At 65.0% G+C, this 226203-nt stretch carries 218 protein-coding genes, 3 tRNA genes, 3 pseudogenes and 3 riboswitches (1 of these 227 only partly in view); of the genes and pseudogenes, 100 read left to right on the forward strand and 124 right to left on the reverse strand.

All coding sequences use genetic code 11. From position 1 onward, the window contains the following. The 3 genes and pseudogenes from BLT75_RS02350 to metZ form a co-directional block, all read right to left on the reverse strand. Window positions 1-428 (reverse strand): annotated as a pseudogene (locus tag BLT75_RS02350) (hypothetical protein); the annotation flags it as partial. A gap of 280 nt (window positions 429-708) precedes the next feature. Continuing rightward, the gene (gene folE2, locus BLT75_RS02355) at window positions 709-1812 is read right to left on the reverse strand and encodes a GTP cyclohydrolase FolE2 (RefSeq protein WP_093027375.1); all 1104 of its coding nucleotides are present in this window, start codon (window positions 1810-1812) and stop codon (window positions 709-711) included. A 442-nt stretch (window positions 1813-2254) separates the two neighbouring features. Next, window positions 2255-3439, reverse strand: coding sequence for an O-succinylhomoserine sulfhydrylase (metZ, locus tag BLT75_RS02360; protein WP_093028128.1), 1185 nt, complete (start codon window positions 3437-3439; stop codon window positions 2255-2257). 66 nt (window positions 3440-3505) lie between these two features. After that, window positions 3506-3583, reverse strand: a riboswitch (SAM riboswitch). A 144-nt stretch (window positions 3584-3727) separates the two neighbouring features. Here metZ and BLT75_RS02365 point away from each other — a divergent pair. Both BLT75_RS02365 and BLT75_RS02370 read left to right on the forward strand, forming a co-directional pair. Further along, a complete protein-coding gene (locus BLT75_RS02365) occupies window positions 3728-4657 on the forward strand; it encodes a lipase family protein (protein WP_093027377.1) in 930 nt (309 codons plus the stop codon). Window positions 4658-4685: 28 nt separating this feature from the next. After that, complete coding sequence (locus tag BLT75_RS02370; protein ID WP_093027379.1) at window positions 4686-5384, forward strand: glutathione S-transferase N-terminal domain-containing protein; 699 nt, start codon at window positions 4686-4688, stop codon at window positions 5382-5384. A gap of 151 nt (window positions 5385-5535) precedes the next feature. Here the strand turns inward: BLT75_RS02370 and BLT75_RS02375 are convergent, their stop codons facing one another. Then, window positions 5536-6066: a peptidoglycan-binding domain-containing protein gene (locus tag BLT75_RS02375; protein WP_093027381.1), complete on the reverse strand. Its 531-nt coding sequence runs from the start codon at window positions 6064-6066 to the stop codon at window positions 5536-5538. A gap of 33 nt (window positions 6067-6099) precedes the next feature. Further along, the gene (locus tag BLT75_RS02380) at window positions 6100-6525 is read right to left on the reverse strand and encodes an OB-fold nucleic acid binding domain-containing protein (protein ID WP_093027383.1); all 426 of its coding nucleotides are present in this window, start codon (window positions 6523-6525) and stop codon (window positions 6100-6102) included. Window positions 6526-6669: 144 nt separating this feature from the next. Between BLT75_RS02380 and BLT75_RS02385 the strand changes: the two genes are divergently transcribed. Both BLT75_RS02385 and BLT75_RS24285 read left to right on the forward strand, forming a co-directional pair. Further along, window positions 6670-6993: a 2Fe-2S iron-sulfur cluster-binding protein gene (locus BLT75_RS02385; RefSeq protein ID WP_093027385.1), complete on the forward strand. Its 324-nt coding sequence runs from the start codon at window positions 6670-6672 to the stop codon at window positions 6991-6993. Next, window positions 6993-7925 (forward strand): FG-GAP repeat domain-containing protein, encoded by a 933-nt coding sequence (locus BLT75_RS24285; protein WP_245706326.1) that lies wholly within the window; start codon window positions 6993-6995, stop codon window positions 7923-7925. Before BLT75_RS02385 ends, BLT75_RS24285 begins: the two co-directional genes overlap by 1 nt. 13 nt (window positions 7926-7938) lie before the next feature. On the opposite strand, the gene BLT75_RS02395 is transcribed toward BLT75_RS24285, so the two are convergent. From BLT75_RS02395 to BLT75_RS02410, 4 genes are all read right to left on the reverse strand, one after another. Further along, complete coding sequence (locus BLT75_RS02395; protein ID WP_093027387.1) at window positions 7939-8553, reverse strand: LuxR C-terminal-related transcriptional regulator; 615 nt, start codon at window positions 8551-8553, stop codon at window positions 7939-7941. Between the two features lie 135 nt (window positions 8554-8688). Beyond that, window positions 8689-9951, reverse strand: coding sequence for a phosphoribosylamine--glycine ligase (purD, locus tag BLT75_RS02400; protein ID WP_093027389.1), 1263 nt, complete (start codon window positions 9949-9951; stop codon window positions 8689-8691). Window positions 9952-10204: 253 nt separating this feature from the next. After that, a complete protein-coding gene (locus BLT75_RS02405) occupies window positions 10205-11509 on the reverse strand; it encodes a ferredoxin reductase family protein (protein WP_093027391.1) in 1305 nt (434 codons plus the stop codon). A 116-nt stretch (window positions 11510-11625) separates the two neighbouring features. Further along, window positions 11626-13389, reverse strand: coding sequence for an adenylate/guanylate cyclase domain-containing protein (locus BLT75_RS02410; protein ID WP_093027392.1), 1764 nt, complete (start codon window positions 13387-13389; stop codon window positions 11626-11628). A gap of 292 nt (window positions 13390-13681) precedes the next feature. Here BLT75_RS02410 and xseA point away from each other — a divergent pair, with 292 nt between their 5' ends. Next, window positions 13682-15166, forward strand: a complete 1485-nt coding sequence (xseA, locus tag BLT75_RS02415; RefSeq protein ID WP_093027394.1) for an exodeoxyribonuclease VII large subunit — start codon at window positions 13682-13684, stop codon at window positions 15164-15166. Then, window positions 15166-15807, forward strand: coding sequence for a glutathione S-transferase family protein (locus tag BLT75_RS02420; RefSeq protein WP_093027395.1), 642 nt, complete (start codon window positions 15166-15168; stop codon window positions 15805-15807). Before xseA ends, BLT75_RS02420 begins: the two co-directional genes overlap by 1 nt. 92 nt (window positions 15808-15899) lie before the next feature. Here the strand turns inward: BLT75_RS02420 and BLT75_RS02425 are convergent, their stop codons facing one another. Continuing rightward, entirely contained in the window at window positions 15900-16265 is a 366-nt protein-coding gene (locus BLT75_RS02425; protein ID WP_425441109.1) for a hypothetical protein, read from the reverse strand. Window positions 16266-16324: 59 nt separating this feature from the next. Beyond that, a complete protein-coding gene (locus BLT75_RS02430) occupies window positions 16325-17323 on the reverse strand; it encodes an alkane 1-monooxygenase (RefSeq protein WP_093027399.1) in 999 nt (332 codons plus the stop codon). A 111-nt stretch (window positions 17324-17434) separates the two neighbouring features. Here BLT75_RS02430 and BLT75_RS02435 point away from each other — a divergent pair, with 111 nt between their 5' ends. The 5 genes from BLT75_RS02435 to BLT75_RS02455 all read left to right on the forward strand — a co-directional run bounded on the left by BLT75_RS02435 (window position 17435) and on the right by BLT75_RS02455 (window position 21728). Then, window positions 17435-18073 carry a lysoplasmalogenase family protein gene (locus BLT75_RS02435; RefSeq protein ID WP_245706328.1) on the forward strand — a complete coding sequence of 213 codons (639 nt, stop codon included), beginning with the start codon at window positions 17435-17437 and terminating at the stop codon, window positions 18071-18073. Window positions 18074-18134: 61 nt separating this feature from the next. Continuing rightward, window positions 18135-19316 carry a signal recognition particle-docking protein FtsY gene (ftsY, locus tag BLT75_RS02440; RefSeq protein ID WP_093027403.1) on the forward strand — a complete coding sequence of 394 codons (1182 nt, stop codon included), beginning with the start codon at window positions 18135-18137 and terminating at the stop codon, window positions 19314-19316. A 79-nt stretch (window positions 19317-19395) separates the two neighbouring features. Then, window positions 19396-20298 (forward strand): EamA family transporter, encoded by a 903-nt coding sequence (locus BLT75_RS02445; RefSeq protein WP_093028132.1) that lies wholly within the window; start codon window positions 19396-19398, stop codon window positions 20296-20298. 19 nt (window positions 20299-20317) lie between these two features. Further along, a complete protein-coding gene (locus tag BLT75_RS02450) occupies window positions 20318-20929 on the forward strand; it encodes an inner membrane-spanning protein YciB (RefSeq protein ID WP_093028134.1) in 612 nt (203 codons plus the stop codon). Window positions 20930-21059: 130 nt separating this feature from the next. Next, window positions 21060-21728: a Crp/Fnr family transcriptional regulator gene (locus BLT75_RS02455; protein WP_093027405.1), complete on the forward strand. Its 669-nt coding sequence runs from the start codon at window positions 21060-21062 to the stop codon at window positions 21726-21728. A 175-nt stretch (window positions 21729-21903) separates the two neighbouring features. On the opposite strand, the gene BLT75_RS02460 is transcribed toward BLT75_RS02455, so the two are convergent. From BLT75_RS02460 to murD, 8 genes are all read right to left on the reverse strand, one after another. Further along, the gene (locus BLT75_RS02460; RefSeq protein WP_093027407.1) at window positions 21904-22275 is read right to left on the reverse strand and encodes a nuclear transport factor 2 family protein; all 372 of its coding nucleotides are present in this window, start codon (window positions 22273-22275) and stop codon (window positions 21904-21906) included. A gap of 70 nt (window positions 22276-22345) precedes the next feature. Then, window positions 22346-23794, reverse strand: coding sequence for a DegQ family serine endoprotease (locus tag BLT75_RS02465; RefSeq protein WP_425441112.1), 1449 nt, complete (start codon window positions 23792-23794; stop codon window positions 22346-22348). Window positions 23795-23977: 183 nt separating this feature from the next. Continuing rightward, the gene (locus BLT75_RS02470) at window positions 23978-24172 is read right to left on the reverse strand and encodes a DUF2065 domain-containing protein (RefSeq protein ID WP_093027411.1); all 195 of its coding nucleotides are present in this window, start codon (window positions 24170-24172) and stop codon (window positions 23978-23980) included. After that, window positions 24172-25047, reverse strand: coding sequence for a protease modulator HflC (gene hflC, locus BLT75_RS02475; RefSeq protein ID WP_093027413.1), 876 nt, complete (start codon window positions 25045-25047; stop codon window positions 24172-24174). The genes BLT75_RS02470 and hflC overlap by 1 nt, the downstream gene beginning before the upstream one ends. Next, window positions 25047-26198, reverse strand: coding sequence for an FtsH protease activity modulator HflK (gene hflK, locus BLT75_RS02480; protein WP_093027415.1), 1152 nt, complete (start codon window positions 26196-26198; stop codon window positions 25047-25049). The genes hflC and hflK overlap by 1 nt, the downstream gene beginning before the upstream one ends. Before the next feature lie 74 nt (window positions 26199-26272). Further along, a complete protein-coding gene (gene gor / locus BLT75_RS02485; RefSeq protein ID WP_093027417.1) occupies window positions 26273-27631 on the reverse strand; it encodes a glutathione-disulfide reductase in 1359 nt (452 codons plus the stop codon). A gap of 128 nt (window positions 27632-27759) precedes the next feature. After that, window positions 27760-28548, reverse strand: a complete 789-nt coding sequence (gene rpiA, locus BLT75_RS02490; RefSeq protein WP_093027419.1) for a ribose-5-phosphate isomerase RpiA — start codon at window positions 28546-28548, stop codon at window positions 27760-27762. Between the two features lie 116 nt (window positions 28549-28664). After that, the gene (murD, locus tag BLT75_RS02495; protein WP_093027421.1) at window positions 28665-30065 is read right to left on the reverse strand and encodes a UDP-N-acetylmuramoyl-L-alanine--D-glutamate ligase; all 1401 of its coding nucleotides are present in this window, start codon (window positions 30063-30065) and stop codon (window positions 28665-28667) included. 333 nt (window positions 30066-30398) lie between these two features. Between murD and BLT75_RS02500 the strand changes: the two genes are divergently transcribed. Next, window positions 30399-30869 carry a nucleoside deaminase gene (locus BLT75_RS02500; RefSeq protein WP_093027423.1) on the forward strand — a complete coding sequence of 157 codons (471 nt, stop codon included), beginning with the start codon at window positions 30399-30401 and terminating at the stop codon, window positions 30867-30869. A gap of 542 nt (window positions 30870-31411) precedes the next feature. Here the strand turns inward: BLT75_RS02500 and mraY are convergent. Genes mraY through mraZ form a run of 7 tightly spaced genes read right to left on the reverse strand, consistent with a single transcriptional unit; the run spans window position 31412 to window position 39057 of the window. After that, window positions 31412-32494: a phospho-N-acetylmuramoyl-pentapeptide-transferase gene (mraY, locus tag BLT75_RS02505; RefSeq protein ID WP_093027425.1), complete on the reverse strand. Its 1083-nt coding sequence runs from the start codon at window positions 32492-32494 to the stop codon at window positions 31412-31414. An 11-nt stretch (window positions 32495-32505) separates the two neighbouring features. Beyond that, window positions 32506-33909, reverse strand: coding sequence for a UDP-N-acetylmuramoyl-tripeptide--D-alanyl-D-alanine ligase (locus BLT75_RS02510; protein ID WP_093027427.1), 1404 nt, complete (start codon window positions 33907-33909; stop codon window positions 32506-32508). Then, the gene (locus tag BLT75_RS02515) at window positions 33906-35387 is read right to left on the reverse strand and encodes a UDP-N-acetylmuramoyl-L-alanyl-D-glutamate--2,6-diaminopimelate ligase (RefSeq protein ID WP_093027429.1); all 1482 of its coding nucleotides are present in this window, start codon (window positions 35385-35387) and stop codon (window positions 33906-33908) included. Before BLT75_RS02515 ends, BLT75_RS02510 begins: the two co-directional genes overlap by 4 nt. Before the next feature lie 17 nt (window positions 35388-35404). Further along, window positions 35405-37192: a peptidoglycan D,D-transpeptidase FtsI family protein gene (locus BLT75_RS02520; protein ID WP_093027431.1), complete on the reverse strand. Its 1788-nt coding sequence runs from the start codon at window positions 37190-37192 to the stop codon at window positions 35405-35407. Then, a complete protein-coding gene (gene ftsL, locus BLT75_RS02525; protein WP_093027433.1) occupies window positions 37189-37557 on the reverse strand; it encodes a cell division protein FtsL in 369 nt (122 codons plus the stop codon). Before ftsL ends, BLT75_RS02520 begins: the two co-directional genes overlap by 4 nt. Beyond that, complete coding sequence (gene rsmH / locus BLT75_RS02530) at window positions 37554-38549, reverse strand: 16S rRNA (cytosine(1402)-N(4))-methyltransferase RsmH (RefSeq protein WP_093028137.1); 996 nt, start codon at window positions 38547-38549, stop codon at window positions 37554-37556. The genes ftsL and rsmH overlap by 4 nt, the downstream gene beginning before the upstream one ends. Window positions 38550-38553: 4 nt before the next feature. Continuing rightward, window positions 38554-39057 carry a division/cell wall cluster transcriptional repressor MraZ gene (gene mraZ / locus BLT75_RS02535; protein WP_093027435.1) on the reverse strand — a complete coding sequence of 168 codons (504 nt, stop codon included), beginning with the start codon at window positions 39055-39057 and terminating at the stop codon, window positions 38554-38556. Between the two features lie 974 nt (window positions 39058-40031). Between mraZ and BLT75_RS02540 the strand changes: the two genes are divergently transcribed. Further along, window positions 40032-40256: a DUF1127 domain-containing protein gene (locus BLT75_RS02540; RefSeq protein WP_093028139.1), complete on the forward strand. Its 225-nt coding sequence runs from the start codon at window positions 40032-40034 to the stop codon at window positions 40254-40256. A 435-nt stretch (window positions 40257-40691) separates the two neighbouring features. Here the strand turns inward: BLT75_RS02540 and BLT75_RS02545 are convergent, their stop codons facing one another. Continuing rightward, a complete protein-coding gene (locus BLT75_RS02545; protein WP_093027437.1) occupies window positions 40692-43091 on the reverse strand; it encodes an ATP-dependent helicase in 2400 nt (799 codons plus the stop codon). 161 nt (window positions 43092-43252) lie between these two features. Between BLT75_RS02545 and BLT75_RS02550 the strand changes: the two genes are divergently transcribed. The 6 genes from BLT75_RS02550 to BLT75_RS02575 all read left to right on the forward strand — a co-directional run bounded on the left by BLT75_RS02550 (window position 43253) and on the right by BLT75_RS02575 (window position 50679). Continuing rightward, complete coding sequence (locus tag BLT75_RS02550) at window positions 43253-44428, forward strand: alpha-hydroxy acid oxidase (RefSeq protein ID WP_093027439.1); 1176 nt, start codon at window positions 43253-43255, stop codon at window positions 44426-44428. Window positions 44429-44544: 116 nt separating this feature from the next. Next, window positions 44545-47982 carry a pyruvate carboxylase gene (locus BLT75_RS02555; protein ID WP_093027441.1) on the forward strand — a complete coding sequence of 1146 codons (3438 nt, stop codon included), beginning with the start codon at window positions 44545-44547 and terminating at the stop codon, window positions 47980-47982. 171 nt (window positions 47983-48153) lie between these two features. After that, window positions 48154-48228: transfer RNA gene (locus BLT75_RS02560), tRNA-Gly, on the forward strand. 33 nt (window positions 48229-48261) lie between these two features. Further along, a tRNA-Gly gene (locus BLT75_RS02565) sits at window positions 48262-48336 on the forward strand. 161 nt (window positions 48337-48497) lie between these two features. Continuing rightward, window positions 48498-49850: an aminotransferase gene (locus tag BLT75_RS02570; protein ID WP_093027443.1), complete on the forward strand. Its 1353-nt coding sequence runs from the start codon at window positions 48498-48500 to the stop codon at window positions 49848-49850. Continuing rightward, window positions 49840-50679, forward strand: coding sequence for a vWA domain-containing protein (locus BLT75_RS02575; protein ID WP_245706330.1), 840 nt, complete (start codon window positions 49840-49842; stop codon window positions 50677-50679). The genes BLT75_RS02570 and BLT75_RS02575 overlap by 11 nt, the downstream gene beginning before the upstream one ends. Here BLT75_RS02575 and BLT75_RS02580 read toward each other — a convergent pair. Further along, window positions 50666-50905, reverse strand: a complete 240-nt coding sequence (locus BLT75_RS02580; protein ID WP_093027445.1) for an Lrp/AsnC family transcriptional regulator — start codon at window positions 50903-50905, stop codon at window positions 50666-50668. The two genes, BLT75_RS02575 and BLT75_RS02580, sit on opposite strands and share 14 nt — an antisense overlap. 158 nt (window positions 50906-51063) lie before the next feature. On the opposite strand from BLT75_RS02580, the gene hisB reads away from it, so the two are divergent. Together hisB and hisH are read left to right on the forward strand one after the other, a co-directional pair. Then, window positions 51064-51651, forward strand: a complete 588-nt coding sequence (gene hisB, locus BLT75_RS02585; protein WP_093027447.1) for an imidazoleglycerol-phosphate dehydratase HisB — start codon at window positions 51064-51066, stop codon at window positions 51649-51651. After that, the gene (gene hisH, locus BLT75_RS02590) at window positions 51651-52289 is read left to right on the forward strand and encodes an imidazole glycerol phosphate synthase subunit HisH (RefSeq protein ID WP_093027449.1); all 639 of its coding nucleotides are present in this window, start codon (window positions 51651-51653) and stop codon (window positions 52287-52289) included. The genes hisB and hisH overlap by 1 nt, the downstream gene beginning before the upstream one ends. Window positions 52290-52671: 382 nt before the next feature. Here hisH and BLT75_RS02595 read toward each other — a convergent pair whose 3' ends face one another. Continuing rightward, a complete protein-coding gene (locus BLT75_RS02595) occupies window positions 52672-53070 on the reverse strand; it encodes a DUF2147 domain-containing protein (protein ID WP_093027451.1) in 399 nt (132 codons plus the stop codon). Between the two features lie 132 nt (window positions 53071-53202). On the opposite strand from BLT75_RS02595, the gene hisA reads away from it, so the two are divergent. The 5 genes from hisA (at window position 53203) to BLT75_RS02620 (ending at window position 56243) form a co-directional block, all read left to right on the forward strand. Continuing rightward, on the forward strand, window positions 53203-53931 hold the full coding sequence (hisA, locus tag BLT75_RS02600) for a 1-(5-phosphoribosyl)-5-[(5-phosphoribosylamino)methylideneamino]imidazole-4-carboxamide isomerase (RefSeq protein WP_093027453.1): 729 nt from the start codon (window positions 53203-53205) through the stop codon (window positions 53929-53931). Window positions 53932-54083: 152 nt separating this feature from the next. Then, on the forward strand, window positions 54084-54359 hold the full coding sequence (locus BLT75_RS02605; protein ID WP_143028500.1) for a hypothetical protein: 276 nt from the start codon (window positions 54084-54086) through the stop codon (window positions 54357-54359). 188 nt (window positions 54360-54547) lie between these two features. Further along, on the forward strand, window positions 54548-55309 hold the full coding sequence (hisF, locus tag BLT75_RS02610; protein ID WP_093027457.1) for an imidazole glycerol phosphate synthase subunit HisF: 762 nt from the start codon (window positions 54548-54550) through the stop codon (window positions 55307-55309). Beyond that, a complete protein-coding gene (locus BLT75_RS02615; RefSeq protein ID WP_093027459.1) occupies window positions 55306-55623 on the forward strand; it encodes a phosphoribosyl-ATP diphosphatase in 318 nt (105 codons plus the stop codon). The genes hisF and BLT75_RS02615 overlap by 4 nt, the downstream gene beginning before the upstream one ends. Window positions 55624-55682: 59 nt before the next feature. After that, on the forward strand, window positions 55683-56243 hold the full coding sequence (locus tag BLT75_RS02620; RefSeq protein ID WP_093027461.1) for a hypothetical protein: 561 nt from the start codon (window positions 55683-55685) through the stop codon (window positions 56241-56243). A gap of 4 nt (window positions 56244-56247) precedes the next feature. Here BLT75_RS02620 and BLT75_RS02625 read toward each other — a convergent pair whose 3' ends face one another. The 4 genes from BLT75_RS02625 to rlmB all read right to left on the reverse strand — a co-directional run bounded on the left by BLT75_RS02625 (window position 56248) and on the right by rlmB (window position 58599). Then, a complete protein-coding gene (locus BLT75_RS02625; RefSeq protein WP_093027463.1) occupies window positions 56248-56718 on the reverse strand; it encodes a CoA-binding protein in 471 nt (156 codons plus the stop codon). 246 nt (window positions 56719-56964) lie between these two features. After that, window positions 56965-57411 (reverse strand): YHS domain-containing (seleno)protein, encoded by a 447-nt coding sequence (locus BLT75_RS02630; RefSeq protein ID WP_093027465.1) that lies wholly within the window; start codon window positions 57409-57411, stop codon window positions 56965-56967. 120 nt (window positions 57412-57531) lie between these two features. After that, entirely contained in the window at window positions 57532-57807 is a 276-nt protein-coding gene (locus tag BLT75_RS02635) for a hypothetical protein (RefSeq protein ID WP_093027467.1), read from the reverse strand. A gap of 18 nt (window positions 57808-57825) precedes the next feature. Further along, window positions 57826-58599 carry a 23S rRNA (guanosine(2251)-2'-O)-methyltransferase RlmB gene (gene rlmB, locus BLT75_RS02640; RefSeq protein ID WP_093027469.1) on the reverse strand — a complete coding sequence of 258 codons (774 nt, stop codon included), beginning with the start codon at window positions 58597-58599 and terminating at the stop codon, window positions 57826-57828. 116 nt (window positions 58600-58715) lie between these two features. Between rlmB and BLT75_RS24290 the strand changes: the two genes are divergently transcribed. The 4 genes from BLT75_RS24290 to BLT75_RS02660 all read left to right on the forward strand — a co-directional run bounded on the left by BLT75_RS24290 (window position 58716) and on the right by BLT75_RS02660 (window position 62925). After that, window positions 58716-58799 (forward strand) — tRNA-Tyr (locus tag BLT75_RS24290). A gap of 588 nt (window positions 58800-59387) precedes the next feature. Further along, window positions 59388-59570 carry a hypothetical protein gene (locus BLT75_RS02650; protein ID WP_093027473.1) on the forward strand — a complete coding sequence of 61 codons (183 nt, stop codon included), beginning with the start codon at window positions 59388-59390 and terminating at the stop codon, window positions 59568-59570. A gap of 185 nt (window positions 59571-59755) precedes the next feature. Beyond that, a complete protein-coding gene (locus BLT75_RS02655) occupies window positions 59756-62197 on the forward strand; it encodes a Lon protease family protein (RefSeq protein ID WP_143028501.1) in 2442 nt (813 codons plus the stop codon). Continuing rightward, window positions 62194-62925, forward strand: coding sequence for a hypothetical protein (locus tag BLT75_RS02660; protein WP_093027477.1), 732 nt, complete (start codon window positions 62194-62196; stop codon window positions 62923-62925). Before BLT75_RS02655 ends, BLT75_RS02660 begins: the two co-directional genes overlap by 4 nt. An 83-nt stretch (window positions 62926-63008) precedes the next feature. Here BLT75_RS02660 and BLT75_RS02665 read toward each other — a convergent pair whose 3' ends face one another. From BLT75_RS02665 to BLT75_RS02685, 5 genes are all read right to left on the reverse strand, one after another. Continuing rightward, window positions 63009-63530: a DUF2478 domain-containing protein gene (locus BLT75_RS02665; protein WP_093027479.1), complete on the reverse strand. Its 522-nt coding sequence runs from the start codon at window positions 63528-63530 to the stop codon at window positions 63009-63011. A 62-nt stretch (window positions 63531-63592) separates the two neighbouring features. Then, window positions 63593-64258: an NnrU family protein gene (locus BLT75_RS02670; protein WP_093028143.1), complete on the reverse strand. Its 666-nt coding sequence runs from the start codon at window positions 64256-64258 to the stop codon at window positions 63593-63595. Between the two features lie 85 nt (window positions 64259-64343). Further along, window positions 64344-66410: an ABC transporter permease gene (locus tag BLT75_RS02675; protein ID WP_093027481.1), complete on the reverse strand. Its 2067-nt coding sequence runs from the start codon at window positions 66408-66410 to the stop codon at window positions 64344-64346. After that, entirely contained in the window at window positions 66407-67459 is a 1053-nt protein-coding gene (locus tag BLT75_RS02680) for a quaternary amine ABC transporter ATP-binding protein (protein ID WP_093027483.1), read from the reverse strand. Before BLT75_RS02680 ends, BLT75_RS02675 begins: the two co-directional genes overlap by 4 nt. Before the next feature lie 9 nt (window positions 67460-67468). Next, the gene (locus tag BLT75_RS02685) at window positions 67469-68419 is read right to left on the reverse strand and encodes an ABC transporter substrate-binding protein (protein WP_093027485.1); all 951 of its coding nucleotides are present in this window, start codon (window positions 68417-68419) and stop codon (window positions 67469-67471) included. Window positions 68420-68674: 255 nt separating this feature from the next. On the opposite strand from BLT75_RS02685, the gene BLT75_RS02690 reads away from it, so the two are divergent. Beyond that, window positions 68675-69082, forward strand: a complete 408-nt coding sequence (locus BLT75_RS02690; RefSeq protein ID WP_093027487.1) for a PaaI family thioesterase — start codon at window positions 68675-68677, stop codon at window positions 69080-69082. 65 nt (window positions 69083-69147) lie between these two features. Further along, window positions 69148-69810 (forward strand): DNA-3-methyladenine glycosylase I, encoded by a 663-nt coding sequence (locus BLT75_RS02695; protein WP_093027489.1) that lies wholly within the window; start codon window positions 69148-69150, stop codon window positions 69808-69810. Window positions 69811-69867: 57 nt separating this feature from the next. Here the strand turns inward: BLT75_RS02695 and BLT75_RS02700 are convergent, their stop codons facing one another. Next, window positions 69868-71460 carry an arylsulfatase gene (locus tag BLT75_RS02700; RefSeq protein ID WP_093027491.1) on the reverse strand — a complete coding sequence of 531 codons (1593 nt, stop codon included), beginning with the start codon at window positions 71458-71460 and terminating at the stop codon, window positions 69868-69870. After that, window positions 71457-71654, reverse strand: a complete 198-nt coding sequence (locus BLT75_RS24005; RefSeq protein ID WP_143028502.1) for a hypothetical protein — start codon at window positions 71652-71654, stop codon at window positions 71457-71459. Before BLT75_RS24005 ends, BLT75_RS02700 begins: the two co-directional genes overlap by 4 nt. An 8-nt stretch (window positions 71655-71662) precedes the next feature. Between BLT75_RS24005 and BLT75_RS02705 the strand changes: the two genes are divergently transcribed. Further along, complete coding sequence (locus BLT75_RS02705; RefSeq protein WP_093028145.1) at window positions 71663-72343, forward strand: eCIS core domain-containing protein; 681 nt, start codon at window positions 71663-71665, stop codon at window positions 72341-72343. Between the two features lie 65 nt (window positions 72344-72408). Here the strand turns inward: BLT75_RS02705 and BLT75_RS02710 are convergent, their stop codons facing one another. Genes BLT75_RS02710 through BLT75_RS25220 form a run of 3 tightly spaced genes read right to left on the reverse strand, consistent with a single transcriptional unit; the run spans window position 72409 to window position 73632 of the window. Beyond that, window positions 72409-72816, reverse strand: coding sequence for a c-type cytochrome (locus BLT75_RS02710; RefSeq protein WP_093027493.1), 408 nt, complete (start codon window positions 72814-72816; stop codon window positions 72409-72411). Between the two features lie 13 nt (window positions 72817-72829). Continuing rightward, complete coding sequence (locus BLT75_RS02715; protein ID WP_093027495.1) at window positions 72830-73222, reverse strand: cytochrome c; 393 nt, start codon at window positions 73220-73222, stop codon at window positions 72830-72832. Further along, window positions 73219-73632 carry a c-type cytochrome gene (locus BLT75_RS25220; protein ID WP_093027497.1) on the reverse strand — a complete coding sequence of 138 codons (414 nt, stop codon included), beginning with the start codon at window positions 73630-73632 and terminating at the stop codon, window positions 73219-73221. Before BLT75_RS25220 ends, BLT75_RS02715 begins: the two co-directional genes overlap by 4 nt. Before the next feature lie 99 nt (window positions 73633-73731). Here BLT75_RS25220 and BLT75_RS02725 point away from each other — a divergent pair, with 99 nt between their 5' ends. Next, window positions 73732-74169 (forward strand): DMT family transporter, encoded by a 438-nt coding sequence (locus BLT75_RS02725; protein ID WP_093027499.1) that lies wholly within the window; start codon window positions 73732-73734, stop codon window positions 74167-74169. On the opposite strand, the gene BLT75_RS02730 is transcribed toward BLT75_RS02725, so the two are convergent. Beyond that, entirely contained in the window at window positions 74153-74839 is a 687-nt protein-coding gene (locus BLT75_RS02730) for an ABC transporter ATP-binding protein (RefSeq protein WP_093027501.1), read from the reverse strand. The two genes, BLT75_RS02725 and BLT75_RS02730, sit on opposite strands and share 17 nt — an antisense overlap. Further along, the gene (locus tag BLT75_RS02735) at window positions 74832-76118 is read right to left on the reverse strand and encodes a lipoprotein-releasing ABC transporter permease subunit (RefSeq protein WP_093027503.1); all 1287 of its coding nucleotides are present in this window, start codon (window positions 76116-76118) and stop codon (window positions 74832-74834) included. The genes BLT75_RS02730 and BLT75_RS02735 overlap by 8 nt, the downstream gene beginning before the upstream one ends. A gap of 341 nt (window positions 76119-76459) precedes the next feature. Between BLT75_RS02735 and BLT75_RS02740 the strand changes: the two genes are divergently transcribed. Beyond that, entirely contained in the window at window positions 76460-76813 is a 354-nt protein-coding gene (locus BLT75_RS02740; protein WP_093027505.1) for a hypothetical protein, read from the forward strand. Window positions 76814-76852: 39 nt separating this feature from the next. On the opposite strand, the gene proS is transcribed toward BLT75_RS02740, so the two are convergent. Continuing rightward, window positions 76853-78247, reverse strand: a complete 1395-nt coding sequence (proS, locus tag BLT75_RS02745; protein WP_093027507.1) for a proline--tRNA ligase — start codon at window positions 78245-78247, stop codon at window positions 76853-76855. 313 nt (window positions 78248-78560) lie between these two features. Next, window positions 78561-79373: a helix-turn-helix transcriptional regulator gene (locus BLT75_RS02750; protein WP_093027508.1), complete on the reverse strand. Its 813-nt coding sequence runs from the start codon at window positions 79371-79373 to the stop codon at window positions 78561-78563. 137 nt (window positions 79374-79510) lie between these two features. On the opposite strand from BLT75_RS02750, the gene BLT75_RS02755 reads away from it, so the two are divergent. The 3 genes from BLT75_RS02755 to BLT75_RS02765 are packed head-to-tail and all read left to right on the forward strand — an operon-like array spanning window position 79511 to window position 82862. Then, window positions 79511-80578, forward strand: coding sequence for an AI-2E family transporter (locus BLT75_RS02755; RefSeq protein WP_093027510.1), 1068 nt, complete (start codon window positions 79511-79513; stop codon window positions 80576-80578). Further along, a complete protein-coding gene (locus tag BLT75_RS02760) occupies window positions 80579-81268 on the forward strand; it encodes a P-loop NTPase family protein (protein ID WP_093027512.1) in 690 nt (229 codons plus the stop codon). It abuts the gene before it with no gap. A gap of 49 nt (window positions 81269-81317) precedes the next feature. After that, complete coding sequence (locus BLT75_RS02765) at window positions 81318-82862, forward strand: Ppx/GppA family phosphatase (RefSeq protein WP_093027514.1); 1545 nt, start codon at window positions 81318-81320, stop codon at window positions 82860-82862. 93 nt (window positions 82863-82955) lie between these two features. On the opposite strand, the gene BLT75_RS02770 is transcribed toward BLT75_RS02765, so the two are convergent. The 7 genes from BLT75_RS02770 to BLT75_RS02805 all read right to left on the reverse strand — a co-directional run bounded on the left by BLT75_RS02770 (window position 82956) and on the right by BLT75_RS02805 (window position 89910). Next, a complete protein-coding gene (locus BLT75_RS02770; protein WP_093028147.1) occupies window positions 82956-83351 on the reverse strand; it encodes a hypothetical protein in 396 nt (131 codons plus the stop codon). A 56-nt stretch (window positions 83352-83407) separates the two neighbouring features. Beyond that, complete coding sequence (locus BLT75_RS02775; protein WP_093027516.1) at window positions 83408-84421, reverse strand: endonuclease/exonuclease/phosphatase family protein; 1014 nt, start codon at window positions 84419-84421, stop codon at window positions 83408-83410. A 4-nt stretch (window positions 84422-84425) separates the two neighbouring features. Then, window positions 84426-85106, reverse strand: a complete 681-nt coding sequence (locus BLT75_RS02780; protein ID WP_093027518.1) for a molecular chaperone DjiA — start codon at window positions 85104-85106, stop codon at window positions 84426-84428. A 9-nt stretch (window positions 85107-85115) separates the two neighbouring features. Further along, on the reverse strand, window positions 85116-85640 hold the full coding sequence (locus tag BLT75_RS02785; RefSeq protein WP_093027520.1) for a GNAT family N-acetyltransferase: 525 nt from the start codon (window positions 85638-85640) through the stop codon (window positions 85116-85118). Then, window positions 85637-86239: a VOC family protein gene (locus tag BLT75_RS02790; RefSeq protein ID WP_093027522.1), complete on the reverse strand. Its 603-nt coding sequence runs from the start codon at window positions 86237-86239 to the stop codon at window positions 85637-85639. Before BLT75_RS02790 ends, BLT75_RS02785 begins: the two co-directional genes overlap by 4 nt. A gap of 586 nt (window positions 86240-86825) precedes the next feature. Then, a complete protein-coding gene (gene scpA / locus BLT75_RS02800; protein ID WP_093027526.1) occupies window positions 86826-88949 on the reverse strand; it encodes a methylmalonyl-CoA mutase in 2124 nt (707 codons plus the stop codon). Further along, the gene (locus BLT75_RS02805) at window positions 88915-89910 is read right to left on the reverse strand and encodes a hypothetical protein (protein ID WP_342726785.1); all 996 of its coding nucleotides are present in this window, start codon (window positions 89908-89910) and stop codon (window positions 88915-88917) included. The genes scpA and BLT75_RS02805 overlap by 35 nt, the downstream gene beginning before the upstream one ends. A 108-nt stretch (window positions 89911-90018) precedes the next feature. Between BLT75_RS02805 and BLT75_RS02810 the strand changes: the two genes are divergently transcribed. Continuing rightward, window positions 90019-90465 (forward strand): DUF4174 domain-containing protein, encoded by a 447-nt coding sequence (locus BLT75_RS02810; RefSeq protein ID WP_093027528.1) that lies wholly within the window; start codon window positions 90019-90021, stop codon window positions 90463-90465. 95 nt (window positions 90466-90560) lie between these two features. Here the strand turns inward: BLT75_RS02810 and BLT75_RS02815 are convergent, their stop codons facing one another. The 8 genes from BLT75_RS02815 to BLT75_RS02845 all read right to left on the reverse strand — a co-directional run bounded on the left by BLT75_RS02815 (window position 90561) and on the right by BLT75_RS02845 (window position 96975). Then, window positions 90561-92606 carry an acetyl-CoA carboxylase biotin carboxylase subunit gene (locus BLT75_RS02815; RefSeq protein ID WP_093027530.1) on the reverse strand — a complete coding sequence of 682 codons (2046 nt, stop codon included), beginning with the start codon at window positions 92604-92606 and terminating at the stop codon, window positions 90561-90563. A gap of 120 nt (window positions 92607-92726) precedes the next feature. Next, window positions 92727-92930, reverse strand: a complete 204-nt coding sequence (locus tag BLT75_RS02820) for a hypothetical protein (RefSeq protein ID WP_093027532.1) — start codon at window positions 92928-92930, stop codon at window positions 92727-92729. Window positions 92931-93297: 367 nt separating this feature from the next. Beyond that, a complete protein-coding gene (locus BLT75_RS02825) occupies window positions 93298-93648 on the reverse strand; it encodes a hypothetical protein (protein WP_093027534.1) in 351 nt (116 codons plus the stop codon). Window positions 93649-93717: 69 nt separating this feature from the next. Further along, window positions 93718-93855, reverse strand: a complete 138-nt coding sequence (locus BLT75_RS24295) for a hypothetical protein (RefSeq protein ID WP_176827819.1) — start codon at window positions 93853-93855, stop codon at window positions 93718-93720. A gap of 214 nt (window positions 93856-94069) precedes the next feature. Beyond that, on the reverse strand, window positions 94070-94447 hold the full coding sequence (locus tag BLT75_RS02830; protein WP_342726789.1) for a DUF6497 family protein: 378 nt from the start codon (window positions 94445-94447) through the stop codon (window positions 94070-94072). A gap of 101 nt (window positions 94448-94548) precedes the next feature. Beyond that, window positions 94549-94947 (reverse strand): cupin domain-containing protein, encoded by a 399-nt coding sequence (locus BLT75_RS02835; RefSeq protein WP_093027538.1) that lies wholly within the window; start codon window positions 94945-94947, stop codon window positions 94549-94551. Continuing rightward, complete coding sequence (locus BLT75_RS02840; protein ID WP_093027540.1) at window positions 94944-95432, reverse strand: GFA family protein; 489 nt, start codon at window positions 95430-95432, stop codon at window positions 94944-94946. The genes BLT75_RS02835 and BLT75_RS02840 overlap by 4 nt, the downstream gene beginning before the upstream one ends. Before the next feature lie 10 nt (window positions 95433-95442). After that, window positions 95443-96975: an acyl-CoA carboxylase subunit beta gene (locus tag BLT75_RS02845; RefSeq protein WP_093027542.1), complete on the reverse strand. Its 1533-nt coding sequence runs from the start codon at window positions 96973-96975 to the stop codon at window positions 95443-95445. A 183-nt stretch (window positions 96976-97158) separates the two neighbouring features. Here BLT75_RS02845 and BLT75_RS02850 point away from each other — a divergent pair, with 183 nt between their 5' ends. Then, a complete protein-coding gene (locus tag BLT75_RS02850) occupies window positions 97159-98364 on the forward strand; it encodes a multidrug effflux MFS transporter (RefSeq protein WP_093027544.1) in 1206 nt (401 codons plus the stop codon). A gap of 63 nt (window positions 98365-98427) precedes the next feature. Beyond that, on the forward strand, window positions 98428-99828 hold the full coding sequence (locus BLT75_RS02855) for a helix-turn-helix domain-containing protein (protein ID WP_093027546.1): 1401 nt from the start codon (window positions 98428-98430) through the stop codon (window positions 99826-99828). A gap of 95 nt (window positions 99829-99923) precedes the next feature. Here BLT75_RS02855 and BLT75_RS02860 read toward each other — a convergent pair whose 3' ends face one another. Beyond that, a complete protein-coding gene (locus BLT75_RS02860; RefSeq protein ID WP_093027548.1) occupies window positions 99924-100163 on the reverse strand; it encodes an HP1242/YdcH family protein in 240 nt (79 codons plus the stop codon). Between the two features lie 122 nt (window positions 100164-100285). After that, window positions 100286-101944 carry a choline dehydrogenase gene (betA, locus tag BLT75_RS02865; protein ID WP_093027550.1) on the reverse strand — a complete coding sequence of 553 codons (1659 nt, stop codon included), beginning with the start codon at window positions 101942-101944 and terminating at the stop codon, window positions 100286-100288. A gap of 169 nt (window positions 101945-102113) precedes the next feature. Here betA and betI (BLT75_RS02870) point away from each other — a divergent pair, with 169 nt between their 5' ends. Then, the gene (betI, locus tag BLT75_RS02870; RefSeq protein WP_093027552.1) at window positions 102114-102698 is read left to right on the forward strand and encodes a choline-binding transcriptional repressor BetI; all 585 of its coding nucleotides are present in this window, start codon (window positions 102114-102116) and stop codon (window positions 102696-102698) included. Between the two features lie 101 nt (window positions 102699-102799). Next, the gene (locus BLT75_RS02875; protein ID WP_093027554.1) at window positions 102800-103606 is read left to right on the forward strand and encodes an isocitrate lyase/PEP mutase family protein; all 807 of its coding nucleotides are present in this window, start codon (window positions 102800-102802) and stop codon (window positions 103604-103606) included. 21 nt (window positions 103607-103627) lie between these two features. Here BLT75_RS02875 and BLT75_RS02880 read toward each other — a convergent pair whose 3' ends face one another. The 5 genes from BLT75_RS02880 to BLT75_RS02900 form a co-directional block, all read right to left on the reverse strand. Continuing rightward, window positions 103628-103987 carry a nuclear transport factor 2 family protein gene (locus tag BLT75_RS02880; protein WP_093027556.1) on the reverse strand — a complete coding sequence of 120 codons (360 nt, stop codon included), beginning with the start codon at window positions 103985-103987 and terminating at the stop codon, window positions 103628-103630. A gap of 79 nt (window positions 103988-104066) precedes the next feature. Then, the gene (locus BLT75_RS02885; protein WP_093027558.1) at window positions 104067-105056 is read right to left on the reverse strand and encodes a threonine ammonia-lyase; all 990 of its coding nucleotides are present in this window, start codon (window positions 105054-105056) and stop codon (window positions 104067-104069) included. 2 nt (window positions 105057-105058) lie between these two features. Beyond that, on the reverse strand, window positions 105059-106567 hold the full coding sequence (gene betC / locus BLT75_RS02890) for a choline-sulfatase (protein WP_093027560.1): 1509 nt from the start codon (window positions 106565-106567) through the stop codon (window positions 105059-105061). Further along, entirely contained in the window at window positions 106564-107136 is a 573-nt protein-coding gene (betI, locus tag BLT75_RS02895; protein ID WP_093027562.1) for a choline-binding transcriptional repressor BetI, read from the reverse strand. Before betI (BLT75_RS02895) ends, betC begins: the two co-directional genes overlap by 4 nt. A 136-nt stretch (window positions 107137-107272) precedes the next feature. Further along, entirely contained in the window at window positions 107273-108238 is a 966-nt protein-coding gene (locus tag BLT75_RS02900) for an NAD(P)-dependent oxidoreductase (RefSeq protein WP_093027564.1), read from the reverse strand. Window positions 108239-108456: 218 nt separating this feature from the next. Between BLT75_RS02900 and BLT75_RS02905 the strand changes: the two genes are divergently transcribed. From BLT75_RS02905 to cobJ, 8 genes are all read left to right on the forward strand, one after another. Next, window positions 108457-109341: a LysR substrate-binding domain-containing protein gene (locus BLT75_RS02905; RefSeq protein ID WP_093027566.1), complete on the forward strand. Its 885-nt coding sequence runs from the start codon at window positions 108457-108459 to the stop codon at window positions 109339-109341. A gap of 72 nt (window positions 109342-109413) precedes the next feature. Then, window positions 109414-109630: riboswitch (cobalamin riboswitch) on the forward strand. 83 nt (window positions 109631-109713) lie between these two features. Continuing rightward, a complete protein-coding gene (locus tag BLT75_RS02910) occupies window positions 109714-110097 on the forward strand; it encodes a DUF1636 family protein (RefSeq protein ID WP_093027568.1) in 384 nt (127 codons plus the stop codon). Between the two features lie 3 nt (window positions 110098-110100). Then, the gene (gene cobW, locus BLT75_RS02915; RefSeq protein WP_093027570.1) at window positions 110101-111156 is read left to right on the forward strand and encodes a cobalamin biosynthesis protein CobW; all 1056 of its coding nucleotides are present in this window, start codon (window positions 110101-110103) and stop codon (window positions 111154-111156) included. Between the two features lie 9 nt (window positions 111157-111165). After that, window positions 111166-114459, forward strand: a complete 3294-nt coding sequence (gene cobN, locus BLT75_RS02920) for a cobaltochelatase subunit CobN (RefSeq protein ID WP_093027572.1) — start codon at window positions 111166-111168, stop codon at window positions 114457-114459. Further along, window positions 114456-115583, forward strand: a complete 1128-nt coding sequence (locus BLT75_RS02925) for a cobalamin biosynthesis protein CobG (protein ID WP_093027574.1) — start codon at window positions 114456-114458, stop codon at window positions 115581-115583. Before cobN ends, BLT75_RS02925 begins: the two co-directional genes overlap by 4 nt. After that, the gene (locus BLT75_RS02930; RefSeq protein ID WP_093027576.1) at window positions 115583-116212 is read left to right on the forward strand and encodes a precorrin-8X methylmutase; all 630 of its coding nucleotides are present in this window, start codon (window positions 115583-115585) and stop codon (window positions 116210-116212) included. The genes BLT75_RS02925 and BLT75_RS02930 overlap by 1 nt, the downstream gene beginning before the upstream one ends. Continuing rightward, on the forward strand, window positions 116209-116937 hold the full coding sequence (locus BLT75_RS02935) for a precorrin-2 C(20)-methyltransferase (RefSeq protein WP_093027578.1): 729 nt from the start codon (window positions 116209-116211) through the stop codon (window positions 116935-116937). The genes BLT75_RS02930 and BLT75_RS02935 overlap by 4 nt, the downstream gene beginning before the upstream one ends. After that, window positions 116934-117686 (forward strand): precorrin-3B C(17)-methyltransferase, encoded by a 753-nt coding sequence (gene cobJ, locus BLT75_RS02940; RefSeq protein ID WP_093027580.1) that lies wholly within the window; start codon window positions 116934-116936, stop codon window positions 117684-117686. The genes BLT75_RS02935 and cobJ overlap by 4 nt, the downstream gene beginning before the upstream one ends. Here the strand turns inward: cobJ and BLT75_RS02945 are convergent. Continuing rightward, window positions 117659-118411 (reverse strand): cobalt-precorrin-6A reductase, encoded by a 753-nt coding sequence (locus BLT75_RS02945; RefSeq protein ID WP_093027582.1) that lies wholly within the window; start codon window positions 118409-118411, stop codon window positions 117659-117661. The two genes, cobJ and BLT75_RS02945, sit on opposite strands and share 28 nt — an antisense overlap. On the opposite strand from BLT75_RS02945, the gene cbiE reads away from it, so the two are divergent. The 9 genes from cbiE (at window position 118410) to BLT75_RS02990 (ending at window position 125267) form a co-directional block, all read left to right on the forward strand. Then, the gene (gene cbiE / locus BLT75_RS02950; RefSeq protein WP_093027584.1) at window positions 118410-119609 is read left to right on the forward strand and encodes a precorrin-6y C5,15-methyltransferase (decarboxylating) subunit CbiE; all 1200 of its coding nucleotides are present in this window, start codon (window positions 118410-118412) and stop codon (window positions 119607-119609) included. The two genes, BLT75_RS02945 and cbiE, sit on opposite strands and share 2 nt — an antisense overlap. After that, complete coding sequence (locus BLT75_RS02955; protein ID WP_093027586.1) at window positions 119606-119974, forward strand: cobalamin biosynthesis protein; 369 nt, start codon at window positions 119606-119608, stop codon at window positions 119972-119974. Before cbiE ends, BLT75_RS02955 begins: the two co-directional genes overlap by 4 nt. Continuing rightward, entirely contained in the window at window positions 119971-120765 is a 795-nt protein-coding gene (cobM, locus tag BLT75_RS02960; RefSeq protein ID WP_093027588.1) for a precorrin-4 C(11)-methyltransferase, read from the forward strand. Before BLT75_RS02955 ends, cobM begins: the two co-directional genes overlap by 4 nt. Next, window positions 120752-122077, forward strand: coding sequence for a cobyrinic acid a,c-diamide synthase CobB (locus BLT75_RS02965; protein WP_425441110.1), 1326 nt, complete (start codon window positions 120752-120754; stop codon window positions 122075-122077). The genes cobM and BLT75_RS02965 overlap by 14 nt, the downstream gene beginning before the upstream one ends. After that, window positions 122074-122802, forward strand: a complete 729-nt coding sequence (cobA, locus tag BLT75_RS02970; protein WP_093027591.1) for a uroporphyrinogen-III C-methyltransferase — start codon at window positions 122074-122076, stop codon at window positions 122800-122802. Before BLT75_RS02965 ends, cobA begins: the two co-directional genes overlap by 4 nt. After that, on the forward strand, window positions 122795-123538 hold the full coding sequence (gene cobF / locus BLT75_RS02975) for a precorrin-6A synthase (deacetylating) (protein ID WP_093027593.1): 744 nt from the start codon (window positions 122795-122797) through the stop codon (window positions 123536-123538). Before cobA ends, cobF begins: the two co-directional genes overlap by 8 nt. A 43-nt stretch (window positions 123539-123581) precedes the next feature. Then, a riboswitch (cobalamin riboswitch) is annotated at window positions 123582-123793 on the forward strand. 35 nt (window positions 123794-123828) lie between these two features. Next, the gene (locus BLT75_RS02980; protein WP_093027595.1) at window positions 123829-123999 is read left to right on the forward strand and encodes a CbtB domain-containing protein; all 171 of its coding nucleotides are present in this window, start codon (window positions 123829-123831) and stop codon (window positions 123997-123999) included. Between the two features lie 4 nt (window positions 124000-124003). After that, window positions 124004-124702 carry a CbtA family protein gene (locus BLT75_RS02985; protein WP_093027597.1) on the forward strand — a complete coding sequence of 233 codons (699 nt, stop codon included), beginning with the start codon at window positions 124004-124006 and terminating at the stop codon, window positions 124700-124702. A gap of 70 nt (window positions 124703-124772) precedes the next feature. Continuing rightward, on the forward strand, window positions 124773-125267 hold the full coding sequence (locus BLT75_RS02990) for a hypothetical protein (protein ID WP_093027599.1): 495 nt from the start codon (window positions 124773-124775) through the stop codon (window positions 125265-125267). A 211-nt stretch (window positions 125268-125478) separates the two neighbouring features. Here the strand turns inward: BLT75_RS02990 and BLT75_RS02995 are convergent, their stop codons facing one another. After that, the gene (locus tag BLT75_RS02995) at window positions 125479-125829 is read right to left on the reverse strand and encodes a DUF1636 family protein (RefSeq protein ID WP_093028153.1); all 351 of its coding nucleotides are present in this window, start codon (window positions 125827-125829) and stop codon (window positions 125479-125481) included. A 112-nt stretch (window positions 125830-125941) separates the two neighbouring features. After that, complete coding sequence (locus tag BLT75_RS03000) at window positions 125942-127483, reverse strand: acetolactate synthase large subunit (protein WP_093027601.1); 1542 nt, start codon at window positions 127481-127483, stop codon at window positions 125942-125944. Between the two features lie 307 nt (window positions 127484-127790). Between BLT75_RS03000 and BLT75_RS03005 the strand changes: the two genes are divergently transcribed. The 6 genes from BLT75_RS03005 to mdoH all read left to right on the forward strand — a co-directional run bounded on the left by BLT75_RS03005 (window position 127791) and on the right by mdoH (window position 136740). Then, entirely contained in the window at window positions 127791-129410 is a 1620-nt protein-coding gene (locus BLT75_RS03005; RefSeq protein ID WP_093027603.1) for a thiamine pyrophosphate-binding protein, read from the forward strand. Then, window positions 129397-130590, forward strand: coding sequence for a CaiB/BaiF CoA transferase family protein (locus BLT75_RS03010; RefSeq protein WP_093028155.1), 1194 nt, complete (start codon window positions 129397-129399; stop codon window positions 130588-130590). Before BLT75_RS03005 ends, BLT75_RS03010 begins: the two co-directional genes overlap by 14 nt. A gap of 178 nt (window positions 130591-130768) precedes the next feature. Continuing rightward, window positions 130769-132130 (forward strand): tetratricopeptide repeat protein, encoded by a 1362-nt coding sequence (locus BLT75_RS03015; protein WP_093027605.1) that lies wholly within the window; start codon window positions 130769-130771, stop codon window positions 132128-132130. Between the two features lie 25 nt (window positions 132131-132155). Continuing rightward, entirely contained in the window at window positions 132156-133373 is a 1218-nt protein-coding gene (locus BLT75_RS03020) for an OpgC family protein (protein ID WP_093028157.1), read from the forward strand. Then, window positions 133370-134869: an OpgD/OpgG family glucan biosynthesis protein gene (locus BLT75_RS03025; protein ID WP_093027607.1), complete on the forward strand. Its 1500-nt coding sequence runs from the start codon at window positions 133370-133372 to the stop codon at window positions 134867-134869. The genes BLT75_RS03020 and BLT75_RS03025 overlap by 4 nt, the downstream gene beginning before the upstream one ends. After that, window positions 134869-136740, forward strand: a complete 1872-nt coding sequence (gene mdoH / locus BLT75_RS03030; RefSeq protein ID WP_093027609.1) for a glucans biosynthesis glucosyltransferase MdoH — start codon at window positions 134869-134871, stop codon at window positions 136738-136740. Before BLT75_RS03025 ends, mdoH begins: the two co-directional genes overlap by 1 nt. Window positions 136741-136756: 16 nt before the next feature. On the opposite strand, the gene BLT75_RS03035 is transcribed toward mdoH, so the two are convergent. Together BLT75_RS03035 and BLT75_RS03040 are read right to left on the reverse strand one after the other, a co-directional pair. Next, window positions 136757-137581 carry a CE1 family esterase gene (locus BLT75_RS03035; protein WP_093027611.1) on the reverse strand — a complete coding sequence of 275 codons (825 nt, stop codon included), beginning with the start codon at window positions 137579-137581 and terminating at the stop codon, window positions 136757-136759. Further along, window positions 137578-138042 carry a rhodanese-like domain-containing protein gene (locus tag BLT75_RS03040; RefSeq protein WP_093027613.1) on the reverse strand — a complete coding sequence of 155 codons (465 nt, stop codon included), beginning with the start codon at window positions 138040-138042 and terminating at the stop codon, window positions 137578-137580. Before BLT75_RS03040 ends, BLT75_RS03035 begins: the two co-directional genes overlap by 4 nt. Before the next feature lie 239 nt (window positions 138043-138281). Here BLT75_RS03040 and BLT75_RS03045 point away from each other — a divergent pair, with 239 nt between their 5' ends. Genes BLT75_RS03045 through selD form a run of 7 tightly spaced genes read left to right on the forward strand, consistent with a single transcriptional unit; the run spans window position 138282 to window position 146399 of the window. Continuing rightward, window positions 138282-141170: a monovalent cation/H+ antiporter subunit A gene (locus tag BLT75_RS03045; RefSeq protein WP_093027615.1), complete on the forward strand. Its 2889-nt coding sequence runs from the start codon at window positions 138282-138284 to the stop codon at window positions 141168-141170. A 1-nt stretch (window position 141171) separates the two neighbouring features. Continuing rightward, entirely contained in the window at window positions 141172-141534 is a 363-nt protein-coding gene (locus BLT75_RS03050; RefSeq protein WP_093027617.1) for a Na+/H+ antiporter subunit C, read from the forward strand. Continuing rightward, window positions 141531-143078 (forward strand): monovalent cation/H+ antiporter subunit D, encoded by a 1548-nt coding sequence (locus tag BLT75_RS03055; RefSeq protein ID WP_093027619.1) that lies wholly within the window; start codon window positions 141531-141533, stop codon window positions 143076-143078. The genes BLT75_RS03050 and BLT75_RS03055 overlap by 4 nt, the downstream gene beginning before the upstream one ends. Next, entirely contained in the window at window positions 143075-143572 is a 498-nt protein-coding gene (locus tag BLT75_RS03060) for a Na+/H+ antiporter subunit E (protein ID WP_093027621.1), read from the forward strand. Before BLT75_RS03055 ends, BLT75_RS03060 begins: the two co-directional genes overlap by 4 nt. Continuing rightward, window positions 143569-143841 (forward strand): K+/H+ antiporter subunit F, encoded by a 273-nt coding sequence (locus tag BLT75_RS03065; RefSeq protein ID WP_425441111.1) that lies wholly within the window; start codon window positions 143569-143571, stop codon window positions 143839-143841. Before BLT75_RS03060 ends, BLT75_RS03065 begins: the two co-directional genes overlap by 4 nt. A gap of 7 nt (window positions 143842-143848) precedes the next feature. Then, window positions 143849-144235: a Na+/H+ antiporter subunit G gene (locus tag BLT75_RS03070; protein ID WP_093027623.1), complete on the forward strand. Its 387-nt coding sequence runs from the start codon at window positions 143849-143851 to the stop codon at window positions 144233-144235. 4 nt (window positions 144236-144239) lie between these two features. Next, window positions 144240-146399: a selenide, water dikinase SelD gene (gene selD, locus BLT75_RS03075; RefSeq protein WP_093027625.1), complete on the forward strand. Its 2160-nt coding sequence runs from the start codon at window positions 144240-144242 to the stop codon at window positions 146397-146399. Between the two features lie 69 nt (window positions 146400-146468). Here selD and mnmH read toward each other — a convergent pair whose 3' ends face one another. Genes mnmH through BLT75_RS03090 form a run of 3 tightly spaced genes read right to left on the reverse strand, consistent with a single transcriptional unit; the run spans window position 146469 to window position 148879 of the window. Further along, on the reverse strand, window positions 146469-147536 hold the full coding sequence (gene mnmH / locus BLT75_RS03080) for a tRNA 2-selenouridine(34) synthase MnmH (RefSeq protein ID WP_093027627.1): 1068 nt from the start codon (window positions 147534-147536) through the stop codon (window positions 146469-146471). Window positions 147537-147573: 37 nt separating this feature from the next. Then, window positions 147574-148239 carry an SOS response-associated peptidase gene (locus BLT75_RS03085; RefSeq protein ID WP_093027629.1) on the reverse strand — a complete coding sequence of 222 codons (666 nt, stop codon included), beginning with the start codon at window positions 148237-148239 and terminating at the stop codon, window positions 147574-147576. A 10-nt stretch (window positions 148240-148249) separates the two neighbouring features. Next, window positions 148250-148879: a glutathione S-transferase family protein gene (locus BLT75_RS03090; RefSeq protein WP_093027631.1), complete on the reverse strand. Its 630-nt coding sequence runs from the start codon at window positions 148877-148879 to the stop codon at window positions 148250-148252. 142 nt (window positions 148880-149021) lie between these two features. On the opposite strand from BLT75_RS03090, the gene BLT75_RS03095 reads away from it, so the two are divergent. Further along, window positions 149022-150758, forward strand: coding sequence for a tetratricopeptide repeat-containing sulfotransferase family protein (locus tag BLT75_RS03095; protein WP_093027633.1), 1737 nt, complete (start codon window positions 149022-149024; stop codon window positions 150756-150758). 15 nt (window positions 150759-150773) lie between these two features. Here the strand turns inward: BLT75_RS03095 and BLT75_RS03100 are convergent, their stop codons facing one another. After that, the gene (locus BLT75_RS03100) at window positions 150774-152348 is read right to left on the reverse strand and encodes a bifunctional metallophosphatase/5'-nucleotidase (RefSeq protein ID WP_093027635.1); all 1575 of its coding nucleotides are present in this window, start codon (window positions 152346-152348) and stop codon (window positions 150774-150776) included. A gap of 116 nt (window positions 152349-152464) precedes the next feature. Here BLT75_RS03100 and BLT75_RS03105 point away from each other — a divergent pair, with 116 nt between their 5' ends. Genes BLT75_RS03105 through arsC form a run of 4 tightly spaced genes read left to right on the forward strand, consistent with a single transcriptional unit; the run spans window position 152465 to window position 154627 of the window. Further along, on the forward strand, window positions 152465-152803 hold the full coding sequence (locus BLT75_RS03105) for a DUF952 domain-containing protein (RefSeq protein WP_093027637.1): 339 nt from the start codon (window positions 152465-152467) through the stop codon (window positions 152801-152803). Then, window positions 152800-153231 (forward strand): DUF1330 domain-containing protein, encoded by a 432-nt coding sequence (locus BLT75_RS03110; RefSeq protein WP_093027639.1) that lies wholly within the window; start codon window positions 152800-152802, stop codon window positions 153229-153231. Before BLT75_RS03105 ends, BLT75_RS03110 begins: the two co-directional genes overlap by 4 nt. Next, window positions 153228-154286 carry a quinone-dependent dihydroorotate dehydrogenase gene (locus tag BLT75_RS03115; protein WP_093027641.1) on the forward strand — a complete coding sequence of 353 codons (1059 nt, stop codon included), beginning with the start codon at window positions 153228-153230 and terminating at the stop codon, window positions 154284-154286. Before BLT75_RS03110 ends, BLT75_RS03115 begins: the two co-directional genes overlap by 4 nt. After that, window positions 154283-154627 (forward strand): arsenate reductase (glutaredoxin), encoded by a 345-nt coding sequence (gene arsC, locus BLT75_RS03120; RefSeq protein ID WP_093027643.1) that lies wholly within the window; start codon window positions 154283-154285, stop codon window positions 154625-154627. The genes BLT75_RS03115 and arsC overlap by 4 nt, the downstream gene beginning before the upstream one ends. Here the strand turns inward: arsC and BLT75_RS03125 are convergent. The 3 genes from BLT75_RS03125 to BLT75_RS03135 form a co-directional block, all read right to left on the reverse strand. Next, on the reverse strand, window positions 154611-155882 hold the full coding sequence (locus BLT75_RS03125) for an MATE family efflux transporter (RefSeq protein ID WP_425441113.1): 1272 nt from the start codon (window positions 155880-155882) through the stop codon (window positions 154611-154613). The genes arsC and BLT75_RS03125 overlap by 17 nt on opposite strands. Before the next feature lie 68 nt (window positions 155883-155950). Beyond that, on the reverse strand, window positions 155951-156469 hold the full coding sequence (locus BLT75_RS03130; protein WP_093027645.1) for a PaaI family thioesterase: 519 nt from the start codon (window positions 156467-156469) through the stop codon (window positions 155951-155953). After that, window positions 156469-156888, reverse strand: coding sequence for a PaaI family thioesterase (locus BLT75_RS03135; RefSeq protein ID WP_093028163.1), 420 nt, complete (start codon window positions 156886-156888; stop codon window positions 156469-156471). Before BLT75_RS03135 ends, BLT75_RS03130 begins: the two co-directional genes overlap by 1 nt. A gap of 117 nt (window positions 156889-157005) precedes the next feature. On the opposite strand from BLT75_RS03135, the gene BLT75_RS03140 reads away from it, so the two are divergent. From BLT75_RS03140 to BLT75_RS03175, 7 genes are all read left to right on the forward strand, one after another. Continuing rightward, window positions 157006-157374 carry a MerR family transcriptional regulator gene (locus tag BLT75_RS03140; RefSeq protein ID WP_093027647.1) on the forward strand — a complete coding sequence of 123 codons (369 nt, stop codon included), beginning with the start codon at window positions 157006-157008 and terminating at the stop codon, window positions 157372-157374. Window positions 157375-157844: 470 nt separating this feature from the next. Continuing rightward, on the forward strand, window positions 157845-158246 hold the full coding sequence (locus BLT75_RS03150; RefSeq protein WP_093027651.1) for a MerR family transcriptional regulator: 402 nt from the start codon (window positions 157845-157847) through the stop codon (window positions 158244-158246). Between the two features lie 47 nt (window positions 158247-158293). Next, on the forward strand, window positions 158294-160075 hold the full coding sequence (locus BLT75_RS03155; RefSeq protein ID WP_093027653.1) for an acyl-CoA dehydrogenase C-terminal domain-containing protein: 1782 nt from the start codon (window positions 158294-158296) through the stop codon (window positions 160073-160075). 54 nt (window positions 160076-160129) lie between these two features. Beyond that, window positions 160130-160342 (forward strand): hypothetical protein, encoded by a 213-nt coding sequence (locus BLT75_RS03160; protein ID WP_093027655.1) that lies wholly within the window; start codon window positions 160130-160132, stop codon window positions 160340-160342. 270 nt (window positions 160343-160612) lie between these two features. Continuing rightward, the gene (locus BLT75_RS03165) at window positions 160613-161251 is read left to right on the forward strand and encodes a glutathione S-transferase family protein (protein ID WP_093027657.1); all 639 of its coding nucleotides are present in this window, start codon (window positions 160613-160615) and stop codon (window positions 161249-161251) included. 109 nt (window positions 161252-161360) lie between these two features. Beyond that, window positions 161361-162572 carry an acetyl-CoA C-acetyltransferase gene (locus BLT75_RS03170; protein ID WP_093027659.1) on the forward strand — a complete coding sequence of 404 codons (1212 nt, stop codon included), beginning with the start codon at window positions 161361-161363 and terminating at the stop codon, window positions 162570-162572. Window positions 162573-162583: 11 nt separating this feature from the next. Continuing rightward, window positions 162584-164785, forward strand: a complete 2202-nt coding sequence (locus tag BLT75_RS03175; RefSeq protein ID WP_093027661.1) for a 3-hydroxyacyl-CoA dehydrogenase NAD-binding domain-containing protein — start codon at window positions 162584-162586, stop codon at window positions 164783-164785. A gap of 92 nt (window positions 164786-164877) precedes the next feature. On the opposite strand, the gene BLT75_RS03180 is transcribed toward BLT75_RS03175, so the two are convergent. From BLT75_RS03180 to BLT75_RS03195, 4 genes are all read right to left on the reverse strand, one after another. After that, window positions 164878-165537, reverse strand: a complete 660-nt coding sequence (locus BLT75_RS03180) for a HigA family addiction module antitoxin (RefSeq protein WP_176827821.1) — start codon at window positions 165535-165537, stop codon at window positions 164878-164880. Between the two features lie 186 nt (window positions 165538-165723). Continuing rightward, window positions 165724-166392 carry a Hint domain-containing protein gene (locus BLT75_RS03185; RefSeq protein WP_176827824.1) on the reverse strand — a complete coding sequence of 223 codons (669 nt, stop codon included), beginning with the start codon at window positions 166390-166392 and terminating at the stop codon, window positions 165724-165726. Between the two features lie 242 nt (window positions 166393-166634). Continuing rightward, window positions 166635-167282: a sulfotransferase family 2 domain-containing protein gene (locus BLT75_RS03190; RefSeq protein ID WP_093027667.1), complete on the reverse strand. Its 648-nt coding sequence runs from the start codon at window positions 167280-167282 to the stop codon at window positions 166635-166637. 31 nt (window positions 167283-167313) lie between these two features. Next, complete coding sequence (locus BLT75_RS03195; protein ID WP_093027669.1) at window positions 167314-168222, reverse strand: DMT family transporter; 909 nt, start codon at window positions 168220-168222, stop codon at window positions 167314-167316. Window positions 168223-168375: 153 nt separating this feature from the next. On the opposite strand from BLT75_RS03195, the gene BLT75_RS03200 reads away from it, so the two are divergent. Continuing rightward, window positions 168376-169389: a PI-PLC domain-containing protein gene (locus BLT75_RS03200; RefSeq protein WP_093027671.1), complete on the forward strand. Its 1014-nt coding sequence runs from the start codon at window positions 168376-168378 to the stop codon at window positions 169387-169389. A gap of 46 nt (window positions 169390-169435) precedes the next feature. Here BLT75_RS03200 and BLT75_RS03205 read toward each other — a convergent pair whose 3' ends face one another. The 7 genes from BLT75_RS03205 to BLT75_RS03235 form a co-directional block, all read right to left on the reverse strand. Beyond that, window positions 169436-170581 carry an SPOR domain-containing protein gene (locus tag BLT75_RS03205; protein ID WP_143028503.1) on the reverse strand — a complete coding sequence of 382 codons (1146 nt, stop codon included), beginning with the start codon at window positions 170579-170581 and terminating at the stop codon, window positions 169436-169438. Between the two features lie 77 nt (window positions 170582-170658). After that, on the reverse strand, window positions 170659-171291 hold the full coding sequence (gene upp, locus BLT75_RS03210) for a uracil phosphoribosyltransferase (protein WP_093027675.1): 633 nt from the start codon (window positions 171289-171291) through the stop codon (window positions 170659-170661). Beyond that, window positions 171288-172289 (reverse strand): adenosine deaminase, encoded by a 1002-nt coding sequence (locus BLT75_RS03215; RefSeq protein WP_093027677.1) that lies wholly within the window; start codon window positions 172287-172289, stop codon window positions 171288-171290. Before BLT75_RS03215 ends, upp begins: the two co-directional genes overlap by 4 nt. Further along, window positions 172286-173497, reverse strand: a complete 1212-nt coding sequence (locus tag BLT75_RS03220) for a phosphopentomutase (protein WP_093027679.1) — start codon at window positions 173495-173497, stop codon at window positions 172286-172288. Before BLT75_RS03220 ends, BLT75_RS03215 begins: the two co-directional genes overlap by 4 nt. Then, complete coding sequence (locus BLT75_RS03225; protein WP_093027681.1) at window positions 173494-174804, reverse strand: thymidine phosphorylase; 1311 nt, start codon at window positions 174802-174804, stop codon at window positions 173494-173496. Before BLT75_RS03225 ends, BLT75_RS03220 begins: the two co-directional genes overlap by 4 nt. 4 nt (window positions 174805-174808) lie before the next feature. After that, window positions 174809-175201 (reverse strand): cytidine deaminase, encoded by a 393-nt coding sequence (locus BLT75_RS03230; protein ID WP_093027683.1) that lies wholly within the window; start codon window positions 175199-175201, stop codon window positions 174809-174811. A 140-nt stretch (window positions 175202-175341) separates the two neighbouring features. Beyond that, window positions 175342-176427 (reverse strand): cupin domain-containing protein, encoded by a 1086-nt coding sequence (locus tag BLT75_RS03235; RefSeq protein WP_093027685.1) that lies wholly within the window; start codon window positions 176425-176427, stop codon window positions 175342-175344. A gap of 146 nt (window positions 176428-176573) precedes the next feature. Here BLT75_RS03235 and BLT75_RS03240 point away from each other — a divergent pair, with 146 nt between their 5' ends. The 3 genes from BLT75_RS03240 (at window position 176574) to prpE (ending at window position 181401) form a co-directional block, all read left to right on the forward strand. Beyond that, complete coding sequence (locus BLT75_RS03240) at window positions 176574-178847, forward strand: NADP-dependent malic enzyme (protein ID WP_093027687.1); 2274 nt, start codon at window positions 176574-176576, stop codon at window positions 178845-178847. Between the two features lie 42 nt (window positions 178848-178889). Then, the gene (locus BLT75_RS03245; protein ID WP_093027689.1) at window positions 178890-179279 is read left to right on the forward strand and encodes a GFA family protein; all 390 of its coding nucleotides are present in this window, start codon (window positions 178890-178892) and stop codon (window positions 179277-179279) included. A gap of 232 nt (window positions 179280-179511) precedes the next feature. Next, window positions 179512-181401, forward strand: coding sequence for a propionate-CoA ligase PrpE (gene prpE, locus BLT75_RS03250; protein WP_093028165.1), 1890 nt, complete (start codon window positions 179512-179514; stop codon window positions 181399-181401). Between the two features lie 9 nt (window positions 181402-181410). Here the strand turns inward: prpE and BLT75_RS03255 are convergent, their stop codons facing one another. Then, entirely contained in the window at window positions 181411-182220 is an 810-nt protein-coding gene (locus BLT75_RS03255) for a class I SAM-dependent methyltransferase (protein WP_093027691.1), read from the reverse strand. Window positions 182221-182564: 344 nt separating this feature from the next. On the opposite strand from BLT75_RS03255, the gene BLT75_RS03260 reads away from it, so the two are divergent. After that, window positions 182565-183995, forward strand: coding sequence for an amidase family protein (locus BLT75_RS03260; protein ID WP_093027692.1), 1431 nt, complete (start codon window positions 182565-182567; stop codon window positions 183993-183995). A 285-nt stretch (window positions 183996-184280) separates the two neighbouring features. Here BLT75_RS03260 and BLT75_RS03265 read toward each other — a convergent pair whose 3' ends face one another. Beyond that, window positions 184281-185042, reverse strand: coding sequence for an NAD kinase (locus BLT75_RS03265; RefSeq protein ID WP_093028167.1), 762 nt, complete (start codon window positions 185040-185042; stop codon window positions 184281-184283). A gap of 169 nt (window positions 185043-185211) precedes the next feature. Between BLT75_RS03265 and glyA the strand changes: the two genes are divergently transcribed. Continuing rightward, window positions 185212-186507, forward strand: coding sequence for a serine hydroxymethyltransferase (gene glyA, locus BLT75_RS03270; protein WP_093027694.1), 1296 nt, complete (start codon window positions 185212-185214; stop codon window positions 186505-186507). A gap of 198 nt (window positions 186508-186705) precedes the next feature. On the opposite strand, the gene BLT75_RS03275 is transcribed toward glyA, so the two are convergent. Next, the gene (locus BLT75_RS03275) at window positions 186706-187080 is read right to left on the reverse strand and encodes a hypothetical protein (protein WP_093027696.1); all 375 of its coding nucleotides are present in this window, start codon (window positions 187078-187080) and stop codon (window positions 186706-186708) included. Between the two features lie 88 nt (window positions 187081-187168). Here BLT75_RS03275 and BLT75_RS03280 point away from each other — a divergent pair, with 88 nt between their 5' ends. Beyond that, window positions 187169-187927, forward strand: a complete 759-nt coding sequence (locus tag BLT75_RS03280; protein ID WP_093027698.1) for an alpha/beta fold hydrolase — start codon at window positions 187169-187171, stop codon at window positions 187925-187927. Between the two features lie 130 nt (window positions 187928-188057). Here BLT75_RS03280 and BLT75_RS03285 read toward each other — a convergent pair whose 3' ends face one another. From BLT75_RS03285 to BLT75_RS25225, 18 genes and pseudogenes are all read right to left on the reverse strand, one after another. Next, window positions 188058-188246: a hypothetical protein gene (locus BLT75_RS03285; protein WP_093027700.1), complete on the reverse strand. Its 189-nt coding sequence runs from the start codon at window positions 188244-188246 to the stop codon at window positions 188058-188060. A 74-nt stretch (window positions 188247-188320) separates the two neighbouring features. After that, entirely contained in the window at window positions 188321-188704 is a 384-nt protein-coding gene (locus BLT75_RS03290) for a rhodanese-like domain-containing protein (protein WP_093027702.1), read from the reverse strand. 548 nt (window positions 188705-189252) lie between these two features. After that, window positions 189253-189549 carry a putative quinol monooxygenase gene (locus tag BLT75_RS03300; RefSeq protein ID WP_093027706.1) on the reverse strand — a complete coding sequence of 99 codons (297 nt, stop codon included), beginning with the start codon at window positions 189547-189549 and terminating at the stop codon, window positions 189253-189255. A gap of 222 nt (window positions 189550-189771) precedes the next feature. After that, complete coding sequence (locus BLT75_RS03305; RefSeq protein ID WP_093027708.1) at window positions 189772-190080, reverse strand: M20/M25/M40 family metallo-hydrolase; 309 nt, start codon at window positions 190078-190080, stop codon at window positions 189772-189774. Window positions 190081-190149: 69 nt separating this feature from the next. Continuing rightward, window positions 190150-190875 carry an oxidoreductase gene (locus BLT75_RS24700; RefSeq protein WP_342726908.1) on the reverse strand — a complete coding sequence of 242 codons (726 nt, stop codon included), beginning with the start codon at window positions 190873-190875 and terminating at the stop codon, window positions 190150-190152. Next, the gene (locus BLT75_RS24705) at window positions 190799-191095 is read right to left on the reverse strand and encodes a hypothetical protein (RefSeq protein ID WP_245706333.1); all 297 of its coding nucleotides are present in this window, start codon (window positions 191093-191095) and stop codon (window positions 190799-190801) included. The genes BLT75_RS24700 and BLT75_RS24705 overlap by 77 nt, the downstream gene beginning before the upstream one ends. Then, window positions 191092-191562, reverse strand: a complete 471-nt coding sequence (locus BLT75_RS24710) for a type 2 periplasmic-binding domain-containing protein (RefSeq protein ID WP_245706335.1) — start codon at window positions 191560-191562, stop codon at window positions 191092-191094. The genes BLT75_RS24705 and BLT75_RS24710 overlap by 4 nt, the downstream gene beginning before the upstream one ends. 11 nt (window positions 191563-191573) lie before the next feature. After that, the gene (locus BLT75_RS24715; RefSeq protein WP_245706337.1) at window positions 191574-191810 is read right to left on the reverse strand and encodes a type 2 periplasmic-binding domain-containing protein; all 237 of its coding nucleotides are present in this window, start codon (window positions 191808-191810) and stop codon (window positions 191574-191576) included. A gap of 6 nt (window positions 191811-191816) precedes the next feature. Next, window positions 191817-192002 (reverse strand): LysR family transcriptional regulator, encoded by a 186-nt coding sequence (locus BLT75_RS24720; RefSeq protein WP_245706339.1) that lies wholly within the window; start codon window positions 192000-192002, stop codon window positions 191817-191819. 73 nt (window positions 192003-192075) lie between these two features. After that, window positions 192076-192750 (reverse strand): DUF1028 domain-containing protein, encoded by a 675-nt coding sequence (locus BLT75_RS03320; protein WP_093027710.1) that lies wholly within the window; start codon window positions 192748-192750, stop codon window positions 192076-192078. A gap of 80 nt (window positions 192751-192830) precedes the next feature. Further along, window positions 192831-193247: a RidA family protein gene (locus BLT75_RS03325; RefSeq protein WP_093027712.1), complete on the reverse strand. Its 417-nt coding sequence runs from the start codon at window positions 193245-193247 to the stop codon at window positions 192831-192833. A 27-nt stretch (window positions 193248-193274) separates the two neighbouring features. Beyond that, window positions 193275-194426, reverse strand: a complete 1152-nt coding sequence (locus tag BLT75_RS03330) for an aromatic ring-hydroxylating oxygenase subunit alpha (RefSeq protein ID WP_093027714.1) — start codon at window positions 194424-194426, stop codon at window positions 193275-193277. Window positions 194427-194460: 34 nt separating this feature from the next. Further along, complete coding sequence (locus BLT75_RS03335; RefSeq protein ID WP_093028169.1) at window positions 194461-195720, reverse strand: flavin-containing monooxygenase; 1260 nt, start codon at window positions 195718-195720, stop codon at window positions 194461-194463. Between the two features lie 159 nt (window positions 195721-195879). Next, window positions 195880-196905 carry a trans-3-hydroxy-L-proline dehydratase gene (locus tag BLT75_RS03340; protein ID WP_093027716.1) on the reverse strand — a complete coding sequence of 342 codons (1026 nt, stop codon included), beginning with the start codon at window positions 196903-196905 and terminating at the stop codon, window positions 195880-195882. A 65-nt stretch (window positions 196906-196970) separates the two neighbouring features. After that, a complete protein-coding gene (locus BLT75_RS03345) occupies window positions 196971-197468 on the reverse strand; it encodes an aconitase X (protein ID WP_093027718.1) in 498 nt (165 codons plus the stop codon). 14 nt (window positions 197469-197482) lie between these two features. Continuing rightward, window positions 197483-197755: pseudogene (locus BLT75_RS03350) on the reverse strand (proline racemase family protein); the annotation flags it as partial. A 195-nt stretch (window positions 197756-197950) separates the two neighbouring features. Then, entirely contained in the window at window positions 197951-200641 is a 2691-nt protein-coding gene (locus BLT75_RS03355) for a VCBS domain-containing protein (RefSeq protein ID WP_245706343.1), read from the reverse strand. 51 nt (window positions 200642-200692) lie between these two features. Beyond that, window positions 200693-201052 (reverse strand): annotated as a pseudogene (locus tag BLT75_RS25225) (calcium-binding protein); the annotation flags it as partial. A 272-nt stretch (window positions 201053-201324) separates the two neighbouring features. Between BLT75_RS25225 and speA the strand changes: the two are divergent. From speA to BLT75_RS03385, 5 genes are all read left to right on the forward strand, one after another. Continuing rightward, the gene (gene speA / locus BLT75_RS03365) at window positions 201325-203214 is read left to right on the forward strand and encodes a biosynthetic arginine decarboxylase (RefSeq protein ID WP_093027726.1); all 1890 of its coding nucleotides are present in this window, start codon (window positions 201325-201327) and stop codon (window positions 203212-203214) included. Window positions 203215-203239: 25 nt separating this feature from the next. Further along, a complete protein-coding gene (locus tag BLT75_RS03370) occupies window positions 203240-204451 on the forward strand; it encodes a saccharopine dehydrogenase family protein (RefSeq protein WP_093027728.1) in 1212 nt (403 codons plus the stop codon). A gap of 138 nt (window positions 204452-204589) precedes the next feature. Continuing rightward, window positions 204590-205759: a carboxynorspermidine decarboxylase gene (locus BLT75_RS03375; protein WP_093028171.1), complete on the forward strand. Its 1170-nt coding sequence runs from the start codon at window positions 204590-204592 to the stop codon at window positions 205757-205759. Beyond that, entirely contained in the window at window positions 205756-206604 is an 849-nt protein-coding gene (gene speB / locus BLT75_RS03380; protein WP_093027730.1) for an agmatinase, read from the forward strand. The genes BLT75_RS03375 and speB overlap by 4 nt, the downstream gene beginning before the upstream one ends. 63 nt (window positions 206605-206667) lie before the next feature. Then, window positions 206668-206889 (forward strand): hypothetical protein, encoded by a 222-nt coding sequence (locus BLT75_RS03385; RefSeq protein ID WP_143028506.1) that lies wholly within the window; start codon window positions 206668-206670, stop codon window positions 206887-206889. A 3-nt stretch (window positions 206890-206892) separates the two neighbouring features. On the opposite strand, the gene BLT75_RS03390 is transcribed toward BLT75_RS03385, so the two are convergent. Next, window positions 206893-210111: a reductive dehalogenase gene (locus tag BLT75_RS03390; RefSeq protein ID WP_093027734.1), complete on the reverse strand. Its 3219-nt coding sequence runs from the start codon at window positions 210109-210111 to the stop codon at window positions 206893-206895. A 72-nt stretch (window positions 210112-210183) separates the two neighbouring features. Between BLT75_RS03390 and BLT75_RS03395 the strand changes: the two genes are divergently transcribed. Both BLT75_RS03395 and BLT75_RS03400 read left to right on the forward strand, forming a co-directional pair. Next, the gene (locus BLT75_RS03395; RefSeq protein ID WP_093027736.1) at window positions 210184-211119 is read left to right on the forward strand and encodes a LysR family transcriptional regulator; all 936 of its coding nucleotides are present in this window, start codon (window positions 210184-210186) and stop codon (window positions 211117-211119) included. Window positions 211120-211212: 93 nt separating this feature from the next. After that, a complete protein-coding gene (locus BLT75_RS03400) occupies window positions 211213-211917 on the forward strand; it encodes an SDR family oxidoreductase (protein WP_093027738.1) in 705 nt (234 codons plus the stop codon). 9 nt (window positions 211918-211926) lie between these two features. Here the strand turns inward: BLT75_RS03400 and BLT75_RS03405 are convergent, their stop codons facing one another. Genes BLT75_RS03405 through BLT75_RS03420 form a run of 4 tightly spaced genes read right to left on the reverse strand, consistent with a single transcriptional unit; the run spans window position 211927 to window position 217692 of the window. Beyond that, entirely contained in the window at window positions 211927-213213 is a 1287-nt protein-coding gene (locus tag BLT75_RS03405) for an NAD(P)/FAD-dependent oxidoreductase (RefSeq protein ID WP_093027740.1), read from the reverse strand. 47 nt (window positions 213214-213260) lie between these two features. Then, window positions 213261-214298, reverse strand: coding sequence for an ACP S-malonyltransferase (locus BLT75_RS03410; protein WP_093027742.1), 1038 nt, complete (start codon window positions 214296-214298; stop codon window positions 213261-213263). Further along, entirely contained in the window at window positions 214295-216487 is a 2193-nt protein-coding gene (locus BLT75_RS03415; RefSeq protein ID WP_093027744.1) for a dehydrogenase E1 component subunit alpha/beta, read from the reverse strand. Before BLT75_RS03415 ends, BLT75_RS03410 begins: the two co-directional genes overlap by 4 nt. A gap of 38 nt (window positions 216488-216525) precedes the next feature. Then, window positions 216526-217692 carry a pyridoxal phosphate-dependent aminotransferase gene (locus BLT75_RS03420; RefSeq protein ID WP_093027746.1) on the reverse strand — a complete coding sequence of 389 codons (1167 nt, stop codon included), beginning with the start codon at window positions 217690-217692 and terminating at the stop codon, window positions 216526-216528. 100 nt (window positions 217693-217792) lie between these two features. Between BLT75_RS03420 and BLT75_RS03425 the strand changes: the two genes are divergently transcribed. Next, on the forward strand, window positions 217793-218689 hold the full coding sequence (locus tag BLT75_RS03425; RefSeq protein WP_093028173.1) for a LysR substrate-binding domain-containing protein: 897 nt from the start codon (window positions 217793-217795) through the stop codon (window positions 218687-218689). A 195-nt stretch (window positions 218690-218884) separates the two neighbouring features. Here the strand turns inward: BLT75_RS03425 and BLT75_RS03430 are convergent, their stop codons facing one another. The 6 genes from BLT75_RS03430 to BLT75_RS03455 form a co-directional block, all read right to left on the reverse strand. Beyond that, entirely contained in the window at window positions 218885-220042 is a 1158-nt protein-coding gene (locus BLT75_RS03430) for an acyl-CoA dehydrogenase family protein (RefSeq protein WP_093027748.1), read from the reverse strand. A gap of 102 nt (window positions 220043-220144) precedes the next feature. Further along, complete coding sequence (locus tag BLT75_RS03435) at window positions 220145-220936, reverse strand: TIGR03084 family metal-binding protein (protein ID WP_093028175.1); 792 nt, start codon at window positions 220934-220936, stop codon at window positions 220145-220147. Between the two features lie 2 nt (window positions 220937-220938). Then, a complete protein-coding gene (locus tag BLT75_RS03440; RefSeq protein ID WP_093027750.1) occupies window positions 220939-222066 on the reverse strand; it encodes an NAD(P)H-dependent flavin oxidoreductase in 1128 nt (375 codons plus the stop codon). After that, entirely contained in the window at window positions 222063-224042 is a 1980-nt protein-coding gene (locus BLT75_RS03445) for an acetyl/propionyl/methylcrotonyl-CoA carboxylase subunit alpha (RefSeq protein ID WP_093027752.1), read from the reverse strand. The genes BLT75_RS03440 and BLT75_RS03445 overlap by 4 nt, the downstream gene beginning before the upstream one ends. A gap of 4 nt (window positions 224043-224046) precedes the next feature. After that, on the reverse strand, window positions 224047-224841 hold the full coding sequence (locus BLT75_RS03450; protein ID WP_093027754.1) for an enoyl-CoA hydratase/isomerase family protein: 795 nt from the start codon (window positions 224839-224841) through the stop codon (window positions 224047-224049). Next, on the reverse strand, window positions 224841-226203 hold the 3' portion of the coding sequence (locus BLT75_RS03455) for an acyl-CoA carboxylase subunit beta (RefSeq protein ID WP_093027756.1). 257 nt of this gene lie beyond the right edge of the window; only the last 1363 of its 1620 coding nucleotides appear in the window; the start codon falls outside the window, past its right edge; it ends in the stop codon at window positions 224841-224843. Before BLT75_RS03455 ends, BLT75_RS03450 begins: the two co-directional genes overlap by 1 nt.

Below are 226203 nucleotides of genomic sequence, written 5' to 3' on the forward strand. Positions count from 1 at the left end.
GGCGCGGCGGCAACCGGCACGTCCGCCACCACGGCAGCCGCAGGCTTTTCCGCCTTGGGCGCGGCGGCAACCGGCACGTCCGCCACCACGGCAGCAGCGGGTTTTTCCGCCTTGGGCGCGGCGACCGGCGTTATGTCCTTCGCTTCTACAACCGGAACCGCTGCTTCGGGCTCAACCGGGCTCACCGCCGCGACAGCCCGCGTCTTGACCCGGGTCGGAGCGTCCGCCGCACGCACCGCGACAAAGGCCCGCGTCACCTCCGACGGCAGCGAGGCCGCGGCCTGCAAAGCATGAACCTGCGCCATAGGCGCATTGTAAGCCGAACGCGCGAAAATCTGGGCAATACGCAACTGGTTGCTGACTGCATAGCCCAGCGCGCGCATCACGGCGGCCTGAGCATGCAGCGGGGAGAGAATCGAGATCATCATGGTATCACTCCGGAAAAATCGGGAAAAAGCGCCGAGCGAAGACGCCGGGCGACACAGGGCCTGCCCCGGTCGGATTGGTTCAGAGATGGTACGCCGCGCGCCATTCCACCGATCCCTTTCCTGCCCGGCCACGGCCAGCGCCGCCGGTTACCGAATCTTTGCTCGGGACCAGTATAGGACCAATTTATTTCGTCGCCGCAGAAAAATGCTGCGATGCGGCAATAATGCGCCGACAGGCCAGGGCTACCAATGATCTGCTCGCGTTTGCCGCGACACCGGTTCAGCCCACGTGGAACAGCGTGCCGAACAGACGCGGGTCCAGGCTGGCCGAAGCAAAGGTCGGGCCCTCGGTCAGAATCGACACCGCATCGTGGCTGTGCAGGCTTTCCTGATGGCTCGCGATCACCCGGAAATCGCCGACATGATGATCAGCCTGCAACTCGGCACAGAACAGACGCGCCGCATCCTCGACAAAGATCGGGTTGGCGGCGTTCAGTTCGGCGAACGCCTGTTCGTCCTCGCGCTTGACCATCACTTGCGTCTCGGTCGGCACCGCCCGGCGGCAAAGCGCGATCAGATCCTCGAACCACAGGCAATCGGCATTGCAATCGACCACCACCGAAATCCGCGCCACAGACCGCTGCGAATGCGGCGTGGCCAGCTGGCCACGGGCCGAGCGCGCATGTTCGCTCAACTCCAGCGAACAGGGGCAGGTCGAGGAATAGACATAGTCGAGATGCATGATCTTCAGCCGCTCGCCGTCCTTTTCGACCAGCTCCAGCGCGATGTCGTAATACTGGTATCCCTCCAGCCCCGAGCGCAGGCTGCACACCTTGTCGGGATAGGAAAACCGCATCTGGATACGCGCGTCGAACGTGTCGAGATCGGTCATGTAATCGTCCAGCGCCGCTTCCATCACCTCGAAACTGAAGGTGCGCTCGGCATGCTTGTAGAACGACCGCATGATGCGGGACATGTTGATGCCCTTCTTCTCGGCATCGAGGCTCACCGTGCCGGTCACCGAGGTTTCCAGCGTCAGGTCGTCACCGCTCTTGCGGTGAAACCGGATCGGCAGGCGAAAATTCGAGATGCCCACATGCTGGATCTGCTGCTTCGCGCCCCGGATCAGGCTGGCCGGGCCGTTTTGCAGATCGGGCAGCGTGCTCCGATAGGCTTCGTCGGCCACGAAATCCGCCGGATAGCGGCGCGACAGGTCGGGATAGTTCGACGGCACGGAACCCGGCAGCAACCGGGCCACCGCCGGATCAAGCAAGCTGATCTCGGTCGAGCTGGCCTTGGCCGCCCAACGCCGCAGCACGTCCAGCGCCGCCTCGGCCTCTTCCCGGTCCGGGGTGGTGTTCACATCGCGAGGGTGAATGTTCATGCCGTGCTTCCTCGGTTGATCGCGTAGTCCATATATGAGACCTCGCAGGGTTCCAATCCACCCTGTTACGCTCAACATAGCACCATGGATGAGTTTTTCTGGCCGATTCGACCGGATCAGGGTCGAAAACCGGCGGCCGGCAGAACCCGGCAAAGCCTGGCGCCGCTGACAGATGGCCGATTTCCCTGTCGGCGGGTGCAACGGCTGACGGTCTCGGCACGAACCCCGACAGGACATCGCGGTTGCACGACATCCTCAACCGTTACCCGCTGGACCGCCTCGTGACGCTGCCGAAGCCTTTGCGACACTCGTCTGAGCAATGTGCAATCTCGCCCGGCGGGCGCACCGAACAGGCACAAGAGTACCTGGACGGAACACGGCAAAGGCAGCCGGACAGAGCCGGAAACCCTCGTCGCGATGGGCCCGGCCGCGCGACCAGGGTTCAGGCCTGCTCCAGCGCCTGTTGCAAATCCGCCAGCAGGTCGTCCGCATCCTCCAAACCCACCGAGAACCGGATCAGCCCCGGCGTGATCCCCAGCGCTGTGCGCTGTTCCTCGCTCAGCCGCTGATGCGTGGTCGTCGCCGGATGGGTGGCGATGGATTTCGCGTCGCCAAGGTTGTTTGAAATCACCGGGATCGTCAGCGCGTTCAGGAAGCGGAACGCCGCCGCCTTGCCGCCCTTGATGTCGAGCGACAGAACCGTGCCACCCTTGCCGCCCAGCTGGGTCTGCACCAGCGCGTTCTGCCCGTGGCTCTTCAGCCCCGGATACAATGTGCGCGCCAGCTTGGGATGCCCCTCCAGCGCTTCGGCCAGCCGCTGCGCCGTCTCGGCCTGCGCGTTGACCCGCGGCGCCATGGTCTCGATCCCCTTGAGCATGATCCAGGCGTTGAACGGGCTCAGCGCACCGCCGGTATGTTTCAGATAGGGTTCCACCGTGCCCCGGATGAACTCGCGGCTGCCGATGATCACCCCGCCCAGCGCGCGGCCCTGCCCGTCGATATGCTTGGTTGCGGAATAGACCACCACATCGGCGCCCTGCTGGATGGCGCGCGAAAACACCGGGGTCGAGAACACGTTGTCAACGACGACCGTGGCCCCCACCGCATGGGCGATCTCCGCCACGGCGGCAATGTCGATCACCTCCAGAGTCGGGTTCGACATGCTCTCGAAGAACACCGCCTTGGTGCCGGGCCGCACTGCCGCGCGCCATTGCTCCAGATCGGTGCCATCGACAAATGTCACCTCGACCCCATAGCGGGTCAGTATATTCTCAAGGATGTAGAGGCACGAGCCAAAGAGCGCCTTGGCCGAAACCACGTGATCGCCCGCCTTCAGCATCGACACCAGCGCACCGTTGACGGCCGCCATGCCCGACGCAGTGGCGAATGCGTCCTCGCCGCCTTCCAGCGCGGCGATACGCTCTTCGAACATTGCCACCGTCGGGTTGCCATAGCGGGCATAGATGAACTCGTCCGGTCCGCATTCGATGAACCGCGCCTCGGCCTGTTCGGCAGTCTCGTAGACAAACCCCTGCGTCAGAAAGATCGCCTCGCTCACCTCGCCCCATTGGCTGCGGCGGGTGCCGCCATGGACCGCCTGTGTGCGCTTGCTCCAATCCGTGCTCATATCCGTTCCTTTCGGCCCCGGAACCAGAAGGGCAAAGAAAAACCCCAATCGCGGTCAAGCGAAAGGGGGTCTTTCATCCTGACCTTTTAGCGGAGATGTTTAGCGTGGCCCGCAATCCGGTAACAAATCGCCACGTGGTCCCTGCTTGCGGATTTACGCCCCGCGCCTTTTGCCGTCAAGCCCCGCAACGGGACCGTCACACAGGCGTAATCTTCGCTTCATCGGACCGTCATAGGCTTGTGTCAGGGCAAAGCCACAAAATCTTGTGTGTGGGGCAAGCGGATGCCAATGATCAGGATCAACGTAAAGCAGGATGCCTTGCATCTGCACGGAACAATGCGGCCACTGGCTTCGGTGCTGGAGACAGCCCGCCGGGTCGATGGGCCGGTCATCGTGATGACGCACGGCTTCAAGTACCGGCCCGGTCACCCGCAGTCCTGCCCGCACCGGCACATCCTGTCGATGGAGCCCGAGGCGCTGCCCTGGCTGGCCCCCAGCTGGCCGCGCGAACTGGGGTTCGGCACGGTCGAGGGCGACGGGGGACTCGCCATCGCGCTGGGTTGGGACGGACGCGGCGCGCTCTGGCAGGCCCGCAGCCGGGCCGTCCGCGCCGGACAGGCGCTGGCCAGGCTTGTAGAGGGATTGCACCGGATGCGGCCCGACCGACCGATCCATTTCATCGGTCATTCCATGGGTGTGGAACTGGCGCTCGAGGCGCTGCACCTGCTGCCGCCCGGCGCGCTGCGCCGGATCATCTCGGTGTCCGGTGCGGTCTATTGCGGACGCGCGCAAGAGGCGCTCCACACCCCCGCCGGACAGGCGGTGGAATTCATCAATGTCACCAGCCGCGAGAACGACCTGTTCGACTGGCTCTATGAACGGGTTGTCGCCCCGCCGCGCCCAAGCGACCGCACGATCGGCGCCGGGCTCGACCTGGCCAATGCGGTGACGCTTCAACTCGACTGCTCCGACACGCTGCACCACCTTGCCCGCCTGGGTCTTCCGGTCTCGCCACCGCAGCACCGGGTCTGCCACTGGTCGGGCTACATGCGCCCCGGCGCGCTGAACCTCTATCGTCACCTCCTGCGCCAACCGCAGCACCTGACGCTGGAATTGCTGCGCCATGGCCTGCCCGCGCAACCCGCGCCACGCTGGTCACGGATCCGCGCATGGTCCCCGGCCCGGACGGACTTGCCCTTTGCGCCGAATGCCTCATGATCCTCTGCGCCACCAGCGCGGAGAACACATGAGCCAGCCCATCGAGCTTTACTACTGGCCGACCCCGAACGGCTGGAAGATTTCCATCGCCCTGGCCGAAATGGGCCTGCCCTACACCCTGCACCTGGTGAACATCGGCAAGGGCGACCAGTTTGACCCCGCGTTCCTGAACATCGCCCCCAACAACAGGATGCCCGCCATCATCGACCCCGACGGACCAGACGGCGCGCCCATCTCGGTGTTCGAAAGCGGCGCCATCCTGATGTATCTCGCCCGCAAGACCGGCCGCTTCCACGGCCGGACCGAACGCGAGCGGATCGCGGTCGAACAATGGCTGATGTGGCAGATGGGCGGCGTCGGCCCGATGGCGGGCCAAGCGCATCACTCCCTGAAATACGCCCCCCAGCTCGACCCGCCGCAGGACCTGCCCTATGCCAAGGACCGCTACCGCAGCGAGGTGGCGCGGCTCTACGGCGTACTCGACCGGCGGCTGGCCGCAAACCAATATGTCGCGGGCGATTTCTACTCCATCGCCGACATGGCGATCTGGCCCTGGGCTTCGCTGTGGAAGGGTCAGCAGCAAACCCTTGACGACAAGCCGCATTTCGCGCGCTGGCTCGACACCGTCGGCGCCCGCCCCGCGGTGCAAGAGGGCCGCGGCCTGAGGAACGATCTGCGCGCCGACCACCGCGACAAACAGGCCCAGAACCTGCTGTTCCGGCGCTGACACACCCGCCGGACCCGCAGCTTCATCTTTTCGAATATACTCCGGGGGTGTCGCCCCTCGGGCGACGGCGGCAGCGCCCAGTACACCTTCATCGTCCGCTTGTTCGGTCGGAGTGGCGCCTGAAACTTCCCTTATGTTGCTTCGGCACCCGCTACCCTTCGACCCGCACCGACACCAGCCCCAGCTTGCGCGCGGCGGCCAGCGACAGGATACCGCTGTCCAGCCCCTGCGGCTTCTGATAGCGGCGGATGGCGGCCCGGGTGCGGCTGTCCATCTCGCCGCTCACTGAACCCCGGTACATCCCGCGCGCGGCCAGCGCCCGCTGGACCGAGGCGATGAAATCCGGCGTCATGTCCTGCTGGCAGGGGGTTTCGAACCAGGTCTCCTTGCGCTCGCGCACGATCGCCTGCCGGGTCTCGGTCTTGTAGATTGCCGGGCGCAGCACGCGGCCGTCCGAGTGCACCTCGGCCGGCTGCATCAGCACCTGGTGGGTGACTGTCTCGATGACCGCCGGCGTCACATGCTTGCCCCAGCAGGTCCCCGGCGCCGCCCCTGGCGGGGCCACCGCAGTGAACCGGCTGACCTCGGGTTCGGCCAGCGCCTCGACATCCGGCAAGGCCCCCGAACAGGCGGCCAGACCGGCAAGCGCAAATGCGCAGGCAACGCGGAAAACTCGGATCATGCTCGGGCCTCTGAAGGGCGTTTGGCCGGCACTCTAGCGCATTTCCGCCCCCGGCGCAAAGCCCGCCCCCGTCTCCGGACGGACCAGCAGATCGAGCATGTCCGAGATATCCTCGATCTTCTCGGCAATCACATGGGTAACCGAATGCGCCCGCTGCATCCGCCCCGTCACCCGCAGCATCCGCCCCGCGATCACCGCCCGGCGGAACCGCTCGTAGATCTTGCGCCAGACGATCACGTTGACCACCCCGGTCTCGTCCTCGAGCGTGACAAAGATCACTCCCTTGGCGGTGCCCGGCCGCTGCCGCAGGATCACCAGCCCCGCCACCGCGACCCGTGCGCCCTCGGGCGGCAGACCCAGGTCGCAGGCGCGCAGGCAGGCCGGCGGGCGCGGCCAGGCGGGGCCGGAGTGCCGCGATACGGGAACCGGCCGATGGTCTGACAGGGGAATCCTCTGCATTTCCCTCACCCACGAATCAGGAACAAAAATAGAACATTCAAGCAGAAAGTCCAGAGTCGCCGCAAGGGGTCGCAAATGAGGCTGGCATGCCCTAGATGGCTTGTCTAAGGAGTTTGCGGAACGTCACAGAGGAATACCCGAGCGATGGCAAGGATCACCTATATCGAGCACAACGGCACCGAACATACCGTCGAGGTCGCCAACGGCCTGACCGTGATGGAAGGCGCGCGCGACAACAACATCCCCGGCATCGAGGCCGATTGCGGCGGCGCCTGCGCCTGTTCGACCTGCCATGTCTATGTGCATCCCGACTGGGTCGAGAAACTGCCCGCCAAGGATGACATGGAAGAGGACATGCTCGATTTCGCCTACGAGCCCGACCCGGCCCGCTCGCGCCTGACCTGCCAGCTCAAGGTCACCGACGCGCTTGACGGCCTTGTGGTGCAGATGCCCGAAAAGCAGATCTGATGGTTCGGGCAATGCGCGGAGGACCGGAAACCGGTTTGCCTTCCGCCATTGCGCAACTGTCCGGCAGGGCGCCGCGCCCGCCGTCGCTCCCGTGGCCCGCGCTGGCCCGCGGCGCAGGGCTTGCCCTGTGCCTGTGGCTGGCCGGGCAGGCGGCCGCCGCCTGCGAGGCCCGCCATCCCGAACGCGGCCTGCCCGGCCGCGCCGCCGAGGCCGCCTTCTCCAACCGCACCGCCGCCGGCCGGCACGAAGCCTGGGCCCCGCGCGATAACGAGTTGCGCCTCCATGCCGCCTATGTCGTGGAAACAGACGAATATGGCCATGGCGTGCTGGGGGCGCTCCGCGACGCCAAGGCGCTGACCATCCACGTCAGCCGTCCCGGCGATCCCCGCATCACCTGCCCCGCCGAGGCCAGCCTGCCCGCCGGCCATGTCTTCGAGGACATCGCCCCGCATCTGGCCGATCTCGACGGCGACGGAATGCCCGAGGTGATCGCGGTGCGCAGCACGGTGACCGATGGCGCGCGGCTCGAGGTCTACGACCGCCGCGCCCGCCTCTTGGCCGCGACGCCCCCCATCGGCACCCGCAACCGCTGGCTGGCGGTGCTGGGTGCCGCCGATCTCGACGGCGACGGGCATATGGAGATCGCCTATGTCGACCGCCCGCACCTGGCCAAGACCCTGCGCATCTGGCGCTACCGCGACGGGTCCCTGACCGAGATCGCCGCCCTGCCCGGCCTCAGCAACCACCGGATCGGCGAGGAATACATCACCGGCGGCCTCCGCGACTGCGGCACCGGGCCCGAACTGGTGCTGGCCAGCGGTGACTGGGGCCAAGTGTTACGCGTCCGTCACGCGAACGGGTGGCAGGTCGAGCCGCTTGCCGCCTTCAGCCCAGAGGCGATGGCCGCGACGCTGGCCTGCCAGATCCCCTGACCGCCCGCCGCCTCTAGGGCCCCGAGCGCACGATATGCTGCCCCTCGATATCGCCCAGCGACTGGAACAGCGCGGCGGTATTGCTGACCCCGAACTTCTTCAACAGCCGCGCCCGGTGCACCTCGACCGTGCGATAGCTCAGCTCCAGTTCGCGCGCGATCTCCTTGCTGGTCATGCCCTCACCCAAAAGCGAATAGACCTCGCGCTCGCGCCGGCTCAGCGGCTGATAGCGGCGGATCTCCGACAGGTCGGCAAAGGTCCAGACCGCGCGGCCCAGCGGATCCTCGGGGGTAAAGGTCTGGCCCCGCACCCGGCACCAGAACAGCTCGCCGTCGCGACGCCGCATCACCCGCTCGTCCCAATACAGGTTCCCCTCGCCCAGCTCCTTGTCGCCCCGGTGCAGGATATTCTGGAATTCCTCGTCCGAGGGGTAGAGAAACACGAACAAGCGGTCCAGCAACTCCTGGCGCTCGTATCCGAACATCGAACAGAACCGGTAATTGACCTCGCGGATCACCCGCGCTTCGGTCACCACGATGCCCACAGGCACCCAGTCAAAGGCCAGCCCGCGCAGATCGCGCGTGGCATAGGCCTCGTCCAGCACGTCCTTGTCGATCGGTCCCGGCATCTTCCCTCTCCTCGCCCGGAATCATACGTTGCATCCCCGGCAAAAGAAAAGCGCCCCGCCTGCGGCTTCTTTCTGGTCCGAAATACTCCGGGGGAGTCGCCCTGCGGGCGACGGGGGCAGAGCCCCCTGCCGCGCTCAGAGCGCGCGCCAGCCGATATCGCCGCGGCAGAACCCGCCCGGCCAGTCGATCGCCTCGACCATGGCATAGACCCGGTCGCGCGCCTCGCGCAGGGTATCGCCACGCGCGGTGACGTTCAGCACCCGACCGCCAGTGGCCACGACCGCCCCCTCGCGCATCGCGGTTCCCGCATGGAAAACCATGTTGCGGCTGTCCTCGGGCAGCGCGTCGAGCCCCCGGATCTCGGTGCCCTTCTCATAGGCGCCGGGATAGCCGTTGGCCGCCATCACCACCGTGATCGCGTGATCGTCCGACCAGTTCACCTGCGCCTCGGCCAGCCGCCCTTCGGCGGCCGCATGCATCAGGTCCATCGCCTGCGCGCCCAGCCGCATCATCAGCACCTGGCATTCCGGATCGCCGAAGCGGACGTTGTATTCCACCAGCCGTGGCGCGCCGTCCCGGATCATCAGCCCGGCATACAGCACACCCTGGAACGGCATGCCGCGCCGCGCCATCTCGGCCATGGTGGGGCGCACGATCTCGTCCATCGCGCGCGCCTCGACCTCGGCGCTCAGCACCGGCGCGGGCGAATAGGCGCCCATGCCGCCGGTATTCGGACCGGTATCGCCTTCGCCCACCCGCTTGTGGTCCTGCGCCGACCCGATCGGCAGCACGTCCTCGCCATCCACCAGCACGAAGAGCGAGGCTTCCTCGCCCTCCATGAATTCCTCGATCACCACTTCCGCGCCGGCATCGCCAAAGGCGCCGCCCAGCATGTCGTCGATCGCCGCCAGCGCGGTTTCCTCGTCCATCGCCACGATCACGCCCTTGCCGGCGGCCAGCCCGTCGGCCTTGATCACGATAGGCGCACCTTGGGCACGAATATATTCCTTCGCGGGTCCGGCCTCGGTGAACCGCGCATATCCCGCCGTGGGCGCCCCCGCCGCGTCGCAGATCTCCTTGGTAAAGCTTTTCGAGGCCTCCAGCCGCGCCGCCGCCGCCGAGGGACCGAACACCAGCACACCTGCCTCGCGCAGCCGGTCCGCCACGCCCGCCGCCAAAGGCGCCTCGGGGCCCACGATGACGAAGTCGATGGCATTCTCCTCGGCGAATGTCGCCACCAGCCCGCCATTCATGATGTCGAGATCGGCACATTCCGCGATCTGCGCGATCCCCGCGTTCCCCGGCGCCACGATCAGCTTGTCGCATTTCGGGTTCTGCATCACCGCCCAGGCCAGCGCATGTTCGCGCCCGCCGCTGCCGAGAATGAGGATGTTCATCGGGTTCTCCCACGCATTGCCGTCGCGCGCGGTCTACCGCCCCGGCCTGCCCCCTGCAAGGGCGTCACCGTCACACCCCGCGCACCCGCCTCGCCCCGCGGCATGGAACCGGCCGGGCGCCCCCGGTCGGCAACCGCGCGCAGGTCCCGGGAGTCAGCGCAGGACAAAGGCCAGAACAGCCAGGCCCAGAACGATATTGACACCCCAGTACACCAGGATCAGCCGCCTGCGGCTGCTGAAATTCTTGGTCCGGTCAGTCATATTCGAAACGCTCCGTCAGGATGCGATGCCCGGCCACGCCTCGGGCGATCAGGTGATCCTCGACGGCACTCAGCATGGCCGCGGGACCGCACAGCACGAAAAGCCAGTCTTTCAGTTCTTCCGGACCGAAGTGACGATCCAGCACCCCCCCGTCGATCCATCCGGTTTCACCATGCCATTGCTCCGGGGGTTCCGACAGGACGAATATCGCGTCCTCGGCGTCCAGTTCCTCCTGCCAGGCAATCTGGTCCTCACGCCGATTCCCGTAGACGATCCTGACCTTGCGCGGATCGCCGGCAAGCCGGAGCTGTCTCAGGATGCCCAGCAAGGGTGCGATCCCGACCCCGCCGGCGATCAGGGCGATACCCGGCTCCCGCCGGCCCTCCACCGCCAGGCTGCCATAGGGACCGTCGACATGGGCGATGGTGCCGGGCCGCGTTTGCCCGATGGTCCGGGTGAAATCCCCAAGCTCCTTGATCATGAACGAGATCTCCGGCCCGCCGGCGGGCGCCGAGCAGATCGAGAACGGGTTCTCATTCAGCGTGAACGTGCTGTGGCCGACATTCAGCCAGACGAACTGGCCAGCCTTGTAGTCGAGCCCCTGATGCCCCTCCGGCTTCAGGGTCAGTTCCCATTGCCGGGGCGTCAGTTGACGGACGGACGAGACACGCCAGCGATGCGACATGGACCGCAACGGGACCAGCACGTACACGTAGACAAGCAAGCCTGCCGCCGCCACGGTCATCGCCAGCCATAGCCAGGACAGCGGCGGTTGCGATCCGTATCGCCCTGCGGAAACGGTATGATGCCACAGAAGGGCGGCAATCAGCAGCGCACCCACCCCATGCATCAGGCGCCAGGTTTCATAGCGGAAGTCGAGCTGCGACCGGCCCATCGCGAGAACCACGAGAGCAGCGAGCAGCAGATAGGCGCCAATACCGGAGGCCAGGCTGGCAAAGTCGGTCGTGACGGTCAACTGGCGCGTCGGGTCCCATGGTCGCTGCCCGCCAGCGGGTGTTCCCAGGTAGAGAAGCGGGTGCAACAGCGCGAGAACCAGCGCCGTGCGCGCCATGAGCTGGTGAAATCGCATGGTCACGTCCATGCCGACCGTGTTCGCGATGCTCTTGAACCGGCCGGACAGAACGAACTCTGCCAGCAATATCGAATAGGCAAGGATACCAAAGCCCGAGGCCAGTTCCTGGTGCCAGGACCGGGGCTCGCCTGCCAGCAACCAGGACACGCACAGAGGCAGTGTGACCGTTGCGACATACAGAATGATCAATAGGGCAGGCTTCACGGTCTCATCCTGTTCGGCATCAGTTCATCAGGGTTCACGTTGGCATGTTCTCCCTGGTCAGGAAAGACAAAGCCATCCCGCGCCCTCTGACCGGGGTCGAGGCCGTCGCCGCAGGCCTAGGAGAATGAACCGGATTTCTTCAGACCATCCACCAGCAGCGCATTGTGTTCGCGAAGGCGGTAGAGCGTCAGACGGCCCGAAACGATACTGTCAAGAAAGGCAGGCGCGAAACCGGCCAGCGCCTCGGCATGGGGCCGCGCCTGTTCCGGCCTACCCAGATGAGCCGCCGCCGCGATCATCAGGGCGCGCCGGATCGGGGCGCGTGGCGTCATCTCGATGGCCCGTTCGCCCCAGCGCCAAGCCGCGTCGAAATCGCGTTCCGCGAAACAGGCCTGGGACAACGCCAGATAGGCATCGCCGACCCAGATATCGGCATCCCGGGGCGACAGGCGCAGGGCCAGAAGCGCATGTTCCCTCGCCTCTTCGGTCCGGCCCACCAGCGATTCATGCCAGGCCATGAGAAAGATGTTCAGCGCAAAGTTCGGATTGAGGTCGAACGCGCGCCGGAAATCGGCGGTGGCCGCGTCGAAGTCATTCCGGAAATGGCGGATCATGCCCCGCACCGTCAGGGCGCGCGGATCGGACCTGTCGGTCCCGAACAGCCGTTCCGCGGCGGCCTCGGCCAGGTCCAGCGTTTGACCGGGGTCATCATCGAACTGATACAGATACCGGATCGTATAAACATAGGCCCGGATCCACAGCGCGTGCGTGTTCCGCGGATCAAGCTCCAGCGCCCGCCGGGCAATCTCCAGCACCTTGTCGTGGCCCGTGCTGTCCGCGAACGCGCCCGCCTGGAACATCGCCTGCGCCTTCAGGGCAAGATCGTAGGAACTGAAATCCAGATCGCGTGTGCGCCCCGCGCGCTCCAGCTCTGCCTTGTTGATCTGCGGTGCGATCGCACCCACCACGCTGCTGGTGATTTCGTCCTGTAGATCGAAAACATCCTCGATATCGCGGTCGTAACGCTCGGCCCAGACATGGGCGCCGGTTTCGCAATCGATCAGCTGGGCGGTGATGCGCATGCGCCTGGCGGCGCGGCGCAGGCTCCCTTCCAGCATGTATCGCACTCCCAGTTCGCGCGCGACCTCGCGATGGGTGACAGACCGGCCCTTGAACGAGAACGAGGAATTGCGGGCGATGACGAGCAGGTCGGGAAACCGCGAAAGCTCGGTGATGATATCCTCGCAGACCCCGTCGCAGAAATATTCCTGCTCCGGGTCGGCGGACATGTTCTGAAAAGGCAGAACCGCGATCGAAGGTTTCGCGTCGCCCTGCCGGGCCGCCGGTACGGACCAACGCGGCACCGTTCCCCCAAGGTCGATCCCGAAGGCGCGCACCGGGTCCGGTATGTTCTTCAATGCAAGCTCGCCCAGGTCCACAAAGACAAGCGCCGTCTTGCCGCGCACCTGCTTGCAGGCATCCAGCGACACGACGACACCGCCTGGCTCTGCTTGAGCTTCGAGACGCGCCGCGATGTTGACCCCGTCACCGTAAATCTCGCCCTCATCGACGACGACATCCCCGACATGTATGCCGATGCGATAGCGGATGCGCCGGTCCGGGGCACCGGTTTCGGTGCTGGCGATGGTCCTCTGTATCGCCGCCGCCGCCTCGACCGCGTTCACGACGCTGCCAAACAGCACCAGCATGCCGTCGCCGGTCAGCTTGACGATCTCGCCTCCGGCCCGGGCGACCTCCGGGTCGAAAATCTCCCGGCGCAGGTCCTTCAGGCGCGCAATGGTCCCGACCTCGTCGGCCGCCATGAGCCGCGAATAGCCGACCATGTCGGCAGCCAGGATTGCTGCAAGCCGACGCGCCACCGCTTCACCTTCATTGCCGAACGAGTGATGAATCCCTGCCGAATGTTAGCTGTGACAGCCTTCGCATTGAAAGCCCCATTCCACAAGGCGCGAAGCGTCTCGCGCCCGCCCAGCCTCGTCGCGCCCGGTCACGCACTCGCGAACGGCTGCAAACCAGTCCATCCCCGGTACAAACCGGCCAAACCGCCTCTGACCGCCCCTACAAAACGGTCAATGCTCTTCCCGCGCGATCCGCTTGGCCTTCGTCGCCAGCCCGTCTAGTCTGGCGGGACAGGCAAATCAGGATGCTGACATGGACCTCATCGACGACCCCAAACCGGGCCAGAACATGCCCGAATTCACCGTCTCCGAGATCTCGGGCGAGGTGAAGCGCACGCTTGAGGGCAGCTTTGGCCGCATCCGTGTGCGCGGCGAGGTGGGGCGCGTGTTCCAGGCCCGCTCGGGGCATCTCTATTACGACATCAAGGACGACCGCAACGTGCTGTCCTGCACCACCTGGAAGGGCCAGGTGTCCAGCCTCTCAGTGACGCCCGAAGAGGGGCTCGAGGTGGTGGTGACCGGCCGCCTGACCGTCTTCGGCGCCCAGTCCAAATACAATCTCAACGTCGACGAGGTCGCGGTCGCGGGCCAGGGCGCGCTGATGGCGCTGTTGGAGAAACGCAAGAAACAGCTTGAATCCGAAGGTCTTTTTGCGCCCGAGCGCAAGCGGCCCCTGCCCTATCTGCCGCAGGTCATCGGGGTGATCACCTCGCCGCAGGGGGCAGTGATCCGCGATATCCTGCACCGGCTGCGCGAACGCTTCCCGCGCAAGGTGCTGATCTGGCCGGTCGCCGTGCAGGGCGCCGCCTGCGCCCCCGAGGTGGCCCGCGCCATCGAAGGGTTCAACCGGCTCACCCCCGGCGGCGCGCTGCCCCGGCCCGACCTGCTGATCGTGGCGCGCGGCGGCGGTTCGATCGAGGATCTGTGGGGCTTCAACGAGGAAATCGTCGCCCGCGCCGCGGCGGCCAGCCAGATCCCGCTCATTTCCGCCGTTGGGCACGAGACCGACACCACGCTGATCGACCATGTGTCCGACCGGCGCGCCCCCACACCCACCGCCGCCGCCGAAATCGCCGTCCCCGTCCGCCTCGAACTGCTCGCCTGGACCGGCGAACAGGGCGCACGCCTGTCACGCGCGGCCACCGATGCGGTGCAGCGCCGCGCCCAGCGCCTGCGCGACCTGTCCCGCGCCCTGCCCCGTCCCGACAGCCTGCTCGACACCCCGCGCCAGCGGCTCGACCGCGCCGCTGAACGCCTGCCCGCGGCCCTGACCCGGGGCGTGCAACGCCATCGCCTGCGGCTGGCCGAACTCTCCGCACCGCTGCGCCCCGCCAGCCTGCGGGCGCTGGTCACCGCCCGCCGCGACCGGCTTGCCAACCTCGGTTCCCGGCTTTCGCCCCGCACGCTCGACCGCGAGATCGCGGCCCAGCGCGACCGCTTGACCCGCCTCTCGGACCGGCTGGACAGCGCCCAGAAAACCCGTATCGACCGCCTGCGCCAGCGCCTTGACGCCACCGACCGGCTGCGTATCCAACTCAGCTACAAGGCGACCCTGGCACGCGGCTACGCCGTGGTGCGCGACGAGGCGGGCGCGCTGCTGACCACGCGAAAACTGGCCGAAAAAGCCGCCGCACTCCAGATCGAATTCGCCGACGGCACATTGGACACAGGCGCCACGCCCGGAAAACCCGCCGCCAGATCCAGACAGACCCCGCCCGAACAAGGCTCGCTTTTCTGATGCTGACGATCTGGGGCCGCAGGACCTCCTCCAACGTACAGGCGCTCATGTGGTGCGTCGGTGAACTCAACCTGCCCCATGTCTGTCATGATGCCGGGCACCGGTACGGCGGGCTGGAGACGCCCGAATTCGGACGCCTCAACCCCAACCGCACGATCCCCGTGCTGCAGGACGGCACCGACACGCCGATCTGGGAAACCGGAGCGATCCTGCGCTATCTCGCCGCCCGCTATGGCAAGGACAGCTTCTGGCCCGCCGACCCGACCCGCCGCGCCCGCGTCGACCAATGGGCCGAGTGGGCCAAGCTGAACGTCGCCATGGGTTTTACCGCACCGGTGTTCTGGCGCGTGGTGCGCACAGCCCGGGCCGGGCGGGACCCCGTTGCAGTCGCCCGCGCCCTGGCGGAGCTGGAGGCGAAACTCACCATCGCAGACGCCCAGTTGTCGCGCCACGCGCATCTCGCGGGCGACGCTTTCACCCTTGCCGATATCCAGCTCGGCCATATCCTCTACCGCTACTACGATATCGACATCCCCCGCGCGCCGCTGCCGCACCTGCGCCTCTACTATCAGAAACTCAGCGCGCGCCCTGCCTTCCGCCAGCACGTGATGGTCCCCTACGACGAGCTTCGGGTCACCTAGAACAGCCGGCCCGAAACCCCTTCATTTCGCTGCAAATACTCCGGGGGAATCGCCACAGGCGATGGGGGCAGCGCCCCCCTGCCCGGCCCGTGTCAAACCCCGACATCCGGCCCGTAGCAGATCATCTCCTCGCCGATCTCCTCCGCCTCGTAGAGCTCGGTCTGGGTGGGGTCCCCCTCGAACTGCGCCACCAGCCCCCGGCCGGTATCGCGGAACACCCAGCATTGCGGGTCATACCTGTCCTCGTAGACGAAACAGATCTGGCCCGCCTGTTCGTACCAGATCCCCTCCTTGCACTCGCCGTCGAGAAAGGACCAGATCACCCGGCGTCCGGACAGGTAGCGCTCGACGCCATAGGCGGTGCCGTCGAACCCGTAGAACAGAGTCTTGCCTTGCGTATAGCGATCGAACTCGTCGGCCGACATGACGGGCTGCGCCACGGCCGGCGAAGACACCATCGCAAGAATCAGGGCCCATCGCATCATGGGACAAGTGTGGCAGAACCGGGTGCCGGGGGCTACTCACTCTTCCCGGCCAGGTCGCGAACCCGCGGGTCCATCACCCGCCGCCACAGCGGCGGCACCGTCGCCAGCACCGCCATGATCGGCATCGCATAGGGCCATTGCGGCATGTCGGGGTCCAGCCGCAGCGCCGCGAAATCGCGGGTCGGGTTCTGATGATGGTCCGAATGGCGCGGCGCGTTCAGCATCATCGCCGAACTGTACCAGTGCGGCGCGTTCCAGGAATGACGTGCGCGGGCCGGTTCATATCGACCGTCCGCCAGCGCTTCGCGCCGCAACCCGTAGTGCTGGATGTAATCTGCCAGCAGAAGCTGAATCTGCGCATAGCCCGCCAGCAGCAGCAGCACCACAACGCCGCGCCCGCCCGCCAGCAGCCAGGCCGCCGCCACGGTTGCCCCCGCCCCCAGCACATAGGCGCGATAGGGTGTCGCCCCCCGCCCCTGCCTGAGCGCGCGCTCCGCCGCCAGCCCGGCCCGGAACGATCCGATCCAGGCGCGTGGCAGGAAGACCCAGAACCCTTGGCCAAACCGCGCCGAATTGGGATCGCGCGGGGTGGCTACCCAGATGTGATGCACCCGCATATGGGCCGAGACATGGTGCCCGAACAGCAGGCTGGTATAGATCGCCGCCCCCAGCCAGCGCTGCCAGCGGTCGCCCCGGTGGATCAGCTCATGCGCGTTCGAGTTCGACACCTGCCCGAAACACAGCGCCACCGCGATCCCCAGCGCCACCGCCTGCGCGCCGGTCAGCGGACCATGGGCCAAAACGGGGATCGCCAGCGCCAGCAACGTGAAATGCGCCAGGGCCAATACCCAGGGCAGCACCCGCGCACCCGCCCAGTCGGCCGCCGGCAGTGGCCGCACCGGCAGCTTGTCCAACACCGCGACGTAGACGGTCATCGACAGCAGCGCCACCCAGGCCCAGCCGCCTCCGGTCAGACAGGCCCCGCCCAGCACGGCATAGGGCAACAGGCTGGCAAGGATGTAGCGATACATGCGATCTCCAAATGCACCCGGAACCCTGCTTAACATCGCGTCAAACCGGCGAAAATCCCTTGCCGGCTCCAGCCTGCGCAAGCCAACCTGTCAAAAAGACCGGAGACTGCCTTGCCCCTAGCCCTGTTCTGGATGGCTGCCGCCTGCGCGCTGGCCTACCTGCCCCTGACACCCCGTCAAGCAAGCCCGCTCCGCAGCCTCGTCAAGACCGGCTCGGTGGCGCTGCTGGCGCTCGCATCGCTGGCCGCCGGTAGCCCGCCCCTGCTGGCTGTGGCCCTGGCGCTCTGCGCGCTGGGCGACTGGCTCCTGTCGCGCGAGACCGAAGCCACGTTCATGGCGGGCGTCGGCGCGTTCGCCGCCGGACACCTGGCCTATGTCGCGCTGTTTCTCACCCATCCAGCCAGCGATCCGGCCCGAATCGCCGCGCAATGGCCCGCATTGGCGGGGCTGGCCCTTCTGGGGCTGGTCATGGCCGCCCTGCTGGCCCCCCGCGCTGGCGCGCTCAAGGGGCCGGTGCTTGGCTACATCCCCATAATCCTCGGCATGGGGGTGTCCGCGCTGGCCCTGCCGCAGGCGGGGCCGCTGGCCTGGGTTCTGCCTTCTGCGGCCGCCTTCATCGCCTCGGACCTGATCCTCGCGACCGAGAAATTCCTTCTGCCGCCCGACCACCTGGCCCTGCGCCTGACACCTTATCTGGTCTGGCCGCTCTACTGGGGCGCGCAGGCCGGGTTCGCCATCGCGCTCACCTGACCCTTTGCAACTGCCGCCAATCCGCATTAGGTGAGATAAAACCGCAAACGGAGGCCCGGACATGGCGTTTTTCTCGAAACTCAAGGACCGGCTGTTCAAATCTTCCTCGAAGATCGAACAGGGACTGGATGCGATCGTCGAGGATGGCGGCGTCGAAGAACCGGCAAGCCCCCGGCCCGACCCGGTGATCCCGCAGCCCGAACCCGAACCCCAGCCGGTTCCCGAAGTGCCCGACAGGCCCGAGGTGCCGCAACCCGAACCGGCCGACCCCGGCCCCGCGCCCGTGCCGCCCGAAGCCCCGCAACCCGCCGACCCGATTCCGCCCCCTTCCGCGCCCGAGGAAAGCGGCGCCAGCCGGAGTCTGCTGGGGCGCCTCTTCAGCCGTCCCGGCCCCGGTCCCGTCCTGCGCCGCACCCTGGACGACGAGATGCTGGAACAGCTCGAAGAGCTGCTGATCGCCGCCGACATGGGCGTCGACACCGCCCTGCGGGTCACCTCCAACATCGCCGAGGGCCGCATCGGCCGCAAACTCTCGAGCGCCGAGATCAAGGCGCTGCTGGCGGCCGAGATCACCCGTATCATGGAGCCGGTGGCGCGGCCGATGCCGCTCTATCCGAAGCGGCCCCAGGTGGTGCTGGTGGTGGGGGTCAACGGCTCGGGCAAGACCACCACGATCGGCAAGCTCGCCAGCCAGTTCAAGTCCGCCGGCAAGAAGGTGGTGATCGCCGCCGGCGACACGTTCCGCGCCGCCGCCGTCGAACAGCTCCAGGTCTGGGGCGACCGCGCCGGCGTGCCGGTTCTGACCGCGCCCGAGGGCTCGGACCCCGCCAGCCTCGCCTTCGACGCCATGACCCGCGCCCAGGCCGATGGCGCCGACCTGCTGCTGATCGACACGGCGGGCCGGTTGCAGAACCGCGCCGACCTGATGGAGGAACTGGCCAAGATCGTCCGCGTCATCCGCAAGAAGGACGACACCGCCCCCCACAACACGCTCCTGGTGCTCGACGCCACCACCGGCCAGAACGCGGTCAGCCAGGTCGAGACCTTCCAGAAACTCGCCGATGTCTCCGGCCTCGTGATGACCAAGCTCGACGGCACCGCCAAGGGCGGCATCCTCGTCTCTCTGGCCGACCGGTTCGGCCTGCCGATTCACGCCATCGGCGTCGGCGAGCAGATCGACGACCTTGCCCCCTTCGACCCCAAGGACTTCGCCGCCGCCCTGACCGGGCTGGACCGGTCCTGATCTTCATCTTTTCCAAAATACTCCCGAGGGTCCGGGGGCAGGCAGCCCCCGGCCGCGCCACGCAGTGAAAGACCCGTATGTGAGCGACTGGCTGATCTCTCTCGAAGGCACTGCCGCAGGTCATGACCTCGCGCTGGGTCTCGCCCTCATGGCCGCCTTCCTGCATGCGGTGTTCGGCGCGCTCCAGAAAGGCCGCCACGATCCCTGGCTCAGCCGCGGCGCCATCGACGGCGCCTATGCGCTGATGGCCGCGCCGTTTGCCTTTTTCGTGGTGCCATGGCCCGAACCGCACATGTGGCCGATCTTCGCGACCGCCTGGCTCATCCATGTCTTCTACAAGCTGTTCCAGGCCATGGCCTACAGCCGCGGCGCCTATACGGTCGTCTACCCGGTGGTGCGCGGCACCGGGCCGCTGTTCACTGTCTTCGGTGCCTATCTGCTGTTCGGCGAAACCTTCACCGGCGTGCAATGGCTGGGGGTCGCGGTGCTGCTGTCGGGCATCTTCGGGCTGGCGGTCTACAACATGATCTTTCTCGAAACCGCACGCGAGACGCTGCTGCCGGCGCTGGGGCTGGCGGTGCTGACCGGGCTCTTCGTGGCGCTCTACACCACCTATGACGCCTATGGCATCCGTGCCACCGCCAACCCGTTCACTTTCCTGGCCTGGTTCTTCTTCATCGACGGGCTGGTGTTTCCGGTCATCGCCACGTTGCGCTGGCGCAGCCTGATTCACCGCCCGGCGCCCGGTCCGCTGCTTGTGCGCGGCTTTGCCGGCGGCTTCGTGGCGTTCTTTTCCTTCGGCGCCATCATGCTGGCCACCCGGCTGGACAAGGTGGGCGAGGCCGCCGTGCTGCGCGAGACCTCGACCGTTTTTGCCGCGCTCATCGGCTGGCTGGTGCTGAAAGAGACGGTCGGTCCCCGCCGGATCGCGCTGATGGGGTTGATCGCGGCGGGCGCGGTGATAGTTGAGTTTGGAAGCTGATAGGATGGACAAGAGCGGAATGGCGGCAGACAAGGATATCAACCCGATCATCAAGCAGGTGCTGGAACTGGGTCCCACCGTGGCCTTCTTCCTGATCTACCTGCGTCTCCGGGACGACACGTTCAATCTGGCCGGCAGCGAGTATTCCGGCTTTATCGTCGCGACCCTGCTGTTCGTGCCGATCCTGCTGGTGGCGATCGCCGCACTCTGGGGGCTGACGGGCAAGCTCAGCCGGATGCAGATCTTCACAGCCTTCATGGTGATCTTCTTCGGCGGTCTCACCGCCTGGTTCAACGACGAGCGCTTCTTCAAGATGAAGACCACGCTGGTCTACGGTGCTTTTGCCATCCTGCTCGGGATCGGGCTGCTGCGGGGACGCTCGTACCTGGCCTATGTGCTGGGCGATGTGCTGCCCATGCGCAACGAGGGCTGGATGATCCTCACCCGGCGGCTCTGCGCCGCCTTTACCCTGCTTGCCCTGGCCAACGAGGCGGTCTGGCGCACATTGTCGACCGACCTCTGGGTCAAGATCGAGACTTTCGGCTTTCCGATCGCGCTGATGGGGTTCATCATGCTGCAATTCGGCCTGCTGCAACAGCACATGATCGAGCCCGGCCAGGACGAGGACTGAGGACCGGGCGGCACGCTCCCGCCGGTCGCCGGACCGCTCGCGGCGGCCCCGGACCCGGCCTCAGGCATCTCTTCACTTGATCGGGAGCCCGACCCCGCCTAGACCTGAAGGCTGAGGAGGGTCGTTCCGGATGATATCCCTGCCCGATAGCGGTTTTCTCGCCGAAGCCTCGCCACGGCTCCGGCAGATGCTGGATGCCCAGGCCAGCCAGGTCCGGCTGGACCGGGGTACGTTGCTTTTCAACCAGGGGGACGCCGGGGATGCACTCTATGCCGTTCTCGACGGCGCGATGGAAATCTCGATTCTGTCGCTCGACGGGCGGAAACTGTCGCTCGACCTGATGGGGCCGGGGTCGGTGTTCGGAGAGATCGCGCTGTTCGATCCGGGCACCCGCACCGCCACGGTAACCGCTGTCGAGACCTCCCTGCTCCTGCGGGTGCTCAGCACCGACGTCATGCGGGAACTGCGCAGCCATCCAGAACTGGCCATCGACATGATCCGGCTGGCCGGACAAAGAATGCGCTGGATGGGCAACCAGCTGAACGAACAGGTGTTCCTGCCCGTGGCCACCCGGGTGGCCCGCAAACTCCTGCATCTCGCCCCCCGCCACGGTGCGCGGGCCGGCGCGGTACGCCTGTCACAGGCAGAGCTGGCGGAATATGTGGGCGCCACGCGCGAGGCGGTTTCCAAGACGCTGTCCGGCTGGAAACGGCAGGGGATCGTCGACGTGACACGCGGCCATGTCTCGATCCTCGACTTCCGGGCGATGCAGGCCCTGGCCGATCCCGAACAGATATAATCGCCGATTTTGCCTCGGCAGTGAACTGGATCACAGAGCCGCGACCCGATTTCGGGCCATTCTGTCCGAGGTTACCGTCCCGAGGCTGGTGAGCATCCCCAATGTTCCATCCCGAACCGGTCTCTTACCTCACCTGAGCCATGTGCGCCCGCACATGGCTCTTTTTCCGCAGGGCTCATTCGGCCGCCGGCGTGTCCTGGCTGAACAGGTTGATCCAGCCCCCGGCCGCCCGCCGCCGCCAGATCGAACTGACGAACATCCGTTCCTCACGGTCGCGGCCAACACGCCGGAACCGCGCCGAATAGCTGAGCACCGCACAATCCGGGGCAAGGTCGATCACCCGTGCGTCGGCGAGTTCGAAAGCGGCGACAGTCGGGCCGCCCGCCAGTTGACCCGCATGCGCGTCTCGCCCCGCGAATCCGTCGGGATAAACCCCCAGGAAATCGGGCGACAGCAATGCCGCGTCCGCCGAGCCATCACCAGACACCAGCGCCAGCCAGACCTGCGTTTCATGTTCCAGCAACTCGTTCAGCAATGCCGCCTGCATCCTGCCCTCCCCCTCAAGGAAAGACGGCCGGGAAATTCCCGGCCGCCCCATCCTTTCGTTGCCCGATGGCTCAGTTGCCGAGGCCCAGCGCCACGAAACGCGGCTCGCCACCCCGGCGCACCAGCAGCAGCAGCGACTTGCGCCCGGCTTCGCGGGCCTCGTCGATGCGGGCCTCGAAATCGGCCAGCGTGCTGACCTTCTGCTGCCCGGCCTCGGTGATCACATCGCCGCCGCGCAGGCCCTTTTCGAACGCTTCCGAAGTCTCGTCGACATCGGTCACAACCAGCCCCGCCGCGTCATCCGCCAACCCCAGTTCGTTCCGCATCTCGTCGGTCAGCATGCTGACGGTCAGGCCGAGGAATTGCTTTTCCACGGCTTCGGGTTCCGACTGTTCGTCGCCGCTGCCACCGCCGGTCTCGGACCGCTCTGCATCCTCGCGCCGGCCGAGCGTGACCAGAACCGTCTGCGTGCTGCCGTCGCGCTGTACCACCACCCGAACGGATTTGCCGACCTCGGTCTCACCCACGCGGCGCACCAGATCGCGGGTGTCGCTCACCTCGGCACCATCGAAATTCACGATCACGTCGCCGGCCTTGAGCCCCGCCTCTTTCGCCGGGCCATCCGGCACGTCGCTGATCAGGGCGCCACTGGCCTTAGCCAGTCCCATCGCCTCGGCCATGTCCTCGGTCACATCCTGGATGCGAACGCCCAGCCAGCCGCGGCGGGTTTCGCCATACTTGCGCAGCTGGTCCACGACCTTGGTCACCACGTTCGACGCCATCGAGAAGCCGATGCCGATCGAACCGCCGTTGGGCGACAGGATCGCGGTGTTCACCCCGATCACCTCGCCTTCCATGTTGAACAGCGGCCCGCCCGAGTTGCCCCGGTTGATGGCCGCGTCGGTCTGGATGTAGTCGTCATAGCTGCCGCTCAGCGCCCGGTTCCGAGCCGACACGATGCCTGCGCTGACCGAGAACCCCTGCCCCAGCGGGTTGCCCATCGCGATGACCCAGTCGCCCACGCGCATCGTGTCGGAATTGCCGAACTTGACGTATTTCAGCGGGCCTTCCGCCTCGACCTTCAGCAGGGCGATATCGGTCTTTTCGTCGGTGCCGATCACCTTGGCCGGAAGATCCTTGCTGGGCTGGCCGTCGCCGGGAAAGAACTCGATCAGGATCTCGTCCGCCTCGGCGATCACGTGGTTGTTGGTGACGATATAGCCGTCCTCGGAAATCACGAAACCAGACCCCAGCGCGGAACTGCGCCGCGGCCGGTTGTCGCCGCCATTGCGGTCCTGGAAGTCGCGAAAGAAATCCTCGAAGGGCGAGCCTTCGGGTACGATCCCCTGCGGCCCCGACCGGCCTTCGATCAGGGTCGACGTGGTGATGTTGACCACCGCCGGGCTGATCCTTTCGGCCAGCGGCGCCAGGCTTTCCGGCCGCGCCGCGGCCATGAGCGTCTGGACGAGCACGAAAACCAAGGTCAGCAATGCAAGCGCCATCAGCCTTGCGTTGGTCATCCTGTTGTCGCGTGCCACGGAAATACTGCGTGCCTTTGGCTGCACTGGGGGCCTCCTTGTCACCAACCTGCGCATCGGCCCACAGCTCCGGGCCGATCTGTTTCTAGGCAAACAATGTAGTCGGTTTGACACCGCCCGCAACTCGGGATCGTGGAGAAATGAACTTGTGCAGCCATCAATCGCTCAAAACCCGATCTGGTAGGCGCACCAGACGAGGATGAGACCAAGAACCATGCTCAGCAGGCCGGTCTGCCGCCGCGCCGCAAGCGGCAGGCTGCGCAGGATTTCAAGCAGACGCTCGACAAGCGAAGGGGCCAGCGCATAGGCCAGCCCCTCGACGATCAGCACCAGCCCTAAGGCCAGAACCAACATGCCCATCAGTCAGCCGTACCGGAAGGCGACTTGAGGTAGTTGAAGAACTCCGAATCCGGGCTCAGCACCAGCGAGCTGTTGCCGCCCTTCAGCGCCTTTTCATAAGCAGAAAGCGAGCGGTAGAACTCGAAGAATTCCGGATCCTTGCCAAAGGCTTCGGCAAAGATCGCATTGCGTTCGGCATCTGCCTCGCCTCGGGCGATCTCGGCCTCGCGGCGCGCCTCCGAGACCAGCTCGACCACGGTCCGGTCGGCCTGGGCCCTGATCCGCTGCGCCGCTTCCTCACCGCGCGCCACCTCGTCGGCAGCCTCGCGTTCCCGCTCGGCCCGCATCCGGGCAAAGGTGGCGTTCAGGTTGGCCTCGGGCAGGTCGGTACGCTTCAATCGCACGTCGATCACCTCGAGCCCCAGATCGCGCGCCTCGAAGATGGCGCCGTTGCGGATGCGCAGCATCAGCGCGGCGCGGTCGGAACTGAGGATGTCGTTCGAGCTGACCGAACCCAGAACCTCGCGGGTCTTGGCCCGCAGGATCGAATCGAGGCGCGTCTCGGCGGTCGCAATACCGCCGACACCGACTGCCTGGCGGAACTGCCGCACATCGGTGATCCGGTAGCGGGCGAAGGCATCGACCACCAGTCGGCGGTCATCGAGCGGGGTGACTTCCAGCGGCCCCACCTCGCGGCTGAGGATACGGTCGTCATAGCGTACGACCTCCTGGATCAGCGGGATCTTGAAGGCCAGTCCCGGCTCTTCCTTGACGGTGACGACACGTCCGAATTGCAGCACCAGCGCCTTTTCGCGCTCGTCCACGATAAACAGTGACGACAGGCCCAGCGCGATCAGGACGACCACGATCGGCAGAAGAAAGGTCGATTTGCGCATCAGTTGTTCTCCTTGTCGCCGGACTTGCGCAGCTCGTTCAGCGGCAGATAGGGCACAACCCCCTGGCTGCCCGTGCCATCACTGTCGAGGATCACCTTGTCGACATCGCCCAGAACCTGCTCCATCCGCTCCAGATACAGGCGCTTGCGGGTGACATCGGGCGCCTTGAGGTATTCTTCCAGAACCGCCGAGAAGCGGCTGGCTTCACCCTGCGCCTCGTTCACCACGCGGGCACGATAGCCTTCGGCCTCTTCCAGCACCTGCGCCGCTTCACCGCGCGCGCCGGCCAGAACCCGGTTGGCATAGGCATCCGCCTGTTTCTCCAGACGGTCGCGTTCCTGCCCGGCCGACTGCACCTCGCGGAAGGCGTCCTTGACCGGCTCCGGCGGGTCGGCCCCGTCAAAGTTCACCCGGACGATGTTGATGCCCGAGTTGTAGCTATCGAGCGTCGACTGGATCAGTTCTTCCAGCCGCTCGGCAATGATCGCACGGTCGCGGTTCAGGATCGGCGCCAGTTCCGACTGCGCGATGATCTCGCGCATGGCAGATTCCGACACCGCCTGGATGGTCTGGCGCGGATCGCGCAGGTTGAACAGGAATTCCGCCGGATCATTGATGTTCCAGACAACCTGGAAATCGATATCGACGATGTTCTCGTCCCCGGTCAGCATCAGCCCGGCATCGCTGCCCCGCGCGCCCGACCCAATGGTCTCGGTCTGTTCGACCTTGACCGGGATCACCTCGGCGGTGACCAGCGGCCAGGGCGCAAAGTTCAGGCCCTCGGTGCCGATCCCGGCAAACTCGCCCAGAAACAGTTCGACCGACTGTTCTTCGGGCTTGACGGTGTAGAAGCTCATCATGCCCCACAGGCCCACTGCCACCACAAGGCCCAGCCCCACGGTACCACGGGTAAAGGCCGGGCCTCCGCCTCCGCCGGGCCCGCGGCCATTGCCGCCACCCCGGTTGCCGGACTGGCCGCGCCCGCCCATCAGGACGCGCAGCTGTTCCTGGCCCTTTTTCATCAGTTCGTCGATCTCGGGGATCTGCGGGCCATCGCCATCGGGCGGCCGCTTGCCACCATTGTTTCCCCTGTTGCCGCCGCCACCGGAAGAGCCGCCGCCCCCCCAGGGGCCACCTGAGTTGCCCGCCATATGTCGTTTTTCCCCTTGTTGTTCAAACTGCCGTTGCCGGCATTCCCTCTAACGTGAGCATTTCGCCCGTCAATTCAAGCGCTGCGGACCGGTTGCCGCAGGGTAACAAGTTCTTCGGCCATTACGGGATGAACCGCAACCGTCCTGTCAAAATCTTCCTTGGTCGCGCCCATTTTTACCGCGATGCCGACCAGCTGGATCATTTCGCCCGCACCGGGCGCCACGATATGGCAGCCCAGCACCTTTCGCGACGCTTTGGACACGATCAGTTTCATCAGCACCCGCTGGCTGCGCCCGGCAAAGGCCGACTGCATCGGCTTGAACGAGGTGGCATAGATCTCGACCGGCTCCTGCGCGGCGGCCTCCTCCTCGCTCAGCCCCACGGTGCCCATCTCGGGTTGGGTGAAGATCGCGGTCGGGATCAGCGCGTGATCGACCGGCGTCGGCTTGCCCCGGAACACCGTATCGACAAAAGCCATGCCCTCGCGAATTGCCACGGGCGTCAGGTTGACCCGGTCGGTCACGTCGCCGATCGCATAGATCGAGGGCACCGCAGTCTGGCTGTATTCGTCAACAACGATCTGCCCCTTGCGGCCCAGTTCGACGCCCAGCCCCTCAAGCCCCAGCTCGTCCGCATTGGGCGCCCGGCCGGTGGCGAACATCACCTGGTCGAACAGCTCCTCGTCGCCATTGGTGGCCGTGACCCGGATCCGGTCGCCCTCGCGTTCCATCTCCAGCACATTGGTGCCCAGATGCAGCCTGATGCCGTTCCGGCACATCTCCTCGCTGACCAGCCCGCGCGCCTCGTCGTCAAACCCGCGCAGGATCTGCGCGCCGCGATAATACTGCGTCACCTCGACGCCCATGCCGTTCATGATGCCCGCAAATTCGCAGGCGATGTAACCGCCGCCCACGATCAGCATCCGCTCGGGCAGTTTCTCCAGATGGAAGATCTCGTTCGACGTGATGCCCAGCTCGGCCCCCTTGATCTCGGGTTTCACCGGGCGGCCGCCGGTGGCGATCAGGATATGTTTTGCGCTCTTGCGGGTGCCATCCGACAGCTCGACCGTATGCGCATCGACCAGCCGCGCGCGCATGTCGAAAGTCTCGACCCCGTTGTTCTTCAGGATGCCACGATAGACCCCTTCCAGCCGGTCCAGTTCCGCATGCAGCTTGCCGCGGAACACCTCCCAGTCGAACGCGCCCGGCTGGACGTCCCAGCCATAGGCCTGCGCATCCTCGACCAAACCGGCATATTCGCTGGCAAAGACCATAAGCTTTTTCGGCACGCAGCCCCGGATCACGCAGGTGCCGCCATAGCGGTCCTCTTCGGCCAGCGCCACCTTGGCCCCGGTCTCACCCGCCGCCACACGCGCCGCGCGCACGCCGCCCGATCCGCCGCCGATGACAAAAAGGTCGTAATCAAAACTCATGTGCCTGTCTCGCTTTCCTGCCGCCGCCCGAAAGGCGGGGCGCCTTGTCTCTTGCGCGTCGCGACGCGGTGAACCGTTCACTTAAGGCCCGATGCTCCGAAAACAACGGGCGTCTCGCCTGCCTGCCCCTAATCCGCCAGATCGGTGAACAGGTTGTCGCTTTCGACAAAATCCAGCCGGTCATGTTCCACCGTGCCCTGGTTGATGTCGCGGATCTCCACCCGCCCGTCGCCATGCCCCAGCACCACGGTATCGCAAATGTCGATGAAAAGTCCGTTCTCGACCACACCGGGGATCTGGTTCAGCACCAGTGCCACCTGCCTTGGATTGCCGATCCGTTGCAGGTGCAGGTCCAGGATATGGTTGCCCTCGTCGGTAATGAAAGGCGTGTCGCCGTTCATCCGCAACGTCGCCGTCCGCCCCAGCACATCCATCGAGATCAGCGTCTCCTCGATCAGCGCCTGGGTGGTCTGCCAGCCAAATGGGATCACCTCGACCGGCAAGGGAAAGGCGCCCAGACGACCCACTTCCTTGCCGACATCGGCAATCACCACCATCTGGTCCGACGCGGTCGCCACGATCTTTTCCTGCAACAGTGCGCCGCCGCCGCCCTTGATCAGGTTCAGGTCGCCGTCAAATTCATCCGCCCCGTCGATCGTGATGTCGAGCCAGCGCGCCTCGTCCAGCGTGATGATCTCGATCCCCACCTCGCGGGCAAGCTGCGCCGTGCGGGTCGAAGTCGGCACGCCGCGCATCTTCAGCCCCTCCTTGCGCACCATGTCGCCCAGGCAGCGCACCAGCCAGGCCGCGGTGGACCCGGTGCCCAGACCGACGCGCATTCCGTCCTCGACCATGTCGGCCGCGCGTTTGGCGGCGACGAACTTGGCCTTGTCGATGGGCGACAATTCTCCGGTCATGACGGCATCCCCTGTTGCGAATGCGGGCGTTATAGCAAGGATACGCCGCTATGCGAGGGAGAATTGCACCCGTGCCGCCCTGCGCAAGCCCTCGGGGGGGCGGAAACGCCGTTCCGTCAGCCGCCCAGGCGCCCTTCCACCTCTGCGGTGAAATCCTCGCCCCGGCGCTCGAAATTGTCATACTGGTCAAAGCTCGCCGCCGCCGGGGCCAGCAGCACCGTGTCCCCTGCCTCAGCCTCTTCCATCGCCCGCTCGACGGCGCGCGCCATGGTGGTGCAGACCTCGGCCTCCACCTCCAGCTGAAGCGCGAACTGCGCCGCCTCGCGCCCGATCACATAGGCCTTCAGCACTTCGCCCAAGGCCCCGTTCAGCGCCGCGATGCCGCCCTCCTTCTGCAAGCCGCCGCAGATCCAGCGGATCCGCCGGAACGCGCCCAGCGCCTTTTGCGCCGCGTCCACGTTGGTGGCCTTGCTGTCGTTGACAAAGGTGACGCCGCCCGCCTCGGCCACGATCTGGCTGCGGTGCGGCAGGCCGGGATAGCTGCGCATCCCCGCCTCGATCGTCCGCGGGCTCAGCCCCAGCGCCCGGCAGGCCGCATAGGCCGCACAGGCGTTCTGGTGGTTGTGCACCCCCGGCAGGCCGCGGATCTCGCGCAGGTCGATCGAGCCCGCCTGCCGCCCCTTGCGGTATTCGCTCAGGAACCCCTTGCGCGCGAAGACCTGCCAGCCCGGCCCGGTCAGCTTGCGGCTGACCGACACCCGGATCACCCGGTCGTCCGCCGGCCCCTCCGAAAGCTGCCCCGCCAGGTACAGCCCCTCGGTCTCGTCTACCCCGATCACCGCCCGGTCCGGCCCGCCCTCGGCAAAGAGGCGCCGCTTGGCCGCGAAATACCCGCCCATACCGGCATGCCGGTCCAGGTGATCGGGTGAGAGATTGGTGAACACCGCCACATCCGGCGTCAGCGCGCGGGCCAGATCGGTCTGGTAACTGGAAAGCTCCAGCACCACGACCGAGCCCTCTTCGCCCGGCGCGATATCCAGCACCCCGCGCCCGATATTGCCCGCCAGTTGCGCGGGCCGCCCCGCCTCGGTCAGGATGTGGTGGATCAGCGCCGAGGTGGTCGATTTCCCATTCGACCCGGTCACCGCCACCACCCGCGGCAGCGTGTCGAACCCGTCCCACTCAGGGCCCGCAAAGGAGCGGAAGAACAGCCCGATATCGTTGTCCACCGGAATGCCGGCCTCCAGGGCCGCGGCAATCACCGGGTTCGGCTCGGGGTAGAGATGCGGAATGCCCGGCGATACGATCAGGCAGGCGACATCGTCCCAGACACCCGGCTTGCGCAGGTCGCGGATGACGAATCCCTCGCCCTCGGCACCCTCGCGCGCGGCCGCGTTGTCATCCCAGCAGAGCGCCTCGGCGCCCCCCGCCCGCAAGGCCCGCGCCGTGGCCAGCCCCGACCGGCCCAAGCCCAAAACCGCCACATTCGCGCCCGCAAACCCTCTGACCGGGATCATGCTCGCTCTCCCTCAAACCCATCTGACTGCCACCCTGTACCGAGGCTTTGGCGGATTGCAAGCAGGGTCAATCGGGGATCCGGAAAAGGAACCTGTTCCGGTCCGCGCGTGCGGTTGTTTGACTCGACCGGTGCCGAGAAGACCCGATCCGCCGTCCGCCTGTCCGAACTTGGCCGCAGCGCGGTCGGGCCATGATCTCAAGAAGAACGGACGTTTTTCAATGCGGTTCAGACCGGTCCGTGATATCAAAGCAAGGATGGCGGACCTGGTCGCTTTTGCGTTCGGCACAGGCCCGGTCACCCCTCTCACCTTCTCCAGCAAAGGTCGTTCGTCATGACACGAGATCAGATGATCGCCCATATCCTCGCCGCCAATGCCGTTGCCAAAGGCGCCGCAGAACATGGCCATCACCCCTTCGGCGCGGTGCTCGTCGGGCCCGACGATACGATCCTCATGCGTCAAGGCAACATCGACACAGTCCATCATGCCGAAACCGAACTCGCCCGGCGTGCCGCGTCAGCCTACGCGCCAGAGTTTCTGTGGACCTGTTCGCTGGTCACCACCGCAGAGCCCTGCGCCATGTGTGCCGGTACTCTCTATTGGGCAAATATCGGACGGCTGATCTACGGCTTCGAAGAGACGACGCTTCTAGCGCTTACCGGAGACCACGCCGAGAACCCGACCCTGAACATGCCCTCGCGCACAGTGCTCGCATCCGGACAAAAGAAGATCGAGGTACACGGCCCCTTCCCGGAAATCGAAGAGGCGCTTGTGGCGCCGCATCGCGATTTCTGGCGTCAGTAGAGTAGCCTGCCGGCATCGGCCTTCCGGCTGGCATGACCACGCCCCGCCCTTTCGTACCCGGCTGCATCGGCAGCGTGACCCGTGCGACCAGAGGGAAGTTCGGCGCAATCGCGATCTCATCAGACAATCCGCCTTCCGGTCCTCCGGGGAACTGCCAATTTAAGAAGCTCAGACCGACTGAGGCCCAAAAGGAGCCGCGCCGCCGACGCACCCGAAGGCCGTCTGGACCCGGATCGTGCCCGCCACCCTGTACCCGCTCACTGACGGTTTCCACGCGGACTCGGTCGGGGTCGTGGAAAGGCCGGCACTCCGATTGATCAAGCGACCACTAGGCGTCCCATAAGCGCCATCAGGACGTCTGCTCCACTCAAGTCGCCATTATCAATCCCGGAACACCATCTTGTTGCGGCTTGGCCTCGAGATAGAGACCCAACCGCCTCGCCATCGCGACCTGCACGGCCAGAAACGAGACAAACGGTGTCCCAATCAGGAGCAGCCCCACCCCGTACAAAACGGTCAATTCACGGGACAAAAGGCCCGCCTCAGCGGATCTTCAGCGTCGCCAGACCGATCATCGCCAAGATCAGCGAGATGATCCAGAACCGGATCACGATGGTGGGCTCGGCCCAGCCCTTCTTCTCGTAATGGTGATGGATCGGGGCCATCAGGAACACCCGCTTCCCGGTCCGCTTGAAATAGAGGACCTGGATGATGACACTCAGGGCTTCCACGACAAAAAGCCCGCCGACAATGGCCAGTACCAGCTCGTGCTTTGTGGCCACCGCGATCGCGCCCAGCGCGCCGCCCAGCGCGAGCGAGCCGGTATCGCCCATGAAGACGGCGGCCGGAGGCGCGTTGTACCACAGGAACCCCAGCCCGGCGCCAAAGAGCGCGGCGGTGAAGATCAAGATCTCTCCGGTCCCCGGTACATAATGTACATCGAGATATTCGGTGAAATCGACCCGCCCCACCGCATAGGCGATGACGCCCAGAGTGGAGGCCGCGATCATCGCCGGCATGATCGCCAGACCGTCCAGACCGTCGGTTAAATTGACCGCGTTGGCGGCGCCCACGATGACGCAAATCGAGAAGGGAATGTAGAAATAGCCGAGGTTTATCAAGGTGTTCTTGAAGACCGGCAGGGCCAGTTGGTTTTGCAGTGCCTCGGGGTGGTTATAGCCGGCCCAAAGCGCGGCGATCACCGCGATGATGATGCCCAGGGCCAGCCGCAGTTTGCCCGGCACGCCCTTGGTGTTCTGCTTGGAGACCTTGGCATAGTCGTCGGCGAAACCGATGCTGGCATAGGCGAGTGTCACGAAGAGCACCAACCAGACAAACGGATTGTCCCACCGCGCCCAGAGCAGGGTCGAGGTGACCAACGCTCCTACAATCAGCAACCCCCCCATCGTGGGCGTCCCCGCCTTCGAGAAATGTCCCGCCGGTCCATCGTCACGGATAGGCTGGCCCTTGCCCTGCTTGCGGCGCAGTACGTTGATCAGCGGCCTTCCGAACAGGAAACCGAAGATGAGCGCCGTCATGAAGGCACCGCCCGCCCGGAAGGTGATGTAGCGGAAGAGGTTCCAGACATCCCCCCCGTCCGACAAGATCGTCAACCAGTATAGCATGCGCCCCGTCCCTAATCGTTCGCCGATTTTTCCGATCCGGCCCCATGGCCCATTTCCCGCAGCGCGTCAACAAGCCGCGCCAATCCCATGCTGAGCGATCCCTTGACCAGCACGATATCGCCGGCGGCGACCAGCTCGGGAACCCGTACCGCCATCTCCGCACTGGTTTCCGCCCAAAAACCCCGCTTGCCCTCGGGCAGCGCCGCGTGCAGCTCCCGCATCAGCGGGCCGATGCAATGCACATGGTCGACGTCGGCCATCGCCGGATGGGCCGCCAGTCCGGCGTGCAACACCGCGGCTTCCGGCCCCAACTCCTTCATGTCGCCCAGAAAGGCGATGCGGCGCGGACCGGACGTCAGCGCCAGCACATCGAGCGCCGCGCCGGTCGAGGTGGGGTTGGCATTGTAGCTGTCGTCCAGCAGGGTAATCACACCGTCAGACAGCGTGACGGTTTCCCGCGCGCCGCGCCCCTTGTAGGGAACCCAACCTTCGAGCCCGGCCAGCGCCGGCAACCGATCGGCGTCCAGCGCGTCGCAACAGGCCAGCGCGCCCAAGGCGTTCATCGCGAAATGGAGACCCGCCGTTTGAAGAGTGAAACTCACGCGCCCCTCGGGGGTTTCCGCCTCGGCGCGGGTCTGGGTTCCCTCGACCCGGGCTGCGAGCAGGCGATAGTCCTGCGCGGTGCGACCAAAGGAAACCTGCCGCGCCCCGACGTCAGCGGCGACCTGACGCAGGATATCGGCCTCGGCGATATCGGCGTTCAGCACCGCCACCCCGCCGGGTTCCAGCCCTTGCATGATCGCGGCCTTTTCACGGGCGATGCCGGCCACGTCGTCAAAGGCTTCGAGATGCACCGCAGCGACGGTGGTGACCATCGCAACATGCGGCCGGGCCTGCCGGGCCAGCGGGGCGATCTCTCCGGGATGGTTCATGCCGATCTCGATCACCGCATACTCGGTGTCGCGCGGCATGCGCGCAAGGGTCAGCGGCACGCCCCAATGGTTGTTGTAGCTGGCAACGCTGGCATGGGTGCGCCCCTGCGTGCCCAGCATGGCGGCCAGCATCTCCTTGGTCGAGGTCTTGCCGACGCTGCCGGTCACCGCCACGACCCGCGCGCCGGTGCGCGCGCGTCCGGCACGGCCCAGCGCCTCGAGCCCGGTTTGGACGTTATCGACCAGCAACAGCGGCGCATTCTCGGGCACCCCCTTGGGAATGCGCGAGACCAACGCGGCGCCCGCGCCCTTTTCCAGCGCCTGAGCCACGAAGTCATGCCCGTCGCGCGCCGCGGTCAGCGCCACGAAAAGGTCTCCCGGTTCGAGAGTGCGGGTATCGATGGATACGCCGGCGACCTGCCAGTCGCCGATGGCGCGGCCTCCGGTGGCCTTGGCGGCCTCGGTTGCGGTCCAGAGTGTCATGCGCCCCGTCCTTCCAATGCGGCCACGGCAATGCTGGCCTGTTCCACATCGTCGAAGGGCAGCACCCTGTCACCGACGATCTGGCCGCTTTCGTGCCCCTTGCCGCAGATCAACAGCGCATCGCCCGGTTCCAGCGCATCCACGCCACGCAGGATCGCCTCGGCACGGTCCCCAACCTCGATGGCCTCTGGCGCGCCCTGCATCACCGCCGCCCGGATCACGGCGGGGTCCTCGCTGCGCGGATTGTCGTCGGTGACAAACACGATATCCGCATTCGCTGCCGCCGCCTGGCCCATCAGCGGGCGTTTGGTGGCGTCGCGGTCCCCGCCGGCACCGACAATGGCCACCAGCCGGCCCATCACATGCGGACGCAGCGCCCGCAGCGCGGTCGACACCGCGTCGGGCGTATGGGCGTAGTCGACAAAGACCGTCGCGCCATTATCGCGGGTTGCGGCAAGCTGCATCCGGCCCCGGACGGTGGACAGATGCGGCAGGGTCTCGAAGACAGGCTCCGGGTCGCCGCCGCTTGCGATCACCAACCCGGAGGCCAGCAGGATGTTTTCCGCCTGGAAGCCTCCGATCAGGTTCAGGCGGGCCTGATGTGGCTTGCCTCGCCACGCGAACAACAGCTCCTGGCCTGTCGCATCGAACCGCTGGTTGATGAGGCTCAAATCGCAGGGCCCGCGACCCACGGTCAGAATCGCTTGCCCCCGCGCGGCGGCGATGGCGCGCATCTCGGCGCCCTTGGCATCGTCCATGTTGATCACCGCGACACCGTCGGGCGGCAGCACCCGGCGGAACAGCGCGGCCTTGGCGGCGAAATAGGCCTCGAAAGTGGCGTGATAATCCAGGTGGTCCTGGGTGAAATTGGTGAAACCGGCCGCTTTCAGGTGCACACCGTCCAGCCGGCGCTGTTCCAGCCCGTGGCTGGACGCCTCCATCGCCGCATGGGTGACGCCTGCGGCCGCAGCCTCCGCCAGACAGCGATGCAGGGTAATCGGGTCCGGCGTCGTATGGGCCAGCGGTGCGGTCCATGCGCCTTCGACCCCGGTGGTGCCAAGGTTCACGGCGGTATGGCCCAGCTCGGTCCAGATCTGCCTGACAAAGGTAGAGACCGACGTCTTGCCGTTGGTTCCGGTGACTGCGACCATGGTGTCAGGCTGCCCCCCGAACCAGAGTGCCGCGGCGCAGGCCAGCGCCTGGCGCGGGTCCTCGACCACGACCAGGGCGGCATCCGAGGCCGCCAGTTCGCTTTCGGCAATGCCTGCGCCTTCGGCATCGGTCAGAATCGCGGCCGCACCCATGCGCAGGGCATACTGGATGAATTCGCCGCCATGTACCCGGGTACCGGGCAGGGCCGCGAAAAGATAGCCGTCCCTGACCTGACGGCTGTCCAATGCCAGACCAGCGATCACCGGATCCTTGCCGCGCCGTGCAGTGAGGGCCAGTTGACCGAGTGTCTTTGCCGTTTCGCCCATGCCGCCCTCATACCTGCTCAGTTCGAGGTGAGCGTATATCCAGCCCCCTCGCCGGGCTCAAGCTGTGGCCTGAGACCAAGAAGCGGTGCGACCCGGCCGGTCAGTTCGGCGGCCACCGGCACGGCGGTCCAGCCGGCGGTACGGCGCTTTTCGCCATAAGCGACGATCCATGGCTCGTCGAGCGTGACGACCAGCACGTATTTCGGGTCGTTGGCAGGGAAAATGCTGGCAAAGGTGGCGATTACCTTATCCTCGTAGTAACCGCCGCGCGGCTTGGGCTTGTCGGCGGTGCCGGTCTTGCCGCCCACCTGGTAACCTGGCACTTCACCAAAGCTGGCGGTGCCGCTTGTGACCACCTGGCGCAGCATCATCCGGGCCTGACGTGCGGCGTTCTCCGACATCACGCGCGGACCGTATTGCGGTCCTTTCTGCTTCAGGATTGTCGGGCTGACGTACTGGCCGCCATTAGCGATGGCGGCATATCCGGCCGCCAGATGCATGGGGCTGGTCGACAGGCCGTGGCCGTAGGAGATTGTCACGGTGCTGAGTTCGCCCCATGTCTTGGGTTTCAGCGGCTGGCCGCCCGCGGCCTCGACGATCTCGAACGGGGTCGGGTCGAACATGCCCAGCGCGCCCAGGAACTGCTGCTGACGCTCGGACCCGATCTGGAGGGCCAGGCGCCCGGTTCCCCGGTTCGAGCTGTGCACGATCACGTCGGCGACACTGATCTTGCCGTAGTTCTTGTTGTTGAACTCGCCGATCGGGAACCTGCCGATCCGCATAGGACCCGAGGTGTCGATCACGGTTTCGGAACTCACCAGCCCCAGATCGACCGCCTGCGCGGCAGTAAAGATCTTGAACACGGACCCCAATTCGTAAACACCCTGCACATAGCGGTTGAAAAGCGGACTGTCGGAAGGATCGAACCCGCTGGTGGGCGGGCGCGGGCGGTCATTGGGGTCGAAGGACGGCAGCGATGCGGCGGCCACTACCTCGCCGGTGTGCACATTCATCAGGACCGCCGAGGCGCCCTTGGCATTCATGATCTTCATGCCGCCATAGAGCACCTGTTCCATGGCGGCCTGTACCGAAAGATCGAGCGACAGCTGGAGCGGCTTGTCCCCATTGGCAGGGTCGCGCAGGTAGCCGTCGAACTGCTTTTCCACCCCGGCGACGCCGATGACCTCTGCCGCCTCTACCCCTTCACGTCCAAAGCCGGCTCCGCCCAGGACATGGGCGGCAAGCTGGCCGTTGGGATAAAGCCGCATTTCGCGCGGTCCGAACAGCAGGCCCGGATCGCCGATGTCATGAACCGCCTGTTTCTGCTCGGGGCTGATGCGTTTCTTGATCCAGATGAATTTCCGCGTGCCGGTGAAATCCCGGATCAGCCGGTCCTTGTCGAGATCGGGAAACACGCGGGCCAGACCTTCGGCGGCGGCCACCGGATCGACCATCAGGGGCGGCTGGGCATAAAGCGAATGGGTTTCGAAGTTGGTTGCCAGCAGGCGCCCTTCGCGGTCGATGATGTCGGCGCGCTGGGTCGCGATGGCCGCTCCGGTCGCGCTGGCCATCGGCTCTTGCGCCTCGGAAGAGGCGAGCATCCCCATGCGTGCCCCAATGACCGAGAACGCACAGAAAAAGAACACGCCCAGCACCAGTAGCCGCCCCTCGGCGCGGGCACGGGCGCGGTCCTGCATCTCGTCATGTCGTCGGCGGATGTTCTCCCGCTCGATCAGATCCGGGTTCTCGCCCTTCGCGCGAGCGTCGAGGATACGGGCCAGCGGGCGCAGCGGAGTACGTATCATGGCTGTTGCTCCGGCGGCAGGGTTCCGGCATCGGAAAAATTCGAGACATCGACACCGTCGATGATCGGCAGCGCGGGATCGACCGCGTACATGATATCGGCCACCCGGCCGAACTGGTCGGGGCGCATGGGCAACAGGCCCAGGCGCTCGAAATTCAGATCCGCCAGTTCCCGCAGCCGGTCCGGACGGTTGAGATAGGCCCATTCCGCGCGCAAGACGCTCAACCGCACCTGTGCCGCGCCGATCTGGCGCTGCAACCGCTGAGTATCATTCAGCACCTCTTGCGTGCGATAGTTTTCCTGGTAGGCCCAGAGCGCCGACCCCAGAACCGCCAGCGCGGTCAGCACATAAATCACGCTTTTCACCGCGGTCCCCCCTTGAGTTGCGGCATCCCTATCGATTTGGCGTCGATTTCTCCGGCCGGAGCGTCGGTACGGATCGCAACCCGCAGCTTGGCCGACCGCGCCCTGGGATTTTCGGACAGTTCCTGGTCATCGGGACCAACCGCCTTGCGCGTCAGCAGTTCGAAACGGGGCTGATCCTCGATCGTTTCGGGCGCGAACCTGTTCGCGCGCCCGGTGCGCCCGGCGCGCGCCTGAAGGAAGCGTTTGACCATCCGGTCCTCGATCGAGTGGAAGGTCACCACCGCCAGCTTGCCGCCCGGCTTCAAGGCGCGTTCAGCGGCGATCAGGCCCTTGAACAGTTCCTCGTATTCGGCGTTCACCGCAATGCGAAGCGCCTGAAAACTGCGTGTCGCGGGATGCGACTGCCCCGGTTTGGCGCGCGGCAGGCAGCTTTCGACAATTGCGGCCAGTTGCAGCGTGGTTTCGATTGGCGCCCCTGCCCGCGCCTTGACGATGGCGCGCGCGATGCGACGGCTGGCGCGCTCCTCGCCGTAATGAAAAAGGATATCGGCCAATTCGCCCTCGGATGCCGAATTCACCAGATCCGCCGCGCTCGGCCCTTCCTGGCTCATCCGCATGTCCAGCGGCCCGTCCTTCATGAAGGAAAACCCGCGCTCGGCCTGGTCGATCTGCATCGAGGAAACCCCGAGATCCAGCACGATCCCGTCAAGTCCCGAGGCATATTCGTCCAGGCGGGAGAAGACGCCGAGTTGCATCACCAGCCGGTCGCCGTATTCCGACGCCCAGTCAGCGGCCATTTCGAAGGCGAGGGGATCGCGGTCAACGGCAATCACCCGTTCGGCCCCAGCGGCCAGAAGCCCCCGCGTGTAACCGCCCGCACCGAAAGTACCATCAAGCCAGACGCCCGAAACCGGCGCGACAGCCGCCAGAAGAGGGCGCAGCAGAACCGGGATATGGGGGGTGGCGGAAGGGGGGGCGGCGGCAGCGGACATGGCCTCAGGTGCCCCCGGCCCCATCCAGGAACTGCATCGGATCGAAATCGTCGGGCAACTCGTCCAGCCACTCTTCGGCGGCGGCAAGTTCCTCGGCCTCGTAGGTCGCGGGGTTCCAGATCTGAAAGGTGTCGCCGGCAGCGATGAAGAAGGCCTCGTCGTTCAGATCTATCTTCTGGCGCAGCTTGGCCGGAAGAACCAGGCGTCCGGTTTCATCGACCGAAGTCGGAAAGGACTGGCCATGGAACATGCGCTGGAGCATCTTGCGCTCCATCGAGCCGCGCGGCAGCGCGTCGATCTTGGCATCGACCTCGTCGATCGCTTCCATCGTGTAGCATTCAAGGTATTTGCGGCGATGATCGCCGTAGACGATGACCAGTTCGGGGTTGCCGCCGGACTGCCAATTGGGATCGCCCGCCTCCAGGACACGGCGAAACGAGGCGGGTATCGACACCCTCCCCTTAGCATCCACCTTGTGGTGGCTTTCGCCTCTGAACCTGCGCGCCAAGCTGATTGTCCCTTTCGCCTGCGCCCCGTTGAACTTTCGTCCCCAGAATGAAAACGGCGGGTTGATCTGCTGCCACTGATCAACCCGCCGACTTAGCCCGCCTTGCGGGGTGTCCGACTGCGCGCGCCACCTGGGGGGATGTCTGCTCGCTCGCGCGCCGGATCTCTTGGTTCGATGAAAGCGAGATGCCTGTATGAAACCTTTTTGTTCTTGAACGGGATCGTTTGGTGTCCCTGTCGCCTCGTCCTCATCGGATGCATTAGGGATGACATGGGAAATTATGGAAATCAACTGAATTTTGCGGGAACTTTCTTTGCCATACCCATAGAGATACCTTCTCAATGGCAACGGTGAACAAATACTTCAGCTCAGTTTGTATCCATACAAAATAAAACCACAAAATATGGGGTGCTACACACAGTACCGCGATATCCCAGAAAATCCCGGAAAAATCTCGACAGCCTCCAGAGGTGCACCCATGTTCCACCAATGTTCCGAAGACTGATCGCGAATCATCCTGATACCAGCGCAACATTTCAGAGATGGGACAGGGGACGGCCAGAGTAGACCCATGAATTCCCATGAGCACGACCATCAAATTCCACAAATCGAATCCCCGACGATGTTCGCCCCCGCGCCGAGCCTGGAGAAACATGAAATGGACCTTGAAACGAAGCCGGCCCGACATGTCCGAATCTTTTTTTTGCGATCAAAACTAAGTCACGTCGCGTAACTTGCGAGCATGAAGGCTTGCGACCCCTGACAGGCCCCGGCGCCCGTTCCGGGCCGCAATACGCGAAACCTCAAGGAAACAAGGAAAATTCTTCGATTCCATGGGGTTTGCGGCCAAGTATGCAATTGCTGCATGGCAGCATTGTTCCGAAAGGCTATTGTGCAGATGCAGCATTCGCCTATCTTCGATCTCAACAGAACGGCACGACGCAGCGCCGAAAGAACAGATACGGATGACGACAATGGCAATGGCAAGCGAACACGGCGCGGTAAAGGTCGAACAGGGTTTCGGCATTTCCGCAATGATCGAAGCGGCAATGGCGCGTTTCGCCCGTTACCGCGTTTACCGCGAGACGGTGAATGAATTGTCCAGCCTGTCGGGTCGCGAGCTTGCAGACCTCGGCCTGCATCGTTCGATGATCAAGCGCATCGCCCTGCAGGCGGCGCAAGAACACCAGGCGCGCTGAGCGCAAGAGTTTGACGGATCAGGCCTCTCTCCTCCTCCCTGGGGCCTGAAACAAGGCGGCGGCATCCTCCTCCTCCCTGATGCCGCCGCATCAATACCGGCAAAGCAAGCCGGAACGTAATGCACCGGGTTCTCCTCCTCCCTTTCCCGGTGTTGAAAGAGCGCGGCGGTGCCTTCCTCCTCCCTGCACCGCCGCGACCTTCTTCCGGGCTTGGTCCCGGCGCGACATACATCGGGGCCTCTCCTCCTCCCTGCTCCGGTGTTGCAAAGAACGGCGGTTCCCCCTCCTCCTCCCTGGGAACCGCCGTTTCTTTTCCATTTTGCCCGCAAAACGAAAGGGGGCTCCGCCCCCGTCACCTCCGGTGACTCCCCCGGAGTATTTTCGACCAGAAAGAAGCAGCCAATCAGGCAGGCGACCGGACGGTCGGGCGAAGGGTCAGAACGGGACGTCGGTACCGTTCGTCAGGAAACGGGCCACGACCTTCTTCAGACCGGCCTTGTCGAAATCGACCTCGACCTTGTCCCCCTCGATGCCGGCAACCTGGCCATAGCCGAACTTCTGGTGAAACACGCGCTCCCCGATCGCAAAGCTGGCGACGGCATCGAGGTCGATGACCGTGTGCCGGGTTTCGCGCGGCTGTGACATGCCGTATTGCCCCTGCCGCGCCTGAAGCCTTTTCCAGCCCGGCGAGTTGTATCCGTCTGCCGCCGCCGCACGGCTTTCGATTCCCCGGGACGGGGCAATGTTGCCGCCGTAGAGGCCGGGCGGCGTGAGCACCTCGACATGATCTTCGGGCAGTTCGTCGATGAACCGCGACGGCAGCGCATTCTGCCACTGGCCGAAAACGCGCCGGTTGGCTGCGAAGGAAATGGTGCAGACCTCTTCGGCGCGGGTGATGCCGACATAGGCCAGCCTGCGCTCCTCCTCCAGCCCCTTGAGGCCGCTTTCATCCATCGAGCGCTGCGACGGGAACAGCCCGTCCTCCCATCCCGGCAGGAACACGACCGGAAACTCCAGCCCCTTGGCGGCGTGCAGCGTCATGATCGACACCTTGGCCCCGTCCTCGGCCTGCTCGTTGTCCATGATCAGGCTGACATGTTCGAGGAATCCTTGCAGGTTCTCGAAATTGTCGAGCTGGTTGACCAGTTCCTTGAGGTTTTCCAGCCGCCCGGGCGCCTCGGGCGTCTTGTCGTTCTGCCACATGGCGGTGTAGCCGGATTCATCGAGGATGATCTGGGCCAGTTCGACATGACTGACCTCGGGCGTACCGAATTGAACGGGCGGCGCATCATCGTCGATGACGGCGTCATCCTCGGCCACGACACCCTGGCTGCGTGTCATCCGGCCCCAGCGCGCCAGATCCTCGACCAGTTGCGACAGCGCCGCGCCGCCCTTGCCCTTGATCGCGCCCTCGGCGACCGCGATCCGCGCCCCGTCGACCAGGGACACGCCGTTTTCACGGGCCACGCGCTGGATGGTCTGCATCGCCTTGTCGCCCAGGCCGCGCTTGGGCACGTTGGCGATACGCTCGAAGGCCAGATCGTCGGCGGGCGAGACCACAAGCCGGAAATAGGCCATAGCGTCACGGATTTCCGCCCGTTCGTAGAAGCGTGGACCGCCGATCACCTTGTAGGGCAGGCCGATGGTCAGGAACCTGTCCTCGAAGGCGCGCATCTGGTGGGCGGCGCGGACAAGAATCGCCATCCGGTCCAGATCCATGGGCCGCACGCCGCGGGTGCCGCGCTGCATGGCCTCGATCTCCTCGCCGATCCAGCGCGCTTCCTCCTCGCCATCCCAATGGCCGATCAGCCGTACCTTTTCGCCCTCTTCCGCCTCGGTCCACAATTCCTTGCCCAGACGCCCTTCGTTGCCGCGAATGACATTCGCGGCGGCGGCCAGGATGTGCGGGGTCGAACGGTAGTTCTGTTCCAGCCGCACCACATGGGCGCCTGGGAAATCCTTCTCGAACCGCAGGATGTTGCCCACCTCCGCCCCGCGCCAGCCATAGATCGACTGGTCGTCGTCACCCACGCAGCAGATGTTGCGATGCCCGCCGGCCAGCAGGCGCAGCCAGAGGTATTGGGCTACGTTGGTATCCTGGTACTCATCCACAAGGATGTAACGGAACCAGCGCTGGTATTGCGTGAGCACGTCCGGGTTGGCCTGGAAGATCGTCACCATATGCAAGAGCAGATCGCCGAAATCCACCGCGTTCAGTTCGCGCAGGCGGGTCTGGTATTGCGCGTAAAGCTCCACGCCCTTGTGATTGTAGGCTCCTGCATCCGCCGCCGGGATCCTGTCCGGGGTCAATGCCCTGTTCTTCCAGCCGTCGATGATGTTGAGCAGCAGGCGCGCCGGCCAGCGCTTGTCATCCATGTTGGCAGCCTGGACCAGTTGCTTGAGCAGGCGCAGCTGATCGTCGGTATCCAGAATGGTGAAGTTCGACTTCAGGTCGACCAGCTCGGCATGACGCCGCAAGAGTTTCACACAGATCGAATGGAACGTGCCAAGCCAGGGCATGCCCTCGGCCGGCTGCCCGAGCATGCGGCCCACCCGCAACTTCATCTCGCGCGCAGCCTTGTTGGTAAAGGTCACGGCAAGGATCTCGTTCGGGCGGGCGCGCCCCGTCATCAGCAGGTGCACGATGCGCGCGGTCAAAGCCTTGGTCTTGCCGGTCCCTGCCCCGGCCAGCATCAGCACCGGCCCGTCCAGGCGCTCCACCGCCTCCCGTTGCGCCGGGTTCAGATCGTCCAGATAGGGGGCCGGACGCGCCGCCATTGCACGCGCGGACAGTGATGCGCCTTCAAAGGCGTCCATTTCGTCATGACTGCTCATGCCAGACAAATTACTTCGGGCCCGCGCGGATTGAAAGCCCGGTGTTCACGCCTTGTTCGCAATCGCGGAGATTTTCCGAACAAGACACTCTCATGCTGCAATGCAGAATCTTTCCGCTCAGTTCCGGGCGGGACTGGACATTTACCCGGCGTCACACATTAATGCGCCGCATGGATCTGCACAGCATTTATCCCGGCATCATGGATCTGAAATGGCGCGCGAAACGACGCCTGCCCAAATTCGTGTGGGAGTATCTGGACAGCGGGACCGGGGTCGAGGCCACCAGGACCCGAAACCGCGTGGCGCTGGACAGGGTCGGATTCATGCCCTCGATCCTGCACGGGCCGCTGGAACATGAGCTCAGCACCGAGTTTCTTGGAACGCGTTACGACCTGCCGTTCGGGGTTGCGCCCGTTGGCATGTCGGGGCTGATCTGGCCAGATGCAGAAAGCCATCTTGCCCGCGCGGCGGCCGCGGCCAATATTCCCTATTGCCTGTCAACCGTTGCCAGCCGGAGTCCCGAGGATCTTGCACCCCATATCGGGCCGCAGGCCTGGTTCCAGCTCTACCCGCCCAAGGACGAGGGCATTCGCAAGGACTTGCTGGACCGGGCGCACAAGGCCGGGTTCCGGGTGCTGGTGCTGACCGTCGATGTTCCGGTGGCGTCGCGCCGCGAACGGCAGATCCGTTCCGGACTGACCCAACCGCCAAAACTCACCCCGCGCCTCTTGGCGCAGGTCGCGCTGCGCCCGGCCTGGGCAGCCGCCACGGCAAGGGCCGGTATGCCGCATATGCGGACCCTCGACAAATATTCCCAAGGTATCGCCAACCTGCCGCCGACGGCCCACATCGGCTATATCCTGCGCACCTCGCCCACGGCGGACTATGTGAAATGGCTGCGCGACCACTGGCAGGGACCGTTCATCGTCAAGGGGGTCTCCCGCGCCGAGGATGCCGAAAGACTGGAGCAGTTGGGCATCGACGCGCTTTGGGTGTCAAATCATGCCGGACGTCAGTTCGACGGCGCACCGGGCACTGCCGAAACCCTGCCCGAGATGCGCGCGGCGACCCGGCTTCCCCTTGTGTTCGACAGCGGCGTCGAAGGCGGCCTGGATGTTCTGAGAGCCCTCGCCCTGGGGGCGGATTTCGTCATGCTGGGCCGGGCCTTCCACTTCGGGCTTGCCGCACTCGGCGCCCGTGGCCCGGATCATGTGATCGACGTTCTTCGCAAGGACATGGAGGCGAACATGGGGCAATTGGGGGCAAGATGCTTGCGAGACTTGCCGCCAACGCGAACGCTCAATCCTTTTACTGATCGCCATGTGGGATCAGTCTGACCAAAAAGAGGCGGATGCGAGCGATAATATGCCGGTTATACCCAGAACTACCAATATCCATACCGCTATTGTCCGCCTAAAACACACGGCCAATTGACCAGAGACCGGGACCAGCCATGACTGAATTCAAGAAGATCCTCATTGCGAACCGGGGCGAGATCGCCATCCGGGTGATGCGCGCCGCCAACGAGATGGGCAAGAAAACGGTCGCCGTGTTTGCCGAAGAAGACAAGCTTGGCCTGCACCGGTTCAAGGCGGATGAAGCCTATCGCATTGGCGAGGGCATGGGGCCGGTGGCGGCCTACCTGTCGATCCCCGAGATCATCCGGGTCGCCAAGGAAAGCGGCGCGGATGCGATTCATCCCGGCTATGGCCTGCTTTCGGAAAACCCCGATTTCGTCGATGCCTGCGTACAGAACGGCATCACCTTCATCGGGCCGCGCGCCGAGACCATGCGCGCATTGGGCGACAAGGCCAGCGCGCGACGGGTTGCCATCGCGGCAGGTGTGCCGGTGATCCCGGCCACAGAGGTTCTGGGCGACGACATGGATGCCATCCGCAAGGAGGCCGCCGAGATCGGCTATCCCCTGATGCTCAAGGCGTCGTGGGGCGGCGGCGGGCGCGGCATGCGCCCCATCCACAGCGAAAAGGAACTGGCCGAAAAGGTGATGGAAGGCCGTCGCGAGGCCGAGGCCGCATTCGGTAACGGCGAGGGTTATCTGGAAAAGATGATCATCCGCGCCCGCCATGTCGAGGTGCAGATCCTTGGCGACAAGCACGGTGAAATCTATCATCTGTGGGAACGCGACTGCTCGGTCCAGCGCCGCAACCAGAAGGTCGTGGAACGCGCCCCGGCCCCGTACCTGAGCCAGGAGCAGCGCGAGGAACTCTGCGACCTGGGCCGCCGAATCTGCGCGCATGTGAACTACGAATGCGCCGGCACGGTCGAATTCCTGATGGATATGGACAGCGGCAAATTCTACTTCATCGAGGTGAACCCCCGCGTACAGGTCGAACACACGGTGACCGAAGAGGTGACCGGCATCGACATCGTGCAGGCGCAGATCCTGATCGCCGAGGGCAAGACGCTGGCCGAGGCGACCGGCAAGGCCAGCCAGGGCGAAATCCGTCTGAACGGACATGCATTGCAGACCCGGATCACCACCGAGGATCCGCTGAACAACTTCATCCCCGATTACGGCCGCATCACCGCCTATCGGTCCGCAACCGGCATGGGCATCCGCCTGGACGGCGGCACGGCCTATTCGGGGGGCGTGATCACGCGCTACTACGACTCGCTCCTGACCAAGGTCACCGCCTGGGCCCCGACGCCGGAAAAGGCCATCGCCCGCATGGACCGCGCCCTGCGCGAATTCCGCATCCGCGGTGTCAGCACCAATATCGACTTTGTCATCAACCTGCTGAAACACCCGACCTTCCTGTCGAACGAATACACCACCAAGTTCATCGACACGACGCCGGACCTGTTCCAGTTCCGCAAGCGGCGCGACCGGGGCACCAAGGTGCTGACCTATATCGCCGACATCACGGTGAACGGGCACCCCGAGACCCGCGACCGGCCGATGCCTCCGGCCGATCTCAAGCTGCCGAAACCACCCGCCAGGCGAAGCGAGCCGCGCATGGGCACCCGCAACCTGCTGGAGCAGAAAGGCCCGCAGGCGGTCGCCGACTGGATGAAGGCGCAGCGCCAGCTCCTGATCACCGACACGACAATGCGCGACGGGCACCAGTCCTTGCTGGCGACCCGGATGCGGTCGATCGACATGATCCGGGTTGCGCCGGCCTATGCCGCCAACCTGCCGCAGCTCTTCAGCGTCGAATGCTGGGGCGGCGCGACCTTCGATGTGGCTTACCGCTTCCTCCAGGAATGTCCCTGGCAGCGCCTGCGCGACCTGCGCGAAGCGATGCCCAACCTGATGACCCAGATGCTGCTGCGCGGCGCCAACGGCGTGGGCTACACCAACTATCCCGACAATGTGGTGCGCGAATTCGTGCGTCAGGCTGCCAAGGGAATCGACGTGTTCCGGGTCTTCGACAGCCTGAACTGGGTCGAGAACATGCGCGTCGCGATGGATGCGGTGGTCGAGCAGAACAAGATCTGCGAGGGCACGATCTGCTATACCGGCGACATCCTGAACCCTGACCGCGCCAAGTACAACCTCAAGTACTATGTGGCGATGGGCAAGGAATTGCGCGACGCAGGCGCCCATGTGCTGGGACTCAAGGATATGGCGGGTCTCTTGAAACCCGCCGCCGCACGGGTGTTGATCCGTGCGCTCAAGGAAGAGGTGGGCCTGCCCATCCATTTCCACACCCACGACACCGCCGGCATTGCCAGCGCCACCATCCTTGCCGCATCCGAGGCCGGGGTGGATGCCGTCGACTGCGCGATGGACAGTTTCTCGGGCAACACCAGCCAGGCGACGCTGGGCACCGTGGTCGAGGCGCTGCGCCACACCGACCGCGACACCGGGCTGGACGTCAAGGCAGTCCGCGAGATCAGCGACTATTTCGAAGCCGTGCGTGCGCAATACGCCGCCTTCGAATCCGGGCTTCAAGCCCCGGCGTCCGAGGTCTACCTGCATGAAATGCCGGGCGGCCAGTTCACCAACCTCAAGGCGCAGGCGCGTTCGATGGGGCTGGAGGAGCGCTGGCACGAAGTGGCGCAGATGTATGCCGACGTGAACCAGATGTTCGGCGATATCGTCAAGGTGACGCCCTCATCCAAGGTTGTCGGCGACATGGCCCTGATGATGGTCAGCCAGGGCCTGACCCGCGCCCAGGTCGAAGACCCCGGAACCGACGTTGCCTTCCCCGACTCGGTCATAGACATGCTGCGCGGCAATCTTGGCCAGCCGCCGGGCGGCTTTCCGCCTGCGATCCTGACCAAGGTGCTGAAGGGTGAGGCGCCCAATACCGAGCGGCCCGGCAAGCATCTGGACCCGGTTGATATCGAAGCCGTGCGCGCGCAGGTGTCAAAGGAACTGGAAGGCAAGGAAGTCGATGACGAGGACCTGAACGGTTACCTGATGTATCCGAAGGTGTTCATGGACTACATGGGCCGCCACCGGATATACGGGCCCGTCCGAACCCTGCCGACCCGCACTTTCTTCTACGGGATGGAGCCGGGCGAGGAGATCACCGCCGAGATCGACCCCGGCAAGACGCTTGAAATCCGCTGCCAGGCCATTGGCGAGACGGATGAAAAGGGTGAAGTCAAGGTGTTCTTCGAACTCAACGGTCAGCCTCGGGTGATCCGGGTGCCGAACCGGCTGGTCAAGGCGAGCACGACACAGCGGCCCAAGGCCGTGGCCGGTAACCCCAATCACCTGGGCGCCCCGATGCCCGGGGTCGTGGCGACGGTAACCGTGCAGGCGGGACAGGAGGTCAAGGCGGGCGATTTGCTGCTGACCATCGAAGCCATGAAGATGGAAACCGGCATCCATGCCGAACGCGACGCAACGGTAAAGGCGGTCCATGTCCAGCCCGGCGGCCAGATTGACGCCAAGGATCTGCTGATCGAACTGCAATAGACAAGGATAGCCATCAGAACCAACACCGCGCCCCCTGACCGGGGCGCGGTTTTTCTATTGCTTTGCGGCGAAACTGAAGCTGCAAACGGGACAAAGAATTTTCCGCGCGGCCCTCATTTTCCGCTTGCAGGCACCGGCCGGAATTTATATCTCCCTCCTCACTCAAACGGGGCGGGCGTAGCTCAGGGGTAGAGCATTACCTTGCCAAGGTAAGGGTCGTGAGTTCGAATCTCATCGCCCGCTCCAGATTGAGACCTCAGGCCGGTTGGCCAAACGGATGCGGGCGTAGCTCAGGGGTAGAGCATTACCTTGCCAAGGTAAGGGTCGTGAGTTCGAATCTCATCGCCCGCTCCAGATATTCGAAAAGGCCGTCCGGTGGGCGGCCTTTCGCATTTTCGCGCAACCTGCCAGTGCCGCAGTTTTTTGATCAAAATTTTTGACGCGGCTCCCGATTCAGGTCAATGCTGTGCGCGAGTGAATCGCCGCATCACGCGGCAAGCTGGAGGAAATCGGCCATGGCCCCCGTCATCTATCCCACAACCAACCTGGCAGCGACCGAGCAACTGGTCATCGACCATGGCAAGGGCATCTATGTCTATGACACCGACGGCAAGGAATACATCGAAGGCCTGGCCGGGCTCTGGTGCACCTCGCTGGGGTATTCCAACGCGGAACTGGTCGATGCGATTGCAGAGCAATTGCACAAGATGCCCTTTCAGCACACGTTCGGCGGCAAGACCCACGAACCGGTGATGAAACTGGCGGAAAAGCTAAAGACGATGGTGCCGGTCGAGGATGCGTATTTCTTCTTCGGCAATTCCGGTTCGGATGCCAACGACACCCATTACAAGATGCTGCGCTACTATTTCAACGCCATCGGCAAGCCGGAAAAGCGCAAGATCATCACCCGTGAACGCGGCTATCACGGGGTCACCGTCGCCGCCGGATCGCTGACCTCGCTGCCCGCGAACCTTGCGCATTTCGACGCGCCGGTCGAGGCGCTGCACATCCTGCGCTCGGACGCACCGCACTATTACACCGGCCGCAAGGGCAACGAGACCGAAGCGCAATTCGTCGACCGCATCATCGACAATCTGGAAAAGCAGATCCTGGCCGAAGGGGCCGATACGATCGCGGCCATGATTGTCGAGCCGATCACCGGCGCCTCGGGGGTCATCGTGCCGCCCGAGGGCTACTACGAAAAACTTCAGGCGCTGCTGCGCAAGCATGACATCCTGGTCTGGGCCGACGAGGTGATCTGCGGTTTTGGCCGCACCGGCGCCGATTTCGGCTGCACCACCATGGGCATCAAGCCCGACCTGATGACCTTTGCCAAGCAGCTGAGCTCGGCCTATTTCCCGATCTCCGCCTCGGTCATTCCGGGCTGGATGTATGAAAAGATGGTCGCCCCCTCGGCTGCTGTCGGCGTGTTCGGCCACGGCTACACCTATTCCGGCCATCCGGCCGCCTGTGCTGCGGCGCTCAAGACGCTGGAGATCTACGAGCGCGACAAGATCTTCGAACATGCCGCCGAGGTCGGCGCCTACATGCAGGAGCAACTACGCGCCATCTTCACCGACCACCCGCTGGTGGGCGAGGTGCGCGGCAAGGGACTGATCGCAGCGCTGGAACTGGTGTCGAACAAGACCACCGGCGCCACCATCGAGAAGGGCGCCGGCGGCGCCACCGTGCAGCGGCATGCGCAGGACAACGGCCTGCTGATCCGGGCCGTTGCGGGCAATGCCGCAGCCCTCTGCCCGCCGCTGATCATCACCCGAGAGGAGATCGACGAGATGCTGCGCCGCCTCAAGATCGCCGTCGATGGCGCCTATGCCGAGTTGAAGGAAAAGGGCCTGCTTGCGGCCTGATCCTTTCGACCTTTTGGTGATGGACAGGCGGGCCCAGCCTCTGCCACGCTGTGGCATGGCGCGTGGTTCTCACATCCCGGCGCCCGGCCCCGCCGGACGCGCCGCCCTTGTGGCGGCGCTGCTCTGGGCCGGCCTGCTGCCTGCGCCCGCAATCGGCGAGGCCGATTGCACACGCGATGCGATGATCGTGTTCGATGCCTCCGGCTCGATGGCGGAAATGGGATATAACGGGCTCGATCGACCCCGGATCCTCGATGCGCGCGAAGCGCTGCACGACGCCCTGCCCCGCATCGCGGCCCTGCGCCGGCTCGGTCTGGTCACTTATGGCGCGGCCATGGACGGAGACGACGGGGGCGATCTGTGCAAGCGGGTCTCGATGCAGTTCGCGCCCAGCCCCGATGCGGCGGGTCCGATCCTTCACCTGATCGACGGGATAGAACCCGATGGCAACACCGCCCTGACCGAAGCGGTCGACCTTGCCGCGCGCGTCTTTGAACAGCCGCCCCGGCCCGGGGTGATCGTGCTGGTCACCGATGGCTACGAGACCTGCGGCGGCGCGCCCTGTGCGCTGGCCGCCAAGCTGGCCCGCGTCACGCCCGGCCTGACCGTGCATGTGATCGGCTTTCGCGTACGCTCGCAATTCTTTGGCTGGGAAGGCGGCGACGCCAACCCCGACGTGCCGGAAACGATCAGCCCAGCCGAATGCCTGGCCCAGGCCACCGGCGGGGAATATGTCTCGACCGAAACCGTCGAAGAGTTGATCCGGGCCCTGAACCAGACGCTGGGCTGCCCCCTGTACGGCGCGTTGGCGCCGCTCAGAACGCCTTGAAGGTCATCGTGGTCAGGGACCGCTCGATGTTCGGAATGATCAGCAAATTGTCATTGATGTATTTTCCCACATCCTCGCCGGCCGGGATGTAAAGCTTCATCAGCAGATCATATTCGCCGCTGGTCGAATAGAGTTCCGAATGGATTTCGCGAAACGCGATCTCCTCGGCCACCTTGTAGGTGGTGCCCGGCTTGCAACGGATCTGGATGAATACGCAGGTGGTCATGCCGCCTCTCTCGTTCTGTTCGGCCGAAGGCTGGCACGGGCGGCGGACAGGTTCAATCCCCTGTTTTCACGCAACAGATCGTCACGCCTGTTCGCCAGGCACTGGAAATCGCCGTAACTGCATGTCAAAAGCCCTGCGTTACCACAAGGATTTCGCCCATGCGCCGCGCCAGCATCAGCCGCCAGACCGCCGAAACCCGGATCACGGTCGAGATCGACCTCGACGGGACCGGAACTTATGACAACCGGACAGGCGTCGGTTTCTTCGATCACATGCTGGACCAGCTCGCGCGCCATTCGCTGATCGACATGACGATCCGGGCCGAGGGCGATTATCACATCGACGATCACCACACGGTCGAGGATACCGGTATCGCGCTGGGACAGGCGCTGGCCCAGGCGCTTGGCGACAAGCGCGGCATCCGCCGCTACGGCGAATGCCATCTGCCGATGGACGACGCACAGGTGCGCTGCGCGCTGGACCTGTCCGGCAGGCCGTTCCTGGTCTGGAATGTCACGCTGCCGACGCAGAAGATCGGAACCTTCGACACCGAACTGGTACGTGAATTCTTCCAGGCCTTCAGCACCCATGGCGGCATTACCCTGCATGTCGACCAGCTGCACGGGCTGAACAGCCACCATATCGCCGAGGCGGCCTTCAAGGCCGTGGCCCGCGCCCTGCGGCAGGCAGTCGAGCCCGACCCGCGCAAGGGTGACGCCATCCCATCGACCAAGGGCACGCTTTGATGCTGACCGCCATCATCGACTACGAGTCGGGCAACCTGCACTCGGCCGAGAAGGCATTCCAGAAGATGGCGCGGGAACTGGGTGCAGGCGAGGTCGTGGTGACCTCCGATGCCGAAATCCTGGCTCGGGCCGACCGCCTGGTCCTTCCCGGCGATGGCGCCTTCCCGGCCTGCGCTGCCGAGTTGCGCGGGCACAAGGGCCTTTACGAGGCAATGGTCGAGGCGGTCGAGCAGAAGGGCCGCCCCTTCCTCGGCATCTGTGTCGGCATGCAGCTGATGGCGACCACAGGCCACGAATACGAGAATACACCCGGCTTGAACTGGGTTGGCGGCGACGTGGTCCGGATCGAACCGTCCGACGCCACCCTCAAGGTGCCGCATATGGGCTGGAACGACCTCGTGATCGAGGCCCGCCATCCGGTGTTTGACGGGATTGAAACCGGCGACCACGTCTATTTCGTGCATTCCTACCATTTCCGCGTCGGCAATCCCGCGCACCGGCTTGCCCATGTCGATTACGGCGGGCCCGTGACTGCGGTGATCGGGCGCGATACGATGGTGGGCATGCAGTTCCACCCGGAAAAGAGTCAGGCCATCGGTCTGCGCATGATCGGCAATTTCCTCACCTGGCGCCCCTGAGGCAAGGCCGCACGCCCGGCATGGTGCATTCGGGCTTCTTTCTGGTCGGAAATACTCCCGCCGGAGGCGTCCGCCCCCTCCGCTTGCCCTGTCGGGGCGAGGGACTCTCGCAGCCTGGCGGCGCGCGCCCTTGCGGCCACGCCTTGGGCACGACGACGGCCCGGACAAGCCGCCCCCGCCAGCAGGCCGGGCTCAGTCGCGCCACTTAACACCTGATGGCCAAGCGATCATGCGTCCTTATCCCGGACAAGACCGAGGCCAAGGCGCTGCGTTTCGCCCTTCCCGACAACCGCCCGGCCCGGGAAAATGCACCGGAGCGGTCCGAACCTGACAAGGTCCGGCAGCAGGCCCGGCCCCGGCCCTGCCAGCATCCCGAAGGGTCTTAATTGACGCGCATCCAGGTCTGGCCGCGGCAGATGAGGCCGCCGGCCACGCATCCCTTTACCGTCAGAGCGTCTCCGTCGAGCGACATTTTCGAACTGTATGTCTTGTCCGAATCCGGGGCCCAGATCTGACCGCCGGAGTAGGAACCGCCGCCGCCCGGCTGCATGTCCCAGAGCATGCGCTTGCCCTTGTGCTCATAATCGGCCTGCTCGATGCCATCCTTGTCATAAGCCGTCTTGATGGTGCCGCAGATGCTCGGTCCGCATGGGGCGACCGCTACATGCAGGTATCCGCCGCTATCGCCCGGTTCGGTCTTCCACGTCCCCGCCGCAGGATCGGCGGCAGCGGCGCCGGCAAACCCGAGGCCGAGTGCGGCCGCAAGAATCAGTCTGTTCATATCCCAACCTCCTGTTTGCGGGCAGTTTGGCGCGCTCGGTGACTATCGGGCAAGGCTGACTTTGGGTCGCGTTGCATCCCCTCGCGGTCTTGTGCCATATCGCGCCCGACACACAGCAGAAAGCCGCTTGCCATGATCCTCTATCCCGCAATCGACCTCAAGGATGGCCAGGCCGTGCGTCTCGTGCATGGCGAGATGGATCGGGCCACCGTGTTCAACGACGATCCCGCCGCGCAGGCGCGCGCCTTTGTCGAAGCCGGATGCGAATGGCTGCATCTGGTCGACCTGAATGGAGCCTTCGCGGGCGAGCCGGTGAACGCCGCCCCCGTCGAGGCGATACTGGCCGCCTGCCCGGTACCGGCGCAGCTGGGCGGTGGCATCCGCGACATGGCCACGATCGAGCGCTGGCTCACCAAGGGGCTGGCGCGCGTCATCCTGGGCACAGTGGCGGTGGAGAACCCTGAACTGGTGCGGCAGGCCGCGCGTGCGTTCCCCGGCAAGGTCGCAGTCGGCATCGACGCTCGCAACGGGAAGGTAGCGACCAAGGGCTGGGCCGAGGAAACCGACGTCATGGTCACCGATCTGGCCAGATCCTTCGAGGATGCGGGCGTCGCGGCAATCATCTACACCGATATCCTGCGCGACGGTGCCATGAAGGGGCCGAATATCGAGGCCACCGCCGAACTGGCCCGCACTGTCTCGATCCCGGTGATCGCCTCGGGCGGGGTGTCATCGCTGGACGATCTGATCGCCCTGCGTGATTGTGGCGCGCAGTTGAACGGCGCCATCTCCGGCCGCGCGCTCTATGACGGGGCAATTAACCTGGCGGATGCGCTGAAGGCCCTGAAACAGCGACCTTGATGCGCAATTTCGGACTCGGCGCGTTTACTTGGCCGAAAAACTGAAGGATACTGCCCCGGCAAACCAACGGGTCGAGGCAAATGTTCGGAAACATACTCTTTTCGTTTTTCTTCGGCATGCCAGCCGTTATTGCGTTTCTGAAGCATCGCGACATGCATGATCCGCTGGCCCGCGCGATATTCCTCTATGGCGGGAGTATATCCGTTGTCTGCGTCGCCCTGGTCATCTTGCCGATGCTGGGATGTTCCGGCAACCTGATGACCGGCTACGCGGCCTGCGCCGGTGGCGCGGGCGCCACATCGGCGGCAAACGCGCTTTTGCCGCTGAGCATTTCCGGCGCCTATTTCTATCTTTTCGCGGGTCCCGTACTCATCGCCCTCGCCTTGTTCATCGAGCGTTCCGCGACCCGTCGCAAAAGCGCGGCCTGAACAGGCCCGCAAACCGGCGGGGCATCGCCAGGCATGCCGCGGATATTCGAGGCCCCAACGGCCTTTGGTGGAAAACAGAATTCCAACAACGCCTTGAGCGCTCCGCTTTCACACTTGCGGGTACTCAGATTGCATCGGGGCGCCTCCCGAAGTAAAGACAGGCAAGCTCCGCCGACAACGAGACCATCATGCTGAAAACACGTATCATCCCCTGTCTCGACGTTGCCGATGGACGCGTGGTCAAGGGGGTGAATTTCGTCGGCCTGCGCGATGCCGGCGACCCGGTCGATGCCGCCCGCGCCTATGACGCGGCAGGCGCCGACGAAATATGCTTTCTCGACATTCACGCCACGCATGAAAATCGCGGCACCATGTTCGATGTGGTCAGCCGCACGGCGGAACAGTGTTTCGTGCCACTGACCGTGGGCGGCGGTGTGCGTACGCAAGAGGATGTGCGCGCTCTGCTCTTGGCAGGCGCCGACAAGGTCAGCTTCAATTCCGCAGCCGTGGCCAACCCCGATGTCATCGCCGAGGCCGCCGACCGGTTCGGCAGCCAATGCATCGTCTGCGCCATCGACGCCAAGACCGTGGAACCGGGCCGCTGGGAGATCTTCACCCATGGCGGGCGCAAACCCACCGGTATCGACGCGGTAGAGTTCGCCCGCCTCGTCACCGCCAAGGGGGCGGGCGAGATCCTGTTGACCTCGATGGACCGGGACGGCACCAAATCGGGCTTCAACCTGCCGCTGACCCGCGCCATCGCAGATTCTGTCGATGTTCCGGTCATCGCCTCGGGCGGGGTCGGCACACTCGACCACCTGGTCGAAGGCGTGACCGAGGGTCATGCCAGCGCCGTGCTCGCGGCCTCGATCTTTCACTTCGGCGAATTCACCATCCGCGAGGCCAAGGAACACATGGCCGCCGCCGGCATCCCGATGAGGCTGACATGAGCATCCTGCACGACCTTGCCGCCACTATCGAAACCCGCAAGGGGGCCGACCCGGACAGCAGCTGGACCGCCAAGCTCTTGGCCAAGGGGCCCGAGAAATGCGCCGAGAAATTCGGCGAGGAAGCCATCGAGGCGATCATCGAGGCGGTCAAGGGCAACCGTAACGGGCTGGTCTCGGAAGGCGCCGACGTACTGTATCACTTCCTGGTAATGCTGGCCGCGCGCGACGTGGCGCTGGAGGATGTGCTGTCCGAGCTTGCTCGTCGGCAGGGCACCAGCGGCATCGCCGAAAAGGCCGCGCGGCCAGAGGGTTGACCGGCGGCTTCCGGCCGCTACGATTCGGAAACATATTTCGACCACAGCCGAGGCCGACCATGTTCAACATCAGGGCACTGCTTGCGCCCCTTCTCGTCCTTCTGTCAGCGGCCTGCTCTGAAACGCAATCCGTCACCCAGAATGACGTGAATGCGCTGGCGCAGCAAATTCGCGCGCTCGGTCCCGGAGTGGACCCTGCCGAAGCGCAGAGAGCGGCGGAAATCTCCTACAGTTACGGTCGTCAACTGGCACGTGAATACAACGTCACCAGCAGCCCAATCATACACAATGCCAAGGTTCTCAACGGCTTTCGGGAACGTGGGCTATGTGTGCATTACGCCCAGGACATGCAAAAGCGCCTGAACCAGGAGAATTTCCGCACCCTGTCCATTCATCGGGCCATTGCCGACCCCGACAGCATCTGGCGCATCGATCACAGCACCGCCATCATCAGCCGGCGAGGCGACGACATGTTCGACGGCGTCGTTCTTGACCCCTGGCGTTATGGGGGCGAGTTGTTCTGGGCCCCGACGCGCGCGGACACCCGCTACAACTGGCGTCCGCAGCGCGAAGTGCTTGAGAAGAAGGCAGCCGAGAAACTGGCCGCTCAACCGATCTGAAGCGTCACAGTTTCGATGAGATGATGCCCGTGGCGAACCCACCCATGCGCAACTCGCCAAAGAGGCGCTGATACTCGATCTTGGGACAACGGTTCTGGATCACGTCCACGCCCCGTGCTTCGGCCATGGCTGTGGCCTCGGCATTCTCGACACCGATCTGCATCCAGACCGTCTTGAGACCCGGAAAGGCTTCAAGCGCCTCCTCGACGATCGGGGGAACCGCTTCGGAGCGGCGGAAGATATCGACCATATCGACCGGGGCGTCGATGTCGCGCAGGCTCGCGCGCACCGTTTCACCAAACAGGCGCGCCCCCGCGTGGCCCGGATTGACCGGAATCACGCGGTAGCCCTTGAGCCCCAGATACCGGGCCACATAGTAGCTGGGGCGGACCGGGTTCAGCGACACCCCCACCACCGCGATCACCTTGGTACGTTCCAAGACACGTTTCAGAAATTCGTCGGAATACTGTTGCATGGCCGAATGGTTAGTATCCCAAGCGCGCAATGCAAGCCTCATTCGCGACACATCCCGAGCGATTACAAAAAAAGCCCAGGCAAATGCCTGGGCTCTAGGTGTGGAACGAGGGACAGTGAAATGACCCGCGGCAGTTCCATTCCGCGGTCACTGTGACATTTAGGCAAACTTCACGCAAAAAAAAGAGGTTGCCCGTCAATTTTTGATGACGCCCTGATTCACGGCGAAAATCCGCCGCCCGGCTCCCTACTGGAACAGCACACGGGGCCAGTTCTGCTGGGCCAGCGCGATGTTTCCCGGTACATCCTGCGACCAGAGGCTGGCGACTTCTGCGGAGTGTATGAGATAGAGCTTGTCGCCAACGATCCGCCAGGCCTGAGGATCGGTTTCCGTCAGATAGCCACGCCCGACGGCATAGGCGCAATAACCGCCGTATTGCGGAGCAAATGCACGCGGATTGGCTTCGAACATTTCACGGTTTTCGTGGCTTGCGAACTGCCAGATCGCATCCTTCCACAGCACCGCGATTTCGGGCGAGCCAGGCGACGGCGTACCTTTTCGGAAATACGCCACCGTGTCGAACCCCCGAATGGCTACGCCACCCGGCGCGAAATACATCGGCGCATCCGCCCGCGCGGCGGAACCGAGCGCAACGGAGGCGAGACCAGTTATGAAAAGGCGGCGGCTCAGCATCGGCCTTCTCCATGTTTCAGAGCGGATTTCAGACCAAAGCAAACTGCCCGTTTCGGAAGGTTTGGAAAAGACCGTTAACGGATATGTGAACCGAACGTGCGCCTGCTCCGGCGCTTTTGTTCAGTCGAAGATATCATCTATGGCGTCGGACACCTTGTCGAACAGGCGATGCGCCAGGCTTTTCTTCTTTTTTCGGTTCTTGGGGCGCGATTTTTCCACCTTCGTTTTCTCGCGCCGCGTTTCGGCATGAATCGGCGCCGTGGTGGCGGGAATCATGCGGCCTTCGACCCGTTTCACCGGCGCGCCGCAACTGCCGCAGTTGAAAACGCCGGGTTTGCCCGGGGCCAGTCCGGTACGGCTGCCGCAATAACAACAGGTGACGATTTCAGCGCCCAATGCCCTCTCCGACGATCCTCAATGTTCCCTGGATGCATATAGGGCGATGGCGGCCGCATTCGAGACGTTGAGGGAACCGAACCCGCCTGCTGCGTCGATCTTGACCAGCTTGTCCACCGTTTCCTTGGTCTTTTGCCGCAGGCCCGGCCCTTCGGCTCCCAGGACAAGCGCCACCGCGCGGTCCCGCCGACCGACAAGCGCGGCCTCGATGGTCTCATCGGCCTCACCGTCAAGCCCAAGGACCAGATAGCCCATGTTCTGCAATTCCACGATTGCTTCGGCCAGGTTGCGCACGCGCAGATAGGGCTGGCGCTCCAACGCGCCGCTGGCGGTCTTGGCCAGCGCCCCCGTTTCGGGAGCGGAATGATGGCGTGTCCCGATCACGGCGCTGGCGCCCAGAACCTCGGCCGACCGCAGAATGGCCCCCACGTTGTGCGGGTCGGTCACCCGATCGAGCAGAATCACCCGCGGGACCTCGCGCCCTACACAGACGTCCTCCAGCCGGCCCCAATCGAGCGGCTTGACCTCGAGCGCCGCCCCCTGATGCACCGAACCCGGATCGATCGGGGCGCTGAACCTGCGCGGGTCCACGATCTCGGGCTCGATGCCCGCGGCAGCGATCGCCTCGGCAAGCTTGTCACGGGCGTTCAGCGTGACCATCAGGCGCAGTTTCACCCGGTTGGGGTTCTCCAGCGCATCGCGCACGGCGTGCAGGCCGAACAGCCAGACGGTCTCGGCTGCGGCCGCTTTTTTTGCTTGTTCCTTCTCGACAACCCATTTCGGTTTCTTCATTTCCTGTGCCCTCCGGGGCCTGCGAAAGTTTCCTGCGCCAAAGCGGTTTTTTACTGTTGACGCTCCTTTGGCGCGCTAGTAATCACGCCTCCACGTCAGGTGCAACGCCTGACAGTGGGCGACAGGCCGCAAGGTGTGGCAGGGGACTGTAACTCCCTCGCGGAGACGCACGCCTGGTTCGATTCCAGGGTCGCCCACCACTCACTCTTTCAATTGCAATGCAAGACAGCCTGCAAGCAGTCTGGTTTTCCCAATGAAAGCTGCGACTTGGGCCGCGCAAGACTGGTACCGCCTGGCGAGAGCAGCCGTTCGGACCAGCTTGAAATTTTCTCGGGCCAGTGGTGGCGCTGCTGATTGAAATGGTTCGAGGTGGAAGATTGAAGGCCGCGGGTTCCTGTGAACTCCGCCTCCGCCTCATGCGCGGCACAGGCCACCACCATGCCGTTGTCGCGGTTTCTCGCAAACTGCCCGTCCGGCAAGCAGTCTCGCCACTGCCGATCCGACACATGAATGCAGCAGCGCCCCCTTGAATGCCAAACCGGGCAGAGAGACGCCTGACCCGGTGAAGTGATCCCACAATGGCAAACGGACTGTTGCGGGATTGATGCAACGGATCGGGTTCTGCCATGACCTAAGGCAATCGGGCCGACCTGTCCTCATCGACCGGACATTCCTTCTGTCAGATCCGTTCGGAGCTTGACCTTCGCGCGCGGTCTGGATCGAGTCGTCGACATCAGTCGCGGACAAGACCAAGAGCGTGACCTTCAGAGGGAGATGACATGGCATTAATGATCGAGATCATCGACAACGAACTCATGGGACACGTCGTGAACGTCCAACACATCGTTGCGATCTCGGACAACAAGTCCGGCGAACGCATCCTGCTGCTTTCAACGGGCCGAGAACTCGTGCTGCATGAAAGCGAAGACATGGTGTCGCTTCTTGAAAGGATACAGGGACTGGAGGATTAGGCGAATTCCGGCGGAAACCGGGCCGCGATTGCCCGACCGGTCCTGTGGTCTTCGGCAGGGCGCGGGATTTTCCGGACGCGCCAAATCCGAAGACCGATGGCACAACAGCCCTTGATGGAGATCAACGCCCCCCTTTTTCCGCGAGATTATGTTAATATTGTCGCAATATTGAGTTGGGGGACACCATGGCAACACAAACGCCCCGTGCGCTGCCGACGGATCAGCTCAGGCAGAGATGCGACCCCGCGATCCTGGAGGGCGTGGGAAGCGACGATTTCCGGGAAGGTGAACTTGTCGGCCAGGAACGCGCGCTTCGCGCCTTGGAGCTTTCTGTCGGGATTCGTCACGCGGATTTCAACCTCTTCGTGCTCGGGCCACAGGGCACGGGCCGCCACGCCACTGTCGAGCGGGTCCTTCGCAGCCATGCGGCATTGCGCGAAACCCCGTGTGACTGGGCCTATGTCAACAACTTTGACACACCGCACAAGCCGGTTGCGCTGAGACTTCCCGCTGGCATGGCAAATCGCCTGAAGGCCGAGATGGAAGGCGTCATCGACGATCTGGCCGGAGAGATACCGGCGATTTTCGAATCCGAGGCGTATCAGACCCAAAGACGAACCATCGAGGAGGAATTCAGCGAACGCCACGAACAGGCGATGGCCGACCTTGCCGAACGTGCCCGCGCCGAAGGCATAACGCTGATCAGGACTCCGATGGGATTCATGGTTGCCGCCACCCGCGATGGAGAGGTGCTCAAGACCGAAGACTTCAAGAAACTGCCCGAAGACGAACAGACGGTCATCGAGGAGAAAGTGGATCGCTTCCAGAACGAACTGGCGGAAATCCTCAGGGAAGCATCCAAACTGGAGCGCGCGCACCGGTCGCAGGTGGAGACGCTGAATGCCGAGATGGCAGAGCGGGCAGTGTCCAGCAGGATCAGCGAGGCAGAGGCGGCGCTGGAGTCCAGCGACGACATCTCCGGCTATCTCGATCGTGTCAGACGCGACATGATCGAGACTCCGGAAACCTTCCTGCAGGCGGCATCGCAGCAGCAGAACGGGCCTTTCCCGGAAGCGGTCGGAAAATCGCATCTGGACCCGATCTTTAGGAAGTATCTTGTCAACGTCATCGTCTCGCACGATCCCGAAGAGCCGCCTTCGGCGCCTGTGATCGTCGAAGATCTGCCGACGCTGGAGCGATTGACCGGACGCATCGAGCACATCTCGCAAATGGGTTCGCTCGTCACGGATTTTTCTCTCATCCGTCCCGGGGCCCTGCATCTGGCGAACGGAGGGTACCTCCTGATCGAAGCGCAAAGGATTCTCACGGAACCTTATGCCTGGGAAGCCTTGAAGCGGTGCCTCAAGAAAGGCTCGATCTCGATCACCTCGCTTGCGGATCGCATGAGCCTGTTTTCCACGACCTCGCTGGAACCTGAACCCATTTCGCTCGACATCCGGGTCGTTCTCGTGGGCGACCGCATGTTGCATGCTCTCCTCGTCATGCTGGACCCCGAGTTTTCCGAGCTCTTCAAGGTGCAGGCGGATTTCGAAGGCTTGGTCGACCGCAACGATCAGACCCTTGTTGGTCTCACGGCAACACTTCGCAGCTTCGCCCGAAAGCACGACCTTCTTCCGCTCAGCGACGCCGGGGCTGCAAGGCTTCTGGACGAGGCCACCCGGATTGCCGACGATGCCAGGAAGCTGTCGCTGAAACTCGGCCCGCTCACGGACCTGCTGCGCGAAGCCGAGCATTATGCCCGTGGGGATGGCAGCGAGACCGTGGGCGAGGCCGATATCGAACACGCCGTGAAGGAACGCGAACGGCGCGCTTCGCGCGTGAAGGACCGCTTTCAGGAAGCCATTTCGCGGCGGACGATCCTGATCGATACGGATGGGGACAGGGTCGGTCAGATCAACGGGCTGTCGGTGATCCAAATGGGCGATTTTCGCTTTGGCAGACCCTCGCGCATCACCGCGCGGGCCCGGATGGGCACGGGGAAACTGATCGACATCGAACGCGAGGTCGAGCTTGGGGGGGCGTTGCATTCCAAGGGGGTGATGATCCTGGCGGGTTACCTCACATCGACCTATGCGCTCGACACCCCGTTTTCCCTGCACGCCAGTCTCGTGTTCGAGCAGAGCTATGGCGGTGTGGACGGCGACAGCGCGTCCTGTGCCGAGCTCATCGCGCTACTGTCGGCGCTGTCGGAAAAACCGCTGCGCCAGGACCATGCGATGACCGGTTCGGTCAACCAGCTTGGCGAGGTCCAGGCCATCGGCGGGGTCAACGAGAAAATCGAAGGCTTCTTTGACGTGTGCGCCGAACGCGGCCTGACCGGAAACCAGGGCGTGATCATACCCGCATCGAATGTCGAACACCTGATGCTGCGCGAACATGTGGTTGAAGCCGTTGAAAAGGGCCGCTTCCGGATCATCCCGATCACGACCGTCGATGAAGGGGTCGAAATCATGACCGGGTGCCCGGCAGGAACCAGGACGGAAACCGGTGAATTTCCCGATGGCAGCGTGAATGCCGCCGTCGAGGCGCGGCTTCGCGCATATGCCCGGGAACGCAAGGCCTTTGGTTTCCGTCCCGGCGCGGGAGAAGATGGAGATAGGAGATGAGCGGAACTATTCGGCCGAAACGTCATCTGCTGGTCGCCGGGATGAGCTTTGCCGATGTCGAGTCCGCGCTCTCCCTCGCGCGCCTGATTGTCGAACGATTACCGGCGACACCGTCCGGTCTGCTGGTCGAAACGCAGTTTGCCAATCTTGTCACGGGCGAAAGGCACAGGATCGTTGCCGCCGGCGGCCTCCTCAGGGAAATACCTTCGATCGAGCAGTTGAAACGGATCACGAGCGGCGAGGCGCGCATGTTGAAGGCTCTCCTGGCCGGTCTGGCCGCCGGTGGCTCGGCGCCCGGCACCTTTGACGTCGCCGAAGGTGACCTTGTCACCTGTGCCTGCGCGGCCCTTGGCGAGGAGGATGTCTTGCTTCTGTGTCAGCGTCGGATCCTCCGTTTGCGGGGCAGCGTCCTGCTCCTCGGAGCGGCAAGCCTGCACTCGGAAACTTCTTTGGCCGTTGCGCAGGCCCTTGCCAGGGCGAATGCCGCCATTCTGCAAGAGATTCCGTTGTCCGATGATGTGGATGAGGCAGCGGTTTTCGCCCTGGTGGACCGCAGCCCCGCCACCGCGATCATCGTGGATCTGAACATCGGACCGATCAGAACCGAGGAAGGCCTCCGGCGGCTGGTCAGTGCGGCCCGCTGCCCCGTGGTCGTGATCGGTGCAAACCGGACCCGGCAGTCGGTGGCGGATACGCAATCCGGCGCCGCCGGAAAATTCGCAACATAGGGCGAAAAACAGGCGCAATGCGCCGTCCGACGATCCCGGTCAACAAGGCGCCGGGCATTTTCCGGACCCTCTGCAAATGGTGCCTAGGCCGCGCGGCTTCTTTCCGACAGAACGCGACGCATCCAATGGACAAGCACCTCGATCTCCGGCTCGAGCTTCTCGGCCGCCCCTTCGGTAAAGGCCAGGAACTTCTCCTCGTTGAGACCGTTGACGCCCAACAGAACCGGCACATCGAGCGCAAGGGCCTCGGCAATCATCGGGCGGAAACCCCGGCCATCGGCTTCGTGCTTGCCGAACTTGTTGACGATCAGCAGATCGGGCCCATTGGCCAGCGCCCCCGAAACCAGCCCGACCGCGCGTTCCAACTCGCCCGGATCCAGGCGGCACCCGCGTGCACCCGCTCCCAGCGATTGCGAGATTCGGATCACTTCGCCCGTCGGCATCACCCGCAGGTCCATGTCGCAATGGGCATTGTCGGCGCATTGGGTGTTGGTCTGCACCACACCGGCGAGGCGCACGCCCTCCGCCTCGAGCCGCTCGGCCACCGCGCTCAGCAGCCGGTCGGTGGCGCCGCGCGCTTGGGTCGTCACATAGGCCAGGTTCATTCCCAACCGTCCTTTCGTTTCAGATCAGATGCATGTAGCACACCATCCCACTGTCGGCCACCTCAGGGGATCGGCGACAAGCCGATGATGGGCGCATGCGCAACCATAAGCACGGCAAAGAGCGCTCCTGCCATAAGCAGATTCAAGGGCTGGAACAGGGCCGCAACATGCCGCGGTGAAAAGAGATGGGTTCCGCCCGACATAAGCAGCCAGTCGCTGCCCAGCTCACGGCGCTTGCGGCGGTCGATCAACCGCATGCCCAACAGCGCAAATACCGCAAAAAGACCAAAGAGCAGCACATGCGCTAGTTCGCCATTGGCCAGCAGATGCGCCAGCGACCAGAGCGCCAGCGCCAGCGGCAGCGGGTGACGAGAAAAGGCCAGCACACCGGGCGCAGACGGATCGAACGGCCCCCGCCCCATTCCGCCGAAGGACAGCGGATTGCAGGCGCGCATCCCGGCGACCGCGAGCAGGCATACGACGGGCATCACGATCATCGGCACCCAGCGCAGCACCGGCCAGGAAGGAATCACCTCGACATATGGCGCATCGCGAGCGGCAAGGATGAGCCAGTAGAGCACCGCCAGCGACAGCACCGAATAGGCTGCAAGATAGCCGCGCCGCCCCAGCCGCGCGACCAGCCACGGCCGGACCGGCGGCCGGACCGGGATAGCGTGGCTGGCAAGGAAAACCGCCAATGCCGCTGCGAACGCGCCCCATCCGCCCATCTGTGCCTCCATCCTGTTTCGGGCGACCCTAGACCGGCAGACCACGCCCGGCCTTGCGCAAAGTCAAGCCGTGCCGCGCCAGGCATCAAAGCCCCAGCGCCTTGCGCCGTTCCTCGGCAAAGCCCTGCACCAGCCGGTCGGCGATCAGGGCCAGGATTGCCATGGCCGCGCCGGCCGAAATGCCCAGGCCCACATCCGCCTGCCCCAGCGCCAGGTAGATCGACTGGCCCAGGCCGGTCGTGCCGATCAGCGCCGCGATCACCAGCATCGAAAACGCATAGAGGATGGTCTGGTTCAACCCCAACAGGATCGTCGGCGCGGCATAAGGCGCGCGCACGTCGCGCAGGATCTGCCAGTCCGTCGCACCGCTGGATATGGCGGCTTCCATCATCTCCTCGGGCGTGTCGACCAGACCGTGGCGGGTGTAGCGGATCATCGGCACGACGGCATAGGCGCAGATCGCCAGAAAGGCCGAGAATTCGCCGATCTGGAACAGCATCAGCACCGGAATCAGGAAGACGAACAGCGGAATGGTCTGGAGCATGTCGCAGATCGGCCGCACGACCCGCCAGACGGGTGTCCAGATCGCACTGGCCACGCCGATCGCGCCGCCCACGACCGCGCAGGCAAACACCGAAGCGCCGCAGAGGTAGAGCGACAACAGCGCCCTGTCCCACAGACCCGACAGCAGGATCGTGCCGAGCAGAACCACCACAAGGATCGCCAGGCGCCGGCCACCCGCCACATAGCCCAGCGCCGCCGCCCCGGTCAGCACGAAGGGCCAGGGCAAATTGGTCACGCCGGTCTCGATCATGCCGAACAGGATCATGGTCACGATACCGCCCGTCAGGTTGCCGCGCCATGCCAACAACAGGCCCAGCCCGGCCCCGAGGCCGAACACCCAGGCGCTCATCGCGGGGGTCCACATGAACCCCCAGGTGAAGGGCAGAACCGCCTGATCCAGCCCGATCCGGAGCGGCAGCAGGACGTAGTAGAGCGTGTTGTTCTTCAGCGCCTCCAGCGCCACGCCATTGGTCTGGGTAAAGCGGGTAAGACCGCGATCCACGCTCTCGGCCACCCCGTCGAGCATCGCCACCTCGGACGCGCCCGGCAGGCTGGACCAGAACAGCACGGTGAAGGCCACCGCGAAGGCCAGAACCGCCCAGACAACCCGCAGATCGTACCGCTTGCGTTCGGTCGCCAGCACGGCGCTCATCCGGTCGATGACCACGGCAAAGATCACGATCACCATCCCGGCCAGCAGCGACGGGCCGAACTGCGCCTTGCGCATTGTCAACAGGACCTCCCAGCCGATGTCGTTGAAGCCGCCGATGACGGCGGCGATGATCACCATGCTGAGCGCGGCCATCAGGCACTGGTTGAACCCCACCATGATCTGTTTCGAGGCCGAGGGGATCTCGACCTGGAACAGTTGCTGGAACCGGGTGCCGCCGGACATGATCGCGGCCTCCTTGATCTCGGCCTCGACCCGTTCCAGCCCCAGCATCACGTTGCGCGCCATCGGCGGCGCCGCATAGATCGCGGATGCGATCAGCCCGACCACGGGGCCGAACCCGAAGAGCAGCAACAAGGGCGTGAGATAGGCGAATGTGGGCACTGTCTGCATGACATCCAGCACCGCCTGGACCGCGCCCTTGAGCCGCGGCACCTCGTTGGCGAGGATGCCGATCCCGCCACCGACAACCAGAGCCAAAGGCACCGAAACAGCGACCAGCGCCAGCGTATTCATTCCCTCGTGCCAGTAGCCTGACGCCAGCACCAGCCCCAGGCCAACAAAGGCCAGCGCCGCCATCGACAGTCCGCCAAGATACCAGCCCAGCGCGGTGACAAGACCGATGACCATCGGCCAGGGCGTGGCGTTCAGCACCGTGTTTGCCCATCCCATGGGATAGACCATGATATCCGAGAAAAGCCGCGCCACCGGCTTGATCCAGTCCAGCAGCCAGCTCACCCCTGTGCCGACCCAGTCGGTCATCGGCAGAACCCAGGTCTTGGGCCAGGCTCCGAGCCAGGGCGCCATCGGCTCCAGCGCCAGGCAAAGGGCGCCGACAAGCGCGGTGATCAGGGCCGCCTGCGCCCCCACGGTCAGTCGCGGGGCACCCGGCACAGCAACATCCGCAGCCACGCTCATGCGTCGTCCACCTGCAATGCGGCGGCCAGATCCGAGGGGTTGACGGTTCCGACAATCGCACCGCTGGCATCCCGTACCGGCACTGGCTGGTAGAGCTCCATGCAGCGCGCCAGCGCGGCATCGAGCGTCATGCTGGTGGTCAGGCCGGGATCGTCGGGACCGCGCGTGCCATCGCCGGCCTGCATGACCGAGGCCACGCGGGCATGGCGGCCCTTGGCCACATCCTTGGAAAATTCGCGCACATAGTCATCGACCGGCTGCAACACGATCTCGGTCGGTGTGCCGATCTGTACGATCTTTCCATCGCGCATGATGGCGATCCGGTCGGCCAGTTTCAGCGCCTCGGCGATGTCATGCGTGATGAAAACGATGGATTTCCGCAAGCTGCCCTGAATGCGCAGGAATTCGTCCTGCAACTGTCTCCGGATCAGCGGATCAAGCGCCGAAAACGGTTCGTCCAGGAACCAGATGTCGGGGTTCACGGCCAGACTGCGGGCAATGCCCACACGCTGACGCTGACCACCCGACAACTGGCGGGGGAAGCTCTCCTCGCGGCCGTCGAGCCCGACAAGCGAGATTACCTCCTGCGCCCGCGCCCGGCGTTCCTTGCGCCCCACACCTTGCACCTTGAGCGGATAGGCCACGTTTTCGGCAACCGTCATGTGCGGGAACAGACCGAAATGCTGGAACACCATGCCCAGCTTTCGCCGCCGCAACTCGGTGAGCTTCTGCTTGCTCGCGCCGACGACATTCTCGCCGTCGATCCGGATCTCGCCGCCGGTGCCCGGCAACAGCTGCGAGATACAGCGGACCAAGGTGGACTTGCCCGACCCGGACAGGCCCATGATCACGAACAACTCGCCTTCGCGAACCTCGAAACTGGCGTCCTGCACCGCCGGGATATATCCCAGCGCGCGAAGGTCTGCGGCCGCCGCATTGGTATCGCCCCCTGACCGAGCCAGCGCCTCGGTCAGGGCCTTGTCCGCGCTCGGGCCGAACACCTGCCAGAGATTCCGGCAGGCAATGGCCGGCGTATCCGACGTACTCACGTCAGCGGCTCACTTGGTCGCCGCGTCGACGACAGGGCGCCAGCTGGCCTCGTTCTCGGCCATCCATGCGGCGACCACATCCTCGACCGAACCGCCATCGACGTCGATCTTTCCCATCATCGGCTGCTGCGCGTCGACGCTCAACTGGTAGTTGGACAGGATTTCATAGGCCGCCGGCCATTTCTCGGCAAAGCCGGACCAGGACGCCTTGAAGATACGGCTCGGGGCAAAATCGCAGTCGTTCACCGCGTTCGGGTTCGGCCCCCAAGCCGGATCGTTGAAGCAGTCCTCGTTGCCTACCGGCAGGTCCACGAACTTGAGGTCATAGGCCGACATCGCCCAATGCGGCTGCCAGAACACGATGAGCAGCGGCGACTTGCGTTCGGTCGAGGCGCGCAGTTCGGCAATCAGCGCCCCTTCGGACCCGGCCGGAACCGCTTTGATCGGCAGATCGAACCCGGTCATCCGGTCCGCGCCCGGCGTGCCCCAGTCGGCGGGATAGTCGACCAGCCGGCCCATCGGGATGGTTTCGGCGGTTGCAAAGACCTGAGCGCAATCCCTGAGCGCCTCCCACGCGGGCAGGCCCGGGCACAAGTCGGCGACATGCGCGGGATAGGCGATGCCTTCGCGCGCGTTCAGACCCAGATCGCCGATTTCGACAACTGTGCCCTCGGAGATTTTCTTGGCATATTCGTCGGACACGTTCGACGACCAGATTTCCAGCGTTGCATGGATATCTCCATCCGCCAGCGCCTGGAACTGGTTCATCATGCCGGCGGTGACATACTCCACCTTGTAGCCTGCCGCTTCCAGCATCTCGCCCGCCACATGGGTGGTGACATGCTGGCCGGTCCATTCGTTGATCGCCAGCTTGATCGGCTCGTCCACCGCGCCCATGTCGGCGGCCTGCACGGCGCCGGCCAGTGCGGTCAGCGCAATTCCCAGTCCGATGCTCTTCATCCTTGTTCTCCCTGTTGTATTTGTTTGCACAGTATCCGCCCAACACCACCGGCTGTCACGCCGGATGTTGCGGGGGGTTATTGATTGACCAGTCAGTAACATGGATTGCGGCGCATTTGTCGAGCGAATTTTCAAATTGCTCCACTCGCGCGATCGGGAAAGGGAGCTTGGCTTGATCAAAAAGGCCACCTATCCTTTTGCAGGAGATGATGGAGCGAAGCAGGACATGAAACGGATTCCGGGAGCAAGATTGGCATGTTGAACGTCGAAACCGCCCGAAGAATTCTCGACGAGAATTTTGCCCAATGGGTTCGGGCACTTGATCTGACGGTGGTATCCATAGACAAGACCCATGCATTGATGCGGATGCCACTTGCCGATCATCTGGCGCGCGTGGGCGGAATCGTTTCAGGTCAGGCATTGGCTGCACTTGCCGATACCACAATGGTTCTGGCCGCGGTCGCGCATGGCGACACGTTCAAACTCTACGCCACGACCGACCTGCACACCCAGTTTCTGCGGCCTGGCGCTGGAACGGCCATCCTATGCCGGGCCGAAGTGGTCCGTGCCGGCAAGGCGCTGGTCTTTGCGCGGGCAGACATGACCGAGGAAGAGAGCGGCAAGCTTGTCGCGACCGCCACAGCGACGTTCTACGCCCCTTGAGGTCCGCAAGGATTGCGCCCACCGAAACAAGGTGGCGACATTCGTGAAGCAGATGGAGGCGCGCGATGCATCATTTCGACGAGATATTCGGCCTGGCCGCAGCCCGGCATGGCGGCGATGCTGCCCTGGAGGCAAAGCTGCAAAAACCGAAGTCACCGAATGAACTGGCCGCGATGCCGGACGACCGCTGGTTGTCGATCATTACCAAATGTATCTTCCAGGCAGGCTTCAACTGGAAAGTGATCGAAGCAAAATGGGACGGTTTCGAGGTCGCCTTCGACAGGTTCGACGTGGGGCGCTGCGCTTTTATGGATGACGACAAGTTCGATGCCCTGCTGCGGGACACCCGCATCGTGCGCAACGGGACCAAGATCGCCACCGTGCGGGAAAACGCCGCGTTTCTGCTCGAGCTGCGCCAGCAGGGCGGCGCGGGCAAGGTTCTGGGTGGCTGGCCTTCGACCGACTATGTCGGTTTGCTCGATCTGCTCAAGACCCGGGCGTCGCGTCTGGGCGGCACCACGGCCCAATACGCGATGCGCTTTGCCGGGCGTGACAGTTTCATCCTGTCGCAGGACGTCACCGCCCGCCTGATCGCCGAAGGAGTGGTGGACAAGGCGCCGAGTTCCAGGAAGGCGATGGCGCAGGTTCAGGCAGCCTTCAACACATGGATGGACCAATCCGGGCGGTCGCTGACCGAGATCAGCCGCGTTCTTGCGATGAGTCTCTGACCGGCGAAAAATCAGGGCGGCCAAAACGGCCGCCCCGCTGTTTACGGGATGTCGTACCTACTGCAACGCCTTGCTCAGAAACTCTTGGACCACATTCGACATGTCGAAGGATGCCCCGCCCTGGACCGGAGGGTAATCCGCCAGCGACTGCAGATGCTGGCCCAACAGTACGTTCATGGGCTGGAACAGCCACGACACCTTCTGGACCAGATGGCCATAGGAATCCGTGCTGTCATAGCTTTCGAACGGATCCATACGCAGGTTGAACACGCGCGGCATCGAATGCGCAATGATGTCTCCATAGTAATCCTCGCGGGTGATGAAGTGGAATTTCCACGGCCCCATCCGCACGGCTGCCAGCATCCCTTCGTAATAATGGAAGATGTGGTTGCGGGCCGAGGCCGCCTCTTCGCCCTTCCAGTACGCCAGGTTGTTGACCCCGTCGATGACCTGCTGGCTCTCCTCCATCACCTCCGCGGCGACATCCTCGATACCCGCGGCAGCGGCCAGGGACGTGAACATGTCCTGATGACCCTGGATGCCGTTCAGGACCTTGCCCGCTTCCAGGACACCTGGCCAGCGAAGCATCGAGATCACGCGAACGCCGCCCTCCCATGTCGTCATCTTCTCACCGCGGAATGGCGTCGTGGCACCATGCGGCCATGAGGAGTGCTCTGGCCCGTTATCGGTCGAGTACCAGACGATGGTGTTCTCGGCGAGCCCCTGCTCTTCGAGCCAATCGAGCACCAAACCAATGTCATGGTCATGCTGGAGCATGCCTGATCCGTGGTAATCGGCTTCGGATGTGTATTCTTCTGCCGCATAACGCCACTTGTCGTCCAGCCGGGTGTAAAGGTGCATCCTGCTGGTGTTCAGCCAGACAAAGAACGGCTCCTCGGCCTCCTTGGCTCTCGCCATGAAGTCCTGGGCGCGCGGGATCACTTCGCCCGCGTCGAAGTTCTTCATCCGTTCCTGCGTCAGCGGTCCGGTATCTTCGATCGTCTGCATCCCAACCCGGCCAAACCGGGGTTGTTCGGTCGGATCGTCGGTTTCGCTGGCAAAGCTGTGGATCACGCCGCGCGTGCCGAACTGCGCCTCGTACTCTTCCAGGCTGCCGGAGAACGCCTTGCCAAATCGCTGATAGTCGCGCTGCTCGGCCTCCTCCTGCGTGTTCAGGTGATAGAGGTTGCCAAAAAACTCGTCGAATCCATGCACCGTCGGCAGGTGTTCATTGCGGTCGCCGAGGTGGTTCTTGCCGAAATGCCCGGTGCGGTAGCCGATCTGCTTGAGTTGTTCCGCCAAAGTCGGCGACGCGGCTTGCAGGCCGAGCGGCGAACCCGGCTGACCAACCGTCGTCATGCCTGAGCGAATCGGGTACTGGCCCGTGATGAACGCGGCGCGCCCGGCCGTGCAGCTGGGTTGCGCGTAGTGGTCGGTAAACCGCAGTCCTTCTTGGGCAATCCTGTCGATATTCGGGGTCGTATAGCCCATCGTCCCCATTCCGTAGGCGGACACGTTCTGCCATCCGATGTCATCCCCCCAGATGACGAGAATGTTGGGTCTGGCGCTGTCTTCCTGAGCCCACACAGGTACCGCGTGGACTAGCGAAACCAGCGCCAATGTCGCAATTCTTGGAAGTGGTATTCTCATCGGCGTAATTCCTTTTTCAGATACTGGAAACAAGGTTTCAGCTTCTCAAGGTAAATCTCGGCTTCCGTACGTCCACCAGAAAATGAATGCTTTTTGTCGTCCCTTTCGCCGATGGTTTCGGCTGCGGCGATCGCAATCTCATCGCGGCGATTGGAAAAACATCTTGCAGCGATCACGGCTGCGACTAGGGTCATGATCCATGATGCTGCGCGTGCTCTTTGTGATCCTGTTCGTCGCGGCCTGCGGCCGCCCGCTGACCGATACCGAACGCGATTTCGCGTCGCGGCTGCACGGGGCGGCGCTGGATCTGGACCGCGTGCGTCTTGTCGAGGGCGCCCCGGTGGGCCCCGTCACATTTCACCGCAAGCCCCGCCCCCGCGTGACCTGCCGCGAACGGATTCTGCCGCCAGCCAGGGAAGAGATCGTTACAGCCAAGCCCGCGGCGGTCACCCTGTTCCAGAAGGTATATTTTACGAGGGACTGGTATGTGGACGACTACCTTCCCGGTTATCCCGAACGGATGAACCTGGTCGCGGCGATGCTGCTGGCGCATGAACTGACCCACGTCTGGCAGTGGCAGAACAGGCATGTGACCGGCTATCACCCGCTGAGGGCCGCAGCAGAACACGGTGCCAGCTACGACCCCTATCTTTTCGAACTCGAGACTTCGCCCAACTTCCTCGACTACGGCTATGAACAGCAAGGCGCCATTGTCGAAGAATATGTCTGCTGCCGTGCGCTCGCACCCGAGGCGCCGCGCACCTTGAGACTTCACGGCATGCTGTCAGCGGCTTTCCCGGTCTCCGACCTGCCCCGGGCAAGCCGGGAAAGCGACGTCCTGCTGCCCTGGAAGGATGCCGAACTGAACGGGATCTGCGACTGACACCGCCTTAGAGCCCCCAAAGAAAATTCGCCGAATTTTCTTGTCCGCCGTCCGCGGCGATCGGATCATCCTTGCTCGGCCACCTGAATGCTTTCGAGATAGACCAGCAGTGCCGCCAGCGGTCGCGGTGTCGGTGTCGGCAGTCCGTCGATGTCGACGGGGACCAGTTCACCTTCCAGCAAGGATCCGAATTCGGGCATCACCGTGGCGGATACCTTGCCGTGCCCGTAGCCGTCTATTTTAGACAGGATCTCGGCGCGCGGAAACTCTCCACCGCGCCGGGCCGCGATCCGCGTCAGATCGGGCGCATCCTGTCCGCCGGCAAGCGTTGCACCCTGTCCCCTGTAGTCATGGCAGGCGACGCAGTTTCCGGCAAACACCTTTTCTCCTTCGGCCGGGCCCGGCATCGTATCCTCGAAGGAGCACGCCGCCGCTGCCGCAAGGGCAATCAGGCCCCCGATCATTCCCCGCATCCACTTTTCCTCTTCAGCGTTTCTGAATCGTTTGGATATAGGCAAGCAGATCGACTATCGGCTGGCTGGTCAACATGGGTTGCCCGGATTGGGTCTTGATTGCGACATCGCGGCCTTCGAAATAGGGGCCGTAGACCGGCATCGGGCTGCCATGGCTGACCAGCGGATCGCGCCCGTCGATGCGTTGCACAACACGGGCGACCGGAAACTCGCCCTCTCCCTGCAAGGCGGTCAGGTCTGCGGGCTGAATGATCAGAACACCAGCCATCGGACCCTGCCCGGTCGCTTCGATCCCGTGGCATGTCGCACAGTGGTGCATGTAGAGCCGTTCCCCCTCGGCCGCGTCCTGTGCAAGGCAGGCCGAGGCTGTCGCCATGAACAAAACCGTCGTCAAAGATCGTTTCATCTGATCGGATACTCCCTTTTCAAGTCACATATCCTGTAGCGTTTCCGGATATCGCGCCAGGTCAAGCAGAGGCTCCGGCGTTTTGCTCCTCTCGCCGTCCGGAGCCTCCCACCAGACGGTGGGGTCCGACAGGGCACGGTCGAACTCGGGCATGGGCCGGCACGTGACTTGCCTGGACAACCCTGGATGGAAGCCATGACACGCCTTGTCGGAAAGATACCCCCATTGACCGCCCTCAACCCCCGCAGACTTGCGGGCGCGATCGGCGATTGACCACTTGCCGAGCCCTCTCCTTCCCCCGTAACACCATGGCAAACGACGCAATTCTTGGCAAACAATCGCGCCCCTCGGCTTTCGGGAGGTGGCGCACAGGCCGCCACCAAAAGGGTCATCAGAACCGAAGTTTGCATCACAACCCTGTTTTCTCCCGACCCGGTTTCCAGTCTTGTGCATCCCGCCTACGGCGGCAATGATCCAGATCAACACAACCCCGGACAGGAACCATCGGAATGCCTCATTACGCCGCCCTCATGCTGATCGCCGGAATAGGAATTCCGGTTCTGGCCGCATTGAACGCAGCCCTTGGGCGGATCATCGGCTCACCCACCGTTGCCGGTGTGGTCCTGTTTGCGGTGGCCTTCGGAGCCGCGGCGGGGTTGATGTTTGTGTTTCCCGGCCCGCAGGCCCTGGGCAAGCTGGGCGGCGCGCCACGCCACCTGTTCCTGGGCGGTTTGCTGGTGGCCTTCTACGTGCTGTCGATCACCCATGTCGCCCCGCATTTCGGGGTGGGCAACGCGGTTTTCTTCGTGCTGCTCGGACAGCTGATCTCGGCGGCGGCAATCGACCATTTCGGCCTGTTCGGAGCCCAGATCAGCCCGCTAGGACTGACCCGTGCGGGCGGCATTGCCCTGATGGCGGCCGGGGTCTGGCTTACGCAGCAGGCGTAAGCCGCCCGTCCTCCAGCCGCAGCACCCGGTCCATCCGGTCGGCAAGGTCCATGTTATGTGTGGCGATCAGTGCCGAAAGGCCGGTTCCGCGCACAAGTTCCAGCAGCGCATCGAAAACCTTGTCCGAGGTCGCGGGGTCGAGGTTTCCGGTCGGCTCATCGGCCAGCAACAGACGTGGCGCGTTGGCCAGCGCCCGGCAGAAGGCCACGCGCTGCTGTTCGCCGCCGGACAGGGCCGCCGGACGGTGCCCCGCGCGTTCGGCGACCCCGACCCTTGTCAGCAAATCCATCGCGCGGGCCTGCGCCGCGCGCTCCGAAACCCCGTTGGCCAGTTGCGGCAGGGTCACGTTCTCCAGCGCCGTGAACTCGGGCAGCAGGTGGTGAAACTGGTAGACGAACCCCACGTCCTGCCGCCGCACGGCGGTGCGCGCCCTGTCGCCGCGCCCGGTCATGTCCTGGCCTGCAATCTCCACCGCGCCTGCGTCGGGTACATCCAGCAGGCCCGCGATATGGAGAAGTGTCGATTTGCCCGCGCCCGAAGGGGCGACCAGCGCCACCATCTCGCCCGCGCGCAACGCCAGGTCGACGCCGCGCAGCACCCGCACCTCGCCGGGCGTGCCGGGCAGATAGGTCTTCTCGATCCCGCTCAGGCGTAGCGTCACGTCATTCATAGCGCAGCGCCTCCACCGGGTTCAGCCGCGCCGCGCGGCGGGCCGGGAAATAGGTCACGACAAAGGAAAGGCCCAGTGACAGGCCCGCCGCCTTGAGCACGTCGGCAAACCGAAGCTCGGCCGGCAAGGCGTAGATACCGCGGATTGCGGGATCCCAGACCCCGCCGCCCATCACATAGTTTACAAAGGAAAAAATCGGATCGATATAGATCGCGAACAGGCAACCCAACAGTACGCCGCAGACGGTGCCGATGATGCCGGTGAACGCACCGCAGATGAAGAAGACGCGCAGGACCGAGCCCTCGCTCAGCCCGATGGTGCGCAGGATGCCGATGTCGCGGCCCTTGTTCTTGACCAGCATGATCAGGCCCGAGACGATGTTCATCGTGGCGATCAGGACGAGGATCGACAGGATGATGAACATCACGTTGTCCTCGACCTCGAGCGCACGCAGGAAACCGCCCGAGGCGTCCTGCCAGGTCCAGACCTGCGCCGCCCCGCCGGCGGCGGTCAGGATCGGGATCAGAACCCGGTCGAGCGCCTCGGGCTCGGCCACCATGACCTCGATCTCGTCAGCCACCCCCTCACGGTTGAAATAGCTCTGCGCCTCGGCAAACGGCATGTAAATCCGTGTACGGTCAATATCATAGCGGCCAGCGGAGAAGACATAGACCACCTCGTAGGCGTTCACGCGCGGCGAGGTCCCCATGGGTGTCCGGGCGCCGTTCGGTGAGATCAGCTTGATGCGGTCGCCGACCGTGACGCCAAGCTCGCGCGCGATGCCGGAGCCTATGGCGATGCCCTCGTCGAAACGGGAGAGGTCGCCGTAGGAGCGGTCGTTGTCCACGATGCCGGGCAGGCCGGCGAGGTCGGCGGCGGCGATGCCAAAGACCTCGACCCCCGCGTTGCGGGTCTGGGCCGAGGCCATCACCTGGCCCTTGACCAGCGGCGCGGCGCGGGTCACGCCGGGCACCTGCGCCACCCGCGCGGCCATTTCCGAATAGTCGGAAATGGTCCGGTCGATCTGGCCGTTCTCGCGGATTATTCCGCTATTATAAACGGTTACATGTGCATTGGCGCCCAGGATGGTGCCCACGAAATCGGACCGGAACCCCGAGCGCACCGCCAGTGTCGCGATCAGGGCAAACACCGCCAGCGTGATACCGATCAGGCTGATCCAGGTCATCACGCTGACGCCGCCCTCGGCGCGGCGGGCGCGGAGGTAGCGCCAGGCGATCTTCCACTCGAAAGGGGCGAAGGGTGCCGGTTGTCTGGCCATGTCTGGCTCCTGCTCGTTTGCGGGCGATGTACGTCGTTTTGACCGTTTTGTACATGGTCTGACCCCGCGATGTGCCGTTTTCTACAGGGCCTGTCCGGGATGCACAAAGCCCTCCGGCGGTCATCCGCGTGGGGGGTCAAGCCCGCGCCGCGGCGCAACCGGCTGCCACAACTCGGGCCACGGTTTCCAATTTCGAAACATTGTGGCAACAGGGGCGGTCTTTAGACACCGAAATACCTCAGATTTTGACCAAAATTAATGCAATGCGCAGTCAGGTTTTGAGTCTGCAATACACAAGTGTCACCATTGCCAGACTGGGGGGCATCGCGAGAGAGGTGCTCATGACCGCGACGAAAGAGATATCAGCCATGGCCTCGAACGGGCCCGCCACGATCGACTGCGAAACCGCGGCGCTGATCCGGGCAGTGATCCTGCCGCTTTTCGAAGCGGCCCGGTCCTGGCCCGAACTGATCGACGCCATGCAGAAACGGGGCTATGGCCTGGCGTTTCGCGAAGGTACGTTTTGCATAACCGAAGCAGACACCGGCGCCCGCCTCTGCGGGCTGCGGTTCCTTGGCCTGACCATGGAACAACTGATCGAGCGTATGGGCAGGCCGTGTGTGAAGGCCGCCCCTGGCGGTACGGCGGACGGCTGCCTGATGCGCAACCCGCCCGTCCGCGCCGCCATTCACTGAACGATCTGGGCCGCTGGCGGCCCAAACGCCACGGATGCCTTACAGCCAGGTGTGGAAGGACCGGCCGGCCATCGGCTCCTCGCGCAAGAGATGCGGATGGTGCGGCGCATAGATCTCGGCCACTTTCCGGACCGCCTCTTCGGGGCTGAGTTCTACACTTTCGCCGGTCTTGCGACTGGTCAGTTCCACCACCCCGTTCTTCAACCCGCGCGGACCCACGGTGATGCGCCACGGCAGGCCGATCAGGTCCATGGTGGCGAACTTGCCCCCTGCCCGTTCGTTGGTGTCGTCATAGAGCGGCTCAAGCCCGATGGCGGTCAACGCGGAATAGAGCTTGTCGCAGGCGGCGTCCGCCTCGGCATCGCCCTGTTTCAGGTTCACGATGCCGCAGTGGAAGGGGGTCACGCCTTCGGGCCAGATGATGCCCTTGTCGTCATGGCTGGCCTCGATGATGGCGCCGATGAGACGCGAGACGCCGATGCCGTGGCTACCCATGTGCACCGGAACCGGCTTGCCGTCGGGGCCCTGCACGGTGGCGCTCAGCGGGTCGGAATACTTGGTGCCGAAATAGAAGATCTGGCCCACCTCGATGCCGCGCGCGCTGCGGCGGCGTTCCTCGGGGATCTGGTTGAACACCGCCTCGTCATGGGTTTCGTCGGTTCGGGCGTAGAGCGAGGTGAACTCCTCCATCACCGCGCGGCACTGTTCATGGCTGTCATAGTCGATCTCGCGCTGCCCGAGGCGGATGTCGGTCACCTTGCTGTCATAGAAGACTTCGGATTCGCCGGTCTCGGCCAGCACCAGGAATTCATGGGTGTCGTCGCCGCCGATCGGACCGCTGTCGGCGCGCATCGGGATCGCCTGAAGCCCCATGCGTTCGTAGGTGCGGATGTAGCTGACCAGGTGGCGGTTGTAGGAATGCAGCGCGTCTTCCTTGGTGAGGTCGAAATTGTAGCCGTCCTTCATCAGGAACTCGCGGCCGCGCATGACGCCGAAGCGGGGGCGGATCTCGTCGCGGAATTTCCACTGGATGTGGTAGAGGGTCAGCGGCAGGTCCTTGTAGCTGCTGACATGACCGCGGAAGATGTCGGTGATCAGTTCCTCGTTGGTGGGGCCATAGAGCATGTCGCGCCCGTGGCGGTCGGTGATGCGCAGCATCTCTTCGCCGTAATCGTCGTATCGGCCGCTTTCGCGCCAGAGGTCGGCCGATTGCAGGGTCGGCATCAGCATCGGAATGTGACCGGCGCGGATCTGTTCCTCGTGCACGATGTTTTCCAGCTTGCGCAGCACCTTGAAGCCCAGCGGCAGCCAGGAATAGATGCCGGCCTGGGCCTGCTTGATCATGCCGGCGCGCAGCATCAGGCGGTGGCTGACGATCTGGGCCTCAGCGGGGTTTTCCTTGAGAACGGGCAGAAAGTATCGCGACAGGCGCATCGGGCAGGGTCTTTCGTGAAGGAACGTTTCAGAGCGGTCTAAGACAAAGGTCCGCGACAGGCAATCGTCCTGCTGCGGTTTCAGAGTGGCGAACAGCGTGAATTTGCGGGCTCGGAGGTCAACAAGACGCCGGCCCTTTGGGGAAGGACCGGCGCCAGTGCTCCACCGGGGTAATTCCCGGCCTGCCCGGACCACGGGACAAGGCGCCGACGGACAGGCCGAAATTTCCTGCCGGGCACCCGTGGGAACGGGTTCACTCACGAAGCCGTGACAAGGTGCATCGGGCGGCAGGGGAAGGCCAGTGCGGAAAACCTCAGTCCCGAGCCGACCCGGAGGCATCCGGGCCTGCAAACATCTGGTTGAGAAAGGCCGCCTTGCCCACTGCCTGGGCGGTGGTCTCGACCCCCAGCGCATCGCGGGCCTTGCGCAGGTGTTTCTCGATGGCGCTGAGCGAAAGGCCGGTCAGGACCTGGATGTCCTGCATGGTCTTGCCGTCGGCAACCCATTCGAGCAATTCGCGCTGGCGTCGGCTGAGGCAGCCGCCCGGCACCGGCAGCGGCAGTTGCGAGATCTTGAGATGGGCCATGTTGCAGATCGCCAGAACCGATGCCGAGATACCGGGCCAGCGGTCATCGAGCGCGGCCTGGGATTCGTCCGGTGCCGCAGCCAGGCCCATGGCGCCCTTGCAGCGGCGGCCGCCTTCGGCAAACGAGACCGAGATTCCGGCGCGTCGGCGCCCTGCCCCCATCTCGTCCATCGCCGCGCATTCACCAGGCGACAGCCGGCCGGCGGCGCGTTCGGCATGGACCCAGCCCCAGGACACCGCACCCGTGTTTTCCAGCACCCAGCGGTATTCGGCGGTCCGGCGATAGAGACCCGAGGTGTGATGCGCGCGCACCCTGTCGAGCGCATGGGTGCTGAGAAAAAGCACATCCTGCGGATCACCGATGCTGGTGCCGACACGCCCGCGGGTCAGGCCATAGTTCACCCGCTCGAACCCGAACTGCCCTAACCCGGACACCAGCAACGCCCAGACGGCGCCGATATCGGGCGCGACGGCGATACGGTTGACCATGCCGAGAACCTCTTGCGCCCGTGTCTCTTGCCAATCCGCGTAACTGCTCATGTACCTGTTCCCAAACTCGCAAAGCAAAACGGCCTGCAAGCACGCGGCCGGTTGTATGGTCTCTGACCGAGTGAAAGCTTGCAAGCCCCGCCCGCATCGGCGAAAACCGGGATCGAACCCATCGAACCGGAGGCGGCATGGCTTTGCCAGTCAAGGATCAAGTGAGATACTGGGGCATCGCGACGGTGGTGATCGTGGTGGTGCTGTATCTGCTGGGCGACGTTCTGCTGCCCTTCGTCATCGGCGGGGCGATCGCATATTTCGTCGACCCGGTCGCCGACCGGCTGGAGAGGTGGGGACTGTCCAGATCCGCAGCGACGGCGGTGATCACCATTGCCTCGGTTCTGCTCTTCGTGCTGGCGATCGTGTTGGTGGTGCCGGCGCTGGTGGCGCAGATGATCGACCTTGTGAACACGCTGCCGCAGCTGTTCCAGGATCTGCGCACCTTCGTGAGCACGCATTTCCCCTCGGTCCTGGACCGCGAATCGAACGCGCACCAGATCATCGCCTCGGTGGGCGAGATGCTGAAGTCGCGCACCGGCGAGTTCCTGCAAACCATCGCCGGCTCGCTCGGGTCGGCGGTCAACGTGGTGCTCTTGCTGGTCATCGTGCCGGTGGTGTCGGTCTATCTGTTGCTCGACTGGGACCGGATGATCGCGCGGATCGACCAGCTGTTGCCGCTGGATCATGCGCCGGTGATCCGCCGCCTGGCCTCGGAGATCGACGCGGTTCTGGCCTCGTTCGTGCGCGGCATGGGCACGGTCTGCCTGATCCTGGGCACCTATTACGCGGTGGCGCTGATGATCGTCGGCCTGCAATTCGGGCTGGTGGTCGGGCTGATCGCAGGGCTGGTGACCTTCATCCCCTACCTGGGGGCGCTGATCGGCGGGGCGCTGGCCATCGGACTTGCGCTGTTCCAGTTCTGGGGCGACTGGTTTTCCATCGGCCTGGTGGCGGCGATCTTTGCCATCGGCCAGGTGGTCGAAGGCAATTTGCTGACCCCGAAGCTGGTGGGCAGTTCGGTCGGGCTGCATCCGGTCTGGCTGTTGCTGGCGCTGTCGGTGTTCGGCGCGCTCTTCGGCTTTGTCGGCATGCTGGTCGCGGTGCCGGTGGCGGCGGCGCTGGGCGTGTTGGCCCGCTTCGCGATCGGACAATATCTGGGCAGCCGGCTGTATCGCGGGCTGTCGGGACAGGAAACGGAATAAATGGCCCAACAACTCAGTTTCGATCTCCCCGCGATGACCGCGCTGGGACGAGAGGACTTTTTCGTCTCGCCCGCCAATGCGATGGCGGTGGCGATGATCTCGGCGCAGGTCTGGCCCGGCGGCAAGCTGGTGTTGAGCGGCCCGAAAGGATCGGGAAAGACGCACCTCGCCCATGTCTGGGCCGCCGAGACGGGCGGCCGGATCGTGGCGGCCAGGGACCTGAGCGAAGAGGCGATCCCCGGCCTTGCGGCGGGGCCGGTCGCGGTCGAGGATGTGCCGGACATCGCCGGCGACCCGGAACGGCAGGCGCTGCTGTTTCACCTGCACAACCTGACACTGGCGCAGGGCCATCTGCTGCTGATGACCGGAAAGTCGGCCCCGGGCTTCTGGGCGCTGGACCTGCCCGATCTGCAAAGCCGGATCGAGGGCGCGCAGCATGCCGCGCTTGAACCGCCCGACGATGCGCTGCTGGGGGCGGTGCTTGCCAAGCTGTTCGTCGACCGCCAGCTTTATCCCGGGCCCGATGTCATCGCCTATCTGGTCAAGCACATGGACCGCAGCTTCGAGGCCGCGGCCCGCACCGTAGCGGCGCTGGACCGGCTGGCGCTGGCCGAACGGCGCGAGATCACCCGGGCGCTCGCCATGCGGGTGCTGAGCGAGGGACCGGCTGCGGCGGGAGAGCGCAATTGACCGGAGCGATCCGATCCACCATCCTGCCGCCAGAACGACTGGGAACGACATGAACCTGCCACCCGAAGCGACCATACCGGATTGGGCCCCCTTCGGACGCCCCCTTTTCGACGACCCCAGCGCACGGGCGCTGTCGCGAATCGGGGTGGTGGACGTGGGTTCGAACTCGGTCCGGATGGTGGTGTTCGACGGGGCGGCGCGCTCACCTGCCTATTTCTACAACGAGAAGATCATGTGCGCCCTGGGTGCGGGCCTCTCCGAATCCGGGCGGCTGAACCCCGAGGGCCGGGTGCGCGCGCTCGCGGCGCTGCGCCGGTTCCAGCATCTGGCGGGCGACCTGGACCTGCCGCCGCTTGCGGCGGTGGCCACCGCGGCGGTGCGCGAGGCGACGGACGGGCAAGAGTTCTGCGACGAGGTGCTGCGAGAGACCGGGCTGAGCATCCGGGTGATCGACGGCGACGAGGAGGCGCGGCTGTCGGCACAGGGGGTGCTGCTGGGCTGGCCCGGCGCCTATGGGCTGATCTGCGATATCGGCGGCTCGTCGATGGAACTGGCCGAGATCGCCAACAACCGGGTCGGGCGGCGCGTGACCTCGCCGCTGGGGCCGCTGAAGCTGCGCGACATCCAGGGCGGCCGCAAAGGCCGCAAGGCGCATATCAAGCAGGTGATGACCGAGTTGCGGGCGCAACTGGGGCCACAGCGCGACCGGCTGTTCCTGGTCGGCGGCAGCTGGCGGGCAATCGCGCGCATCGACATGCTGCGCCGCGACTATCCGCTGAAAGTTCTGCATGAGTACCGCATGACGGTACGCGATGTGCACGAGACGGTGAAGTTCATCGAGAGCCAGGACCTGGACAAACTGCGGAGCAAGTCCGGCCTGTCGGCCTCGCGCATATCGCTGGTGCCCTATGCGATCGACGTGCTGACCCGGCTGATCCGCGAATTCAAGCCCAAGGACATCGCGATCTCGTCCTACGGGATCCGCGAGGGGCTGCTGTTCGAGCAGATGCCGCAGCGTCTGCGCGACCGTGACCCGCTGATCGAGGCGAGCTATTTCGCCGAGGCCAAGGATGCGCGCCTGCCCGGTTTCGGCAAGCAGCTGTTCGAATTCGTGATGCCGCTGTTCAAGTCCGCGCCCCGGTCGCAGGTGCGGCTGATCAAGGCCGCCTGCCTGTTGCACGACGTCAGCTGGCGGGCGCATCCCGACTATCGCGCCGAGGTCTGTTTCGACAACGTGACCCGCGCCAATCTGGGCGGACTGAAACATTCCGAGCGGGTGTTCATCGGCCTGGCCCTGCAGCACCGCTACAAGAACAAGCGCGAAGGCAACCGGTTCGACCCGATCTATGCGCTGCTGGAGGAAAAGAGCCAGAAACAGGCCGAGATCCTGGGCAAGGCGATGCGGTTCGGCGCGATGCTCTGGCTGAAACGCGATGCGCGGATGGGGCGGCTCACCTGGTTCCCCAAGAAGCGCCGGCTGGAGCTGCGCCTGCCGAAAGAGGCAGCGGCCCTCTTCGGCGAAGTGGCCGAAGCTCGGTTCCAGTCGCTGGTCACGGCGCTGGAGGCCACGTCGGAGGTGTTCATCGAGGAGTGAGGCGGGCAGCATTTGCACTGAACACCCGGGCGCCCGGCCCGATGAACTGCCCTGCACCGGAAAATGTCCACATTGAGCGTTTGAGGCGCCCGCCTAGATATCCGTCATCCCCGGCGGGGGCGGGTCCGCCGGCTCGGCGGGCTGGTCCGGTTGCGCCTCGGGCAGCGGTGTCTTGCGGCGGATGATGATGTCGCCGTTGGGCAGCATCTCGGGCATCTCGTAGACCGACCAGTCCTCGACCCGTTCGGCCAGGTCGGCGAGCGCCGGGCCCATCTGTTCGAGAAAGCTCAGGACCGAAGGTCCGACCGTGCCCGCGAGGTCGCGCAGGTCCCTCAAGGCCGGCTCCATTTCCTGTTGCAGGCCCTTGAGGAACAGCTCGGCCCCGCGTTCCATCAGGCTACGGCTGCCCTCGTCCTGCTCCGTATCCTGCGCGGAAACGGGCATGGCCAAAACCGCCGAAACGGCGAGAACGAGAAAACCCCGGTACATGAAACCCTCGTGCATCATGTTCCGAAGATAGGCATTGGCGCGCGCGATTTCAAAGCTCAGATATCGATGTCGAGCGCCACAGGGAAATGGTCCGACGCGGTCAGCAGCGCGTCGCGCAACTCCTGCATCCGCCAGCATTCGACATCCTCGAACGGATGCCAGATGCGCCAGGCCGGGCGGCGGTTCATCAGACCCTGGCTGATCATGATGTAATCGAGCAGGGCCGAAAGGTAGCGGCCACTGCCTGGCAACTGAAACCGCGCGGTGCTGGGCAATGCGCCGGGACGCACCTGCCGCGCCTTGTCGGCATTGGGATCATAGAGACCGGCATCGAGCAGGATCTCGACCGAAGAGCGGCCGAAGAGATGTTCGAACTCGTCGAGCCCCGGCCCGTCATTCAGGTCGCCCAGCAGAATGACGTCTTCGTCGCGCGCCAGATGCGACTCGACCCTTTCGCGCAGCCAGATCGCCTGTGCCAGTTGCTTGCGACGGTTCAGGATCGAGATCCGGATCGCCGCGTCCCGGTTCTCCGCCCCGTGCGGCACCTTGGATTTCAGATGCGCCCCGATCAGTCGGAACCGGTTGCCCGCCGCCGTGGTGATGGCCAGTTCCAGCGGCGGCTTGGAGAAGCGCACCAGGTCCTCGGTCGCGTCGATATTGAGGTCGATCCGGTAGGTGCCGTCGAACCTCGGCGGCGTGGCGCTGCCGCGCTTGCCGGTCTCTTCGCCCTGCGGATCGTGTCGGGCCTTCAGTTTCGCCGGGTCATAAAGCAGCGCCAGTTCCTGGTGAGTTTCATTGGCAAACCCCATCACCGCGGCGCTTGTCCGCAGGTCGAACGCGCGGGCAAAACCGGTCAGCGCCCTTATGCTGTCCTGCGTGCGCCCGGTATTGGGCGCCTCGACGATCATCACCGCATCGGCATCCAATGCCGTGAAAACCTTGGCGATGGCCTCGATCTGCTGGGCGCGGGTCACATCGTGGCGCCCCGACCATTCGTCGTCCACCAGCAGATTGTCATTGCGGTCGAACAGGTTGGCGAACCACTCGACATTCCAGGTGGCCAGCCGCATCGCCCTAGGTCCTTGCGCCGTTGATCTCGTCCCAGGCCCGGTTGATGTCGATCATCTTCTTCTCGGCCAGGCGGATCGCCTCTTCGGGGACGCCGCGTGCCATCATTGCGTCCGGGTGGGTTTCGCGCACCAACTGCCGCCAGACCTTGCGGATCTCGGTCATCGGCATGTCGCGGGACACGCCCAGCACGGTGTAGGGATCCTTCGGCGCGTCCGGTACGAACCGCGCCCGCAGCGCGCTGAACTGCTGGTCGGTCTGGCCGAAGATGCGGGCGACATCCGCAAGAAACTCGTTCTCACCGGGGTGATAGAACCCGTCCGCCATGGCGATATGAAAGAGACCCTCCATCAGGTCGCAGAGAACGGCGCTGTCCTCGGCGAACATGCCCTTGATCTTGCGGGCGTAATCCTGATAGCCCGCAACATCGGTCCGGGCCATGTTGAAGACCCGCGCCGCCCCCGCCTCGTCGTCGCGGGCGATATGGAAGACCTCGCGAAAGGCGGTGACCTCGTCGCGGGTAACCTGACCGTCGGCCTTGGCCATCTTGGCGCCCAGCGCGATGACGGCGATGGCAAAGGCCACCGATCTCTCGGGCGGCGTGCGCAGGCGTTCGAAGACGGCGCTCAGGCTTTCGCCCTTGGCCAGCGCGCTCAGCGCCTCGGTGATGCGGGTCCAGAGTGACATGGCCCCACCCTAGCCCGTGTCGCCATCGAAGTCAGCGGGCGCGGGGCCGCAGGGTGCCAGAATTTTCTGCACCAGAACAAGGTCGAGCCATTGCCCCGCCTTGCGCCCGACCTGCGGCATCCGGCCTACCTCTTGAAACCCCATGGCCGCGTGAAAGGCGAGACCATCCGGGTTGGCACCCGAGACACCTCCCACCAGCACATGCACCCCTTCGGCGCGCGCCACCTGCTCCAGCCGCGCCATCAGCGCCCGGCCCAGACCGCGCCCGCGCGCCGCGGGGGCGAGCAGGATCGTGTGTTCCCGCGTGCAGGAATAGCCGGGACCGGCACGGAAGATACCATAGCTGGCAAAGCCCAGCAGGACGCCCCCGTACTCGGCCACCAGATAGGCTGGCGCGCGGGCGGCGATATCCGCGGCCACGGCTTCAGACCTCCGCAATTCGGTGGTAAAGGTCACCAGCGTGTTCTGCACATAATGGTTGGCAATGCCGGCGATCGCAGGCGCGTCGGCCGCTCCGGCCTGGCGAATCGTCATTCAAGGAGCCTCGTTCCATGCGGCGTCTCGATCTCGGCCCTGAGGCCCGAAACGCCGGGTTCGAAGACCACCCCTTGCATCTGACCGCAAAGCGCCGCCAACTCGTCGGCCCGTGGATGCGTGACGATCAGTCGCCCGAGCGCGCAGCCCGAGGGCGCCAGCATCGCCGCCGGATGCAGATCGCCGCGCCACTGGATCAGCGCCGGAAACCGGTCGTCGAAAGGCAGGACGCCCGATGCCGGCACCGCCATGCGCCAGCTGAGTGCGCCACGCTCCAGGTCCACCGGATCGCCCGCGCCCGCCGGCAACCCCGCCAGCGCGGCATCGAGATCGCCCACCCGGCAAATCCAGTTACTCAGACGGGGCGCGCCCCGGAACCTGTCGAGCTCGAACCAGCGCGGCCGTCCAGGAGACGGCGCGACCGGGTCGATGGCGATCGCCTCCAGGTAGAGACCGTCCGCCAACCCCAGAAGACGGTTCCAGGTGCCAAAGCGCGCATGCCGCCCGCCCGGCTGCATCGCCACGCCGAGCGCCGCCTCGACATGGTCGACCGCGGCCTCCAACGTCTCACCCGCCACCGCGAAATGATCCAGTTCCATGCGTACCTCCCTGGCTGTCCACTCCCCAGAAACTGCAGGCGCGCGCCCGGCGCAAGTCTCCTGTCGGATCATGCGCTTCTTTCTGGTCGGAAATACTCTCGGGGGTGAACTGGCCCGCAGGGCCAGGAGGGGGCGGACAGCCCCCTTCTCCAAGCCAGCCAGACGACCAGCGATCACAGGCTGGTCAGCAGGCCGGGAGAGTTGCGTCCGGCAAGGCCCCGCCCCCCGGGCGGCGGCGTAAGGCGGGCGCCGCCCATCCCGGCAAGGATCCTGGAGCGTCTGGCGCGCAGCATCGGGGCACTCGGTCACCCGTCAACAGAATGGCCAGACCCCGGAACAAGGTCCACCGCGACTCGCCACGGTGCGGCCGGCCGGTTTGGGCTGTCGGAACAGCGGCTGCTCCCGCCCGGCGCCGGCCGCGCCAAAGGCACGACCGCGCCCGTTGGGCCGGGCATCGCGCTGCCGCGCGATGCCGCAGCCGGCCTGAAAGGCCGGCTGCCCGACCCAAGACCGCCAGGGGGCGGCCCGCAGGGCAGGCCCCGCGGGCGCGGGAGCGCTTCGCCTGCCGCGCCCGTCGACCCGGTTGTCAGCCGCGCGCGCCACGCACCAGTTTCAGGATATCGCGCGCCGCCTCGGGGATATTGGTGCCGGGGCCGAAGATCGCCTTGACGCCGTGGTCGTAGAGGAACTGGTAGTCCTGCTGCGGGATCACCCCGCCGCAGATCACGATGATATCCTCGGCGCCCGCCTTCTTCAGCTCTTCGACCAGCTGCGGCGCCAGGGTCTTGTGACCCGCCGCCTGGCTGGAGATGCCGACCACGTGCACGTCGTTGTCGATGGCGTCCTGCGCCGCCTCGGCGGGGGTCTGGAACAGCGGACCCACGTCGACGTCGAAACCGATATCGGCGAAGGCGGTGGCGATCACCTTGGCGCCGCGGTCGTGGCCGTCCTGGCCCATCTTGACCACCAGCATCCGCGGGCGGCGGCCTTCGGCCTCGGCGAATGCCTCGACGTCGCGCTGGATGGCGGCAAAGCCTTCGTCGCCTTCATAGGCAGCCCCGTATACGCCCGCGAGCGTCTTCACCTCGGCGCGGTGGCGGCCGAATTCCTTTTCCATCGCCATGCTGATCTCTCCTACGGATGCCCGGGCGCGGGCGGCTTCGACGGCGGCCTCGAGCAGGTTGCCGTCCGCGCGGGCGCGGCGGGTCAGTTCATCGAGCGCGGCGGCGCAGGCCGCCTCGTCACGGGTGCTGCGGATACGCTCCAGCCGGGCGATCTGGGCATCGCGCACCGCCATGTTGTCGACGTCGAGAATGTCGATCGGGTCTTCCTTGTCCTTGCGGTACTTGTTGACGCCGACGATCACCTCTTCGCCACGGTCGATCATCGCCTGGCGGCGGGCGGCGCTTTCCTCGATCCGGAGCTTGGGCATTCCGCTGGCCACGGCCTTGGTCATGCCGCCCATCTCCTCGACCTCCTGGATCAGCGCCCAGGCCTTCTCGATCAGGTCATTGGTCAGGCTCTCGACGTAATAGGAACCCGCCAGCGGATCGACCACCTTGGTCACACCGGTTTCCTCTTGCAGCACCAGCTGGGTGTTGCGGGCGATCCGGGCCGAGAAATCGGTGGGCAGCGCGATCGCCTCGTCCAACGCGTTGGTATGCAGCGACTGGGTGCCGCCCAGAACCGCGCTCATCGCCTCGTAGGCGGTGCGGATCACGTTGTTATAGGGGTCCTGCTCTTGCAAGCTGACGCCCGAGGTCTGGCAATGGGTGCGCAGCATCTTGGAACGTTCGGATTTTGCGCCGAACTCGGTCATGATGCGGTGCCAGAGCGTGCGCGCGGCGCGCAGCTTGGCAATCTCCATGAAGAAGTTCATGCCGATGGCGAAGAAGAACGACAGGCGCCCTGCGAACTTGTCCACGTCCATCCCCGCCTCGATCGCGGCGCGCACGTATTCGCGGCCGTCGGCCAGGGTATAGGCCAGCTCCTGCACCAGGTTCGCCCCGGCCTCTTGCATGTGGTAACCCGAGATCGAGATCGAGTTGAACTTGGGCATGTGATCGGAGGTGTAGCCGATGATGTCCGAGATGATCCGCATCGAGGGTTCGGGCGGGTAGATATAGGTGTTGCGGACCATGAACTCTTTCAGAATGTCGTTCTGAATGGTCCCCGACAGCACCGATTTGTCATGGCCCTGCTCCTCGCCCGCGACGATGAAACTGGCCAGGATCGGGATCACCGCGCCGTTCATCGTCATCGAGACCGACACCTTGTCGAGCGGGATGCCGTCGAACAGGATCTTCATGTCCTCGACGCTGTCGATGGCGACGCCGGCCTTGCCGACATCGCCCACCACACGGGGGTGGTCGCTGTCATAGCCGCGATGGGTGGCCAGGTCGAAGGCGACCGAAACCCCCTGCTGGCCTGCGGCCAGGTTGCGGCGGTAAAAGGCGTTCGATTCCTCGGCGGTCGAGAAACCGGCATATTGCCGGATGGTCCAGGGGCGGCCGGCATACATGGTCGCCTTGACGCCACGGGTGAACGGCGCAAAGCCCGGCAGCGAGGCCATGTGCGGCAGATCGGCGGTGTCCTCGGCGGTGTAGAGTGGCTTGACCTCGATGCCTTCGAGCGTGTTCCAGGTCAGGTCGTCAACGGGGCCGCGCAGCTCTTTCTCAGCCAGCGCCCGCCATTCGTCGGTCTTGGTCATTGCGTCTTCCTCTTGTCAGATCGGGGGTTGGCGGGGTTTTCCCCACCGATTTCTTGTTAAGATCCTCGACCAGCCAGGCCAGGCCATCGGCCCCGGCGGCCAGCCACATCAGGTCGTCGGCATAGGCTTCGCGCAGGGCGGCGACCTGGTCGGGGGCAAACGGGGTCCAGCGCCCGTCACCCTCGGGCAGCCGGGCAGCCAGTTGCGGCGGCAGGATCTGGCGCAGCGCGGGCAGGCGCGGGACGGCGTTCAGGTGTTCGCGGCTGTGTTCGCGCGGCGCCGGGCGGCCGGTGACGGCAGCAAGCTGTGCCTCGGGGCGACCGGCGAAGATCTCGAACGGCAGCACCCAGATGCGTACTCCCGGGAGGGCGCAGGCGACATCGGTGATCACGTCGCGCCAGCCGCGCGGATTGCGCGCGATCCGGTCCAGCGCCACCCGCGACGGCAGGCCGAAACCGCGCGCCAGCCCGTAGCCCAGCGCCGAGGCCCACCACAGATCCTGCGAGCGGATGTTGAGCAGCACGTCGGTGACTTGCCCGTCAAAGGCCTGGCCGTAACGCGCCAGCCGCTCCCCCGCCGAGGGGTAAAGCGCGGCCTGGCGCAGGTTCTCGCGCGTGGAGCCCAGCATGTTCTCTTCGCTGACGACCAGTCGCCGGGTGCCCGAGAGCGCGCTGCGCGTCAGGTTCAGGCGCACCCGGCCCACGGCGCGGCGGCGCGGGTCGCGGCCGGTGGCTATGGATGGTCCGGGCAGGATGCCGCGAAACAGGCCGGTGCGCGTGCGGTGCGGCCCCCAGAAGCCGGTGCCGTCGCGGGCCAGACGCTCGGCGTTCTGGCGCATGTAGTGCTGAAAGGTGGTGGTCGCGCAGCGGTGCGCGCCGAGGTGCAGGATGACGTCCATGGCTTCGCCTTTCTGGCCGGCCACGCGGGCCGGTCGCGGGTTGGGGAACGCGATGACTGTCATGCCGGACCCCTGACGAAGCGATTAACATTAAACTTTTTGTCGCCTGTCCGCATCTGGACGGTCGCAATCGGCCCGCCCGCGTTTATATTGAACGGGACAGGAGACCGCATGAAACGACTATTCGCCCTTGTTTTCCTTGTTTTTCTTCCGGTGTCGGGCTGGGCCGCAGATGCCGCGCAACCTGCCGAGCATGACCTCATCCGGCCTGCCGGTGACAGCGATTTGAACGAATTTTTATGGATAAAGCGGCCTATCGTCGTCTTTGCCGACACCGACGCGGATCCGCGGTTCCACCAGCAGATAGAAATGCTGCGCGAAGGGCTGGCGATGCTGGAGGAGCGCGATGTCGTGGTGCTGACCGATACCGACCCGGCGGCGCGGACGCCTTTACGGCAACAGCTGCGCCCGCGCGGTTTTGCGCTGGTGGTGATCGACAAGGATGGCGGCGTGAAGCTGCGCAAGCCCACGCCCTGGAGCGTGCGCGAGCTGACCCGAACCATCGACAAGATGCCGACCCGTGAACAGGAGGTGCGCGAACGGCGCGGGCTCGACTGAGCCACGCCCGCCCGCAGGCCTCTTGCCAACATGGTCGCGCTGCCGGTTGTCAAGGATCGCTCCTGTTCTGAGTGTGAGGGACCGGGGATGACCGGTCACTCGAACTCCATGATCACGTCATCCACGGCAAGGCTGTCGCCGGGGCCCGCATTGAGCTTGGCCACGATGCCCTTCCTCTCGGCGCGCAGGATGTTTTCCATCTTCATCGCCTCGACGGTGCAGAGCGCCTGCCCCTCCTGCACCTCCTGGCCCACTTCGACATCGACCTTCACGATCAGGCCGGGCATCGGGCAGAGCAGCAGTTTGGAAGTATCGGGCGGCAGTTTCTCGGGCATCAGCTTCGACAGTTCCGCCTGGCGCGGGGTGCGTACATGCACCTTGAGGTCAGCGCCGCGCGTACGGATGCGGAAACCGCCCGGGATCTTGCCGGCCTTGAGCACCAGGGGCGCCCCATCGACGCTGAGCTTGGCAAGCTGGTCGCCCGGGGTCCAGTCGCTGGTGACCCGCATCGCGCCGCCCCCCTGGAAGGTGACGGTGGAGCCATCGTGGTCGGCGTCGATATGCACGGGGAAATCGGCGCCTTGCAGGCTGACGACCCATTCGGTGCCGACGCGGCGCTCGTGGTTGTCCATCCGGCCCGAAACGCGGGTGCGCCGGATCTCGGCCACCCGGTGCATCGCGGCGGCGGCTGCGGCCACCCGGCGCAGCTCGGTTTCGCCCAGGGCGACCCCTTCGAAGCCTTCGGGATATTCCTCGGCGATGAAGGCGGTGGTCATGTCGCCCGAGATGAATTTCGGGTGATCCATCACCGCGCTGAGGAAGGGCAGGTTGTGGCCGATGCCTTCGACCTCGAAACTGTCGAGCGCAATTCGCATCGCCTCGATCGCGGCGGCACGGGTCGGGCCCCAGGTGCAGAGCTTGGCGATCATCGGGTCGTAGTACATGCTGATCTCGCCGCCCTCGTAGACGCCGGTATCGTTGCGCACGGCCGTCTCGCCCTGAGGCGCCTCACCCTGCCATTTGCCGTTCACCAGCATCGGACCCGCAGCGGTTTCCGCTGGCGGGCGATAACGGGTCAGGCGGCCGATCGACGGCAGGAAGCCGCGATAGGGGTCTTCTGCGTAAAGCCGGTTCTCGATGGCCCAACCGGTCAGTTTCACGTCATCCTGAGTGATGCTGAGCGGTTCGCCTGCGGCCACGCGGATCATCTGTTCCACCAGGTCGACGCCGGTGATCAACTCGGTTACCGGGTGTTCCACCTGAAGGCGGGTGTTCATTTCGAGGAAGTAGAAGTTCTTCTCTCCATCGACGATGAATTCCACGGTGCCCGCGCTGGCATAACCCACGGCCTTGGCAAGCGCCACGGCCTGTTCGCCCATGGCGCGGCGGGTGGCCTCGTCGAGGAAGGGGCTGGGCGCCTCTTCGACGACCTTCTGGTTGCGGCGCTGGATCGAACATTCGCGCTCGCCGAGGTAGATGCCGTTGCCGTGCGTATCGCAGAGCACCTGGATCTCGATATGGCGCGGTTGCGTCACGAATTTCTCGATGAAGATGCGGTCGTCGCCAAACGAGTTCGCCGCCTCGTTCTTGGAGCTCTGGAAGCCTTCGCGCGCTTCCTGGTCGTTCCAGGCGATCCGCATGCCCTTGCCGCCGCCCCCGGCGCTGGCCTTGATCATCACCGGATAGCCGATCTCGTTCGAGATCTTCACCGCCTCGTCCGCATCCGCGATCAGGCCCATGTAGCCGGGAACGGTGGACACGCCTGCTTCTTGGGCGATCTTCTTCGAGGTGATCTTGTCGCCCATCGCCTCGATCGCGCCCTTGGGGGGGCCAACGAAGATCACGCCGGCGGCATCCAGCGCCTCGGCGAATTTCGCGTTCTCGGACAGGAAGCCATAGCCGGGATGAACCGCCTGTGCGCCGGTCGCCTTGATGGCGGCCATGACCTTGTCGATGACGATATAGGACTGGTTGGCGGGCGGCGGGCCGATATGAACCGCCTCGTCGGCCATCTGCACATGCAGCGCCTGCTTGTCGGCATCCGAATAGATGGCGACGGTCGAAATGCCCATCTTGCGCGCCGTCTTGATGACCCGGCAGGCAATCTCGCCCCGGTTGGCGATCAGGATCTTGTTGAACATGCGATGTCCTCTGTCTTGGAAAGGTCGGAACGCAAAACGCCGCTCCGGACCATCTGGTCCGAAACGGCGTTCCACGCGAATACGGCCGGGCCGGAGGCGGCCCGGATGATGTTTACGGCATCAGTTGCAGGTTTTTTCCACCTTGCAATAGAGAAGGTTGCCCGCCGCGCCGGCAGCGGCGCCGACCACAGGGTCGCCATCGACGACAAGCGAGGTAAGCAACCCCGCGCTGCCACCGTAAAGCGCCTGTTCGGTCGGCGTGTCGCCACAGGCGGCAAGGCCTGCGCACAGCGCCAGGCCGACGATGAGTTTCGATTTCTGCATTCTGCTCTTCCTTCGGTTCTATCCGAGTTTCGGAGCTGATCCTGAACCGGAGCGCCACCATCGCGCAAGCCATTCCGGAACACGGTAAAGATCTGCGCGACTTGCCGCCCAGATTCGGGGATTTCCGCCGATACCCGGCCCGACGATGTCGGGAAAAGGGCGAGCGGAGCGACACTTGGGGGATCGGACCGCCCGCTTAGGGAAGGGGTACGGAATTTTAGGCGCGTGACCGGCGCAGGCAGTTCCATGCCGACCACACCCCCAACGCTGACGCAAACGCGGCGCACGGCCAAGCCCCGTTTGGGGGCCCGCAAAATTTGGGCTGCATTTTGCCGAAAACCGTTGGGCCCTTGCGGTTTCATGCCGATCAGTCCTCTTCGAACACGGCCGGAAACGAGGCACGCGCCACCTCGACGGAAATGACCAGAAGCGCCTCGTAGCTGGTCGGATCAAACGGCTCTTCCGCTGCCACAACCTCGCGACCGAACAGCCAGCTGAGCCGGCCGGCGTCGAGATTGCCGCGTTCGAAGGGTTGGTCGCCGAAATGGTCCCAGAGCGCCCGCATGAACAACTCGTCGGCGCGCCGGTCCACCGCCTTGCGGTCACGATAGCGTTCCCGCCGGATCAGCGGCGTCACGCCCTTGGGGTTGGCGCGGCGAATCGTGAACTGGAAATCCGAGCCGGGCATGCGGCTGGGGAAACCGCGGTGTTTCAGCATGGCGCGCCCTCCTGGCCGGAGCGAGCCACGGGGTGCGGAACCGGCCCGAAAGCCGATCCCGCGAAAAGCTTACTTGTACTTGCCGGTGAACGTCGGCTCGGTCGAGATGGGCTCGATGATGACGAACTCTTCTTGTGGCGAGTTGTCACAAGCAGCCACGGCGCCGACAAAGGCGACCATGGCCACGAACTTGATGCACTTGGACATCTGTTTCTCCTACTGACATTAATGAAACCTGCAGAAGCTGCTGCTTCTGACTGCCTCACCCTTTCGGGGTCGGTTGCTCGTTGGCAACCGTGCCAGAGGATAGGGGAAATCGGGCCGGAAATACATCCGGGATAGGGCAAGTTCATGGCCTGTGACTCCAAAGTCGCAAAACTCCGCTCGTACGAAGATTGACCCGCAACATGTTGTAGCATCGTCAAAACTCCTCCCAGATACAGCGAGAGTCCTGGAGGCGGTAGGCCTCGAAATATTGTGTGGCGCCGGGTTGCGCTGTGCCGAAGTCGACCGGGCGGTCCGACATCGAGATCACCACGCGCGCGGGAGTGATCCCGCGGGTTTCCACGTATGGGACAGCGAGAATCTCGCACAGGTGCGCCATGTCGATGGCCGCCACATCATAGCCGATCTGGCCGGCCTGGCCGCCGATCTTAGGGGCAAGGAAGCGGAACCGCACCCAAAGCTCGCCCGGATTGTCGTCGAGCAGGACATCAGCCAGTTCCACCGGCTGGCCCGAAGGTACGGGCAAGAGCGCCTGAGCTCGCGCCGGAACCGCAAGAAATGCCAGACACGCCATGACACAAACGCAACCCCGGCCCCACGCAAAGCGGGCTCCTCCGGCCGGGGCTGCTGGCGCGACGCGTGCGGCGTGCGCTGTTCCGTGTCGAGTGGCGCGGATCATGGGGCTGATTCGTCCTTTGTGTCAAACTCTGTGGGAGAGATGATCTCGATCAGTTCCATGTCGTCGGAATGCCGGACCTCGCGATGCCTGATCCCCGGCGGTTGCAGCACGCAGGAGCCGGCGCGCAACATGTGCTCGCCCTGCCCTTCGTATTCGAAGACCACCCAGCCTTGCGTGACATAGACCATCTGGAAATCCAGATCGTGGCTGTGCCAGGCGCCGGGGCTTTCCATGCCCGGCACCGCGCGGATCACATGGGCGCCGAACCTGCCCTTGGTCGCGTCCTTGATGCCCAGGTCGCGGTATTCGAAAAAGGCGCGCAACCCCTGTCCGACGAAGGGGGAATTGTCGGCGTGGCTGACGGTGAAGGCCTGGTTTTTCCAAAGCTGGGTCATGGACTTACCAGATGATGATGGTCATAAACCGCAGGGGATTGCGGCCGACCTTCGGTATCGGTTGCGTGCTGCAGATAGACCGGGAAGCCGGCCTGCACGAGCGTTCCCTTCTGCGCGCATTCGGTGAAGATGTACTTGGCATTACCGGGTGTCCTGTCGAACCAGTCCGGGTCATCCAGAGTGCCTGTCATGACACCCACGAAATCCGGGAACCGCTCCAGTTCCAGGAACACGGTGGTCGAGCAGGTAGGGCAGGAATTCAGGTGGATTTTCTTGCCGCTGCCTTCGGACACATGGGTGTAGATGACGGGCGAACCCTGCACCAGCCGGAAGGCGCTGCCGGTGAAACCGGCAAGCGCGTTCATCGGCGTACCGGTCATCTTCTGGCAGAAGCGACAGGTGCACCATGTCAGACGCAGGGGCGGCGTGCTCAGCTCGTAGCGAAGCGCGCCGCACAGGCATCCACCGGCGTGGGGTTCGTCCATCACGGACCTCCTAGAGCGGAATGTTGTCGTGCTTCTTCCACGGCATCTGCGACTTCTTGTTGCGCAGGGAGGCAAAGGCCCGCGCCACGCGCTTGCGGGTCGACCGCGGCTGGATCACCTCGTCAATGAAACCGCGTTCGGCCGCCACGAAGGGGTTGGCAAAGCGGTCCTCGTAGTCCTTGGTGTGGGCCGCGATCTTCTCCGGGTCGTTCAGGTCGGCGCGATGGATGATCTCGGTCGCGCCCTTGGCGCCCATCACCGCCACCTCGGACGTCGGCCAGGCGTAGTTGATGTCGCCCTGCAGGTGCTTGGAACTCATCACCACGTAAGCGCCGCCATAGGCCTTGCGGGTGATGACCGTCACCTTTGGCACCGTCGCCTCGCCATAGGCGAAGAGCAGCTTGGCCCCGTGCTTGATGACGCCGCGATATTCCTGGCCCGTTCCGGGCAGGAAGCCCGGCACGTCCACGAAGGTCAGCAGCGGAATCTCGAACGCGTCGCAGAAGCGCACGAAACGCGCCGCCTTGCGGGAACTGTCGATGTCGAGGCAGCCCGCCAGAACCAGCGGCTGGTTCGCCACCACGCCCACGGTCTGGCCTTCGAGCCGGATGAAACCGGTGATGATGTTCTTGGCGAAATCTTCCTGGATCTCGTAAAAGTCGCCCTCGTCCGCGACCTTCAGGATCAGTTCCTTCATGTCATAAGGCGTGTTGGGGTTTTCCGGCACCAGCGTGTCGAGGCTGGCCTCGATCCGGCCCGGCTCGTCGAAGAACGGCCGCACGGGGGGCTTTTCGCGGTTGTTAAGCGGCAGGAAATCGACCAGGCGGCGCACTTCGGCCAGCGCCTCGACGTCGTTTTCAAAGGCCCCGTCGGCGACGCTGGACTTGCGTGTATGGGTCGAGGCACCGCCCAGTTCTTCTGCTGTCACCTGTTCGTTGGTCACAGTCTTCACCACGTCCGGGCCGGTCACGAACATGTAGGAGCTGTCCTTGACCATGAAGATGAAGTCGGTCATCGCGGGCGAGTAGACCGCGCCGCCCGCGCAGGGGCCCATGATCAGCGAAATCTGCGGCACCACGCCCGAGGCCATGATGTTGCGCTGGAACACCTCGCCATAGCCCGCAAGGCTGTCGACGCCTTCCTGGATCCGCGCGCCGCCCGAGTCGTTGATGCCGATCACCGGGGCGCCGTTCTGCATCGCCATGTCCATGATCTTGCAGATCTTCATCGCGTGGGTGGCAGAAACCGACCCGCCCAGGACGGTGAAGTCCTGACTGAAGACATAGACCATGCGGCCATTGATCGTGCCCCAGCCCGTCACGACGCCATCGCCGTAGGGGCGGTTCTTCTCCATGCCGAAATCGATGCAGCGATGCGCGACAAACATGTCGAACTCCTCGAAGGAGCCTTCGTCCAGCAACAACTCGATCCGCTCGCGGGCCGTCAGCTTGCCGCGCCCATGCTGGGCGTCGATCCGCGTTTGCCCGCCTCCCAGCCGCGCGGCCTCGCGGCGGGTTTCCAGCTCGGAAAGGATGTCTTTCATTGCGATTGTCCCTTGTGAAATTTGGCCGGACCATAGAGTGATCACCGGTGGAACCAAAGCGATATTCGGCAAATTTGCATATTATTGGCAAGCTCGTTTCAGCTAAATGCAAAATTGCTAATTAACATCTTAGTCCCAGCCCTCGGCATGGACACGGACCGGGGGCCGCCGTACATGTGAACCATGCAGTTCACTTCGCCCCCACCACAACGGACGCCCCCCAAACTGGTGACGCTGATCCTGTTGTCGGGCCTGTCGGCGCTGGGCATGAACATCTTTCTGCCCAGCCTTCCGAACATGACCGCATATTTCCAGACCGACTACCGGTTGATGCAGCTTTCGGTGGCGCTCTTTCTGGCAGTGAACGCGGCGATGCAGATCGTGATCGGCCCGATGGCAGACAAGGCCGGCCGGCGCCCTGTCATCCTGTGGGGGCTGGTACTTTTCATGGCCGCGACGCTTGGCTGCATCGTGGCGCCCACGGCCGAGGTCTTCCTGTTCTTCCGCATGTGCCAGGCGGTGGTCGCGGTCGGCATCGTGCTGAGCCGCGCCGCCGTGCGCGACATGTACGAACAGGACCAGGCCGCCTCGATGCTGGGCTGGGTAACGATGGGCATGGCGGTCGTGCCGATGATCGGGCCGATGATCGGCGGCCAACTGGATCAGATCTTTGGCTGGCAGGCGAATTTCTGGCTGCTTTTTGCGCTCGGCGGGCTGGCGCTGGCACTTACCTATGTCGATTTCGGAGAGACGGCGCTGAAAAGCGGCAAGACCCTGGTGCAGCAATTCCGCGAGTATCCCGAACTTCTGACCTCGCCCCGGTTCTGGGGCTATTCGCTTGCCAGCGGGTTCTCGTCGGGGGCGTTCTTCGCCTATCTGGGCGGAGCGCCTTTCGTCAGCACCGAGGTATTCGGGATGGAACCGGGCCGCATGGGCCTGTTCTTTGGCGCCCCGGCGGTGGGGTACTTCACCGGAAACTTCCTGAGCGGCGCTTTTTCGATCCGGGTCGGGGTCAACCGAATGATCCTGCTGGGAAACCTGATGAACGCGCTGGGCATCGTGCTGTCGCTGACCGCGATGATCGCGGGCATGGGCAACGAATACACGTTCTTTGGGTTCATGACACTTGTCGGTGTCGGTAACGGCATGTCAATTCCCAATGCCACAGCCGGCGCGTTGTCGGTGCGACCACATCTGGCCGGCAGCGCTTCGGGGCTGAACGGGGCGATCATGTTGGGCGGGGGCGCGGCGCTGAGCGCGCTCGCAGGGGCGCTGCTGACACCGGAAACCGGCGCGATGCCGCTCTTGTGGCTGATGCTGGCCACGGCGGTTCTGGGCGTTCTGGCGATACTCGTGGTGATCCTGAGAGAGCGTCGATTGGGCCTGTGACCGCTTGCCCGGCACGATTTGCAAAGTTAATCTGACAATACGTCAAACCTGCAAAGACACCCGATGGCCACCCAGAAACTCTATGCCGGCGCCAAGCTGCGCGAGATCCGCAACCGCCTGTCACTGACGCAAAAGGATTTCGCCGCCAAGCTGGGCGTGTCGCTGCCCTATCTGAACCAGATGGAGAACAACAACCGCCCGGTCTCGACCTCGGTCGTTCTGGCGCTGGCGCAGGAATTCGGGCTGGATGTCACCGAACTCAGCACCGGCGACAGCGAAAGGCTGGTCAGCGACATGCGCGAGGCGCTGGCCGACCCGATCTTTGCCGACGCGATGCCGCCGCTGGCCGACCTGCGCCTGACCGCGTCCAACGCACCGGCACTGGCGCGCGCCTTCATCGAGTTGCACCGCACTTACCGGCAGACGCATGAGAGGCTGGCCTCGCTCGACGAGGCGCTGGGGCGCGAGGATGCCCGTATCCAGGCCAGCCCCTGGGAAGAGGTGCGCGATTTCTTCCACTATTGCGACAATTACATCGACGCCGTGGATCACGCGGCAGAGCGGTTCGCAACACGCGCGCAGACCGAGGGCGGCACGAGGGCGGCGGCACTGGCAGCGTTGACCGAACGCGGCGTGACGGTCGAAATCGCCGATGTCGAAGCCTTGCGCCAGTATGATGCCGCCGGTCGCAAGCTGCAACTGTCGTCCCGCTCGGCGCCTCAGACGCAGGTGTTCCAGCTGCTCCTGCAAGTGGCGCTGCTGGGCCAGAATTCGCTGCTGGAGGCGACGCTGGATTTTGCCCGGTTCCACAGCGAAGAGGCGCGCGCCATCGCCAAGATCGGGCTTGCCAACTATTTTGCAGGGGCGGCGCTGATGCCCTACGGCGCTTTCCTGGAGGCGGCCCAGAAAACCCGGCACGACCTCGAACTTCTCAGCACAAGGTTCGGCGCCTCGATCGAACAGGTGGCGCACCGGCTGTCCACGATGCAGCGGCCCGGGGCCAAGGGCATCCCCTTCTTCTTCGTCCGGGTCGACCAGGCGGGCACGATCACAAAACGCCACTCGGCCACGCGGCTGCAATTCGCCCGCTTTGGCGGCGCCTGCCCGCTATGGAACGTGCACCGCGCCTTCGAAACGCCCGGCCATTTCCTGCGCCAGCTGGCCGAGACGCCGGACGGGGTGCGTTATATTTCGCTGGCGCGCGATGTGTCCAAGCCGGGCGGCTCCTTCGGAGCGCCGGTGCGGCGCTACGCGATCGCGCTGGGCTGCGAGGTGCGGCATGCCGACCAGCTTGTCTATGCCGACACCCTTGATGTCAGCAATGCCAGCGCCTATGAGCCGATCGGCATCTCCTGCCGGATCTGCGAACGCAAGACCTGCCACCAGCGGTCGGTTCCCCCCCTGGAAAGACGGCTCAGCATCAATACCGACCGGCGCGGCACCCTGCCCTACGAGGTCAACTGAACCGAAAAGCCCGGCAAACGTGGCGCTCTTGATCTTTTCGAAAATACTCCGGGAGAAACAGGCGACGGGGGCAACGCCCCCGCCCCATTCACGGATCAGGCTTTCGACAGGATCCCCCAGATCTCGTCCTTCAGCGCCGCGCGTTTCTTGCGCAGCGTGACCTCGGCCAGCTCCTCCATCGGCTCGACGTTGGTCTCGGCCCGGTGCACGGCCCGGTTCACCTCGTGATATTCGTCCGCCAGTCTGGAGAAATGCGCGTCCGACTGTTTGAGCTGGCTCATCAGGTCGATCTTTTCGGGAAATTCCTCGGCCAGTTCATGCGGGGTATGGGACATCCGTTCGCTCCTTTTCTCAATGTCGACACCGAGGCTAGACGCCCGCTTGCGCGCCGGCTTTGACAGGGATCAAACCGCGCGCGATGCCCCAGATTTTTCGTCGAAAAATCTTGGGCCCGGCATCAGCGTTGCGCGGCTTCCCAGCGCGGGCTGATCCAGGGGCGGTCATTGGCGCGCGGCAGCGGATCGCGGCCCAGGATATGATCCGACATCTTCTCGCCCACCATGATCGAGGGCGCGTTCAGGTTGCCATTGGTGATCTGCGGAAAGATCGAGCTGTCGGCCACCCGCAGCCGCTCGACCCCGATCACCCGCCCCTGCCCGTCGACCACCGCGTTGCGGTCGTCGGCGCGGCCCATGCGGCAGGTGCCGCAGGGGTGATAGGCGCTTTCGGCATGTTCGGCGATGAAGGCGTTCAGTTCCTCATCGCTCTGTACTGCCGCCCCCGGCTGGATCTCCTTGCCGGCATAGGGCTTGAATGCCTCCTGCCCGAAGATCTCGCGTGTCAGCCGGATGCAGGTGCGGAAATCGGCCCAGTCCTTTTCATGGCTCATGTAGTTGAAGCGGATCACCGGCGCGTCCTGGGCCTGCGCCGAGCGCAGGCTAACCGTCCCGCGCGAAGGTGAGCGCATCGGCCCGACATGGGCCTGGAAGCCGTGGCCCTCGGCCGCGGCCTTGCCGTCGTAGCGCACCGCGATGGGCAGGAAGTGGTACTGGATGTCCGGATAGGGCACGCCGGGCTGCGATCGGATGAAGGCGGCGCTTTCAAACTGGTTCGAGGCGCCCAGTCCGGTCCCGGTGAACAGCCATTGCGCGCCGATCGCCGCCTTTCCGACCAGGTTCCAGTATTTGTAGAGCGTCACCGGCTGGATCGCGGCCTGCTGGATGTAAAGCTCCAGATGGTCCTGCAGGTTTGCCCCGACGCCGGGGCGGTCGGCCAGGACCGGAACCCCGTGTTCGGCCAGATGCGCGGCCGGCCCGATTCCCGACAGCATCAGGAGCTTGGGCGAGTTGATTGAGGAGGCGGCAATGATCACCTCACGCCGGGCCCGGACGGTTTCGGTCTTGCCGCCCCGGATGATCTCGACCCCGGTTGCGCGGCCCTCGTCCAGCACCACGCGGGCCGCCAGCCCGCGCACCACCTCGCAGTTGTCCCGCTTGAGCGCCGGTTTCAGATAGGCATTGGCCGCCGACCAGCGCCGTCCTTTCCAGACGGTCTGTTCCATCGGGCCGAAGCCTTCCTGCTTTTCGCCGTTGTAGTCGCCGGTCAGTTCGTAGCCCGCCTGCCGCCCGGCCTCGACAAAGGCCCTGAACAGCGGATTGCAACGCGGTCCGCGGGTGACGTGCAGCGGCCCGTCGCTACCGCGCCAGGCCGGGTCGCCACCATGACCGCCGTCATGCCAGGTCTCCATCCGCTTGAAATAGGGCAGCACGTCGGCATAGGACCAGCCGTCGGCGCCCATCTCGGCCCAGGTATCGAAATCCATCGCGTGGCCGCGCACATAGACCATGCCGTTGATCGAGGACGAGCCCCCGATCACCTTGCCGCGCGGGCAGACCAATCGGCGGTTGTTCAGGTTCGGTTCGGGCTCGGACAGGTAGCCCCAGTCGTAGCGCGACATGTTCATCGGATAGCTGAGCGCGGCGGGCATCTGGATGAACGGCCCCACGTCGGTGCCGCCATGCTCGATCACCAGCACCGACGCCCCTGCCTCGCTGAGCCTGTAGGCCATTGCGCAGCCCGCGCTGCCGGCCCCGACGATGACAAAATCCGCTTCCATTCGCCTGTCTCCTGCTGCGCACCGTGCTGTATCCGAACCGGGCCCGACACCACGGAACCGGAGATCTAACACAGCATTGCAAATGGACAAACAATTTCTTGTATGATCATACAAGTTTTTTCCAGACCTTTCAACTTGAACCCCGTAAAGCATTGCCCAATATGGCGCCATGGAACGAAAACGCATTCGCGACATCCGCAATGACGAACTGGTCGAGGCCGCGATCCGATCGATTCACGGGTGTGGATTCGGCCGCGTCACCATGGCCGAGATCGCGCGCGAAGCCGGCGCATCGGCAGCGTCGATCAACTATTACTTCGGCAGCAAGGACCGGCTGATGGAAGAAACGATGCGGCGTCTGCTGTCGGTGCTGCGGACGGCCACGCTGGCGCGGCTGGTGGACACGCGGACACCGCGCGAGCGACTCGTCGCCATTGTCGAGGCGAATTTCGACGACACGCTGTTCACGCCGGCGCAATGTTCGGTCTGGATCCAGTTCTGGGCCAATGCGCCTTATGCGCCATCGCTGGCGCGGCTGCACCGGATCAACCGGGCCAGGGTGGCAAGCAATATCCGTCGAGAATTGCGGCAACTGGTGCCGGAACCGGCGCGCGAGCGGCTGCAAATGACGATCCAGGCCTATATGGATGGGGTCTGGACCGAGGCCGCGCAGGGGGGGGCCGTGCCCGATGCGGCATCTGCGCGCGCGGATGCGCGGGCCTTGACGGAACTGCTGCTGGACCAGGGGCGCTAAAAACGAAAACAGGGCGCGATTGCCTTTTCATTTCGCACCGAACCTTGACTATGCTGGGTGGACCTCCGGCAAGTACGGAGAGGTCAGAGAGGGACCATGCCATGCATCGCGACGAATTGACGAAGCGTTTCCGGGATCTGCATGTTTCGGGTACTCCGTTGGTAATGCCGAATCCCTGGGACATCGGGTCGGCCAAGGTGATGGCGCGGCTGGGCGCAAAGGCGCTGGCGACGACCTCGTCCGGGCATGGTTTCACGCTGGGTCTGACCGACGGAGGCCGGATTCCCCGCGAGGTCGCCCTGCACCACGCTGCCGAGATTTGCGCCGCTGTCGATGTGCCGGTCAACGGCGATTTCGAAAACGGGTTTGGCGACAGTCCCGAAACCGTGGCCGAGACCGTCAGGCTGGCGGCCGAAGCAGGCCTGTCCGGGGTTTCGATCGAGGACAGCGCCGTCCCGTCGAAAGGCTCTTATCCGTTCGACCTGGCTCTTGCCCGGATCGAGGCGGCGGTCGCGGCCGCCCACGCGGCGGGCATCGTGCTGACCGCCCGGGCGGATGGCTGGCTGATGCGCAACTATGATCAGGCCGAGGCGTTGCGCCGATGCCGGGCCTTTGCCGAGGCGGGTGCCGACGTGATCTATGCGCCGCTTGTCGATGCCGAGATCACCCGCGCGCTGGTCGCCACCGGGACGCCGGTCAACCTGCTGGCCGCGGGCGATATGCGGGATCTGACGGCCCAGCAGATGGGCGCGCTGGGGGTTGCCCGAATCTCCATCGGTGGCGGGTTGGCCCGGGTGACGCAACAGGTCATTCTGGACGCCACCCGCGCAATGCTGGAGCAGGGCGATTTCACCGTGCTGAAAGGCGCGGCCAACGTGGCCGAAATCGAGGCTTTGCTGAACGGGTAAGACCGCCGGAGCGCCGGGCATTCAGCGGATACGATAGACCTTTGACACGATGCGCCAACTGCCCTCGTGCAACAGCAGCGTGAGATAATCGTCAAAGCGCATGCCGGCCCAGTCGTTTTCGACATGGACCATCGCGATGTCCCCCTGAACCGAAACGGATCTGATCGCCCAGAACGGATCGGTTTCCGCATCGGCCGCCTCCTCGCACATGGCGATGAACGCGTCGCGGGAGTTCCAGAGCAACTCCCCTTCGTAATGACCAACCTCGCTGGCCTTGTCGAAGAAGATGCGCTCCAGCGCGGGCCGGTCGCCCCGGGTCATGGCCATCACGTAGGTTCGCACAAGCTCGGTCAGAGCAGCGATGTCTTGCCGGCGCGACATGGTCGACCCCCGTTGCTGCGGTCTGGCCGATCATGCCGGAAATGGGCGCGAAGTGGAAGAAGATTGGCGCAGAGCAGCCCTAGCCCGCCAGATAGGCCGCGAAGGCGTCGAAGCTGACGTTGCCGCCGGTGGCGAAGAGGACGACGGTCCGGTCCCGGACAGGCACCGCCCCCGACAGCGCCGCCGCCAGCGCCACCGCGCCCGAGGGTTCGAGCACCAGTTTCAGCCGTTCGAAGGCAAAGCGCATCGCCGCGCGCACCTCGGTGTCGCCCACCGACACGCCCGCTACCCCCGCGGCGCGTGCGGCGGCAAAAGGCGCGGCGCCGGGCTGGGTCGCCTGAAGCGCGTCGCAGATCGTCGGCAGGCCGCTGGCGACGCGCTGGATCTCCCCGTCAGCCAGCGAGGCGCCCATGGCGTCGTAGCCGCGCGGCTCGACACCGAAGATGCGGACCGCGGGCGCGGCATGGTGGAAGGCGAGCGAAACACCCCCCAGCAGACCGCCACCGCCCACCGGGCAGACAACGATATCCGGGGCAGCATCCAGCCGCGACAGCTGGTCGAGCGCCTCGAGCCCCGCCCCGGCCTGACCGGCGACGATGTCCGGATCGTCGAAGGGATGCAGCAGCACAAGCCCCTGGGTTTCGGCAATATCGCGCGCCAGGGCGCTGGCTGCCTCTTCGCGCGGGCGTTCTCCGTGGTGGCTGAGCACGACGCGCGCGCCATAGCCTTCGGTGGCGATGCGCTTGGGTTCGGGCGCGTCGACCGGCATGACGATGGTCACCGGCACACCCTGCGCACGGCCCGCCGCCGCGAGCCCCTGGGCGAAGTTGCCCGAGGAATAGGCGACCACGCCGCGTTGCCGTTCTTCCGCCCCAAGCCGCGTCAACCGCCAGTAGGCACCGCGGATCTTGAAACTGCCGGCCCATTGCAGGCTTTCGGCCTTGACGAAGACGCGCGCGGCACCGATCTCGCGGGCCAGCGCCTCGCTTTCCAGCAGCGGTGTGCGCTGGGTGGCCTGCGAGGTGACCGCATAGGCGGCGCGCAGGTCAGCGGCCGATGGCAGGGACATGGTTATTCTCCCCTCGGGAAGCGCTGGCTTTCCTCCAGATTGTCAAGGTTCATGTGGTTGCGCATGTAGCGTTCCGACGCCTTTTGCAGCGGCTGGTAGTCCCAGGGGTAGTAGCCGCCCTGGCGCAGCGCCTCGTAGACCACCCAGCGGCGGGCCTGACTGGCGCGCACATCCGCATCGAACCGGTCGAGATCCCAGCGGGCCTGCGACTTGGCGCGCAGGCTCTGCACCGTGCCCTGATGGTCGGGGTGGTCGGCCAGATTGGTCAGTTCGTGCGGGTCGTCGTCTAGATCGAAGAGCTGGTCGGGATCAAGCGCACAACGGTTGTATTTCCACTTGCCGTAGCGCATCGAAACCAGCGGCGCATAGGAGGCCTCGGCGGCGTATTCCATCAGCACCGGCGCCGTGCGCTCGGTGCCGTTGGCCAGCGAAACAAGGCTGGTGCCATCGGTCCAGGGTGCGATTTCGGCCATGCTGACGCCAGCGAGTTCGCCCAGCGTCGGCGTTACGTCGATGGTCGAGACCGGCGTGTCGATGCGGCCCGCGGGCATTCCGGGCGCGGCCACCATCAGCGGCACCCGCGCCGAACCTTCGTAGAAGTTCATCTTGAACCACAGTCCGCGCTCGCCCAGCATGTCGCCGTGATCCGAGACAAAGAGGATGATCGCCTCTTGCCGCGTGGTTTCCAGCACCTCGAGGATCTCGCCCACCTTGTCGTCGAGATAGGAGATATTGGCGAAATAGGCACGGCGCGACTTGCGGATGTCGTCCTTGGTGATGTCGAAATTGCGCCAGTCATTGGCGTCGAAGATGCGCTTGGCATGCGGGTCGTGATTGTCATAGCCCAGATCGCCCACCTCTGGCAGCAGGTGCTCGCACTCCTCGTACAGATCCCAGTATTTGCGCCGCGCCACATAAGGGTCGTGCGGATGAGTGAACGAGACGGTGACACACCAGGGGCGGCCGTCCTTGCCGCGGGCCAGATCGTAAAGCTTGGCCTTGGCGTTGTAGGCAACCTCGTCGTCATATTCCATCTGGTTGGTGATCTCGGCCACGCCCGCGCCGGTGACCGACCCCATGTTGTGATACCACCAGTCAATGCGCTCGCCCGGTTTGCGATAGTCGGGCGTCCAGCCGAAATCGGCCGGGTAGATATCGGTGGTCAACCGCTCCTCGAACCCGTGCAGCTGGTCGGGGCCGACAAAATGCATCTTGCCTGACAGGCAGGTGTAATAGCCCGCGCGACGCAGGTGGTGAGCATAGGTCGGGATATCGCTGCGGAACTCGGCCGCGTTGTCATAGACCCCGGTGCGCGACGGCAGCTGCCCCGACATGAAGCTGGCCCGCCCCGGCGCGCAGAGCGGCGAAGCGGTATAGGCATTTGCGAACCGGGTAGAGCGCGCCGCCAGCCGCTTGAGATTGGGCGCATGCAGCCAGTCGGCGGGACCATCGGGAAAGAGGGTTCCGTTCAGCTGATCCACCATCAGGATCAGGATATTGGATTGTGTCATTTACCGGCCTCTATCAGGGTATCGAGAACGCGCAGCGCGTGGTTGCAGGCGATTTCGGGCGCTTCGGGAGCATCCAGCGCAGCATGAATATAAAGCCCGTCGATCAGCGCGCGCATGTCGCGGGCGACATCCAGAGGGTTGGCAACGACCGGGCGCAAGGCATGGACAAGATTCGAATAAAGCCGTGTCTGGTAGATGCGCCAGAGCCTCAGGGCGTCGGCATTGGTCTGCGCCAGCATGTAGAAGGTCATCCAGGCGGCGATCACGTCGGGGGTGAAACAGGAATGGGCAAAGCAGGCGCGCACGATGGCGTACGGGCGCCGGTCGGTCGGGCTGTTTTGCAGTTCGCTGCGGGCCTCATCGCCGAATTCGGTCAGGATATGGCGCATGGCGGCAAGGAAGATCTGATCCTTGCCACCGAAGTAGTGATGCGCCAGAGCGCTGGAGATCCCGGCCCGCTTGGCGATCTGGCTGACGGTCACATCGAGGCTTTTCTGGACGCCAAGCTCGGCAATCGTCGCCTTGACGATGGCGTCGCGCCGGATCGGCTCCATTCCAGTTTTCGGCATGCACTCTCCCTTGCCCCACGACCGGCGCATGGGGAAAGGCTAGGTTTTTTATATTGATGCGTCAATCAATGACGCTTCTCGTTCCGCGCCACCCGATCACACTGCGGGCGGCGCGGCCTTGTCCGGGTACTGCCCGTTATTCGGCGGCGCGCAACTCTGCACCTTGCGGGATCACCTCGTAGCCCGGCTCTTCGGGTTCGTCATCGACCATTTGCGCCGGGAAACCCGGGGCCAGGATCGACAGACCGGTCGCCTCTTCGAGGCGCCGGATGATGTCGTCGGACTGGGCCCGCTCGCCATAGCGGCGGATGCCGTCATTGAAGATCTCGATCATCAGCGGCGAGATTTCCAGCGGCACGCCGGCGCGGTCCGCGATGGTCTGGAACAGGCCGATGTCCTTTTTCACCAGGTCCATGGTGAAATTGATGTCGCGGCTGCCGTTCAGGATCACCTGGCTTTCTGTTTCATGCACGAAGGAGGTGCCCGAACTGATCTTGATCGCCTCGTAGGTGGTGTTCATGTCCATCCCGGCAGCCTTCATGGTCACCAGCGCCTCGCAGCAGGTCAGCAGGTTGGCGGTGGCGAGATAGTTGGTCATCACCTTGAGAACCGAGGCAGAGCCGAGCGGGCCGGTGTGCAGGATACGCCGCCCCATGATGGTCAGGAACGGCAGGATGCGTTCGAAGGTGGCGCGGTCGCAGCCGGCGAAGATCGAGATATTGCCGGTGTCGGCCCGGTGGCAGCCGCCCGAGACCGGGCAGTCGACCGCCACGCCGCCCTGCGCGATCACCAGTCCGCCAAGGCGCTTTACCTCGGCCTCGTCGGTGGTCGACATCTCGAGCCAGATCTTGCCTTCTTTCACCTCGGGCAGCATCTCTTGCATCACCGCATCCGAGGCCGCGGGCGACGGCAGGCAGGTGATCACCACGTCGCAATCGCGCATCAGCTGGGCCGGTCCGTCGCCGGCCTTGGCGCCACGCGACGCGAACCCCGCGACCAGGTCGGGGTTGAGGTCATGCACCGTGAGATCGACGCCATTGCGCAGGAGCGAACCCGAGAGCTTGCCGCCCACGTTGCCCAATCCGATGAACCCTACCTTCATATAGTCCTCCCAGCGGGGAATGCCCCGGATGATTTGTTTTCGGGCGCAGTATCGGCTCTGGCGCTCACCAAGAGAAACGAATAAAAATGCTAAAAATGGTCAATATTTTTTTGTGATAAGTAACCCGGTCGCGGAACGCGACAGAATTCTGTCGAATTTTGGTCCAGAAAATCGGTGATATTCTGGTTGTAACTCGGAGGTCTTCTGGAGGTGCGCATATGGACAGGCTGCCCAACCCGATATGGCTTCGGACCTTCGAAGCCGCTGCCCGGCACCTGAACTTCACCGAGGCCGCGCGCGAACTGGGTCTGACCCAGACCGCGGTTTCGCTGCATATCCGCTCGCTCGAGGCCGACCTGGGCGAGCAGCTGTTCACCCGCTCGGCCCGGCGGCTGGGATTGACGGAAATGGGGCAGTCCTATTCCCTGACCGTGCGCCGGGCGCTGGCCGACATCGCCCTGTCGACCAACAGCCTGTTCGGGCCCGCGACACGGCAGACCCTGCGCATCCGGGCTCCGATCTCGTCGGCGACCTACTGGATCGCGTCGGAACTGCCTGCCTTTGCCGCCGCCTTTCCCGATATCCCGGTCCGGATGGTGTCGAATATCTGGGGTCATGGGCCCGAGAACGAGGATGTCGACCTGGACATCCGGCTGGGCCACGGGGATTGGCCCGGCCTGCTGGCCGAAAAGCTGTGCGACGAGACCATCGTGCCGGTCGGCCGGGCGGACGGGCCGCCACTGACACCCACCGCGCTGCAAGCGGCGCCGCAGATCCATATCCTGGGTTACGAGGACAACTGGGCGCGCTGGTTCGAGGCGCAGGGGCTTTCCCCGGCGAAGCGCGCGGCGCAGTTTTCAGTCGATACAACCGTTTCTGCGGTGCAGCTGGTTCTGGCCGGAGCCGGATTTGCCACGATCCTGACCCGGTTCGCCCGCAACGCGATTGCCCACGGCGCACCGCTGCGTCTTGCGGGCACGCCGATTCCGTTTTCCCAGTCGCACTACCTGATCCGGTCTCCGGGCGCGGCGGCGTCACCGGCGCGCGCGCAACTGTTCCTGTCCTGGCTGCGTGGCCGGATCGAGATGGATGCCGCTGCCTAACCCTCAGCGGTCGCTTTTCTGCAAAGCCCCGCGCCCCTTGGTCCGGCGCGCTTGACAAGCGCCCCGCGCATGCCGCATGTGCCTGCTGTTGGTGTCCGGGAAGCCGGATGAAAAGGGAATGCGCCAGCGGACCGGCCATGCGGCCGGGCGTCAAGCGCAGCCGCCCCCGCGACCGTGACCGGAGAGGGTGCCCAAGCCACTGGCCGACAGGCCGGGAAGGCGGGACGCCCGACAGGGCCAGGCCCTGACATCCGCAAGCCGGGAGACCTGCCAGCGCCCGAAGACAAGACCGGACGGGGTGTTCCGGTGTCGGGTCCATGTCCGTTGAGCGTGGCCCGCGCAAACCCCGTCCCCCGCAACTGGAGAGGGGGGATGAGAGACGTGACCGAAGCTGCACCAGTCGAACTGCTGGTTTGCACCACCTGCCGCCGCGGATTGCCGGTAGAGGACGATGCCCAGCGCCCCGGCGCCCTGCTGCACCGCGCGCTATGCGCCGCCGAACTGCCCGATGGCGTCATCCTGAAACCGGTCGAATGCCTGTCCAATTGCGATCAGGGCTGCTCTATCGTTTTGCGTGGCGGCCCGGCGCGCTGGACCTTTGTCTATGAGAACCTCGACGAGAGTGACGATGTCGCCACCATCGTCGAGGGCGTCACCAAATATCTCGCCACCGCCGACGGGCTGGTCCCCTGGCGCGAGCGTCCCGTCCATTTCCGCAAGAACTGCGCCGCGCGCATCCCCCCGATCGGAGCCTAAGCCATGAGCACCCTTGAAAAACTCCCCGTTACCGTGATCACCGGCTTTCTCGGCGCCGGCAAGACAACGCTGATCCGCCACCTGATGCAGAACCCGCAGGGCAAGCGGCTGGCCGTGGTGGTCAACGAATTCGGCGATGTGGGCGTCGATGGCGAGATCCTGAAAAGCTGCGCCATTCCGGAATGCCCGGCGGAAAACATCATGGAACTGGCCAATGGCTGCATCTGCTGCACCGTGGCCGACGATTTCATTCCCACCATCGAGGCGCTGATGGCGCTGGAGCCGCGCCCCGATCACATCCTGATCGAAACCTCGGGCCTGGCTTTGCCGAAGCCGCTGCTCAAGGCGTTCGACTGGCCCGATATCCGCTCGAAGATCACCGTGGACGGTGTGATCGCGCTGGCCGACGCCGAGGCGGTGGCGGCGGGCCGGTTCGCGCCCAACGTGGCGGCAGTGGATGCGCAGCGCATGGCGGATGAGAGCATCGACCACGAGACGCCGCTGTCGGAAGTGTTCGAGGACCAGATCAGCTGTGCCGATATCGTCCTGCTGACCAAGCCCGACCTGGCCGGACCCGAGGGCGTGGCGCGTGCGCGCGACGTCATCGCCGCCGAGGCGCCCCGTCCGCTGCCGGTGGTCGAGGTAGCCGAGGGCGCCGTCGACGTGCGGGTGATCCTGGGCCTTGGCGCCGCTGCCGAGGACGACATGGATGCCCGCCCCAGCCATCACGACGGCCATGACGACCATGAGCATGACGATTTCGAGAGCATCGTGGTGGAACTGCCCGAACAGTCCGATCCGGCCGAGTTGGCCGCGCGCATCGAACGCCTGGCCAAGGAGTTGAACATCCTGCGGGTCAAGGGCTATGCCGCCGTGACCGGCAAGCCCATGCGCCTGTTGGTGCAGGCGGTGGGCGCACGGGTGCGCCACCAGTATGACCGGCCGTGGCAGCCGGGCGAAGAGCGCCGCTCGCGCATGGTGGTGATCGCCGAGCATCACGATATCGACGAGGCAGCAATCCGCGCCATCCTGACCGGCGTCGAAGAGCCTGCGGAGTAAGCACCCGCCATGCATGTCGTTTTCCGCGAAAGCCACGGGCTGGAAGAGACCGAGACCCCGACCGACCTGGGCCAGAGCCCGGCCGATCTGGTGGTCCTGTCCTTTTCGGACAGCGACCTGGGGGCTTTTGCGGCGGGCTGGCATCGCGGTGGCGGAGCGATGGGCAGGATGCCCACCCTACGCCTGGCCAATCTGGCGGCGCTGAAACATCCCTTGTCCGTCGATACTTACGTTGAAAACACGTTGTCGGGGGCAAAGGGAATTCTGATCCGGCTGATCGGCGGCGTGCCCTATTGGGCCTATGGGCTGCAACAGGTGCTGGCGCTGGCGCAGGAAAAGGGGTTGGCGTTGGCGGTGCTGCCGGCGGACGGGCGCGAGGACACGCGGCTCGATGCCTATTCCACCCTGCCGGTGTCCACCCTGCGGCGGCTGCAACACCTGTGCGATACCGGCGGCGAGGTGGCCGCGCAGGCGGCGCTGGCGCAGATGGCGCTGGCGACCGGGCTTTATGCCGGGCCGGTGATCGGGTCAAAGGTGTTGCCCGAATGCGGGTTCTGGTGCCCCGAGCGCGGCGTGATCGCGCCCGAGACCGCATTCGAGGGCGACGGCCCGCGCATTCTGGTGACCTTATACCGGGCCTATCTGACCTCGGCCGATACCGCGCCGATCGGGGCGCTGATCCGCGCCTTTCGGGCGCGTGGGTTCCAGGCGGTGGGGATGTTCGCGCCTTCGCTGAAGGCACCTGCCGCCGCCGAATGGATCGCGGGGCAGATGCCGGGGCTGGCCCCGGCGGCCATCGTCAATGCCACCTCGTTCTCCGGCAAGGGCGCCAGTGGCGCCTCGCCGCTTGATGCAGGTGACGTGCCCGTGTTCCAGGTGGCGCTGGCCACATCGCGCCGCAAGGCATGGGCCGAGGCCGAGCGCGGGCTGTCACCCGCCGATCTGGCCATGCATGTGGTGTTGCCCGAGGTCGATGGGCGCATCGACGCAGGCCTGATCTCGTTCAAGGAGCCGGGCAAGCGCGACCCGGAGTTGGAATACTCCCGTTTCGCCCACCGGCCCGAGCCTGACCGGATCGAGGCGGTGGTCAACCGGGTGGCGGGCTGGCTGCGGCTGGCCGCAAAGCCGGCGTCGGAACGGGTGCTGGCGATGGTCCTGTCGACCTATCCCGGCAAGGACTGGCAGATGGCCCATGCGGTGGGTCTGGACGCGCTGGCCTCGGCCGAGGCGATCCTGAGCGATTTGCGGGATGAGGGCTATGACATCACCTCAGGGAAGCCCGTCATTGACGAATTGCAAAATGCGGCAATTTCTTGGCCAATCGGTGAATATCACAAAGCCCTCGCCCAGATCCCGCCACAATTACGCCAGAATTTGCAAGACGCATGGGGCGAACCCGAGGATGATCCGGCGTTTTCACAAGGCGGCTTGCAGTTTCGCGCAATCCGGCGCGGCAAGGCGCTGATCGCCTTGCAACCGGAACGGGGCACGCCGGAGGCTCGCGACGACGATTACCACGACCTCAGCCGAACCCCGCGCCATGGCTATGTGGCCTTCTACCTCTGGCTGCGACAGGCGTTGCGGGCCGATGCGCTGATCCATATCGGCGCGCATGGCACGCTGGAATGGCTGCCGGGTAAGGCGGTGGCGCTGTCGGGGGAATGCTGGCCCGAGGTGCTGATCGGCGATCTGCCGGTGATCTATCCCTTTATCGTCAACGATCCGGGCGAGGCGGCACAGGCCAAGCGGCGCATCGGCGCGGTGACATTGGGCCATATCCCCCCGGCCCTGCGCGTCAGCGGCACGCCAGACCGGATGGTGCGGCTGGAAGCGCTGCTGGACGAGTTTTCCAATGCAGACGGGCTGGACCCCAAGCGCCGCGACCGATTGCAGGGCGATATCCGGGCCGAGGCGCAGGCGCTGGGGCTGGAGGACGATCTGGGCCTTGACCGCGCCACCTCGACCGCCGAGGCGATCACCCGGATCGACCGCTTTGTCTGCGACGTCAAGGAAAGCCAGTATGGAGACGGGCTGCATGTCTATGGGCGGACGCCCGAGGTCACCGGCCCCTTTGACTCCGCCGCCTCGGCCCGGGGCGAACGTCAGGCGCTGCTGGATGCGCTGGCGGGCAAGCGGATCGCTGCAGGACCCTCGGGCTCGCCCTACCGGGGACGGACCGATGTGCTGCCGACCGGGCGCAACCTTTACACCACCGATCCCCGGTCGGTCCCGACCCGCGCGGCCTATGCCCAGGGCGTGAAACTGGCCGAGGAACTGGTGCGCCGGCATTTGCAGGAAGAGGGCGATTACCCCAAGGGGCTGATCGTCGATCTCTGGGGCTCGGCCACCATGCGCACGGCGGGCGAGGAATTCGCCATGGCGCTGCATCTGTTGGGGGTAAAACCGGTCTGGGATCAGGGGTCCGAGCGGGTCTCGGGGATCGAGGTATTGCCGATCACCGATCTGGACCGGCCACGGCTCGACGTGACCCTGCGCGTCTCGGGCCTGTTCCGGGATGTGTTCCCGACGCTCTCGGCGCTGTTCGGTCAGGCGGTGCGCGCGCTCAGCGCGCGTGACGAGGCGCCCGACTGGAACCCCTATGCCGGGCACGCGCCCGCCGCGCGGGTCTATGGCCCCGCGCCGGGGAGTTACGGGCTGGGCATGGGGCACCTGCCCGAGACCTATACCGACGAGGCCCGGCACGAGGCGGGCGAGGCATGGCTCGCCGCAAGTTCCTTTGCGCTGGAAGGCGAGCATATTGCCCGCGATGCCGAGGGCATCCGCGACCGGGTCGCCAAGGCAGACGGGTTCGTGCATTTGCAGGACCTGGCCGAGACCGACCTGCTCTTGGCCGCTGATTACGCCACGCACGAGGCCGGGTTCGCTGCCGCCAAGCGGGTGACGGGGGGCAAGGCGCAACTCTATCACCTCGACAACACCAATCCCGACACGCCGCGCGCCCGCACCCTGCCCGAGGAGATCGCCCGCGTGGTGCGCGCCCGCGCCGCCCATCCCGGCTGGATCGCGGGCATGATGCGACATGGTTTCCGGGGGGCGGCCGAGATCGCGGCCACGCTCGATCACATGGCCTCGTTCGCGCATCTGGCGGACAGCGTGGCGCCGCATCTCTTCGATCTGTATCACGATGCCACACTGGGCGACGCGCAGGTCGCGGCGTTCCTGCAAGAGGCCAACCCGCAAGCCTATCAGGCCATGCTGGACCGGTTCCGCGCGCTTTACGAGGCGGGGCTGTGGCAGACCCGGCGCAATTCGATCCGGGCCGATCTGGAGGGGCTGACATGAGCGTACCCATCGTCCAGGGCTGGTGCCCCGGCGCCCATCGCCCGATGATGTCGGGCGACGGGCTGGTGGTGCGGGTGCGTCCGCGCCTGGCCCGGATGCGCACGGCGCAGGCGCTGGGCCTTTGCACGCTGGCCGAGCGCTTCGGCAATGGCACCATCGACCTGACCAACCGTGCCAATCTGCAACTGCGCGGGGTGTCCGAAGGGAACCATCAGCCGCTGTTGGCAGAGCTGGCGGCGCTCGACTTCCTGGATGCCGAACCGGGGATCGAGGTACGCCGTAATATCCTGTTTTCGCCGCTTTACCGCGAAGGGGAATTGACCGCCCGACTGGGGTGCGAGTTGACCGCGCGATTGGGGGAACTGCCCGCATTGCCCGCGAAGTTCGGCTTTGCCATCGACACCGGGGCGGGCCGCCTGCTGACCGCGGATTCGGCAGATATCCGACTGGAGCGCGGCACGGATAGCCTGATCCTGCGCGCCGATGGCATGGCCACGGGGCGCGAAGTGACCGAGGGCGAGGCGATCGACCGCCTGATCCAACTGGCGCGCTGGTTCGCCGACCGTTTTACACCGGACACCCGCCGCATGGCGCGACTGGTGCAGGCCGAACCGCTGCCTGCCGACTGGCAAGGAGCCGAGCCTGGACCGGTTGATGAACCGCTGGGGCCCGGCGATACCCCGCTTGGCCCGCTCTATGGCGCGGCCTTTGGCCAACTGCCCGCGCGGGCGCTCGCCACCCTGCTCCGCGACAGCGGCGCAATCGGCCTGCGCGTCACCCCTTGGCGTTTGATTCTGCTGGAAGGCGCGCAAGCCATCCCTGCCCCCGAATTTGTTTCCCAAACCGGCGATCCACTCTTGACCACCGATGCCTGCCCCGGCGCCCCCTATTGTCCGCAGGCGCAGGCCGAAACCCGTGATCTTGCCCGCGCGCTGGCCGGGCGTGTCAGCGGCAGCCTGCATGTCTCGGGCTGCGCCAAGGGCTGTGCCCGGATGGGGCCCGCCGATATCACGCTGATCGGGCGCGAAGGGCGTTTTGACCTTGTAAGACGAGGCCGCGCGGGGGATGAGCCCTGCCAGCGCGGCCTGACACCCGAAACACTGAAGACGATGGACCTGACCTGATGCCCTATGAATACGAAACCGATGGCGCGGCGATCTACAAGCAATCCTTTGCCACCATCCGGGCCGAGGCCGATCTGGCCCGGTTCGACGCGGACGAGGAACAGGTCGCGGTGCGGATGATCCACGCCGCCGGCATGGTCGGGCTGGAGGAATTCGTGCATTTCTCGCCCGGTTTTGTCACCGCCGCGCGGGGTGCTCTGGAAGCTGGCGCACCGATCCTCTGCGATGCCCGCATGGTCAGCGAGGGCGTGACCCGGTTCCGCCTTCCTGCCGACAACGCGGTGATCTGCACCCTGCATGACGAGCGGGTGCGCCCGCTGGCCGCCGAGATGGGCAATACCCGGTCCGCCGCGGCGCTGGAACTGTGGCGGCCGCATCTGGCGGGTGCGGTGGTGGCGATTGGCAATGCGCCCACCGCGCTGTTCCACCTGTTGAACATGCTCGAAGACCCCGACTGCCCGCGCCCCGCCGCGATCATCGGTTGCCCGGTGGGCTTTGTCGGCGCGGTCGAGTCGAAGGATGCGTTGTGGGCGGCGCAGCCGGTCCCCTGCTGCATCGTCAAGGGCCGGCTGGGCGGCAGCGCCATCACCGTGGCTGCGATCAACGCCATCGCGAGCCGGGCGGAATGAGCATGGGTACCATATACGGGCTGGGCCTTGGACCCGGCGACCCCGACCTGATGAGCGTCAAGGCCGACCGCCTTCTCCGCGGCGCGCGCCATGTGGCCTATTTCCGCAAGCCCGGCCGCAGCGGTCAGGCGCGCAAGATCGTCAACGGGATGATCCCCGAGGGCGCGGTCGAATTTCCGATGGAATACCCGGTAACGACCGAGATCCCGGTGACCGATCCCCAATACAATGCCCTGTTGGCCGAATTCTACGAGGCCGCCGCCGCGCATCTGCGAAGCCTGTCCGAGGCCGGCGAGGATGTCGTTGTCCTATGCGAGGGCGACCCGTTCTTCTACGGTTCGTTCATGCATCTCTATACCCGCCTGCGCGGACTGGCCCCGGTCGAGGTAGTGCCCGCGATCACCGGCATGTCGGGGGCCTGGTCGGCCACCGGCGATCCGATCACCTGGGGCGACGATATCCTGACCGTGCTGACCGGCACCCTGCCAGAGGACGTGCTGGCCCGCCGCATGGCCGATACCGATGCGCTGGTGGTGATGAAACTGGGGCGCAATTTCGACAAGGTGGTGCGGGCGCTGAAGACGGCGGGCCTGTATGACCGGGCCTGGATCGTCGAATATGCGCAGATGCCGAACCAGCGGGTCTCGAAGCTGAGCGAGAACGATTCGGACGTGACCCCGTATTTCTCGATCATACTGGTGCATGGCCAGGGGCGGCGGCCATGAGCGGCTGGATCAGGATCGTGGGCCTTGGCCCCGGCGCGGAGGCGCTGGTGACGCCCGAAGTCACCGCAGCCCTGGCCGAGGCGACCGACGTGGTGGGCTATATCCCCTATGTGGCGCGGGTGGCGGAACGGCCCGGCCTGACCCTGCACGCCAGCGACAACCGGGTGGAACTGGACCGCTCGCGCCATGCGCTGGACATGGCCGCCGACGGACGCCGGGTGGTGGTGGTGTCCTCCGGCGATCCCGGTGTGTTTGCCATGGCCTCGGCGGTGTTCGAGGCGGTCGAGGCCGGTCCGCGCGCCTGGCGCGACCTGGATATCGAGGTGCTGCCGGGGATCACCGCGATGCTGGCCGCCGCCGCGCGGGCGGGCGCGCCACTGGGCCATGATTTCTGCTGCATCAACCTGAGCGACAACCTGAAGCCCTGGGGCTTGATCGAACGGCGCTTGCGGCTGGCCGCACAGGCGGATTTCGCCATGGCGTTTTACAATCCGCGCTCGAAATCTCGGCCGGAAGGGTTTGAAAAGACGCTGACAATCCTGCGCGAGGAATGCGAGCCCGAACGGCTGATCCTGTTTGCCCGCGCGGTCTCGCGCCCCGACGAGGCGATCCGCATCGCACGCCTGTCCGAGGCGACGCCGGAGATGGCCGACATGCAGACCGTGGTACTGGTCGGATCGTCGCTCACACGACTCATCGAAAGAGGCGGAAAACCAATCGTCTACACGCCGAGGTTCACGCCGGAATGAGCCAACCAGCGAATCACATCGCCGGTATCGTGAAGCTCCGTCCGGGACGGAAGGACCGGGCGGTCGATCATCAGCACCGGAAGGCCGAGATCGCGCGCTGCGTCAAGCTTGGCGCGCGCCCCGGTGCCGCCCGCGTTCTTGCTGACTACCAGTTGCGTTTTGTGTATTTCCATCAATGCCTTGTCGCCCTCTCTTGTGAAAGGGCCGCGCGACACGACAACTTCGGCCTTCGGCAGGGGCAACGGGCCGGCGGGCGCATCGACGAGGCGCAGCAGATAGTCGTGCTGCGGTTGCGCAGCGAAGTCCTGAAGATGCATTCGCCCCACGGCCAGGAAGACCCGCTGCGGCGGGCCGTCCAGCGCGGCCACGGCTCCGGCGATGTCGGGAACATGTCGCCAGTCGTCGCCGGAACCGGCCACCCATGCCGGCCGCGTCAGCGCGGCCAGCGGCGTGCCGGTCCGCGCACAGGCGGCGCAGGCGTTGGCGCTCATCTGCGCGGCAAAAGGATGCGTTGCATCAATGACATGCGTGACATTGTTCGCACGGATGTAATCCGCCAGACCAAGAATGCCGCCAAAACCGCCGACACGGGTCGGGATTGGCTGGGCGCGCGGATCCTCCACCCGTCCGGCATAGGAATAGGTCGCGTTCAGACCCGCCTCGGCCACCGCACGGGCCAGCGCATTGGCCTCGGTCGTGCCGCCAAGGATCAGGAGGTGTGACATGGCTGACGCTCCGTGGCTGACCGTGATCGGGTTGGGCGAGGATGGACTGGATGGCCTGCCGCCGGCAAGCCGTCAAGTGCTGGATGCGGCCGAGGTGATCATGGCGCCGCCCCGACATCTCTCGCTGGTGCCGGAAGGGCGGCAAGAGCGGATCGCCTGGCCGGTCCCCTATGCCGACGGGCTGGAGGTTCTGGCCGGGATGCGAGGGCGCCGCGTGGCGGTGCTGGCCTCGGGCGATCCGTTCTGGTTCGGCGCCGGGTCGGTCATCGCCCGGCATTTCGAGGCGGGAGAGTGGACGGCACTGCCGGGGGTCTCGACCTTCTCGCTGGCGGCGGCGCGGCTGGGCTGGCCGCTGGAAAGCACGCTGACGCTGGGCCTGCATGCCGCGCCGCTGACCCGGCTGCGCCCGCATCTGGCACCCGGCCTGCGGGCGCTGGTGTTGCTGCGCGACGGGGCGGCGGTGGCGGACCTGACGACATATCTGGACGCGACGGGTTTCGAGGACAGTATCCTGCACGTGATGGAAGCGCTCGGCGGGCCGCGCGAACGGGTTCGGTCCATGACGCTGCCCGAGGCAATGGCAGGCAAGTTCGCCCACCCGGTTTGCGCCGGGGTCCAGGTCGCGGGCGGCGGGCCTGCGATTTCGAAGGCCGCAGGCCGGCCGGATGCGATCTTTGACACCGACGGGCAGATCACCAAGCGCCCGGTGCGGGCGCTGACCCTGTCGGCGCTGGCCCCCCAGCGGGGCGAGCATCTGTGGGATATCGGCGGCGGCAGCGGCTCGATCGGCATCGAATGGCTGATGTGCGATCCGACTCTGAGCGCGACCACGGTCGAACCCCGCGCCGACCGCGCCGCGCGCATCCGCGCCAATGCCGACGCTCTGGGCCAGGACCGGCTGACGGTGATCGAAGGCAGCGCCCCCGAGGTGCTGGGCAGCCTGGACCTGCCCGATGCCGTGTTCATCGGTGGCGGGCTGAGCGCGGCGTTGCTGGAATGGCTCTTTGCGCAACTGCCCGCCGGGAAGCGGCTGGTGGCCAATGCGGTGACGCTGGAAAGCGAAGCGCTGCTGGCGCAATGGCAGGCGGAAAAGGGCGGTGAATTGCTCCGGATCGAACTGGCGCAGGCGGCGCCGCTGGGGCCGCGCCGGGGCTGGAAATCGGCCTATCCGGTGGTCCAGTGGAGCGTCACGCTATGATCGTCGCGGGACTGGGATTCGCATCGGCGGCAACCCTCGTCAGTCTGACTGACGCGTTCGAGCGCGCGGCCCGGGGGCATGCGGTGGCGGCGATTGCGACCGTCGCCGACAAGGACGGGCACCCGGCGCTGGCCGCATTCGCCGCCGCGCGCGGGTTGCCCGTGCAACTGGTCCCCCCGGCCGACCTGGCCGGGCAGCGGACCCTGACATGTTCGTTGCAAAGCCGCGCCGCCTATGGCACCGGCAGCGTCGCCGAGGCATCGGCGCTGGCCGCGGCCGGACCCGGCGGCCGACTCTTGTGCCCCAGACAGATATCGGACGACCGGCTTGCCACCTGCGCGGTCGCCATCGGAGGACAGACATGACCGTACATTTCATCGGCGCCGGACCGGGCGCCGCCGACCTGCTGACCCTGCGCGGGCGCGACATCATCGCCTCCTGCCCGGTCTGCCTTTACGCCGGGTCGCTGGTGCCCGAGGAGATCCTGAGCCATTGCCCCGAGGGTGCGAAAATCATCAACACCGCGCCGATGGACCTGGACCAGATCATGGCCGAGATCGCGGCCGCGCATAACGCGGGTCAGGACGTGGCGCGGCTGCATTCGGGCGACCTTTCGGTCTGGTCGGCCATGGGCGAGCAGATCCGGCGGCTGAAGGAGATGGGCATCCCGGTCAGTGTGACGCCGGGCGTGCCGTCTTTCGCTGCCGCCGCCGCCGCGCTGGGGACCGAGCTGACCCTGCCCGGGCTGGGCCAGTCGGTGGTGCTGACGCGGACGCCCGGGCGCGCCTCGTCCATGCCCGAGGGCGAGAGCCTGGAAAACTTCGCCCGCACCGGTGCGACGCTGGCCATTCACCTGTCGATCGGCAACCTGGACAAGGTGATTGTCGATCTGGTGCCCCATTACGGCGCCGATTGCCCTGTGGCGGTGGTCTATCGCGCCAGCTGGCCGGACGAGCGCATCATCCGGGCCACGCTGGAGACGCTGAAGGAGGCGCTGGACGAGAGTATCTCGCGCACGGCGCTGATTCTGGTGGGGCCGGTGCTGCGGGGCGAGGGTTTCGACGAAAGCTGCCTGTATTCCAGGGACTATGACCGCCGCTACCGGCCGCAGACCGCCGAAAGCCCGTGGTCGAGCTGGAGCCATGGCGATGACTAACCCGCCCGGCCTGCTGATCTCGGCCCCGGCCTCGGGCACCGGCAAGACGACAGTCATGCTGGGGCTGCTCCGGGCGCTGGCCGAGGACGGGCTGACGGTACAGCCGTTCAAGAGCGGGCCCGATTATATCGACCCCGCCTTTCACCTGGCGGCGGCGGGGCGGGCCTCGTTCAACCTCGATACCTGGGCGATGGGCGAGAGCCTGCTGGATGCCGTCGCCGCGCAGGCCGCAGGCGCCGATATCGTTGTCGCCGAGGGGTCGATGGGCCTGTTCGACGGGGTGGCGAAACCGGGCGAGACCGGCCACGGGTCAAGCGCCGAAACCGCACTCAGGATGGGCTGGCCGGTGGTGCTGGTGCTGGATGTGGGGGGGCAGGCGCAATCGGCGGCGGCAACGGCGCTGGGGTTCCGTATGTACAATCCCTACCTGCCCTTTGCCGGCGTGATCCTGAACCGCTGCGCCAGCCCGCGCCACGAGCGGCTGACCCGGCTGGGGATGGAACGCGCCGGTCTGCCGGTGCTGGGCGTGCTGCCGCGCCGGGGCGACCTGACCCTGCCGGAACGGCACCTGGGCCTGATCCAGGCAGTCGAGCATCCCGATCTGGAAGCCGCGATCGCCGGTTATGCGGCGTTCCTGCGCGAACATGTCGATCTCGATGCGATCAGGGGGGCTGCGGCCTCCTCAGGCCCTCAGGGGCCATCGTCGGCCGCGCTGCCGCGCCCCCCGGCCCAGCGGATCGCGTTGGCCCGCGATGCCGCCTTTTCGTTCACCTATCCGCATCTTCTGGAAGGCTGGCGCGCGGCTGGTGCCGAGATACTGCCCTTCTCTCCGCTTGCCGACGAAGCACCCGATGCAAGCGCCGACCTCGTATGGTTGCCGGGCGGGTACCCGGAGTTGCATGCCGGTCGGCTTGCCGCAGCGGAAACCTTTCTGTCCGGGCTGCGCCGGCATGCCGAAACCCGGCCCGTGCATGGCGAATGCGGCGGTTACATGGCTCTGGGCGAAGCGCTGGTTGACAAGGACGGGATCCGGCACCGGATGGCCGGACTGCTGGGCCTGGTCACTTCCTATGAAAAGCGCAAGTTCAACCTGGGCTATCGCCGGGCCGAGCTTCTGGCGCCGATACCGGGTTTTGCGGCCGGTGCGGCACTGCGGGGGCACGAGTTCCACTATTCCTCGATTCTGGAGCAACCCGACGCGCCGCTGGCGCAGGTCTTCGACGCCGAGGGCGTTCCGGGGCCGCAGACCGGTTCGGTGCGCGGCCATGTGACCGGCACCTTCTTTCATCTCATCGCGGAGGCCGGGTCATGAGCGGTTTCGTTTCCTTTGTCGGCTCGGGTCCGGGCGATCCCGAGCTGCTGACGCTGAAGGCGGTGGACCGGCTGTCCAGGGCCGATGCGGTGCTGTTCGACGACCTGTCGAGCGGTCCGATCCTGAGCCATGCGCGGGCCGACGCCGACCTGGTGGGCGTCGGCAAGCGAGCGGGCCGCCCCTCGCCCAAGCAGGACCATGTCAGCCGGTTGCTGGTGGAATATGCGCAATCGGGCGCGCGAGTGGTGCGGCTGAAATCGGGCGATGGTGGCCTGTTCGGACGGCTGGAGGAAGAGCTTGTCGCCCTGCGTGCGGCGGGCATCGGCTACGAGATCATTCCAGGCATCCCCTCGGCGGTGGCGGCGGCGGCGGCGGCGGGCATCCCGCTGACCCGGCGGCTGACCGCCCGGCGGGTGCAATTCGTCACCGGCCACGACGTGAGCGGGCAATTGCCCGCAGACCTGAACCTGCCGGCGCTGGCCGATGCCCAGGCGACGACCGTGGTGTTCATGGGAAAGCGCACCTTTCCGCTGCTGCTGGCCGAGCTGGAAGCGCATGGCCTGTCGCGTTCCACCCCGGCGCTGATGGCCGAATCGGTTTCGACCCCCGACCAGCGGCTGACCCGCGCCACCATGGGGGAACTGGCCGAACGCCTGGCGGGCGAGGTGGGCACCGCCCCGGCCCTGATCCTTTATGGACCGCTGGCGGAGTTCGCCGATGACTGAGCTCTTGCTGATCGGGATCGGTACCGGCAATCCCGACCATATCACCCGCGAAGGCATCGCCGCGATCCGTACCGCCGAGCTGATCCTGATCCCGCGCAAGGGGGCCGACAAATCCGACCTTGCGGGCCTGCGCGAGCGCATCATCGACGAGGCCACCGACACGGCACCGCAAATCGCCTATTTCGACATCCCCGCGCGGCGCGCCGAAGACGGGTATTTGCGAGGTGTGGATGAATGGCATGACGCCATTGCGCTGCGCTGGCGGGCGGCGATGGACGAACATCCCGGCGCGACACGCGTTGCGCTGCTGATCTGGGGCGATCCTTCGCTCTATGACAGTTCGCTCAGGATTGCCGCGCTGTTGGAGCCGCAACCGAAGATTCGGGTGGTCCCCGGCATCACCGCACTACAGGCGCTGACGGCCGCGCATGCAATCCCGGTCAACGAGATCGGTGCGCCGTTTCTGGTTACAACCGGGCGGCGCATTCGCGAGGAGGGCTGGCCGCAGGACGTTGAAACCGCAGCGGTGATGCTGGACGGCGAATGCTCGTTCCAGACGCTGGATATGTCCGGTTACCACATCTGGTGGGGGGCCTACGTGGGCATGGCCGAACAGCTTCTGATCGCCGGACCGTTGGCGAAAGTGGCCGACCGCATCGTCGAGACCCGCGCGCGCGCCCGGGCAGACCACGGATGGATCATGGACATATATTTGCTGAAAAAGAGCGTGATCTGACCGGATATGTCGCAAATGGCGATTGCGCCGAAAGGCGCATCGCGGCTAAATGGAAAGGTCTGGTCCTGCCGGAGCAATCCGGATGCTAAGAGGGAATTTGGTGCGACCGCCCCGGTGGTCAAGTCCGAAGCCGCCCCCGCGACTGTAAGCGGCGAGCCTTTGTTCAAACGGCCACTCCCGGGCACGATCCGGGGGGAAGGCGAACAGGGGCAACGACCCGCAAGCCAGGAGACCTGCCAGGCGAGAAACGAAACACCGGCCGTCGGGTGCGGCGGCAAGGAGGACAAGAAATGACGACAAAAATTCTCAAGGCAACCGCAACCGGTTCGGCCATCCTGCCCGCGCTGTTTGCCGTGATCCTGGGCCTGGGCATCGTGACCCTGGCAGGCCATGTGCAAGCATCCGCGCTGCATGATGCGGCACATGACGTGCGCCACGCCACCGGCTTCCCCTGCCACTGAGACCATGTTCAGTCGCATTCTGACCAGCGCGTTGTTCGCTGGTGCTGCAGCGGGGCTGATCGCGGCCCTGCTGCAGTTCGCATTCGTGCAGCCCGTTCTGCTGCACGCTGAACTCTATGAAACCGGAGAGCTGGTGCATTTCGGAGCTGAGGCTGTCAGTGCCCATCCAGATCTGCCCGGTATCTTTGCCGATCCGATGCGCGACGGGCTGACCCTGGTCTTTGCCATGCTGACCTACACCGGCTACGCGCTGGTCATGGTGGCTCTGATGTCGATGGCTGAACGTATGGGCCACGAGGTCAATGCCCGTTCCGGCCTGCTCTGGGGCATGGCGGGCTTCATTGCCTTTCACTTCGCCCCGGGGCTGAGCCTCGCGCCCGAAGTGCCGGGCGTGGCCTATTCGGACATCACCGGGCGCCAGATCTGGTGGACCGCAACCGTGGCGGCAACCGGTGTCGCGATGTGGCTCATCGCCTTCGGCGGCAACCTGCTGGCCTATGGCGCGGCGGTGGTGCTGCTGCTGGCCCCGCACCTGGTCGGTGCACCGGAGCCCGACAGCTTCACCGGACCGGTCCCCACCGAACTGGGAGCGCTGTTCGCAGCCCGCGCCTTTGGCGTCGGCATGGCGGCCTGGGTCTTGCTGGGATGCTTCGCCGGGTACTTCTGGCAGACCGAGGGCAAGCGCGCAGACGCGCACGCCTGAGCCGTTCATCGGCGCTTTGCCCCGCTGGCACCGCCGGCGGGGTTTTTCCATTCTTCACGAGGAGACAGCGATGTCCCGTTCTCTCGCGTTGTTCGCCATTGGCCTGGTGTTCGGCGCCGGCGCCGGTTTCGTCACGGCGGGCGCCTATGGTATCAGCTTCGACGGACACGACCACGGCGACCCGGCCCATCATGGTGGCGATCATTACGAGGTTGCCGCCCATCAGCACGGCACAGCCGTGAACCTGCCCGCCGGGCCCGATGCGCCCGGGCTTGAGGTTCAACTGTTCAAGGATCCAATGGCCGGATGGAACCTGCATGTAGAGCCGTCGAATTTCCGCTTTGCGCCGGCAAATGCCTCGGCCACGGATTACCCCGGCGAGGGTCACGCCCATGTCTACGTGAACGGCGTGAAACTTGCTCGGCTTTATGGCGAGTGGATGCATATCGCCGAATTGCCCAAGGGCCAGGTCGAGGTCAAAGTCTCGCTCACCACAAACAGCCACGGCGCCCTGACCGTCGAAGGCAGACCCGTCGAGGCGGAAGTGAGCGTCGAGATCGAATAATCCGGCAGGTCTTGACCCATTGACCGGCAAGGTCCGGCGGCTGCGCCCAACGGCAACATCATGGCGGCCCTGAACAATACACCCGTGACAGAGGGGGCCGTCGTCGCGATTCGCTTTCAGAAAGTGCCTGGGTTCAATCGGTTCAACTCGGTCGTGGATCCTGCTCCGGTGGCCGCTGTTCTCGAGACGGAGAATGTCCCGTTACCTGAGTTCAACCCGTCACGGCCGGCAGGCGTGCCCTGAGGCACAGACGGAGACGGCCGCAAACGCGGGCGTCTTCGATCCAGCCCAAGGGGCTGTCCAGATAGGCGCGGCAGGTCGCCGCGATATCTGTCGCATCGGTCACCGGGTCCAGACCCGAGAACACGTAGCTCGCCCGCCCCGCGCCCTGAAGGGCCATCGCGACAGGCGCCTCGCAGGCGCCGAAACAGGCGTGTTCGGACAGGTCCACCAAATGGGTCAGTCCGACCCGGCAAAGCGCGTCCGACACTGCCCGCAGCTCCTCTCCCTGATCGCGCTCGCCCAAGCAGCTGGAACACAGGGAAAGCCGGATCTCTGTCATGACACTCTCTTTTTCATCATCGCAGGTGTGCTGGATGCGGCCTGCGCTGACAAGCCCCCATACCGCAATCCAGCGCTCTTCCTTCTGAAATCCCAATCGGGAACCGGCACCGCTACAGAACGACCTCGATGAGGTTTGGCCCGTCCTCCGCGAATCCTCGGCCCAGCGCCAGTGCAAAGTCTTCCGCCCGGTCCACGCGGCAGGCTGGCACCCCAAGGCTGCCCGCCTGCGCGACCCAGTCGATGACGGGGCGTTCCAGGCTCAGCATGTCCAGCGCCCGCGGGCCGGGGTTCATCACTCCGACGCCCGACAACTCGCCCAGCAGGATGCGGTAGCTACGGTTGGCCCAGATCACCACGGTGATGTCGAGCGCCTCGCGCGCCATGGTCCACAGCGCCTGCGGCATGTACAGGGCCGAGCCGTCGCCGGTCAGTGTCAACACCTTGCGGTCCGGGCAGGCAATGGCGGCGCCGATGGCGGCGGCCAGGCTGTATCCGATCGAACCGCCGCAGTTGTTGATCCAGGTGTGCGGCGCGGCTCCCAGGGTCGCGCCATGAAAGGCGCGGCCCGTCGTCACTGATTCGTCGAGCACGATGGCCCCCTCGGGAATGCACTGGCCCAGTGCGGCGGCGACCGTTTCGGGGGTACAGGGGCCAGTGACGCGCGCAGGCGGCCCTGCCTGTGCTCGCACCGGCACGGCGTCCGCACCGCCCACCGCCTGTTCAAGCGCCGCCAGCGCGCCGTCGAGATCGGCGGCCCAGTCAGCCAGCGCGATGATCTCGGCCTCGGGGTGCGTCAGGACCGCGGGCTTGCCCGGATAGGCGAAGAACCCGATCGGCGGCCGCGCGCCCACCAACACGACGCGGCGGAACCGCGCCAGCGTCTCCAGCGCGGCGTCGATCGGATAGGGGACGCGCGCCACCGGCACCCGGCCCGCGCCACGCTCCATCCGGGCATTGGCCCATTCCGACAAAAGCGCACAGCCCGTGGCGGCGGCAATCCTGCCGGCGCGATCCAGGTTTTCCACGGTCAGCGCCTCGCCGCCCAGCAGCAACAGGCTGTCCGGCCCCGACAGCGCCGCCGCGGCCCGGTCCAGCATGTCAGAGGCCACCGGAGCCCGCGCCGGTACCGGCAAGGCAGACGCCACTTGCCCACCCGGCGTCCAGGCGGTGTCCGACGGCAGGACCAGCGTAGCCACCTGACCCGGCGCACAGCGCGCGGCCTGCACCGCGCGGGCGGCATCCCGCCCGACATCCGCGGCCGAGAGCGAGGTTTCGACCCAGTGCGACACCGGCCGCGCTAGCCCTTCGATATCCGCGGTCAACGGCGCATCGATCGCCAGATGGCTTGCCGCGTGCTGGCCCACGATGTTGACGATGCCAGACCCGGCCTTCTTGGCGTTGTGCAGGTTCGATATGCCGTTGGCGAGGCCCGGCCCCAGGTGCAGCAGCGTCGTCGCCGGTTTGCGGGCCATCCGGTAGTAGCCATCCGCCGCCCCGGTCGCGACCCCTTCGAACAGCGCCAGCACCGAGCGCATACCCGGCACCTGATCGAGCGCCGCCACGAAATGCATCTCGGATGTTCCGGGATTGGTGAAACAGGTATCGACGCCGCTTGCCAGCAGGGTTCGCACAAGGCTTTCGGCTCCGTTCATCTCTGTCACCTCGTTCTTTGGTGCTTTGCGGCGAGCCTAGGCGCACGGGGGCGCGCCGTAAACGGGGAAGGCGAACCTGACCGGCCCCTGAGCGCACCTTCTGGCATCAAGGGCCGGGCAAGGGATAGAAACCGCCATGGGCCTGACCATCGCTGTCCTGCCCGTCTCCGCCGCCGGACTCGATGCGCTTTTTACCTCGGTCACGGCAGCGGAAATTGCCTCACAGTGACGTGATACCCCTTGCGTCCGGGCGCGCGCTCCGCAATCTCGGCCACAAGCGACGCTGACCCGCACCGGAGTTCCTGACATGGCCGACCCCCTTCCCCGCGCTGCCGACTTGGTGGCCCGGCGACTTCATGAGGCGGGGTGCCGCCATGCCTTCGGCATGCCGGGCGGCGAGGTTCTGACCCTGGTCGACGCGCTGGAGAAGGCGGGCATCGCCTTTCACCTGGCCAAGCACGAAAACGCGGCGGGGTTCATGGCCGAGGGCGTGCACCATCGCGACGGGGCGCCCGCAGTCCTGGTGGCGACGCTGGGCCCCGGCGCGATGAACGGCGTCAACGTGGTGGCCAACGCGCTTCAGGACCGGGTGCCGATGATCGTGCTCACCGGCTGCGTGGACGAGGACGAGGCGCTGACCTACACCCATCAGGTGCTGGACCATGCGCAGGTGTTCCGCCCGATCACCAAGGGGAGCTTCCGGCTGACCGCCGACGGGGCCGACATCGTGGCGGACAAGGCAGTGTCGCTGGCCACCCAGCCCCGCCCCGGGCCGGTTCATATCGACGTACCGATCAGCGTGGCCGATGCGCCCGTGCACGAGGTCCGTCGCAGGCGGCTGTCTCCGGCAGCCCCGGTGGCGCCCGTGGGCACCAGCCTGGAGCGCGCCCGCCGCTGGGTGTCCGAGGCACAGCGCCCGCTGGCGGTGATCGGGCTGGACGTGCTGACGGACAACAGCAAATCCGTGCTGCAAGCCTTTGTCGAACATTTCAACATTCCCTTTGTCACCACCTACAAGGCCAAGGGGGTTCTGTCCGAGGATCACCCTCTGTGCCTGGGCGGCGCCGGCCTGTCGCCGCTGGCCGACCGCCACCTGCTGCCGCTGGTCGAGGCCGCCGACCTGATCCTGTGCCTGGGCTATGACCCGATCGAGATGCGCCCCGGATGGCGCGAGGCCTGGGATCCGCAGGCCAAGCGGGTGATCGACATCGCGGCTGTGGCGAACGACCACTACATGCATCAGGCCGGGCTGAACATCGTGGCCGATACCGGAGCGACGCTGGAGGCGATCGCGCGCGGCAACCCGGCCCGCATGACCTGGCCCGGAGGCGAGCCCGGGCGGGTACGCGCGGCACTGGCGCGGGCCTTTCCCATGGATGACGACTGGGGTCCGGCGGGCGTGATCGCCGAGGCGCGCGCGGTGCTGCCCCCCGCGACCCTGGCCACCGCCGACAGCGGCGCCCACCGCATCCTGCTGAGTCAGATGTGGACCTGCACCGAGCCGCGCGGACTGATCCAGTCCTCGGGCCTGTGTACCATGGGATGCGCGGTGCCGGTGGCCGTGGGTCTGAAGATCGCCGCGCCTGACCGCCCCGTGATCAGCTTCTCGGGCGATGCGGGCTTCCTGATGGTGGCGGGCGAACTGGCGACCGTGGCCGAATTGGGCGGCAACCCCATCTTCCTCGTCTTTGTCGATGCCAGCCTTGCCCTGATCGAGCTGAAACAGCGCGGGCGGCAGATGGCGAACCGCGGTGTGGATTTTGGGCATCACGACTTTGCCGCCATCGGACGCGCCTTTGGCGGCCATGGCCACACCGTGCGCAACCGGGCAGAATTGCGCGCGGCGCTGGAACAGGCGCTGACGGCGGACCGGTTCACCGTGATCGCCGCCGAGATCGAACGTGGAGGCTATGATGGCCGTATCTGAGACCCCGCAAGGTCCGTTGAGCGGCGTCCGCGTCCTGGACCTGAGCCGCATCCTGGCCGGACCCACCTGCACCCAGTTGCTGGGCGACCTGGGCGCAAACGTGATCAAGATCGAGAACCCGGCCTCGGGTGGCGACGACACCCGGCAATGGGGACCGCCCTACGTGATGGATGCCGAAGGCAACCAGACCGACCTGAGCGCCTATTTCATGGCCGCAAACCGCAACAAGCTTTCCGTCGCGCTGGACATCGCCACGCCCGAGGGGCAGGCCGAGATCCGGCGGCTGGCGGGTCATGCGGATATCCTGATCGAGAATTTCAAGCCCGGCGGGCTGGCCAGGTACGGGCTGGACTATGCCAGCCTTTCGAAGACGTTTCCGGGTCTGGTATATTGTTCGATCTCGGGGTTCGGGCAGACCGGGCCAAACGCTTCGAAACCGGGGTATGACCTGCTGGCGCAGGGGTTTGGTGGCATCATGTCGCTGACCGGCGAGCCCGAGGGCGCACCGATGAAGGTCGGTGTGGGCATCGCCGATGTTATGTGCGGCATGTACGCCACCGTCGGCATTCTGGCGGCGCTGCGCCACAAGGACCGCACGGGCGAGGGCCAGCATGTCGAACTCGCGCTGGTCGATGCGCAGATCGCCTGGATGATCAACGAGGGCGTAAACTACCTCAACAGCGGCAAGGTCCCTGAACGGCGCGGCAACGCGCATCCGAACATCATGCCCTACGATGTCTACCAGACCTCGGACGGGCATTTGGTGCTGGCGGTGGGCAACGACAGCCAGTTCCGGCGCTACTGCGGATTTCTGGACCTCGCGCATCTTGCCGAGGACCCACACTTTGCCACCAATCAGGCCCGATTGCAGAATCGAGCGGCGCTGGACGCCGTCCTGCGTCCCGCGATGGCGGCGCGCAGCACCGCCGAGGTGATTGCAGGGCTTGAGGCGCAGAAGGTGACGGTTGGCCCGGTTCAGACGCTGGACCAGGTGTTCGCCAGCGAGCAGGTGGCGGCACGTCAGATGCAGATTGATATGCAATCGGAAGCGGGCCCGGTGCATCTGATCGGCAATCCCCTCAAACTGTCGCGGACACCCGCAACCTATCGGAAAGCACCTCCGCGCTTCGGCGCGGACACACAAAGGGTGCTATCTGCGGAAGATCCGTTCACGGACTGAAACATCACTGTGCCGTGGGCGGTAAATTGCTGAAACATAGGGCAGTTTCGGCAGCTTTTCCCTCATTTCCCACACACTTTGCATCACCAATTCGCGAGCGGCGTCGATCCTGATACCGGGCTCAAATAGAGTTTGCACAAGCGCGTTGCGCCATCCCTAGCAAACGAATGGACCCGGTATGAAAGAAGATGTTTTCGGCCAGATGAACAGCCTGCACCGCGCGGAGAGCGCCGCGGCTTGGAATGGCGTGCTTCTGGGGTTCATGGCCCATGCGGCCAGCACCCCGCAGCATCTGGCCCGCGTCTTGGAACTGGAGCCTGATTTTGCACTGGGACATGCTCTCAAGGGGCTGTTCATGCTGCTTCTGGGCCGGAACGAGATGGTCCCGGTGGCCGCTGACGCGCTGATCGCTGCCGACAAGGCGACCCCGGCCACCAGGCGCGAGCGCCACTTCATCGAGGCACTGCGCCACTGGCTGGGCGGCAGCCCGAGCCTGGCGGTACAGGAGTTCGAAGCGGTGCTGCGCGACCATCCGGAGGATTCGCTGGCGATGAAACTCAGCCACGCGACGCGGTTCATGCTGGGTGACGCGGCCGGCATGCGCCGCTCGATCGAACGGGTGATGCCCGCTTATGCCCCCGATCACCCCGGTCGCGGTTACCTTTTGGGCTGCCATTCCTTCGCGCTGGAGGAAACCGGCGCCTACGAAAAGGCCGAGATCGCCGGCCGGCAGGCGCTGTGGATGGTGTCCGACGATGCCTGGGGCCTGCATGCCATCGCCCATGTCCATGAAATGAAAGGACAATCCGCACAGGGCCTGGAATGGCTTGCAGGGCGCGAGGCGGCCTGGGCACATTGTAACAACTTTCGCTATCACGTGTGGTGGCACAAGGCGCTTATGCATCTGGACCAAGGCCAGACTGATCAAGTAATTGATCTCTACGATTCAGCGATTCGCAAGGAAAAGACAGACGACTATCGTGATATCTCGAACGCCACCTCGCTGCTGTCGCGGCTCGAGCTTGAAGGCGTAAATGTCGGAAGCCGCTGGGAAGAACTGGCCGACCTGAGTGCCGCGCGCACCGAAGACGGAAGCCTGATCTTCGCAGACCTGCATTACCTGCTGGCCCTGACCGGGGACGCCCGGAAAGACGCCACCTCGCGAATGCTGCAGCGGATCAAACGCGATGCAGACATGGCCGGATGCGACATCACCCGTCGCATGGCCAATCCCGGACTGGACGCCGCGCTGGGGCTCGAAGCCTTTGGCGAAGGGGACCATGGACGTGCCTTCGACCACTTGCTCGCCGCACGCGGCAGCATGCAACTGGCCGGCGGCAGCCATGCCCAGCGCGACGTGTTCGAACGGATCACCATAGATGCCGGGCTGCGCGCCGGCCGCCTGGACGCGGTGGAACGCGTGCTGGACGACCGCCGTGCAAAACGGGGTGGACACGAAGACAATTTTGCCCTTGCCCGCCGGGCCTTGATCGAGGCGGGACGTGGAGAACGCGACATTCGCAGCGTTCCAGCCGAATGACGTGACTGAGAAGGACCAAAGACGCATGGCGACCACTTCGCCCGCATCGGATTTTGCACCGGCCACGGCACGCGCCGCGGCCCCCGCTACCACGCGCGACCTGCGGCTCGATTTCTACCGCGGGCTCGCGATGTTCATCATCCTGATTGCGCATATCAGCGACAACCCCTGGGCCAACTGGATTCCCGCGCGGTTCGGGTTCTCGGACGCAACCGAGATCTTCGTGTTCTGTTCCGGCATGGCCTCGGCCATCGCCTTTGGAGGCGCCTTCCTGAAAAAGGGCTGGCCGATGGGCAGCGCGCGCGTCGTCTTTCGCATCTGGCAGGTTTACTGGGCGCATATCGGCCTGTTCTTCTTTACCGCGATGTGCATGGCGGCGCTGGACCTGTCGGCGCTGTTCGAACAGAGCTATGTCGACGCGCTGAACCTCCAGCATTTCTTCGACGATCCAATTCCGCAGATCGTGGGCTTGTTTACGCTCACCTACGTTCCCAACTACTTCGACATCCTGCCGATGTATCTGGTGGTTCTGGCGATGATGCCGCTCATGATGGGGCTCAGACAGCTCGGGTTCTGGGCAATGGCGCTGGCCTCGGTCCTGATCTGGGCCGTGGCGCAGACAGGCGCACTCGCCCTGCCCGCCGAGCCCTGGTCGGATCGGCAGTGGTTCTTCAACCCGTTCGGCTGGCAGTTGCTGTTCTTTACCGGCTTTGCCTTCATGCGCGGCTGGATCCCCGCCCCGCCGGTGAACAGGACGCTGGTCTGGGCGGCGGTTCTGTTCGTGGTGCTGTCCGCGCCCTTCGGGGCCTGGAAAGTATTCCTCTGGGTCGAGGCCTGGAACCCCTTCGTGGCCGAGCAGATCCGCGCAACCTATCCGCTTACCGCAGAAATCCGCGACAAGACCGATTTCGGCCTGTTGCGTTATGTGCATTTCCTGTCGCTGGCCTATCTCGGCTGGGTGCTGGCCGGTGACAAGGGTGTTAACCTGCTGCCTTCGGGTGACGGCGGATTTGCACAGCTTTGGCAACAACTCCTGAACGTGATCGTCAAGGTCGGCCAGCAATCCTTGGCGGTCTTTGTCTTCTCGATGGCCGTGGCGCGTCTTCTGGGCGTGCTTCTCGACATCTGGGGCCGCGACCCGCTTCCCGTTCTGATCGTGAATATCTTTGGCTTCATCCTGATTTCCGGCGTCGCCTACACCGCCGCCTGGTTCAAATCTCATCCCTGGAAAACTCGGAAATGACCCTTTCGCGCCGTTCCTTCCTGGCTTCGGTCTCCCTTCTCGCCCTTGCACCCGGCGCATTTGCCGCCACTCCTGCCGAACCGTTCGACCGCGAGATGGTCAAGGCGATGGCCCGTGACCTGGCCAGCCGCGACTACCAGATGCGGGCGGATGTGCCCGACGCCTGGAAGGCGCTGACCTACGAGCAATACCGCTCGATCCGCTTCCGGATCGACCATGGACTCTGGGCCGGCACCGAGACGCCGTTCAGCGTGGATTTCTTCGCGCCCGGTCTCTATTTCCCGCGCGCGGTGCAGATCCATTCGGTCGAGAACGGCATGTCCCGGCTGGTCGGTTTCGATCTCTCGATGTTCGACAAGGGTCCCGAGGTCCCGACCCTGCCCGCCGACGAGAACCTCGGCTTTTCCGGGCTGCGGCTGCGCACTGAAATGCACCGCCCCGGCGAAACCGACGAGTTCTGCGTCTTCCAGGGCGCGAGTTACTTCCGCGCCATCGGCCTGTACGAGAATTACGGCCTGTCGGCGCGGGGACTGGCGCTCAAGACCGGCGACCCCGATGGCGAGGAATTCCCCGAATTCATCCGCTTCTGGCTGGAACGCCCGGCGCCAGGGCAACGCAACATGATCGTGCATGCGCTGATGGACAGCCCTTCGGTCACCGGTGCCTACCGGTTCGACATCACCGCAGGTGAGGATTGCGTGATGGAGGTGGAGGCGACGCTATTCCCGCGCGAGGAGCTGACCCATGCAGGGCTGGGCGCGCTGACCTCGATGTTCCTGTTCGACGCGTCGAACCACATGCGCTTCGACGATTTCCGCCCCGCCGTGCACGACAGCAACGGTCTGTTGATCCGCAATGGCGCGGGCGAGGTGATCTGGCGGCCGCTGGCCAATCCGCGCGCGCTTCAGGTGTCGTCCTTCGTCGACCAGACCCCGCGCGGCTTCGGGCTGATGCAGCGGGCGCGGGCGTTTTCCGATTTCGCCGATCTCGAAGCCAACTATCACCGCCGGCCGGGCCTGTGGGTCAAGCCGATGGGGGACTGGGGCAAGGGGGCCGTGACACTGGTCGAGATCCCCGCCGACCAGGAAATCTATGACAATATCGTCGCTTACTGGCGTCCGGCGCAGCCCTATGCGGCGGGCAGCGAGGTTTCGCTCGCCTATCGGCTGACCTGGGGCGAGGAACCCTATCGCACGCCGCTGCCCCGGGTGATCCGGACCGCAATGGGGGAAAACACCTTTGGCGAGGGCCGGCTGGTGGTCATCGACTTCGAGGCCAGCCCGCTGTTCGACGATCTGGAAACGCTCGAGGCGGTGGTTCAGTCGCCCCATGCCGGGACTGCGCCGCCGATCCTGCAACGCAACCCGGATACCGGCGGCGCCCGGCTGGCGTTTTCCTTTGTCCCGGAGGGAGAAGGGCCGGTTGAGTTGCGTGCGGAGTTGCGCCGCGACAACGAACCTGCCTCCGAAGTCTGGCTTTACAGGTGGACCGCGTGATGAGACCCGAGTTGCGGATCATGCCGGAGCCTGCGCCCCTGCCGATGGTGGCACAGGATTTCAATGCCCGGTTTCACGATGTGCAGGCTCCGCAGGAGCGGGAAATACAGGGGGTCGCCCTGTGGAGGGTACTGGCGTTTTCGCCTGCGATGGCGGCAACGCTGGGCCTGGTCTGGCTCATGGGAGACTGGTTCTCGGACAGCGGGATATCCGTGATCGAAGGCATCCTGCTGGCGCTGATCGCTTTCAACTTCTTCTGGATCGCCTTTGCGGTCAGCACCGTGGTGCTGGGCATGCTGTCTCTGTCCCGGCAGGCGCCGCGCGTCCGCGAACACAAGGCACAGCGCCTGCGGGTCGCCTTGTTGATGCCCGTCTACAACGAGGTCCCCTGGTACGTGCTGGGCAACGCCCGCACGATGCTCGAGGAACTCAAGGCGCGCGGTGGGCAGCATGAATACGCCATGTTCATCCTGTCCGACACCCGCGACGACGATATCGCGGCACAGGAACAGGCCAGCGTCGAGGCGCTGCGCACCACGCTTGCGCCCGACCTGGCGCTCTATTACCGCCGCCGGGAACAGAACACCGACCGCAAGGTCGGCAACATCGCCGACTGGGTCAGCACTTGGGGTGGGGCCTGGGACGCGATGCTGGTGCTCGATGCCGACAGCCTGATGACCGGCCGCGCCATTGCCCGGCTCACGGACGCGCTGGCCCGCGACCCGGCCGCCGGGCTGATCCAGAGCTTTCCGCAACTCATCGGCGCGCAATCGGTCTTTGCCCGGATGCAGCAATTCGCCAATGGCGTCTATGGCGCCGCCTTTGCCGAGGGCATGGCCCGCTGGTGCGGGCAGGAGGGCAACTATTGGGGCCATAACGCGATCATCCGCACGGCGGCCTTCGCCAATTGCGCGGGCCTGCCGAAACTGCGGTCGATCACGGGCCGCGAAAAGCTGATCATGAGCCACGATTTCGTCGAGGCGGGCCTCTTGCGCCGGGCCGGCTGGTCGGTGCGTTTCCTGCCGCGTATCCGGGGCTCTTATGAAGAGACTCCGCCCACCCTGATCGACCATGTGCTGCGCGACCGCCGCTGGTGCCAGGGCAACCTGCAACACCTGAACCTGCTCACGGCGCGCGGCTTCCGCTCGATCTCGCGGTTTCACATGTTCCACGGCGCGATCGGGTACCTGATGTCGCCGATCTGGTTCGCGCTTCTGGTGATGTGGGCGCTGATCGGCCATGGCGAAGGCGGCTCGGTCCTGCACTATTTCAGCCCCGAGAACCCGCTGTTCCCGCAATGGCCGGAAATGACCGAAGGCCGCCATGTCGTGATCATCGTCGTCATGTACGCCATGCTGCTTCTGCCCAAACTGCTGGGGATCGTGGCCCTGCCGCTGAGCGGTGCGCGCTATTCCGATTTCGGCGGCGCGGGGCGTTTCCTGCTGTCCTTCCTGTCCGAGGTGATCCTGTCGATCCTCTATGCCCCAATCCTGATGGTTCAGCAGATGGTTGCGGTATTCCGCACGGTGCTGGGCATCCAGAAGGGCTGGTCGCCACAGGCCCGCGACGGCGGCTCCTATGGTCTGGCGACGCTGGTCACCTGCCATGCGCTGGAAACCGTGAGCGGGCTGGCGCTGAGCGCCGGGATCGCGCTGGGGCTGGTGTCGGTCTGGCTGGCGCCCATCGCGCTCAGCCTGGCGCTGGCGGTACCGCTGTCGGCCTTGTCGGGGGTTTCCGCGGGGGCAGCCCGGCGGCTGATCGGGATGCGCGAGGAATACCGCGAACCGGCGATCACCCGCGCCGCGCGATCTTACCGGACCGAGCTGAAATCCCTGCTGGAACGCGGCACCACCGCACATCCGGCCGAATGATGCCGGCGCCGGGCGATCAGTGGTCGCCCAGCGCTTCGTACCAATCCACCATCATGTCGGCCCAGCCTTCGGGCACCATGTGCCCGCCGGGGAACAGCGCGAATTCGATCACGCCGCCGGGATCGCAACTGGCCCAGAGCCGGCGGTGAAACGGACCGGTGACGGAAAAGCTGTCAGGCTTGTGGTCGACGCACCCGTTGGCGAGACGCCAGATTTCCAGCCCGGCAAGAATATCGCCCTGCTGGAAACGACCGCCACCGAGGATCCTGCCTTCGAGCGGTACGACAGGGTCGCTCCACCCATGCGTATGCAACAGCCGCACCGGCCCGTTGCAGGCTTCGGGGTCCGGGCGCCAGAAACCGCCCGATACCGGCACATATGCGGAATAGGCTTGGGACATGGCGCAGGCCAGGTAGTTCACCATGAAAGCCCCCGCCGAAAATCCGCCCAGCACCACCCGTTCGCGGTCGAGCCCGAAACGGGCAACCGCGTCTTCGGTCGCGGCACGCAGAAAGGCGGCCTCGTCTCGCCCTTCCCAGCCGGGAAAGAAGTTCCAGCTGCGTTTTCCGCTGCCGCCCGGCAGCATGTCGCCATCGGGGGCCAGCACCGCCCAGCCGCGCGCCAGCAGCGGCGCAACAAGTTGCTGGTTGCTGATCGGGCCTGCCCCTTCCCCGCCATGACCGTGCAGGAAAACCAGGACCGGAGGTCGTTCGGCCCGAGGCAGGACGATGTGATAGGTTCCTCCCTCTACCCTGCAAGGGCCGGGTTCACCCGCGCAGTCAGCTGAAACCACCGAAGCCGAGCCAACGAAAGCCAGCGCGGCCAATATGCTCCGGATCATGAGTTGCTCTCCGCATAAGCCGTCACGGGAAGTTTCGACCACACCCAGCCCGGCCCTGCGCGTGAGCCCAGCATGCCTTCGGGCACATCGATGACATTGCCGAAGCCCGCATCACTCAACCGGTTGGCCAGACGGGCAGAGCGCACGCCGCGTGCGCAGATCAGGGCGATCCGGCGGGTCCGGTCGCCCTCGGCCAGTTCGGTCAGGGCCTGAATGAAATCCGGGCGCCGCATGTCGAGAGGATACGCGCCCTCGCCAATCCCGGTTGCACGCCACTCTTCCGGACGCCGGATGTCGATCAGCAGAACCTCGCCCGCTGTCGCTTGAACATGGGCCTCGGATACGGTCAGCGCGCTGCCGGCAAAATCCTGGGGCGTCAGAAGATATTGCCTGACAGCAAAACCGACAGCCAGCGCGGCCAGCAGGCCAAGCCCAATCCGGCGCCAGACTCCCTGTGACATTTACCCTCCTGCACCGATGCTGTTGCTCCGCGCCTCCAGACAGGCTCTAGCACGTCTGGCCGAGCACCGCCTGCGCAGAACGGGCCGCTGTCGATCAACAATTCGTCAATCGGAAAGGCATGTTACATTCTGTCGCAACGAATCTCTGCCGTTTGCAACCTTGCAATACGGGAAGAGGACATAAATTATCGCTGCAAAGCGACATAAACAAAAAAAGACCAGCAGCGGAGAGTTCGACAGTGTCCCTATTCCTGATCGCCGCCCTGCCCTTTCTCGGGGCGATCTTTCCGGGTCTGCTGATCCGGGCAGGGCGCAATGCGTCTGCCTCGGCAGCGGGTCTGGCAAGTTTCCTGGCCTTCACAGGGCTGATGATCCACGCCCCCGCCGTGTTGCGTGGAGAGGTGGTGACCGCGCGGTTCGACTGGCTGCCCGGCCTCGGGTTGAACGCCAACTTCATGCTGGATGGTCTGGGGTTCCTGTTTGCGACGCTGATCCTGGGGATCGGCATGCTGATCATCCTCTATGCCCGGTTCTACCTGTCCCGGCAGGATCCGATGGGGCAGTTCTATACCTATCTCCTGCTGTTCCAGGGCGCGATGGTGGGCATCGTTCTTTCGGACAACATCCTGTTGTTGCTTGTATTCTGGGAACTGACCTCGCTCAGTTCCTTCCTGCTGATCGGGTATTGGAAACACCTTCCCGAAGGCCGCCAGGGTGCGCGCATGGCGCTGGCTGTGACCGGGTCGGGCGGGCTGGCGATGATCGCGGGCATGCTGATCCTGGGCCATATCGTGGGGTCCTATGACCTGAGCGTGATCCTCCAGAACAAGGAACTCATCCAGTCCTCGCCCTGGTACGTGCCGGCGCTGATACTGATCCTTCTGGGGTGCTTCACCAAATCGGCGCAGTTTCCCTTCCATTTCTGGCTGCCGCACGCGATGGCCGCGCCGACGCCTGTGTCGGCCTATCTGCATTCTGCAACCATGGTGAAGGCGGGGATTTTCCTGATGGCGCGGATGTGGCCGGTGCTGTCGGGCACGCCGGAATGGTTCTATATCGTTGCCACGACCGGGCTGGTCACCATGGTGGTGGGCGCGGTCATTGCGCTGTTCAAGGATGATCTCAAGGCGCTGCTGGCCTTTTCGACCGTCAGCCATCTGGGGCTGATCACGATGCTGCTGGGCTTTGGCACCAAGGTCGCGGCGGTCGCGGCGATGTTCCACATCGTCAACCACGCCACGTTCAAGGCGGCCCTGTTCATGAGCGCGGGCATCGTGGACCACGAAACCGGCACGCGCGACATCAAGCGGCTGGGCGGGTTGCGCCAGCTGATGCCCATCACCTTCGGGATTGCAACGATCGCGGCCCTTTCGATGGCGGGCATTCCACCGCTGAACGGGTTTCTCAGCAAGGAAATGATGCTGGAGGAAGCCTTTCACACCGCCTGGCTTGACAGTCATGTCGTGATACCCGCCCTGGCCGTATTTGCCGCGCTGTTCTCGGCGGCCTATTCCTTCCGCTACATTTCGCATGTGTTCCTGGGGTCCGAGCGGCAGGATTACCCGCATCACCCGCATGACCCAGGTCCCGGCCTGTGGCTGTCACCCGCAATTCTGGTCGTGCTGGTGGTGGTGATCGGGCTCAACTCCGCCACTGTGGCCGGCCCGCTGGTCAGCGCCTCGGCGCAGGCGGTCATCGGCGGTGAACTGCCCTATTTCAAGCTGAAGCTCTGGCATGGGTTCACCCCGGCGCTCTACATGTCGATCGTCGCGGTGCTGGGCGGCGCTGTACTGCTGGGGCTGCACAAGCATCTGGAGCGTTTCTGGAACGCTCTGCCGCGGCCCGAGGCCAAGGTCATCTTCGATGCGGTGATCGACGTCCTGACCAGCCTGTCTCGTTTCGTCACCGACGGGCTGCACAACGGCATCATCAGCCGCTATGCGGCGATCATGGTCACCTTTACCGTCGGGATCGGCTACTACGCCTATGCGACCGGAAGCATCGGAGTGGCGACCCGCGTGCCGCTTGACGCGCCGATCATCCCGATCATCGGATGGATCTGCCTTGTCGGCGCGACGCTTGCGATCATGTGGTTCCACCGCAACCGGTTGTTGTCGCTGGTGCTGATCGGCGTGGTCGGGCTGATCGTGTCGATGGCCTTCAACTATCTCTCGGCCCCGGATCTGGCGCTGACCCAGATCTCGGTCGAGGTGGTGACGATGATCCTGTTGCTCCTGTCGCTGAACTTCATGCCGACGGAAACGCCGGTCGACAGCACCAAGGCGCGCAAGCTTCGGGATGCCGCGATCTCGATCGTGGCCGGGATTGGCGCCGGCGGGCTGATCTATGCGCTGATGCTGCGCGATTTCGCCTTTCCCACGATCTCGGCCTATCATCTGGAGAATTCCTACAAGGGGGGAGGCGGCACCAACGTCGTCAACGTGATCCTGGTGGACTTCCGCGGCTTCGATACGTTCGGAGAGATCATCGTGCTGGGCATCGCCGCCCTTGTGATCTTTGCTCTGGCGGAGTCGGTTCTGTCGAGCAACGTCCGTGCCTATCTCCTGAACCGCAAGCCGCACTGGCCGCAGTCGGGCGATGCGCACCCGCTGATGATGGTGGTCGTGACGCGGGTGATGATGCCGATCGCGCTGATGGTCGGGGCCTATATCTTCTTCCGGGGCCACAACCAGCCTGGCGGCGGTTTCATCGCGGGCCTCGTTGTCGCCATCGCCTTCCTGATGCAGTACATGGCCAGCGGCTATACCTGGGCGATCGAGCGGCAGCGGTTCTATTACCATGCCACCATCGGCTGGGGCGTGCTGATCGCGGCAGCCACCGGTCTGGGTGCCTGGTTCAACGACATGCCCTTCCTGACCAGCGATTTCGGCTATCTGCACTGGCCGCCACTGGAAGAGTTCGAATGGGCCACCGCGATGCTGTTCGATACCGGCGTGTTCCTTGCCGTCCTTGGGGCGGTATTGCTGGCGCTCGACAGCCTGTCGCGCTTCGCCTGGCAACCCGGCATTCAGCAGGAATATCCGATGGACATCAACCCGCAGCGCGACACGCCCCCGGTTCCGGGGACCGGACCCGAGACAGTGGCCCGGGCAGGAAAGGAGACCTGATATGGAAGCGCTGCTTGCCTCTGCCGTGGGCGTCCTGACCGCCGCTGGCGTCTTTCTGATCCTCCGCCGTCGGACCTTCCCGGTCATTCTCGGCCTGTCGCTGCTGACATATGCGGTCAACGCCTTCCTCTTCGCCACGGGACGGCTGGCGCTGAACTCGCCGCCGGTGCTGAACAAATATGCCGAGGTCGCCTATACCGACCCGCTGCCGCAGGCACTGGTGCTGACCGCCATCGTGATTTCCTTCGGAATGACGGCGGTGATCGTGATGATCGCGCTCGGCGCCTATCTTTCGTCCAGGGACGACCGCATCGACATGAAGGCGCATGACAGCGTCGACGCAGCGCCGGGAGAGGACGCATGAACCACTGGATCATCGCCCCGATCGTTCTGCCGGCGCTGCTGGCGCCGTTCATTATCATGGTGCTGCGCTATCACCTTGAACTGCAACGCATCTTCTCGGTGGCGGGTACCGTCGGGCTGGTCGGAATCGCGCTGATCCTGACCGCACAGGCCGCAGGCGGCGAGATACAGGTCTATGAGCTGGGCAACTGGCCTGCGCCCTTCGGCATCGTGCTGGTACTCGACCGGCTGGCGGCACTCATGGTTCTGCTGACATCGCTTCTGGCGCTGGCGGTGGTGCTTTATGTTCTGGGTTCGGGCTGGGACAAGCGCGGGCGGCATTTCCACCCACTGTTCCAGTTCCAGCTGATGGGCGTATGCGGCGCCTTCCTGACCGGGGACGCCTTCAACCTCTTCGTCTTTTTCGAAGTGCTGCTGATCGCCTCTTATGGGCTGATGATCCACGGTGGCGGCCCGGTCCGGTTCAAGGCCGGGGTGCAATATGTCACCTACAACCTGCTTGGCTCGACCCTGTTCCTCTTCGCGCTCGGCACGCTCTATGCTGTCACCGGGACGCTGAACATGGCCGATCTGGCGGCGCGGGTGGCTGAGCTGCCCGCCGAGGACACCGCCCTGCTTCGGGTGGGCGCGGTGCTGCTGCTTTTGGTCTTCTGCATCAAGGCCGCGGTTCTGCCCCTGCACTTCTGGCTCCCCGCCAGTTATGCCAATGCGCCGCTGCCGGTGGCCGCGCTCTTTGCGATCATGACCAAGGTCGGCGCCTACTCGATCATTCGGATGTATACGCTGGCCTTTGGTCCCGACGTCGCGATAACCCGGGGGCTTGCGGGGGACTGGCTGCTGCCTGCCGCTCTGGTCACGCTTGCCATCGGCGCGGTCGGTATTCTCGGTTCCCGTCACATCGCACGGATGGTCGCCTTTTCCGCCATCGCCTCGATGGGCACGCTGCTGATCGCGGTGTCGCTGTTCACGCCACAGGCCACGGCCGCGGCGCTCTACTACGCCGTACATTCGACGCTGGCCGCCGGGCTCATGTTCCTTATTGCCGACCTGGTGATGGAGCGTCAGGGGGGACGTATTGCTGGAATGACACCGATGCCGCAAAGCGGGCTGATCGCCACGCTCTATTTCATCGGGGCCATCGCGCTGGCCGGCATGCCGCCGTTGTCGGGCTTTGTCGGCAAGCTTCTGGTGATGGACGCCGCGCGCGACGCGGGAGATTTCGCGGCGATCTGGGCGGTCATCCTGGTCAGTTCCTTGGTGACGATCATCGGCCTGGCCCGCGCCGGGTCGCTGATCTTCTGGCAAAGCCACGATGCCCGGCACAATACCGAGCCGGACCCGGAAAACGTGGACAAGGTCGAACATCAACCGTCGCCCGAACCTATGCCGGGCCTTGCCTTCTGCGCGGTCTTCGGCCTGGTCGCAGGGCTGGTCGGGCTGACCCTGTTTGCCGGACCGCTGATGGAATACACCGCCTCGATGGCTGAACAGCTCTATGCGCCGCAACACTATATCGACGCGGTTCTGGAGGGAGACAAGAAATGAAACTGTTGCGCAGGGTCTTTCCCCACCCGCACCTTACCCTTCTGCTCACCGTCGTCTGGGTGCTCCTGGCAAACGCGCCCTCGCTGAACTCGGTAGTGTTCGGGCTGATCCTCGGGATCGTGATCCCGTTCATCACACAGCCTTACTGGCCGGATCGGCCGGTCCTGCGCAACTGGCCGATGGTGGTTGAATACATATTCGTGGTCTTGTGGGATATCGTGTTGGCGAATGTCACGGTGGCGCGGATAATCCTGTTCAAACGCGATGCGGACAGGCAGCCCAACTGGGTCTGTATCCCGCTGGACTTGCGCAGCCCCGAAGCGATCACCGTGCTCGCCGGCACCATCACGATGACGCCCGGCACCGTAACTTGCGACCTGTCCGCAAAAGGCCACAACCTGCTGGTGCATTGCCTCGACGCCCCCGACCCGGACGCGGTGCGTGACGACATCAAGAACCGCTACGAGCGCCGTCTGAAGGAGATTTTCGAATGATCATGGACTACGCGATCTACTTCACCTTCGCCTGTTTCGGGGCGTCCGTCATGATGTGCCTTTGGCGGATCATCACCTCCGATGGGGTCGGCACTCGGGTGCTGGCGCTTGACACGATGGTGATCAACACCATTGCCCTCATGGTTCTCTACGGGCTGCTGCTGGGCACCGAGATATTCTTCGAAGCGGCCATGATCATCGCCATGTTGGGCTTTGTCTCGACCGTGGCCTATGCGCGGTTCATGCTGCGTGGCAACATCATCGAGTGAGGGCGCCATGACCGAGTTCTGGGAAATCGTCATCGCCTTCTTCCTGATCGTATCAGGCATCTTCGGCTTTGTCGGCTCGTTCGGCATGATCAAGCTCAAGGATCCGATGTCTCGCCTGCACGCGCCGACCAAGGCGACCACCCTGGGGGTGGGCGGCGTGCTGATCGCCTCGATCCTGCATGCTCTGGCGCTGGAACTCCGGCCGTCGCTGCACGAGTTGCTGATCACGCTGTTTCTGTTCCTCACGGCGCCGGTTACGGCCCTGTTCATTGCCAAATGGCACATACACCGCCATGAAACGCCGGACAGCCTGCCCCCGGCAGGCGAGGATGGCAAATGGGCGACCCATGCGGTAGAGCCGGAAAAAGACATACCCGACCACACGGCGACCTGAACAGATGCACACTCCCCCCCTGCCTCGCACCCGCGACCTTGTTCTGATCGGGGGCGGGCACACCCATGCGCTGGTGCTGCGCAAATGGGGGATGATGCCGCTGGCCGGGGTCCGGATGACGGTCATCAACCCCGGTCCGACAGCGCCCTATTCCGGCATGCTGCCCGGTTTCGTGGCGGGCCATTACGCGCGCAGCGATCTGGATATCGACCTTGTGCAACTGGCCAGGTTCGCCGGGGCGCGGTTCGTCCTGGGCGAAGTGCAGGGCATCGACCCCATACGCCGCGAGGTGCTGGTGCCGGGGCGCCCGCCGTTGGCCTTTGACATTGCCTCGGTCAATGTCGGCATCACCTCGGCCATGCCCGATTTGCCCGGATTTTCCGAACATGGCGTACCTGCCAAGCCGCTTGGAGCCTTTGCCGCGCGTTGGGCCGAGTATCTGGACGGCGAAGGCCCGGCGCAGGTGGCGGTGATCGGCGGCGGTGTGGCCGGGGCTGAACTGGTGATGGCGATGGCTCATGCCCTGCGCGCCCGCAACCGCACGGCCGAAGTGGCGCTGATCGACAATCTCCGGGTTCTGGGCGCCATGGGCGACAAGTCGGCCGCACGAGTGCGGCAAGCCATGGCAAACCTTGGCGTGACCCTGGTCGAGGGGACGGAGATCGCGCAGGTGCGAGCGGAGGGGGTCGAACTGGCCGATGGCCGGATGATCCCGGCCCGGTTCGTAACCGGCGCCGCTGGGGCACGTCCCTATCCGTGGATGGCCGACAGCGGCCTGGCCACCCATGACGGGTTCATCGCCGTCGATGCGTGTCTGCAAACCAGCGATCCGGCCATCTTCGCCGCTGGCGACTGCGCCCACCTGTTGGACAGCCCCCGGCCCAAGGCAGGCGTCTACGCCGTGCGCGAGGCGCCAGTGCTCTATGACAACCTGCGCGCCGCGCTCGGCGCGGGATCCCTGCGCCCCTATCGGCCACAGAAGGATTATCTGAAGCTGATCTCTCTGGGCGGCAAGGCGGCGCTGGCCGAGAAATGGGGCATGGTGTTCTCGGGCTCGATGATGTGGCGATGGAAGGATCGGATCGACACAAAATTCATGGACCGGTTCCGCGATCTGCCGCGCATGGGCCAGCCCGCATTGCCAGAGATCCATGCGCAGGGATTGGTCGAAGCCATGGGCGACAAGCCGCTCTGCGGCGGCTGCGGCGCCAAGGTCGGGCGGGCAGCGCTGCGCGCCGCGCTGGCGCCTCTGCCCGGAGCCTCGCGAGATGACGTGAAACCCCTGCCCGGCGACGATGCGGCGCTGCTGATCACCGGCGGCGTACGGCAGGTGATGACCTCGGACCATCTGCGCGGGCTGACCGAGGATCCGGTGCTGATGACCCGGATCGCGGCGCATCACGCGCTGGGCGATATCTGGGCGATGGGCGCCGCGCCGCAGGCCGCGACGGCGACGGTGATCCTGCCGCGCCTCTCGCCCGAATTGCAGCAACGCAGCCTGACCGAGATCATGGCCGCAGCGACGGAGGTGATGCGCGCCGCCGGGGCCGAGATCGTCGGCGGGCATTCGTCGGTCGGGGACGAACTGACAATCGGATTTACTCTGACCGGGCTGTGCACGCGCGATCCGATCACGCTGGCGGGCGGCCGGGCGGGCGACGCTCTGATCCTGACCAAGCCGCTGGGCAGCGGCGTGCTGATGGCTGCCGAAATGGCGGGACAGGCACCGGGCGCCGATGTGACCGCGGCCCTTGACTGGATGACGCAAGCGCAAGGCAAGGCCGCGCAGATCCTGTCGGGCGCGCATGCGATGACGGATGTGACAGGTTTCGGTCTTGCCGGGCATCTGCATGGTATCTGCGAGATGTCAGGCACAGGCGCCGAAATCGACCTCGAGGCGGTGCCGGTGATGCAGGGCGCATCGGAACTGTCGCAGGCGGGGGTACGCTCGTCGATCTTCGGTGAGAACCGGATGCTGGTGCCTGAACTGCCGGCAACCGGGAAGGCGGCGCTGCTCTTCGATCCGCAGACCTCGGGCGGGTTGCTGGCGGCGGTGGCGGCGCAGGACGCGACTGCGATCCTCGGGCAATTGCGGGAGGCCGGCTATCCGGCGGCCATCATCGGCCGGCTGACCGAAGCGCCGGGCCTGCGACTGGCGTCCTGAAAGGGGCGCTGCCCCACTTGGCCTGCCGCCAATTCACCCCGGAGTATTTGCAAAAAGATGAAGGGCCGATCAGCGGTCGGACATCACGAATTTTTCCAGAACCCCGACAACTTCTGAGGCGGCGTGGGCGATGCCTTCGGAGTCGAGCGAGGCAGCGGCGATCGTCGCCAACTGGCCGGGCGCATGCGCGCGGCGGGATTTCAGGTAGGCGGGATCATAATGCTGCTGCATCAGAGCGCGTGTGACGCCCGCCTTGTCACCGGCGGCGATCAGCTGCAACCAGCCGTCGACCACCTCGTGGCCGCGATGATAACGCAGCGGATCGAGCCGGGCGGACAGGGTATCGGCATCCGACAATATGTCGTCATAGGCCGCCGTCAGATAGGCGGTGCGCGCGTCGATCGGAGCCTCGATCTCAATTCGGGGCGCGGCGCAGAGCGCCGACCAGAGGCTCGGCGGCAGGATCCGCTCTCCGATCTTGGAGCTTTCCGCCTCGACCACCACCGGGCGGGCGGGATCGAGCGCGCAGAGCGCCGCCGCCAGCCGGGATTCGAAAGCCTTCTGGCTGGGCTGCCCTCCCGGACGGCCGCCCAGCAACGAGCCCCGGTGGTTGGCAAGCGCCTCGAGATCCAGCACTTGCACGTCATGGGCCGGCAAATGGCCCAGGATTTCCGTTTTTGCGGTGCCGGTGAACCCGTCGAGCGCCACCAGCCGGTGCGGCAGCGGGTCGTCATAGAGGTAGCGGTTCACCAGCCGGCGGTAGGTGCGATAGCCACCGGCGATCACCTCGGCGCGCCAGCCGATCTGTTGCAGCATCCAGGTGAAGGCGCCAGAGCGCTGGCCGCCGCGCCAGCAATAGACCAGCGGACGCCAGCCGCCATCGTGGTGGCTGAGGCTTTGTTCCACATGATTGGCGGCATTTCGGAACACCAGCGCCGCACCCAGCTTGCGCGCGAGAAACGGGCTCTGCTGCTTGTACATGGTGCCGACACGCGCGCGTTCGTCATTGTCCAGCACCGGCAGGTTGATCGCGCCGGGCAGATGATCCTCGGCAAATTCAGCCGGGCTGCGGACGTCGATCACGGTGTCGTAGCCGTGCGCGTAGAGCTGGGGAAGCGTGGTGAATTCGAGAGCCATATCCACCGTTTAACGCGCTTTGTACAAATCCGAAAGGTCAGGTCGAGATGGGCTCGATCAACTGCGGGCCGCTGGCGCGATTGGAATTGACCTCAACCCCAACCCTATGAAACTGCAAAATTTCTTCTGCCGCAGGCTGCATCAGCCGGGCCGCGCCATGTCCCGCCTCGCCCAGCCAGAGCGGCCAGTCGGCGGGTTCGAGAATCAGCGGCATGCGGTGGTGGATCTGCGCCATGTTCCGATTGGCGGCGGTAGTGACGATGGCGCAGGTGGGGCGGCGTTCCTCGCCTTCGCCCCAGTCCTGCCAGATGCCAGCGAAGGCGATGGGCGCGCCGTCGCGGCGATAGATGTACCAGGGAAGGCGTTTGCCATCCTCGTCCTTGGTCCATTCATAGAAACCGCTGGCCGGGATCAGGCAGCGGCGGTGGCGGCAGGCGTCGCGAAAGGCGGGTTTCTCGGCCAGGGTCTCGGCGCGGGCATTGATCAGCAGAGGGCCCGAATTGACCGTTTTGTACCAGTGCGGAAGGAAGGACCAGACGTTTTGTACAAGCTCCCGCGCGCCCTGGGCCGCGCGGATGACATGCACCTGGTTGGTTGGGCAGACGTTGTAATTGGGAACCGGAGGCAGGTCGTTGGCGGGGCGCGCCTGGAACAGGCGCGCCATCGCGTCGGTGGGCAGAGTGATAGCAAAACGTCCGCACATGAACGCCAGATTACGAGGCCGCCTGCACCTTGGCCAGCGTCGCCTGAACGATGCCTTCGGCGGATTGCCAGGCAGGCAGCGCCTCGACCGCGGCGATCCAGCGCTGGATATTGGAGAAGCCGTCCAGCGGATAGTGGCACTGCGCGCGCAGGCTGAGGATGCAGGCAACCGAGATGTCGGCCAGCGTCACCCCGTCGCCCACCAGCCAGTTGCGCCCGGCCAGATGGGTGTCGAGCACGGTCCCGAATTTGGCGGCCTGCGTGGTGGCGGTGTCGAGATCGGCATCCATCTGGCCAAAGATATGGCGGCTGATGAAGGGCGAGAGCGCGGGTGTCCAATGGGCGGTCTCCCAATATTGCCAGCGCAGGATGTCATAGCGGTTGTCGGATTTCGGCCAAAGTGCGGTGTCGGTCTCGGCGCAGAGCCGCGCCATGATTGCGTTCGACTCCCAGAGCGTACTGCCGTCAGCATATTCAAGCACTGGCACCTTGGCATTGGGATTGAGGGCAACAAAGCCGGGGGCGTACTGCTCGCCGGTGGCGAGGTTGACCATTTCAAGCGGCAGGTCCAGGCCCAGATGGGAATTGACCACAAGCACTTTGCGAGAGTTCGGAGACGGGGGAAAGACATGCAGTTTCATGAAGCACCTATTATTTAACTCTTTTGTTAAATAACCTATTGCCCCGCCCTACGTCAACCCGCTTGTCCCCCAGGCGCGGCCATTGCGGCCCCGCGTCTTCCACCGTAAACCTGTGCCCATCCCGCATCAGAGGCAGGTTTCGATGCAGAACGACTTCACTCAGGCGCTGCGCGCCGTTCAGGGCGGCGATTTCCGCAGCGCGCAGCGGCTGGCCCGCAAGGGGCTAAAGGCTGACAAGGCGCATCCCGGCTGGATGAACATCGCCGGGATCGCCGAATGCGGCATGGGGCGGCCCAAGGCGGGGCTGCCGCATTTCCAGCTGGCGCTGAAACTGGCCCCCGATTTCCACGATGCGCGGCGCAACCTGGCGCAGACCCTGCTGCTGCTCGGACGGGCAGAGGAGGCGGCGGGGCAGCTTCACCGGCTGACCGACGCGAACGCGCAGGACGACGGCGCCTGGGCGCTGCTGGCACAGGCCGAGATGGCGCGGGGCGAAGGCGCGGCAGCGATGGCGGCCGCCGGACAGCTGATCGCGCTGCATCCAGGCCAGGCGCGCGGCTATCTGCTCAGGGCGCGGCTCTTGGGGCAGATGGGCGACGAGGCGGCGGCGCTGGCCGATCTGGAACGGGCGGCAGAGCTGGAACCGGGCAATGTCGAGGCGCAGATCGCGCTTTCGCTACCGCTGGCGCGGGCCGACCGGCCCGATGCGGCGCGCGCGGCGGCGGAGCGGGCGGTGGAACTGGCCCCGGGCCATGTTCCGGCGCGGCTGGCGCTGGCGATGCGGCTGGTGGAACAGGGACAGACCGAGGCGGCAAAGGAACAGTACCGGGCGGTGCTGAAAATCGCGCCGGGACAGCCCGAGGCACTGGAGCAACTGGCGCAGATCAACTCGGGCGCGGAAAACGCGATGCTGGCCCCGCAGGTGCTGGCGGCGCTGAAGAGCGCCGACGACAATGGACCGGCCAAGGGGCAGTTGCATTTTGCGCTAGCCCGGATTGCCGGGCAAGAAGGCGACGAGGACGGGTTTGCCAAACACCTGACCCGCGCCAATGCGGCGATGGCGCGGCTCATGCCCTATGACTCCGGGGCCGACACGCGGCTGAGCGAGGCGCTGATGGCGCGGTTTGGGCCCGGCGCGGAAGGCGACGGGCCGGGCGACGGTGTGGCGCCGGTCTATGTGCTGGGCCTGCCGCGCTCGGGTACCTCGCTGACCGAGGCGATGCTCGGCGCGCATCCTGCGGTGCACCCCTTGGGCGAGAGGATCGCGCCGGGGCGCCTGCTGGCGCCGCTGATCGACGGCGGGCTGCCGTTTGATGCCGGAGCCCGGGCGGCGTTCCGGCAGGGCGAGGCCGAGAGCCTGCCCGCCCTGCCCGACGGCACCCGGTTCTATACCGACAAGATGCCCGAGAATTACCGGCTGGCGGGGTTCCTCTTGGCGGCGCGGGCGGATGCGCGGGTGATCCACCTGCGGCGCGACCCGCGCGATGTGGCGCTGTCGCTGTGGCAGGCGCATCTGGCGGGGTCGGCGCTGAACTATGCCTATGATTTGCGGGCCATGGCGCATCGGTTCAACCTTTACGCCCGGATGATGACGCATTGGCATGCGGCGTTTCCGGGTCGGATCCTGGATCTGGCATATGAGGATCTGGTGGCCGATGTGGAGGGCGCCAGCCGCCGGCTGGCGGCGCATCTGGGGCTGGACTGGGTGCCCGAGATGGCGCGGCCCGATCAGGCGGCGGGGCAGGTGCTGACGCTGAGCGCCAGCCAGTTGCGCCAGCCGGTGCATGCGCGCTCGGTCGGGAAATGGCGCCAGCACGAGGCCATGCTGGCGCCGTTCATTGCGGGGCTCGATCCCCGGCTCTGGCCCGGGCTGGGCTGAGCCGGGGGCTGCCGGTCACTTCCTGACGATGCGCCCGTCGAGATAGGGCTGATAGGGCGCGTTGGCGGCGAGGTACTCGGCGGTCACGTCGGCGAGGTCGGGACCATAGTCATAGGCGTTCTTGTCGTCGCCCGAGAACATCGCGTAGCCGTCGCCACCGTTGCGGACATAGTTGTTGGTCACCACAAGGTAAGTTCCTTCCGGGTCGATCGGCACGAAACCGTCCTCGCTGGCGACCATGACCTCGACGATGCGGCTGCCGGGGGCTTGGGTGCTGTCCCAGGTGTAGGTCAGGCCCGAGACCTGCGGGAAGCGGCCCGCCCCGTCCTCGACCTGGCTGACGCCGTTTTCCAGCGCCTCGACGATCAGGGCGCCGGTGGCCTCGAAGGTCGAGAGCGTGTTCTGGAAGGGCAGCACGGTCAGCACCTCGCCCATGGTCACGTCGCCCGCGTCGATCGAGGCGCGCAGCCCGCCCGAATTGGCGATGGCGATGGTGACGCCCTGATCGGCAACGCGGTCGAGCATGGCATCGGCCACGAGGTTGCCCATCTGGCATTCCTGTACCCGGCAGACATCGCGATTGCCCTCGATGGCTTCGGCAGCACTGGCCACGACCTTGTTGCGGATCTCCTCCAGCGGAACTGCCAATTCCTGGATGCGGGCGACGGTGGCGGCGTCCTCGGACACGGCGGCATCCATGATCAGCGGCTCGCCCACCGCCTCGGTCACGTTTCCGGCGTCGTCAAAGGTGACGTTCAGTTCGCCCAGAAACTTGCCATAGGCATAGGCCTGCACGATCTGCACGCCGTTGACCACGGTCGGATAGGGGCCGGCGGCGTTGTCGGCGCTGTTCGACAGGTAGGTGTTGGAATGGCCGCCGACGATCACGTCGACACCGGTGGTCTCGGCTGCAATGTGCTGGTCGGTGCCATAGCCCGAGTGGCTGAGCACGATGATCTTGTTCACCCCTTCGGCGGTCAGACGGTCGACCTCGGCCTGTACCGCCGGCACCGGGTCGGAGAAGGTGACGTTGGGGCCGGGGCTGGCAAGTTCATGCGTATCCTCGGGCGTCAGACCGATGAGGCCGATTTTCTCTCCGCCCTTCTCGATCACCGTCGATTTCAACAGCTTGGTGGCCAACAGTTCCTCGGCGCTGAAATCGGCGTTCGACATCAACACGGGAAAGTTCACCGCGTCCATGAAGCCGCGCAGCACCTCGGGGCCGTCGTCGAATTCGTGGTTGCCGACGGTCATGGCGTCATAGCCAAGCTTGTTCATGAACTCGGCCGCGGCCTTGCCCTTGTAATAGGTGTAGAACAGCGTGCCCTGGAACTGGTCGCCGCCATCCACCAGAATCGAGTTTCCCGCGCGGGCGCGGGCGGCCTCGACCGCAGTCACCAGGCGGGCGGTGCCGCCGAAGCATTTGCCCTCGGTATTGTCCTCGGGCTTGCAGCCGCTGTCGTATTTGCTGATCGGTTCGAACCGGGCGTGGAAATCGTTGGTGTGCAGAATGGTCAGCTTGTATTCGGCGGCGGCCATGCCGGCCATCAGGCCCAGCGCCGCGACCGAAGTCAGAAAACGGGTGATCATCGAATTGCTCCCTGTTGTTATTGCCGCAGATGGTGCGCCCAGTCGTGGCACGAGTCAAAGCTCTCGTAAGGGAAATGACGCTTGATTCCGACGGTTGCCCGAGGCATCACCGGCGCATGCTGATCTACAAGATTTTCCGGGCCGACGAATGGGCGGCACTAGAGCGTGACGGGCAGAGCGCCGGGGCGCCGGTGGACCTGGCCGACGGGTTCGTGCATTTCTCGACCGCCGCGCAGGCGGCCGAAACGGCGGCCAAGCATTTCGCCGGAGCCGAGGGGCTGGTCCTGCTGGCCTGCGAGGCGGACACCATGGGCGCGGCGCTGAAATGGGAAGTGTCGCGTGGCGGCGCATTGTTCCCGCATTTGTACCGTGAATTGCGGCTGTCAGATGTGGTCTGGTCCCGTCCGCTGCCGCTGGAGGGCGGCGCGCATCAATTCCCGCAGGAGATGACATGACCGGTTACATCGACCCCGACCGCGCCCAGTTCGAGGCGTTCAAGGCGCTGGAGCGCGACCACCCGATCGAGATGCTGAACCTGGTGAAATTTCGCGAGCGCGCCGCCTACCCGCAAGGGCACGCGCTGGCTGGTACCGGGCTGAGCGGGGCGGAGGCCTATCGCAACTACGGCCGCGAAACCGCGCCGGTCATCGCGCGGCTGGGCGCAGCCATCGTCTGGCGCGGCACGTTCCAGACCGTGTTGATCGGGCCGGAGGGCGAGGTCTGGGACGAGATGTTCATCGCCCGCTATCCCAACGCGCATGCGTTCCTGGAAATGGTGACTGACCCCGCCTACCGGCAGGCGGTGATCCACCGGCAGGCGGCGGTCGAGACCTCGCGCCTGATCCGGACCAAACCGGCCGCGGGAGGCACGAGCTTCGGATGAAGGTGATCGAGAAACTGGGGCTCGGCGCCCTGCACCGGCTGGACCCGGAAACCGCGCACGGGCTGTCGATCAAGGCGCTGAAGGCGGGGCTGGTGCCCCTGCCCGGCCCGATCACATCCCCCCGGCTGTGGACGCAGGTGGCGGGGCTGGACCTGCCCAACCCGGTGGGGCTGGCCGCCGGGTTCGACAAGAATGCCGAGGCGCTGGCGCCGCTGGCGCGCTCGGGCTTCGGCTTCATCGAGGTTGGGGCCGCCACGCCGCGACCGCAGCCCGGCAACCCGCGCCCGCGCCTGTTCCGGCTGACCGAGGATCGTGCCGCGATCAACCGCTTCGGCTTCAACAACGAAGGCATGGAGGCGATTGCCGCGCGGCTGGCCAAGCGGCCGCGTGATGCCGTGATCGGCCTCAATCTGGGGGCCAACAAGGACAGCACCGACCGGCCGGGCGATTTTGCCCGCGTGCTGGAACATTGCGCGGCGCATCTGGATTTCGCGACGGTGAATGTCAGCTCGCCCAACACCGAGAAGCTGCGCGATCTTCAGGGCCGCGCGGCGCTGACGGCGCTGCTCTCTGGCGTGATCGAGACGCGTGATGCGCTGGACCGCCCGATTCCGGTGTTCCTGAAGATCGCGCCGGACCTGAACGAGGCCGAGATCGGGGATATCGCCGCCGTGGCGCGCGACACCGGCATCGACGCCGTGATCGCCACCAATACCACCCTGTCGCGCGAGGGACTGAGGAGCGCCCACAAGGGCGAGACGGGCGGATTGTCAGGCGCGCCCCTGTTCGAGAAGTCGACCCGCGTTCTGGCGCGCTTGTCGGTATTGATGCAGGGCGAGATTCCGCTGATCGGGGTCGGCGGTGTCAGTAGCGCCGAAGACGCCTATGCCAAGATCCGCGCCGGCGCCTCGGCGGTGCAATTCTATACCGCGATGGTCTATGGCGGGCTGTCACTGGCGGGTGAGATCGCGCGGGGGCTGGACGCGCTCCTGGCGCGGGACGGATTCGCCTCGGTCGCCGAGGCGGTGGGAACCGGGAGAGAGGATTGGCTGTGATCGAATACTGGCACAATCCGCGCTGCTCGAAGTCGCGGCAGGGTCTGGCGTTGCTTGAAGAGCGCGGTGCCGAGATCGAGGTGCGGCGCTATCTGGAGGAGGCGCCGAGCCTTGCAGAATTGGGCGCGGCACAGGCGGCACTGGGGGTTTCGGCCGCAGCTATGATGCGCACAGGCGAGGCGCGGTTCAAGGAACTGGGCCTCAGCAAGAGCGACCCCGACGCGGTGCTGCTGGCCGCCATGGCGGAAAACCCGGTGCTGATCGAACGCCCACTGGCGATCAAGGGAGAACGGGCGGTGATCGGGCGGCCACCCGAGGATCTGCTCAGCCTGCTGGACTGATGACCGCCGCGCGTTCAAGCGCAGGATAGCGCAGGCCCAGCGTGATGCCGCGCGCGATGAAGGAGATCGTCAGCGCCATCCACAGGCCGTGATTGCCGAAGGGGCCGATCAGCAGCCAGACGGCCGCAAAGTAGATCGCCGCCGACACCGCCATCATGTTGCGCATGTCCCCCGAGCGGGTGGCGCCGATGAAGATGCCGTCGAACATCACCAGCGCCAGGATCAACAGCGGCGCCGCCACCATCCACGGCAGGTAGCCGCGCGCCGCCGCCTGCACCGCCGGATCCTTGGTCATCACCTCGATCAGCCATGGCCCCAGCGTCCAGAAGACGCCCGCCATAAGAACGGCCAGCACGAACCCCCAGAGGCTGGTCATCCAGGCCGCACGCCTGAGCCGGGCCACCGCGCCCGCTCCAAAAGCCTGACCCACCAGCGATTCGGCGGCAAAGGCAAAGCCGTCGAGCGCATAGCCGGTGATATGCACGAATTGCAGCAGCACCTGGTTGGCGGCCAGCTTCACGTCGCCGAACCGGCCGCCGAGCAACAGGAAGCTGACAAAGATCGCCTGGAGCAGCATCGAACGGATCAGGATGTCGGTATTGACCACCGCCATGCGGCGCAGGCGGGCGGCCTCGAACACCCGCGCCCAATCGCGCCAGCGCGGGTTTCGGAAAGCGTCGCGGCAGAGCCAAAGGCCAAAGGCGAGCCCGGTCCATTCAGCCAGGAAGGTGGCAAACGCGACCCCGTTGACGCCCCAGCCAAGCCCCAGGACGAACCAAACGTCCAGCCCGATGTTCAGCCCGTTCATCCACAATTGCAGCACCAGCACCGCACGCGTCCGCTCCAGGGCGATCAGCCAGCCGGTGATACCGTAGATGGCGATGGCGGCGGGGGCCGACCAGATGCGGATCGACATGTAGCCGCGCGCCAGCGTTTCGACCTCGGCACTGGCCGGGCTGATCGCCATCGCGCCCCAGTAGATCGGTAGTTGCAACAGAATGAGCGCGACGCCGCCCGCCACGCCGATCATCAGCGAGCGGGTCAGCAGTGCCGCGACCTCCCCCTCGTGCCCTGCCCCGTGCGCCTGCGCGGTGAGCCCGGCAGTGCCCATGCGCAGAAAGCCGAAGATCCAGTAAATCGCCGACAGGATGATCGCGCCGACGCCCACGGCGGCGATGGGCGCGGCCTGGGGGATCTGACCCACAACAGCGGTATCCACCGCGCCGAGAATCGGTACGGTCATGTTGGCCAGCATGATCGGCACGGCGATCTTCAGCACCCGCGCATGGGTGATCGGGGCCGCGGTGTCGCCGCTCACCTGCGTCAACCTGCGGGCGTCGGATCCTGCGGCATCAGGAAATGCCCGCTCCCCTGCGCATAGAGCTTGTCATGATGGTCTTGCCAGGCCTCGACCCGGACCGAGGCATAGCGCCGCCCCGCCCGGCTGATCGTGGCACGCGCGTAGGCATCGCGCGGCAGGCCCGAACGCAGGTAGTCGATGGTGAAGTCGATGGTCTTGGGAAATCTGACCGTTTCGCCGTTCAGGATATCCTCGGGCGCCAGATCGCCGCTTTCGATCCGTTCGAACAGGTGCGACCAGCTGAGCGTAATGACTGCCGTCACCTCCAGAAACGCGGCCGTCACCCCGCCATGTATGGCAGGCAGGAACGGGTTGCCGATCAACTTGTCGTCAAAGTTCAGCACCCCGGTCAGCTCGTCACCCCGCCGGTCGAAAGTGATTCCGAGAAAGCGGATATAGGGCACGCCGCTGACCAGTGCGTTCAGCGCGGCATCGCGGCGCTGCTTGACGACCTGCATGGGTTCGGGGCGTTTGCGGGTCATCAGCGCCCCTCCACGGTGAAGGAACCGGCGGCGGTGGCCACCGGCCGGTCGGTGTCGTCGTCGGTGGCCACCGCGCGCACGAAGGCGACGTTGCGGGTGATATGATAGCAGGTGGCGCGGGTAGTGATCGACTGGCCCGGCGTTGCCGCGCGCATGTAGTCGATCCTGAGGTCGATCGTCGCAGTACCGCCGGGGGCCGCCGGGTGGCTCATCACCGCCGCACCGCAACAGGTGTCCATCATCGCCGAGACCGCGCCGCCATGGATGACGCCGGTGCGCGGATCGCCCACCAGGTCGGCATTGTAGGGCATGGTGATTTCCGCCTCGCCCTGGCCGATATGGGTCAGATCGAGTCCCAGCGCCTTGGCGTGCGGAATCGCCTGAATGAATTGCCGGGCGAATTTAGCCTTGTCGTTCATCGTGCCTTCGTCCTGCCTTGCGTCTGTTCCTTTATGATCAGCCCGCAGCACAAAGGGCAAGACCGGCTGTTGCGCTGAAATTCACAACCCCCTAGGTTGCGATCGAGGAGATTAGCCATGACCGACACGCGTTTGTCATTCAAGGAGATGTGCGCCGAGTTCGACGTGACCCCGCGCACCCTGAGATATTACGAGTATATCGAGCTCCTGCAGCCCGACCGCGAAGGCCGCGCGCGCTATTACGGGGCCCGCGAACGCGCCCGAATGAAGCTGATCATGCGCGGCCGCAGATTCGGTTTTCCGCTGGAGGAAATCCGCCAGTGGCTGCTGATCTACGAAGACGAAGGCAACGAGGCGCAGATGGCCGCCTTTGTCGAGATGGCCGACCGGCAGATGAACGAATTGCGCCAGCAGCAGATGCAGCTGGAAGAAGCCATGACCGAATTGCAGCAACTGCGCGACCAGACGGCGCACAGCCTGGGATGAATTTGCGGTGAAATTCTCGTGATCGGGGCAACCCGGCGTTGATCGCGCCGGGCCAGGACTGCAAGCTGTGCCCGTTACTGGGCCGGCCTGTCGGCCCGACGTTCGGAGCAGCCTGATGACCGCCCCCTGCCGAATATTTCTTCTTGTCTTGTCCCTTGTCGGGCTTTCGGCCTGTGACGTTGGCCCCAACGGCTATGGAACGGCTCCACCTGGCGTTTCCCAAGCGGACTGGGACCGTCAGGTCGAAGCAGAACGCAAGGCTAAACGCGCCTTGTACCAAGGGCCGCGCGGCGGAGCCACGGGACGCTGAACAGCCGCACCCGGTCTCTCTCATCATCTTTCGGATTGATCCCACGTCACGAAGAAAAGTGACGTGGCGTTTGAGTTACGTAAACGTCAACTTGATGTTGTAAAGGACGGGCAAGCTGACCAACTGGACCTCATGACGCCAGCGACGAGAGTTTGAAACGATGACCGATGACCTCATGTCGATCCGCGAGATGTGCGACGCCTATGACGTGACGCCCCGCACGCTGCGGTTCTACGAAGCCAAGGAATTGCTGTTCCCGATCCGGGAAGGCCAGAAACGCCTGTTCACCAAGCGCGACCGCGCACGGCTGAAGCTGATCCTGCGCGGCAAGCGCTTCGGCTTCAGCCTGGAACAGATCCGGCAGCTGCTGGACCTGTATCACATCGGCGACCAGCAGCACATGCAGCTGAGCCGCACCTATGACATCGCCCGCGAGCGGCTGGCCGATCTGGAAGCCCAGCGCGACGAGCTGACCGAGGCGATCGAAGACCTCAGGGAGCAGCTACGCTGGGGCGAAAAGGTGATTGCCTCGATGAAAGACGCCAAGAAGGCGGCGGAATAACCCGACCCTTCTCCGACATCAGACCCACGACTTCAGGGAGCCGTTACATGCCCATCTACAATGCCCCGACCAAGGACGCGCAGTTCATCCTGCACGAGATGCTGCGCATCTCGGAAACCGACGTGCCCGGCTATGCCGAACTGGACCCCGAGTTCACCGGCGCCGTGCTGGAGGAAGCCGGCAAGATCGCCTCGAACGTGCTGCACCCGCTGAACGCGGTGGGCGATACCGAGGGCTGCCGGCTGGAAAACGGCGTGGTCTATACGCCGACCGGGTTCAAGGACGCCTTTGAGCAGGTAAAGGCAGGCGGCTGGCCCGGGCTCGACATGCCCGAGGAATACGGTGGCCAGAACATGCCCTATGTGATCGGCACCGCGGTGGGCGAGATGTTCTCGGCCTCGAACCAGGCTTTCACCATGTACCAGGGCCTGACCCATGGCGCGGCCTCGGCAATCCTGGCGCATGGGACGGAGGAGCAGAAGGAGACCTATCTGCCCAAGATGGTGTCCTGTGAATGGACCGGCACCATGAACCTGACCGAACCGCATTGCGGCACCGACCTGGGCCTGATGCGCACCAAGGCAGAACCGCAAGCGGACGGCTCCTACAAGATCACCGGGCAGAAGATCTTCATCTCGTCGGGCGATCACGACATGGCCGACAATATCGTGCACCTGGTGCTGGCCAAGATCGTGGGCGGCCCCGAAGGCATCAAGGGCGTGTCGCTGTTCATTGTGCCCAAGTTCATGGTGAACGAGGACGGGTCGCCGGGCGCGCGCAACGCCGTGTCGGTCGGCAAGATCGAGGAGAAGATGGGCATCCACGGCAACTCGACCTGCGTGATGAACTATGACGGCGCCACCGGCTGGCTGCTGGGCGAGGAGCACAAGGGCATGCGCGCCATGTTCACCATGATGAACGAGGCCCGGCTGGGCGTCGGCATGCAGGGCCTGGCACAGGCCGATGCCGCCTATCAGAACGCGCTGGAATACGCCAAGGACCGGCTGCAGGGCCGCGACGTAACCGGGGTCAAGAACCCTGATGGCCCGGCCGACCCGCTGATCGTGCATCCCGACATCCGCCGCAACCTGATGGATCAGAAGAGCTTCACCGAGGGCGCCCGCGCCTTCATCCTGTGGGGCGCGACGATGATCGACCGCGCCCATCGCGCGGGCGACAAGGACGCAGACGGGCTGGTCTCGCTCTTGACCCCGGTGATCAAGGGCTTCCTGACCGATCAGGGCTACGACATGACCGTGCAGGCCCAGCAGGTCTATGGCGGCCATGGCTACATCGAGGAATGGGGCATGTCGCAATACACCCGCGACGCCCGCATCGCGATGATCTACGAAGGCGCCAACGGCGTGCAGGCGCTGGACCTGGTGGGCCGCAAGCTGGCCCAGGACGGCGGCAAGCACGTGATGGCCTTCTTCGAAATGGTCAAGACCTTCTGCAAGGACAGCGCGGGCCAGGACGAGGCCTATGACAAGGCTTTCATCGAACCGCTGAAGGCCGCATCGAAGGACTTGCAGGCGGCCGGCATGTATTTCATGCAGCAGGGCATGAAGAACCCCAACAACGCGCTGTCGGGCTCCTATGATTTCATGCACATGTTCGGCCATGTTTGCCTGGGCCTGATGTGGGCGCGGATGGCGCGGACGGCGCAGGCGGCACTGGACGCCGGCGCCTCGGACAGGGCATTCTACGAGACCAAGATCGCCACCGGCCGCTATTACATGGCGCGCCGCCTGCCCGCCACCGCGATGCACCTGGCGCGCATCCAGTCCGGCGCGGACACGGTGATGGCGCTGGAGGCCGCGAATTTCTGAGCCGATGGGTGGGCAGGACGGCCCACCCTGCACCGCCCCGAGAGGAGTTCCGCTATGCCCAAACGCTTTCGCCTGACCCGACGTCTCAACATTGCCATGACAGAAGACGGGTACCGGCGCCTGAAGTCCTTCAGCAAGGAGGCCGGTCTCGACGAGGGCGAGGCGCTGTCTTTCCTGTTCGAGAATTTCAACAGCGTGACCAACGAGGAGAACCTGATCCACCGGCTGCGGCTGTTCAACGCCGAACTGGAGGACCGCAAGCGATAGAAGACGCCTTCGGCGAGAGTATTTGCAGCGAAATGAAGACGATGGACGTCCACCCCGCCATCCGGCCCGACCGCCAGGCGGAACGCGGGCGGGACGGCGAGGCTTCACTTCGCACGGACATCGGCTCTCCAGCCTGTACCGTAGCCGGAAACAAAACAGTTTAATCTTAATGCCCGGTAAAGAAGCCCTTGCTTCATTTCGCCGGAAATACTCCACGGGGGTGCGGGGGTGTGAAACCCCCGCTCCGACACTGGCCAAAGGGAGGCTGCGATGACGATGAAACTCTACTGCTTCGGAGAAAGCGGGAATTCCTACAAGGCGGCGCTGGCGCTGCAACTTTCGGGCCTCGACTGGGAGCCTGTTTTCGTCGACTTCTTCAAAGGCGAGACCCGCACGCCCGAATACCGCGCCACCGTCAACGAGATGGGCGAGGCGCCGGTGCTGGTGGATGGCGATTTCCGCACCAGCCAGTCGGGCTGCATCCAGGCTTATGTCACCGAAAAATCAGGGCGTTTCGGCGGCGCCACTCGCGACGAGAACTATGACATCCTGCGCTGGGTGCTGTGGGACAACCACAAGCTCAGCTCGATGGCCGGGCTCACCCGGTTCCTGATGAACTTCCTGCCCGAGGACAAGCGCCCGCAAGAGGTCATCGCCTTCAACCAGGGTCGGCTGAAGGCCGCCTATGCCACGCTGAACGCGCATCTCGACGGCCGCGACTGGATCGTGGGCGATGGCATCAGCAATGCCGATCTGAGTTGCTGTGGCTATCTCTACTATCCCGAGCCATTCGGTTTCGACCGTGCCGAATGGCCCCATATCGACGCCTGGCTGAACCGCATCGCCGCCCTGCCCGGCTGGAAACATCCCTATGACCTGATGCCCGGCAACCCGTCGGATCGCGCTTGACGGAACGTCGCCCCGCACCGCGCGGCGTGTCGCCGTCACGTTACTCTTGATCCGACTCACGGCCCGACACCAGTTCGGGCAGAATGACAGACCTGCAGAGGACCACACCATGACCGAAGCTTACATTTATGACGCCCTGCGCACCCCGCGCGGCAAGGGCCGCAAGGACGGCGCGCTGCACGAGGTTACCTCGGTACGCCTGTCCGCGCTCACGCTGAATGCACTGAAGGAGCGCAACAACCTCGAAGGCCACGCGGTCGAGGACGTGATCTGGGGCAATGTCACACAGGTGATGGAACAGGGAGGATGCCTGGCGCGGACTGCGGTTCTGGCCTCGGACCTCGACCAGTCGATCCCAGGACTGGCGATCAACCGCTTCTGCGCCTCGGGTATGGAGGCGGTCAACCTGGCCGCCAACCAGGTCAAGGGCGGCGCGGGCGATGCCTATATCGCCGGCGGGGTCGAGATGATGGGCCGGGTGGCCATGGGCAGCGACGGCGCGGCGATCGCCGTCGATCCCAGCGTGGCGATGGAGACGTATTTCGTGCCGCAGGGCATTTCGGCCGACATCATCGCAACCGAATACGGCTTTACCCGCGACCAGGCCGATGCACTGGCGGTGGAGTCGCAGCGCCGCGCCGCCGAGGCCTGGAAGGACGGCCGTTTCGACAAGTCGGTGATTACCGTGCGCGACCAGAACGGATTGCCGATCCTCGACCGTGACGAATACATGCGTCCCGGCACCGACATGCAGTCGCTGGGCGCTCTGACCCCGTCGTTCCAGATGATGGGCGAACAGATGCCCGGTTTCGACAAGGTGGCGCTGCTGAAATACCCGCATCTGGAGCGGATCAGCCACATCCACCATGCCGGCAACTCCTCGGGCATCGTGGACGGCGCCGCCGCCGTGCTGATCGGCAACAAGGCATTCGGCGAGAAATACGGGCTGAAGCCGCGCGCGCGCATCCGGGCGACCGCAAAGATCGGCACCGATCCGACCATCATGCTGACCGGCCCGGTGCCGGTGACCGAGAAGATCCTGGCCGACAACGGCATGAAGATCTCGGACCTTGACCTGTTCGAAGTGAACGAGGCTTTTGCCTCCGTCGTGTTGCGGTTCCAGCAGGCGTTCGATGTCGACCCCGCGCTGGTCAACGTCAACGGCGGCTCGATCGCCATGGGCCACCCGCTGGGCGCCACCGGCGCGATCATCATCGGCACCCTGCTGGACGAACTGGAGCGGCGCGACCTGGAAACCGGTCTGGCCACGCTCTGCATTGCGTCCGGCATGGGCGCGGCCACCATCATCGAACGCGTGTAAGGAGAGAACACATGGCTGATTTCAAATACTCCGTAGACGCGGACGGCGTCGCCTTCATCACCTGGGACGCCGAAGGCAAATCCATGAACGTGATGACCCGCGAGGCATTCGAGCTGGTTGACGGGCTGGTCGATCAGGCGCTGGCGGACGACGCGGTAAAGGGCATCGTGATCACCAGTGGCAAGTCCGACTTTGCCGGGGGCATGGACCTGAACACGCTCGCGGTGATCCGCGAGGAAGCGGGCGACAATCCGGCCCAGGGCCTGTTTGACTTTGTCATGGGCGGCCACCGCATCCTGCGCAAGCTGGAACTGGCGGGCATGGATGCCAAGACCAAGAAGGGCGGCAAGCCGGTCGCCTGCGCCATCAACGGCACCTGCGCCGGGATCGGCACCGAGATTGCGCTGGCCTGTCATCACCGGGTGATGACCAGCAATCCCAAGGCCAAGATCGGCCTGCCCGAGATCCTGCTGGGCATCTTCCCCGGCGGCGGCGGCACCATCCGCTATTCCCGCATGGTGGGCGCCATGGCGGCGGCCCCGGTCCTGCTCGAGGGCAAGATGATGGACCCGGCCAAGGCCAAGAGCGCGCAGCTGGTCGACGCGGTGTCGGACGATCCGGTCGCCGCAGCCAAGGAATGGGTGCTGAACGCCAAGGATGCCGACCTGGTCAAACCCTGGGACGCCAAGGGCTACAAGATGCCGGGCGGCGCGCCCTATCACCCGGCGGGCTTCATGACCTTTGTCGGCGCGGCCGCCATGGTCAACGGCAAGACCCAAGGCGCCTTCCCTGCCCCAAAGGCGCTCTTGAGCGCGATCTACGAGGGCGCGCTGGTCGACTTCGACACCGCGCTGCGCATCGAAGCACGCTGGTTCACCCATGTGCTGATGAACCCCTCCTCCTCTGCCATGATCCGCAGCCTCTTCATCAACAAGCAGGCGCTGGAAAAGGGCGCGGTGCGGCCCAAGGACATCCCCGACCAGCGCGTGAAGAAGCTGGGCGTACTGGGCGCCGGCATGATGGGCGCGGGCATCGCGCTGGTCAGCGCGCAGGCAGGCATGGAGGTCGTGCTGATCGACCGTGACCAGGCCGCTGCCGACAAGGGCAAGGCCTATACCGAAGCTTACCTCGACAAGGGGATGAAGCGCGGCAAGGTCACCGCCGAGAAGAAAGAGGCGATGCTGGGCCTGATCACCGCCACCCCGGATCTGGACGCGCTGAAAGGCTGCGACCTGATCATCGAGGCGGTGTTCGAGGATCCGGGCGTGAAGGCCGAGATGACCCAGAAGGTCGAGGCGATCATCCCCGAGGATTGCATCTTTGCCTCCAACACCTCGACCCTGCCGATAACCGGGCTCGCCAAGGCGAGCATGCGGCCCGAGCAGTTCATCGGCATCCACTTCTTCTCGCCGGTCGAGAAGATGCTGCTGGTCGAGATCATCAAGGGCAAGGAAACCGGTGATCGGGCCGTGGCCAAGGCGCTGGATTACGTCCGCCAGATCCGCAAGACCCCGATCGTGGTCAACGACGCGCGCTTCTTCTACTGCAACCGCTGCATCATCCCCTATATCAACGAGGGCCTGCGCATGATTACCGAAGGCGTCGCCATGCCGCTGATCGACCATGCGGCGCAGCAACTGGGCTTCCCTGTGGGGCCGATCCAGCTCAACGATGAAACCTCGATCGACCTGGGCGCCAAGATTGCACGGGCGACCAAGGCGGCGATGGGCGATGCCTATCCCGACAGCCCGGCGGACGATCTGATCTTCTGGATGGAGGAACAGGGGCGTCTTGGGCGCAAGGCGAATGCGGGCTTCTTCGACTATGACGAGAAAGGCAAGCGCACCGGCTACTGGAAAGGCATGCAGGACAAGTACCCGCTGGCCGAAGAGCAACCCGACCTGATCGAGGTCCAGGAACGGCTGATGTTCGCGCAGGTGCTGGAAGCGGTGCGCGCGCTGGAGGAAGGCGTGTTGGAAGACATCCGCGAAGGCGATGTGGGCGCCATCCTGGCCTGGGGTTTTGCCCCCTGGTCGGGTGGCCCGCTCAGCTGGCTCGACATCATCGGCACGCCTTATGCGGCCGAACGCTGTGACCAGTTGGCGGCGAAATATGGCGAACGCTTCACCTGCCCGCCACTGCTGCGCGAGATGGCCGACAAGGGCCAGACCTTCTACGGGCGGTTCAACCCCGAGGCACAATCGGCGGCCTGATCCGGTAGAATGACAAGGACAACCGGCGCTCCCGCAAGGGGGCGCCGGTTTGCGTTCGGTGGACCAGGGCCGCGCGGCGGAATTCCGATCCGCTACAGGGAGGCGGTGCGCGGCGTGATCTGCTGGCGGATCTGTTCGCCCACCGAATGGCGCGCGCGCTCCATGTCATGTTCCAGCTGCAAGCGGATCCAGAAATCGCCGGCGGTGCTGAAATAGCGGGCCAGCCGCAACGAGGCCTCGACCCCGACCGGAGAGGTCCCGGCAAGCAGGTCGTTCACACGCCCTTCGAGCAGGCCGGTGGCCTGTGCCAGTTCGCGGGGGGATATTCCGAGCGGGTCGAGGTATTCCTCCTGCAAGACCCGACCCGGCGGCGGGCACATGTAAACGGGTTTGGGCTTTTCCACGTCCGGCGGCAGGATCTGCACTTCGGTGGCGAAACCGGCGGCCTTCCATGCCTCGATCCCGCCTTCCATGTGGACGATGTCCTGATGCCCTTCCTTCAGCAGCATCTTGCCCGCCGCCTCCGACCGTTTTCCGACCGCGCAATGCAGCACGACCTTTTTCTCGGGAACCGACGGAAACAGCTCGGGATCGAAGCTCGACAAGGGCAGCAGCAGGGCGCCCGAGATATGTTCCACCTCGTATTCCGAGGTTTCGCGGACATCGACCAGCAGGATCTCGTCGTTGTCCAGCCAGGTCCTGACCTGCCTGGCATCGGCAGCGGCAACTGCGGCTTTCGCGGTTTCGGTCACTTTGGCACTCCCTGCGCAACAATCCGGCGCAGGTTTGCGATGTGCATGCGCCCCGTTACGGGATGCCATCGGTCGCCCGGCCGGTCAACATGTCCTGCGGGCCATGCCCTGCCTTGCATTTACGGCGGGCGCAATCCCGGCGTTTTCCGGCAGTGGCGGTGCGTCGCACGATGCGGCGGGCCGGGGTCAGTCGAACGGGTTGGGCGCCATGGGGCGGCCGGGACGCACCGGCCCCTTTGGCAGGCCCGGCACATCGGCCGGATCGCACCCCAGCGCGCCGATATCGTCGTCGTCGATCAGGCAGTTTACCAGGAACTGCGCGGCGGGCCCTTCCAGCACCTCATAGGTCCGAGGCTGACCTGCGCCGACCACGTCCAGCAACTGGCGCGGCTGTGGACAATACGCCAGCAACCCGCCTTCGACATAGATCACCTCGTCCTGCCGGAAGGCGAGCGTGGTCACTTCGAACCTGCTGCCGAGAGAGTCGGGGGCGATTCCGCGAAACCCGCGCAGATAGCGGGCGGGGATAACTGCGTAGGGGTCGCCATGGGTATCCAGCGCCGCATCGCACTCGATCAGCATCCCCTGCTCAGGCATCAGCCAGATGTCGCGCCGATTGAAAAGCGCCCCTTCGGGTACGCGAACGGGACTGTACCGCGCAGATGGCCCGGTGTCGGGTACGATCATCCTTTCACGCTGGATATCCATGATGGGCTGCATCGCGTTGTCGAAGGTCAGTACCCTGTCGCCGACCTTGAGTTGTTCCACGGGCTTCCAGCCCAGCGTCGAGGCGATGCAGGTACCCGCCAGAAACCCCGATTGCCCGGTGATGAGCAGCCCTTCGAAGGCTGCCATGGACTCTACTGTCGCCGGGCTGTCACCCGGCCTCTTCGTTTTCCATCCGAACACGCGCGCCCATCCTCGTTGTGGCAGCAGCAAGATCTTCGCTTGCCGGATTAACCATGTTGTCCTTTCAGAAAACGCGACTCGAAGGACCTTATAGGGACGCCAACGGGGCAAGAGTCGGGCATTGTCCCCTGCTCTACGGCAATGCGCCACACAACCAGGGATTGACATCCATCGGGAAACACCCCCGCTCAGCCGAATTCGTACCCGAAGCGCGCGATATCCTCGGCACAGGCCCGCCCCAGCGCGGCCGCGCTGTCACTGGTGTAAAGCCTGCGATAATCCGCCACCCGGTCCGAGCGGTTCTCATGCGGGAGGGCAAGCCTGAACCCCAGATGCCGTTCCAGCGGCGCGAGATCCTCGGAGAGATGTTCCAGCCGGATATAGGCCGCGCAGTATTCGACCCCGTCGGCCCGGCGCATGTAGCTGGCCGCCGGGCTGGCGGCAAAGGAAGCAAGCGTGGCCGGGTCCGTCACGAACCGGTCGAACGGAACCTGCCTCGCCAGATGTACCGCCGGGTGGTCGAACCCCTGATCGCGCAGCCAGTGGTAATAGCTGACAGCCCGGTCCCAGGGGTTGCGGACCAGGGTGAACGCGAAAAGCCCCGACAGAACGTCGGGGGCAATCAGCCCGTCGATATCGGCCAGCGTCGAATGTTTCCAGAGCCGTCCCCGCGCCTGCGCCCCCCTGAGCCTGCCGCGCCGCCGGCGCGCCTTGGGCGTGTCACCGATGAGTATGTCATCCTTCATCGCCCGCGCCTCCAGCGCGAGGGCAAGCGAAGTTCCCCCCGTCTTGGGGATATGCACGAAGATATAGCCGCGGCCAGGCGAGATGATCATGACGCCACGCTAGCGGGGTGGACTGTGCCGCTCAACCCGATCGGAGCGCGATGATCGCGCCGGCAACCACAATGAGACCGATACCGGCGATCTGCAAGGGACCGAGGCCGATGCCGAAGACGACCCAGGCGAACAGCGGGCCGAAGATCATCACCGAGAACTCGAAGACCGAGACATAAGAGGGTTCGCCCAGTTGATAGGCCTTGATCAGCATGAAGACGGCTGTGGCCGAGCCGACCGCCTGCATCGTCACCCAGGGCAGCGCGTCAGTCATCGGCCAGACCCAGCCACGGGTGACGAAACCCGCCGCGCCGTCCGCCGGTGTGGCGGGGAACAGCGCCAGCCAGCCAAGCCCGGCCAGCCCGGTCAGCCCCAGCATCGTGACCATCGCCGCCAGCAGCGCGGCAGTGCTTTCCTGCGCGCATTTCGCCCGCGTCACCACCGCGCCCAGCGCATAGAAGAAACCGCCCGCAACCGGCACCAGGATGGTTGCGTCGAAAGTCGCCGGGTCGGGTTGCAGCACAAGAAGGATGCCCGCGAAGCCGGTCATAACCGCAACGATGCGCCACGGGCCGATCCGCTGGCGCAATCCGAAAGCGGCAATCAGCAGCACGAAGATGGGCGATGTGAACAGGCCCGCCAGCGCCTCGGCGATCGACATCAGGGACAGCGCACTGAAATAGAACAGCATCGCCACGGTCAGGAACAGGCTGCGCAGCCCCACCCAGCCCAGGTTGCGCGGCCGCATCGAGCCCAGCCCCAGCACCGACATCAGCGCCACCAGCGGCAGCATCAGCACCGCACGGGTGAAATGGAACTGCCACAGGCCGATGGTTTCGGCCAGCCGGATGACATAGTTGTCGATGATGCCGATGATCGCCATCGCGGCCACCATCAGTACGGCGGCGGCAATCGGCGCGGAGGGAGTTTCTGCCTGCATTACCAAGGTTTAGCCACCAGTTACCCAGATGACTTGCCAACCAGCGACATCGGGTCCGGGTTTCCGACCCCGGAAACGGCGCAAGGCGTTTGAAGCCGCCGCGGCATCTGTGTACTCTGTGGAAAAACCAAAGACGAGCAAGCCGACCCCCGCATGACAGCCCTCAAGCAATACGAGCGGATCGAAGCCACCGGGCTTTGGCGACCGACACCCGAGGATCAGCGCCGTGAGGTGTTGGTATCCATCGGCGAGGCCACGCTGACGATCTCGGATTTCAACGACCGGGCGCTGACGCATTGGTCGCTGGCGGCGCTCGAACGGCGCAATCCCGGAGAATATCCTGCACTCTATCATCCCGATGGCGATCCGGGGGAAACGCTGGAACTGGCGGAAACGGAAACCACGATGATCGAGGCCATCGACCGGTTGCAACGCGCCATCGACAACGCGCGCCCGCATCCGGGACGGATCCGCTGGATATCGGTCGCCCTCGTCGCCGCTGCGGTGCTCGGGGTCCTGACCTTGTGGTTGCCCGGCGCGATGCGGCGGCACGTGGTTTCCGTCGTTCCGGATATCAAGCGACAGGAAATCGGCCGCTCGGTGCTTGGGAGGGTCGAACGGGTGACTGGACGGACATGCGCGGCCGAGGACACGGACCAAATCCTGTCCCGCCTGGCCCAGCGGACCGGTGTGCGGCGTCTCGTTGTGGTGCCAGGCGGCCTGGCCGACAGCCTGTACCTGCCCGGCGGCATCGTGGTGCTGAACCACACCTTGATCGAGGATTTCGAAGACAGTTCGGTGGTCGCCGGTTTTGTCCTCGCGGAGCGGGCCCGCGCGCTGGCACAGGATCCGCTGGACGAATTGTTGTACCATGCGGGGTCAACGGCCTCTTTCAGGTTGTTGACCACCGGCGGGCTCACACCCGAGATCCTGGACAGCTATGCCGAACGTGTCCTTGCCGAACCCCGCCCGGATGTCTCAGACGAGGATCTGCTGGCCATCTTTTCTCAGGCAGCGATCCCTTCATCGCCCTATGCATACGCCCGCGACATCACCGGCGAGGCGGTTCTGGGTCTGATCGAGGCCGACCCGATGACAGGGCGGACACTGGAGCCGGTTCTGGCCGACCGCGACTGGGTCCGGTTGCAGGGGATTTGCGGCAGTTGAGGAAACGCCTCAGCCGCGAGGCAAGAACCCCGGCGGCAGCCGTCGCTCAGCGGCTAGGACGTTTCGACACCGACGCTGCCGGGTAACGCGCGTCTGGCGCGTTGCGCGTCGAAAGGCGCAGGTGCATCGGTGGTTTGGCAATATCCCGGTAGGACCGTTCCGAATGGATTACGGTTATCGTGCGGGGCGCCGTTTCCACAGGCAACAGTTTGCGCGGCAGGTCGTCGGACCAGAGCGCATTCATCTGCGCATCGCCTTCAACGGTGCGAACCCCGCGCATCGGGTTCAGGCGGTCGTCCCCGCGCTGAACGGCCCGAAAGCCATTGGGAGTGACATAGGTGTTCGTGACGATAGCGGGGCGAAGGGTTCTTTCCGCACGATACGGGTTCAGTCGATCGTCTGTCCAGACGCTACGATAGCCGGCAGGTATCACGACATTTGTCGTGTTCTGACGATTGTCATGCACATGTTTCGGAACGATGCGGGTTTCCAGCGAAACCGGAACGCCTGTCTTGCCACTGCTGCCCGAAGAACTCTTGCGCAAAGGGCCATATGTGATCGGAGGTTCCGCCTGAGGGCCGCATCGGGCACCGGTCTGGTTGATATACTGCTGGCTGAGCGGCGAGGCGTCCGGGCAGATCGCGGTGTCGGGCCGCGTCGCCACGGGTGCGATTGTACCGGGCTTCGACGGAGTCGGGGCGGCCGCAGCGACCGGTGCCACCGGAACCGGGCGGGCCGTCGTTGTCCGGGTCGTCGGAACGGTGACAGGCATTGCCACGGCCGGTTTGGGTGCCGCCTTGGGCGCTGACGCAGCGGCAGTGCGAACTGGCGGCTGAGCCGCGGTTGCCTTCGGTGCCGGGGTGGACGGGGTGGACACGGCAGGCTGATCAAGCGTGATCAGTTCCGGCCCTGCCGGTTGCGGTGCCGTCGTGGTCGCTCCGGCGACCTCCGTCGGCTGATACCCGCACAACTGCTTGCGCTGCCGGGAAACACGCGGCACCCAGGTAACCAGCCCGTCAACTCCCGCACGAATGTAGATGCAGCCACGGCTGTCGACATACTGCTTGCCGGTGAAGGATGCCGGCGGAAACTCTGCCGGGGGGCTCGGGTTGCGCAGCGTCTGGGCATTCAGCGCCGACAACCCCAGGCTGCATCCGATCACGGAAAAGGCAATAATTCTTGTAAACCTCATGATCGCCCCCACAAGATGTGGAGGAAGTGTGGCGCAAATCACGCAGAGAGTAAAGCCGCAGATGCCGCGATTTGGCCTTATTTCGTGCCAAACAAGCGGTCCCCGGCATCTCCCAGACCCGGCATGATGTAACCTTTGGAATTCAACCCGCGGTCAACTGCTGCGGTCACGATGGGCACGTCGGGATGCGCCTCCTTCATGCGGGCGACGCCCTCCGGAGCGGCCAGCAGGCAAAGGAAGCGGATGTCGGTGGCGCCCGCCTTTTTCAGCAGGTCGATGGCGGCGGCAGAACTGTTGCCGGTGGCCAGCATCGGATCGACCACAATCACCAGCCGGTCGTTCAGCCCTTCGGGCACCTTGAAATAGTATTGCACCGGTTGCAGCGTCTTCTCGTCACGGTAGAGGCCCACGAAACCGACCCGCGCCGAGGGGACCAGTTCGAGCACCCCGTCGAGCATGCCGTTGCCCGCCCGCAGGATCGACACCAGCGCCAGTTTCTTGCCGGCCAGAATGGGGGCGTCCATCTCCTCCAGCGGGGTTTCGATGCCGCGCGTCGTCAGCGGCAGTTCGCGGGTGATCTCATAGGCCAGCAAGAGCGTGATCTCGCGCAGGAGCTGGCGGAACGAGGCGGTGGAGGTGCCCTTGTCCCGCATGAGCGTCAGCTTGTGCTGAACCAGGGGATGATCGACGATGGTCAGGTGTTCGCTCATGATGTCTCCAGTCTCTTTGCAACCCGGCTCCGGGTGTCTTGATCGCAGAATGCCGCGCCGAGCGCATTTGCGTTCAGCTCGGCGAAATCCCCCGCCCCCCAGCCAAAGGCCCGGGACAGCATCTCGTACTCGCGCCGCATCGTGGTGTGAAAGAACGGCGGGTCGTCTGTGGATACGGTAACACGGACTCCTGCATCGCGCAGCCGCGCAATGGGATGGGCCGCGAAGGACGGATAGAGGCCCAGCACCACGTTGGAACCGGGGCAGACCTCGAGCGTGACGCCGCGGTCAGCCAGTTCATGCAGGAGGTCCGGATCCTCGATGGCGCGCACGCCATGGCCGATGCGCTCGACCCCCAGCACCCGCACCGCGTCGCGCACGCTGTCGGGGCCGCCGAATTCTCCGGCATGAGTGGTAAGCCTGAGCCCCGCCTCGCGGGCGCAGTCGAAGGACCAGGCATAGTCGCCCTGCCGGCCCACGCTTTCGTTGCCGCCCATGCCGAAACCCACGATCCAGTCGCCCGCGGTTTCGGCGGCGCAGCGGGCGGCGCGCCGGGCCTGTTCCGGGCCGAAATGGCGCACACAGGTGACAACGCCGCGCAGGGTGATGCCCAGTTTCGCCTCGGCTGCGTCCGCCGCATCGCGGATGGCGGCCAGGTAATCGCGCCAGGCCGCGACATCGCCGCCGCCACAGAAATCGGGGCTGAGGAAGGTTTCCGAATAGACAACCCCCTGTTCGGCGCTGTGTTCGAGGATCGCCCAGGTGAGGCGGCGGAACTCCTCGGGCCCGGTCAGCACGGTTGAGGCGGCCTCGTAGATGCTGAGGAAATGCGCGAAATCGCGGAAGTCGTAGGATCCGTCGGGCTTGAAGATGCCGCGCAGATCGATCCGTTTCTCATGCGCGAGCTGGCGGATCAGGGCGGGCGGAGCCGCACCCTCGTGGTGCAGATGCAACTCGACCTTGGGCAGGTCGGCGACGGAGGGCTCTTCTTCGTTCACAGGAAACTCCTCCCCGGCCCCTGCGCCGGAATGCCCAGATGCGCCGCCACCGAGGCGGCGACATCGGCAAAGTTGACTTGTCCGATCTGCCCTGCCCCGCGCCCCGCAACCAGAACCGGCACCTGTTCGCGGGTGTGGTCGGTGCCGGTCCAGCTGGGATCATTGCCATGATCTGCGGTCAGCAGCATCAGGTCGCCGGGCCGCAGGCTTTGCAGGATTGCCCCGATTTCACGGTCAAACCACTCCAGCGCCCTTGCATATCCGCTTATATCGCGGCGATGGCCATAGAGGCTGTCGAATTCCACGAAATTGGCGAAGGTCAGGCTGCCCTCTTCGGCCTTGTCGACCAGCCGGGCGAGATGAGTCATCAGCTGGGCATCGGTTCCCTTGGCCACATCGTCGATCCCCTGCATCGAGAAGATATCGCCGATCTTGCCCACCGCATGCACCCGGCGCCCCGCGTCCTGCGCCCAGTTGGTCAGCACCGGCGCGGGCGGGGTTATCGCGTAATCCTTGCGGTTGGTGGTGCGAGTGAAGCCGGTCTCGGGCATGCCGGTGAAGGGCCGCGCGATCACCCGCCCCACCTTCATCGCGTGCAGGCGCGGGGCGACGGCCTTGCAGAGCGCCAGCAGGCGGTCGAGACCGAAGGTTTCCTCATGCGCGGCGATCTGGAACACGCTGTCGGCAGAGGTGTAGCAGATGGGCTTGCCTGTCTGCATATGTTCGGCCCCATGACGATCGATGATCACCGTGCCCGAGGCGTGGCAATTGCCGAGGATACCGTCGCTGCCGGCGGCCTCGGCCACCGCCCGCACCAAGTCGGGCGGAAAGGTGGGGGTGGTGTCGGGGAAATAGTGCCAGTCCCAGGGCACCGGCAGGCCCGCCAGTTCCCAATGGCCCGAGGGCGTGTCCTTGCCCCGGCTGTGTTCGCGGGCGCAGCCCCAGTGCCCCGTCGGTTCCGCCGCCAGCCCGGGCGTGGCCGCACCCGAGGCGAGCCGGGTGGCGGCGCCCAGCCCCAGCGCATCGAGATTGGGCAGATGCAGCGGGCCGCTGCGCCCCTCCTCCGCGTCGCCGCGCGCGCAGGCCTGCGCGATATGGGCCAGCGTGTTGGCGCCGGTATCGGGACGGTTGCCGTTGAAGAACGTTTCCGCATCCGGCGCGCCGCCGATGCCCAGCGAATCCATCACCACCAGGAAGGCGCGGGTCATGCGGTGATCCTTTCGTGCACCAGCGGCGGCAGGTCGCCGGGCGCGTCCTCGATGACGATGGCGGCGCGCAACGCGGCTTCGGCGCGGGCGGCGGCCTCTTCCCGCGCGGCATGGATGGTGGCGAGCGGGGTTCCGGCGCTGACCCGCGTGCCAAGCCGGATCACCCGAGACAGGCCCACGGAAGGATCGACGACATCGCTTTCGACCTGCCGCCCGCCGCCCAGCGCCACCACGACGAGGCCCAGCGCCTCGCCGTCGATGGCGGTGACAAAGCCCGCCTCGCGGGCGGTGACCTCGCGGATGACATTGGCCTCGGGCAGGAACCGCTGCCAGGTTTCGATGAAATGCACCGGCCCGCCGACGGCGGCGATCATGCGGCCGAAACGGTCGGCGGCGCGGCCATCGACGATGAGGGCGCGCAGGCGGTCGGCGCCGGTTTCGGCGCTGTCGGCAAGCCCGGCCCCGGCCAGCAGCACGCCGCCCAGTTCGGCGGAAAGCTGCGCCAGCGGCGTGTCGGTGAGGCCGCCGGTCAGTACCCGCATGACCTCGGCCACCTCGAGCGCATTGCCGAGGCTGGGGGCCAGCGGCTGGTTCATGTCGGTGATCAGCGCCGAGGTGCGGCAACCGGCAGCATTGGCGGTTTCGGTCAGGGCGCGGGCCAGCGCACCGGCCTCGGCCGGGGTCTTCATGAAGGCGCCGCTGCCCAGTTTCACGTCGAGCACCAGCGCGTCGAGACCGGCGGCCAGTTTCTTGGACAGGATCGAGGCGGTGATCAGGTCGAGGCTTTCGACCGTGGCGGTCACGTCGCGGATGGCATAGAGCCGCTTGTCGGCGGGCGCGATCCGGGCGCTGGCGCTGACGATGGCGGCGCCCGTGTCGCGCACGATCTGCGCCAGCCGGTCGCTGCCGACCTGCGTGGTGACGCCGGGGATCGCCTCCATCTTGTCGAGCGTTCCGCCGGTATGGCCCAGCCCCCGGCCCGAGATCATCGGCACATAGGCGCCGCATTCGGCCAGCGCCGGCGCCAGCACCAGGCTGACGCAATCGCCCACCCCGCCGGTGGAATGCTTGTCGATCACCGGCCCGTCGAGATCCCAGTCCAGCACATCGCCGGAATCGCGCATGGCCAGCGTCAGCGCCGCGCGCCCCTCGGCCCCAAGCCCGCCCATGCAGACGGCCATGGCAAAGGCGCCGGCCTGCGCGTCGCTGACCGCAGAATCCGCAAGACCCTGCGCGAACCAGCGCAATTCCTCGGCCGACGGCGTCTCGTGCCTGCGCAGCCGGGCGATGATGGCGCGGGCATCCATCGCCTCAGTCCGTCTCCATATGCGCCGCCCCGAAGGCCCCCGGCAGCAGGTCGGAAATGGTCATGCGTTTTTCCACGCCGGCGGTATTGGCCATGGTCACCACCACATCCCCCGCGCCGAATTCCGCCAGTTTCTGCCGGCAGCCACCGCAGGGCGGCACCGGCGACGGGCTGTCGGCCACGACATAGACCTCGGTCAGGCGGGTTTCCCCGGCCGCCACCATCACCGCGATGGCACCAGCCTCGGCGCAGGTGCCCTCGGGCGAGGCGATATTCTCGACATTGCAGCCGGCATAGACCGCGCCGGAGGCGGCGCGGATGGCGGCGCCGACCTTGAAGCGGGAATAGGGCGCATGGGCGTTTTCGCGAACGGACAAGGCGGCGTCTTTCAGGCTCATGGCGATTCCCCGTTTTTGATCATCTGGTCAGAAAGGCATATCCGATCCCGCAGCGCCGCGCGAGAAGAACCGCGGGGAAAGGGGGCGCTGCCCCCGTCCTGCGGACTCCCCCGGAGTATTTTCGGCGAAATGAAGCGGCTTCAGCCCAGCGTGGTGGTGAAGGTTCCGGGCAGCGTGACCTCGAGCAGCTCGATATCGTCGGACGGGTCGGACAGGCAGGTGCGCATGCCGGGCGGGATGACGAAGGCGTCGCCCTGTTCCAGCGGAAAGGGATCGCGGCCTTCGCCCATCAGCGTCACGCGGCCCTGCATCACGAAGGTGAACAGGATGTCAGTGTCATGCGCGGCCCATTGCGGCGCGCCCTGCCCCCGGCGCACCACCTGCACCCCGGCGACGCCCCCGGTGTTGGCGGCGATGGTGGTGTCGCGGCAGACATATCCCGGCAGGCGGAAAGGCACCCATTCGGCCCCTGCGGCGCGATTGTAGACGAAGCGCTGTCCCTGCCATTCGCGCTCGGGACGCAGATGCGCGGTGGGCAGGGTCATCTCGTGGTCGATCTCGGTAATATGCTCGGCGGGCACGCCGATCTCGATCACCTGCACGTTGTCGGAGGCTTCGAGCACCCGGTGGCGGATCTCGGGCGGCTGGATGAAGCAGTCGCCGGGCGTCAGGCGCATCTTGTCGCCCTGATCCTCGTAGACCACGTCGACCCAGCCGTGGATGCAGAAAATCAGCTGGAAGCCGACGCGGTGGAAATGCACCATGTCGGGCACCGGGCCGCCGTCGGGGATGCGGATATGGCTGGCGATGATCGAGCCGCCCAGCCGCGAGGGCACCAGGTCGCGGTACTGCATGCCGGCGCGGCCGATGATCCAGGGCGCCTGGTCCTTGAGCCGGCGCACAACGAAGCTGTGCACGGTTTCCGGCATCACCAGCGGCGGGTTACGTTCCCCGATCTCGATGCGAGTGCCATTGGGCGCGGTCAGGCTGCGCTGGCCGCCGGCGAATCCGTCGGGATTGTCGGTCAGGATGCGCAGGGTGCCGGGCGCCTCGGGCGCGCCTTTTTCGATGCGCAGCCGCAGGCCATGGCCCGAGAACACCGCGATGCGCGGATCGTCGGCAGGATAGATCATGTCCATTCGCATGCCCAGGACCTTGGTGTAGAAGGGGATATCGTTGCGCAACTCGTCCGTGGGCAGGCGCATTTCGGCAATCGTGTCGGTCATGTCTGGCTCCTCTTGGCCGGAGAGTGGCCGGGAGGCCCGCGATTTGCAAGAACCCGCCCGCGGCCTTGTCGCGCGAAATGCCCTGTTCCCTTGGGTCAAAAAATAGTTTAACGCTAAACTAGTTTCCCGAGGAGGAATTTTCCGAGATGTCCGACCAGCCCAGCCTGCGCCAGGCGGCGCTTGATTATCACGCCCATCCGAAACCCGGCAAACTGGAGATCCGGGCGACCAAGCCGATGGCCAACGGTCGCGACCTGGCGCGCGCCTATTCGCCGGGCGTGGCCGAGGCCTGCCTGGAGATCAAGGCGGATGCCAGCACCGCCGAGACCTATACCGCGCGCGGCAACCTGGTGGCGGTGGTGTCGAACGGCACCGCGGTTCTGGGGCTTGGCAATATCGGCCCGCTGGCCTCAAAACCGGTGATGGAGGGCAAGGCGGTCCTGTTCAAGAAATTCGCCGGCATCGACTGTTTCGACATCGAGGTGAACGAAAGCGATCCGGAAAAGCTGGCCGATATCGTCTGCGCGCTGGAGCCGACATTCGGCGCGATCAACCTGGAAGACATCAAGGCGCCCGATTGTTTCATCGTCGAGAAACTGTGCCGCGAGCGGATGAACATCCCCGTCTTTCACGACGACCAGCACGGCACCGCCATCGTGGTGGGCGCCGCCGCGCGCAACGCATTGCATGTGGCAGGCAAGGCGTTCGACGAAATCAAGATCGTCTCGACCGGCGGCGGGGCGGCGGGCATCGCCTGTCTGAACATGCTGCTGAAACTGGGGGTCAGGCGGGAGAACATCTGGCTCTGCGACATTCACGGGCTGGTCTACGAGGGCCGCGCCGAGGACATGAACCCGCAGAAGGCGGCCTTTGCCCAGGCCACCGACCTGCGCACGCTGGATGACGTGATCGGGGGGGCGGACCTGTTCCTGGGCCTGAGCGGCCCCAACGTGCTCAAGCCCGAGATGGTGGCGCGCATGGCCAAGCGGCCGATCATCTTCGCGCTGGCCAATCCGACGCCCGAGATCCTGCCGGACGAGGCGCGCGCGGTGGCACCGGATGCGATCATCGCCACCGGGCGCAGCGATTTCCCGAACCAGGTGAACAACGTGCTGTGCTTCCCCTTCATCTTCCGGGGGGCGCTGGACGTGGGCGCGACCGAGATCAACGACCAGATGCAGATCGCCTGCGTCGAGGGAATCGCAGAGCTGGCGCGGGCCACCACCAGCGCCGAGGCGGCGGCCGCCTATCGCGGCGAACAGCTGACCTTTGGCGCCGATTACCTGATCCCGAAACCCTTTGACCCGCGGCTGGTGGGCGTCGTCTCCTCTGCCGTGGCGCGGGCCGCGATGGAGAGCGGTGTGGCGCGGCGGCCGATCGGCGACCTCGCCGCTTATCGCCAGAAGCTGAACCAGACCGTGTTCAAGTCGGCCCTGCTGATGCGGCCGGTGTTCGAGGCCGCGGCCAATGCGGCGCGGCGGCTTGTGTTTGCCGAGGGTGAGGATGAACGGGTGCTGCGCGCGGCACAGGCGATCCTGGAGGAAACCACCGAGACCCCCATCCTGATCGGCCGCCCCGAGGTGATCGAAACCCGTTGCGAACGGCTGGGCCTGATGGTGCGGCCAGGCCGGGACTTCCAGATCGTGAACCCCGAGCACGACCCGCGCTACTACGACTACTGGACCTCGTACCACGCGCTGATGGAGCGGCGCGGCGTGACGCCGGACCTGGCCAAGGCGATCATGCGCACCAACACCACCGCGATCGGGGCGATCATGGTGCACCGGGGCGAGGCCGACAGCCTGATCTGCGGCACGTTCGGCGAATACCGCTGGCACCTGAACTATGTCGAACAGGTGCTGGGCAACGGCGACCTGCGCCCGCACGGCGCCCTGTCGCTGATGATCCTGGAGGACGGGCCGCTGTTCATCGCCGACACCCATGTGCGCAGCCTGCCCAGCCCCGAGGAACTGGCCGAGATCACCCTGGGGGCCGCCCGCCATGTGCGCCGCTTCGGCCTGGAGCCTCAGATCGCCTTCTGCTCGCAGTCGCAGTTCGGCAACCAGCGCGAAGGCTCGGGTCTGCGTCTGCGGCAGGCGATCGCGATACTCGACAGCAAGCCGCGCGATTTCATCTACGAGGGCGAGATGAACCTCGACACCGCGCTCGACCCGGAACTGCGGCAGCGCATCTTCCCCAATTCGCGGCTGGAAGGCCCGGCGAACGTGCTGATCTTTGCACATGCGGATGCCGCCAGCGGGGTGCGCAACGTGCTCAAGATGAAGGCCAACGGCATCGAGGTGGGACCGATCCTGATGGGTATGGGCAACAGGGCGCATATCGTGACGCCGTCGATCACCGCGCGGGGCCTGTTGAACATGGCGGCCATTGCCGGAACCCCGGTCGCGCATTACGGTTGATTTAGCGGCCCAAGCGTCGGCCGCCAGGCAAGGGAGGCCGAGATGAAGGGACATTGCCATTGTGGCGCCGTGCGCTGGGAAAGCGACGGCGCCATTGCCTGGACCTGCTATTGCCATTGCACCGATTGCAGGCGCAACTGCGCATCGCCGGTCACCGCGTTTTTCGGCCTGCCGCATGACTCGGTGCGCTGGCAGGGCGACGCGCCGCGGATCTACACCTCGTCCGAGGGGGTGGAGCGGCTTTTCTGCGGCACCTGCGGCACCCAGATGGCTTATCGCAATGCGCGGGACACGGTGAACATCCACCTGTACACGGCAACGCTGGAGGACCCGGCCAGCCTGCCGCCCCGGTTCCATGTCTTTCATGCCGACCATCTGCCGTGGCTCAACATTCAGGACAGCCTGCCCCGTTATGCCGGGACATCCGGCTAGAAACGGAGCCCGCCGCGCCCGAAATTTGCATTGCGGATATTTGCAGTTTTGCAAAGATCGCAAACTTTTCCCCATGAAGGCGGCACGAAGGGTGTTTTGCAAAAATTTGCAGAGCATGATCCGCCAAAGCTGCAAAGTTCTTGCGGTAATCTGACGCGACGTCCACCCGGTGGCTTGCCCGGTGGCGCGGCTGCGCCTAACACACGTGCCAGCCGAACGCGAGGAGGATGCCATGGCATATCAGGACATATACGAGAGCTGGAAGAGCGATCCCGAAGCCTTCTGGCTGGAGGCCGCAAAGGCCATAGACTGGGTCGAGGCGCCCAAGCGCGCGCTGGATGACAGCAACGCGCCGCTCTACGAATGGTTCACCGACGCCCGGGTGAACACCTGCTGGAACGCGGTCGATCGCCATGTCGAATCCGGCCGGGGCGAGCAGATCGCGATCATCTACGACAGCCCGATCACCCAGACCAAGCGGCAGATCTCGTATGTCGAGCTGCGCAACCGCGTGGCCATGCTGGCGGGTGCGTTGCGCGCCAAGGGCGTCGAAAAGGGCGACCGCGTCATCATCTACATGCCGATGATCCCCGAGGCGCTGGAAGCAATGCTGGCCTGCGCCCGGCTGGGGGCAATCCATTCGGTGGTGTTCGGCGGATTTGCCGCCAACGAACTGGCGGTGCGTATCGACGACGCCAAGCCCAAGGCGATCATCGCCGCCTCCTGCGGGCTGGAGCCGGGCCGCGTGGTGCATTACAAGCCCCTCCTCGACGGCGCCATCGACATGGCCAAGCACAAACCCGAGTTCTGCGTGATCTTCCAGCGCGAGCAGGAAGTCGCCAAACTGGTCGAGGGCCGCGATTATAACTGGCACGGGTTCCAGTATGGTGTCGAACCGGCCGAATGCGTTCCGGTCGAAGGCAACCACCCGGCCTATATCCTCTACACCTCCGGCACCACCGGCGCGCCCAAGGGCGTAGTGCGCCCCACCGCGGGCCATCTGGTGGCGCTGAACTGGACGATGAAGAACATCTACAACGTCGATCCGGGCGATGTGTTCTGGGCGGCCTCGGACGTGGGCTGGGTCGTGGGGCATTCCTATATCTGTTATGGCCCGCTGATCCACGGCAACACGACCATCGTGTTCGAAGGCAAGCCCGTGGGCACCCCAGACGCCGGCACCTTCTGGCGGGTCATTTCCGAGCACAAGGTCAAGAGCTTCTTCACCGCGCCCACCGCGATCCGCGCCGTCAAGCGCGAGGATCCAAAGGGAGAGATGCTGGCGAATTACGACCTGAGCTGCCTCAAGGCGCTGTACCTCGCGGGCGAACGCGCCGATCCCGACACCATCGTCTGGGCGCAGAAGGCGTTGGGCGTGCCGGTCATCGACCACTGGTGGCAGACCGAGACCGGCTGGACCATCGCCGGCAACCCGCTGGGGATAGAGGAACTGCCGACCAAGCTGGGCTCGCCCGCCAAGCCGATGCCGGGCTATGACGTGCAGATCCTCGACGAGGGCGGCAATCCGCTGCCCGCAGGCGAGTTGGGGGCCATCGCGGTCAAGCTGCCGCTGCCGCCGGGCACCCTGCCGACGCTCTGGAACGCCGAGGCGCGGTTCAGGAAATCCTACCTGGAGCATTTCCCCGGCTATTACGAGACCGGCGATGCCGGGATGATCGACGAGGACGGCTATCTCTATATCATGGCCCGCACCGATGACGTGATCAACGTCGCTGGCCACCGCCTGTCGACCGGCGGCATGGAAGAGGTTCTGGCCAGCCACGAGGACGTGGCCGAATGCGCCGTCATCGGGGTGAGCGACGATCTCAAGGGCCAGATGCCGCTGGGTTTCCTCTGCCTCAACAAGGGCTGCAACCGCGACCATGCCGACGTGGTCAAGGAAGTGGTCAGGCTGGTGCGCGACAAGATCGGCCCGGTGGCCGCGTTCAAGCTGGCGGTCGTGGTCGACCGCCTGCCCAAGACCCGGTCAGGCAAGATCCTGCGCGGCACCATGGTCTCGATCGCTGACGGCAAGGACTACAAGATGCCCGCCACCATCGACGATCCGGCGATCCTGGACGAGATCCGGGCGGCGCTGCAAACGCTGGGCTACGCGAAGTGACCGGCAGGGTCAGCTTGCCGTGATGACATAGCCCTGCATCTTTGCCTCGACCGCGCCCGCCCCGTAGCGGGCGCGAATCTCTTCTGTCGCGGCCTCGACGATTCGTTTGACCATGGCCTCGCCATGCGGGGCGATCTCGCCATACATCGGGGTGCCGCGCACATAGGCGATGGCCGGGTGCGACGGATCGGGCGCCCGGCTGACCGCTGTGACCTTGTCGATGTCGACATGGTCGAAACCCGCCTGTTGCAGCTCGGCCCGGATGCGTTCGGGATAGCCGTGCCCATGCGGCGTGCGGGTCAGGAAATGCGGCGGCGAGGCCGGCAGCAGGGTCGTGGCCACCTCGGTGACGAGCTGCGCGAATTCATTGTGCTCGATCCCGTCCCAGATGTTGAACAGGAACCGGCCGCCGGGTCGCAGCACCCGCCGCGCCTCGGCATAGCCGCGGACCCGGTCGGGAAAGAACATCGCCCCGAACTGGCAGCAGACCGCATCGAAGCTCTGGCCCGTGAAAGGCAGGTCGAGCGCATCGGCGGGTTGCCAGAGGATTCGCGCATCCTCGCCCTGCACCGCCCGTGCCCGGTCGAGCATCGGCGGATTGAGGTCGGTCACGACATAGCGCGCATCCTCTGTCAGCAGCGGCGCCAGAGCGCGGGTAACGACCCCGCTGCCCGCCGCGGTTTCCAGAACATCCGCAACCGGGTGGCTGGCAACGCGACGCGCGAGGTCTTCGGCGTAATGCGTGAAGATCAGCGGAACGAGATAGGTATCGTAAATGTCGGGTATATCACCGGCAAAGGCCGTGTCATTCGTGGTCATCGTACCCTCCCCCGAAATAGCCGCTTCAGCCTACCACAAAATCCGCTCCATTCGACCCTGAAAGTCTCTCCACCCGGATACCGGGAACAAGCAATCGTGACGCCTGGAGCAGAACGCGGCGCGCACTTTGCTTTCTGCCCTGCCCCTTGTCGCGACCCAGGGGCAGGACAGAAAGGTCACCGGAGACCCGGTCGACACCAGGTGTCATTACCCCGGCGTCATGGGCGGAGCCGAGCTTGACCGGCCCGAATACGTGAAGTGACCTCACGTCACCGGATTTCTCCACCATAGCCAACGGGCACCACCCCGCTTAACCTCGGGTCGGCGGCAAGGGAGGTCGAAGAATGACTGAGGCAAGGCTTTGGCAACTGGATGCGCATGAAATCGTCGCACGGACACGAACCGGCGATCTGAGCGCCGAACAGGCGGTCGGCGCGGCGATTGAGCGGATGGAGGCAGTCAACCCGGCGCTGAACGCGGTCGTGCAAAGCTGTGCGGATCAGGCGATGGACCGTGCCCGCGCCCTGGACAAGGCGCGCGCAGACGGCGCGGAACCGGGGCCGCTGTTCGGGGTGCCGGTGACCATCAAGGTCAATGTGGACCAGACCGGATTTGCTACCACCAACGGCGTCAGCGCCCTGAAAGACATGATCGCGCCCGACGACGCGCCGGTCGTGCGTAACCTGCAGGATGCGGGCGCGGTGGTGATCGGGCGCACCAATACGCCCGAGTTCTCGTTCCGCGCCGACACCGACAACCCGCTGCACGGGCGCACCCATAACCCTTGGGGCCGGCATATCTCGCCCGGCGGATCCTCGGGCGGTGCCGGGGCCGCCGTCATGGCGGGCATCGGCGCGCTCGCGCATGGCAACGACATCGGCGGTTCGCTGCGGTTTCCGGCTGCGGCGAATGGCGCTGTCACGGTGAAACCGGGGCTGGGCCGGGTTCCGGCCTGGAATCCCAGCCAGAAGGCCGAGCGCGGAATGCTGGCGCAGTCCATGTCGGTCCAGGGCCTGATCACCCGCAGTGCCGCCGACCTGCACCTGTCGATGCCGAGCCTGATCGCCGCCGATCCGCGCGACCCGTTCCACGTCCCCCTGCCCTGGCGCGGCGAAACGCCGGAGGGGCCAGTGCGCGTGGCCTTTACCAAGGCCACCTATGGTTATGACCTGCACCCCGAGGTGGATGCGGCACTGGACACGGCGCGCGATGCGCTGGCCGATGCCGGTTATCAGGTCGAGGAGATTGAAACGCCGGACGCCTTCGACGCGGGCCGCACGGGGTATCGCGCCCTGATGGGCGAGGTCTGGGCCCTGATGAAACCGGATGTCGAGGCCTATGGCTCGCAGACCGTGCGCGACATATTCGAGGTCTATTTCGCCGAATTCCCGCCTTACCACGGTACGGAACTCTTGCAGATGATGGCCAAACGCAGCCATTACGCCCGCGAATGGTCGCTTTTCCTGGACCGCTATCCGCTGGTGCTGAGCCCGTTCCTGCCACAACCCTTCTTCAAGCCAGATCGCGACACCGAGGGCGCCGAGGGCGTGCACGAGGTTCTGGGCGCAGCGGTCTGGTCCTATGCCATGAACTACATGGGTCTGCCGGCCGCATCCGTGCCTGCGCGCCTGGCGCTACTGCCTGGGGGGCCGCAGCCGATCAACGTGCAGATTACCGCGCGGCGCTGGCGCGAGGACATGGCGGTGGATGCCGCCGCCGCCATCGAGGCGCGGATCGGGCGCATGTGCACGCATCTCTGGCCACTGATGGGATGAACGCTATCTGCAAATCGGCGTTCAACAGAATTGACCCCGGACGCCAAGTCAAGCAGTCCGGGGTCATACCGTACTAGAAAACACCCGTCGGCGACTGGTTGCGGACGCAGGGCAACGCCTGCGCCCGCCTGCGAAACATGCATACTCGTCTGAAAACAATGCAAGGCGGCCACTCACCTCCACCATGCAAGTTGCACCGACGCCTTCGAGAGTGACAGAGTCTGTCAGGAATCGCCTGTGATCTTGATCACATAAGGACGAAAAAAATTTGTGAACGCCCGCAACTCAGGTGAATTGCTCTGAGATCAGCCGCTCTTCCAGCCCATGCCCGGGGTCAAAAAGAATGCGGTGGCGGATCGCGGGTTCCGAGCGGATCTCGACCCAGTCGATATCGGGGATCGAGGCGGAATCGGCGTCCGCCATGACCGGGCGCTTGTCGGCATCCACCACGTCGAACCGGACATGCGCCGTCTTGGGCAAAAGCGCGCCGCGCCAGCGTCGCGGTCGAAACGCCGCGATCGCCGTCAGGGCCAACACGTCCGAGCCGATCGGCAGGATCGGCCCGTGCGCCGAGTAATTATAGGCGGTCGATCCCGCCGGCGTGGACAGAAGCGCCCCGTCGCAGACCAGTTCCGCCAGTCGCAACCGGCCATCCACCGTGATCCTGAGCTTGGCCGCCTGGGGACCGGCGCGCAGCAGCGACACCTCGTTGATGGCCAGCGCGTTGTGAATCTTGCCGGACTGGTCCATTGCGGTCATCGACAACGGATTGATGATCTCTTCCTCGGCGGCTGCAAGCCGGTCCAGCAGGTCGGTCTCGGAATATTCGTTCATCAGAAAGCCGATGGTTCCGCGGTTCATCCCATAGACCGGGACGTCCAGATGCTGGGTGCCGTGCAGGGTGCGCAGCATGTACCCATCCCCGCCCAGTGCCACGATGACATCCGCGTCCCGCGGTGCGGCATTTCCATAACGGCCCACCAAAGCGGCGCGCGCGGTCTGGGCCACCGGCGCGTCGCTGGCCAGAAAGGCGATTCTCTTTGGCATCAGATCAGGTTTCCGGTGCTGCGCATTCGGTTCCGAAACAATCATACCTTTCCGCCTTAGACCAGACTTGACGCCGCAGTTGGCCAATTCGTCGCTTTACAGCCTTTTGCGGACCGCCGGTTTCCTATAGGAAATCCCGCAAATCGACCCCCAGCCATGCGGAGCCCCCATGAACGCCAATCTTCGTGACACCGGTTTCTTCACCCAGTCGCTGTCCGACCGCGACCCCGAACTCTTCGGCGCGATCACCCAGGAACTCGGCCGCCAGCGCGACGAGATCGAGCTGATCGCCAGCGAGAACATCGTCTCGGCCGCCGTGATGGAGGCGCAAGGCTCGGTGATGACGAACAAATATGCCGAAGGATACCCGGGACGCCGGTACTACGGCGGCTGCCAGTATGTGGACATCGCCGAGAACCTGGCGATCGAGCGGGCCAAGGAACTGTTCAACTGCGGATTCGCCAATGTGCAGCCGAACTCGGGCAGCCAGGCCAACCAGGGCGTGTTCCAGGCGCTGATCAAGCCGGGCGACACCATCCTGGGCATGTCGCTGGATGCAGGCGGCCACCTGACCCATGGCGCCGCGCCGAACCAATCGGGCAAATGGTTCAACGCCATCCAGTATGGCGTGCGCAAGCAGGACAACATGCTGGATTACGACCAGGTCGAGGCGCTGGCCAAGGAGCACCAGCCCAAGCTGATCATCGCCGGCGGCTCGGCCATTCCGCGGCAGATCGACTTTGCCCGCATGCGCGAGATTGCCGACATGGTCGGGGCCTATCTGCACGTGGACATGGCGCATTTCGCGGGGCTGGTCGCCGCGGGCGAACATCCCTCGCCCTTCCCGCATGCACATGTGGCCACGACCACCACGCACAAGACCCTGCGCGGCCCGCGCGGCGGCATGATCCTGACCAATGACGAGGAGATCGCCAAGAAGATCAACTCGGCCATCTTCCCGGGCATCCAGGGCGGCCCGCTGATGCATGTGATCGCGGCCAAGGCGGTGGCTTTCGGCGAGGCGCTGCGGCCCGAGTTCAAGAGCTACATCAAGAACGTGATCAACAACGCCCAGGCGCTCAGCGACCAGCTGATCAAGGGCGGGCTCGACACCGTGACGCATGGCACCGACACCCATGTGGTGCTGGTCGACCTGCGCCCCAAAGGGGTGAAGGGCAATGCCACCGAAAAGGCGCTGGGGCGGGCCCATATCACCTGCAACAAGAACGGCGTGCCCTTCGACCCGGAAAAGCCGACCGTCACCAGCGGTATCCGCCTGGGCTCGCCCGCCGGAACCACCCGCGGCTTCGGCGAAGGTGAGTTCCGCCAGATCGCGGACTGGATCATCGAAGTGGTCGACGGGCTGGCCGCAAACGGCGAGGACGGCAACAGCGCAGTCGAGGAAAAGGTAAAGGCCGAGGTCGCAGCGCTCTGCGCCCGCTTCCCGATCTACCCGAACCTCTGATCCGTTTCCCCGCAAACCGCCAGTCAAGCCGCCGCCGGACATATCCGGTGGCGGCTTTTTCGGATCCGCCAGGCGGAAAGCGATCGAACGGCCCGGCACGGTCGGGAGGCGCACTCCCGCCCCCGGCGACTGCATCACGGATGCGCCCTCCGGTGTTGGGCCGGGCGCCGCGCTGATGCGCGGCGCTGTCAGCCCCGGTCAGATGATCTTGCGCCAGGCCAGAAAGGCCAGCAACAACACCGCGAAGACCAGGATGTTGAAGGCCAGCCCGCCCAGCATGCCCAGCCACCAGCCCTTGCGCCGGTCGGCAAGGTCGATCGAGCGCAGAAAGGTCTGCAGTTCTCCGGCAGCGGACAAAAGTTGCGGGCTGTTGAGCGTCAGGCGCAGTTTCGGGTGATCGACCATGTTCTCGACCCGCGCCAGGATCATGGCCCGGCGATAGACGCGCCGCGGCAGGCGATGCTTGGCCCGGCGCAACGCCTGGCGCAGAGTCTTGCCCCGCACGCCGAGACGTTCGCGCAGCAACGCGACGGTCACCGCGATCTGATCCTGTATCTGGTCGTTTCCTGTCATGTGACGTCCCCCGCCCGACAAACTATCCACTAACCTCACGGGTCACAATGGGGCTGGCCCCACCCTGCCCGACACGGTATCAGAACCCATGTTGAACACGATCCTCCATGGCGCCCCAACCGATTTTCCGCCCCTGCTCATCGCGCACGGGCTTTTCGGTTCCGGCCGCAACTGGGGCGTGATCGCGCGGCGCCTGGCCGATCAGCGGCAGGTCATTGCGGTAGACATGCGCAACCACGGCGACAGTCTCTGGTCCGACCGGCACGACTACCCGGCCATGGCTGACGATCTGGCGGAAATCATCGACGCCCACGGAGGGCAAGCGGATATCATCGGTCACTCGATGGGTGGCAAGGCCGCGATGATGCTGGCCCTGAACCACGGCGTGATGATCCGCCGCCTTGTGGTGGCCGATATCGCGCCGGTGACCTATACCCACACCCAGATGCCATTCATCGACGCCATGCGGGCGGTCGACCTGTCCCGCGTCGCTCGGCGGTCGGACGCCGAGGAGATGCTGGCCGAACAGGGCGTCGACAGGGCGTTGCAGAGCTTCTTCACCCAGTCGCTCGACGTGCAAGGCAAACGCTGGCGCCTGAACCTCGACGGGCTGGCCGCCAACATGCCTGCGATCATGTCCTTTCCCGAAGCTTCCGGACATTGGACCGGGTCCGCCCTGTTCCTGACCGGCGCCAACTCAGACTATGTCCGCCCCGAACACCGCGACCGCATCCGCGCGCTGTTCCCCGCAGCCCGCTTTGCCCGGATACCGGGGGCCGGTCACTGGCTGCACGCGGACAAGCCGCGCGAGTTCGAAGCCGCCGCGCGCGTCTTCCTGAATGCCTGAACGCCTGAAGCCCTCGCCTGCGGCCGCATCTGCTTCTTTCTGGTCAAAAATACTCATTCGTGCCGCCATTGCCACCATTGGTCCGGGCGGCATTGGCGATGCGGCTGGCCCCCCGGCCTCCTGTCCCCGGCTATGATCCCTGATCCCAGAGCCGCCGGGCCACCATCCAGCTGACAGGCACCGCGACGACGAATCCCCCCAGCGCCGCCAGCAGGATCGCCTCCAGCGACACCAGCCCGGCGGCCAGCACCGCGATGACAGCGGTGCCCGCAGGGGCGGTCGAGGTCAGGCTGTAGAGAATCGAGGCAAGACGCATCATGGCCGATACACCAGGAAATCAAGCGCGTCCGGCGGTAGTCTTGCAAACCCGGAATGTGTTTCGCTTGACCTCGATCACATACCGGGATCGACGGGTTCTATCCGCTCGCCCGTCCAGTCCGAAAAACCGCCCAGGTTGTACACCTCCGCGTATCCCATATCCTTGAGCAGCTTGCCGGCCAGCGCCGCCCGCCCGCCCGAAGCGCAATGCAGCACGATTACCCGATCCTTGCGCAGTTCCGGGTCGTGGAACGGGGTTTCCGGATCGGCTCGGAATTCCAGCATCCCGCGCGGGATGTGATGCGACCCGGCGGCGCGCCCGTTTTTCTCAAGTTCGGGCGCGTCACGGATATCGAGCAAAAGCGCCCCCTGCCCAACCAGTTCCTGCGCCCGGGCGCTGTCGATGCGCGGCACCGCCGCATTCGCCGCCGCCATCATGTCCTTGACTGTCAATGCCATCTGCCGTGTCTCCCGATTGTCCTCTGCTCAGGCTAACATGCCGCTTTCCGCAGATGTAAGTCACATTCGCGCAGGCAAGCCGACATTCAGTCCAGCCAAGGGCGAACCCCGGCCCCATCCCGAACCGTTCGTGATTTTCTTTTACGCGCACCAGCGCTGTCCACCGGAACGCCAAAGCCTTGCGGGTCAGGGTGCGAGGCCAGCGCTTCCAGCCTCGAAAACCCATCCACCATATTCTGAAGATTGGCCATGCTCGGAACAGGCTTTCGGACCAAAGACGCTTTCGGAATGGAGTGCTGCGTCCTCAGCCCCAATGCCCGGCGGCTGGTCAGCCTCGCGCGGGACCAGAAGGACAGGCCACCCTCGGGCAACCCCCGCTTCATCGTCATGCACGGTATCACAAGGATCACACCGGACCGCGCCGCAGCGCCCAAATCGAACGGTCCATCGCGTGAGAGCATCATGACCGTCATCGAACGAAAAGCTGTCGGTCCGGGTCCGGGGGCGGGTGCGTTCGGCAGATTTGACCACATGCCCCTCCCAGACGCTCACCGGATCACCTCACGATAGGTACGGACCACCCTTGACGCGATCATGTCGCCCACTTTGGCGTCGAACGCCTTGAAATGGTCGCTCTCCAGATGCGCACCGAATGCAGCCGCGCTTTCGTAAACCTCGTACAGAAAAACCTCGGGCGCCGCGCCGTCATCGCGGCCGGTACAGATATCGAATTGCCGGCACCCGGACTCCAGTGCCCGCGAAAGGCGCGCGTTCTCGATCATCAGCGGCATGAACTCTGCCAGCCGGTCGGAGTGAAGGGTGAACGTGACAGTCACGACATACATCAGGCGGGGCGTCCTTTCAGGCGATGCTGGGCCCTTTTGACAATCGGTAGCTGACCGACGACCGGGCCGGGTTGAGTGCCCGCAGGATGGCGGCTCCGGCAAGGGAGATGAAAGCAGAAATGGAAACCCTGCGGGAATTTCTGGGCCAATTCCCGTGCAGTCGCTCTATCTCGCCCGCGCCAGACCCGCGGCTCTGTACAAGCGGACGGAAAGCCGCCGCCCTCAACAGCTGAGTTCATCGAGCACGCGCCCAAGCATCGAAGCGCAGGCGATGAGTTGTTCCTGTGCGACATATTCGTCCGGTTTGTGCCCCTGTCCTTCCATGAAGCCGGGGCCACAGACCACAGTCGGGATGCCGGGGACCTGGAAGAACCCCGCCTCGGTGCCGAGGGCGACCTTGGTCGTGGTCGCCTGACCCGACAGTTTGCAGACATGAGCGACAACCGCGTCGGCCGGGTCGAGGTCGAGACCGGGATAGGCGTTGACCTGCTCGACCGAGCTGGTCCCGGCACCGACGTAAGCGACCGCGATCCGGCTTGCCGCCCCCCCGGATGCGCGCCAGCAGGTCTTCGGCCGCGCGGATCCCGGTCAGGCCTTGGTTCAGCACGATCTCCACGCCCGCCTCGGCCAGCCGGACATGAATGCTCCCTGCTCCAACGTGTTGCGGGTCCCGTCGCTGACACAGGGCGCGGGATTGACCAGCGTCACATCTGCACCGCTTTTCACCAGCAATTCGGCCAGGGCCCCGCCAAGGTAACAGTGATCGTCGTCAAAGATCACCACGCGGCCCCCGGGCAACCTGCCCTCCATCAGGTCGTCAGGAGCAAAGACCCGCGCCGGGGGCGACGGGCATGGCCAACACACCCCGTCGCGCCGCCAGGTCGCGCCGGTGGCGATGCAGATGTTGCAGCCGATGAAATCGAGCGTCCCCGATTTCACCATCCGCACTATCACATCGGTCAATTCGCGGATACCGCGCACCAACTGTTCCCGCGCCGTCTCATTCTTGAACCGCGAGGGGCCGGGGCAACCCTCCCACATGCCTTGCGCCAGGTCCCAGAGGTCGGGCAGGTTGCGGTTCAACTCGATGTAGTCGCGCAATTCGACATTGGAAAAACCAAGATCGCCAATGCTTTCGTCCAGGCTCACCCGCAGGGTGATCGCCATCGTGTCGCCCACCGCATCCCGGATATCGGCGATGACCTCCCGGCTGAACCGGGCACGGTTCGCGAGCGAGCCGCCATATTCGTCAGATCGCTGGTTGTTGGCCCGGTTCTGGAAAGGCTGGCAGGTTCCGAACCCATGCGCGCCATAGAGGCAGATCAGGTCGAATCCCGCCGCGCGACCGTTTCGCCGCCGTCAGGAACCAGCGCCGCAGATCGCGAATGTCGGATTTCGACTGGGCACGCGCCTGCACGGCTTCGTTGGTAAAGTTGCGGATCGGCCGCGCCGTGGGGGCCAGCGGCACCTCCTTGGTACAGAGGTTTGGCCCAATCACCCCGGAACAGGCCAGCTGGATACCCGGCGGCACCCCGTGTTCCTTCATCCTCTCGGACATCCGGCGCAGTTGCGGGATGTCCCTGTCCTCCCACAGGCGCAACTCGATGAAGGAGGGATTTCGCTCTTGTGATGCATCTCGCATTCTTCGGTGAAGATCACGCCCCATCCGCCCTCGGCCTTGATCCCGCGCATCGCGGCGGCGGCCGAGGGGACGCGGTAGCCGCCCCCGTTGCAATGGGGCACCTGGTAGAACCGGTTCTTGGCGCTCAGGGGCCCGATCCCCGGCAGCGCCTGTGCCTCGCCCCTGAACGGTATGATGATCAACGGCCTACCATCCGGAGCGCGGTCATGCTGTGGCCGGATATTGGCGATCGTCTGACCATAGCCATTGGCCACCAGGCCGCGCATCACCGCAATGTCACGGGTCCGTCCCGCGATCAGCGGCTTGTTTCCCTGGAGCTGGAAGAAGGACAGAAAATAATCAGAGCTGAACGGCAGGTCGAGCAACATCATGGGCAATCCCGTTAGGTCATCAACACTGACACTGTCGCGGCCCGCCGCAACCCGCTGCAGATCCCGGCCTGGTTCATCTCGATCTGGCGGACATGCGCCTCGGGAAAGACCGCCTCGAAACTGCGGCGCACCATCGGCAGGACGATCTGCGCAAAGGTCAGGAGGTAGCCGATGGAGGGCGGCCCGCGCACCTGGCCCATGATGCCGCCGACAAGATCGGTCATCCGCTCGGCCTCGCGCAGGACCACGCGAGCCTAGTCCGGCATCACGCGTCCCGCCTGGATCAGCGACAGGCCCTGCGCATGCTGGCGCACGAAGAGCGGCACGTCGAACTCCAGTTCGAACTGCGAAATCGCCGCCGAGATCGAGGGCGAGGACACGTTCACCCGGGCCGCGGCCACGAAATATTCCAGCGGGCGCAGCGCATATCTGGTCGGCATCGGCGCTCTTCCGGCAATGGTAGCGGACGGAGGGCGGTACGATTCCCCGCCGGATGCAAGCCGCCACCCCTGCCTATTCGTCGCCCGGCACACCATAAGAGGGCGCAGCACGCGGATCCAGCGCCCGCTGGACATAGGCGTCGAGCTGCGGCTTGTAGACCTCCCAGGCCGTGGCTACCTCCTCGACGGGACAATCTTCGGTCCAGTCGCAGCGCAGATCGGCCACCGGCCAGCTTACCTTGTCCACCAGCATCATGCCCGCCGAATGCACCGGCCCGGCCTCGCCGCCGGCCGCCAGCCCGGCGCGCAGCGCCGCGATCAGCCGGTCGCCCAGATATCCGGCCTGACCAAGAAAGGCGTCGACCATGGCCTGCGGCACACGATCATTGGCCAGCAGGTTGCCACCCGCGGCCACGTCCGGCGCCTGCGCCTGAGTCCAGATGCCCAACGCATGGGTGCCGGAATGGATCGCCGCGCGCCCCTGCGCGTCGACGGCCAGCACCTGCCTGTAGTCGATGAACTTGCCGCGCCGGCGAACTTCGGCAACCGCATTCGGCGCCGACATGCCGCCCTCCATCAGGTCGAGCGCCATCGGCCCCAGCGCCGGGTCGGTCACGTTCTGCGACGCGACCGCGCCAACCCCGGCCCGCGCATGCGAACAGCGCGCCGCCACCGCCGGAGACGAGGAGGAAATCGCCACTCCGAACATGCCTGTCTCCGCGCAGCGCGCCACCAGCGAAAAGGTCATGATCGTCTCCTGCTTCTTTCTGGTCAAAAATACTCTCGGGGGAGCGCGAGGGGGCAGACGGCCCCATCGCTCCCACATGCTCAATCGGGAATGACGGCGGTGGCGTCGATCTCCACCAGCCACTCGGGCCGCGCGAGGGCCGACACCACCAGCCCGGTCGAGACCGGATGCACGCCGCGGATATACTCGCCCATGGTGCGATAGACCGCCTCGCGATGGCGCACGTCGGTGATATAGACCACGACCTTGACCAGGTGCTCCATGCCGCCGCCCGCCTCCTCGATCAGCTGGCGGATGTTCTGCATCACCTTGTGGGTCTGTTCGGCCGGGTCGTGGCTGTCGATGTTCCTCGCGTCGTCCAGGTTCTGCGGGCATTGCCCCCGCATCCAGACGGTGCGCCCGCCGCGCGTCACGACGGCCTGCGCCAGGTCGTTGTCGAGCTTCTGCTCGGGATATGTGTCGCGCGTGTTGAACGGGCGGATGCGGGTATGGGCCATGGGCGTCTCCGTGACTGGGCCTTGGGTTCAGGGTCGGGCCGCGGCGCGGCCCGCCTCGATCATCGCCATCAGGTACTGGGCGAAATCGTAATTCGGGCGTTCGAGATGACTCAGGTGCCCCGGGGCCGCCGCGTCCGAGCACAGACCGCGATAGACCTTCTCGGTACAGCCCCGGTCCTCGATGTTCACCCGGTCGAGCAATTCCTTGAGATCGGAAAAATTCTGCTGTGCGTCCGCATCGCCCGCGTAATCATCCGACATACCTCCGCCAAAGCGGATATGCACCTGTCCCGGCCCTCTGGGATGCAGCGACAGGTACCAGAAATAGCCCGGCGTCAGGGTGATCAGCAGGCTGGGATAGAGCGCCAGCAGGAAAGTGGTACGCCGCTCCACCCCGTGCAGCCGGTCGTTCGATGGATGCGCCATGGCGATGCGCAGCGCGTCGTCCTTTAAGATGGTGTGATAGTTGAACGCCGGCAGGCCCGGCGGACAGACCATGTCCTCCAGCTTGGACAGACCGCCGATGGTGCCCGCGTGGCAGACCGGCAGATGATAGCTTTCCATGAAATTCTCGGCCAGCACCTTCCAGTTGGTGTCCCAGACATGTTCCTCGTAGAAGGCTTCGGTATAGTTGGTCATGTCATAGCCGGCGACCATCGCAGCGACCTGTTGCAGTTTTTCGGCCACCGGTTGCGCTTCGGGATTCAGGGTGACGAAAACCCAGCCCAGCCATTCCTCGCAGCGGATCGCGGGCAGCGCGTAGTCTTCCTTGCAGAAGCTCTTGTTCAGGCTCATCGCCGGGGCGCCGCGCAGCGAGCCGTCGAGGTTGTAGGTCCAGGCGTGATAGGGGCAGACGATCGCGCGGGTATTGCCGCGCCCGTGCAGGAGCGTGGACATCCGGTGCAGGCAGACATTGCTCATGGCCCGGAGCGTGCCGTCGCGGTCGCGCAGCACCACAATCGGCTGGCCCGCAAGCTCGCAGGTGGCATAGTCGCCGGGGTTCGCCAGCGCATCGGCGCGGCCGATGCAATACCAGTCCCTGCGGAAGATGTGATCAAGCTCGGCGCTCAGGAACGCATCCGAGGTATACACCTCGGGCGGCATCGCGCGTGCGGATTCGAACGGTTGCGCCGTGTTCTGCCGCAGCGCCTCTACCGGGTCGATCTGGTCTTTGGCCATAGTTCGGTTTTCCTCTCTTGCGGTCACGGCGGCGTCAGGCCCACGCTTCGGCGGGGCTGTAGGCCTCATAGCTGCGCTGTATCGCGATCTGGTCGGCCACGTGTTTCGCATCGTGCCAGACCCCCCAGATGAATGTCGAGCCGCGTCGCGACTGCCAGGGCAGGCCCAGAAAGTAGACCCCCGGTTCGCAGGACACGCCGCGCTGGTGGACGGGCCTGCCCGCACCGTCGAAGGCATCGACCTCCAGCCAGCCGAAATCCTGCCGGAACCCGGTGGCCCAGAGGATGGTGGAAATCCCCTCCTGCGCCAGATCAAGCTCCAGGATCGGATCGGTCAGGCAGTCCGGGTCGGGCCAGGCGACGCGGGCCTCGGGTTCCTCGGGCAGGTCGAGGCCCATTCGTTCGGCATAGGCATCGGCGGCATCCAGAACCGACAGGTAATTGGCGTCGCCATCGGCGATATTGGCGGCCAGGTCATCGGCAAAATGCAGAGCACCGTTTTCAAAGGACCGCGTCACCCCGACCAGCGTGATCCCCTCGCTGGCCAGACGCCGGAAATCCATCGTGGCGCCGCCATAGGCGCCGCTGACCGCGATGGCCACATGTTCGCGGCCGGGTTCCAGCGCCGCCTGATCCCAGAGGCCCAGGACCCCCAGCCACCAGCAGTAGTCGCGTCCGCGATAGGCGCGCGGCGGCCGGTCATGCGCCCCGATCGACAGGAACACCCGGCGCCCAGCCCGGTTCAGTTCATCAGCGATCTGGGCGCCCGAGGACCCGCCGCCCACGACCAGCACCGCGCCGTCGGGCAACTGGCCTGGATTGCGGTAGTCGAAGGAATGCAGCTGGGTCACGCCGGCGTCCCCGGGCACCAGCGGCGGAATGACCGGGTACTGGAACGCGCCGGTGGCTGCGATGATCCGCTGCGCCTCGATCACACCCTGCGAAGTTTCGACCCGGAAACCGGACCGTCCCGGCAACCGCGTGGCGCGCCGGACCTCGATCCCCGTGCGGATCGGCGCGCCCACCATCTCGGCATAGGAACAGAGGTAATCGGCGACTTTCTCCTTGGCCGGGAAGTCGTCCGGCCCGCAACTGTCATGTTCGCGGTTCGGGAACCTGTCATGCCAGGCCGGGCCATTGGCCACCAGCGCATCCCAGCGGCCCGAGCGCCAGGCTTCGGCGACGCGGTTCTTTTCCAGCACCAGATGCGGCACGCCCAGCTGGCCAAGATGCTCGCTCATCGCGATCCCGGCCTGACCTGCGCCGACAACCAGCGTATCTATGCGTTCAACCATCGTGCCTTGCTCCTCCGCCAATCGCGATTCCATGGACCCGACGGTAAAGAGGTATCCGAACTGCCGGAAATACGATTTGTCTAAGCATTGCTTGGGCCATGCCTAAGTCAAACCTCTGTTTCCCTTCGATGCCTCACGCCATGCCGATGAACCCAAAGATTAAACACCCCAGGTATCCCGCAAGCGGTAGCCCTCGGGCCAGGGGTCGTCCGGGTCCAGCATGTGCTGATGAATGCCGGTGATCCAGCCGCGTCCCGAGATCTCAGGCAGAATCGCCGGGCGGTCGCCCACCGTGGTCAGCCCGGCAATCCGGCCGGTAAATTCCGATCCGATAATCGAGGATGCGATGAACTGTTCCCCCTCGGCCATCTCGCCCCGCGCATGCAGGATCGCCATGCGCGCTGACACCGCGGTGCCGGTGGGCGAGCGGTCGATCTTGCCGGGCTGGATCGCCACGGCGGACCCGGCCCGCAACGTGCCATCGCCCCGTTCGATCTCGCCCGCGAAGAGACAGAAGGAGATATGCCGCCAGTCGGGGTTCTCGGGGTGGCGAAAACCCAGCTGCGCATTTGCCGCATTGGTGATGGCGATCCCCAGTTCGGCCAGATCGCGGGCCCGGTCGCGGGCGATCTCGACCCCCACGTCGCCGGGCCGCACCACCACGAAACTGTCACCGCCAAAGGCGGTGTCCACCCGCACCCGCCCCACCCCCGGCACATCGAGCATGACATCCAGTTCAGCGGCAAAGGACGGCAGGTTGCGCACGAAGATGCGCTCGGCCTTGCCGCCCCGGCACTCGGCCCGAACCTGCACCAGCCCGCCCGGAGCCTCCAGTACCAGTTCGGTCACCGGCTCGACCATTTCGACCAGCCCGCTGTCGAGCAACACGGTGGCGACACAGATCGAGTTCGAGCCGGACATCGGCGGGGTGTCCTCGGGTTCCATGATGATGAAGGCGGCGTCGGCGCGCGGATCCTTGGGCGGCACCAGCAGGTTGACGTGCCGGAACACTCCGCCGCGCGGCTCGTTCAGCATGAAATTGCGCAACCGCCCGTCCCGCGCGATCCAGCTGCGCTGCTCCCACAGGGTCTCACCCGGCGGCGGGGCGACACCCCCGACGATGACATCGCCGACCTCGCCCTCGGCATGGGCGGAGATTACGTGAATGGTCTTGCTGCTGCGCATGTTGTCCTGCCTTGTCGTTTGATCCGGCCGGGGCGCCCCGGCGCGCGGCCGGACAGGCCCGGCCCTTAATGGGCGTGTTTTCCAGAATTGGTCATGACTGTGCACGTGGCAAGCGGCAGTACCGGCTCGGTCAGCGAACACCAGCACAGGTTCGCACCCACCTGCCCGCCCGATGCCTGCAAGCGCGCGAGCGGTCCCTCGCCTGTCAACCTGTCCCGCACGCCCCGCCCGAAGGTGACAATCGCCGCGGTTCCTTCGGCGATGCGGCGGCCGTCGATCAGGTCCGCCAGCATCCGGCATTCGGCGGCCAAGGCATGCGGGCTGCCGATGGCGACAAGCTCGACCTTTTGTGGTCCGGGATAGAACTGCACCCAGGCACAGGCGAAATCCTCCGCCCCGAGCCCCGCATCGGTCGCGCCATCGACCAGGGCGGTGTCATGCTGCGGATGATGGGCATCGATCACCCGGCCCGTTTCGGGATCGGCCCCGGCCCGGAAACTCAGCCCCTCGTGAAAGTCCAGAACAGGCCCCGTCACCTCGGCCGCCACGATGCACTGCGCCATGACCGCCTCCCTACTCAGGCCACCACGCAACCATGGGCATAGTGATCGCACGCGTCAATGAAGATGGTGTTGAACCCGGTGATCCGCGCCCAGCCGCCAATCGAGGGGATTATGCCCGGCCTCCCCGCCACCTCTGCCAAGGCCTCGACCCGGTCATGATACAGGGACCGGATGACGAATTCATGCACGACGTCGTCGTCGGGACGCAACTCGCCGCGCGCCGCCAGTTGCGCTATCCGGGCCGAGGTGCCGGTGCCGCAGTCCGGCCGGTCGATCGCCTTCTCGCCGGCAGTTCCGCGAAACGCTCCAGGCATGGCCCGCGCCAACCGGGAACACCTTGGCATTCTCGATACCTGTGTCCGGAGTGATGCCGACCGCGCCGCGGCCCTGACCGCAGACCATATCCGTGGCGCACGCGATTCCCTGACCGAACACATGGAGCGGCGGGTTCGCCGGTAATGAACCCGCTGCGCCGCGCCCGGTCAGAGCGACAACAGGAAGTCGTCGAAGACCAAAGCCGATCCGTCACTGGTTTCGAACGTGGCCGCGAGGATGTTGTCGAAGGCGGCCGTGTTCGTATTGCCCAGCGAATCCGCGAAACCGGCATCGTTGAAATCGAGCACAGTCGCGGCATTCGAGGCGTCGATATTGTCAAAGACAAAGGAATCGAGTTCCACGATTTCGACTACATAGGTCGAAAAGCTGGCGTTGACCGGCGTTTCGGTCACGACCACACCATAAGTGCGTACCGTCACCGACACGTCTTCGCTGATGGCCGCGTTGATCGACACACCGTCGAGGTTGAACGCCGTGGCGAGACCGGGTTGGAGAACTGGCAATGTCGACCCGGGCGCCCCGAATTGGCCATTGAGCACAACTCGCGGCGCAGTCACCTCCTGGTTGATGCCTGGCGCGATGATGCCGAACAGGTCGTCGACCACCTGTTCGAAGACCGGTTGCCCCCGCTCATCCAGAACCGGCTGGTCGAATTCGTCCAGAACCGGCTCGAGACTGGTCGTGTAACCGCCCACCAGAACATTGTCGCCACCACTGGTGGTCTGGCCCAGGGTCACACCGGTCGCGCCCCGGCTCACGTCGATCTCGTCGGTTTCAATGACGGTCGCGACCCCCTGGAAGATGAAGCCGTCATAGCTGTCCACCAACACATCGGCGCGGGGTGTGTTCATGACCGGCAGAGGAATTGCCAAATCCGGATCGGGCGCCGAAAACGGTTCGAAATCCAGCACGAAACTGGTCGGGGCCGGAGGCGGCGGGGCGCCCGGATCGTCAAAAAGGGCCGTCACGACACCCTGGGTCGTGTCGGTCCCGTCAGTGACGGTAAAGACCAGGCTGCCATTGATGCTCTCGCCATCCGAAAGACCAAGATCGGCGAACGTGACGGTCACCACACCCGTTCCGGCATTGAAGTCATAGCCGACGGAGCGGCCTTCCGTGCCGCCAAGCCGCAATTCACCCGGCGTGATGGTCAGCACATCCCCAAGGTCCGGATCGCTGACAAGCGCAGACAAGTCGATCTCAAGCGTCGGCGTGCCGGCGTCATCGACCACAACGGTGCCAAGATCCAGCGGAGCGACGACCGGGGCATTGTTGTCGTTGCTGTTGTCGACCCCGGTAAGGGCTAGGGCGATAACGCCGCTATCGGATGCCCCGGCGCTGTCTTCCACGGTAAAGGTCAGGTTCAGGTTGGCCAGTTCACCATCACCGAGGAAGGCATCCGTAGTGTCATTTCCGACCGGTGTGCTTTCGAGCATGTAGAACTGGCTCGGGTCGATCAGAATCGCGCCTTCTATCTGGGTGAAGTTGATCAACTGGTTGGTCAGGCTCCCGAAGCGAGTGCCACGGATTTCCGTGATCGTGGCCGTGTCGCCCGCATCGGGATCACTGACAAGATCCGCCAAAGCGATCTGGATCATCGGACCATCCTCGGTGGCCGAGACCGAGGTATCCAGCGCCGTCGGCGGCGAGTTCGGCGGTGGCGGCAATACCAGATTGTCGGCGCCGTTGATGGTCAGGTTCAGCACTCCGCTGGCCGTATCGGACGCGGCATCACCGCTATCGTCCTGTACCACATAGGAAAACACGACTTGGGCCTGCTCACCGTCATCCAGCGCGAATCCCAGGTTGCTCGGGTCGATGCCGATCAGCCCGTCACCCACGATCTGGAAGTCGATCAGCCTGCTGTCACGGGTGATCCGGATATCCGAGAATGTCAGCACACCGCCTTCGGCATCCGTCACATAATCGCGCAGGTCGATGACGAATACGCCATCCGCCTCATCTACCGCCAAGGCTCCGGGATCGTCGGGAACGGGCGTTTCGTTTGCCCCCAAGACGTCGATTTCCAGCGTCGCGGTATCGACCCCTCCGTTGCCGTCATCGACCTCGACGGTGAACGTGTCGGTCTGGGTCTCACCGTATTGCAGCGCCTGCACCGCAGCAGAGCCGTTGGCCAGGATATAGGTCCAGTCGCCCGTCGTCGGATCCACGCTGAGCGTGCCATAGGTCCCCGTGCCGCCGCCCTGAACGGAATATGTCAACGTATCGCTGGTATCCGGATCGCTCGCGGTTATGCCGCCGCTGGCTTGCTGAACCGCGCCGTCTTCCTCGACGGTGTCCACCACGTAATCGACCGATCCGATGGTCGGAGTGTCGTTCAACCCGTTTATCACGATGTCGAAGACTTGTTGTGTTACGTTGCCCTGCCCGTCCGAGACTTCGACCGTGGCCTGTTCGGTAACAGACTCATTGACCGCAAGATATTGATAGGCAGCCCCCGGATCGAACTCCAGACTGAATGAATATCCGATACCCATGGGGGGAGACAGCGGTGTAGATCCGACCAACAGTGTCAGGGTTCCGCCCCCGGTTACCGATACCGAAGGATTGATCGCCGGCGTGCCGCCGTCGAAATCATAGGCATCGACCGAAAAGACGACGGCATTGTCCTCGTCCGTCGACACCTCGTCGGGAACAACCAGCGGCGCATTCGCGCCTTCCAGGCTGAACGTGTAATCATCGAACTGCAAGGCGCCGAAATGCCAGAGCCAGTCGGTACCTTCGTCTCCGTCCGAGTCGTCGACATCTGTGACGATCAGTGCATTCCGGAAACCGCCAACCTCCCATGTGTAGCCCAGGATCGAGCCATGAAACACGGCAATGTTGTCGCCGCCGTTGCCACGCAGGAAATCGTCGCCCAATCCGCCCGCAACAGTGTCGTTGCCGTCGCCGGCGTTCACTTCATCTTCACCATCCCCGCCGTCGATCGAGTCATTCCCGTCACCGCCGTTGATGTCGTCGTCTCCGGCCCCGCCCAGCAGGGTATCGTCGCCATCGCCACCGTTCAGCTTGTCATTGTCGTCGCCGCCATCAAGGAAGTCATTGTCGCCGCCACCGTTCAACTGATCCTCGCCAGCGAGACCAAGAATGGTATCATCGCCATCACCGCCGGAAATGACATTGCCGCTCTCATCCCCGAAAATTGAATCCGGCCCATCGCTTGAAGGAAAGCTCCCGCCACGATGTGTGCTGAAATCTGTCGGAAATACTGAATTCTGGATACTCATCACTCTCCCCTAACTCCTGAAGCCTGGTAACGAACACAGCCAAATCCACCCGCGCACGTTGCAACCAAGGTCTATTGCTCATAGGCTACGCATAAATAACGAAAAAAAACAGAAAATTTCGTTGACAGCCGAACAGGGCGCTTCACAACGTCCGTTCAAACTCCATGGTGGCCAAATGTGGCACTCCGGTCGATTTTTCCTTGGAAGAATCGTGGACAATACTTACACGGCGTGCCCGTGACCGACCAATCAATCCGCGAAAGGCTGGGATATTGAAACAAGCGTTCGAAGCACCCCATGCTGTCTATGGTGTCGAGAAATGGGGCAAGGACCTGATCGTCGTCACCGGGGACGGAGAGATCGGTCTTCGCAATCCGGCCAGGCCGGACGCCCCGGCAGTCAGCCTTCCCGAAATCCTGCGCGATCTCGAACAACGCGGGATCCGCGCGCCAATGCTTTTGCGGATCAGTTCCTATCTCGAAAACGAGATCGCCCATATCAACAACAGCTTCGCTGAAGCGATTGCACGGTCGGGCTACAAGGGCGTCTATCGCGGCGTTTTCCCGATCAAGGTCAACCAGCAGGCCCAGGTGATCGACCGCATCGTCGAGTTTGGCCATCGCTACAACTATGGGCTCGAGGCCGGGTCGAAACCTGAACTGGTGATCGCGCTGGCACACAAGCTGGCACCCGAGGCGCTGATCGTCTGCAACGGGGTCAAGGACGCCGAGTTCATCCGCCTTGCCATCCTCAGCCGCAAGCTGGGCTTCAACACGGTCATCGTGCTGGAAAGCCCGAAAGAGGCCGAGACCGTCATCGAGGTGTATAAAGAACTCGGGATCGAGCCGCTGCTGGGCGTGCGCGTGAAGCTCACCAACCAGATCAGCGGCAAATGGGAGGAAAGCTCGGGCGACCGCTCTTCCTTCGGCATGAATACCGATCAGCTGGTGCGGGTGGTGGACAAGCTGCGCGATGCCGGGCTGATCCATTGCCTGAAACTGCAACATTCGCATCTGGGCAGCCAGGTGCCCGACGTCAACGACGTGCGCCGCGCCGTGGGCGAGGCCTGCCGCTATTTCACCGAACTCAACGCCGAAGGCGTACCACTCAGCCATCTGGACCTCGGCGGCGGCATGGGCGTCGACTACACCGGCGAGAAACGCGCCACCGAGAACTCGATCAACTACACGGTCGAGGAATATTGCGCCAATGTCGTGGAAACCGTGGCCTATGCGATGGACGAGGCAGGTGTGGATCACCCGACGATCGTCACCGAAAGCGGCCGCGCAGTGGTGGCGACCTCGTCGATGCTGGTCTTCAACGTGCTGGAAAGCACGCTCTACGACGCGCCCACCGCGCCCGGCGTCGAACCCGATGACCACCATCTGGTGGCCGACCTGGCCGCCGTCGACGGCTACCTGACACCCGCGCGGCTTCAGGAATGCTGGAACGACGCAACATTCTACCGCAACGAATTGCGGGCGCTGTTCCGCCGCGGCTATGTCGGGCTGCGCCAGATGGCAAGGGCCGAACGAATCTACCTGTCGCTGATGGCGCGGATCAAGACCATGGTGGCCGAAGTCGAGGCCGAGACCGACCTTGATGTACAGATGGAAAAGATCGCCGACATCTACCACTGCAACTTTTCCCTGTTCCAGTCGCTGCCCGATGTCTGGGCCATCGACCAGCTGCACCCGATCGTGCCGCTCCAGATGCTGAACCGGGAACCCGACCGCCGCGCGGTCCTGTCCGACATCACCTGCGACAGCGACGGCAAGGTCGACCGCTTCATCCTGGCGGATGGCGTGTCTCCCTCCCTGCCGGTGCATTCGCTGCCCGAGGACGAGGACTATTACCTCGGTGTCTTCTTCGTAGGCGCCTATCAGGAAACGCTGGGCGATCTGCACAACCTTTTTGGCGACACCAATGTCGTCACCATCGACCTGCGCGCCGACGGCGGCTTCGACCTGCTGCACGAGCAGGAGGGCGACACGATTTCCGAGGTGCTCTCCTATGTCGAATACGATCCGGCCGATTGCGTCGCCGCCTTCCGCAAGCTTGTGGACGGCGCCATTTCGAATGGCGGCCTCAAGGCCAGCGAACGCAAGCTGATCATCGGCGCCTATCGCGACAGCATCAACGGCTACACCTATTACGAATAACCCACCAGCCAGAGGAGAACTTCCCATGGGCAAAACACTCGTTGTCGGCGCAGGTGGCGTCAGCCACGCCGCCGTTCACAAGATGGCCATGAATTCCGACATCTTCACCGAGATCACTCTGGCCAGCCGGACCAAGGCGAAATGCGACGCTATCGCCGCCTCGGTCAAGGAGCGCACCGGCGTGACGATCAAGACCGCCGCTCTCGATGCGATGGACGTGGCCGCCACCGTTGCGCTCATCAAGGAGACCGGCGCCGAAATCCTCGTCAACCTCGCCCTGCCCTATCAGGACCTCAAGCTGATGGATGCCTGCCTCGAGGCGGGGTGCCACTACCTCGATACCGCCAACTACGAGCCCGAGGACGTGGCCAAGTTCGAATACCACTGGCAATGGGCCTATCAGGACAAGTTCAAGGCCGCTGGCCTGACCGCGATCCTGGGGTCTGGTTTCGATCCGGGCGTCACCTCGGTCTTTGCCAAGTGGCTCAGGAAACACAAGCTTGCCACCATCCGCCAGATCGACGTGCTGGATGCGAACGGCGGCTCGAACGAGCAGGCCTTCGCCACCAATTTCAACCCTGAGATCAACCTGCGCGAGGTCCTGGCCGAGGCGCGGCACTGGGAAAACGGCGCCTGGCAGGTCACGCCGGCGATGACCCACAAGGTCGAGTTCGACTTCCCCGGCATCGGGCCCAAGAACATGTACCTGATGTATCACGAGGAGTTGGAGAGCCTTTCCACCCATTTCCCCGAGATCGAACGCGCCCGCTTCTGGATGACCTTCGGCGATGCCTATATCACGCATGCGAAGGTGCTGGAAAACGTCGGCATGACCCGGATCGATCCGGTGGTGCACAACGGGGTCGAGATCATCCCGATCCAGTTCCTGAAAACCCTGCTGCCCGATCCCGGCACCCTGGCCGAGGAAACCAAGGGCAAGGCCTGCATCGGCGACATCGTCACCGGCGAGGCAAAGGACGGCTCGGGCGAGAAGACATACTATATCTACAACATCTGCGACCACGAGGAATGCTTCCGCGAGGTGGGCAGCCAGGCGGTCAGCTACACCACCGGCGTGCCCGCGATGATCGGCGCGGCGCAGGTGCTCAAGGGCAACTGGCGTGAACCGGGCGTGTGGAACATGGAACAGCTCGACCCGGACGATTTCATGGACATGCTCAACAAGCACGGCCTGCCTTGGCAGGTGCACGAGCTTGACGGCCCCGTCACCTTCTGAGCGGGAGGCGCGGGCAAGCCCCCGCCTCTTCATCTTTTCGAAATTACTCCGGGGGGCCGCCATTGGCGCGCCATTGGTCCGAGCGACAATGGCGACGGGGCAGCGCCCCGGCTTCCCCACCTCAGGGAGATGCAGGCCATGGCCGACATGATGACCACCCAGGCTGGCGACGCCGGTGCTTTCCGCCGCTTCGACCTCTCCCGCGTGCCCACCCCCTGTTTCGTCGTGGACGAGGTGGCCATCGAACGGAATCTGGCGGTTCTCAAGGATATTTCCGACCGCTCCGGCGCGCATGTACTCTCCGCGCTCAAGGCATTCTCCATGTTTGCGCTCGCGCCCCTCATCCGCCGGTATCTCGGCGGCACCTGCGCCAGCGGCATCTACGAGGCGCGTCTGGGCCGCGAGGAATACGGCGGTGAGGTCGCCACCTTCTGCGCCGCCTACAAGGACGATGACATCGACGAGATCCTGTCGCTCTCCGACCACGTCATCTTCAACAGCCCGGCGCAAAAGGACCGGTTCCTCGACCGTGCCCGGGCGGCCGGCGTGCAGGTGGGTCTCAGGATCAACCCCGAGCATTCCGAGGGCGAGATCCCCAAATACGACCCCTGCGCGCCCTGTTCCCGGCTCGGCACCCCGGTCAGCCAACTTACCCCGGAGGCCCTGCAAGGCGTCGACGGGCTGCACATGCACACGCTCTGCGAACAGGGTTTCGAACCGCTTGCGCGCACCTGGGCGGCGGTGGCGCCGAAACTCGCGCCTTATCTGCCGGGCCTGAAATGGCTCAACTTCGGCGGCGGCCACCATATCACCCGCGACGATTACGACCGCGACGCGCTGGTCGCCTTCCTGCGCGACATTCGCGAAACCCTGGGTCTCGACGTCTATCTTGAACCGGGCGAGGCGGTGGCGCTGGATGCCGGTATCCTCGTCGGCGAAATCCTCGACCTGCCCAACAACGGCATGACGCTGGCCATCACCGATATCTCGGCTACCTGCCACATGCCCGATGTGATCGAAGCGCCCTATCGCCCCGCCCTGATGGACGAGGCCGAGACCGGCCATACCTATCGTCTGGGCGGCCCCTCCTGCCTCGCCGGTGACGTGATCGGGGACTACACCTGGGCCGAACCGCTGCAAATCGGCCAGCGCTTTGCCTTTCTCGACCAGGCGCATTACTCGATGGTCAAGACCAATACGTTCAACGGCGTGCCCCTGCCCACCATCGCGCTGTGGAACAGCAAGACCGACGCGCTGCGCATCGTGCGGCAGTTCGGCTACGAAGACTTCAAGGAGCGCCTTTCATGAGCATCTTTCTCGACAGCGAACTGACCGCCGCCGAACGCGGTCCGGATGCCCGCTTCCGGATCATCCCGGTGCCGCTGGAGCGTACCGTCTCCTACGGTTCGGGCACGGCGGGCGGGCCCGCCGCCATCATCGAGGCGTCAAACGAGCTTGAGCGGATCACCAACGGCGCCGAGCCCTGTGCCGCGGGCATCTTCACCGAAGACCCGCTCGACTGCGACGGCTCTTTGCCCGAGGTGATGGAACGCCTCGCCCAGCGGACCGAAGCCGCCATCCGCGCGGGCCGGGTGCCGGTCACGCTGGGGGGCGAGCATTCGCTCAGCTTCGGCGCGGTGATGGGGGTGGCGAGGGCACTGGGAAAGCCGCTGGGACTGGTGCAGATCGACGCCCATGCCGACCTGCGCATCGCCTATCAGGGCGAGAAACACAGCCATGCCTCGGTCATGCACCTGCTCGCGGGCGAAGGCATCCGCCTGGCGCAATTCGGTGTCCGCGCCCTTTGCCAACAGGAAATCGACGAGCGCGCCAAACACGGCGTATTCTACAAGGATGCAGAGGAGCTGGTCACCGGCAATCTCCACGCCATCGACCTGCCCGAGGATTTCCCCGAACTGGTCTATGTCAGTTTCGACGTCGACGGGCTCGACCCCAGCCAGATGCCCGCAACCGGCACGCCGGTGCCCGGCGGACTGGGCTATTACCAGGCGCTGCACCTTGTCGAGCATGCGCTGAAGGGGCGCAAATGCGTTGGTCTCGACGTTGTGGAACTGGCCCCCGACGGCAATGCCGCCTGGGATTTCACCGCAGCCCAGATCGTCTATCGCCTGATGGCCGCCTGCGCCGGGTGACGACACCCGAAGATCATTTCATGCAGGAATGATCGGCAGTCTTTGTTTGCGCATTTGCCATTCGTGACACAGCGCCTGTTGGCCGACACCCGGTCCCGCGACGGGCTGCGCGACGCGGTGGCCGATCACCGCACGCCGCAGGACCGGGGCGCGTCGCAGCCTCTGGACCTGATTGCGCAGGCGCGCGCGCGAACCGCCGCGCTGTTGGCCCGGCCTGCCCCCGGCCATGTCCCGCCCGAGTTCGATGCCAGTATCCGGCGCGACTATCCGATCCGGCTGGCCTGACGCTCAGAGGTCGATCTCGACCACGCCTCCCGGCTCCGCCGCGCGCGACTGGCACAGAATGATCGCTCCCTCGCGCTGTTTCTTCGACAGCACGAAATCGCGATGTTCGACCACGCCCGCGATCAGGCCGCATTTGCAGACACCACAGATCCCGTCCGAACATTTGACGTCGATGTGGTAACCGTTCTCGTTCAGCACCTGCGCCGCGTCCTTGTCCGCCGGCACCTCCAGCACGCGGCCCGACCGTGCAAGCTTCAGGCTGAAGGGATGGTTTTCATATTCCGGCTGTTCGGGAACCGAAAAATACTCCAGATGCCGCGCCTCCTCGGGGAAGCCTTTTCGCTCGGCGGCTTGCATGACCCCCTCCATGTAGCGATCGGGGCCGCAGGTGTAGACATGCCAGCCGGGCCGGTACCCGGCCAGAACCGCGTCCAGATCGGCGCGCGTGCCCTCGTCCGAGAAATGCAGGTGCACCCGGTCGGCCCATGGCATGGCCGCAAGGTCGGCCAGATACCCCGCCCCGGCCCGGGTCGAGACGGAATAATGCATCTCGAATTCCGCCCCCAGCGCATGCAGCCGATGGGCGAAGGCGATCATCGGCGTGATACCGATGCCGCCGCCCATCAGGAACGTGCGTGTCGCTCCCTCCTCCAACTCGAAATGATTGATCGGTTTCGAGATGAACACCTTGCGTCCTTCGGCAAAGATGCGGTGCATCAGCTTCGATCCGCCGCGTCCCGCATCCTCGCGCAGCACGCCGATCTGGTACTTCGTCCGGTCTGCCGGATCGCCCGACATCGAATATTGCCGCAGGAACTCGGGCGCGACCAGCACGTCCAGATGCGCTCCTGCCGTCCATTCCGGCAAAGGCGCGCCGTCGAGCGCCGAGAACTCGTATTTCGTGACATCCCCGGTCATCTTCTCGGCCCGCGTCACCGCGACCCGGATCACCGGCGCGCTCTCGGCATCGGGCACGGTATAGCGATGTACCACTGACAGGTCGCCCTCCGTCAGGCGCGCCTTGTATTCCGCTGCCGTCACCATCGCCTCGTAGGCTGCAATACCCGCCTCGCGATCCATAGGAAACGGATAGGGCCAGGGATGCGGCGCCAGCGGCGCGGGATAGACGGCCAGCGTCTGGTCCTCGTATTTCAGGTCCAGGTCCCTTTGCAGGCCGCGCCGGTTCAACGGGTGGGTCGAGGGGCGATAGGCCCCGTCGGCCTGCAACTCGATATCCCACCACCATTTCTTCACATCGTTCAGCCCGCCATTGCCAACCGCATCGTCCAGCCGCGCCAGCGCCGGGGCCGCCGCCGGAATATGCATCGCCGCCCAGCGGAACGGCCGTTCGGCAAAAATCCCTTCCAGGTTCCAGGGACAGGTTTTCATGCAGCGCCCGCACATCGCGCCGCCCTGCGTCGTGATCCTGTAGGTGGCACATTTCTGGCTGTCGGATTTCCAGATCTCGTAGCCGTTGAACATCAGCTTCGGCCCGGCGGTGATCGCCCCCGACGGGCATTCGCGGGCGCATTTGTTGCAAGCCTCGCAGAACCGTTGCAGACCAAAGTCGATGGGCTTGTCATGGTCCATCGGCATGTCGGTCGTCACCACGCCCGATTTCAGGCGCGGGCCAAGGTAAGGGTTCAGGATCACCTCGCCGATGCGGCTGACCTCGCCCAGACCCGAAAGCAGCAGCAGAGGCGGCTGCAACACCTCGCCGTCCATCACCGTATGCGCCTTGGCCTTGTAGCCCAGGTTGCGGATCTGCTGCGCGATCACGCCCCCCAGCAGCGAGAAGCGAAGATAGGCGCGCATGGATTGCGCCACGCTGATCCAGTCGTCGCCCGAGGCGCCCTCCATCGTCTCATAGCCCTGGTCGATGATCATGCTGACCGCCTGGTCATGCGGTGGCACGATGGCCTCGCCGGTCGCGTCGTGGCTGTACCAGGTCCACGCCGGGCAGCGGCTGAGCCCGACCGCATCGACCCCCAGGAAATAGCTTGCCGCTTTCAGGTTGGCGGCGTTGCGCGCGGCGTCGTGGGGCCTGTACGAAACGGCACTTTCACCGTCCTGAAGCAGTACAAAAGCGCCAAGTGCGCGTCTCTGGGCGAAACTGGGCGCCGCCTTGCGCACATAATGACCGCCCTTCGCCCCCTCTTGCAGCGCCTTGCCCATGTCGCCGAACTGCGCCCGGGCGAAGATGTCCGCGCGCTTTGGTACACGGGCGACATTGGCCTCGTCGATATAGGTCGTGGGTGTCTCGACGCGTTTCAGCTTCTCGAACGGATGCGCCCCGTCGACATAGCGCCGCAGCGCGTAAACATCTCGGTTCATTGCATTCTTCGCAAAGCCCATGCCCAGCCACCAGGCCGGCCCCTGCGTCCTGAACCAGGGTTGCCCACCCATCGGGGCAAGCGGAAGGTCATGGGCGATCTCCATCTCGGTCGTGACTGCCGCCAGCCCGAACCGGGTTCCCAGCCAGGGGGCCACCAGCCGGTCGCCCTCGACTGTCACCAGCCCTGCCGCCACCGCCAGCCGGCCCAGGTCCACATCCGAAGAGGTCATCGTATGCGCCCGCGCATCGAAGCCTAACAGCCTGATGTAATTGGCAATTACCACAGCATTTTCGCTGGCCAGCAGACAGGCGCGATGATCCTGCGCGTCCTGTATCCAGTCGCTTCCCGGCTCGTCCGGGGCGGGATCGCGGTGATGTTCGTAAAGGAACACGATGGCATGGTGGTGGCTGTCGATGCCGGTCGGCTCGGCCTCCATGCTTTCCTTCAGATCCGCCATGATCACGTCGATGCCCGAGGCCAGCGTCTTGGTCTGGCGGGTCCTCAGCGCATGGGCGAGGCGGTCGATATCAGGGTTGCGGCGCGGCACATCCAGTCGCGCCCCGACCGCCAGCGGGCCACAGCCCATCATCGAGGCGTCGTTGAAATACCCGAAGGCCTTCAGGTGGTTGGCCCGTTCGATCGGGTCGTCGGGGATGTCCGCCCGCGCCGGGTTGACGAACCCGTCGCGGATCGCGTCCATCATCGCCTGGAACTCGCCCATGGCATTGACAATGCTCTCGGGCTTTTCCGGCCGGTGAAAGCCGAGTTCCGGCATTTCAGGCGCCTCCGGAAGGTCGGCGAAGCAAGGCAATCGCGCCAGTCGTTCCAGCGGATAAGGCCCCTTATGCACTGGACGGTTTCTGTCCGAGAAAAAGCGAATGCCCATTGCGCGCCTCCTGTTTCTCTGGCCCTAGCGTGAAATGGACACAAAAACCATTCATGTTTAATCATAGATGTCATGAAGGATTTCGATTTCACCGATCTCGATGGAAAGGTGCTGCGCGCCTTTCTGACCATACTCGAAGAAAGCTCGGTGTCACGCGCCGCCGACCGGCTGGGCGTCACGCAATCGGCGGTCAGCCACACGCTGTCCAAGCTGCGCGCGGTTCTGGGCGATCCGCTCTTTGTCCGGTCAGGTCAGGGCCTGACCCCGACCGAACGCGCTCTGGCGTTGCAGGAGCCGGTGCAAAAGGTGCTGGATGGCATGCGGGCACTGACTGACGACCGTCCCTTCGATCCGCTCTCGGAAGAGATGGAGTTTCACATCGCGGCCAATGACCTGCAACGCGAGATGATCTTTCCCAGCCTGCTGCGCGCGGCACGCTCCCAGGGGGTGCGGCTTAGGTTGGGTTTCCTCCCCTCCGGCGTTCCGGGGCCCGAGCTGCTGCGCAGTGACCGCTGCCAGCTGTTGCTGACACCGCTGCCGCCGGACGGGCCGGACATCTTCCAGAAACGGCTGTTCTCCAGCCCGCTCATGGTGTTCTACGACGCCAGCCGCCGGACGCCGCCCGAGAGCTGGGAAGATTATTGCGCCGCCGAACATGTCGAAGTGCGCTTTCCCGACGGGCGCAACGCCCGCACGGTGATGCAAGGCGTGGACCAGAGCCAGATCAGGCCGCCCACGGTGATCCTGCCGCATTTCAACGCGATACCCGCCTTTGTCAAAGGCAGCGACCTGATCTCGACCGACACGGCCCTGATGAAGCGCGGGCCACTGGCTGCGCTGGACTGCGCGCCGTTGCCCTTTCACTGCCCGCCGGTGTCGATCTACATGGTCTGGCACCAGCGCTCGGCCGCGGACCCCGCACATCGCTGGCTGCGTACCCGGGTCGAAGAGATCACGGCAGGATTGCAGACCGGACAGAAGGCCGCGCCCCGCACCACAGACAGGTGACAGGGTCATGCCGCGACGGCTGATCCCGGGATATGCTTGGCCCGTTGGCGCATTGCCGGGTATGCTGAACCATCTTCCAAACGGAGCTTGGGCATGAAAGACAAAGTTGCATTGATCACGGCCGGCGGCAGCGGCATGGGTGCAGACGCCGCCCGCAGACTGGCGGCAGACGGTTTCCGTGTCGGCATCCTGTCATCATCCGGCAAGGGCGAGGCATTGGCGGCCGAGTTGGGCGGTCTTGGCGTGACGGGTTCGAACCAGTCCAACGAGGATCTCAAGAGACTGGTCGACGCGGCGATGGAGCGCTGGGGCAGGATCGACGTTCTGGTAAACTCGGCCGGGCACGGACCCCGGGCGCCCGTTCTGGAGCTTTCGGACGAGGACTGGCACCGGGGGATGGAGGTCTATTTCCTCAATGCCGTGCGTCCGACCCGGCTGGTCACCCCGATCATGCAGACGCAGGGGGGCGGTTCGATCATCAATATCTCGACCTTCGCCGCGTTCGAACCGGATCCGGTCTTTCCCACTTCAGGCGTGTTCAGGGCGGGGCTCGCGGCCTTCTGCAAACTGTTCTCCGACAGATACGCGGCCGAGAACATCCGCATGAACAATGTCCTGCCCGGTTTCATCGACAGCCTGCCGGAAAAGGAAGAGTTCCGCAGCCGCATCCCCTTGGGGCGATACGGCCGCAGCTATGACGAGATTGCCTCGGTCATCGCCTTGCTGGCGTCGGAGGGCGGCGGTTACATCACCGGACAGAACATCCGCGTCGATGGCGGGATTACCCGCTCGGTCTGACCTTTTTGTTCAAGAGCCGATACGCGCCCTGACCAGGTGCGTCAGCGTGGCGCCGGTCTCGTAATAGGCTTGCTGCAAACCGGTCATGCGTTCGGCATGGCCCTCGACGGCGGCGATGGGCAGATTACCTTCGTCACCGCCGATCAGCGCCTCGGCCATGGCCTGGCCGAACAGGGTTCCGGGGCCGATGCCCCGGCCGGAATAGCCATGTGCGGCCAGGGCGTTGGGACCGGGCCGGGTGATCTTGGGGATATGGTCCGAGGTCATGGCGATCCGGCCGTGCCAACCCATCTGCAACGGCTGGTCCGCCAATTCCGGGAACAGGCGCGCCAGCTTGCGGCGCACCCAGGCGCGGTGAATGCCGCTGGCAAGATGGCTCAGATCACCCATCGCCCCGATGATCATCCGGCCCGCCGCGTCCATCCGGAAGGACGACATCACCAGCGCCGTATCCCAGCACCCTTCGCCGCCCGGAAGGATCCGCGCACGCAGTGCATCGGGCAAGGGGGCGGTGGCAAACTGGAAATAGTGCACCGGAACATAAGCCGGCGCGTTTCGCTCCAGGCCCTGGTGATACGCATTGGTGGCCTGGATCAGCGCCCGGGCGCGCACCGTGCCGCCCGGGGTTCTGGCCTGCCAGGTTCCGTCCCCATGGCTCAGTTCGATGACCGGGCTTCGCGCATGGATCTTCGCGCCCGCCGCCTGGGCCGCGCGCGCCAGACCTTTGACATACCCCAATGGCTGAATGGTTCCGGCGCGCGGATCGAACAGCGCGCCGTGGAACACGGTTGAACCGGTGCGGCGCGTGGTTTCCTCGGCCGACAGCAACTGCACCGGTGCCCCGGATGCCGAAAGCTGCGCATGCCGCTTGCGCAGGTCCGCCAGCCCGGCAGCGGAATGGGCGCAATGCAGAGTGCCATTGCGCACCGGTTCGCAGGCGATGTCATATCGCGCAATCAGATCGTAGACACGGGCCGGTGCCCCCGCCAGCAATGCGATCAGCCGGTCGCCGGCCTGCTGCCCCAGATGCGCGCGGATGTCGTCAGGTGGCAGCCACAAACCGGCATTGGCCAGCCCCACGTTGCGGCCCGATCCGCCATGGCCGATCTCCTGCGCTTCGAGCAGGCAGACGCTGGCCCCTGCCTGCGCCGCATGCAGGGCCGCCGACACGCCGGTGAATCCGCCCCCGACAATGACCAGATCGACAGACGTATCGGACTCCAGCGGAGGTGCCGAGACCTGTTCGGCACAGGTCTTGTGCCAGAGGTTGCTGTCGTTTTCCGAAACCTTCACCATGTTTCACCGCGTGTTTTCCGGGCAGCCGGGATGTTGTTCCAGAACTCTCAGGCCGCGCAGACCAAGCCGCGCTGGTCGTCACGCCCCATGGCGACCAGAAACGGGACCTCGGCCTGACGCACCTGGAACGCTACCTTGTCGCCCATGCCGCGCCAATTGGCCAGTACCAGCGATTGCGCCACCGCGCCGCTCAGCGTGGCCCCCGGACCGGTGACGATGAAGAGGTCGGGCGCAAACTCACGCGCGGCGGTCTGCACGGCACGGGTGAAATCATAGGGTTCGGTCACCTGATGGCCCAGCGTGTACCCCCACAGCGCCTCGGTATCGGTTGCGCCCGGCCACCAGATCTTGCCGCGTCCGTCGATCATCGGACGGTCGGGCTGGGTGAACAGATCGGCACTCAGCCGTTGCCGCCCCTCGACGGCGACCGGCGCCTGCAACCGGGTGTGGAATGCGGCATGATTGGCCAGCCGCATCGGGAACCTTTCCTGCACCACCGGCTGAGAGGCCTCGAAGGCCTTGAGTCCCTCCTCGTTGCCCGCCAGCACCAGCATGCCGCCCAGATTGATGGACTGAGACAGATCATGGCCCGGCAAGGCGTCGATTCGGGCCACATGCGCCAGAAGTTCGGCCTTGCGCGCGGGATCGTCCGCCCAGTCTTCGCCGGTAAAGGGATAGACCAGTTGGCCGCCGATCAGATGCTCCTGCATCAGCGTGCCCATTGTATTGACCACCCGAAAACCGTTTTCGGGGCTCAGCGCCCCGGCGGCGGCCAGCGCGATGTACCAGCCCATCGAATTGCCGGTGACGGCGACCACCTCTATATCTTCGGCCAGCACCTGCGCATCGGCCAGCGAGGCCGCGTAGATCAGCGGCGAGGCCACATCGCCGCGCGAGTATTTGCCGACCGTATAACGCTCGGCCGCGTCCAACGCAGTGACCGCCTCCTGCCCCGCCTCGGCGCGGATCGCATCGAAGCGCCGGAACATCTCCATCCGGGCACCATGGTGGCGATGCAGATAACCCAGTTCCGGCTTGTTGTAGGTGCCCCGTCCGGGGCAGATCAGAACGGCGGTCCGGGTCATTTTGCAGCTCCGGTCAGGGAAAGCGCGGCGGCGACGATGCCGTCCTTGGACGGCAGCGGGGCGGCATAGGCGGGGCCGGTGGCGATAAAGCAATCCTCGGCCACCACGCGGGCGGTCGGGGCGGCTCGACTTTCTTCGGCGAAGAAAGTCATCAGCGCCTCGGACTGGCTGCCTGTGCGCCGGCATTCGTCGACGATCAGCACATGCCTGCAATCTTGTGTTGCTTCGCGCAGCGCCTCGGCCGGCAGTGGCGCCAGCCAGCGCATGTCGATGATCCGGGTCTTCACTCCCGCCGCCTCCAGTTCGGGCAGCGCCTGTCGCGACAAGTAATGCCCGTTGCCATAGGTGACGATGGCCAGATCGGTGCCGTCTCCATGTACCCCGACCTCGCCCAAGGTGATGCGCCGGTCAGGCGAGGGATAGGTGGTCATCCAGCCACCGTCCTGCGCCCCGTGCAGATCCCGCATCGGATAAAGCGCGATCGGCTCCAGAAACACCACCAACCGCTGTTCTTCGCGCGCCAGGCGCACGCATTCGCGCAGCATCTGCGCCGCGTCCGCTCCGGTCGAGGGGCAGGCGATGATCACCCCCGGAATGTCGCGCAGCACAGCCAGCGAGTTGTCATTGTGGAAATGCCCGCCGAATCCTTTCTGGTATCCCAGCCCCGCGATACGCAGCACCATCGGGTTCGAGAACTGCCCGTTCGAGAAGAACGGCAGCGTCGCCGCCTCGCCCCGGATCTGGTCCTCGGCATTGTGCAGATAGGCGAGGAACTGGATTTCAGGGATCGGGATAAAGCCGTTATGGCCCATGCCAATGGCGAGCCCAAGTATGGATTGCTCGTCCAGAAGCGTGTCGATCATCCGGTCAGGGCCGAAACGCTGTTGCAGCTTCTGGGTCACGCCATAGACGCCCCCCTTGCGGCCCACATCCTCGCCCATGCAGACGATTTCACCATGTTCCAGCATCAGGTCGGTCAGCGCCCAGTTGATCAGGCGGCTCATCGGCTGCGGCTCGTCCATGGCGCGCATGTCACCGCCGAAAGTCTGCGCGCGCGCCTCGGCGCTGGGGCCATTGGTGGGCTTGCAGGTGCGTTTCGGCGGGATAAGGCTGGCCGCAACCTCGGCGGCATTCGCCAGATGCGGGCGTGTCGCAGCCTCGGCCGCAATGCGGTCGGTGCGGGCGCAGGTCTGTTCGTAGATCGCCAGCGCATCCGCAGGCATCAGCGCGCCGTCCTCGGCCAGCAACCGTACGCTGTGAAGCAGTGGATCGTTGGCTTCCTCCGCCTCAACCTCGGCCCGGGACAGATAGGTAGTCGGCACATCCGCCCCGGCATGGCCATAGAGACGCACGGTTTTCAGATGCAGGAACGCAGGCTTGCGTCGGATGCGGACATAGGCGGCGGCCTCTTGCGCCACGGCATATGTCTCATAGATGTCCAGCCCGTTGGCCTGAAAATAGCGGATGCCCGGCCGATGCTCCATCGACGCCTGAATCCAGCCGCGGGGCGTCTTGGTCGAAATACCGATCCCGTTATCCTCGCATACGAACAGCAGCGGCAGCGGGATCGACTGAACGCTGGTCCAGCCGGCGGTGTTGATCGCGCCCTGCGCCGTGGAATGGTTGGCCGAGGCATCGCCGAACGAACACATGGCAATCCCGTCCTCGGGCAATTGCCGGTGTTCGGGCGGGTGCCGCCGGGCCGCGCCCAGGCTATAGGCCGCGCCCACCGCCTTGGGCAGGTGGCTGGCGATGGTCGAGGTCTGCGGCGGGATCATCAGCGCCCTGGATCCCAGCACCTTGTGCCGCCCGCCCGAAGTGGGATCCTCCCTAGAGCAGGCAAAGCTCAGGAGCATGTCCCAGGCGATCTGCTGGCCAGGCACCTGTTCGGCGCGGGCGATCTGGAACGCCGCGTCCCGGTAATGCAGAAAAGCGATATCGGCCGGACGCAGCGCATGGGCCACCGCCGCCATCCCCTCGTGCCCCGAGGAGCCGATGGTATAGAATCCCTGCCCGGCTTTCTGCATCGCCCGGCTGGTCCGGTCGAGCGCGCGGCTGAGCACCTGTGACCGGAAGAGAGACACCGCATCGCTGCGTGACAGGCCCGGACGCGGCGGCGCACCCTTGGGCAGGTCGCCCGCGGCAACCCGGCTCAGGAAATTTTCATGTACGATCTGGGCGCGGTCCATGGCTCGGCCTTCTTTTACCTGGGGCGGCTGCCCCCTTGTTACAACGCGGCGACGGCGCGGGCGATACGCGCAAGCCCTTCTTCCAGACTCTGCCTCGCATAAGCGAAAGACAGGCGCAAATGCCCCGGCGTGCCAAAGGCCCGCCCCGGCACCAGCGCCACCCCGGTGCTGTCCAGCAGATAGCGGCAGAATTCATGATCGACAGGCATGGCTGCGGGCGTCTTGGGGAACACATAGAACGCGCCATCCGGCAGTTCACAGTCAAGCCCGGCTGCATTCAGCCCCGCGACCACCAGATCGCGCCGCGCCAACATCTCGGCCCGCCGCTCGGCCAGCAAGTCCTGCGGACCGGTCAGCGCCGCCAGCGCCGCCGCCTGCGCGATGGAACAGGCACCCGAGGTGATCTGCCCCTGCACCGCCACCATCGCCTTGATCAGCGACGCCGGGCCAATACCCCAGCCGATGCGCCAGCCGGTCATGGAATAGGCCTTGGACACGCCGTTCACGATCAGGGTCCGATCCGTCAGCTCCGGCACCGCTTGCACAAAGGGGGTAAAGGGAACATAGGCCAGATGCTGGTAAATCTCGTCCGAGATCACCCAGACATGCGGATGGCCTTCCAGCACCGCGCCCAGCGCCTGCAACTCGGCTTGCGAATAGATGGCGCCGGTGGGGTTCGAAGGCGTGTTGAGCAAGAGCCAGCGCGTGCGCGGGGTGATTGCGGCCTCAAGCTGCGCGGGCGTCAGCTTGAATCCCTGCTCGCCCGGACAATCCAGCACCACAGGCACACCACCTGCCAACCGCACCATATCGGCATAGCTGGTCCAGAAGGGCGCGGTGGTGATCACCTCGTCGCCTGAATCGAGTGTGGCGAGGAACGCACCCGCCAGCACCTGCTTGGCCCCGGTCGAAATGATCACATTGGCAGGCTCTACCCCAGCCTCGGCAGCAATCGCCGCGCGCAGGGCCGGAGTGCCTGCCGTCGCGGGATAGCGGGTCTGGCCCGCCAGCGCCGCCTGATGTGCGGCCTCGATCACGTGAGCGGGCGTAGGGAAATCCGGCTCGCCGGTGCTGAGCGCGATGACATCCACACCCCCGGCCCTCAGCCGGGCGGCATGTTCAGAGATCTGGACGATTTCCGACAGTTCGATGCCATCGAGCCGTCCGGCCCGCTTGAACCCGGTCACGCCGGTCTGGATGGTCATGGCGCCCTCACAGTAGCCCTAGAAGTTTCCCGCAACATTTCGCGCTGGATAACGCAAAAAACCAGTGATATTTCATTGAAAAGGTATGAGGAAAAGGCATGTGATTACACCTCGGCGATTTCTTCCTTCGATTTCCTCTCTGCTGGCGCTTGAGGCCGTAGACCGGCTTGGCAGCGCCACGGCCGCAGCAGAGGAACTGTCCCTGACCCAAAGCGCCATCAGTCGCCAACTGAAGGTGATGGAAGAGCAACTCGGCGTCGAACTGATCCAGCGCACACAAATGCGCCTGCACCTGACCTCGGCCGCCCAGGATTACGTGAAGACGGCACGAATGGTGCTACAGCACCTGGCGCAGGCCTCGCTCAAGCTCAAGGCCAACCCGACAGGCGGCACGCTCACCCTGTCCATCCTGCCTGCTTTCGGCATGCACTGGCTGGCGCCGCGGCTCCAGGATTTCGCCCGCCGCCACCCCGAGGTGACGATGAACCTCAACACCCGGCTGAAACCTTTCGACTTCGAAAGCGAACCCTCGGACGCCGCCATTCATTTCGGGCGAAAAGATTGGGCCGGTGTGCAATATCTGCCAATCATGCGCGAAGAGGTTCTGCCGGTCTGCGCGCCAGGCGTGCGAGGCGAAGGCAACCCAGATCTCGAATGGCTAAAAAACGCCCCCCTGTTGCATCTCGACACCCGGCCCGATGCCTGGGAGCGCTGGTTTGCTGCCCAGGGCCAACCGGAAACGGGACTGCGCGGGATGCTGTTCGACCAGTTCTCGACCATGATTCAAGCCACCATACACGGGCTCGGCGTTGCCTTGCTGCCCTCATACCTGGTGGAGCAGGATATGCGAACCGGCCGATTGGTGCTTGCCTGGAACGGACCGGCGGTCAGTCTCGGTGATTACTTTCTGGTCTGGCCACAAAATCGCGCCGAACCGCAGCCGTTGAAATCTTTCCGAACCTGGTTGCAGACACGATTGAGCCGGGAGCGCCCTTGAGCGGCCTGGCGAGGGGCGCAGCCCCTCTTGCCCTGCGGGCAATTCACCCCGGAGTATTTTTTTCACCAGAAAGAAGCGCAAGATCCGGTCAGTCCTGCTTCTTTCTGGTTACAAATACTCCAGGGAGTTTGAGGGACAGTGTCCCTCAACGAAGAATCGTGCGCGCCGCAGGCGCACGATTTGATTTCGAACGGATCAGACGTCCATCGACCGGGCGATCAGTTCCTTCATGACCTCGTTTGTGCCACCATAGATCATCTGCACCCGGGCATCGGCATAGAGCCGCGCGATGGGATATTCCATCATGAAACCGTAACCGCCGAAGAGTTGCAGGCATTCGTGCATGATCTCGTTCTGAACCTCGGAGCCGTAGTATTTCACCATCGAGGCAGTCGCGGCGTCCAGTTGCCCGGCCTCGAGCCGTGCGATGCAATCATTGACGAAACTGCGCAGCACCTCGGCCTTGGTCTTGCATTCGGCCAGTTTGAAGCGGGTATTCTGGAAATCCATCACCCGCTGGCCGAAGGCCTTGCGTTCCTGCACGTATTTCACCGTCTCGGCGATGGCGAAGTCGATGGCGCCCAGCGCCATGATGCCGATAGTCAGCCGTTCCCAGGGCAGCTGTTTCATCAGTTGGTAGAAGCCCTGCCCCTCTTCCGGGCCGATGAGGTTGGTCATCGGCACCTTGACGTCCTCGAAGAACAGCTCGGCGGTATCGTTGGCCTTCATCCCCAGCTTCTTGAGGTTGCGGCCCCTGCGGAACCCCTCGGCGCCTTCGGTTTCCAGCGCGATCAGCGATACACCCTTGGCGCCCAGGCTCTTGTCGGTCTTGGCGACCACGATGATCAGGTCGGCGCTCTGGCCATTGGTGATGAAGATCTTGGACCCGTTGATCCGGTAGGAATTGCCGTCCTTCTCGGCAGTGGTGCGCACCGCCTGCAGGTCCGACCCGGTGCCCGGCTCGGTCATCGCGATGGCACCCACCATCTCGCCCGAGGCGAGTTTCGGAAGCCATTTCGCCTTCTGCTCGTCGCTGCCGTAGGCGGTGATGTAATGTGTCACGATAGACTGGATGCCATAGCCCCATCCCGCATCCCCGCGCGAGGTCTGTTCATAGATGGTGACCGCGTCAAAGCCCATGCCGCCGCCGACGCCTCCGAATTCCTCTGGGATGGCCCCCGCCATCAGCCCTGTCTCGCCGGCCTTGCGCCAGAAATCCCGATCGACGACACCGTTGTCGACCCAGGTCTCGATATTGGGAACCAGTTCGTCATCGAGGAACCGGCCTGCCGCCTCGGCGAACATGCGGTGTTCGTCGGTGACCCAGGCCGCTGTGCTGGTGAAAAGGGACATGTCATTCTCCGATATCAGTTTTGCTCAGGCTACGCGCGGACCCGATTCAAGCCAATCGGGGTGACGCGGCGTTCCGGGAATGCAACGCAACGTCCTTGACCGTCAGCCCGCCACCCGATGGCGCGCGCCCTTGGCAGGAGGGGTTTCAGCGCCTCCGGCAAAGCATTGTGCGATCGACATCCATTCGGCGGCGACGGGCCCTTCGACCCGCAACGAGGTGTCCGCGATATTGCGGGTCTGGGCCACCACCTGAGCGAATTCGACGGCGGAGCCTGAGATGCGGTTTTCGCCCGGCTCGCCGAAGGTCCAGACAGCACCCGACGGAGCCGTCAGCTCCAGCATGGGCATCGTTTCCGGCACCGGGCGGCCATGCACCTTGTAGGACCAGCCGAAGGTGTTGACGCCAAGCACCACGATGTTCTTCACCCGGTCGGCCTCCGGCCGCGCAACGCCCAGAATGTCGAAGACCTCCTGACCATGCGCCCAGGTTTCCATCTGACGCGCGGTGATCGACGAGCGGACGGACATTTCCGGGCCGGCCCATTTCACCCGGCGTCTGGGGTCGAGCGCGGCCCAGCGGCGGCCCATGTCGGAATAAAGCGCCTTCCAGGCCTCGCGCAGATATTCACCGCGTTCTGTGATCATCGCGTTCTCGGTGGCGCGGAAACCCTGTTTGCCGATCCCGGCAAAGGTTTCCGCCAGCCGCGCCTGAAATGCGGCCTCGTCGGTCAGCGACAAGTCCGCCATCTGGTTCCAGAAATGCAGATGCACCAGGACGTCGTTCAAGGTCCACCCCTTGAACTGGGTCACAGTCTCCCACCGTGCGCCCGAGACGCCTGCCAGCACCGCATGCAAAGCCTCGCTTTCGGCCAGGAAATCGCTTGCCTGTTCCATCTTCATTCCTCCAACATCGCCATCAGCCGTTCGACGGCCCCAAGATAGTCGCGCTTGAATTCCTGCACGACTTCGGTCGTAGAGGTCATCTGGTTCATCAGCCCGACCCCCTGCCCGACCCAGTATGTTGCCAGGTCAGCCGCGCCCGCGTGGCCACTCTGGGCCAGTTTCTCGATCCGCGCCAGCGCCGGTTCCGAGATCAGCGACTGGAACGGCATCGGCAGCGGGGACGGCCCCTGCGCCTCCCACGCCTCGGTCCAGGCCGATTTCAGCTGGCGCGAGGTCTTGCCGGTGCGCGAACGGGACCGGACGGTATCAGAGGACGTGGCCGCCAGCATCTTGTCCTTGACCACCTGGCTCGGTTCGCCCTCGGTCGTGGTCAGCCAGACCGAGCCACACCAGGCGCCGGCAGCGCCCATCGCCATGGCCGCCGCCATTTGCCGGCCGGTCACGATGCCGCCCGCCGCAAGCACGGGGGTGTTGCCGGCGACCGAGACCACCTCGGGCACCAGAACCATGGTCGAGATCTCGCCGCAGTGGCCACCCGCCTCACCACCGGCGGCGACCAGGATATCGACCCCGGCCGCGACCTGCCGTTCGGCATGTTTCTTCGATCCGACCAGAGCCGCCACCGGCACGCCCGCCGTTCGTGCGCGATCCAGCATGATCCGTGGCGGCGTGCCCAGCGCGTTTGCGATCAGCCGGATGGGAAAGGAGAAGGCCACATCAAGCATCTCCGCGGCCCCGCCGCTTTCGAGATTGTGCGAGAAATGCAGCATCGCGCGACGGCGTTCGTCCAGATCGCCGCTGCCGACACCGGCGCGGGCCAGCGTTTCCTCGACAAAGGCCAGGTGGTCGGCCGGCAACCCGGCAAGCAACTGGTCGTCGGTAAGCGAGACACCCTGCCGCTGGATCGAGGTGGGCACGATCAGGTCGACACCATAGGGCTTGCCGCCGCAATTGGCGTCGATCCATTCCAGTTCGGTCCGAAGCTGTTGGGGCGTGTACATCACCGCGCCGAACACGCCCATGCCGCCGGCGCGGCTGACGGCGGCGACCACGTCGCGGCAATGGCTGAAGGCGAACAACGGGAATTCGATCCCCAATTCCCGGCACAGCGCGGAATTCATGCGTCGATATCCTCTTCGATCTCGATCATCGCGTCGCCGGCGGCAAGGCTTTGGCCGGGTTTCACATGCACCGCCTTGATCCGTCCCGTGACCGGCGCCGCAATCTGGTGCTGCATCTTCATCGCCTCCAGCACGGCCAGGGTGTCGCCCCTCGCGACAAGCGCGCCGGTTTCGACCGCAATCGCCTGCACAAGCCCCGGCATCGGCGCCACGACGCGCCCGCCCGCCTGTGCTGCGTCATCCTGCGCACCGGGCCGCAGACGCCGGGCCGACAGGCGCAAGGCACCGGTTGCCAGAAACACGGTGTCGCCTGCGACATGCGCCGTCAGGTCATGGGTCGTCTCTCCGATAGATGCGCGCAAACCGTTGCCTTGCGCGACCAGTGAAATGTCGAATTGCGCTTCGCCGACACCGATCCGCCACCCCCCCGGAAAGGCACCGGCACTGCACGCAAGGACTTCCTCGCCGATTGCCAGCGACAGGCCGCGCGGCAGCAGGAGTGCACTGGACCAGCCCAGCTGGTCGGCGGCGATATGGCCTGCCCGGGCGAGGGCATTGTCGCGGTCGTGCTGCATCAGCAGCGCCGCCGCCAGTGCCGCCATCGACGGATCGGTCGCCGTTCGGGCATAACCGTCCGGCCACGCCCGCGCCAACAGGCCGGTTGTCGCCGCGCCCGCAGCAAACTCCGGCAGGGCCAGCACATCGGCCAGAAAGGTGCTGTTCGTCGGTGTGCCAAGCAACACGCTGTCCTCGACGGCCCGTATCAGCCGCGTCCGCGCCACCTCTCGCGTGGGACCGTGCGCGATGATCTTGGCCAGCATGGGGTCATAGTGCGGCGAGATCTCCTGTCCCTCCACGACACCGGCATCGACCCGTACGCCCGCTCCGGCAGCAGGCCGCCAGCGCAGCACCGGACCGGTTGCGGGCAGATAGCCGTTGGCCGGGTCTTCGGCATAGAGCCGCACCTCGATGGCATGACCTTCGAGCCGGACATCATCCTGTGTCAGGGGCAGCGCTTCGCCTTGCGCCACCCGGATCTGCCATTCCACCAGATCAAGCCCCGTCACCATTTCGGTCACCGGGTGTTCGACCTGGAGACGGGTGTTCATCTCGAGGAAATAGAAGGCCCCCGCGGCATCGAGCAGGAATTCGACCGTGCCCGCGCCGCGATAATCGACCGCGCGTGCGGCGGCCACCGCCGCCGCCCCCATCTCGGCCCGCAGGTCGGGTGTCATCACCGGGCACGGCGCCTCTTCGACCACCTTCTGGTGGCGGCGCTGCACCGAACAGTCCCGCTCGCCCAGGTGGATCACGTTGCCATGCGCATCGGCAAAGACCTGGAACTCGACATGACGCGGTTCGAGGATGGCCTTTTCCAGGATCAACTCCTCCGATCCGAAGGCGCCCAGCGCCTCGGACCGGGCACGCGCCAGCGCCTGTGTCAACGCCTCGGTCTGTTCGACCAGCCGCATGCCCCGCCCGCCGCCGCCAGCCGCGGCCTTGACCATCAAGGGGAACCCGATCTGCCCGACCGCGCGGGTCATGGCAATGTCCGACTGGTCCGTCCCTTCATAGCCCGGCACACAAGGCACACCCGCCGCGATCATCATCCGCTTGGCCCCGGCCTTGTTGCCCATCGCCTCGATCGCGTGCGGCTCGGGACCGATGAAAACCATCCCTGCTTCGACGACCGCCGCCGCAAAGGCTGCGTTTTCGGACAGGAACCCATAACCCGGGTGGATGGCGCCCGCTTTCGTCCGCTCTGCCGCATCCAGGATGCACTCAGCGTCAAGATAGCTGTCGCCGACCGGACCCTCCCCGATCCAGACGCTTTCATCCGCCAGAGCCACGTGCGGAGCATCCGCATCGGCGCTGGTATAGACCGCCACCGTGCGCAGACCCATTGCCCGCGCCGTGCGGATCACCCGCACCGCGATCTCGCCGCGGTTGGCGACCAGTATCGTGTCGAATGCCATGCTCTCAGACCTCCGTCCAACGGGATTTGCGTTTTTCAAGGAATGCCGAAAGCCCTTCGCGCGCCTCGTCGGAGAGCAGCGCGGTTGCAAAACTCCCGGCGGCGGCCTGCCGCTGTTCCTCGCGCGACTGGAACGGCAGTTCCAAGAGTTGCCGCTTGATCGCGGCCACCGCCTGCGGCGCGGCAGGGGCCATACTCCGCCGCAGTTCGGCCAAGGCCGCATCCATGCCGCCTACCGGAGCAAGCCGGTCGACAAGACCGATCTCCCGCGCTGCTTCTCCGCTGACGCTCTCACCACTCAGCATCAGCCGCCGCGCCGTCCGCAGGCCCAGCCGCGCCACGACAAAGGGCGCTATCTGCGCGGGTGTCAGCCCCAGCCGCACCTCGGACAGGGCAAAGCGCGCGGTTTCCTCGGCCAGAACCATATCGCCACAACAGGCCAGCCCCAGCCCCCCCGCCATGGCGGCACCCTCCACGGCCATGACCGTGAGTTGCGGCAGGCCCGCCACCGCATCAAACAGGCTCGCCGCCTGCAGGCTGAGCGCCAACACATCGGCACGACTGGATGCCCCCCGCAACACCCCCTCGAACGCCTTCAGATCGCCCCCCGCGCAGAAAACACCGCCACGTCCGCGAAAGACGACGCCGCGCAGGTCGCTGTCGCGAAGCGCCGCGCAAAGGACCAGCAGATCCCGGACCCTGCCGGGCGTCAGCGGATTGCGCGCCTGCGGCGCGTTGAACCAGACCGTCAGCCAGGACCCTGCCGGTTCCAACTCGTAGTGATCGGAAACCGGCAGCATCAGAACCTCGCCACGCCATAGCTGCCCCGCTTGACCCGCCGCACCCGCGCCTCGCGCACCGTTTCCAGGCAGAAGCCCAGCACCCGCCGCGTGTCGCGCGGGTCGATCACTCCGTGATCGAGACACCGGCCCGAGGTATGAAACGCCCCGGCCTGCCTGTCGAAATGCGCCGCAATCAGCGCCGATTGCTTGGCCAGGCGGTCCTCGTCGACCTCTTCTCCCTTGCGCTTCGCGCCCGCGCGGGCGACCATCGCCATGGTGCCCGCCGCCTGCTCGCCCCCCATCACGCCGGTGGTGGCATTGGGCCAGGCGAACAGGAAATCGGGCGCGTAGGCATAACCCGACATGCCGTAGTTGCCGGCGCCGAAGCTTGCCCCGATATAGAGCGTGATGCGCGGCACATCGACCGAGGTCACGGCCTGGATCATCTTGGCACCGTGCTTGATCATCCCGGCCTGCTCGTAGGCGGTTCCGACCATGTAGCCGGTGGTATTGTTGAGAAAGATCAAAGGCGTGTCGGACTGCCCGCACAGCTGGATGAACTGCGCCGCCTTGGTGGCCCCTGCCGGGTCAATGGGGCCGTTGTTGCCAATGATCCCTACCGCGATTCCGTTGATCGCCGCCTGCAGGCAAACCGTCGAGACCCCGTATCGCGGTTTGAAATCCTGAAACTCGGACCCGTCCACGATCCGCGCCACCACCTCGCGCACGTCATAGGGGTGGCGATAGTCGGTGGGCACCAGCCCCGCGATGTCGTCGATGTCATAACGGGGCAGGGCAAAGTCGCGTGTCGGTTGCGGCGGCAGCGTCTTGTTCCAGTCGAGCGCCGAGATCACATCGCGGGCCAATTCGATCCCGTGCGCATCGTCCTCGGCCAGGTATTCCACGAGACCACTGGTCTCGGCATGCATCTCGGAGCCGCCCAGGTCACGGTCGTTCGCAACCTCGCCCGTGGCCGCGCGCACCAGGGCCGCGCCGGCGAGGGCGGCCATGCCGTTCTTTTTCACGCCCACGACATAATCGGCCAGCCCCGGCATATAGGCGCCACCCGCCGTCGAAGGCCCGTGCAGAACGGCGAGGTTCGGGATTCCCGCCGCCGACAACCGGGCAAGGTTGCGGAACAGTTTGCCGCCATTGGCCCAGAACTCGACCTTGTACTCCATCAGGTTGGCGCCGGCGCTTTCGACCAGATGCACGAAGGGCAGCTTCTGTTTCAGCGCGATCTCCTGCGCGCTCAGGAACGCCGCACCGGACATTTCGACCATGGCGCCGGCCTTGATTCCGCTGTCATCGACCACGATCATGCAGCGCACACCGGCAATGAAGCCGACACCGACGATGACCGAGGCACCGGGAACCGAT

The sequence above is a fragment of the Ruegeria marina genome (assembly GCF_900101475.1).
In the GTDB taxonomy this organism is placed as follows: Bacteria; Pseudomonadota; Alphaproteobacteria; order Rhodobacterales; family Rhodobacteraceae; genus Ruegeria_B; species Ruegeria_B marina.

Coding starts and splice junctions, on each gene's coding strand:
- folE2 (WP_093027375.1), bottom strand. CDS start 1,812: ATGAACATTCACCCTCGCGATGTGAACACCACCCCGGACCGGGAAGAG.
- metZ (WP_093028128.1), bottom strand. CDS start 3,439: ATGAGCACGGATTGGAGCAAGCGCACACAGGCGGTCCATGGCGGCACC.
- BLT75_RS02365 (WP_093027377.1), top strand. CDS start 3,728: ATGATCAGGATCAACGTAAAGCAGGATGCCTTGCATCTGCACGGAACA.
- BLT75_RS02370 (WP_093027379.1), top strand. CDS start 4,686: ATGAGCCAGCCCATCGAGCTTTACTACTGGCCGACCCCGAACGGCTGG.
- BLT75_RS02375 (WP_093027381.1), bottom strand. CDS start 6,066: ATGATCCGAGTTTTCCGCGTTGCCTGCGCATTTGCGCTTGCCGGTCTG.
- BLT75_RS02380 (WP_093027383.1), bottom strand. CDS start 6,525: ATGCAGAGGATTCCCCTGTCAGACCATCGGCCGGTTCCCGTATCGCGG.
- BLT75_RS02385 (WP_093027385.1), top strand. CDS start 6,670: ATGGCAAGGATCACCTATATCGAGCACAACGGCACCGAACATACCGTC.
- BLT75_RS24285 (WP_245706326.1), top strand. CDS start 6,993: ATGGTTCGGGCAATGCGCGGAGGACCGGAAACCGGTTTGCCTTCCGCC.
- BLT75_RS02395 (WP_093027387.1), bottom strand. CDS start 8,553: ATGCCGGGACCGATCGACAAGGACGTGCTGGACGAGGCCTATGCCACG.
- purD (WP_093027389.1), bottom strand. CDS start 9,951: ATGAACATCCTCATTCTCGGCAGCGGCGGGCGCGAACATGCGCTGGCC.
- xseA (WP_093027394.1), top strand. CDS start 13,682: ATGGACCTCATCGACGACCCCAAACCGGGCCAGAACATGCCCGAATTC.
- BLT75_RS02420 (WP_093027395.1), top strand. CDS start 15,166: ATGCTGACGATCTGGGGCCGCAGGACCTCCTCCAACGTACAGGCGCTC.
- BLT75_RS02425 (WP_425441109.1), bottom strand. CDS start 16,265: ATGGTGTCTTCGCCGGCCGTGGCGCAGCCCGTCATGTCGGCCGACGAG.
- BLT75_RS02430 (WP_093027399.1), bottom strand. CDS start 17,323: ATGTATCGCTACATCCTTGCCAGCCTGTTGCCCTATGCCGTGCTGGGC.
- ftsY (WP_093027403.1), top strand. CDS start 18,135: ATGGCGTTTTTCTCGAAACTCAAGGACCGGCTGTTCAAATCTTCCTCG.
- BLT75_RS02450 (WP_093028134.1), top strand. CDS start 20,318: ATGGCGGCAGACAAGGATATCAACCCGATCATCAAGCAGGTGCTGGAA.
- BLT75_RS02455 (WP_093027405.1), top strand. CDS start 21,060: ATGATATCCCTGCCCGATAGCGGTTTTCTCGCCGAAGCCTCGCCACGG.
- BLT75_RS02460 (WP_093027407.1), bottom strand. CDS start 22,275: ATGCAGGCGGCATTGCTGAACGAGTTGCTGGAACATGAAACGCAGGTC.
- BLT75_RS02465 (WP_425441112.1), bottom strand. CDS start 23,794: ATGACCAACGCAAGGCTGATGGCGCTTGCATTGCTGACCTTGGTTTTC.
- BLT75_RS02470 (WP_093027411.1), bottom strand. CDS start 24,172: ATGGGCATGTTGGTTCTGGCCTTAGGGCTGGTGCTGATCGTCGAGGGG.
- hflC (WP_093027413.1), bottom strand. CDS start 25,047: ATGCGCAAATCGACCTTTCTTCTGCCGATCGTGGTCGTCCTGATCGCG.
- hflK (WP_093027415.1), bottom strand. CDS start 26,198: ATGGCGGGCAACTCAGGTGGCCCCTGGGGGGGCGGCGGCTCTTCCGGT.
- gor (WP_093027417.1), bottom strand. CDS start 27,631: ATGAGTTTTGATTACGACCTTTTTGTCATCGGCGGCGGATCGGGCGGC.
- rpiA (WP_093027419.1), bottom strand. CDS start 28,548: ATGACCGGAGAATTGTCGCCCATCGACAAGGCCAAGTTCGTCGCCGCC.
- murD (WP_093027421.1), bottom strand. CDS start 30,065: ATGATCCCGGTCAGAGGGTTTGCGGGCGCGAATGTGGCGGTTTTGGGC.
- BLT75_RS02500 (WP_093027423.1), top strand. CDS start 30,399: ATGACACGAGATCAGATGATCGCCCATATCCTCGCCGCCAATGCCGTT.
- mraY (WP_093027425.1), bottom strand. CDS start 32,494: ATGCTATACTGGTTGACGATCTTGTCGGACGGGGGGGATGTCTGGAAC.
- BLT75_RS02510 (WP_093027427.1), bottom strand. CDS start 33,909: ATGACACTCTGGACCGCAACCGAGGCCGCCAAGGCCACCGGAGGCCGC.
- BLT75_RS02515 (WP_093027429.1), bottom strand. CDS start 35,387: ATGGGCGAAACGGCAAAGACACTCGGTCAACTGGCCCTCACTGCACGG.
- BLT75_RS02520 (WP_093027431.1), bottom strand. CDS start 37,192: ATGATACGTACTCCGCTGCGCCCGCTGGCCCGTATCCTCGACGCTCGC.
- rsmH (WP_093028137.1), bottom strand. CDS start 38,549: ATGTCCGCTGCCGCCGCCCCCCCTTCCGCCACCCCCCATATCCCGGTT.
- BLT75_RS02540 (WP_093028139.1), top strand. CDS start 40,032: ATGGCAATGGCAAGCGAACACGGCGCGGTAAAGGTCGAACAGGGTTTC.
- BLT75_RS02545 (WP_093027437.1), bottom strand. CDS start 43,091: ATGAGCAGTCATGACGAAATGGACGCCTTTGAAGGCGCATCACTGTCC.
- BLT75_RS02550 (WP_093027439.1), top strand. CDS start 43,253: ATGCGCCGCATGGATCTGCACAGCATTTATCCCGGCATCATGGATCTG.
- BLT75_RS02555 (WP_093027441.1), top strand. CDS start 44,545: ATGACTGAATTCAAGAAGATCCTCATTGCGAACCGGGGCGAGATCGCC.
- BLT75_RS02570 (WP_093027443.1), top strand. CDS start 48,498: ATGGCCCCCGTCATCTATCCCACAACCAACCTGGCAGCGACCGAGCAA.
- BLT75_RS02580 (WP_093027445.1), bottom strand. CDS start 50,905: ATGACCACCTGCGTATTCATCCAGATCCGTTGCAAGCCGGGCACCACC.
- hisB (WP_093027447.1), top strand. CDS start 51,064: ATGCGCCGCGCCAGCATCAGCCGCCAGACCGCCGAAACCCGGATCACG.
- hisH (WP_093027449.1), top strand. CDS start 51,651: ATGCTGACCGCCATCATCGACTACGAGTCGGGCAACCTGCACTCGGCC.
- BLT75_RS02595 (WP_093027451.1), bottom strand. CDS start 53,070: ATGAACAGACTGATTCTTGCGGCCGCACTCGGCCTCGGGTTTGCCGGC.
- hisA (WP_093027453.1), top strand. CDS start 53,203: ATGATCCTCTATCCCGCAATCGACCTCAAGGATGGCCAGGCCGTGCGT.
- BLT75_RS02605 (WP_143028500.1), top strand. CDS start 54,084: ATGCATGATCCGCTGGCCCGCGCGATATTCCTCTATGGCGGGAGTATA.
- hisF (WP_093027457.1), top strand. CDS start 54,548: ATGCTGAAAACACGTATCATCCCCTGTCTCGACGTTGCCGATGGACGC.
- BLT75_RS02615 (WP_093027459.1), top strand. CDS start 55,306: ATGAGCATCCTGCACGACCTTGCCGCCACTATCGAAACCCGCAAGGGG.
- BLT75_RS02620 (WP_093027461.1), top strand. CDS start 55,683: ATGTTCAACATCAGGGCACTGCTTGCGCCCCTTCTCGTCCTTCTGTCA.
- BLT75_RS02625 (WP_093027463.1), bottom strand. CDS start 56,718: ATGCAACAGTATTCCGACGAATTTCTGAAACGTGTCTTGGAACGTACC.
- BLT75_RS02630 (WP_093027465.1), bottom strand. CDS start 57,411: ATGCTGAGCCGCCGCCTTTTCATAACTGGTCTCGCCTCCGTTGCGCTC.
- rlmB (WP_093027469.1), bottom strand. CDS start 58,599: ATGAAGAAACCGAAATGGGTTGTCGAGAAGGAACAAGCAAAAAAAGCG.
- BLT75_RS02650 (WP_093027473.1), top strand. CDS start 59,388: ATGATCGAGATCATCGACAACGAACTCATGGGACACGTCGTGAACGTC.
- BLT75_RS02655 (WP_143028501.1), top strand. CDS start 59,756: ATGGCAACACAAACGCCCCGTGCGCTGCCGACGGATCAGCTCAGGCAG.
- BLT75_RS02660 (WP_093027477.1), top strand. CDS start 62,194: ATGAGCGGAACTATTCGGCCGAAACGTCATCTGCTGGTCGCCGGGATG.
- BLT75_RS02665 (WP_093027479.1), bottom strand. CDS start 63,530: ATGAACCTGGCCTATGTGACGACCCAAGCGCGCGGCGCCACCGACCGG.
- BLT75_RS02670 (WP_093028143.1), bottom strand. CDS start 64,258: ATGGGCGGATGGGGCGCGTTCGCAGCGGCATTGGCGGTTTTCCTTGCC.
- BLT75_RS02675 (WP_093027481.1), bottom strand. CDS start 66,410: ATGAGCGTGGCTGCGGATGTTGCTGTGCCGGGTGCCCCGCGACTGACC.
- BLT75_RS02685 (WP_093027485.1), bottom strand. CDS start 68,419: ATGAAGAGCATCGGACTGGGAATTGCGCTGACCGCACTGGCCGGCGCC.
- BLT75_RS02690 (WP_093027487.1), top strand. CDS start 68,675: ATGTTGAACGTCGAAACCGCCCGAAGAATTCTCGACGAGAATTTTGCC.
- BLT75_RS02695 (WP_093027489.1), top strand. CDS start 69,148: ATGCATCATTTCGACGAGATATTCGGCCTGGCCGCAGCCCGGCATGGC.
- BLT75_RS02700 (WP_093027491.1), bottom strand. CDS start 71,460: ATGAGAATACCACTTCCAAGAATTGCGACATTGGCGCTGGTTTCGCTA.
- BLT75_RS24005 (WP_143028502.1), bottom strand. CDS start 71,654: ATGACCCTAGTCGCAGCCGTGATCGCTGCAAGATGTTTTTCCAATCGC.
- BLT75_RS02705 (WP_093028145.1), top strand. CDS start 71,663: ATGCTGCGCGTGCTCTTTGTGATCCTGTTCGTCGCGGCCTGCGGCCGC.
- BLT75_RS02710 (WP_093027493.1), bottom strand. CDS start 72,816: ATGCGGGGAATGATCGGGGGCCTGATTGCCCTTGCGGCAGCGGCGGCG.
- BLT75_RS02715 (WP_093027495.1), bottom strand. CDS start 73,222: ATGAAACGATCTTTGACGACGGTTTTGTTCATGGCGACAGCCTCGGCC.
- BLT75_RS25220 (WP_093027497.1), bottom strand. CDS start 73,632: ATGCAAACTTCGGTTCTGATGACCCTTTTGGTGGCGGCCTGTGCGCCA.
- BLT75_RS02725 (WP_093027499.1), top strand. CDS start 73,732: ATGCCTCATTACGCCGCCCTCATGCTGATCGCCGGAATAGGAATTCCG.
- BLT75_RS02730 (WP_093027501.1), bottom strand. CDS start 74,839: ATGAATGACGTGACGCTACGCCTGAGCGGGATCGAGAAGACCTATCTG.
- BLT75_RS02735 (WP_093027503.1), bottom strand. CDS start 76,118: ATGGCCAGACAACCGGCACCCTTCGCCCCTTTCGAGTGGAAGATCGCC.
- BLT75_RS02740 (WP_093027505.1), top strand. CDS start 76,460: ATGACCGCGACGAAAGAGATATCAGCCATGGCCTCGAACGGGCCCGCC.
- proS (WP_093027507.1), bottom strand. CDS start 78,247: ATGCGCCTGTCGCGATACTTTCTGCCCGTTCTCAAGGAAAACCCCGCT.
- BLT75_RS02750 (WP_093027508.1), bottom strand. CDS start 79,373: ATGAGCAGTTACGCGGATTGGCAAGAGACACGGGCGCAAGAGGTTCTC.
- BLT75_RS02755 (WP_093027510.1), top strand. CDS start 79,511: ATGGCTTTGCCAGTCAAGGATCAAGTGAGATACTGGGGCATCGCGACG.
- BLT75_RS02760 (WP_093027512.1), top strand. CDS start 80,579: ATGGCCCAACAACTCAGTTTCGATCTCCCCGCGATGACCGCGCTGGGA.
- BLT75_RS02765 (WP_093027514.1), top strand. CDS start 81,318: ATGAACCTGCCACCCGAAGCGACCATACCGGATTGGGCCCCCTTCGGA.
- BLT75_RS02770 (WP_093028147.1), bottom strand. CDS start 83,351: ATGTACCGGGGTTTTCTCGTTCTCGCCGTTTCGGCGGTTTTGGCCATG.
- BLT75_RS02775 (WP_093027516.1), bottom strand. CDS start 84,421: ATGCGGCTGGCCACCTGGAATGTCGAGTGGTTCGCCAACCTGTTCGAC.
- BLT75_RS02780 (WP_093027518.1), bottom strand. CDS start 85,106: ATGTCACTCTGGACCCGCATCACCGAGGCGCTGAGCGCGCTGGCCAAG.
- BLT75_RS02785 (WP_093027520.1), bottom strand. CDS start 85,640: ATGACGATTCGCCAGGCCGGAGCGGCCGACGCGCCTGCGATCGCCGGC.
- BLT75_RS02790 (WP_093027522.1), bottom strand. CDS start 86,239: ATGGAACTGGATCATTTCGCGGTGGCGGGTGAGACGTTGGAGGCCGCG.
- scpA (WP_093027526.1), bottom strand. CDS start 88,949: ATGACCAAGACCGACGAATGGCGGGCGCTGGCTGAGAAAGAGCTGCGC.
- BLT75_RS02805 (WP_342726785.1), bottom strand. CDS start 89,910: ATGACAGTCATCGCGTTCCCCAACCCGCGACCGGCCCGCGTGGCCGGC.
- BLT75_RS02810 (WP_093027528.1), top strand. CDS start 90,019: ATGAAACGACTATTCGCCCTTGTTTTCCTTGTTTTTCTTCCGGTGTCG.
- BLT75_RS02815 (WP_093027530.1), bottom strand. CDS start 92,606: ATGTTCAACAAGATCCTGATCGCCAACCGGGGCGAGATTGCCTGCCGG.
- BLT75_RS02820 (WP_093027532.1), bottom strand. CDS start 92,930: ATGCAGAAATCGAAACTCATCGTCGGCCTGGCGCTGTGCGCAGGCCTT.
- BLT75_RS02825 (WP_093027534.1), bottom strand. CDS start 93,648: ATGCTGAAACACCGCGGTTTCCCCAGCCGCATGCCCGGCTCGGATTTC.
- BLT75_RS24295 (WP_176827819.1), bottom strand. CDS start 93,855: ATGTCCAAGTGCATCAAGTTCGTGGCCATGGTCGCCTTTGTCGGCGCC.
- BLT75_RS02830 (WP_342726789.1), bottom strand. CDS start 94,447: ATGGCGTGTCTGGCATTTCTTGCGGTTCCGGCGCGAGCTCAGGCGCTC.
- BLT75_RS02835 (WP_093027538.1), bottom strand. CDS start 94,947: ATGACCCAGCTTTGGAAAAACCAGGCCTTCACCGTCAGCCACGCCGAC.
- BLT75_RS02840 (WP_093027540.1), bottom strand. CDS start 95,432: ATGGACGAACCCCACGCCGGTGGATGCCTGTGCGGCGCGCTTCGCTAC.
- BLT75_RS02845 (WP_093027542.1), bottom strand. CDS start 96,975: ATGAAAGACATCCTTTCCGAGCTGGAAACCCGCCGCGAGGCCGCGCGG.
- BLT75_RS02850 (WP_093027544.1), top strand. CDS start 97,159: ATGCAGTTCACTTCGCCCCCACCACAACGGACGCCCCCCAAACTGGTG.
- BLT75_RS02855 (WP_093027546.1), top strand. CDS start 98,428: ATGGCCACCCAGAAACTCTATGCCGGCGCCAAGCTGCGCGAGATCCGC.
- BLT75_RS02860 (WP_093027548.1), bottom strand. CDS start 100,163: ATGTCCCATACCCCGCATGAACTGGCCGAGGAATTTCCCGAAAAGATC.
- betA (WP_093027550.1), bottom strand. CDS start 101,944: ATGGAAGCGGATTTTGTCATCGTCGGGGCCGGCAGCGCGGGCTGCGCA.
- betI (WP_093027552.1), top strand. CDS start 102,114: ATGGAACGAAAACGCATTCGCGACATCCGCAATGACGAACTGGTCGAG.
- BLT75_RS02875 (WP_093027554.1), top strand. CDS start 102,800: ATGCATCGCGACGAATTGACGAAGCGTTTCCGGGATCTGCATGTTTCG.
- BLT75_RS02880 (WP_093027556.1), bottom strand. CDS start 103,987: ATGTCGCGCCGGCAAGACATCGCTGCTCTGACCGAGCTTGTGCGAACC.
- BLT75_RS02885 (WP_093027558.1), bottom strand. CDS start 105,056: ATGTCCCTGCCATCGGCCGCTGACCTGCGCGCCGCCTATGCGGTCACC.
- betC (WP_093027560.1), bottom strand. CDS start 106,567: ATGACACAATCCAATATCCTGATCCTGATGGTGGATCAGCTGAACGGA.
- betI (WP_093027562.1), bottom strand. CDS start 107,136: ATGCCGAAAACTGGAATGGAGCCGATCCGGCGCGACGCCATCGTCAAG.
- BLT75_RS02900 (WP_093027564.1), bottom strand. CDS start 108,238: ATGAAGGTAGGGTTCATCGGATTGGGCAACGTGGGCGGCAAGCTCTCG.
- BLT75_RS02905 (WP_093027566.1), top strand. CDS start 108,457: ATGGACAGGCTGCCCAACCCGATATGGCTTCGGACCTTCGAAGCCGCT.
- BLT75_RS02910 (WP_093027568.1), top strand. CDS start 109,714: ATGAGAGACGTGACCGAAGCTGCACCAGTCGAACTGCTGGTTTGCACC.
- cobW (WP_093027570.1), top strand. CDS start 110,101: ATGAGCACCCTTGAAAAACTCCCCGTTACCGTGATCACCGGCTTTCTC.
- cobN (WP_093027572.1), top strand. CDS start 111,166: ATGCATGTCGTTTTCCGCGAAAGCCACGGGCTGGAAGAGACCGAGACC.
- BLT75_RS02925 (WP_093027574.1), top strand. CDS start 114,456: ATGAGCGTACCCATCGTCCAGGGCTGGTGCCCCGGCGCCCATCGCCCG.
- BLT75_RS02930 (WP_093027576.1), top strand. CDS start 115,583: ATGCCCTATGAATACGAAACCGATGGCGCGGCGATCTACAAGCAATCC.
- BLT75_RS02935 (WP_093027578.1), top strand. CDS start 116,209: ATGAGCATGGGTACCATATACGGGCTGGGCCTTGGACCCGGCGACCCC.
- cobJ (WP_093027580.1), top strand. CDS start 116,934: ATGAGCGGCTGGATCAGGATCGTGGGCCTTGGCCCCGGCGCGGAGGCG.
- cbiE (WP_093027584.1), top strand. CDS start 118,410: ATGGCTGACGCTCCGTGGCTGACCGTGATCGGGTTGGGCGAGGATGGA.
- BLT75_RS02945 (WP_093027582.1), bottom strand. CDS start 118,411: ATGTCACACCTCCTGATCCTTGGCGGCACGACCGAGGCCAATGCGCTG.
- BLT75_RS02955 (WP_093027586.1), top strand. CDS start 119,606: ATGATCGTCGCGGGACTGGGATTCGCATCGGCGGCAACCCTCGTCAGT.
- cobM (WP_093027588.1), top strand. CDS start 119,971: ATGACCGTACATTTCATCGGCGCCGGACCGGGCGCCGCCGACCTGCTG.
- BLT75_RS02965 (WP_425441110.1), top strand. CDS start 120,752: ATGGCGATGACTAACCCGCCCGGCCTGCTGATCTCGGCCCCGGCCTCG.
- cobA (WP_093027591.1), top strand. CDS start 122,074: ATGAGCGGTTTCGTTTCCTTTGTCGGCTCGGGTCCGGGCGATCCCGAG.
- cobF (WP_093027593.1), top strand. CDS start 122,795: ATGACTGAGCTCTTGCTGATCGGGATCGGTACCGGCAATCCCGACCAT.
- BLT75_RS02980 (WP_093027595.1), top strand. CDS start 123,829: ATGACGACAAAAATTCTCAAGGCAACCGCAACCGGTTCGGCCATCCTG.
- BLT75_RS02985 (WP_093027597.1), top strand. CDS start 124,004: ATGTTCAGTCGCATTCTGACCAGCGCGTTGTTCGCTGGTGCTGCAGCG.
- BLT75_RS02990 (WP_093027599.1), top strand. CDS start 124,773: ATGTCCCGTTCTCTCGCGTTGTTCGCCATTGGCCTGGTGTTCGGCGCC.
- BLT75_RS02995 (WP_093028153.1), bottom strand. CDS start 125,829: ATGACAGAGATCCGGCTTTCCCTGTGTTCCAGCTGCTTGGGCGAGCGC.
- BLT75_RS03000 (WP_093027601.1), bottom strand. CDS start 127,483: ATGAACGGAGCCGAAAGCCTTGTGCGAACCCTGCTGGCAAGCGGCGTC.
- BLT75_RS03005 (WP_093027603.1), top strand. CDS start 127,791: ATGGCCGACCCCCTTCCCCGCGCTGCCGACTTGGTGGCCCGGCGACTT.
- BLT75_RS03010 (WP_093028155.1), top strand. CDS start 129,397: ATGGCCGTATCTGAGACCCCGCAAGGTCCGTTGAGCGGCGTCCGCGTC.
- BLT75_RS03015 (WP_093027605.1), top strand. CDS start 130,769: ATGAAAGAAGATGTTTTCGGCCAGATGAACAGCCTGCACCGCGCGGAG.
- BLT75_RS03020 (WP_093028157.1), top strand. CDS start 132,156: ATGGCGACCACTTCGCCCGCATCGGATTTTGCACCGGCCACGGCACGC.
- BLT75_RS03025 (WP_093027607.1), top strand. CDS start 133,370: ATGACCCTTTCGCGCCGTTCCTTCCTGGCTTCGGTCTCCCTTCTCGCC.
- mdoH (WP_093027609.1), top strand. CDS start 134,869: ATGAGACCCGAGTTGCGGATCATGCCGGAGCCTGCGCCCCTGCCGATG.
- BLT75_RS03035 (WP_093027611.1), bottom strand. CDS start 137,581: ATGATCCGGAGCATATTGGCCGCGCTGGCTTTCGTTGGCTCGGCTTCG.
- BLT75_RS03040 (WP_093027613.1), bottom strand. CDS start 138,042: ATGTCACAGGGAGTCTGGCGCCGGATTGGGCTTGGCCTGCTGGCCGCG.
- BLT75_RS03050 (WP_093027617.1), top strand. CDS start 141,172: ATGGAAGCGCTGCTTGCCTCTGCCGTGGGCGTCCTGACCGCCGCTGGC.
- BLT75_RS03055 (WP_093027619.1), top strand. CDS start 141,531: ATGAACCACTGGATCATCGCCCCGATCGTTCTGCCGGCGCTGCTGGCG.
- BLT75_RS03060 (WP_093027621.1), top strand. CDS start 143,075: ATGAAACTGTTGCGCAGGGTCTTTCCCCACCCGCACCTTACCCTTCTG.
- BLT75_RS03065 (WP_425441111.1), top strand. CDS start 143,569: ATGATCATGGACTACGCGATCTACTTCACCTTCGCCTGTTTCGGGGCG.
- BLT75_RS03070 (WP_093027623.1), top strand. CDS start 143,849: ATGACCGAGTTCTGGGAAATCGTCATCGCCTTCTTCCTGATCGTATCA.
- selD (WP_093027625.1), top strand. CDS start 144,240: ATGCACACTCCCCCCCTGCCTCGCACCCGCGACCTTGTTCTGATCGGG.
- mnmH (WP_093027627.1), bottom strand. CDS start 147,536: ATGGCTCTCGAATTCACCACGCTTCCCCAGCTCTACGCGCACGGCTAC.
- BLT75_RS03085 (WP_093027629.1), bottom strand. CDS start 148,239: ATGTGCGGACGTTTTGCTATCACTCTGCCCACCGACGCGATGGCGCGC.
- BLT75_RS03090 (WP_093027631.1), bottom strand. CDS start 148,879: ATGAAACTGCATGTCTTTCCCCCGTCTCCGAACTCTCGCAAAGTGCTT.
- BLT75_RS03095 (WP_093027633.1), top strand. CDS start 149,022: ATGCAGAACGACTTCACTCAGGCGCTGCGCGCCGTTCAGGGCGGCGAT.
- BLT75_RS03100 (WP_093027635.1), bottom strand. CDS start 152,348: ATGATCACCCGTTTTCTGACTTCGGTCGCGGCGCTGGGCCTGATGGCC.
- BLT75_RS03105 (WP_093027637.1), top strand. CDS start 152,465: ATGCTGATCTACAAGATTTTCCGGGCCGACGAATGGGCGGCACTAGAG.
- BLT75_RS03110 (WP_093027639.1), top strand. CDS start 152,800: ATGACCGGTTACATCGACCCCGACCGCGCCCAGTTCGAGGCGTTCAAG.
- BLT75_RS03115 (WP_093027641.1), top strand. CDS start 153,228: ATGAAGGTGATCGAGAAACTGGGGCTCGGCGCCCTGCACCGGCTGGAC.
- BLT75_RS03125 (WP_425441113.1), bottom strand. CDS start 155,882: ATGCTGGCCAACATGACCGTACCGATTCTCGGCGCGGTGGATACCGCT.
- BLT75_RS03130 (WP_093027645.1), bottom strand. CDS start 156,469: ATGACCCGCAAACGCCCCGAACCCATGCAGGTCGTCAAGCAGCGCCGC.
- BLT75_RS03135 (WP_093028163.1), bottom strand. CDS start 156,888: ATGAACGACAAGGCTAAATTCGCCCGGCAATTCATTCAGGCGATTCCG.
- BLT75_RS03140 (WP_093027647.1), top strand. CDS start 157,006: ATGACCGACACGCGTTTGTCATTCAAGGAGATGTGCGCCGAGTTCGAC.
- BLT75_RS03150 (WP_093027651.1), top strand. CDS start 157,845: ATGACCGATGACCTCATGTCGATCCGCGAGATGTGCGACGCCTATGAC.
- BLT75_RS03155 (WP_093027653.1), top strand. CDS start 158,294: ATGCCCATCTACAATGCCCCGACCAAGGACGCGCAGTTCATCCTGCAC.
- BLT75_RS03160 (WP_093027655.1), top strand. CDS start 160,130: ATGCCCAAACGCTTTCGCCTGACCCGACGTCTCAACATTGCCATGACA.
- BLT75_RS03165 (WP_093027657.1), top strand. CDS start 160,613: ATGACGATGAAACTCTACTGCTTCGGAGAAAGCGGGAATTCCTACAAG.
- BLT75_RS03170 (WP_093027659.1), top strand. CDS start 161,361: ATGACCGAAGCTTACATTTATGACGCCCTGCGCACCCCGCGCGGCAAG.
- BLT75_RS03175 (WP_093027661.1), top strand. CDS start 162,584: ATGGCTGATTTCAAATACTCCGTAGACGCGGACGGCGTCGCCTTCATC.
- BLT75_RS03185 (WP_176827824.1), bottom strand. CDS start 166,392: ATGGCAGCCTTCGAAGGGCTGCTCATCACCGGGCAATCGGGGTTTCTG.
- BLT75_RS03190 (WP_093027667.1), bottom strand. CDS start 167,282: ATGATCATCTCGCCTGGCCGCGGCTATATCTTCGTGCATATCCCCAAG.
- BLT75_RS03195 (WP_093027669.1), bottom strand. CDS start 168,222: ATGCAGGCAGAAACTCCCTCCGCGCCGATTGCCGCCGCCGTACTGATG.
- BLT75_RS03200 (WP_093027671.1), top strand. CDS start 168,376: ATGACAGCCCTCAAGCAATACGAGCGGATCGAAGCCACCGGGCTTTGG.
- BLT75_RS03205 (WP_143028503.1), bottom strand. CDS start 170,581: ATGAGGTTTACAAGAATTATTGCCTTTTCCGTGATCGGATGCAGCCTG.
- upp (WP_093027675.1), bottom strand. CDS start 171,291: ATGAGCGAACACCTGACCATCGTCGATCATCCCCTGGTTCAGCACAAG.
- BLT75_RS03220 (WP_093027679.1), bottom strand. CDS start 173,497: ATGACCCGCGCCTTCCTGGTGGTGATGGATTCGCTGGGCATCGGCGGC.
- BLT75_RS03225 (WP_093027681.1), bottom strand. CDS start 174,804: ATGGATGCCCGCGCCATCATCGCCCGGCTGCGCAGGCACGAGACGCCG.
- BLT75_RS03230 (WP_093027683.1), bottom strand. CDS start 175,201: ATGAGCCTGAAAGACGCCGCCTTGTCCGTTCGCGAAAACGCCCATGCG.
- BLT75_RS03235 (WP_093027685.1), bottom strand. CDS start 176,427: ATGACCGACACGATTGCCGAAATGCGCCTGCCCACGGACGAGTTGCGC.
- BLT75_RS03240 (WP_093027687.1), top strand. CDS start 176,574: ATGTCCGACCAGCCCAGCCTGCGCCAGGCGGCGCTTGATTATCACGCC.
- BLT75_RS03245 (WP_093027689.1), top strand. CDS start 178,890: ATGAAGGGACATTGCCATTGTGGCGCCGTGCGCTGGGAAAGCGACGGC.
- prpE (WP_093028165.1), top strand. CDS start 179,512: ATGGCATATCAGGACATATACGAGAGCTGGAAGAGCGATCCCGAAGCC.
- BLT75_RS03255 (WP_093027691.1), bottom strand. CDS start 182,220: ATGACCACGAATGACACGGCCTTTGCCGGTGATATACCCGACATTTAC.
- BLT75_RS03260 (WP_093027692.1), top strand. CDS start 182,565: ATGACTGAGGCAAGGCTTTGGCAACTGGATGCGCATGAAATCGTCGCA.
- BLT75_RS03265 (WP_093028167.1), bottom strand. CDS start 185,042: ATGCCAAAGAGAATCGCCTTTCTGGCCAGCGACGCGCCGGTGGCCCAG.
- glyA (WP_093027694.1), top strand. CDS start 185,212: ATGAACGCCAATCTTCGTGACACCGGTTTCTTCACCCAGTCGCTGTCC.
- BLT75_RS03275 (WP_093027696.1), bottom strand. CDS start 187,080: ATGACAGGAAACGACCAGATACAGGATCAGATCGCGGTGACCGTCGCG.
- BLT75_RS03280 (WP_093027698.1), top strand. CDS start 187,169: ATGTTGAACACGATCCTCCATGGCGCCCCAACCGATTTTCCGCCCCTG.
- BLT75_RS03285 (WP_093027700.1), bottom strand. CDS start 188,246: ATGATGCGTCTTGCCTCGATTCTCTACAGCCTGACCTCGACCGCCCCT.
- BLT75_RS03290 (WP_093027702.1), bottom strand. CDS start 188,704: ATGGCATTGACAGTCAAGGACATGATGGCGGCGGCGAATGCGGCGGTG.
- BLT75_RS03300 (WP_093027706.1), bottom strand. CDS start 189,549: ATGTATGTCGTGACTGTCACGTTCACCCTTCACTCCGACCGGCTGGCA.
- BLT75_RS24705 (WP_245706333.1), bottom strand. CDS start 191,095: ATGAAGGAACACGGGGTGCCGCCGGGTATCCAGCTGGCCTGTTCCGGG.
- BLT75_RS24710 (WP_245706335.1), bottom strand. CDS start 191,562: ATGATGTTGCTCGACCTGCCGTTCAGCTCTGATTATTTTCTGTCCTTC.
- BLT75_RS24720 (WP_245706339.1), bottom strand. CDS start 192,002: ATGCCGACCAGATATGCGCTGCGCCCGCTGGAATATTTCGTGGCCGCG.
- BLT75_RS03320 (WP_093027710.1), bottom strand. CDS start 192,750: ATGACCTTTTCGCTGGTGGCGCGCTGCGCGGAGACAGGCATGTTCGGA.
- BLT75_RS03325 (WP_093027712.1), bottom strand. CDS start 193,247: ATGGCCCATACCCGCATCCGCCCGTTCAACACGCGCGACACATATCCC.
- BLT75_RS03330 (WP_093027714.1), bottom strand. CDS start 194,426: ATGGCCAAAGACCAGATCGACCCGGTAGAGGCGCTGCGGCAGAACACG.
- BLT75_RS03335 (WP_093028169.1), bottom strand. CDS start 195,720: ATGGTTGAACGCATAGATACGCTGGTTGTCGGCGCAGGTCAGGCCGGG.
- BLT75_RS03340 (WP_093027716.1), bottom strand. CDS start 196,905: ATGCGCAGCAGCAAGACCATTCACGTAATCTCCGCCCATGCCGAGGGC.
- BLT75_RS03345 (WP_093027718.1), bottom strand. CDS start 197,468: ATGGCGCAGTGCATCGTGGCGGCCGAGGTGACGGGGCCTGTTCTGGAC.
- BLT75_RS03370 (WP_093027728.1), top strand. CDS start 203,240: ATGGGCAAAACACTCGTTGTCGGCGCAGGTGGCGTCAGCCACGCCGCC.
- BLT75_RS03375 (WP_093028171.1), top strand. CDS start 204,590: ATGGCCGACATGATGACCACCCAGGCTGGCGACGCCGGTGCTTTCCGC.
- speB (WP_093027730.1), top strand. CDS start 205,756: ATGAGCATCTTTCTCGACAGCGAACTGACCGCCGCCGAACGCGGTCCG.
- BLT75_RS03390 (WP_093027734.1), bottom strand. CDS start 210,111: ATGGGCATTCGCTTTTTCTCGGACAGAAACCGTCCAGTGCATAAGGGG.
- BLT75_RS03395 (WP_093027736.1), top strand. CDS start 210,184: ATGAAGGATTTCGATTTCACCGATCTCGATGGAAAGGTGCTGCGCGCC.
- BLT75_RS03400 (WP_093027738.1), top strand. CDS start 211,213: ATGAAAGACAAAGTTGCATTGATCACGGCCGGCGGCAGCGGCATGGGT.
- BLT75_RS03405 (WP_093027740.1), bottom strand. CDS start 213,213: ATGGTGAAGGTTTCGGAAAACGACAGCAACCTCTGGCACAAGACCTGT.
- BLT75_RS03410 (WP_093027742.1), bottom strand. CDS start 214,298: ATGACCCGGACCGCCGTTCTGATCTGCCCCGGACGGGGCACCTACAAC.
- BLT75_RS03415 (WP_093027744.1), bottom strand. CDS start 216,487: ATGGACCGCGCCCAGATCGTACATGAAAATTTCCTGAGCCGGGTTGCC.
- BLT75_RS03420 (WP_093027746.1), bottom strand. CDS start 217,692: ATGACCATCCAGACCGGCGTGACCGGGTTCAAGCGGGCCGGACGGCTC.
- BLT75_RS03430 (WP_093027748.1), bottom strand. CDS start 220,042: ATGTCCCTTTTCACCAGCACAGCGGCCTGGGTCACCGACGAACACCGC.
- BLT75_RS03435 (WP_093028175.1), bottom strand. CDS start 220,936: ATGGAACAGGCAAGCGATTTCCTGGCCGAAAGCGAGGCTTTGCATGCG.
- BLT75_RS03440 (WP_093027750.1), bottom strand. CDS start 222,066: ATGAATTCCGCGCTGTGCCGGGAATTGGGGATCGAATTCCCGTTGTTC.
- BLT75_RS03445 (WP_093027752.1), bottom strand. CDS start 224,042: ATGGCATTCGACACGATACTGGTCGCCAACCGCGGCGAGATCGCGGTG.
- BLT75_RS03450 (WP_093027754.1), bottom strand. CDS start 224,841: ATGCTGCCGGTTTCCGATCACTACGAGTTGGAACCGGCAGGGTCCTGG.